Origin of the sequence: Amycolatopsis sp. NPDC051102 (assembly GCF_040682815.1) — a bacterium.
Lineage (GTDB): Bacteria > Actinomycetota > Actinomycetes > Mycobacteriales > Pseudonocardiaceae > Amycolatopsis.
Window position 1 is genome coordinate 43,742 of sequence record NZ_JBFBBT010000002.1, and the last position, 181,715, is coordinate 225,456.

The 181,715-nt window shown below is 72.5% G+C and carries 156 protein-coding genes and 1 pseudogene; 86 read left to right on the forward strand and 71 right to left on the reverse strand.

Annotated features, from left to right (window positions below):
- Positions 1–84: 84 nt before the first annotated feature.
- Genes gcl through AB0M93_RS06235 form a run of 3 tightly spaced genes read right to left on the reverse strand, consistent with a single transcriptional unit; the run spans position 85 to position 3,474 of the window.
- Positions 85–1,776: a glyoxylate carboligase gene (gene gcl, locus AB0M93_RS06225; protein ID WP_364269000.1), complete on the reverse strand. Its 1,692-nt coding sequence runs from the start codon at positions 1,774–1,776 to the stop codon at positions 85–87.
- A gap of 1 nt (position 1,777) precedes the next feature.
- The gene (locus tag AB0M93_RS06230; RefSeq protein ID WP_364269002.1) at positions 1,778–2,665 is read right to left on the reverse strand and encodes an NAD(P)-binding domain-containing protein; all 888 of its coding nucleotides are present in this window, start codon (positions 2,663–2,665) and stop codon (positions 1,778–1,780) included.
- On the reverse strand, positions 2,662–3,474 hold the full coding sequence (locus AB0M93_RS06235; protein ID WP_364269004.1) for a TIM barrel protein: 813 nt from the start codon (positions 3,472–3,474) through the stop codon (positions 2,662–2,664). The genes AB0M93_RS06230 and AB0M93_RS06235 overlap by 4 nt, the downstream gene beginning before the upstream one ends.
- Before the next feature lie 135 nt (positions 3,475–3,609).
- On the opposite strand from AB0M93_RS06235, the gene AB0M93_RS06240 reads away from it, so the two are divergent.
- Positions 3,610–3,900, forward strand: coding sequence for a barstar family protein (locus AB0M93_RS06240; RefSeq protein WP_364269006.1), 291 nt, complete (start codon positions 3,610–3,612; stop codon positions 3,898–3,900).
- A gap of 71 nt (positions 3,901–3,971) precedes the next feature.
- On the opposite strand, the gene AB0M93_RS06245 is transcribed toward AB0M93_RS06240, so the two are convergent.
- The 4 genes from AB0M93_RS06245 to AB0M93_RS06260 are packed head-to-tail and all read right to left on the reverse strand — an operon-like array spanning position 3,972 to position 9,530.
- Positions 3,972–4,829: a 2Fe-2S iron-sulfur cluster-binding protein gene (locus AB0M93_RS06245; protein WP_364269008.1), complete on the reverse strand. Its 858-nt coding sequence runs from the start codon at positions 4,827–4,829 to the stop codon at positions 3,972–3,974.
- A 34-nt stretch (positions 4,830–4,863) separates the two neighbouring features.
- A complete protein-coding gene (locus AB0M93_RS06250; protein WP_364269010.1) occupies positions 4,864–6,606 on the reverse strand; it encodes an NAD(P)H-dependent oxidoreductase subunit E in 1,743 nt (580 codons plus the stop codon).
- A gap of 1 nt (position 6,607) precedes the next feature.
- The gene (locus tag AB0M93_RS06255) at positions 6,608–8,527 is read right to left on the reverse strand and encodes a molybdopterin-dependent oxidoreductase (RefSeq protein WP_364269012.1); all 1,920 of its coding nucleotides are present in this window, start codon (positions 8,525–8,527) and stop codon (positions 6,608–6,610) included.
- Between the two features lie 13 nt (positions 8,528–8,540).
- Positions 8,541–9,530, reverse strand: a complete 990-nt coding sequence (locus tag AB0M93_RS06260) for a 2-dehydropantoate 2-reductase (RefSeq protein WP_364269014.1) — start codon at positions 9,528–9,530, stop codon at positions 8,541–8,543.
- Positions 9,531–9,784: 254 nt separating this feature from the next.
- Between AB0M93_RS06260 and AB0M93_RS06265 the strand changes: the two genes are divergently transcribed.
- Positions 9,785–10,522, forward strand: a complete 738-nt coding sequence (locus tag AB0M93_RS06265; RefSeq protein WP_364269016.1) for a GntR family transcriptional regulator — start codon at positions 9,785–9,787, stop codon at positions 10,520–10,522.
- 29 nt (positions 10,523–10,551) lie between these two features.
- On the opposite strand, the gene AB0M93_RS06270 is transcribed toward AB0M93_RS06265, so the two are convergent.
- Genes AB0M93_RS06270 through AB0M93_RS06285 form a run of 4 tightly spaced genes read right to left on the reverse strand, consistent with a single transcriptional unit; the run spans position 10,552 to position 17,070 of the window.
- Positions 10,552–11,928 (reverse strand): OFA family MFS transporter, encoded by a 1,377-nt coding sequence (locus AB0M93_RS06270; RefSeq protein WP_364269018.1) that lies wholly within the window; start codon positions 11,926–11,928, stop codon positions 10,552–10,554.
- Positions 11,929–11,943: 15 nt separating this feature from the next.
- Positions 11,944–14,088: an acetate--CoA ligase family protein gene (locus tag AB0M93_RS06275; RefSeq protein WP_364269020.1), complete on the reverse strand. Its 2,145-nt coding sequence runs from the start codon at positions 14,086–14,088 to the stop codon at positions 11,944–11,946.
- Between the two features lies 1 nt (position 14,089).
- Positions 14,090–15,319, reverse strand: coding sequence for a formyl-CoA transferase (frc, locus tag AB0M93_RS06280; RefSeq protein WP_364269022.1), 1,230 nt, complete (start codon positions 15,317–15,319; stop codon positions 14,090–14,092).
- Positions 15,320–15,333: 14 nt separating this feature from the next.
- Positions 15,334–17,070, reverse strand: coding sequence for a thiamine pyrophosphate-binding protein (locus AB0M93_RS06285; RefSeq protein ID WP_364269024.1), 1,737 nt, complete (start codon positions 17,068–17,070; stop codon positions 15,334–15,336).
- A 290-nt stretch (positions 17,071–17,360) separates the two neighbouring features.
- Between AB0M93_RS06285 and sucC the strand changes: the two genes are divergently transcribed.
- Genes sucC through AB0M93_RS06300 form a run of 3 tightly spaced genes read left to right on the forward strand, consistent with a single transcriptional unit; the run spans position 17,361 to position 20,296 of the window.
- Positions 17,361–18,506, forward strand: a complete 1,146-nt coding sequence (gene sucC, locus AB0M93_RS06290; protein ID WP_364269026.1) for an ADP-forming succinate--CoA ligase subunit beta — start codon at positions 17,361–17,363, stop codon at positions 18,504–18,506.
- Between the two features lie 3 nt (positions 18,507–18,509).
- The gene (gene sucD, locus AB0M93_RS06295) at positions 18,510–19,397 is read left to right on the forward strand and encodes a succinate--CoA ligase subunit alpha (protein ID WP_364269028.1); all 888 of its coding nucleotides are present in this window, start codon (positions 18,510–18,512) and stop codon (positions 19,395–19,397) included.
- Complete coding sequence (locus AB0M93_RS06300; protein WP_364269030.1) at positions 19,397–20,296, forward strand: LysR family transcriptional regulator; 900 nt, start codon at positions 19,397–19,399, stop codon at positions 20,294–20,296. Before sucD ends, AB0M93_RS06300 begins: the two co-directional genes overlap by 1 nt.
- On the opposite strand, the gene fdhD is transcribed toward AB0M93_RS06300, so the two are convergent.
- The 3 genes from fdhD to AB0M93_RS06315 form a co-directional block, all read right to left on the reverse strand.
- Positions 20,284–21,117, reverse strand: coding sequence for a formate dehydrogenase accessory sulfurtransferase FdhD (fdhD, locus tag AB0M93_RS06305; RefSeq protein ID WP_364269032.1), 834 nt, complete (start codon positions 21,115–21,117; stop codon positions 20,284–20,286). The genes AB0M93_RS06300 and fdhD overlap by 13 nt on opposite strands.
- Position 21,118: 1 nt before the next feature.
- Positions 21,119–22,429: an OFA family MFS transporter gene (locus tag AB0M93_RS06310; protein WP_364269034.1), complete on the reverse strand. Its 1,311-nt coding sequence runs from the start codon at positions 22,427–22,429 to the stop codon at positions 21,119–21,121.
- A 429-nt stretch (positions 22,430–22,858) separates the two neighbouring features.
- A complete protein-coding gene (locus AB0M93_RS06315; RefSeq protein ID WP_364269036.1) occupies positions 22,859–23,269 on the reverse strand; it encodes an Lsr2 family protein in 411 nt (136 codons plus the stop codon).
- A gap of 217 nt (positions 23,270–23,486) precedes the next feature.
- On the opposite strand from AB0M93_RS06315, the gene AB0M93_RS06320 reads away from it, so the two are divergent.
- Positions 23,487–24,380 carry an SAM-dependent methyltransferase gene (locus tag AB0M93_RS06320; protein ID WP_364269038.1) on the forward strand — a complete coding sequence of 298 codons (894 nt, stop codon included), beginning with the start codon at positions 23,487–23,489 and terminating at the stop codon, positions 24,378–24,380.
- Positions 24,381–24,409: 29 nt separating this feature from the next.
- Here the strand turns inward: AB0M93_RS06320 and dinB are convergent, their stop codons facing one another.
- On the reverse strand, positions 24,410–25,600 hold the full coding sequence (dinB, locus tag AB0M93_RS06325; protein ID WP_364269040.1) for a DNA polymerase IV: 1,191 nt from the start codon (positions 25,598–25,600) through the stop codon (positions 24,410–24,412).
- A 156-nt stretch (positions 25,601–25,756) separates the two neighbouring features.
- Between dinB and AB0M93_RS06330 the strand changes: the two genes are divergently transcribed.
- Positions 25,757–26,176, forward strand: coding sequence for a hypothetical protein (locus AB0M93_RS06330; protein ID WP_364269042.1), 420 nt, complete (start codon positions 25,757–25,759; stop codon positions 26,174–26,176).
- Positions 26,177–26,192: 16 nt separating this feature from the next.
- Positions 26,193–26,705: a 2'-5' RNA ligase family protein gene (locus AB0M93_RS06335; protein WP_364269044.1), complete on the forward strand. Its 513-nt coding sequence runs from the start codon at positions 26,193–26,195 to the stop codon at positions 26,703–26,705.
- A gap of 80 nt (positions 26,706–26,785) precedes the next feature.
- Here the strand turns inward: AB0M93_RS06335 and AB0M93_RS06340 are convergent, their stop codons facing one another.
- From AB0M93_RS06340 to AB0M93_RS06355, 4 genes are all read right to left on the reverse strand, one after another.
- The gene (locus tag AB0M93_RS06340) at positions 26,786–27,871 is read right to left on the reverse strand and encodes a hypothetical protein (RefSeq protein ID WP_364269046.1); all 1,086 of its coding nucleotides are present in this window, start codon (positions 27,869–27,871) and stop codon (positions 26,786–26,788) included.
- Between the two features lie 9 nt (positions 27,872–27,880).
- Positions 27,881–28,459, reverse strand: coding sequence for a hypothetical protein (locus tag AB0M93_RS06345; protein WP_364269048.1), 579 nt, complete (start codon positions 28,457–28,459; stop codon positions 27,881–27,883).
- A 32-nt stretch (positions 28,460–28,491) separates the two neighbouring features.
- On the reverse strand, positions 28,492–28,926 hold the full coding sequence (locus AB0M93_RS06350) for an XRE family transcriptional regulator (RefSeq protein WP_364269050.1): 435 nt from the start codon (positions 28,924–28,926) through the stop codon (positions 28,492–28,494).
- Between the two features lie 346 nt (positions 28,927–29,272).
- Positions 29,273–31,399 carry a discoidin domain-containing protein gene (locus tag AB0M93_RS06355; RefSeq protein WP_364269052.1) on the reverse strand — a complete coding sequence of 709 codons (2,127 nt, stop codon included), beginning with the start codon at positions 31,397–31,399 and terminating at the stop codon, positions 29,273–29,275.
- A gap of 217 nt (positions 31,400–31,616) precedes the next feature.
- Here AB0M93_RS06355 and AB0M93_RS06360 point away from each other — a divergent pair, with 217 nt between their 5' ends.
- Positions 31,617–32,549 (forward strand): DUF1996 domain-containing protein, encoded by a 933-nt coding sequence (locus tag AB0M93_RS06360; protein WP_364269054.1) that lies wholly within the window; start codon positions 31,617–31,619, stop codon positions 32,547–32,549.
- Positions 32,546–33,079, forward strand: a complete 534-nt coding sequence (locus tag AB0M93_RS06365) for a DUF305 domain-containing protein (RefSeq protein WP_364269056.1) — start codon at positions 32,546–32,548, stop codon at positions 33,077–33,079. The genes AB0M93_RS06360 and AB0M93_RS06365 overlap by 4 nt, the downstream gene beginning before the upstream one ends.
- A 65-nt stretch (positions 33,080–33,144) precedes the next feature.
- Here the strand turns inward: AB0M93_RS06365 and AB0M93_RS06370 are convergent, their stop codons facing one another.
- From AB0M93_RS06370 to AB0M93_RS06380, 3 genes are all read right to left on the reverse strand, one after another.
- The gene (locus AB0M93_RS06370; RefSeq protein WP_364269058.1) at positions 33,145–36,366 is read right to left on the reverse strand and encodes a TIM-barrel domain-containing protein; all 3,222 of its coding nucleotides are present in this window, start codon (positions 36,364–36,366) and stop codon (positions 33,145–33,147) included.
- Positions 36,367–36,476: 110 nt separating this feature from the next.
- Positions 36,477–36,965: a DinB family protein gene (locus AB0M93_RS06375; protein WP_364269060.1), complete on the reverse strand. Its 489-nt coding sequence runs from the start codon at positions 36,963–36,965 to the stop codon at positions 36,477–36,479.
- A 17-nt stretch (positions 36,966–36,982) separates the two neighbouring features.
- A complete protein-coding gene (locus tag AB0M93_RS06380; protein ID WP_364269062.1) occupies positions 36,983–38,014 on the reverse strand; it encodes a LacI family DNA-binding transcriptional regulator in 1,032 nt (343 codons plus the stop codon).
- 121 nt (positions 38,015–38,135) lie between these two features.
- Here AB0M93_RS06380 and AB0M93_RS06385 point away from each other — a divergent pair, with 121 nt between their 5' ends.
- From AB0M93_RS06385 to AB0M93_RS06400, 4 genes are read left to right on the forward strand one after another with little or no spacing between them, the layout of a single operon-like run.
- Entirely contained in the window at positions 38,136–38,519 is a 384-nt protein-coding gene (locus AB0M93_RS06385; RefSeq protein WP_364269064.1) for a hypothetical protein, read from the forward strand.
- 9 nt (positions 38,520–38,528) lie between these two features.
- Positions 38,529–39,611 (forward strand): sensor histidine kinase, encoded by a 1,083-nt coding sequence (locus AB0M93_RS06390; protein WP_364269066.1) that lies wholly within the window; start codon positions 38,529–38,531, stop codon positions 39,609–39,611.
- Complete coding sequence (locus tag AB0M93_RS06395) at positions 39,608–40,216, forward strand: response regulator transcription factor (protein ID WP_364269067.1); 609 nt, start codon at positions 39,608–39,610, stop codon at positions 40,214–40,216. Before AB0M93_RS06390 ends, AB0M93_RS06395 begins: the two co-directional genes overlap by 4 nt.
- 33 nt (positions 40,217–40,249) lie before the next feature.
- Positions 40,250–40,594 carry a hypothetical protein gene (locus tag AB0M93_RS06400; RefSeq protein ID WP_364269069.1) on the forward strand — a complete coding sequence of 115 codons (345 nt, stop codon included), beginning with the start codon at positions 40,250–40,252 and terminating at the stop codon, positions 40,592–40,594.
- A gap of 70 nt (positions 40,595–40,664) precedes the next feature.
- Here AB0M93_RS06400 and AB0M93_RS06405 read toward each other — a convergent pair whose 3' ends face one another.
- From AB0M93_RS06405 to AB0M93_RS06445, 9 genes are read right to left on the reverse strand one after another with little or no spacing between them, the layout of a single operon-like run.
- Positions 40,665–42,020: a rhamnulokinase family protein gene (locus tag AB0M93_RS06405; protein ID WP_364270642.1), complete on the reverse strand. Its 1,356-nt coding sequence runs from the start codon at positions 42,018–42,020 to the stop codon at positions 40,665–40,667.
- A gap of 44 nt (positions 42,021–42,064) precedes the next feature.
- Positions 42,065–43,486 (reverse strand): L-fucose/L-arabinose isomerase family protein, encoded by a 1,422-nt coding sequence (locus AB0M93_RS06410; RefSeq protein ID WP_364269071.1) that lies wholly within the window; start codon positions 43,484–43,486, stop codon positions 42,065–42,067.
- Positions 43,487–43,493: 7 nt separating this feature from the next.
- Entirely contained in the window at positions 43,494–45,524 is a 2,031-nt protein-coding gene (locus AB0M93_RS06415; protein WP_364269073.1) for a bifunctional aldolase/short-chain dehydrogenase, read from the reverse strand.
- A gap of 2 nt (positions 45,525–45,526) precedes the next feature.
- Positions 45,527–46,702 carry an L-rhamnose isomerase gene (gene rhaI / locus AB0M93_RS06420; protein WP_364269075.1) on the reverse strand — a complete coding sequence of 392 codons (1,176 nt, stop codon included), beginning with the start codon at positions 46,700–46,702 and terminating at the stop codon, positions 45,527–45,529.
- Entirely contained in the window at positions 46,699–47,034 is a 336-nt protein-coding gene (locus AB0M93_RS06425; protein WP_364269077.1) for an L-rhamnose mutarotase, read from the reverse strand. The genes rhaI and AB0M93_RS06425 overlap by 4 nt, the downstream gene beginning before the upstream one ends.
- Complete coding sequence (gene rhaS, locus AB0M93_RS06430) at positions 47,034–48,095, reverse strand: rhamnose ABC transporter substrate-binding protein (RefSeq protein WP_364269079.1); 1,062 nt, start codon at positions 48,093–48,095, stop codon at positions 47,034–47,036. The genes AB0M93_RS06425 and rhaS overlap by 1 nt, the downstream gene beginning before the upstream one ends.
- 5 nt (positions 48,096–48,100) lie before the next feature.
- Positions 48,101–49,099 (reverse strand): ABC transporter permease, encoded by a 999-nt coding sequence (locus AB0M93_RS06435; protein WP_364269081.1) that lies wholly within the window; start codon positions 49,097–49,099, stop codon positions 48,101–48,103.
- Entirely contained in the window at positions 49,092–50,132 is a 1,041-nt protein-coding gene (locus tag AB0M93_RS06440) for an ABC transporter permease (RefSeq protein ID WP_364269083.1), read from the reverse strand. The genes AB0M93_RS06435 and AB0M93_RS06440 overlap by 8 nt, the downstream gene beginning before the upstream one ends.
- Positions 50,129–51,646 (reverse strand): sugar ABC transporter ATP-binding protein, encoded by a 1,518-nt coding sequence (locus tag AB0M93_RS06445; RefSeq protein ID WP_364269085.1) that lies wholly within the window; start codon positions 51,644–51,646, stop codon positions 50,129–50,131. Before AB0M93_RS06445 ends, AB0M93_RS06440 begins: the two co-directional genes overlap by 4 nt.
- A gap of 161 nt (positions 51,647–51,807) precedes the next feature.
- Here AB0M93_RS06445 and AB0M93_RS06450 point away from each other — a divergent pair, with 161 nt between their 5' ends.
- Together AB0M93_RS06450 and AB0M93_RS06455 are read left to right on the forward strand one after the other, a co-directional pair.
- Entirely contained in the window at positions 51,808–52,845 is a 1,038-nt protein-coding gene (locus AB0M93_RS06450) for a LacI family DNA-binding transcriptional regulator (protein ID WP_364269087.1), read from the forward strand.
- A gap of 77 nt (positions 52,846–52,922) precedes the next feature.
- Positions 52,923–55,256, forward strand: coding sequence for a glycoside hydrolase family 2 TIM barrel-domain containing protein (locus AB0M93_RS06455; protein WP_364269089.1), 2,334 nt, complete (start codon positions 52,923–52,925; stop codon positions 55,254–55,256).
- A 264-nt stretch (positions 55,257–55,520) separates the two neighbouring features.
- Here AB0M93_RS06455 and AB0M93_RS06460 read toward each other — a convergent pair whose 3' ends face one another.
- Positions 55,521–55,883 (reverse strand): DUF488 family protein, encoded by a 363-nt coding sequence (locus tag AB0M93_RS06460; RefSeq protein WP_364269091.1) that lies wholly within the window; start codon positions 55,881–55,883, stop codon positions 55,521–55,523.
- 307 nt (positions 55,884–56,190) lie between these two features.
- On the opposite strand from AB0M93_RS06460, the gene AB0M93_RS06465 reads away from it, so the two are divergent.
- A complete protein-coding gene (locus AB0M93_RS06465; protein ID WP_364269093.1) occupies positions 56,191–59,166 on the forward strand; it encodes a BTAD domain-containing putative transcriptional regulator in 2,976 nt (991 codons plus the stop codon).
- A 4-nt stretch (positions 59,167–59,170) separates the two neighbouring features.
- Here the strand turns inward: AB0M93_RS06465 and AB0M93_RS06470 are convergent, their stop codons facing one another.
- Both AB0M93_RS06470 and AB0M93_RS06475 read right to left on the reverse strand, forming a co-directional pair.
- Positions 59,171–59,464: a hypothetical protein gene (locus AB0M93_RS06470; protein ID WP_364269094.1), complete on the reverse strand. Its 294-nt coding sequence runs from the start codon at positions 59,462–59,464 to the stop codon at positions 59,171–59,173.
- A gap of 5 nt (positions 59,465–59,469) precedes the next feature.
- Entirely contained in the window at positions 59,470–59,877 is a 408-nt protein-coding gene (locus AB0M93_RS06475; RefSeq protein WP_364269096.1) for a hypothetical protein, read from the reverse strand.
- Between the two features lie 233 nt (positions 59,878–60,110).
- Here AB0M93_RS06475 and AB0M93_RS06480 point away from each other — a divergent pair, with 233 nt between their 5' ends.
- A complete protein-coding gene (locus AB0M93_RS06480) occupies positions 60,111–62,183 on the forward strand; it encodes a putative Ig domain-containing protein (RefSeq protein WP_364270645.1) in 2,073 nt (690 codons plus the stop codon).
- Between the two features lie 44 nt (positions 62,184–62,227).
- A complete protein-coding gene (locus AB0M93_RS06485) occupies positions 62,228–63,091 on the forward strand; it encodes a GNAT family N-acetyltransferase (protein WP_364269098.1) in 864 nt (287 codons plus the stop codon).
- On the opposite strand, the gene AB0M93_RS06490 is transcribed toward AB0M93_RS06485, so the two are convergent.
- A complete protein-coding gene (locus AB0M93_RS06490; protein WP_364269100.1) occupies positions 63,016–63,372 on the reverse strand; it encodes an MmcQ/YjbR family DNA-binding protein in 357 nt (118 codons plus the stop codon). The two genes, AB0M93_RS06485 and AB0M93_RS06490, sit on opposite strands and share 76 nt — an antisense overlap.
- A 56-nt stretch (positions 63,373–63,428) precedes the next feature.
- Here AB0M93_RS06490 and AB0M93_RS06495 point away from each other — a divergent pair, with 56 nt between their 5' ends.
- Positions 63,429–64,181, forward strand: coding sequence for a fructosamine kinase family protein (locus AB0M93_RS06495; RefSeq protein WP_364269102.1), 753 nt, complete (start codon positions 63,429–63,431; stop codon positions 64,179–64,181).
- Here AB0M93_RS06495 and AB0M93_RS06500 read toward each other — a convergent pair.
- Positions 64,178–64,834 (reverse strand): HNH endonuclease family protein, encoded by a 657-nt coding sequence (locus tag AB0M93_RS06500; RefSeq protein ID WP_364269104.1) that lies wholly within the window; start codon positions 64,832–64,834, stop codon positions 64,178–64,180. The two genes, AB0M93_RS06495 and AB0M93_RS06500, sit on opposite strands and share 4 nt — an antisense overlap.
- An 89-nt stretch (positions 64,835–64,923) precedes the next feature.
- Positions 64,924–65,970: a hypothetical protein gene (locus tag AB0M93_RS06505; protein WP_364269106.1), complete on the reverse strand. Its 1,047-nt coding sequence runs from the start codon at positions 65,968–65,970 to the stop codon at positions 64,924–64,926.
- Positions 65,971–66,135: 165 nt separating this feature from the next.
- Here AB0M93_RS06505 and AB0M93_RS06510 point away from each other — a divergent pair, with 165 nt between their 5' ends.
- On the forward strand, positions 66,136–66,978 hold the full coding sequence (locus tag AB0M93_RS06510; RefSeq protein WP_364269108.1) for a DUF1989 domain-containing protein: 843 nt from the start codon (positions 66,136–66,138) through the stop codon (positions 66,976–66,978).
- A gap of 44 nt (positions 66,979–67,022) precedes the next feature.
- Here AB0M93_RS06510 and AB0M93_RS06515 read toward each other — a convergent pair whose 3' ends face one another.
- Entirely contained in the window at positions 67,023–68,756 is a 1,734-nt protein-coding gene (locus AB0M93_RS06515; RefSeq protein WP_364269110.1) for a pyruvate dehydrogenase, read from the reverse strand.
- Positions 68,757–68,826: 70 nt separating this feature from the next.
- Here AB0M93_RS06515 and AB0M93_RS06520 point away from each other — a divergent pair, with 70 nt between their 5' ends.
- Positions 68,827–69,741, forward strand: a complete 915-nt coding sequence (locus AB0M93_RS06520; protein WP_364269112.1) for a LysR family transcriptional regulator — start codon at positions 68,827–68,829, stop codon at positions 69,739–69,741.
- A 51-nt stretch (positions 69,742–69,792) separates the two neighbouring features.
- On the forward strand, positions 69,793–70,890 hold the full coding sequence (locus AB0M93_RS06525; protein WP_364269114.1) for an ionic transporter y4hA: 1,098 nt from the start codon (positions 69,793–69,795) through the stop codon (positions 70,888–70,890).
- Between the two features lie 218 nt (positions 70,891–71,108).
- Here AB0M93_RS06525 and AB0M93_RS06530 read toward each other — a convergent pair whose 3' ends face one another.
- The 3 genes from AB0M93_RS06530 to AB0M93_RS06540 all read right to left on the reverse strand — a co-directional run bounded on the left by AB0M93_RS06530 (position 71,109) and on the right by AB0M93_RS06540 (position 79,344).
- On the reverse strand, positions 71,109–73,499 hold the full coding sequence (locus AB0M93_RS06530; protein WP_364269116.1) for a SpoIIE family protein phosphatase: 2,391 nt from the start codon (positions 73,497–73,499) through the stop codon (positions 71,109–71,111).
- Positions 73,496–78,046, reverse strand: coding sequence for a HAMP domain-containing protein (locus AB0M93_RS06535; protein ID WP_364270648.1), 4,551 nt, complete (start codon positions 78,044–78,046; stop codon positions 73,496–73,498). The genes AB0M93_RS06530 and AB0M93_RS06535 overlap by 4 nt, the downstream gene beginning before the upstream one ends.
- Before the next feature lie 326 nt (positions 78,047–78,372).
- Positions 78,373–79,344: a magnesium transporter CorA family protein gene (locus AB0M93_RS06540; RefSeq protein ID WP_364269118.1), complete on the reverse strand. Its 972-nt coding sequence runs from the start codon at positions 79,342–79,344 to the stop codon at positions 78,373–78,375.
- Between the two features lie 115 nt (positions 79,345–79,459).
- Between AB0M93_RS06540 and AB0M93_RS06545 the strand changes: the two genes are divergently transcribed.
- Genes AB0M93_RS06545 through AB0M93_RS06580 form a run of 8 tightly spaced genes read left to right on the forward strand, consistent with a single transcriptional unit; the run spans position 79,460 to position 86,254 of the window.
- Complete coding sequence (locus tag AB0M93_RS06545) at positions 79,460–80,404, forward strand: helix-turn-helix domain-containing protein (protein ID WP_364269120.1); 945 nt, start codon at positions 79,460–79,462, stop codon at positions 80,402–80,404.
- Between the two features lie 57 nt (positions 80,405–80,461).
- Entirely contained in the window at positions 80,462–81,229 is a 768-nt protein-coding gene (locus AB0M93_RS06550) for a MoaF C-terminal domain-containing protein (protein ID WP_364269122.1), read from the forward strand.
- A gap of 11 nt (positions 81,230–81,240) precedes the next feature.
- Entirely contained in the window at positions 81,241–81,636 is a 396-nt protein-coding gene (locus AB0M93_RS06555; protein ID WP_364269124.1) for a nuclear transport factor 2 family protein, read from the forward strand.
- The gene (locus AB0M93_RS06560) at positions 81,633–82,805 is read left to right on the forward strand and encodes an ABC transporter substrate-binding protein (RefSeq protein ID WP_364269125.1); all 1,173 of its coding nucleotides are present in this window, start codon (positions 81,633–81,635) and stop codon (positions 82,803–82,805) included. The genes AB0M93_RS06555 and AB0M93_RS06560 overlap by 4 nt, the downstream gene beginning before the upstream one ends.
- Positions 82,806–82,815: 10 nt before the next feature.
- Entirely contained in the window at positions 82,816–83,676 is an 861-nt protein-coding gene (locus AB0M93_RS06565) for a branched-chain amino acid ABC transporter permease (protein ID WP_364269127.1), read from the forward strand.
- Positions 83,663–83,860 (forward strand): hypothetical protein, encoded by a 198-nt coding sequence (locus AB0M93_RS06570; RefSeq protein ID WP_364269129.1) that lies wholly within the window; start codon positions 83,663–83,665, stop codon positions 83,858–83,860. Before AB0M93_RS06565 ends, AB0M93_RS06570 begins: the two co-directional genes overlap by 14 nt.
- Positions 83,847–85,565: an ATP-binding cassette domain-containing protein gene (locus AB0M93_RS06575; protein WP_364269131.1), complete on the forward strand. Its 1,719-nt coding sequence runs from the start codon at positions 83,847–83,849 to the stop codon at positions 85,563–85,565. The genes AB0M93_RS06570 and AB0M93_RS06575 overlap by 14 nt, the downstream gene beginning before the upstream one ends.
- Positions 85,562–86,254 (forward strand): ATP-binding cassette domain-containing protein, encoded by a 693-nt coding sequence (locus AB0M93_RS06580; RefSeq protein ID WP_364269133.1) that lies wholly within the window; start codon positions 85,562–85,564, stop codon positions 86,252–86,254. Before AB0M93_RS06575 ends, AB0M93_RS06580 begins: the two co-directional genes overlap by 4 nt.
- Here the strand turns inward: AB0M93_RS06580 and AB0M93_RS06585 are convergent.
- Both AB0M93_RS06585 and AB0M93_RS06590 read right to left on the reverse strand, forming a co-directional pair.
- The gene (locus AB0M93_RS06585; protein ID WP_364269135.1) at positions 86,239–87,057 is read right to left on the reverse strand and encodes an SDR family oxidoreductase; all 819 of its coding nucleotides are present in this window, start codon (positions 87,055–87,057) and stop codon (positions 86,239–86,241) included. The genes AB0M93_RS06580 and AB0M93_RS06585 overlap by 16 nt on opposite strands.
- 13 nt (positions 87,058–87,070) lie before the next feature.
- Entirely contained in the window at positions 87,071–87,769 is a 699-nt protein-coding gene (locus tag AB0M93_RS06590; protein WP_364269136.1) for an SDR family oxidoreductase, read from the reverse strand.
- A gap of 113 nt (positions 87,770–87,882) precedes the next feature.
- On the opposite strand from AB0M93_RS06590, the gene AB0M93_RS06595 reads away from it, so the two are divergent.
- From AB0M93_RS06595 to AB0M93_RS06610, 4 genes are all read left to right on the forward strand, one after another.
- Entirely contained in the window at positions 87,883–89,742 is a 1,860-nt protein-coding gene (locus tag AB0M93_RS06595) for a primary-amine oxidase (RefSeq protein ID WP_364269138.1), read from the forward strand.
- Between the two features lie 68 nt (positions 89,743–89,810).
- Entirely contained in the window at positions 89,811–90,563 is a 753-nt protein-coding gene (locus AB0M93_RS06600) for a MoaF C-terminal domain-containing protein (protein WP_364269140.1), read from the forward strand.
- Between the two features lie 2 nt (positions 90,564–90,565).
- Positions 90,566–92,170, forward strand: coding sequence for an amidohydrolase (locus tag AB0M93_RS06605; protein WP_364269142.1), 1,605 nt, complete (start codon positions 90,566–90,568; stop codon positions 92,168–92,170).
- 65 nt (positions 92,171–92,235) lie between these two features.
- Positions 92,236–92,823 carry a TetR/AcrR family transcriptional regulator gene (locus tag AB0M93_RS06610; RefSeq protein ID WP_364269144.1) on the forward strand — a complete coding sequence of 196 codons (588 nt, stop codon included), beginning with the start codon at positions 92,236–92,238 and terminating at the stop codon, positions 92,821–92,823.
- Between the two features lie 2 nt (positions 92,824–92,825).
- Here the strand turns inward: AB0M93_RS06610 and AB0M93_RS06615 are convergent, their stop codons facing one another.
- Both AB0M93_RS06615 and AB0M93_RS06620 read right to left on the reverse strand, forming a co-directional pair.
- Positions 92,826–93,749 carry an alpha/beta hydrolase gene (locus tag AB0M93_RS06615; protein ID WP_364269146.1) on the reverse strand — a complete coding sequence of 308 codons (924 nt, stop codon included), beginning with the start codon at positions 93,747–93,749 and terminating at the stop codon, positions 92,826–92,828.
- A complete protein-coding gene (locus AB0M93_RS06620; RefSeq protein WP_364269148.1) occupies positions 93,746–94,720 on the reverse strand; it encodes a methyltransferase domain-containing protein in 975 nt (324 codons plus the stop codon). Before AB0M93_RS06620 ends, AB0M93_RS06615 begins: the two co-directional genes overlap by 4 nt.
- Positions 94,721–94,949: 229 nt before the next feature.
- Between AB0M93_RS06620 and AB0M93_RS06625 the strand changes: the two genes are divergently transcribed.
- The 5 genes from AB0M93_RS06625 to AB0M93_RS06645 all read left to right on the forward strand — a co-directional run bounded on the left by AB0M93_RS06625 (position 94,950) and on the right by AB0M93_RS06645 (position 100,841).
- The gene (locus AB0M93_RS06625) at positions 94,950–96,686 is read left to right on the forward strand and encodes an ABC transporter ATP-binding protein (RefSeq protein WP_364269150.1); all 1,737 of its coding nucleotides are present in this window, start codon (positions 94,950–94,952) and stop codon (positions 96,684–96,686) included.
- A complete protein-coding gene (locus AB0M93_RS06630; protein WP_364269152.1) occupies positions 96,683–98,263 on the forward strand; it encodes an ABC transporter substrate-binding protein in 1,581 nt (526 codons plus the stop codon). The genes AB0M93_RS06625 and AB0M93_RS06630 overlap by 4 nt, the downstream gene beginning before the upstream one ends.
- Entirely contained in the window at positions 98,260–99,204 is a 945-nt protein-coding gene (locus AB0M93_RS06635) for an ABC transporter permease (RefSeq protein WP_364269153.1), read from the forward strand. The genes AB0M93_RS06630 and AB0M93_RS06635 overlap by 4 nt, the downstream gene beginning before the upstream one ends.
- Positions 99,201–100,106, forward strand: a complete 906-nt coding sequence (locus AB0M93_RS06640) for an ABC transporter permease (RefSeq protein WP_364269155.1) — start codon at positions 99,201–99,203, stop codon at positions 100,104–100,106. Before AB0M93_RS06635 ends, AB0M93_RS06640 begins: the two co-directional genes overlap by 4 nt.
- A gap of 78 nt (positions 100,107–100,184) precedes the next feature.
- Positions 100,185–100,841 carry an alpha/beta fold hydrolase gene (locus AB0M93_RS06645; protein WP_364270651.1) on the forward strand — a complete coding sequence of 219 codons (657 nt, stop codon included), beginning with the start codon at positions 100,185–100,187 and terminating at the stop codon, positions 100,839–100,841.
- 54 nt (positions 100,842–100,895) lie between these two features.
- Here the strand turns inward: AB0M93_RS06645 and AB0M93_RS06650 are convergent, their stop codons facing one another.
- On the reverse strand, positions 100,896–101,816 hold the full coding sequence (locus AB0M93_RS06650; RefSeq protein ID WP_364269157.1) for an aldo/keto reductase: 921 nt from the start codon (positions 101,814–101,816) through the stop codon (positions 100,896–100,898).
- A gap of 45 nt (positions 101,817–101,861) precedes the next feature.
- Here AB0M93_RS06650 and AB0M93_RS06655 point away from each other — a divergent pair, with 45 nt between their 5' ends.
- Positions 101,862–102,596, forward strand: a complete 735-nt coding sequence (locus AB0M93_RS06655; RefSeq protein ID WP_364269159.1) for an SDR family NAD(P)-dependent oxidoreductase — start codon at positions 101,862–101,864, stop codon at positions 102,594–102,596.
- Here the strand turns inward: AB0M93_RS06655 and AB0M93_RS06660 are convergent, their stop codons facing one another.
- The gene (locus AB0M93_RS06660) at positions 102,597–103,919 is read right to left on the reverse strand and encodes an amidohydrolase family protein (RefSeq protein ID WP_364269161.1); all 1,323 of its coding nucleotides are present in this window, start codon (positions 103,917–103,919) and stop codon (positions 102,597–102,599) included.
- Positions 103,920–103,942: 23 nt separating this feature from the next.
- Here AB0M93_RS06660 and AB0M93_RS06665 point away from each other — a divergent pair, with 23 nt between their 5' ends.
- From AB0M93_RS06665 to AB0M93_RS06675, 3 genes are read left to right on the forward strand one after another with little or no spacing between them, the layout of a single operon-like run.
- Positions 103,943–105,046, forward strand: a complete 1,104-nt coding sequence (locus tag AB0M93_RS06665; protein WP_364270654.1) for a zinc-binding dehydrogenase — start codon at positions 103,943–103,945, stop codon at positions 105,044–105,046.
- A gap of 12 nt (positions 105,047–105,058) precedes the next feature.
- The gene (locus AB0M93_RS06670) at positions 105,059–106,006 is read left to right on the forward strand and encodes an aldo/keto reductase (RefSeq protein ID WP_364269162.1); all 948 of its coding nucleotides are present in this window, start codon (positions 105,059–105,061) and stop codon (positions 106,004–106,006) included.
- Positions 106,003–106,842, forward strand: a complete 840-nt coding sequence (locus AB0M93_RS06675; protein ID WP_364269164.1) for an alpha/beta hydrolase fold domain-containing protein — start codon at positions 106,003–106,005, stop codon at positions 106,840–106,842. The genes AB0M93_RS06670 and AB0M93_RS06675 overlap by 4 nt, the downstream gene beginning before the upstream one ends.
- Before the next feature lie 32 nt (positions 106,843–106,874).
- On the opposite strand, the gene AB0M93_RS06680 is transcribed toward AB0M93_RS06675, so the two are convergent.
- Positions 106,875–108,317, reverse strand: coding sequence for a GMC family oxidoreductase (locus AB0M93_RS06680; RefSeq protein ID WP_364269166.1), 1,443 nt, complete (start codon positions 108,315–108,317; stop codon positions 106,875–106,877).
- A 138-nt stretch (positions 108,318–108,455) separates the two neighbouring features.
- On the opposite strand from AB0M93_RS06680, the gene AB0M93_RS06685 reads away from it, so the two are divergent.
- The 6 genes from AB0M93_RS06685 (at position 108,456) to hpaD (ending at position 115,541) form a co-directional block, all read left to right on the forward strand.
- A complete protein-coding gene (locus tag AB0M93_RS06685) occupies positions 108,456–109,892 on the forward strand; it encodes an aldehyde dehydrogenase family protein (protein WP_364269168.1) in 1,437 nt (478 codons plus the stop codon).
- A gap of 73 nt (positions 109,893–109,965) precedes the next feature.
- On the forward strand, positions 109,966–111,384 hold the full coding sequence (locus AB0M93_RS06690) for a fumarylacetoacetate hydrolase family protein (RefSeq protein WP_364269170.1): 1,419 nt from the start codon (positions 109,966–109,968) through the stop codon (positions 111,382–111,384).
- Positions 111,366–112,034 carry a GntR family transcriptional regulator gene (locus AB0M93_RS06695; protein ID WP_364269172.1) on the forward strand — a complete coding sequence of 223 codons (669 nt, stop codon included), beginning with the start codon at positions 111,366–111,368 and terminating at the stop codon, positions 112,032–112,034. Before AB0M93_RS06690 ends, AB0M93_RS06695 begins: the two co-directional genes overlap by 19 nt.
- A 17-nt stretch (positions 112,035–112,051) precedes the next feature.
- Entirely contained in the window at positions 112,052–112,999 is a 948-nt protein-coding gene (gene dapA / locus AB0M93_RS06700) for a 4-hydroxy-tetrahydrodipicolinate synthase (protein ID WP_364269174.1), read from the forward strand.
- Complete coding sequence (gene hpaE / locus AB0M93_RS06705; RefSeq protein ID WP_364269176.1) at positions 112,996–114,504, forward strand: 5-carboxymethyl-2-hydroxymuconate semialdehyde dehydrogenase; 1,509 nt, start codon at positions 112,996–112,998, stop codon at positions 114,502–114,504. The genes dapA and hpaE overlap by 4 nt, the downstream gene beginning before the upstream one ends.
- The gene (hpaD, locus tag AB0M93_RS06710) at positions 114,501–115,541 is read left to right on the forward strand and encodes a 3,4-dihydroxyphenylacetate 2,3-dioxygenase (protein WP_364269178.1); all 1,041 of its coding nucleotides are present in this window, start codon (positions 114,501–114,503) and stop codon (positions 115,539–115,541) included. Before hpaE ends, hpaD begins: the two co-directional genes overlap by 4 nt.
- On the opposite strand, the gene AB0M93_RS06715 is transcribed toward hpaD, so the two are convergent.
- Together AB0M93_RS06715 and AB0M93_RS06720 are read right to left on the reverse strand one after the other, a co-directional pair.
- Positions 115,524–117,440 carry a S9 family peptidase gene (locus AB0M93_RS06715; protein ID WP_364269180.1) on the reverse strand — a complete coding sequence of 639 codons (1,917 nt, stop codon included), beginning with the start codon at positions 117,438–117,440 and terminating at the stop codon, positions 115,524–115,526. The genes hpaD and AB0M93_RS06715 overlap by 18 nt on opposite strands.
- A 14-nt stretch (positions 117,441–117,454) precedes the next feature.
- Positions 117,455–117,889, reverse strand: coding sequence for a DUF6292 family protein (locus AB0M93_RS06720; RefSeq protein ID WP_364269182.1), 435 nt, complete (start codon positions 117,887–117,889; stop codon positions 117,455–117,457).
- Between the two features lie 186 nt (positions 117,890–118,075).
- Between AB0M93_RS06720 and AB0M93_RS06725 the strand changes: the two genes are divergently transcribed.
- The 7 genes from AB0M93_RS06725 (at position 118,076) to AB0M93_RS06755 (ending at position 123,931) form a co-directional block, all read left to right on the forward strand.
- On the forward strand, positions 118,076–118,513 hold the full coding sequence (locus tag AB0M93_RS06725; protein WP_364269184.1) for a DUF6292 family protein: 438 nt from the start codon (positions 118,076–118,078) through the stop codon (positions 118,511–118,513).
- Positions 118,510–119,049, forward strand: coding sequence for a hypothetical protein (locus tag AB0M93_RS06730; RefSeq protein ID WP_364269186.1), 540 nt, complete (start codon positions 118,510–118,512; stop codon positions 119,047–119,049). The genes AB0M93_RS06725 and AB0M93_RS06730 overlap by 4 nt, the downstream gene beginning before the upstream one ends.
- Before the next feature lie 92 nt (positions 119,050–119,141).
- The gene (locus AB0M93_RS06735; RefSeq protein ID WP_364269188.1) at positions 119,142–120,524 is read left to right on the forward strand and encodes an FAD-binding oxidoreductase; all 1,383 of its coding nucleotides are present in this window, start codon (positions 119,142–119,144) and stop codon (positions 120,522–120,524) included.
- 11 nt (positions 120,525–120,535) lie between these two features.
- Entirely contained in the window at positions 120,536–121,801 is a 1,266-nt protein-coding gene (locus AB0M93_RS06740) for a cyclopropane-fatty-acyl-phospholipid synthase family protein (protein ID WP_364269190.1), read from the forward strand.
- A 100-nt stretch (positions 121,802–121,901) separates the two neighbouring features.
- On the forward strand, positions 121,902–122,105 hold the full coding sequence (locus tag AB0M93_RS06745) for a cold-shock protein (protein WP_004558414.1): 204 nt from the start codon (positions 121,902–121,904) through the stop codon (positions 122,103–122,105).
- A gap of 286 nt (positions 122,106–122,391) precedes the next feature.
- Positions 122,392–123,324 (forward strand): acyl-CoA desaturase, encoded by a 933-nt coding sequence (locus tag AB0M93_RS06750; protein WP_364269191.1) that lies wholly within the window; start codon positions 122,392–122,394, stop codon positions 123,322–123,324.
- Between the two features lie 64 nt (positions 123,325–123,388).
- Positions 123,389–123,931, forward strand: coding sequence for a polysaccharide deacetylase family protein (locus AB0M93_RS06755; protein WP_364269193.1), 543 nt, complete (start codon positions 123,389–123,391; stop codon positions 123,929–123,931).
- On the opposite strand, the gene AB0M93_RS06760 is transcribed toward AB0M93_RS06755, so the two are convergent.
- Entirely contained in the window at positions 123,921–124,937 is a 1,017-nt protein-coding gene (locus AB0M93_RS06760) for an endo-1,4-beta-xylanase (protein WP_364269195.1), read from the reverse strand. The two genes, AB0M93_RS06755 and AB0M93_RS06760, sit on opposite strands and share 11 nt — an antisense overlap.
- An 80-nt stretch (positions 124,938–125,017) precedes the next feature.
- On the opposite strand from AB0M93_RS06760, the gene AB0M93_RS06765 reads away from it, so the two are divergent.
- Positions 125,018–126,085, forward strand: coding sequence for a LacI family DNA-binding transcriptional regulator (locus tag AB0M93_RS06765; RefSeq protein ID WP_364269197.1), 1,068 nt, complete (start codon positions 125,018–125,020; stop codon positions 126,083–126,085).
- Between the two features lie 170 nt (positions 126,086–126,255).
- On the opposite strand, the gene AB0M93_RS06770 is transcribed toward AB0M93_RS06765, so the two are convergent.
- Genes AB0M93_RS06770 through AB0M93_RS06785 form a run of 4 tightly spaced genes read right to left on the reverse strand, consistent with a single transcriptional unit; the run spans position 126,256 to position 132,394 of the window.
- Positions 126,256–129,288 carry a glycosyl hydrolase 115 family protein gene (locus AB0M93_RS06770; protein WP_364269199.1) on the reverse strand — a complete coding sequence of 1,011 codons (3,033 nt, stop codon included), beginning with the start codon at positions 129,286–129,288 and terminating at the stop codon, positions 126,256–126,258.
- A 15-nt stretch (positions 129,289–129,303) separates the two neighbouring features.
- Positions 129,304–130,128: a carbohydrate ABC transporter permease gene (locus tag AB0M93_RS06775; protein WP_364269201.1), complete on the reverse strand. Its 825-nt coding sequence runs from the start codon at positions 130,126–130,128 to the stop codon at positions 129,304–129,306.
- On the reverse strand, positions 130,128–131,099 hold the full coding sequence (locus AB0M93_RS06780; protein WP_364269203.1) for a sugar ABC transporter permease: 972 nt from the start codon (positions 131,097–131,099) through the stop codon (positions 130,128–130,130). The genes AB0M93_RS06775 and AB0M93_RS06780 overlap by 1 nt, the downstream gene beginning before the upstream one ends.
- Positions 131,096–132,394 (reverse strand): extracellular solute-binding protein, encoded by a 1,299-nt coding sequence (locus AB0M93_RS06785; RefSeq protein ID WP_364269205.1) that lies wholly within the window; start codon positions 132,392–132,394, stop codon positions 131,096–131,098. Before AB0M93_RS06785 ends, AB0M93_RS06780 begins: the two co-directional genes overlap by 4 nt.
- 134 nt (positions 132,395–132,528) lie before the next feature.
- Here AB0M93_RS06785 and AB0M93_RS06790 point away from each other — a divergent pair, with 134 nt between their 5' ends.
- The 4 genes from AB0M93_RS06790 (at position 132,529) to AB0M93_RS06805 (ending at position 138,162) form a co-directional block, all read left to right on the forward strand.
- Entirely contained in the window at positions 132,529–133,539 is a 1,011-nt protein-coding gene (locus tag AB0M93_RS06790; protein ID WP_364269207.1) for a LacI family DNA-binding transcriptional regulator, read from the forward strand.
- A gap of 38 nt (positions 133,540–133,577) precedes the next feature.
- Positions 133,578–135,875 (forward strand): glycoside hydrolase family 3 N-terminal domain-containing protein, encoded by a 2,298-nt coding sequence (locus AB0M93_RS06795; protein ID WP_364269209.1) that lies wholly within the window; start codon positions 133,578–133,580, stop codon positions 135,873–135,875.
- Positions 135,872–137,092, forward strand: a complete 1,221-nt coding sequence (locus tag AB0M93_RS06800; RefSeq protein ID WP_364269211.1) for an SGNH/GDSL hydrolase family protein — start codon at positions 135,872–135,874, stop codon at positions 137,090–137,092. Before AB0M93_RS06795 ends, AB0M93_RS06800 begins: the two co-directional genes overlap by 4 nt.
- 227 nt (positions 137,093–137,319) lie before the next feature.
- Positions 137,320–138,162, forward strand: coding sequence for an Asp23/Gls24 family envelope stress response protein (locus tag AB0M93_RS06805; protein WP_364269213.1), 843 nt, complete (start codon positions 137,320–137,322; stop codon positions 138,160–138,162).
- A 39-nt stretch (positions 138,163–138,201) separates the two neighbouring features.
- On the opposite strand, the gene AB0M93_RS06810 is transcribed toward AB0M93_RS06805, so the two are convergent.
- The 5 genes from AB0M93_RS06810 to AB0M93_RS06830 form a co-directional block, all read right to left on the reverse strand.
- Entirely contained in the window at positions 138,202–138,750 is a 549-nt protein-coding gene (locus tag AB0M93_RS06810) for a dihydrofolate reductase family protein (RefSeq protein ID WP_364269215.1), read from the reverse strand.
- A gap of 68 nt (positions 138,751–138,818) precedes the next feature.
- Entirely contained in the window at positions 138,819–141,908 is a 3,090-nt protein-coding gene (locus AB0M93_RS06815; protein ID WP_364269217.1) for a DUF87 domain-containing protein, read from the reverse strand.
- A 2-nt stretch (positions 141,909–141,910) separates the two neighbouring features.
- Positions 141,911–142,540 (reverse strand): hypothetical protein, encoded by a 630-nt coding sequence (locus tag AB0M93_RS06820; protein ID WP_364269219.1) that lies wholly within the window; start codon positions 142,538–142,540, stop codon positions 141,911–141,913.
- On the reverse strand, positions 142,537–144,165 hold the full coding sequence (locus AB0M93_RS06825; protein WP_364269221.1) for a CATRA system-associated protein: 1,629 nt from the start codon (positions 144,163–144,165) through the stop codon (positions 142,537–142,539). Before AB0M93_RS06825 ends, AB0M93_RS06820 begins: the two co-directional genes overlap by 4 nt.
- A gap of 3 nt (positions 144,166–144,168) precedes the next feature.
- Positions 144,169–144,762: a TIR domain-containing protein gene (locus AB0M93_RS06830; protein WP_364269223.1), complete on the reverse strand. Its 594-nt coding sequence runs from the start codon at positions 144,760–144,762 to the stop codon at positions 144,169–144,171.
- Positions 144,763–145,010: 248 nt separating this feature from the next.
- Here AB0M93_RS06830 and AB0M93_RS06835 point away from each other — a divergent pair, with 248 nt between their 5' ends.
- Complete coding sequence (locus AB0M93_RS06835; protein WP_364269225.1) at positions 145,011–145,982, forward strand: SEFIR domain-containing protein; 972 nt, start codon at positions 145,011–145,013, stop codon at positions 145,980–145,982.
- Here AB0M93_RS06835 and AB0M93_RS06840 read toward each other — a convergent pair.
- Positions 145,927–147,528 (reverse strand): putative PEP-binding protein, encoded by a 1,602-nt coding sequence (locus tag AB0M93_RS06840; RefSeq protein ID WP_364269227.1) that lies wholly within the window; start codon positions 147,526–147,528, stop codon positions 145,927–145,929. The two genes, AB0M93_RS06835 and AB0M93_RS06840, sit on opposite strands and share 56 nt — an antisense overlap.
- 103 nt (positions 147,529–147,631) lie before the next feature.
- Here AB0M93_RS06840 and AB0M93_RS06845 point away from each other — a divergent pair, with 103 nt between their 5' ends.
- The 5 genes from AB0M93_RS06845 to AB0M93_RS06865 are packed head-to-tail and all read left to right on the forward strand — an operon-like array spanning position 147,632 to position 151,539.
- The gene (locus AB0M93_RS06845; RefSeq protein WP_364269229.1) at positions 147,632–148,393 is read left to right on the forward strand and encodes a DeoR/GlpR family DNA-binding transcription regulator; all 762 of its coding nucleotides are present in this window, start codon (positions 147,632–147,634) and stop codon (positions 148,391–148,393) included.
- A complete protein-coding gene (pfkB, locus tag AB0M93_RS06850) occupies positions 148,390–149,334 on the forward strand; it encodes a 1-phosphofructokinase (RefSeq protein ID WP_364269230.1) in 945 nt (314 codons plus the stop codon). Before AB0M93_RS06845 ends, pfkB begins: the two co-directional genes overlap by 4 nt.
- Positions 149,331–149,783 carry a fructose PTS transporter subunit IIA gene (locus tag AB0M93_RS06855; RefSeq protein ID WP_364269232.1) on the forward strand — a complete coding sequence of 151 codons (453 nt, stop codon included), beginning with the start codon at positions 149,331–149,333 and terminating at the stop codon, positions 149,781–149,783. The genes pfkB and AB0M93_RS06855 overlap by 4 nt, the downstream gene beginning before the upstream one ends.
- Positions 149,784–149,785: 2 nt before the next feature.
- Positions 149,786–151,234: a fructose-specific PTS transporter subunit EIIC gene (locus AB0M93_RS06860; RefSeq protein ID WP_364269234.1), complete on the forward strand. Its 1,449-nt coding sequence runs from the start codon at positions 149,786–149,788 to the stop codon at positions 151,232–151,234.
- Positions 151,235–151,260: 26 nt separating this feature from the next.
- Positions 151,261–151,539, forward strand: a complete 279-nt coding sequence (locus tag AB0M93_RS06865) for an HPr family phosphocarrier protein (RefSeq protein ID WP_364270657.1) — start codon at positions 151,261–151,263, stop codon at positions 151,537–151,539.
- Between the two features lie 55 nt (positions 151,540–151,594).
- Here the strand turns inward: AB0M93_RS06865 and AB0M93_RS06870 are convergent, their stop codons facing one another.
- Positions 151,595–152,146 carry a helix-turn-helix domain-containing protein gene (locus tag AB0M93_RS06870; protein WP_364269236.1) on the reverse strand — a complete coding sequence of 184 codons (552 nt, stop codon included), beginning with the start codon at positions 152,144–152,146 and terminating at the stop codon, positions 151,595–151,597.
- 79 nt (positions 152,147–152,225) lie between these two features.
- On the opposite strand from AB0M93_RS06870, the gene AB0M93_RS06875 reads away from it, so the two are divergent.
- The gene (locus AB0M93_RS06875; protein WP_364269238.1) at positions 152,226–153,095 is read left to right on the forward strand and encodes an NAD(P)H-binding protein; all 870 of its coding nucleotides are present in this window, start codon (positions 152,226–152,228) and stop codon (positions 153,093–153,095) included.
- 9 nt (positions 153,096–153,104) lie between these two features.
- Here AB0M93_RS06875 and AB0M93_RS06880 read toward each other — a convergent pair whose 3' ends face one another.
- Positions 153,105–153,692, reverse strand: coding sequence for a helix-turn-helix domain-containing protein (locus AB0M93_RS06880; RefSeq protein WP_364269240.1), 588 nt, complete (start codon positions 153,690–153,692; stop codon positions 153,105–153,107).
- An 83-nt stretch (positions 153,693–153,775) separates the two neighbouring features.
- On the opposite strand from AB0M93_RS06880, the gene AB0M93_RS06885 reads away from it, so the two are divergent.
- The 6 genes from AB0M93_RS06885 (at position 153,776) to AB0M93_RS06910 (ending at position 160,069) form a co-directional block, all read left to right on the forward strand.
- Positions 153,776–155,071: a cytochrome P450 gene (locus AB0M93_RS06885; RefSeq protein ID WP_364269242.1), complete on the forward strand. Its 1,296-nt coding sequence runs from the start codon at positions 153,776–153,778 to the stop codon at positions 155,069–155,071.
- Positions 155,068–155,958: an alpha/beta hydrolase gene (locus tag AB0M93_RS06890; protein ID WP_364269244.1), complete on the forward strand. Its 891-nt coding sequence runs from the start codon at positions 155,068–155,070 to the stop codon at positions 155,956–155,958. Before AB0M93_RS06885 ends, AB0M93_RS06890 begins: the two co-directional genes overlap by 4 nt.
- A gap of 67 nt (positions 155,959–156,025) precedes the next feature.
- Complete coding sequence (locus AB0M93_RS06895; protein WP_364269246.1) at positions 156,026–156,883, forward strand: SDR family NAD(P)-dependent oxidoreductase; 858 nt, start codon at positions 156,026–156,028, stop codon at positions 156,881–156,883.
- Position 156,884: 1 nt separating this feature from the next.
- Positions 156,885–158,363 carry an NAD(P)/FAD-dependent oxidoreductase gene (locus AB0M93_RS06900; RefSeq protein ID WP_364269248.1) on the forward strand — a complete coding sequence of 493 codons (1,479 nt, stop codon included), beginning with the start codon at positions 156,885–156,887 and terminating at the stop codon, positions 158,361–158,363.
- A gap of 33 nt (positions 158,364–158,396) precedes the next feature.
- Positions 158,397–159,263, forward strand: a complete 867-nt coding sequence (locus AB0M93_RS06905; RefSeq protein ID WP_364269250.1) for an NAD(+)/NADH kinase — start codon at positions 158,397–158,399, stop codon at positions 159,261–159,263.
- A 98-nt stretch (positions 159,264–159,361) separates the two neighbouring features.
- A complete protein-coding gene (locus tag AB0M93_RS06910) occupies positions 159,362–160,069 on the forward strand; it encodes a DUF998 domain-containing protein (protein ID WP_364269252.1) in 708 nt (235 codons plus the stop codon).
- Between the two features lie 13 nt (positions 160,070–160,082).
- Here the strand turns inward: AB0M93_RS06910 and AB0M93_RS06915 are convergent, their stop codons facing one another.
- The gene (locus AB0M93_RS06915; protein ID WP_364269253.1) at positions 160,083–160,436 is read right to left on the reverse strand and encodes a DNA polymerase ligase N-terminal domain-containing protein; all 354 of its coding nucleotides are present in this window, start codon (positions 160,434–160,436) and stop codon (positions 160,083–160,085) included.
- A gap of 68 nt (positions 160,437–160,504) precedes the next feature.
- Here AB0M93_RS06915 and AB0M93_RS06920 point away from each other — a divergent pair, with 68 nt between their 5' ends.
- Complete coding sequence (locus AB0M93_RS06920; RefSeq protein ID WP_364269255.1) at positions 160,505–161,494, forward strand: YdcF family protein; 990 nt, start codon at positions 160,505–160,507, stop codon at positions 161,492–161,494.
- On the opposite strand, the gene AB0M93_RS06925 is transcribed toward AB0M93_RS06920, so the two are convergent.
- From AB0M93_RS06925 to AB0M93_RS06935, 3 genes are all read right to left on the reverse strand, one after another.
- Entirely contained in the window at positions 161,491–162,702 is a 1,212-nt protein-coding gene (locus tag AB0M93_RS06925) for a glycosyltransferase (RefSeq protein WP_364269257.1), read from the reverse strand. The genes AB0M93_RS06920 and AB0M93_RS06925 overlap by 4 nt on opposite strands.
- Positions 162,703–162,848: 146 nt before the next feature.
- Positions 162,849–163,679 (reverse strand): SDR family NAD(P)-dependent oxidoreductase, encoded by an 831-nt coding sequence (locus AB0M93_RS06930; RefSeq protein ID WP_364269259.1) that lies wholly within the window; start codon positions 163,677–163,679, stop codon positions 162,849–162,851.
- Positions 163,676–164,680 (reverse strand): alpha/beta hydrolase family protein, encoded by a 1,005-nt coding sequence (locus AB0M93_RS06935; protein ID WP_364269261.1) that lies wholly within the window; start codon positions 164,678–164,680, stop codon positions 163,676–163,678. The genes AB0M93_RS06930 and AB0M93_RS06935 overlap by 4 nt, the downstream gene beginning before the upstream one ends.
- A gap of 382 nt (positions 164,681–165,062) precedes the next feature.
- Here AB0M93_RS06935 and AB0M93_RS06940 point away from each other — a divergent pair, with 382 nt between their 5' ends.
- The 4 genes from AB0M93_RS06940 to AB0M93_RS06955 are packed head-to-tail and all read left to right on the forward strand — an operon-like array spanning position 165,063 to position 173,215.
- Positions 165,063–165,746, forward strand: a complete 684-nt coding sequence (locus tag AB0M93_RS06940) for a hypothetical protein (RefSeq protein WP_364269263.1) — start codon at positions 165,063–165,065, stop codon at positions 165,744–165,746.
- 13 nt (positions 165,747–165,759) lie between these two features.
- Positions 165,760–167,469 carry a fatty acyl-AMP ligase gene (locus tag AB0M93_RS06945; protein ID WP_364269265.1) on the forward strand — a complete coding sequence of 570 codons (1,710 nt, stop codon included), beginning with the start codon at positions 165,760–165,762 and terminating at the stop codon, positions 167,467–167,469.
- Complete coding sequence (locus AB0M93_RS06950) at positions 167,466–171,620, forward strand: beta-ketoacyl synthase N-terminal-like domain-containing protein (protein ID WP_364269267.1); 4,155 nt, start codon at positions 167,466–167,468, stop codon at positions 171,618–171,620. The genes AB0M93_RS06945 and AB0M93_RS06950 overlap by 4 nt, the downstream gene beginning before the upstream one ends.
- Positions 171,611–173,215: an MFS transporter gene (locus AB0M93_RS06955; RefSeq protein ID WP_364269269.1), complete on the forward strand. Its 1,605-nt coding sequence runs from the start codon at positions 171,611–171,613 to the stop codon at positions 173,213–173,215. The genes AB0M93_RS06950 and AB0M93_RS06955 overlap by 10 nt, the downstream gene beginning before the upstream one ends.
- Before the next feature lie 757 nt (positions 173,216–173,972).
- Here AB0M93_RS06955 and AB0M93_RS06960 read toward each other — a convergent pair.
- Both AB0M93_RS06960 and AB0M93_RS06965 read right to left on the reverse strand, forming a co-directional pair.
- Positions 173,973–174,566 (reverse strand): annotated as a pseudogene (locus tag AB0M93_RS06960) (cryptochrome/photolyase family protein); the annotation flags it as partial.
- A 10-nt stretch (positions 174,567–174,576) separates the two neighbouring features.
- Entirely contained in the window at positions 174,577–175,035 is a 459-nt protein-coding gene (locus AB0M93_RS06965; protein WP_364269271.1) for a MarR family winged helix-turn-helix transcriptional regulator, read from the reverse strand.
- A gap of 46 nt (positions 175,036–175,081) precedes the next feature.
- On the opposite strand from AB0M93_RS06965, the gene AB0M93_RS06970 reads away from it, so the two are divergent.
- Both AB0M93_RS06970 and AB0M93_RS06975 read left to right on the forward strand, forming a co-directional pair.
- Entirely contained in the window at positions 175,082–175,534 is a 453-nt protein-coding gene (locus AB0M93_RS06970; RefSeq protein ID WP_364269273.1) for a nitroreductase family deazaflavin-dependent oxidoreductase, read from the forward strand.
- On the forward strand, positions 175,531–176,730 hold the full coding sequence (locus tag AB0M93_RS06975; RefSeq protein WP_364269275.1) for an FAD-dependent oxidoreductase: 1,200 nt from the start codon (positions 175,531–175,533) through the stop codon (positions 176,728–176,730). Before AB0M93_RS06970 ends, AB0M93_RS06975 begins: the two co-directional genes overlap by 4 nt.
- Here the strand turns inward: AB0M93_RS06975 and AB0M93_RS06980 are convergent.
- A complete protein-coding gene (locus tag AB0M93_RS06980) occupies positions 176,700–177,161 on the reverse strand; it encodes an SRPBCC family protein (RefSeq protein ID WP_364269276.1) in 462 nt (153 codons plus the stop codon). The genes AB0M93_RS06975 and AB0M93_RS06980 overlap by 31 nt on opposite strands.
- 89 nt (positions 177,162–177,250) lie before the next feature.
- On the opposite strand from AB0M93_RS06980, the gene AB0M93_RS06985 reads away from it, so the two are divergent.
- Positions 177,251–177,685, forward strand: coding sequence for a DUF4383 domain-containing protein (locus AB0M93_RS06985; protein WP_364269278.1), 435 nt, complete (start codon positions 177,251–177,253; stop codon positions 177,683–177,685).
- Here the strand turns inward: AB0M93_RS06985 and AB0M93_RS06990 are convergent.
- A complete protein-coding gene (locus AB0M93_RS06990) occupies positions 177,636–178,886 on the reverse strand; it encodes a glycosyltransferase 87 family protein (protein ID WP_364269280.1) in 1,251 nt (416 codons plus the stop codon). The genes AB0M93_RS06985 and AB0M93_RS06990 overlap by 50 nt on opposite strands.
- A gap of 96 nt (positions 178,887–178,982) precedes the next feature.
- Here AB0M93_RS06990 and AB0M93_RS06995 point away from each other — a divergent pair, with 96 nt between their 5' ends.
- Genes AB0M93_RS06995 through AB0M93_RS07005 form a run of 3 tightly spaced genes read left to right on the forward strand, consistent with a single transcriptional unit; the run spans position 178,983 to position 181,598 of the window.
- On the forward strand, positions 178,983–179,207 hold the full coding sequence (locus tag AB0M93_RS06995; RefSeq protein ID WP_364269282.1) for a hypothetical protein: 225 nt from the start codon (positions 178,983–178,985) through the stop codon (positions 179,205–179,207).
- Between the two features lie 55 nt (positions 179,208–179,262).
- Entirely contained in the window at positions 179,263–180,396 is a 1,134-nt protein-coding gene (locus AB0M93_RS07000; RefSeq protein ID WP_364269284.1) for an acyltransferase, read from the forward strand.
- Between the two features lie 14 nt (positions 180,397–180,410).
- Positions 180,411–181,598, forward strand: a complete 1,188-nt coding sequence (locus AB0M93_RS07005) for a cysteine desulfurase-like protein (RefSeq protein WP_364269286.1) — start codon at positions 180,411–180,413, stop codon at positions 181,596–181,598.
- The last annotated feature ends 117 nt before the right edge of the window (positions 181,599–181,715 follow it).

Sequence of the window (181,715 nt, forward strand, 5' to 3'; positions counted from 1 at the left end):
GCGCCGGTGGACCCGGGGGTGGTGGTGTGTTTAAGGGCTTTTAAGAACTCGCCTTACCACTCACGACAAGCTGCGGCAGAATGCTCACGCGACGGGCTCGAACTCCTTGACGGCGTCGAGCGCGGCGCCCATGGCGGCGTTGCCCTCGCGTTCGACCATGATCTCCACCAGGACCGGCCGGCTGGTGCGCTCGGCCTCCTTCCGCGCCCACTCCAGGGACGTCCGGATCTCCCCCGGCTCCAGCACCCGGGTGCCCGAGCAGCCGTAGGCCTCCATGATCTTCACGTTGTCCGTGCCGATCGCGTCGTAGTGGATGTCGACCTCGAAGTTCATCTCGTAGCCGGTCTCGGCCTGCCGGATCAGCCCGAGGTACTCGTTGTTGAGCATGATCAGCACGAACCCGACGTCGTACTGGGCGGCGACCGCGAGCTCCTCGACCAGGAACTGGAACGAGTAGTCGCCGACCACGCCGACGACCTCGGCCTCCGGCCGCGCCTTCTTCACCCCGATCGCCGCCGGGATCTCCCAGCCGAGCGGGCCGGCCTGGCCGCACACCTGGTAGTGCCGCGGCTTGTGCGCCTGCTGGAACTGGCCCGACCAGATCTGGTACAGCCCGATCGCGGTGACGAAGTAGGTGTCCTCGCCGAAGGTTTCGTTGATCTCCTTGAACACCCGCGGCGCCTTGATCGGCAGGCTGTCGAAGTCGTCGCGCCGGGGCAGCGCCGCCTTCAGCTCGGCGATCCGGGCGACCCAGTCCCGCCGCCGGGAAACCTCGCGCTCGGCCGACGCCGCCAGCAGCGCGTCGAGGAACTCGCGCGTGTCGGAGACGATCCCCAGGTCCGGCCCGAACACCTTGCCCAGCTGGGTGGGTTCGATGTCGACGTGGATGAACTTCCGGTCGCCGCGGTACACCGACAGCTCGCCGGTGTGCCGGTCGCCGAACCGCGCGCCCAGCGCCAGCACCAGGTCCGCCTCCAGGAAGGCCGCGTTCGCCCAGCGCTGCGACGTCTGGATGCCCGCCATCCCGGCGAACAGCTCGTGGTCCTCGGGGAAGCTGCCCTTGCCCATCAGCGTCACCTGCACCGGGACGTCGAAGCGCTCGGCCGCGGCCCGCAGCTGCTCGCTCGCCTCCCCCAGGACCACGCCGCCGCCGGCCAGGATCAGCGGGCGTTCGGCTCGGAGCAGCAGGTCCAGGGCCCGCTCGACCCGCGCGGGCGCCGGCGTCACCGCGGTCACCGGCAGCGGCGAGTCGATCGAGGAGTCCCACTCGATGTCCTGCCTCTGGACGTCGATCGGCAGGTCGATCAGCACCGGGCCCGGCCGGCCGGACCGGGCGATCCGGAACGCCTCGCGGAAGATCCACGGCAGCTGCGCGGCCTCCTTGACCTGCACCGCCCACTTCGTCACCGGCTTGGCGATCTCGACGATGTCGACCGCCTGGAACGCCTCCTGGTGCAGCTTCGTCGTGGCCGCTTGGCCGGTGATGCAGATCATCGGGATCGAGTCCGCGTGCGCGGTGTAGAGCCCGGTGATCATGTTCGTCCCGGCCGGGCCGGACGTGCCGATGGCGACGCCGACGTTGCCGTTCGTCCTGGCCCAGCCGTCGGCCATGTGGGTCGCGCCCTCTTCGTGCCGGACGATCAGGTGCTTGATCGCGCGGCCCTGTAGGGCGTTATACAGCGGGAGGATGGCGGCGCCGGGGCAGCCGAAGACGGTGTCGACGCCTTCGCTCTCCAGGACGTCGACGACCGCCTGCATCGCGGGGATTCTGGGCATGTCACACCTCCGCCGGGACGCGGCCCGACAACTGTTCGACGACCTTCAGCAAGGCCGAGTGGTCCAGGGAGCCGTACCCCATGGCGCGGCCGGCGGCGACGAGCTGGGCGACCAGCCCGGTGAGCGGGAGCGCGACGTCGGCTTGCCGGGCGGCGGCCAGCGCGATCCCCATGTCCTTGTGGTGCAGGTCGATCCGGAACCCGGGCGCGAACCGGCGGTCCACCATGGACTGGCGCTTGAGCTCGAGGATCCGGCTGCCCGCGAGCCCGCCGGCGAGCACGTCGAGACCCGTGGCGGCGTCCACACCGGACGCTTCGAGCAGCACGATCGCCTCGGCCACCAGGCCGTAGATCCCGCCCACGACGAGCTGGTTGGCGGCCTTGACGACTTGGCCGGCACCGTGCGGGCCGACGTGCACGACGGTCTTGCCGAGCGCGTCGAGCACCGGCTTCGCGGCCGCGAAGTCCTCTTCGGTGCCGCCGGCCATGATGGACAGTGACGCCTGCTCGGCGCCGGTCTGGCCGCCGGACACCGGGGCGTCGAGCACGCGGATCTTCCGGTCCCGCGCGGCTTCCGCGACGGCGATCGAGGTCTCGGGCCGGATGGTGCTCATGTCGATCAGCAGCGTGCCGGGCTCGGCGATGTCGAGGACCCCGCCCGCGGCCAGCACGACCGCCTCGACCTGCGGGTGGTTCGGCAGCATCGTGATCACGACGTCCGCACCGGCCACCGCGTCGGCCACGTCGCGGGCGGCCCGCCCGCCGGCGGCTTCGAGCTTCTCGCCCGCGGCCGTGTTGACGTCGTAGCCGCTGACGTCGTGCCCGGCCGCGACCAGGTGCGCGGCCATCGGGGCACCCATCACGCCCAGTCCGATGAATCCCAGTTTCATGCTCGTCCCCTTCGGGTGATCGGCAGCCAGTCCAGCGACGTGACGGTGTCGGGCTCCGGGACGTACTCGATCCCGACGAAACCCGTGTAGCCCGCGTGCTGCAGCTTCGCGAGGTGGCCGGGGATGTCGAGGGAGCCGGTGCCGGGCTGGTGGCGCCCGGGTGCGTCGGCGATCTGCACGTGCCCGATCCGGGCGATGTGCTGCGTCGCGAGCGCGTCCAGGTCGTCCCCGTTGACTGCCAGGTGGTAGAGGTCGGCCAGCAGCCGCACGTTTTCGCGCCCGAGGTCGTCGAGCACGGCCACGGCGTCCGCGGCGGTCTTGAGCGGGTAGCGGTCCGCCCCGGAAAGCGGTTCCAGGACCAGCTGCGCGCCGATCCGCGCGGCGGCGTCGGCGGCCTTGTCCAGGTGCGCACGGGCGAGGTCGTCCTGCTTGACCGGGTCCTCGCCGTCGAGCCGGTTGCCGTAGAGCGCGTTGAAGCTGCGGCAACCCGTGCGCTCGGCGATCCCGAGGGCGACGACGAGGCTGTCGGCGAACTCGGCTTCCCGGCCGGGCCAGCTCACCAGGCCCCGCTCCCCCGCGGCCATGTCGCCGGCGAAGAAGTTCAGCCCGCGCAGCCGGACTCCGTCGAGGCTGCCGACGAAGGCGTCCACGTCGTCGCGCGCGGGAACCGCGGAGTCGAACGGCCACCAGAACTCGACGTCGGTGAACCCGGCGTCCCGCGCGGCGGCGGCCCGCTCGAGGAGGGGGACCTCCTTGAACAGGATCGACAGGTTGGCGACGTACGGCAGGGAGTGGCCCTCTTCAGGCATCGCGACCTCGAATTTCGCTATCCGGAATTTTTCTTTCGCATATCGAGAATAGCTGCTGACCTGCATCGGGGTCAACGGCGGGCGGCTGCCTCTGCGGTAGGTTCGACCGGTCCGGCTGCCGACGGGAAGTGAGCGATGCGCGTCGTCCTCGACGGGAAGACCATCCGGTCCGAGCGGGACCTGCACGACCGGCTGGCCGGTCCGCTCGACTTCGGCCCGTACTACGGGCGGAACCTCGACGCCCTCTGGGACCGGCTCTACCGGGACGTGCCCCGGCCCGTCGAGCTGGTGCGGGAAGACGCCGCTGCCAGTGCCGAGCACCTCGGCGAGGAGCTGTACGGACGCATCGCCGCGCTCCTGGTCAAGGTGATGGAGAGCGACGCGGCGCATCCGCCGGAGCAGCGGTTCACCGTCCGGTTCGCCTGAGACGGGTCGACGGGCACCGACGACGGAGGCGCCGCGGCTCGTCGAGCCACGGCGCCTCCGGACGAACGCCCCTACCGGTTCTGGACGTGCTGCCAGCCGAAGCGGCCCTTGATGCAGAGATTCCCGTGCGTCACCGAACTCTCGTGCGGTGACGTCACCTTGACGATCTCGTTGTCCTGGACGTGCAGCGTCAGGTTGCAGCCGACCCCGCAGAACGTGCAGACCGTCGTGGTCTGCTGCTGGCGGGACTCGTCCCAGGTGCCGTCTTCGCGTTTGTCGTACTCGCGCTTGAAGCTCAGCGCGCCGGTCGGGCAGACCTCGACGCAGTTGCCGCAGTACACGCAGGCGCTGTCCGGCAGCGGGTTCGAGAACTCCGTCGAGATCCGGGCGTCGAAGCCGCGGCCGGCCACGGTGATCGCGAACGAGTTCTGCCACTGCTCGCCGCATGCGTCGACGCACTTGTAGCAGAGGATGCACTTCCCGTAGTCCCGGACGTAGAGCTCGTTGTCCACAATGGCCGGTTGCGCCACGGTGGCCGCGTCCGGGCCGAAGCGGCCGGGATCGGCGCCGGTTTCCGCCAGCCACTCCGCGACCCCCGGTGTCGTCGAGAGGTCCGTCGCGGACGCCAAGAGCTCCAGGACCACCTTGCGGCTCGTGCGGGTCCGCTCGGAGTCGGTGTGCACGACCATGCCCGGCTCGGCCTTGCGGGAGCAGGACGGCACCAGCGTCCGCGAGCCTTCGACTTCGACCATGCAGACGCGGCAGGCGTTCGCCGGTTCGAGGGTGTCGCCGTAGCAGAGCGTCGGGATGTCCTTGCCCGCCGCCGTGCACGCGTCGAGAATCGTCGAACCCTCCGGAACGCGGACGGACTCACCGTCCACGGTGAACTCGACCAGCCGGCGCGGAATGCCGATGTCCACAATGGTCATGGCTCCTCCACGGATAAACATGTGTCGTCACTGGTCATTGGAGGGCTCCCAGCCGGTCGATGGCGGATTCGATGGCGTTCCACGCGGTCTGGCCGAGGCCGCAGATCGACGAGTCCCGCATGACCCCGCCGACCTCCCGCAGCAGCGGCCGCTCGTCGGACCTGGCCGCCAGGACACGCCGGATCGCCTCCTCCTGGCGGACCGTCCCGATCCGGCACGGGACGCACTGGCCGCACGACTCGTCGCGGAAGAACTCCGCGATGCGCAGCAGGAACCCGCCGAGGTCGGCGAGGTCGTCCAGCACCAGGACGACGCCCGACCCGAGCGTCGTCTTCGCCGCCCGCGCGTCCTCGAACGTCAGCGGCAGGTCCAGTTCGTCCGGGCGGACGAACCCGCCGGCCGCGCCGCCCAGCAGGATCGCGCGCAGCGAGCGGCCCTCGGGTACTCCCCCGGCCATCGCGAGCAGCTCTCGCAGGGTCGTCCCGAACGGTACTTCGTAGACACCGGGGCGTTCGACGTTGCCGGAGAGGCAGAACAGCTTCGGCCCGGCCGAAGCTTCCGTGCCAAGGGAACGGTATGCGGCCGCGCCTTCGGTGAGGATGAGCGGCACGTTGACCAGCGTCTCGACGTTGTTCACCGCGGTCGGCTTCCCGAACAGCCCCTGCTCGACCGGGAACGGCGGTTTCGTGCGGGGTTCGCCGCGGAAGCCTTCGATCGAGTTGAAGATCGCCGTCTCTTCGCCGCAGATGTACGCGCCGGCGCCGCGCCGGATCTCGATGTCGAACGAGAACCCCCCGTGGCTCATGATGTCCGCGCCGAGGAAGCCGCGCTCGCGGGCCACCGCCAGGGCGTTCCGCAGCAGCCGCAACGCCCGCGGGTACTCGCCGCGCAGGTAGACGTACCCCTGACGGGCGCCGATCGCGAACGCGGCGATCGTCATCGCCTCGACCAGGGCGAACGGGTCGCCTTCGAGCAGCACCCGGTCCTTGAACGTGCCGGGTTCGCTCTCGTCGGCGTTGCACACCAGGTAGTGCGGCGCGGCGGGTTGCGCGGCCGTGGCCGCCCACTTGCGCCCGGTCGGGAACGCGGCCCCGCCGCGGCCGAGCAGGCCGGAGTCGGTGACCTCCCGGATCACCGCGGTCTGCCCCATCCGGAGGGCGTTGCGCAACGCCGCGTAGCCACCGGTGGCGCGGTAGTCGTCCAAACTGGACGGATCGACGACGCCGACCCGGCGCAGCAGCCGCAATCCCTCCGTTTGGTGGATCACCGGCGCAGTGCCCTCTCCCGCCGGCCTCCGCCCGGCGGCGAGCACGGCCGCCGCGCCGGTCACCGGGGCGAGCAGTTCCGTCGTCGCCGGGTCGCCGGCCTGGAACGTCAGCGCCGCGGGGGCCCGTTCGCAGACGCCGAGGCACGGGCTGCGCAGCCACGTGACCCCGCCGCGTGCCTTCCCCGCGGCGTCGACGTGCTCGGTGAGAACATCGCATACAGTATCCGCGCCGCTGATCCGGCAGGCCAGGTCGCTGCACACGTGCACGACCCGCTCCGGGCGCTCCTCCAGCGCGAACAGCGAGTAGAAGCTCGCCACGCCGTACGCGTCGGCGGGCGGGACGTGCAACGTCTCGCAGATCAGGTTCAGGGCGCCCTGGCTGATCCAGCCGACCCGGTCGTTGACCGCGTGCAGGGCGGACAGCAGCTGGTCACGGCCGCCGCCGGCGAACCCGGCGACCGCCTCCCGCTCCTCGCGCGACGCCACGGCGTCCAGGAGTTTCAGGTCCACTTCAGACCTCCACCGGAAGCTTCTCGACGCGGATGGCCGCGGCCTTGTACTCCGCGGTGCCGGCGACGGGACAGGTGGCCTCGATGGTGATCACGTTGACGTCGACCTCGTCCGGGAAGTGGAAGGTCATGAACGCGAGCCCGGGCTTCAGGCCCTTGTCCAGCCGGACCGGGGCGACGATCTCCCCGCGCCGGGAGGAGATCCGGACCAGTTCGTCGGGCTCGACGCCGAGGGACCGCGCGTCCTCCGGGCAGAGGTCGAGCGTCTCGCCCCGCCGCAGCGGCGACGGGAACCCGCCCGACTGGACACCGGTGTTGTAGGAGTCCAGCCGCCGTCCGGTGGTGAGCCGGATCGGGAACTCCTCGGTGAGCAGGTCGACCGGCGGGCTGTGCTCGATGACCGTGAACGGCGCCGGGCGCCCGCGCTCGGCCGGGTCCTCGGCCCACAGGCGCGCGTGCAGGAACGTCGGTTCGAGGGTGTCTTCGGAGTAGCACGGCCACTGGATGCCGCCGAGCTCTTCGAGCCGTGGATACGACATACCGGCGTGCATCGGCGACAGGGACCGCAGTTCGTCCCAGACCTCTTCGCCGCCGGTGTAGTGCCAGTCGTGCCCGAGCCGGCGGGCCAGTTCCGAGAGCAGCTCGATGTCGTCGCGGGCGCCCTCGGGCGGTTCGAGGGCCTTGCGGACGCGCTGGACCCGGCGTTCGGAGTTGGTGAAGGTGCCGTCGCTCTCGCACCAGGCCGCCGTCGCCGGCAGCACGACGTCGGCCAGCTGCGCGGTCTTGGTGAGGAAGATGTCCTGCACGATCAGGTGATCCACATTGGACAGCCGCTTGATCGTGTGCTCGCAGTCCGCTTCGGACTGGACCGGGTTCTCGCCGATGACGTAGACGCAGGTCAGGTCGCCGCGTTCCATCGCGTCGAGCATCTGGGTGAGGTTGAGGCCCTGGTGCGGCGGGATCGCCGAACCCCACGCAGCGTCGAACTTGGCGCGGACGCCGGCGTCGAGGACGTCCTGGAAACCCGGCAGCCGGTCGGGGATGGCGCCCATGTCGCCGCCGCCCTGGACGTTGTTCTGCCCGCGCAGGGGGTTGAGCCCGGCGCCGTAGCGGCCGACCTGTCCGGCCAGGAGCGCGAGGTTGATCAGCGCCAGGACGTTGTCGGTACCGTTGTGGTGCTCGGTGATGCCGAGCGTCCAGGACAGCTGCGCGCGATCGGCGCGGGCGAACGCGACGGCGAGCTCGCGGATCAGCTCGGCCGGCACGCCGGTGGTCTTCTCGGCGACCTCGAGGGTCCACGGCTCGACCGACGCGGCGAACTCGGCGAACCCCTCGGTCGCCCGCTCGACGAACGTCGTGTTGGCCAGTCCGGAGTGGATGATCTCCCGCGCGATGGCGTGGGCGAGCGGGATGTCGGTGCCGACCTCGAGCTGCAGCTGCCGGTGCGCCCAGCTGCCGGTGCTGGTCCGCCGCGGGTCGACCACGAACAGCTTCGCTCCCTTGTGGACGGCTTTGAGCACGTGGTGGAAGAAGATCGGGTGCGCTTCACGGGGGTTGCCGCCCCAGATCACGATGACGTCGGCGTCCTCGACCTCCTGGTAGGAGGACGTGCCGCCGCCGCTGCCGAACACCCGGGCCAGCCCGGCGACGCTGGGCGCGTGGCAGGTGCGGTTGCACGAGTCGACGTTGTTCGTGCCGATCACCGCGCGGGTGAACTTCTGCGCGACGAAGTTCATCTCGTTGGTCGCGCGGGCGCACGAAAACATGCCGAACGCCTCGGGCCCCTTTCCGTCGAGGGTGCGGCGGATCCCGGCGGCGGCCCGGTCGAGGGCCTCGGCCCAGGTCGCCGGCCGCAGCACGCCGGAATCGCGCACCAGGGGCTGGGTGAGCCGGACGTACGGCTCGGTCTTCCTGCGCTTCACTTCGAACCTCCGGTCAGTGCGACCCGACGGGGACTTTGCTGGTGTGGTCGAGCAGGGAAACGGCGGCGTGGACGTACCGCAGGGCCGGCGCGGGCACGCCGGTGAGCCCGGCCAGTTCGACGACCGCGCCGATGATCGCGTCGATCTCGAGGGGCTTGCCCGCTTCGAGGTCCTGCAGCATCGACGTCTTGTGGTGGCCGACGCGCCAGGCGCCGTCGATGCGCTTCTCGACCGAGACGCCCGGGTCGCTGCCCGCGGCGCGGGCGATGGCCAGGGTCTCGGTCATCATCGTGGCGACGAGCTCGCGGGTGTCGTCGTGCTCGCACATCTGGGCCATGGTCGCCCGGGTCAGCGCCGAGAGCGGGTTGAAGGCGACGTTGCCCATCAGCTTGATCCAGATGTCGTTGCGCAGGTCGGGTTCGACGGGCGCCTTGAGGCCGCCGGCGATCATCGCCGCGCTGAGCACCTTGGCCCTGGCCGAGATCTCGCCGTCCGGCTCGCCGAGGGAGAAGCGGGTGCCTTCCAGGTGCCGGACGACGCCCGGCTCCTCGATCACCGTCGAGCAGTAGACGACGCAGCCGATCGCGCGCCGCAGTTCGAGCACCGCGGTCACCGAGCCGCCGGGGTCGACGGTCTCGATCCGCCGCCCCTCGAGCGGGTGGCCCGTCAGGCCGTGGAAGTACCACCACGGGATGCCGTTCTGCGCGGCCACGATCGCCGTCTCCGGGCCGAGCAGCGGGGCGAGCAGCGGCCCGCACGAAGCGTAGGAGTTGGCCTTGAGGCCGAGGAACACGTAGTCGACCTCGCCCACCTCGGCGGGGTCGTCCGTGACGTGGGGGTGCGCGGTGAAGTCGCCGCGCGGGCTGAGCACGCGGACGCCGTGTTCGCGCATCGCGGCGAGGTGCGCCCGGCGGGCGATCAGGTGCACCTCGGTCCCGCCGCGGTGCAGCGCGGCCCCGACGTAGGCGCCGATCGCCCCGGCTCCGAGAACAGCCACCTTCATGATGTGCCTCCCTGATCCAGCGCGTGATTGCATACAGTATCCTGGATCCGGTCGGCGGACCAGGGTTGGTGCCGACGAATCCTCCCCACCACTCCGGCGGCGCAACGCAGCCGGACAAACCGGACACTCTGCGTCAGCGCGTGGATCTCCATCGAGGGAAACCAGCGAACCCGGGTGAGATTTCGGGATTTTGCATACCAAAACCTGTATCCTGGAGGCCGATCATCGCTTCCACTCCCCCTTCGAGGTGTCCCGTGAGCCAGCCCGCTACCCCGCTTCCCGGCCGCGGCCCGACCGGCCGCCGCACGGCCAAGGGCTCGCTCAGCTCGACCGCCGCCAAGCGCGTCGAACGGCCGGCCCCGCTGCGTCAGGTCGTCTACGAGGCCCTCGCCGAACTGATCATCAACCGCACCCTCGAACCCGGCCAGCACCTGGTCGAAGCCGACCTCGCCGAATACCTCGGCGTCAGCAGGCAGCCCGTCCGCGAGGCCCTGCAGCGGCTGCAGAGCGAAGGCTGGGTCGATCTCCGTCCCGCCCAGGGCGCGTTCGTGCACCTGCCCACCGACGAGGAGGCCGATCAGCTGCTGAGCGTCCGCAGCGTGCTGGAGACGCATTCGGCGAAGCTCGCCGCCGAGCGGGCCACGGTGCAGGACGTCGAGCGGCTCTGGGAACTGCAGAAGGCCGGCCTCGAAGCCCTCCGGTCCGACGACATCGAAGGCCTGGTCACGGCGAACGCCGCGCTGCACGCGTTCATCACCGAACTGTCCGGGAACAAGGTGCTGGCGGAGATGATCGGCCTGGTCGACCGCCGGGTCCGCTGGTATTACACGCCGATCGCCCGGCCCCGCGGCCAGGACGCCTGGCACGAGCACGAGGAACTGATCACCGCGATCTCGATGGAAGACGCGGAGCTGGCCGAGAAGATCATGGCCAAGCACACCGAACGGACCCGCCAGGCCTACCACGAACGTCCGGAGGCTCCCCGGTCCTGATGACTGCAGGACCGGGGAGCGTTACCGGATCAGCCGCCGGCTGCGGCTGAAGGCCGCGCCACCAGCTCGGTTTCGGCGAGCTGGTGGCGCGTCCGGCCCGGCTGGCGCAGGAACAGCGTCAGCACGGCCGATAGCACCGCGATGCATCCGGCCAAGACGTACGCGCCGGTGTAACCCCACGCGCTGACGACCCCGGCGGCGAGCCCGCCGCCGCCGACGCCACCGACCAGTTTCGCGCTGTAGACCAGGCCGTAGTTCGACGCGTTGTTGTTCTCGCCGAAGTAGTCCGGCACGAGCGCGGCGAACAGCGGGTAGAACGCCCCGCCGCCGAACCCGGTCAGGAATGCGAACACCATGAACAGCACCAGGTTGTGCGTGTTCCCCGCGTACAGCACACCGAACTGCGCGCCGCCGGCGATCAGCAGCACGATGGTGAGCGTCTGACGCCGGCCGAGCTTGTCCGACGCCCAGCCGACGACCGCGCGGCCGGTGCCGTTCACGATCGCCAGCACGCCGGCCGAGGAAGCCGCGACGAACGCGCCGAAGTGGCTCTCCTTGGCGAACGGCACCTGGAAGTTGATGCCGAACAGCGAGACTCCGCCGATGATCACCAGGCACACCCACATCAGCGGGAGCATGCCGGTCCGGATGGCCTCCATCGGCGTGAACTGCCGGACCGCGGGCGGGTTCTTGGCCAGGCTCTTCACGCCGGTCTTGCCCTTCGCCCAGGAGATCGGGTCGACCTCCTTCGGCCACCAGCTCTTCGGCGGGTCCTTGAACAGGAACCCGCAGACGCCGACGACGATCAGCATGTACAGGCCGATGCCGTCCAGCACCCCGGTGACGTTCTCGTGCCCGAGGAACGCGCTGAACAGGTAGATGAACGGCACCGAGCCGTAGGCGAAGCCGCCGTTCACGAACCCGGTCCGCGCGCCGCGCTTCTCCGGGTACCACTTGCCGACCATGTTGATGCAGGTCGCGTACACGAGCCCGGCGCCGGTGCCGCCGAGGACCGAGTACCCGATGAACGCCAGCGTCAGGTTCCCGCTGTGCGCGATGGTGAAGTAGCCGATGCCGCTGCACACGGCACCGGCCAGCATCGCCGTCTTCGCCGAGACGACGTTGCGCTCTCTGAGCCGGCCCGCCGGGAAGGCCACGCCGGCCTGGAACACCGCCCAGATGCTGGCCAGCCAGAACGCGTCCGACAGCGTCCAGCCGTACTTCTCCTCCAGCGTGCCCTCGACGGCGCCCCAGCCGTACTCGAACACGCTGACCGCCATCATGGCGATCCAGGGCAGCCAGACCATCCAGCTGCGTGAGCGCCCCATGATGTCCTGCGGGGACTCGCCTACCCGGTAGACTCTTCCGTTCTCGTCAACTATCTCCTGGTACGTGGCTGCGGTCACAAGGATTCTCCTTCGTCATCGTCGACTCAGGTTCGGCAGCAGGCCCGCGGCCCGCGCCCAGCGGTACTTCGCGCCGAGCACTGCCACGGGCTTCTCGGTCGTGTACGGGTACGCGACGACGCCGCGCTCGTACAAGTAGTCACTCGCCTCCTCGACTTCGACGTCACCGGACAGGGACGCGACAACAGGCTTGTGGATCCCCTTCGCGCGGTACTCCTCGACCACCTCGGAGACCAGTTCCGCGAACACCATCGGCGGGGTGACGATGGTGTGCCAGTAGCCCAGGATCAAGGCGTGGATCCGGTCGTCCGCCAGGCCCAGCGCGATCGTGTTGCGGTAGGTCGAGGGCGGCTCGCCGCCGGTGATGTCGACCGGGTTGCCCGCCGCGCCGAACGGCGGGATGAACTTCCGGAACGCCGTGTCGAGGTCCGGCGGGATCTCCATCAGCTGCAGCCCGTTGTCGACGCAGGCGTCCGAAAGGAGCACGCCGGAACCGCCGGCGCCGGTGATGATGACGACGTTCTCGCCCTTCGGCGCCGGCAGCAGCGGGATGCCGCGGGCGTACTCGAGCATGTCGTTCAGCCCCGGCGCCCGGATCACGCCGCTCTGGCGGAGGATGTCGTCGTAGACCTTGTCGTCGCCGGCGAGCGCGCCGGTGTGCGAGCTGGCCGCCTTGGCGCCCTGCGACGTCCGGCCGGCCTTGAGCACGACGACCGGCTTGTGCTTCGAGACCCGTTTCGCCGTCTCGGCGAACGCCCGGCCGTCCTTGAGGTCTTCCAGGTGCATGGCGACGAGCTGGGTGTTGTCGTCCTGCTCGAAGAAGGTGAGCAGGTCGTCCTCGTCGATGTCGGCCTTGTTGCCGACGCCGACGATCGAGGACACGCCCATCTTCGCCGACCGGCTGAAGCCGAGGATGGCCATCCCGATCCCGCCGCTCTGCGAGGACAGGGCCACGCCGCCCTTGACGTCATACGGTGTACAGAATGTCGCCGACAGGTTCTCCGGCGTGTAGTAGTAGCCGTAGATGTTCGGCCCGAGGATACGCACGCCGTGCTTGCGGGCGATGGCGACGACCTCGTCCTGGAGCTCGATGTCGCCGGTCTCGCCGAAGCCGGACGGGATGAGGATCGCGCCCGCCACGCCCTTCTTCCCGGCCTCCTCCAGCGCCGCGGGCACGAACTTCGCCGGGATGGCGAACACCGCGACGTCGACGTCGCCCGGCACGTCGGCGATGCTCGGGTACGCCTTGCGGTCGAGGATCTCCGCGGCCTTGGGGTTGATCGGGTGGATCTCTCCCGCGTACCCGCCGTCGACCAGGTTCTTCATCACCGAGTTGCCGATCTTCCCGGCTTCGGCCGACGCCCCGATCACCGCGACCGCCGCCGGTTTCATGATCCGGTTCATCGAGGCGAGGATCTCCTCCTGGGTGAACCGGTGCGGCTCCTTCGCCGCGTCCGGGTCGACCAGGATCCGGACGTCGACCGCGGTGGCGCCCTGCCGGGTCGCAAGCACCGGGTTGAGGTCCACTTCGGACAGCTGGGGGAAGTCGGTGACCAGCTCACCAAGGCTGGTGATCACGGTGGCGAGGGCATCACGGTCGACAGGATCCGATCCGCGGACACCCCGGAGGATCTCGGCCGCCTGGATACCGTCGACCATCGACAGCGCATCCTCGGTGCTCGTCGGCGCGAGCCGGAAGGTGACGTCCTTGAGGACCTCGACGAGCACGCCGCCCAGGCCGAAGGCGACGACCTTGCCGAAGGTGGGGTCGGTGACCGAGCCGATGATCACCTCCTGCCCCTCGGTGAGCATCTGCTGCACCTGGACGCCGATGATCCGGGCGTCGGCGTCGTACGCCTTCGCGTTGTCGACGATCTGCGTGAATCCCGCCTTGACCGCGTCGGCGTCCTCGAGGCTGACGAGCACCCCGCCGGCCTCGGTCTTGTGCAGGATGTCCGGGGAGACGATCTTCAGCACGACCGGCAGCCCGATGGCTTCGGCGTGGGCCACGGCTTCTTCGGCCGTCGTCGCCAGCCGCTCGGCCGGCGTCGGGATACCGTATGCCTCGCACACCGCACGCCCCTCGGGTGCGGTCAGCGACGACCGCCCGTCGGCCGCCACCTGCTCGAGGATCTTTTCGACCGCCGCGCGATCCGCCACGTCAGATCACCCCCGCCGCACGGAACTTCTCCAGCTCGGCTTCGCCGTAGCCGAGCTCGGCCAGCACCTCGTCGTTGTGCTCGCCGAGCAGCGGCGACCGCTCGATCTCGACCGGCGAGTCGGACAGCTTGAGCGGGCAGCCGACGGTCTTGAAGGTGCCGCGCTCGGGGTGCGGGACCTCGACGACCGAGCCGAGCTCGGCGAGCGTCTCGTCCTCGATCAGCTCCTTCGTGGACAGGATGGGGCCGCACGGGATGTTGTGCGCGTTCAGCTTTTCCATCACTTCCCACTTCGTGTGCTTCTCGGTCCACTCCTCGACGAGCGCGAACATCTTGTCCAGTTTGGACAGCCGGACCTCCGGCGTGGCCCACGCCGGGTCGTCGGCCAGTTCGGCCTTGCCGATCAGCCGGGCCAGCGGGGCCCAGCCGGGCGGCTGGACGATCACGTAGATGTAATCGTTCGGGCCCCCGGGCGCGCACTTCACCGCCCAGCCCGGCTGGCCACCGCCGGAGGCGTTGCCCGAGCGCGGGACCTCGTCGCCGAACTGGTCGTTCGGGTACTCCCCCAGCGGGCCGTGCGCCAGCCGCTGCTGGTCACGCAGCTTGACCCGGCACAGGTTCAGCACGGCGTCCTGCATGGCGACCTGGACGCGCTGGCCGCGGCCGGTGGAGGTCCGCTGGTACAGCGCGGCGAGGATGGCGGCCACCAGGTGGATGCCGGTGCCGGAGTCGCCGATCTGCGCGCCGGTCGCGGTCGGCGGCCCGTCCTCGAAGCCGGTGGTGCTCATCGCGCCGCCCATGGCCTGCGCGATCACCTCGTAGGCCTTGAAGTCGGCGTAGCGGCCGGGGCCGAACCCCTTGATCGAGGCGTAGATCAGCCGCGGGTTGAGCGCGGCGAGCTTCTCCCACGGGTACCCGAACCGGTCGACCACCCCCGGGCCGAAGTTCTCGACCAGGACGTCCACACCGGACACGAGCTTCTCGAAGACGCCCTTGCCCTCGTCGCTCTTCATGTTGAGCGTGATGCTGCGCTTGTTGGCGTTCAGCATCGTGAAGTAGAGACTGTCCACACCGGGCAGGTCGCGCAGCTGCCCGCGGGTGATGTCGCCGCGGCCGGGGGTTTCGAGCTTGATCACGTCCGCGCCGAGCCAGGCGAGCAGCTGCGTCGACGACGGACCGGACTGCACGTGCGTCATGTCGAGGACGCGCACGCCCTCCAGTGCCTTACCCATGCCTTGGCCTCCGCTCACTTGTACATGGTCTGGTTCATGGTTCCGGGGGCGTACACGCCGGGATCGACCCAGACGTTGATCAGCGACGGCTTGCCGGACTCCCGCGCCCGCAGCAGCGCCGGCCCGATGTCGGCGGGGTCGCGGACTTCTTCGCCGTACCCGCCGAGCATCCGCGCGAACTCGTCGTAGCGGACGTCGCCGAGGGTGTTGCCGACGCGTTCGCGCGGCAGGCCGTACTTCGCCGCCTGGCCGTAGCGGATCTGGTTCATCGACGAGTTGTTGCCGACGATCCCGACGAACGGCAGGTCGAACCGCACGAGCGTCTCGAAGTCCCAGCCGGTGAGGCTGAAGGCACCGTCGCCGAAGAGCGCCACGACCTCCTTGTCCGGACGGGCGTGCTTGGCGGCCAGGACGAACGGGATCCCGACGCCGAGTGTCCCGAGTGGACCGGGGTCCATCCAGTGTCCGGGCGACTTGGGCTGCACGACCTGGCCGGAGAAGGTGACGATGTCGCCGCCGTCGCCGATGTAGATCGAGTCCTCGGTGAGGAACTCGTTGATCTCGTGGACCAGCCGGTACGGGTGGATCGGGCTCGCGTCGGAGTGCTGCAGCGACAACCGCTTCTGCTTCGCCTTCTCTTCCACGGCCTGGAGTTCTTCCAGCCAGGCTTTGCGACCGACGGCGCCGTTGTCGGTGCGGCCGGACGCGGCTTCGGCGACGGCGGCCAGCACCTGACCGGCGTCGCCGACGATGCCGAGGTCGATGTCGCGGTTCTTGCCGACCGTGCGGTAGTCGAGATCGATCTGGACGACGGCTGCGTCCTTCGACAGCCGCTTGCCGTAGCCCATCCGGAAGTCGAACGGGGTGCCGACGATGACGATGACGTCGGCGTTGTCGAAGGCGTACCGGCGCGAAAGCTGGAAGTGGTGCGGGTCGCCCGGCGGCAGGGTGCCGCGGCCGGCGCCGTTCATGTACGCCGGGATGTTGAGCGTGCGCACCAGCTCGGTGGCCGGGCCGGTGGCCCGGGTGGTCCAGACCTGGCTGCCGAGCAGGATCGCCGGTTTCTTCGCGTGCACCAGCAGGTCGGCGAGCTTTTCGACGTCCGCGGGGTCGCCGGCGTTCTTCGTCGACGCCCGGTAGCGGCCGGCTTCGGGGATGCGGGCGTTCTGCAGCGGCACGCGCGCGTCGAGGACGTCACGCGGGATCTCCAGGAAGGACGGCCCCGGTGCACCGGCGTAGGCCTCGCGGAACGCCATCGAGACGAGGTCGGCGACCCGGGCGGTGTGCGGCACGGTGGCGGCGAACTTGGTGATCGGCGTCATCATGTCCACGTGCGGGAGGTCCTGCAGGGACCCCATCTTGTGCTGGGTCAGCGCGCCCTGGCCGCCGATCAGCAGCATCGGGCTCTCGGCGCGCAGCGCATTGGCGACCCCGGTGACGGCGTCGGTGGTGCCCGGCCCGGCGGTGACCACCGCGCACCCGGGCCTGCCGGTGATCCGCGCGTAGCCGTCGGCCGCGTGCGCCGCGACCTGTTCGTGCCGGACGTCGATGACCTCGATGCCCTCGTCGACGCAGCCGTCGTAGATGTCGATGATGTGGCCGCCGCACAGGGTGAAGATCGTGTCGACCCCTTCGGCCTTCAACGCCTTGGCCACCAGGTGGCCGCCGGAGATCTCGGCGGGCGCGGGCTCGGCGCCGTTCGTCGCTGCGGCACTCTCCCCCGCGGTGGTGCCGGTCGTGGTCAGCGCCATGGCTCAACTCCTCTGGTCCGCCACCGGATCTCTCTTGTCCGGCGGTGCGTGTCGCCGCGTCTTTCATCGGCTGAGTTCCGAGGTCAGCGGCCCCTTCGCGGCAGACTGTAGATTGCATACCGTATGGGGTAGGCATATAGTCACCCTTCTAGCTGGCTGTGTCCAGGGCTATCCGCAGGGTTTTTTCCGGCGCCCGGTTTCCGGGTGGAGCCGGCCCCGCGGACCGTCACCGCCTGCCCGGACACGACGGACTTCCTCGCCCTGCCCCGCCGCGGAAAGGACGCTCCCACATGGACCTCTTCGAACACGAAGCCCGTGACCTGTTCGAAAAACACGGCGTCCCCGTCCCCCGCGGCCGGGTCGCCGCCGATCCGGCCGAGGCCCGCGCGGCGGCGGCCGCGCTCGGCGGCCCGGTGGTCGTCAAGGCGCAGGTGAAGACCGGCGGCCGCGGCAAGGCGGGCGGCGTCCGCCTGGTGCGGACCGCCGACGACGCCGAGCAGGCCGCCGACGACATCCTCGGGATGGCCATCAAGGGCCACACCGTCCACCGCGTCCTTATCACCGAGGCGAGCGAGATCGCCGACGAGTACTACGTCTCGTTCCTGCTCGACCGCGCCGGGCGCACGTTCCTCGCCATGGCGTCGACCGAAGGCGGGATGGAGATCGAGGAGGTCGCGGCCTCCCGGCCGGACGCCCTGGTCCGGGTGCCGGTGAATCCCCGGGCCGGGGTGGACGCCGCGGCCGTCGCGGCCGCGTTCCCCGCCGATGTCCGCGCCGAAGTCGCGGGCGTCGTCGAGAAGCTGTGGGACGTGTTCGTCGCCGAGGACTGCACGCTCGTCGAAGTCAACCCGCTCGCGAGCACGTCGGCCGGGATCATCGCCCTCGACGGCAAGATCACCCTGGACGACAACGCGTCCTTCCGCCGTTCCTCCTCCTACGACGATTCCACCGACGGCGATCCGCTGGAGCGCGAGGCCCGCACGAAAGGCCTCAACTACGTCAAGCTCGACGGCGACATCGGCGTGATCGGCAACGGCGCCGGCCTCGTCATGTCCACTTTGGACGTCGTCGCGGCGGCCGCGGCCGAGGCGGGCGCGCGCGGGCCGGCGAACTTCCTGGACATCGGCGGCGGCGCGTCGGCGCAGGTGATGGTCGACGGCCTGACCGTGATCCTCGGCGATCCGCAGGTGCGCAGCGTGTTCGTCAACGTCTTCGGCGGCATCACCGCGTGCGACGCCGTGGCGACCGGGATCGTGCAGTCGCTGCAGGTCCTGGGTCCGCGGGCGACCCGGCCGCTGGTGGTCCGGCTCGACGGGAACAACGTCACCGAGGGCAGGCGGATCCTCGCCGAAGCCGCCCATCCCCTGGTCACCGTGGTGGCCACCATGGACGACGCCGCTCGTGAGGCGGCGAAGCTCGCGATCGCGGAGGTCTGAACCATGGCCGTCTTCCTGGACGAGAACAGCCGGATCGTCGTCTCGGGCATCACCGGCTCCGAGGGCGCCAAGCACACGCGGCGGATGCTGGCCGCCGGGACGAACGTCGTCGGCGGGGTGAATCCGCGCAAGGCCGGGCAGCAGGTGCAGATCGGTGCGGCGTCGCTGCCGGTGTTCGCGAGCGTGGCGGACTCGATAGCGTCGACCGGCGCCGACGTCTGCGTGCTGTTCGTGCCGCCGCCGTTCGTGGCCGACGCGGTCATCGAGGCGGTGGACGCCGGGATCGGCCTCGCGGTGGTGATCACCGAAGGCGTCCCGGTGCACGACACCGCGCGGTTGTGGGCGCACGCCGTCGCGGCGGGCGGGCGGACCCGCATCATTGGCCCGAACTGCCCGGGCATCATCTCCCCCGGCCGGTCGAACGCCGGCATCATCCCGGCGGACATCACCGGCCCGGGCCGGATCGGCCTGGTGTCGAAGTCGGGCACGCTGACCTACCAGCTCATGCACGAACTGCGGGACATCGGCTTCTCGACGTGCGTCGGCATCGGCGGTGACCCGATCATCGGCACCACCCACATCGACGCGGTGGAAGCGTTCGAAAAGGATCCGGAGACCGACCTGATCGTGCTGATCGGCGAAATCGGCGGCGACGCCGAGGAGCGGGCGGCGGAGTTCGTGCGCGCGAACGTGTCGAAGCCGGTCGTCGGGTACGTCGCGGGGTTCACGGCCCCGGAGGGCAAGACGATGGGGCACGCGGGCGCGATCGTGTCGGGATCGGCGGGCACCGCGGCGGCGAAGAAGGCGGCGCTGGAGGCGGCGGGCATCCGGGTGGGCCGGACGCCGAGCGAGACGGCCGCGCTGGCCCGCGAGGTTCTCGGGGCGCGGTGATGGAGCTGCGCCAGCTGGCGGTGGTGGTGGCGGTCGCCGAAGAGGGCGGCTTCACGGCGGCCGCCCAGCGCCTCCGGACGGTGCAGTCGACAGTATCCACAGTGGTCCGGGCCCTCGAGCGCGACCTGGGCACGCCGCTGTTCCACCGGACGACCCACCGGGTGGTGCTGACGCCCGCCGGCGAGGCATTCGTGCCCGCCGCGCGGGCGGCCCTCCAAGCGGCCGAACGCGCCCGGGCCGCGGTTTCGCCGGTGGGCGGCGAGGTCCGGTTGGGAGTGTGCCCGGGGTTGCTGGCGGACCTGCACCGGGTGCTCACGGCGTTGCGGCAGGTGCATCCGGGGGTGGGGGTGGCCGTTCGGCAGCTGTGCGCGGCAAAACGGTGGTGCGCGTCCGATGTGGACGTCGTGCTCACCGTGGCCCCGGGCCACACCGCAGGTGGCCCGGTGTTCCGGACACCAGGCAATCTCGCGAGAGCAGGCCTTGCGTCAAACGGCACGCACCCGGCCTCCGCTCCTGACCACTGTGCCGCCGAACCGGTCGTCACCCTCCTGCCTCCCGAAGATCTCGTGCTCGCGACCGCGCCCGGCGGCTCGCGCTCCGCTCCCGGTGATCTGTCCTCGCTTTCCCTCGTCGACTTCCCGCCCGGCTGGGCCATCCGAAACGCCGTCGACCAAGCTTTCCCCGACCGCCGGGTCACGCTCGAAGTCGATGATCTCGCCGTCGCCGCCGGGCTGGTCCGCGCCGGGCTGGCCGTCTGTGTTCTCCCCGCCTCCGCCGCCGCGCGGTTCCCCGAACTCACCGTCCGCCGGTTCGACCGGCCCCCACCGTGGCAGCTCGCCGCCGTGCACCGGGCCGACGTCTCCCCCGCCGTCGCCGCATTGCTCGCTCAGCTCGGCTGAAGGCCCAGGCGGTCCGGTCGCGTGTAGACGTTCATCGACGTTCCGCGCAGGAAGCCCACCAGGGTCAGGCCCAGTTCCGCGGCCAGGTCCACCGCCAGCGACGACGGCGCGGAAACCGCCGCCAGCAAGGGGATCCCGGCCATCGCCGCCTTCTGCACCAGCTCGAACGACGCCCGCCCGCTGACCATCAGCGCCGTCCCCGACAGGGGCAGCCGGCCGTCGCGGGTCGCCCAGCCCACGACCTTGTCCACCGCGTTGTGCCGTCCGACGTCCTCGCGCAGGCACCGCAGTTTCCCGTCGGCGTCGAACAACCCGGCCGCGTGGAGGCCGCCGGTGCGGTCGAAAACCCGTTGTGCCGCACGGAGTTCGTCCGGCAGACCGGCCAGCGTCGCCGGGTCGGTGGCGAACGGGTCGCCGTCGAGCGGCCAGGTGACCGTCGTGCGCACCGCGTCCAGGCTCGCCTTGCCGCACAGCCCGCACGACGAGGTCGTGTAGAAGTTGCGCTCCACCGAGGCGTCCGGCGGGGCGACGCCGTCGGCGAGCACGACGTCGACGACGTTGTAGGTGTTGCCGCCGTCCGCGGTGGCGCCGGCGCAGTAGCGGATCGACCGGATGTCGGCCGCCGCGCGGACCACGCCTTCGCCGACCAGGAAGCCTGCTGCCAGGTCGAAGTCGTCGCCCGGGGTGCGCATCGTGATCGTCAGCGGCTTCCCGGCGACCCGGATCTCGAGGGGTTCCTCGACGGTCAGCGTGTCCGGCCGCGTCGTGTGCGCGCCGTCGTGGACGCGCAGCACCCGCCGCCGGGCGGTCATCCGCCCCACGTCACGCCGCCGGCAGCAGCGACGCGGGGCGGCCCGGCTGGGTCAGCCGCCCGGACAGCACCGCCGCGGTCAGGCTCAGCACCCCGGCCGCGGCGAACGCGCCGGCGAACCCGTGCGTCGTCACCACGATCGCCGCCGGCCCGATCCCGACCGCCGCGCCGACGGCCTTGGCGCTGTACAGGATCCCGAAGTTCTGCGCCGCCGACTCGTCGCCGAAGTACTCCCGCACCAGGCCGACGAGCAGGGTGTAGCAGCAGCCGTTGCCGAGCCCGGCCAGCGCGGCGCCCAGCAGCAGGCCGACGGCGTGCCGGTGTTCGCCGGAGTAGAACAGCACGAACTGCGCGACACCGCCCGCGAGCAGCGCGAACCGCAGGATCCGGTGCCGGCCGAGCCGGTCGGCGAGGCGTCCGATCAGGACCCGGCCGCTGCCGGTGGCCGCCGCGAGCGACGCCAGGGCGGCCGCGGCGAGGCCCGGTCCGCTGCGCGCCGCGGCGAACGTCACCAGGTAGGCCAGGTCGAACAGCAGCACGGCGGCCGCAAGCACGACGACGAGGTACAGCGCAAGGGTCGTGCGGCAGCGGAACAGCTCGGCCGGCCGGTAGTGCCGGACCGCCGGACGCCGGTTGTGCGTACGGTCGAGGGCCCACGCCCGGGGCTCGGGGGTGGCCGGCCACCAGTGCCGCGGCGGGTACCGCAGCAGCGCGGCGCAGCCGGCGATGACGGTGAGCACGACGGCGGCGGTGACGTCCAGCAGCACCGGACGCGCGGCCGGCAGCGCGGCGGCGAGCACGACGAACGGGACGCTGCCGTGGGCGAAGGCGCCGCTCACGATGCCGGCACGGGATCCGGTGCGGTCGGGGAACCAGGCGAGCACCGCGCCGACGCACGTGGCGTAGACCAGGCCGGTACCGAGCCCGCCGAGCACGGAATACCCGAGGAAGACGGCGGTCAGGCTGGTCGCGTGGCCGAGGGTCACGAGGCCGGCGGCGCACAGGACCGCACCGATGGCCATCGCCGCCGGCGCGGGCAGCAGGCCGCGTTCGCGCAGCCACGCCGCGGGGAACGCCGCGCCGGCCTGGCAGATCGCCCACACCGCGAGCGACAGCACGATCCCGCCGGACGTCCAGCCGGGGGTGCGGCTCAGCGACGGCACGATCGCACCGAAACCGTACTGCTGCACCCCGGCGGCGAGCATGGCCCCCGCGGCGAGCCAGGTGATCCACGTCCGCGGCCGGCCGAGCAGCTCCCGGTCGGTCTCGCCGACGCGGTAGCGCCGTCCGTAGACGTCCCGCAGCTCGTGGACCTCCGCCATGGCGACCGCCTCCTCACACTGAAGATTGTATGCAGTATGGAGTAGGCTGAGTGTGCGCCAAATCGGGTCGAATGTCCACCGAAGGTCCCGAGAGGGGAAATGAAGGCGGCCCGGTGGCCATCGAGGGAGGAGGCGGCCACCGGACCGGTGCCCCGGCGCGGTACCGGCCGCGCGGAGCACTGACAGTGTGGCGATCGGAGCCGCCTTCCGACAAGCTTTCGCCCGCACCGGGCCGGGCTTTGTCCACAACGAACCACCCGGCGCGGGCCGCGGCCACGAAAGGTGACGGCGAGGCGCGAAAAAAGCACTGAACGCCACTGGCGTCCAGCAGAAGACATCAGCGCACCGGCGGCCTCGACGGGCGGCCGGCTGACGAAGCCACACTCGTCGGCGTGGCTTCGTCAGCGCGCGTGGCCGAACGAGCGGGACTCAAGACTTCCGGCGGGACGCTCGCTTGCGCGCCGGCTTGGCGTCGGCCGGCTCGGCCGCGGCGGCCTGCTCGGCTTCGAAGCCCGCGATGATCTCACTGGAGAGGCGGCCGCGCTCGGCGACCTCGTAGCCGTTGGCCTGAGCCCATTCGCGGATCTGCCGGTTGCGTTCGCGGTCGGTGCCCGAGCCGGACGGGCCGGACAGCGACTGCCCGGTCGCCAGGCGCACCTTGCGGCCGCCGATGCGCCGGGCGGCGGCGACGTACCGGCCGAGTTCGTCCCGCAGCGCGGAGGCGTTCTCCTCGGACAGGTCGATCTCGTACGTCACCCCGTCGAGACTGAAGGGGACGGTCTGCGAAGCCTCGCTCCCGTCGAGGTCGTCCACCATCTGGACCTGTACCCGTTGCGCCATGGTTCGTCGTTCCTCATCTTCTCCAGAACACGGTCGGACAGACCCTAACCTGTCGAATCATGTCCAGCACGCGCGACACCCTGAAGCGTCCACAATGGCCGCTCGGGCGACCGGGTCGCCCGAGTCCAGAGTGACCGCAACCGAGCCGAAATGCTCGCGATCTTGTCCAAAATTTGTTTTTGTGATATGCTCGAAATCAAATCGGTACCGTGGCGGGATGAGGACCACCGCCGTTAGCCGTAATGCACCCCGGGCCGGCCGTACTGCCTTCACGGCCGCTGCCGCGCGCGCGGCACATTTGCTCGTCGACGCCGAGCCCGTCATCTTCTCCGATACCCTCGCCGCACCCCTGCTCGGCGACCAGGCCGAGGAACTTCTGGCCTACCACCGGATGCACACCACCCATCCGGTACTGGCCGGCGCCCGCGCCGAAGCGGTGTGCCGCAGCCGCTTCGCCGAGGGCCGGCTGACCCGAAGCAATTCCGGTATAGACCAGTATGTGATTCTGGGCGCCGGACTCGATTCGTTCGCGTATCGATCCACGTCACGACGATTCCGCGTGTTCGAGGTCGACCTCCCGGCGACGCAGGCGGTCAAACGGGAACTGCTGGCCGCCGCGGGCGTCGCCGAACCGGCATCGGTCACCTTCGTCCCGGTCGACTTCGAAGCCGAGCCGGTCCGGGAACGGCTCGTCCAGTGTGGACTCGACCCGTTTCGCCCCGTGTTCGTGAGCTGGCTCGGTGTCACCATGTACCTGACCCGGCCCGCGATTGCCGCCACATTGACGGATCTCGGCGGATTGGCCCCGGGATCGGAAATCGTGGCCGACCACCTGCTGCCCGCGGAACTGCGGGACGCGGCCGGGAACGCCTACGCCGCCGCCGTCGGCCCGGTGGCCGCCGAACAGGGTGAGCCGTGGCACACGTTCCTCTCCCCCACGGCGATGTCCGAACTCCTGCGTGCCGCGGGTTTCGAAGTCGTCGAGCAGGCCGGGCAGCGGCAAAGCGTCCCGCCACGGCTGTGGCGCCGCACGGACGCGCTGCAGCCGGCCGCGCTCACGACGTTGACGCACGCGCGCATTCCCCAGCCGGCCGGAATACCCGGCCACTGAACGCTTTCCGACGCGCCGAAGCTTTCCCTTCAGTCGGGCAGCAGCGGCACTTCGAGGTCGTCCGGGCGGCCGAGCAGGACCGCCCGGGTGACCGCCGCCTTCCCGAACCGGTCCCGCACCGCGTCCAGCGCGGTGTCGAGCTCGGTCGCCCGCTGCCGTTCGAACGGCAGCGTCGGCTGGAAGGGGTTTTCGTCGGCCAGGTTGGACAGCGCGGCGCCCAGCAGGGTGAGCCCGCGGTCGGCGATCAGCGGCAGCGCGGCGACGAGCAGGTCCCGCGCCGCGGCGAGCAGCACGCCGGTGCCGGCGGTCGGGTCGGTCAGCGTGTGCGAGCGGGTGGCGCGGGAGAAGTCGGCGAAGCGCAGGCGGATGGTCACGGTCCGGCAGACGCGGCGGGCGGCCCGCAGCCGGCGGGCGATCCGGTCGATCAGCGCCACCAGCACGACGTCGAGTTCGGCCGGCGTCCGCCTGCCGCGCCCGAGGGCCCGCTGGGCGCCGATCGAGCGTCGCCGCCGTCCGAGCTCCACGCGTCGCGGGTCCTCGTTGTGCGCCAGGTCGTGCAGGTGCGCACCCGCGACCCGGCCGAGCAGGCCGACGAGGTCCACCTGCTCGGACGCGGCCAGCTGGCCCACCGTGGTGATCCCCCGGGCCCGCAGCTTCTCGGCGGTGATCTTGCCGACGCCCCAGAGCGCCGTGACGGGCAGCGGGTGCAGGAACTCCAGCTCCGCGTCGTGCGGGACGACGAGCAGGCCGTCGGGCTTGGCCACCCGGCTGGCGACCTTGGCGAGGAACTTGGTCCGCGCCACCCCGACGGTGATCGGCAGCCCGGCCCGCTCGGCGACGGCGGCGCGCAGCCGTTCGGCGATCTGGCTCGGCCGCCCGGCGATCCTCCCCAACCCGCCGACGTCGAGGAACGCTTCGTCGACCGAGATGCCCTCCACCCACGGCGTCGTGTCGTGGAAGACGTCGAAGACCGCCCGGCTGGCGGCCATGTACGCCGACATCCGCGGAGGCACGACGACGGCGTGCGGGCACAGCCGGCGGGCCTGCGTGCCACCCATCGCCGTGCGCACGCCATAGGCCTTGGCCTCGTAACTCGCGGCCAGGACGACCCCGCCGCCGACGATCACCGGGCGTCCCTTCAGCGCGGGATCGTCGCGCTGCTCGACCGAGGCGTAGAAGGAGTCGAGGTCGGCGTGCAGGATGGGCCCCTCGTCGGTCATAGAACATATGTTCGCATACCCGAGGGCCGAAGTCCGCTCGTCCGCCCGCCGCGGGTGACCGGCCGCCGGACGAAACTGCGCCCGTTTCCGGTTGTCGGCGTTCTGTCGCCCAGCTCACACTCGACGGATCGAACGACCCGACCACTGGGGGCGACAATGACCGCCGACTGCCGATGCGGCGACCACCACGCATGGGCCACCTCGAGCCTGCAGGACCGCCCGGCGGCGGCCCGGCAGCCGCTGCTGGCCGCGACGCTGGCCCGCGAGGACCGGGCGGAGGACGCCGACGGGCTGGACCCGACCGACCGCGTCACCTGCCGCACGCACCGCCGCTGGCTGCACGACTGCGTGGCATCACCGGTGCACACGAACCCGGCGATCGGGTACCGGTGGTGCCGCCGCTGCGACCACCAGGCGCTGGTGGCGGTCGACGAGCTGGCCGGCGAAGTGACGATCCGGTGCGGGTTGTGCGGCCGGATCCCGCACAGCCGGGCCAACCGGGAACTGGTGGAGCTGTGCCGGCGGAGCCTCGCCCTGGCCCGCTCGGGACGGTTCCCGGAGAGCGCCGTCGCCTGACTGCCATGATGCGGGGGTGCCCGAACCCGGAACCACCGCACTGGTGATCTTGCTGCCCGCCGCCGAGCCGGTGCTGGCCGCGGCACGGCGGGTCGATCCCGCCCTGGTCCGTCCTGGGCTGCCCGCTCACGTGACCGCGTTGTACCCGTTCCTGCCGGAAGGCTCGCTGGACGATTCGGTTCTGTCGGCGGTCCGGTCCCTGGCGGCGGATCTCGCGCCGGCGGAGGTGCGGCTCGCGGAGTTCGTGACGGCGCCCGGTTTTGCGGCGATTCCGGCTCCGGAGGTGCAGGGGGTCGCCGATGCTGTCTGTGCTCGGTGGCCGGAGGTTCCGCCCTACGGGGGACGGTTCGGTCCTCGGCCGGCCGCGCATCTGACGGTGGCGATGGGTGGGTCCGAGGAGACGCTCGAGCGGGTCGGGCGGGAGGTTCGGCCGTTGTTGCCGGTGGTCGATCGGGCGGAGACGTTGCAGCTGGTGGCGCTTACCGAACATGGGTGGGAGTCACGGCTGGAGGCCCCGCTCGGCGGGTGAGGCTTGCTGGGACGGCTACGGTCTCGTAGCCGGTACGCAAGTTGTGCGACTACGCCTTCGAGAGCGGAACCCGCCGAACGCTAGCCGCGCTGGGTGGTCGGCCCGGCCGGCGCCGTGTCCTCCAACTTTTCGTAGGCCCGGGCGATCGCCCGCAGCCGGGCCACGTCCGCGGCGAACGGCTCCCCCGTTGCGGCAGGCGGCTCCGTGTCGTCCGGCTCGTCCGGCAGGTCGCGCACCAGCCTCGCCGCCGCCGGGGGCGGCATGTCCGGGGTCACTCCCGCGAGGATGAGGCCGTCGTTCGTCTCGCTCATCGCCGTCAGCAGCCGCTCGCGGTGCGAAGAACCGCCCAGGTCGATCCGGGCCGTCTCCGGGAACCGGCGCGTCAAGTGCGCGCGCAACGGCCTCAGCAGGCGAAGCGTGCGCGCGTCACGCCGAGCCGCCACCAGCGCCGGGACCGCGGGGATCGTCAGCCCCACGACGATCAACAGCACCGACACCGCCGGGAACCCCACATCCAGCGCGCACGGCAGCGTCGAGAACGGCCCCTGGCACAACGCCTTCGCCGGATGCTCGGCTTCCAGCGCACGGATCGTCGCCACGACCTTCCCGGCCAGGTAGGCGACCGCGAACGCCGACGCCAGCAGCAGCAACACGAGCCCCGCGCGCAGGGCGCCGCCGCTGGCGCGGATCGTCACCGCCGCCACGATGCCGATGTCGATCACCGCGAAGCCGAGGTACACCGTGTACGTGAAGACGTAGACCACCAGCGACGGGTGTGTCGCGTACAGCTCGTCGAACACGCCGACGCCGCGCGGCAGCCCCGAGGTGCTGAAGAACGTGACCACCAGCACCGTCAGCGCCACGCCGAGCGCCACCAGCCGGGTGCGGCGGCCGCGGTCGCGGGTGCCGCTGATCTCCGCGACCGTCAGGCCGATGCCGTACGCCGCGACCATCGTCGCCAGGTTCGACAGCAGCCGGCCGAGGCTCGGGTAGAGCTCGCTCTCGAACCGCTGCGCGCCGTTCGACAGGAAGCAGAACGCCGCGCCCAGCGCGATCAGGGAGACGGCCAGGCCCGCGCCCGCGCCGGTGCGCCGGGCGCGGACCGCGCGCCAGATCCCGGCGAAGAGGGCGAACGCGCCGACCGCGACGAAAAGTATGTCGATCACGGAAGGCGACTATCCCAGGAGTGCCGCCAGCCGCCTAGCCTGGTCGGCCGCCCGGCCGGACGCGCCCGGCTGAACGGCGGACGGCTCGCTGGTCGCCGCGCTCAGCAGCAGGACCGCGATCAGCTCGGCTTCGTACTCGTCCGCGCCCGTCGTGACGCGGGTCAGCAGGTGCGACAACGCCCGCGGCGCCAGGTCCGGGGCGAGCTCGGCGGCCTCGGACTCCGACATCAGGCACGTGCCGGTGTGCGCGCACAGCATGTGCGCCAGCTCGTGCGCGATGATGTGGTCCTGGTGCAGCGCCGACGTGTGCTCGGTGTAGGCGATCAGGTCGTAGTCCGGGCGGGCCTGCCACGCGCCGGACGGCTGGCCGGGCCGATACGCGATCGGGACCAGGTCGATCTCGCGCCCGCGCCACGCTTCGAGGCCGTCGACCCAGGCGTTCATCGACCACGGCCGCGGCAGCGGCACGGCGGCCAGCACCGTCCGCACGCGCTCACGCGTCCGGTCACGCAGGTCCGGCAGGCCGCGCTCGTCGATGGGTCCTCCCCGGTCACCGGGCGCCAGCCGGGTGCACCGGGGCGCGATCACGGACGACGTCATCGTAGCCGAGACGCCCGTGGTCACTCCGGCTTCCGGCGCCGGCCCGTGCGGCTGCGGGTGCCGTCGTAGCTGCTGAGCTGATCCAGCAGCGCCGTCACGGTCTCGCGGTCGCGCGGCGACAGCCGCATGGCGCGCTGGGCCAGGGTGCGCGCCTCGCTGTCGCGCCACGCCACGACGTCCTCGACCTGCTGATCGACCTGGCCGGCGACCTCGTCGTCGAAGAAGTACGTCACCGGTACGCCGAAGAACTGGGCGAGCGCCTGGATGTGCGACCGTTTCGGGTCCTTGCGCGCGCCCACGGCCAGCTGCTGCACGTGCGTCGCCGACATCGTCACGCCGGTCTGCTCCGCGACGCCGTGCGCGATCTCCCGGTAGGAGTACGGCTTGCGGTCCGGCGGGTGCACGGTCGCGATCAGGTGCGCCAGCCGTTCGGCGAAACTGCGCTCTTCGCTCACCACACACCACCCGCCGCCATGAAACGTGACACCGGTCAGCCTAGCTGTCCCGAAAACTTGACACAGTCTGTGCCGGAAAGACTACGATAACCCCCGTCTGGCGTTTCGGAAACGTGACACCAGGCCCGGGGCGGCGCTGCGGCCGCGGGGTGACTCACGTGGCCGCTGGGGGTGACCACGCGCCCAGCCCTGTCCGCCGCGCCGCCCCTTCTCGCTCGCTACGCCCGGCGCTCCACGGAGCAAGCAACCCCGTTCAGCGAAAACGACCCGGCCGTCGCCGGGTCGTCCGCTGGATCTCGGCTGACGCGACGGTTGGCCCCTCGCCGGCGAGGGGCCACCCCGGGCGTCATGACCGGTAGACGCCGAACTCGTACAGCGAATAGCCGTACCCGCTGCCGCGCTGGGTGGCGTACACCCGCACGTACCGAGCCGTCGCCGAAACGGCGATGTCGTCCGCGCCGCCGTCTCCGGATGTCGTCGCGTAGGCCGTGCGCCAGTTCGCCGCGTCGTCGCTCACCTGGATTTCGTACGCCTTGCCGAACGCCGCTTCCCACACCAGCTGGACGTGGTCGAACGCCTGGCTGCGGCCCAGATCCACCTGCAGCCACTGCGGGTCGCTCCAGGCACTCGCCCAGCGCGTCGCGCCGTCGCCGTCGGTGGCGGCCTGCGGCGGGTACGGCGCGCCGGGACCGTCGGCCTGGTACGTCGACGCCGTGGTTGCGGCGCCGCGGGCCAGGTTCGTGCCCGGGACCGGCGGCGCCACCACGCGCAGGGAGCGGGTTTCGATGCCGACGTTGCCGTGGCCGTCGCGGGCGTAGAGGTAGATCTTCCAGACGCCGAGCTGCTGGGGTGCGGTGACCGTGAACGTCCCGGTGCCGGTGAACTGCGCCGGGATCAGCCCGGCCGCGTTGTTGATGTACTTGCTGTTGTACCCCATGGTGTAGGCGATCGGGTCACCGTCCGGATCGGACACCGCCGCCGTCACGGTGAACGTGCCGCCCGCCGGGACGTCGGTGCTGCGGCTGAGGTTCATCGACGAGATCACCGGCGGCGTGTTGCCCCCTGTCTGTCCACTGTAGAGCTTACGGACGGCGTACCAGGACAGCCGTTTCTCGTTGCCGGTGGTGATGTTGAACCAGACGCCGCCGAAGTCGCCTTCGGTGCCGTAGTGGAAGAGCGTCGCGCCGAGAGCCACGCCGGGATGGGCCAGCACGCAGTTCCAGGCGTTCACGTACCCGTCGCGCTTCTGCTGGTCCGTCGGCTCGGCGGGGACGCCGTTCGCGTCGTTCGGCACCTCCCACTCGCCGGCCGGGCCGGTCTCGGTGATGATGTACGGCTTCGCGTAGCCGCCCGCGAGCCAATCCTGCTTCACCTGGCAGACGTGCGCGTACGAGTTCACGGAGTAGAGGTCGAGGCTGGGCGCGTACGCCTTGTAGTACGGCCACGCACCGGTCCACGCGTCGGTCGAGGTGACCGGGTGGTTCGCGTCGATCGCGTGGATCGCCTGCGCGGCCTGCTCGACGAACCGCGTGTAGGCGATCCGCTCCTGCTCCAGCTGCGTGCCGGAGTAGCAGTTCTGCATGCCGAGGATCGACTCGTTGCCGACGTTCCACATCAGCACGCCCGGGTGCGTTTTGTAGGCGGTGACCCACTTCTGGATCTCGGCGAGCATGGTGTTCTTGTAGTTCGTGTCCGTCGCGTAGTCGACGCAGCCGCCGCTGCCCGGACCGCCGCCGGGCTGCAGCCAGAAGCCGCTGACCACCTTGATGCCGTTGGCCGCCGCCGCGTCGAGCAACGGCTGGGTCGTCCCGTCGGTGCCCCACGTGCGGACGGTGTTGACGCCGATCGCGTGCAGCTCGGGCATCCGCGCGGCCGCCTCGCCGACCGGCGGTCCCCACGTCAGGCCCTTGACGGTCCATGGCATACCGTCGACCGTCAGCTGCCAGTTCCCCTGGGTGCCGGTCACTCGCGTGACGCCCGGGCCGTCCTGGGTCGCCTGGGTGCCGCTGACCTGGAACTCCCACAACGAATAGCCGTAGCCGCCCACCCGATGCGTGCCGTAGAACCGGACGTACCGCCCGTGCCCGCTGACGGCGAGATTCTGTCTACCGCCGACCGCCGTCGTCGTACTGTATACAGTCCGCCAGGTCCCGGCGTCGTCGGAAACCTGGATTTCGTATGCAGTCGCGTAGGCGGCCTCCCAGTCCAGGGCGACCTGCGTGATGTCGGCGGCCGCGCCGAGGTCGACCTGCAGCCACTGCGGGTCGCTCCAGGCGCTCGCCCAGCGCGTGGCGGGATCGCCGTCGACGGCTGCCGACGCCGGCGTACCCGCGCCTTCGGTGCTCGACGCGGTCACCGGTCTGCCCTGGGACAGCACGGCGGCGGCGTGTGCCGGGGCCGGGCCGGCGAGCAGACCCAGCACCAGCAGGGCCACCAGCGCCGGGACGGCACGGAAGAGCGACGGTCGGTCCACGATGACTCCCGTACGGCAGGGGACGAAGAGGGTTGGAGAGCGCTCTCCCGCGCCCTGATGGTTCGTCACGGCGGCCCGCGTTGTCAAGATTGACCGGCGAACTCGACAATAACTGTCCGCCGGGCCGATCGGGTGCTCCTTGACAGCGTCGTCGTCGGGTGCGCATGCTGTGGGAGAGCGCTCTCCCATTCCTTGGCACCCTCACCGTGGAGGACCCTTGGCAACGAAAGCCGCGCTCCTCGCCTGCACCGCCGCCACCGTGCTGGCAGGCGCCTTCCTGACCGCGGCCACCTGGTCGCCCGCCGGGGCCGACGACCTGGTGACCCACCACGAGTTCCAGGTCAACTGCTCCCCGAGCCACCACCAGCCGGACGACCCGATCGTCTTCCCCGGGCTGCCCGGCGCTTCCCACGATCACACGTTCCTCGGCAACAAGACGACGAACGCGGCCACGACCCTGCAGTCGCTGCAGGCCGCGGGCGTCGGGAACACGACCTGCCTGGCGCCGGACGACCTGTCCGCGTACTGGTTCCCCACCGTCTACAACGGGAACCAGGTGGTGCTGCCGAACTTCGCGCAGGTCGTCTACTACAAGTCCGGCATCCTCGACTACACGAAGGTCGTGCCGTTCCCGCCCGGCCTGCGGTACGTGGCCGGCAGTGTCACCGCCACGCAGGACGAGTTCCAGCACGCCCCCGGCGCGATCGAGGGCTGGGAGTGCGGGGACAGCTTCCACAACTGGGACATCCCGGTGAACTGCGTGGCCGGCAGCCAGCTCAACATCCGGTACCAGGCGCCGAGCTGCTGGGACGGCGTCCACCTGGATTCCGCCGACCACAAGAGCCACCTGGCGTACCCGGACCGGGCGACGCTGACGTGCCCCGCCGACCACCCGGTGGCGGTGCCGATGCTCGAGTTCAAGATGGCGTTCCCGGTCAGCGGTGACATGTCCGGCGTGCACCTGGCCAGCGGGCGCGGGTATTCGTGGCACTACGACTTCTTCAACGCGTGGGACCCGGAAACCCTGGCCGCGCTGGTGAAGCACTGCATCAACGGCGGTCTGCAGTGCGACCCGCGCGGGTTCGACCTCTACAAGCCGGACCGCGGCAGCGTCCTCGGGCCGAACTACCGGCTGCCCGGCCGTCCGTGAGACGGCGGGTCCTGGGGGCGGCGGTGGTGGCGCTGTTCATGGGCGGATGCGCCACCACCGGTCCCGCCGCCCCCGCCGGCCCGGCACCGTTCAACCCGACGGACGTCGCCTGGCTGCAACTGGTCGTGCCGATGACCGAGAACGCCGTGGCCGCGGCCCGCCTGGCGCCGGACCACACGCAGAACCCGGCGATCACCGCGGCGGCGAGCGCCTTCGCGGGGTCGCAAGAGAAGCTGCTTGTCCGGCTCCGGGCGACACGTGACCGGGCCGGGCTGCCGGCCGCTGACGTCCACAGTGGACACAAGATGCCGGGCATGGTGACGCCGGCGGACCTGGTGGCGCTGCGGACCGACCAGGGCGCCGGGTTCGACCAGCGGCTGGTCGGGCTGTTGCGGGCGCACGCTTCGCAGCTCGTCGTGCTATCCCGGGGCGAACAGGCCTCCGGCGCGGACGCGGAGACCCGCGAGCTGGCGCGGGAGGCCGGCGCCGAGGGAACGCACGAAAGCGAGCTGCTCGCGAAGGCGGCATGACAAGGCCGTCGGGGCCACGGCAATCCGTGGCCCCGACGGCATTTCCGCCATCGCGAGCTGGCGGCTCAGTACGTGACGGTCACCGGCGACCGTCCGGCGCGAGGCGCGGTCACCGTCAGCGTCTTCGTCGCCGCGTCCCACTTCCACGCCGACGACGGCGCCCAGCCGTTGCCGACCTTCACCCGGGCGGGCGCCGACGACACCCCGAGGAACTTCACCGTCCACTCGCGCGGGGCCAACCGGAGTGAGCCCTGAGTGGGCGCGACCGTCACCGTGTGCGCGCCGAAGCACTCGTTGTAGGTGATCTTCGTCGTGGCCGAGCGCGCCGACGACGTCCCGTTGTCCTCGTACAGCGAGAACGTCCCCGAGCCACCCGGTGCCACCGTCACCGTCACCCGGTCCAGGGGGTTCTGGACGTCGTTGGCGACGTCCGCCGTCCGGGTGGCCGTGATGCCGCCCGCGCGGAGGAACACCGGCATCGTGCCCAGGTCGGACGTCACCTGCTGGGTCGACCCGCCCTGGTACACCTTGCCCGAGAAGTAGTCCGTCCACTGGCCCGGCGGGAACCACACCGGCGTCGTCGCGGACGTACCCGGCGACGTCACCGGCGCCACCAGCATGTCCGGCCCGTAGAAGTACTCGCTCTGCGCCGCCGCGTACGCGGCCGGGTCGTCCGGGTACTCCAGGTACGTCGGGCGGACCACCGGCACGCCCGACGTCGCCGCTTCCTGGGCCAGTGTGTACGTGTACGGCACCAGGTTCTCGCGCAGGTTCAGGAACTTCGTCGCCGACGCCTTCGCCGCATCGCCGTACTGCCAGGGCAGCCGGTCGCTGTGGTTGCTGTGCAGCCGGTCGATCGGCTGGAACGTGCCGAGCTGCACCCACCGCGCGTACATGTCGTCCGGCAGCTTGGCCGTCTGGTGCTGCTGGCCGCCGGAGGTGTAGGTCTCGCTGCCGCGCAGGCCGGTCGTGTCGTTGTGGCCGCCGATGTCGTGGCTGATCGCCGACATGCCCGTCGCGGCCGACTCCGCCGGCGTGATGCCGACCTCCATCCGCAGCGTGCCCCACGTCGAGGACGTGTCGCCGGTGAAGTGCAGCGTGCTGCGCTTGTCCGCCCACGGCCCGGTCGCCAGCCCCGTCGGGCCGCCGTAGCCGCCGGCCTGCAGCGAGCCGTACGCCCGCGAGATGACGAACCCGCGGCCGGTCGCGGGCGCCGCGAGGTCGGCGTACTGCTGGTTGATCCACGCGTCCGGGGTGACGCCGGGCAGGCTCGAGCGCGAGGCGTCACAGCACCAGTCGAGCCACCAGAAGTCGTTGCCCTGCTGCATCATCCCGGCGTGCAGGTCCAGGTACGCCTTGAGCTGGTCCGGGTCGCCCCAGTCGAAGACGTAGCAGTCGCTGCCGCAGCCGGACTTGGCCAGCTTGCCCTTCGCCGTCGCCTGGGCGCGGGCGAACTGCGGGTCCGAACCCATGATGCTGGGGTGGATGTTGAGGTTGTTGTGCAGCCCCTGGGACTTCGACCAGGCGAAGAACCCGGCCGGGTCGGGGAACTTCGTGGTGTCGAACTGCCAGCCGTTCCAGGTGTCCGGCGCCTTGAAGTCGGTGTCGGTGACCAGGACGTCCAGCGGGACGCCTTCGCTGCGGAACCGCGGCAGGATCCGGTCCCGGTAGTCGGCCGCGGTGCGGTCGATGTACTCGGAGTACCAGACGCCGTAGGCCCAGCGCGGCAGCAGCTGCGGCGGCCCGGTCAGGGTCGCCAGGTCGCGCAAGCCGGCCTTGTAGTCGTGGCCGAAGGCGAAGACATAGCCGTCCTGGTAGGGGTTCCCGCCGTGCGACGGCCGCTGCGTCACCGCGCGCGTGCCGGTGTCGTACAGCGCCGACGGGCTGTCGTCGAGCAGGTACCAGCCGTCCTGGTGCAGCAGGCCTTCGGTGGTCGACGGCGCGCCGTTGTCGCCGTTGACGCCGTCGAGGCCGCGCCGGTAGCCGCCGAGCGCGAGGTGCGGCGGCGGCGCCGTGCCGCCGGCCGGTGTGATCGCGACGGTGTCGATGTTGACGTGGCAGCTGGTGTCGTCGGGGCAGCCGAGGACGACGTCGTTCGTGCCCGCCTTCAGGTCGACCGGCACGGACGCGCTCTTCCACGCATCCCAGCCGTCGGTGACCGGGAGGCTCAGCGTGCGGGTGACGCCGTTCGCGGTGACGGCGGCGGTGCGCGTTTCGTGCCGCCCGTCGCCGCCGGTGCCGTTGGCGTAGCGGACGTGCAGCAGGTAGGAGCCGTCGGCCGGGACGTCGGCCACGCGGTGGGTCAGCGTCGCGTCGCGGTTGAGCTCGGCGACGAAGCCGCGCCCGGCGTACCCGGTGTGGTCGGTCGCCACGACGGCGGAACCCGAGCGCAGGCCGGCTTCGGCCTCGCAGCTCACCCCGGCCGGGCAGCCGGTGAACGCGCGGGCCGACGCGGGCGGGAAGGCCGCCCCGGCGGTCAGCACGGCCAGGCCGTCGAGGTTGACGTCGCCGGAGTCGGCGGCGGTCCGTTCGAGGCGGACGCTGTGGTGGCCCGCACCCAGGGTGACCGGGACCGAGGCCAGGGCCCAGGCGTTCCAGTCGGCCGTCACGGGCAGGGTGAGCTTCTGCGCCGCTCCCCCGTCGACCGAAACGCTCAGCGTGCGCGTGACGTGCTGGCCGTCGCCGCCCTGGCCGTTGGCGTAGCGGGCGGTCAGCGAGTACGTCCCCGCGGCAGGCGCGAGGACGTCGGCCGTCACCGAGTTGCCGGTGCTCTCGAAGCCGGCGAGGAAGCCTTCGCCGGTGTAGCCGGAGTGGTCGGTCGCGACGCCGAGGCCGTCGGCCGTGAGGTCTTCGGCCTCGCACCGCGCCCCGGCCGTGCAGGTCAGGTGGTGCCACGGCGCCGCGAGCACCGGGGTCGCGCCGGCGGTCGTGCGGATCTCGAGGTTGCCGCCGTCGAACGGGCCGGAGTTCAGCCGGTAGGTCAGCGTCGTCGCGCTCGTCCGGATGGTGAGCACGCCGCCGGACGTCGTGCTGGTGTACGACGTCGGCGTGAAGGCACCGCGGCCGACGGCGTTGAAGGTCGCCGCGTCGGTGAACCGGCCGTCGCCGGCGTACTCGGTGCGGATCAGGGTCGGGGACAGCACCTGGAAGCGGGCGTTCCCGGCGGTGACGGTCTGGCGCGCGGGCCCGGCCGCGGCGGGCGCCGCGACGGTCACCCCCGCGGCGGCGACCCCGGCGACGGCGAGCGCACACGCCCGCCGGATGGTTCTCGCGGTTCTGGTCCGCACGGCGGAACTCCGTTCCGGTGAAGGGGACTCGGCGGCGTTACAACGTTGGAAAGCTGAGCACAGCGCCTCCGCCGATGTCCAGACCACCGGCCGGACCTGTCCCGGACAGATCAGCGGCCGGTGACGCCGTCGATCTGTTCCCGCAGGATGTCGGCGTGCCCCGCGTGGCGAGCGGTCTCGCTCGTCATGTGCGCGAGCACCCACCGCAGGGTGTGGAACGTGCCGTCGATCGGCACCGCCAGGGGCGTGTCCGGGTCGCCGGCGACCCGGATCGCCGCGTCGCTCGCCTCGATCGCCGCGCGGTAGCCGGCCAGGACTTCGGGGGCGGTGAGCCCGTCCGGGACGGCCATCCCGACGTCGCCCGGATCCGGGCCGCCCGCCACGTGGTGACCGAACCAGACCTGCTCGGCGACGCTCAGGTGGTGGACGAGCCCGAGCAGCGTGGTGCCCGAGCCCACCAGGACCCGGCGCAGCTGCTCCTCGGTCAGGCCGTCGGTCTTCTTGAGCACGCACTCGCGGGCGAACGACAGGAACGCCGTCGCCGTGTCGAGCTCGCCGCCGTCGTTGCGCGGCACGGGTTTCCGCTGGGTCTCGGGCACGCCGTCGAACTTGGCGCTCAGGCCGAGTCGCGGACCACCAGCCGGGGCTCGAAGATCACCGACTCCGCGCGCAGGTCCGGGTCGGCCATGCGCTCGAGGACCATCCGGGCCATCGCCGCGCCCATCTCCTCGACCGGCTGGCGGACCGTCGTCAGCCGGGGACGGCAGCTCAGCGCGACCCGGCTGTCGTCGAAGCCGACCACCGCCACGTCGTCCGGGACGCGTCTGCCCTCTTCGCGCAGCACCGTCAGCGCGCCGTAGGCCATCAGGTCGTTCGCCACGAAGAGCCCGTCCAGCGCCGGTTCCTCGGCGAGCAGGCGTTCCATCGCCCGTTCGCCGCCCTGCTCGGTGAAGTCGCCCTCGGCGACCGCGACGTACGCGTGGCCGTGGCGGGCCATCGCGTCGCGGAACCCGGCCAGCCGGTCCTGCCCCGCCGGCGTGCCCGGCGGGCCCGCGATCGTGGCGACGCGGTGGCAGCCGCGCGTGACGAGCCTGTCCGCCGCGAGCCGGGCGCCGTCCTGGTGGGCGACGTCGACGTAGCAGACCGGCGCCGGCCGGGCGGGCCGCGCGAACAGCGCCGTCGGGACGCCCGCGTCGGTCAGCATGCGCGGCAGCGGGTCCTCCGCCGGGTGCAGCGAGATCAGCAGCACCCCGTTCACCTGCTCCTGGCGCAGCTTCGGCACCAGCTTCGCGCGCTCTTCGTCGCTGTCGACGAGCATCAGCAGCGGGTGCAGGCCGTGCGGGCGCAGGTGCGCGACCACGCCTTCGACGACCCGGCCGAAGAACGGGTCGCCGAACACGCCGCCGGTGAACGCCTCGACGTGCCGCGCCGGCTCGGACACGACCAGCGCGATGCCGCCGGTGCGCCGGGTGACCAGGGAGCGCGCCGCCCGGTTCGGGACGTACCCGGTGTCCGCGATCGCGCGTTCGACCGTCTCACGCAGCTTCGGGTCGACGTTGCGCACGCTGTTCACCACGCGGGACACCGTGGCGCGCGAGACGCCGGCGACCCGCGCGACGTCCTCCAGGGTGGGCGGCTGCGTCGTCACCCGTCTTTTGTAGCACGCTGTGAGAGCGCTCTCCCAGCGCCGCACCGCTGACAAATGTCACGGGCGGCCGGTGCGGGACGGCACTGCCCCGCGAAGGGCCTCCGCGGCGAGCATTTCCGGCATGATCAGAACCGAAACCGCCGGCTTCCGCCCGGTGCTGCTGCTCACCGGCGCGTACGCCGGGCTGTCCCTGCTCACCCTCGCCGTCATCGTCGTGTTCCGGAACCACCCCGCGATGGTGACCGACGCGGTCTGGGTGCGCGCCACCATCGTCGTCGCCAGTTCGCTGCTGACGTTCAGCTTCGCCCGCAGCGCCGCCCGGGGATCGCGCAAGGGCCTGCTGCGGCTGCGGATCGTCTCGGCGGTGATGCTCGTGGCCATCGCCGTCATCGTCGCGCTGCCCGGGTTGTTCCCGATGTGGCTGCGGATCGAGCAGGCCGCCTGCGGACTGCTGCTGCTCGGGGTCACCGTGCTGGTCAACGGCCGGCGGCTGCGGGCGCGGTAGCGTGCCGTGGTGGACGGGACGAGGGACGTGCAGCGCTGGGTGCGCGGCTGGCGGCTGCGGCTGCTCGACGCGGGCATGCTCGTCTACCCGGCGGTGACGGTGGCGGCCGTGCTGCAGCACTCCACCGGGGCCGCCGCGGTGCTGGGCTGCGTGGTCGTCGCCGCGTTCGCCGCCGCGTACGTGCTCGCCGCGGCCGCCGCGGCACGCCGGGCGGCGCGGCCGTTCTGGCTGCTGGTGGGCGGCTGCGCGGTGCTGTTCGCCGTCGCACTCCCCTTCGCCCACGCCGACGCGTTCTTCCTCGCCGCGGTCGTCCTTTCCCTGGCCGCGCCGCGGCTGCCCCGCCGGGCCGCGGCCGCGCTGGTGGCGGTGTCCGCCGTCGCCGCCGTCGTGCTGCCGTGGTCGGTGCGGCCGTGGCAGAGCGGGCCGGGCTGGACGCAGGCGGTCGCGCTCGTGTTCACCGTCCTGATGGTGTCCGCCTTCGCCGAGGCGATCCGGGCCAACACCGCGCTCGTCGAGGCCCGCGCCGAGGTCGCGCGGCTGGCGTCCGAGGCCGAGCGCGCCCGGATCGCCCGCGACCTGCACGACCTGCTCGGCCACTCCCTCACCGCGATCACGGTGAAGAGCACCCTCGCCCGGCGGCTCGTCACCGCCGAGGCCACCCGCGCGGGTGAAGAGATGTCGGCCGTCGAGACGCTGGCGCGGCAGGCGCTGACCGACGTGCGCGCGGCCGTGTCGGGCTACCGCGAGGTAACGCTGGCGGGCGAACTCGCCCGCGGCCGCGAGCTGCTGCGCGCGTGCGGCGTCGCCGCGGACCTGCCGACGGCCACCGACGTCGTGCCCCCGGAGCGCCAGGAGCTGTTCGGCTGGGTGGTGCGGGAGGGCCTGACGAACGTCGCACGGCACGCCCGCGCGAACCGGTGCGCGGTCACCCTTTCGGCCGCGTCGGTGGAGGTGGCCGACGACGGCGTCGGCGGATCGGCGAGCAACGGCTCGGGCCTCGACGGGCTGCGCGAGCGCGTCGCCGCGGCCGGCGGCAACCTCACGGCCGGTCCGCTGGACCCGCGCGGCTGGCGGCTGCGGGTGACGCTGTGACCATCCGCCTGCTGCTCGCCGACGACCAGGCGCTGGTCCGCGAAGCGTTGTGCGCGCTGCTTTCGCTCGAAGACGACTTCGAGGTGGTGGCCTCGGTCGGCCGGGGCGACGAGGTCGTCGCGGCGGCCCGCGAGCACCGGCCCGACGTGGCGCTGCTCGACATCGAGATGCCGGGCCTGGACGGGCTGGCGGCCGCGGCGGTGCTCACCGCCCAGCTGCCGGACTGCCGCGTCATCATGCTCACGACGTTCGGCCGCGCGGGCTACCTGCGGCGCGCGATGGAGGCGGGCGCGGCGGGGTTCGTGGTGAAGGACGCGCCCGCCGACGCACTGGCCGACGCGATCCGCCGGGTCCGGGCCGGCGAGCGGGTGGTGGACCCGGCGCTGGCGGTCGCGACCCTGGCGGCAGGCGGCTCACCCCTGACCGCCCGCGAACGCGACGTCCTCATCACCGCCCGGACCGGCGCGACGATCGCCGAGATAGCCGGCCGCCTTTACCTGTCGGAGGGAACGGTCCGCAACTACGTCTCGGCGGCGATCACCAAGACGGGCGCGCGCAACCGGGTGGAAGCCGTCCGGATCGCCGACGAGCGCGGCTGGCTGTAGCTCGCGGAGCAGGTCCGCCAGTAGGTTGGAGGCATGCCCGAACCGATCCTGATCTCCATCGCCGCCGCCCTCGCGGCGAAGGGTGCGACCGGACTCTACGAACTGGTCAGACGCAAGTTCGCCAAGAACCCCCCGGCCATCGCGGCCCTGGAGGCGGCAGCGGCGGCCCCGGAGGACAACCGCCCCATCACCGCCCTCGCCGAGCGGCTGTCGGAGGCCCAGGTGGAAGACGCGGAGTTCGCCGAAGCGTTGCGCGAGGAGTGGGAGAAGCTCCCGGAGAGCAGGGTTTCCCGAGGCGACGTGCACAACACGGTGACCGGGAACGTCACGGGCAAGGTCGTGCAGCTGCGGGACGTGCACGGCAACATCAACCTCTGACCCCGTGGAGGACGACCTGCCCCGGCGGTCCGGCGTTGGCTGAAAGCCCGGACCGAGACCGCGGGGGCACTCAACCCAGCCGGGCCTCGGCGGCCGCCCAGTCCTCACGACCCGATGGCTCGTAACGGCGGATCTCCTGCGTCTCGCGTACCAGCTCACGCATCGCCGCCAGGTCCGGGAGGTCCTCCCCCAACGCCCGGGCCTGGACCAGCACGTTCCCCAGCGCCGCCGCCTCCACCGGGCCCGCCAGCACCGGCACCCCGCACGCGTCCGCCGTCGATTGGCACAACAGCTCGTTGCGCGCTCCGCCGCCGACCAGGTGGATGACGTCGACCGGACGGCCCGTGATGCGGGCCGCCGCTTGGATCGTGCGGCGGTGGGCCAAGGCCAGGCTGTCCACGATGCAGCGGACCACCGCCGCACGATCCGATGGTGGGCGCTGGCCCGTTGCCCGGCAGGCCGCCGACAGACGGGCCGGCATGTCACCCGGCGGGAGGAACTCGGGGGCGTCGATGTCCACCACCGCGGCCAGCGGGGGCGCCGAAGCCGCGGCGGCGAGCAGCGCAGGCAGGTCCGGCGTCGACCACGTGCGCAGCGTTTCCGACAGCACCCACAGGCCCATCACGTTGCGCAGGAAGCGGATCGTGCCGTCGACGCCGCCCTCGTTCGTGAAGTTCGCCGCCAACGCCTCATCGGTCAAGACCGGCGCGGGCAGTTCGAGGCCGGCCAACGACCACGTGCCCGACGAGATGTACGCGAAGTTCGTCCCGGGGGCCGCCGGGACCGCCACCACCGCCGACGCCGTGTCGTGGGAACCCACCGCCACCACCGGGATGCCGCCCAGTTCGTCCGCCGTGCCCACCACCATGCCCGGGTCGCGCAACGGCGGCAGCAGCCGGGGCGGGATCCCGACGCGAGACGCGAGTGAGGTGGCCCAAGACTGCGTGCGGACGTCGTACAGCTGAGTGGTCGACGCGTTCGTGCGCTCCGCGCCGATCGAGCCCGTGAGCCAGTAGTTCAGCAAGTCGGGGATGAGCAGCATGGTCGAAGCAGCCGAGAGGCGGTCACCTTCGGAGACCAGCTGGTACAGCGTGTTGAACGGCAGCTGCTGCAGGCCCGTCACGTCGTAGAGCGAACGTGCGGAGACCAGCGCGGAAACCGATGCGGGCACGCCGTCGGTGCGCGAGTCGCGGTAGTGGACGGGGTTGCCGAGCAGCGCGCCTCGGTCGTCCAGCAACCCGTAGTCGACGGCCCAGGAGTCGATGCCGACGCCGTCCAGGCGGCCCGCTTCGCGGATGCCGGCCAGGGTTTCGCGGTACAGGCCCAGGATGTCCCAGTACAGCGCCGGTCCGGCGCGGACGCCGCCGTTCGGGAAGCGGCGGATCTCCTCGACCGTCAGGACCGACGGGCCGGCCGTTCCGGCCATCACCCGCCCGCTGGACGCGCCGAGGTCGACCGCCGCGACTCGCTTCACGGACGCACCACCGTCAGCTCCAGGCCGAGGAGGTCCGCGACCGCCGTCAGTTCCGCCACGCGGTGGCCGGTGCCGAGCGCCCAGTGGTGGGCGATGCCGCTGGCCGACCAGGCGTCCGTCCACTCCCCCGGGTCACAGCCGAAGTCGACGCGGGACGTCGTGTTGCCGATGCGCAGCAGCGGCCCCGGCACCACCGTGCCCTCGGACGCGATCAGCGTGAACGTCCCGTCCCGGCGCTGGCCCAGCCCGCACAGCGTCACCGGCCCGTGCTTGACGTCGAACTCCACCGACACGCCCCAGCCGCGCTTGCCGTGGTAGACGCCCAGGCCGCGCAGCAGCGGCTTGCGGGCGCTGATCCCGAGGTGCGCCGGGCCGTCGTGGCCCATCTCGACCACGCCGTCACGGAAGTTGAGCGCCTGCAGCTCGGTGAACGAGCCGCCGGCGCCGAGCCGGTCCATGACCAGCATGGCCAGCGACGTGCGCAGCTCGTACTCGCCGACCGCCGGGATGCCGCGGGCGGTGAGCAGGGACGCGCCGAGGATGAACCCGGCGCCGACGCGTTCGTGCGTCTCGCCGTCCAGGCCGCGGTGGTAGTAGGCCAGCGAGTCGAGGGAGAAGTCCGCGACGAGCCGGTCCAGGGCCACCGAAACCCGGGCACCCCAGGCGAAGTCTTCGTCCACAACGGACTCGTCCACGGTGAACACTTCGCGGGCGAGCTCGACGCGCGCGGCGGTTTCGGCGTCGGTGACCTTCTCCACGCGCACCCGCAGGTCGTCGACCTCGAGGATCTCGACGTGCCCGCCCAGCTGGGCCGACACCAGCGTCGGGTCGGTGGCGACGTCCATCATGCCCGGGTAGAGGTGCCCGAGCAGGCCGTGGCGGCCGTGCCGCAGCGCCGCGCGGACACCGGCCGCCTTGATCCAGCCGGAGATCCGCGTCCACGCGCGCTCGTCCTCGAGGTACCCGGACACCGAGCGGAACTCGACACCGAGACGGCGGAACGCGTTGGCCATCTCCGGCAGCGGACACGCGCCGCAGTAGGCCAGCCACGCGCCGGTGTCGAAGGACTCGTGGTCCATCGCTTCGGTGGGCTGCAGGTTCAGCAGCAGCACCGGCGCGCCCGAACGCTGCGCGACCGGCGCCAGCATGCTGGACGTCAGGTACGTCGTGAGGAAGCCGACGATCAGGTCGCACCCGGCCACCCGCAGCTTCTCCGCCGCGGCCGCGCCTTCCTGAGCGTCCGAGACGAACCCGGCGTCGATCACCTCGCAGTCCAGTTCGGACAGTCGCGAAGAGACTCGCCGCGCCGAAGCCTCCAGCTGGGGCAACAGCGAAGGGAACTGCGGCCAGTACGCGCCGAGCCCGCCGGAGACCAGGCCGACTCGGGTGCGGCGCGGGGTGATGCGGTCGAGCGTCATGGTTCTCCTAACGCAGGAACGCGGCGGCCACGCCGGCGTCCACCGGGACGTGCAGGCCGGTGGTGTGGGTCAGCTCGCCACCGGTCAGCGCGAACACGGCGGAGGCGACGTGCTCGGGCAGCACCTCGCGCTTGAGGATGGTGCGCTGGGCGTAGAACTCGCCGAGCTTCTCCTCCGGCACGCCGTAGACGGCCGCGCGCTGGGCACCCCAGCCGCCGGCGAAGATGCCGGAGCCCTGGACGACGCCGTCGGGGTTGACACCGTTGACGCGGATGCCGTGCGTCCCCAGCTCGGCGGCCAGCAGCCGGACCTGGTGGGCCTGGTCGGCCTTCGCGGCTCCGTAGGCGACGTTGTTCGGACCCGCGAACACCGAGTTCTTCGACGAGATGTAGACGATGTCGCCGCCGATGCCCTGGTCGACCATGGCCTTGGCCGCCGCGCGGGCGACCAGGAACGAGCCCTTGGCCATGACGTCGTGCTGCAGGTCCCAGTCGCGTTCGGTGGTTTCCAGCAGCGGCTTCGAGATCGACAGTCCGGCGTTGTTGACGACCAGGTCGATGCCGCCGAAGGCGAGCACGGTTGCGTCCACAGCGGACTGCACGGCCTCGGCGTCGGTGACGTCGGCGAGCACCGCGACCGCCTTGTCCGCGTTCCCGATTCCGGACGCCACCTCGGTGGCAGCGTCCAGGTTCAGGTCGGCGATCGCCACGCACGCACCTTCGGCGGCCAGCCGCTGCGCGATGGCCTTGCCGATGCCCGACCCCGCCCCGGTGACCAGGGCGATCCGGCCGGCGAGGGGTTTGGGCTTCGGCATCCGCTGCAGCTTCGCCTCTTCGAGGGCCCAGTACTCGATCCGGAACTTCTCGCTTTCCGGGATCGGCGCGTAGGTCGAGACGGCTTCGGCGCCGCGCATGACGTTGATGGCGTTGACGTAGAACTCCCCCGCCACCCGCGCGGTCTGCTTGTCCTTGCCGAAGGAGAACATCCCGACGCCGGGGACGAGCACGATCGCCGGGTCGGCGCCCCGCATCGCGGGCGAATCGGCGTCGGCGTGCCGCTCGTAGTATGCGGCATACTCCGAACGGTATTCGGTATGCAATTCCTTCAGCCGCGCGACGACGTCCTCGACGGGCGCGGTCGCCGGGAGGTCCACCACGAGGGGGCGGACCTTGGTGCGCAGGAAGTGGTCCGGGCACGACGTACCCAGCGCGGCCAGCGGCTGCAGCTTCTCCCGGGACAGAAACTCCAGGACCGCCTCACTGTCGGTGTAGTGCCCCACCACCCGCTGATCGGTGGCCGCCAGGCCGCGGATCACCGGCGCCAGAGCCGCGGCGCGCGCCCGGCGCTCGGGCTCGGGCAGGGCTTCGAAACCCGGGACGACCGGGCCGAACGGCTCCGGAGCACCCCGGGAGGCGAGGAACTCCTCGGCCGTCCGGATGATCTCCAGGGAGTTGCGCTGACACTCCTCCGAGGTCGCACCCCACGCCGTGATGCCGTGCCCGCCGAGGATCACGCCGATGGCCTGCGGGTTGGCCGCCTTGACCGCGGCGATGTCCAGTCCCAGCTGGAACCCGGGCCGCCGCCAGTCCACCCACGCCACGCGGTCGCCGAAGCACTCCTTGGTCAACGCCGGGCCGTCGGCCGCCGTGGCCAGCGCGATGCCCGAGTCCGGGTGCAGGTGGTCGACGTGCGGGGCTTCGACGAGACCGTGCATCGCCGTGTCGATGGACGGCGCCGCCCCGCCCCGGCCGTGCAGGCAGTAGTCGAACGCGGCGACCATCTCGTCCTCGCGCTCGACACCCGGGTAGACGTCGGCCAGGGCACGCAGCCGGTCCAGCCGCAGCACCGCCAGGCCGGCCTCGGTCAGCGTGCCGAGGTCGCCGCCGGAGCCCTTGACCCACAGGACGTCGGCAGGCGAACCGGTGACCGGGTCGGTCACCGACCCCTTGGCGGAGGTGTTGCCGCCGGCGTAGTTGGTGTTGCGCGGGTCGGCCCCGAGCGCGTTGCTGCGCGCGATGAGCTGCTCCGGCACGGTCATCCTCATGCTCCCCATCCGGCCTGCGTGCCGCTGGCGCGCTCGGCCACGATCTTTTCCTGGTACCCGCTGCGGGCATACGCCGCGATCGGGTCCGGGTCGAGCCCGGCGTCCGTCCGCAGCTCGGCCAGCAGCGGCCGGACGTCGGTGTTGTAGGCGTCCATCAGCACGGCGTTCGCGGCGAGCACATCACCGGCCTGCTGGGCCGAGCGCAACGCGTCCCGGTCGACCAGCAATGCCTTCGCGGTGGCCTCCTGGACGTTCATCACCGACCGGATGATCGCCGGGATCTTCGCCTCGATGTTGTGGCACTGGTCGAGCATGAAGGCGATGCCGTACGCAGGATCCAACGCGTCGGCGCGGACGATCTCGTACATGATCCGGAACAGCTGGAACGGGTCCGCGGCCCCGACCATCAGGTCGTCGTCGGCGTAGAAGCGCGAGTTGAAGTCGAACGCGCCCAGCTTCCCGGCCCGCAGCAGGAACGCGACGATGAACTCGATGTTCGTCCCGGGCGCGTGGTGGCCGGTGTCGATGCACACCGTGGCCCGCTCGCCCAGCTCGATGCAGTGGGCGTAGGACGTGCCCCAGTCCGGCACGTCGGTGGCGTAGAAGGCGGGCTCGAACAGCTTGTACTCCAGCAGCATGCGCTGGTCCGGGCCCAGCCGGTCGTACGTCTCGCGCAGCGCCGCCGCCAGCCGGTCCTGCCGGTCGCGGATGTCGTCCTGGCCCGGGTAGTTGATGCCGTCGGAGAACCACAGCTTCAGGTCGCGCGAACCCGTCGCGTCCATGATGTCGACGGCTTCCAGGAGGTGGTCGGTCGCCTTGCGGCGGATGCCCGGATCCGGGTTGGTGACCGAACCGAGCTTGTAGTCCTCGTCCTGGAAGACGTTCGTGTTGATCGCGCCGATCTCGACACCTAGGTCACGCGCGTACGCGGTCAGGGCGCCGTAGTCGTCGACCTTGTCCCACGGGATGTGCAGCGCCACGCTCGGCGCCACCCCGGTGAGCCGGTGCACCACCGCGGCGTCGGCGATCTTCTCCTCCGGCGTCCGCGGGACACCGGGCTGCGGGAACACCTTGAACCGGGTGCCCGAGTTCGCGTACGCCCACGACGGCGTCTCGATGCGCTGGGCCCGCAGGGCCGCTTTGACCGCGGTCGAATCACCCATGGCGATCATCGTCCTTCCCAGACGTCGAGGTGGAAGACCTCGTCGAGCAGCTGGAACCCTTCGTCCGGCGGGCGGGAGTCCAGGCCGGTGAAGAACTCCGCCATTTCCGCCTGCCAGCGGGTGTTGACGTCGGTCTCCGCCATGGCGGCCTGTGCGGCTTCGAGGTCGTCCGCCTCGACGTACCCGATCAGCAGGCCGTCGTCGCGGAGGAACAGCGAATAGTTCCGCCAGCCGGTGTCGTGCAGGGCCTGCTGCATCTCGGGCCACACCGCTCGGTGGCGCTCGGTGTACTCGGCCAGCCGGTCGGGCTTGACCTGGAGGGAGAAGCAGTACCGTGGCATCAGAAGTTGAACTTGTCGATGTTGTTCGCGTCGAAGGTCGTCGGCGGGCCGAGCACGATCTCGCCGTTCTCGCCGATCGTGTAGTCGCCGAGCTTGCCCGCCTTGAACTTCTCGCCCTGCTTGCCGGTGATCTGGCCGGACTTGAGCGCGACGCCGGCGTAGGCGGCGAGGTAGCCGATGTCGGCCGGGTTCCACAGCGCGAACTGCTTCACGGTGCCGTCCTTGACGAAGGCGCGCATCTGGTTGGGCGTGCCGAGCCCGGTCACCGCGACCTTGCCCTTGTAGCTGGACGAGCTGACGTACCGCGCGGCGGCCGCGATGCCCACGGTGGTCGGCGACACGATCACCTTGAGGTTCGGGAACGACTGCAGCAGGCCCTGGGCCTCCTGGAAAGACTTCTGGTCGTCGTCGTTGCCGTAGGCGATCTTGTCCAGCTTCAGGTTCGCGTACTCCGGCTTGGCCAGTTCCTTCTTGAGGACGTCGATCCAGGCGTTCTGGTTGGTGGCGTTCGGCGTCGCCGAGAGGACCGCGATCTCGCCGGACCCGCCGGAGAGGTCCTTGGCCTGCTTGGCCAGCGCCTCGCCGATGCCCTGGGTGGTGGCCTGGTTGATGAAGACGTCGCGGCAGTCCTTCGCGGCGTCGGAGTCGAACGCGACGACCTTGATGCCGGCGCCGCGGGCCTGGTTGAGCGACGGGCACACCGCGTTCGGGTCGTTCGCGGCGATGCCGATGACGTCCTGCTGCTGCTGGATCAGCGTGTTGATGTAGCTGACCTGCGACGACGCGCTCGCGTCGTTGGGGCCGACCAGCTTGTACTCGCCCTTCAGCTCGCCCAGGGCCGCCTTGCCGCCGCTGACCTCGATGTCGCTGTAGGGGTTGTTGAGCTGCTTGGGCAGGAACGCCATCTTGACGCCGGTCGCGGCCGCGGCGTTCGGGTTGGCCGCGGCGGTGGACTGCTGCGCGCCGGAGCCGGCGTTGTCGTTCTTGGTCGTGCCGCTGCACGCGGCCAGGACCAGCACCAGCCCGGCCGACACTGCGCCGGTGAGGAACCGTCGGGACATCTTCGTCACCTTTCGGGAGTTGCGGCTTGCTGACGGCGTCGCACTGCCGTGCGGGCCGAAGTCACGATGTTGGGGAGCAGGACCGACACGATCAGGAGCACGCCGGTCACGATGTTGAGCGCCTCGTTCGAGACGTCCTGCAGGCGCAAGGCGTTCTGCAGCGTCGCGAGCAGGACCACGCCGGCGAGCACACCCGGCAGCGTGCCCTTGCCGCCGAAGATGGACACGCCGCCGAGCAGCACGGCGGCCACGACGGCCAGTTCGAGGCCGAAGCCGTTGTCGGCACGGGCGCTGGAGTACCGCAGTGTCCACAGGATCCCGGCGAGACCGGCGACCGCGCCGCTCACGACGTACAGCCAGAACTTGAGCCGTCCGGTGCGGATGCCGGCGAACCGGGCCGCCTGCTCCCCCGCCCCGGCGGCGAACACGCCGCGGCCGATGGGCGTCATGTGCAGCACGACGCCGAAGACCAGGGCGACGACGACCAGGGGGATCAGGACGTTCGGGATGGGGCCGTCGCCGATCGTCCCGGTGACCCAGCTCGTGTAGGCCCGCGGGAAGTCGGCGACCGCGCTGTCGCCGAGCACCACGAACGCCAATCCGCGGTACAGGGCCAGCGTGCCGATGGTGACGGCCAGCGACGGCAGCTTCAGCACGGTGACGAAGAAGCCGTTCAACGCGCCCAGGACCGCGCCGAGCGCGATGCAGAGCGGGATGATCGTCTCGATCGACAGGCCCGCATCCCACAGGGAACCCATCACCGCCGACGTCAGGCCGAGCGTGCTCGCCACCGAGAGGTCGATCTCGCCGGTGACGATGATGAACGTCATCGGCAGCGCGACCAGCGCGATCGGGAGCAGGTCGAGCAGCAGGAAGGTGAAGTTGCGGCTGGTGCCGAAGTTCTCCACGGCACCGGAGGCGACGATCAGGACGAGCACCGTCACGAGCACGACGGCGGCGTCCCAGCTGAGCAGCCTGCCGAGCCGGTTTCCCTGGTCAGACATGGGAATCCCTCTTCTTCAGTGCTTTGGCGACCCGGACGGCGACCAGCCGGTCGGCGCCGATGGCCAGCAGGATCAGCGCGCCGACGATCGCCTGCTGCCAGAACTGGTTGATGTCGAGCACGGCCAGGGCGCTGCCGATGACCGTCAGCAGCAGCGCGCCGAGGCCCGCGCCCCAGACCGAGCCGCTGCCGCCGAACACCGCCACCCCGCCGACGACGGCCGCGGCGACGACGTTGAGCTCGTAGCCGGTCCCGGCGGCGGCGTCCACGGTCCCGAACCGGGCGGCGAACAGGACGCCGGCCAACCCGGCGAGCGCGCCGCTGACCAGGAACGCCGCGCTCGTGTTGCGGCCGACGCGGATGCCGGCCAGCTGCGCCGCCTGCGGGCTCGACCCCATCGCGTACAGCTCGCGGCCGGCGCGGTAGCTGCGCAGCACGATCCCGGCGACGACCAGGACCAGCACCGCGATGAGCACCAGCCACGGCACGCCGAGCACCGACGCGGTGCCGAAGTCCAGGAAGGACGCCGGCAGCTTGTCGGCGTTGATCTGCTGCCCGCCGGCCCAGAAGTAGCTGACCCCGCGGTAGGCGTAGAGCGTGCCGAGCGTGACGACCAGCGCGGGCACCTGGCCGAAGCGCACCAGGACGCCGTTGACCAGCCCGCACACCGCACCGACGGCCAGTCCCACGAGGATCGCGACGATCACCGGCAGGCCCGGGTGGTCCTTCATCAGCGTGCCGGCGGCGAACGCCGACAGGCCGAGCACCGAGCCGACCGAGAGGTCGATGTTGCGGGTGATCATCACGATCGCCTGGCCGACGGCGAGCACCGCCAGGATCGCCGTCCCCAGCAGGATGTCGCGGATGCTCTGCCCGGACAGGAACCGGGAGTTCTGCGTCGCGGTGAACGCGATCAGGACGATCAGGGCTCCCGCGATGCCGGATTCGCGGGCCTTCAGCACGTTCGCGGTCCACGAGCGTCCGGAGTGGACGGCCGGCTGCGCGGTCGCGGCGGCCTCCTTCGTCACGGTCATGCGGCGGCCTCCTGCCCCATCGCGGCGAACATGACCGAGTCCTCGGTCGCTTCGGCGCGCGGGAGCTCGGCCACGATCCGGCCCTCCCGCATCACCAGCACGCGGTCGGCCATGCCCAGCACCTCCGGCAGTTCCGAGGACACCATCACGATCGCGACGCCTTCGGCGGCCAGCGCCGACATCAGCCGGTGCACCTCGGCCTTCGTGCCGACGTCGATGCCGCGCGTCGGCTCGTCGACGATCAGCACCTTCGGCGCCATCGCCAGCCACTTGGCCAGCACGACCTTCTGCTGGTTCCCGCCCGAGAGCGTCCCGACGGGGTCGCCGAGCCGGCGGTACTTGGTGCGCAGCCGCTCGGTCCAGTGCCGCGCCTCCCGACGCTCGCCGGCACCGGTCAGGAAGCCCAGCTTCGCAAGCGCGCGTGACCGCGGGAGCGTCACGTTCCGCTCGATCGAGAGGTCCATGATCAGGCCCTGCTGGCGCCGGTCTTCGGGGACCAGGGCCAGCCCGGCGGCCATCGCGGCCCGCGACGAGTGCGGCTTGAGCTTCTTGCCGCTCACCTTGACGACTCCGGCGTCCCGTTCGTCGACGCCGAAGACCGCTTGGACGACCTCCGAGCGGCCGGAGCCGACCAGCCCGGCGAACGCGACGATTTCCCCGGCGCGCACGGAGAAGGAGATGTCGCGGAACACGCCTTCCCGGGCGAGGCCCTCGACCTCGAGCACGACCGCGCCCGGTTCGACGTCCTGCTTGGGGAACAGCGCGTCCAGGTCGCGGCCGACCATGCGCTTCACCATCTCCTCGACGGTGACGTCCTCGATGGCGTCGGTGGAGACGTGCTTGCCGTCGCGCATGATCGTCACGCGCTGGCAGAGCTCGGTGATCTCCTCGAAGCGGTGGGAGATGAACATGATCGCCGCGCCTTCCTGGCGCAGCGTCCGCGCGACGGTGAACAGCCGCTCGACCTCGATCCGGGTCAGCGCGGCGGTCGGCTCGTCCATCACCAGCACCCGGGCGTCGGCGCTGAGCGCCTTGGCGATCTCGACGATCTGCTGGTCGGCGATGGACAGCCCGCGGGCCGGCCGGGCCGGGTCGATCCGAACGCCGAGGCGGGCGAAGAGCCGCTCGGCCTCGGCGCGGATCGCCGCCCGGTCGATCCGGCCCAGGCTCTTGCGCGGGTGGCGGCCCATCACGATGTTCTCCGCGACGCTCAGGTCCGGGAACAGCGTCGGTTCCTGGTAGATCACCGCGATGCCGGCCGCCTTGGCGTCGGCGGGCGAGCCGAACCCGACCGGCTCGCCGTCCAGCAGCAACGTGCCGTCGTCGGGCCGGTGCACCCCGGCCAGCATCTTGACGATCGTCGACTTGCCGGCGCCGTTCTCCCCGACCAGCGCGTGGGCCTCCCCGGCGTGCAGCCCGAAGCTCACACCGGCGACGGCCGCGACCGCGCCGAACGACTTCGTCACGCCGCGCACCTCAAGCAGAGGAGCCCGGCCCGGGCGTGGGCGCGTCATCGCGACCTCCGGATTGAAAGGTTTCACAAATCTGGTGCGGTGAAGCTACTATGCGGCGGAAGAAGAAGTCAATGCATCGGTGAAGCCGTGGCTAAACGGCATCTCCAGCAGATAGTTCGTGGTGATGTTACGTTTCAACGCCCACGGGGAGAGGGGGCCGCATGGTGGTCAGGGAGCCCGGTGCCGAGCCGAGGGCAGCGGGCATGAAGGACGTCGCGGCGGCCGCCGGCGTCTCCCTCGGCACGGTGTCCAATGTGCTCAACCGGCCCGACCGGGTGAGCCCGGTGACCCGGGCGAAGGTCGAGGCCGCGATGGCCGAACTCCGGTTCGTGCGCAACGAGTCCGCGCGGCAGCTGCGCGCCGGGCGCAGCCGGGTGCTGGCCTACGTCATGCTCGACGGCAGCAACCCGTTCTTCACCGACGTCGCGGCCGGCATGGAGGACGCCGCCGACGCCGGTGACCTCTCGCTGTTCCTCTGCAACAGCGCTCACCAGCCGTCGCGGGAAGCGGCCTACCTCGGCCGCCTCGAACAGCAGCGCGTCCAGGGCATCCTCATCACGCCGGTCGACCCGGACGCCCCGGTGCTGCACGAGATCGCGCGCCGCGGCACACCGGTGGTCGTCGTCGACCGGACTCCGGACGGGACGGCGCTCTGCTCGGTCGCGGTCGACGACGTCCACGGCGGCGAGATCGCCGTGCGGCACCTGGTCGAACAGGGCCACGAGCGGATCGCCTTCGTCGGCAACCACCCGAGCGTCGGCCAGGTCCGCGACCGGCGGCTCGGCGCGTTGCGGGCGCTGAGCGCCGCCGGGCTCGGCCCGGACCACCTCGTCGACCTGACGACGTCGGCGCTGACCGTGGCCGACGGCCGCGGGGCCGGCGAGCGGCTGGCGGGACTGCCGGCGCCGGTCCGCCCGACCGCCGCGTTCTGCGCGAACGACCTCGTCGCCCTCGGCCTGCTGCAGACCTGCGCGAACCTCCGCATGCGCGTCCCGGACGACCTGGCGATCGTCGGCTACGACGACATCGAGTTCGCCGCGGCGGCCGCGGTCCCGCTGACGTCGGTCCGCCAGCCCCGGCGGCGCCTCGGCCGCACGGCCGCGGAACTCCTGCTGGCGGAAACCACCGAAACCGGGCACGAGCACCGGCAGGTCGTCTTCACCCCCGAACTGGTGGTCCGCGCTTCCACCCTCCGGTGAGCAACCCGCTGATCGTTTGTGACGTCTTACCGCGTGCAAGCGATAACACCAGCGAGCCCGCAGCAGGGAGGTCGCCGATGTCCGGCCAGCAACCGCGGCTTTCCCGGCGCGGGTTCCTGGCCGCGAGCGGGGTCGCGTTGCTCGGCGCCGCCGTCGCCGGGTCGGCGGGGAACGCCGCCCCCGGCCCGGACACCGTGCACCTGGGCGATTTCTGGTTGTTCGGGCGGTACGACGACGGCTGCACCGAACCGGGCTTCGACGAACTCGACCTTTCGCCGGTGCAGCTGCCCCACTGCGTGACGCCGCTGTCGTGGACCGGCTGGGACCCGGCGTCCTGGCAGGACCGGTGGATCTACCGGCGGCACTTCACGGGCTCGGCCGGCGAACGCCACCTCGCCCGCTTCGACGGCGTCATGACCGACGCCGAGGTGCACCTCAACGGCCGGCTCGTCGTCACTCACCACGGCGGCTACCTCCCGTTCGAGGTCGAGCTGCCGGGCGTCGTGGCGGGCGACAACGTCCTCGCCGTGGTCGTCGACGGGCGGTGGGCGCTGGACGTGCCGCCCAACCTGCCGCGCAGTGCGGGGCCGTCGGTGATCGACTTCTACCAGCCGGCCGGGATCTACCGGCAGGCGACGATCGGCGCGGTGCCGCGGATCCGGCTGACCGACGTCTTCGCCCGGCCCGCCGACGTCCTCTCCCCCGGCCGGTCACTGCACCTGACGTGCACGTTCGACGCGCCCGTCCTGGGACAGGTGACCGCGTCGGTGCGCCAAGCGGGCCGCGAACTCGCCCACGGCGCCGCGCCGGTGGGCGGCAAGACCGTCGAGTTCGACGTCGGCGGGCTCGACGCGGTCCGGCTCTGGGACGTCGAGGACCCGGCGTTGTGCGACGTCGTGGTGACCGTCCGGTCCGGACCGCGTGTGCTCGACCAGCGGGTCGTGCGGACCGGGTTCCGCGACGCGCGGTTCACCACCGAAGGCTTCTTCCTCAACGGCAGGCGGCTGAAGCTGTTCGGCCTCAACCGCCACCAGTGGTACCCGTTCGCGGGCGGGGCGCTGCCGGACCGCGTGCAGCGGCGGGACGCCGAGATCCTGCGCCGCGAGCTGAACTGCACGATGGTCCGCTGTTCGCACTACCCGCAGTCGAGCGCGTTCCTCGACGCCTGCGACGAGCTGGGCCTGCTGGTGTGGGAGGAGATCCCAGGCTGGGGGCACGTCGGGGACGACGCGTGGCAGCGGCAAAACCTGGCCGACGTCGCGGGCATGGTCGTGCGCGACCGCAACCACCCGAGCATCGTCGTCTGGGGCACGCGGGTGAACGAGGCCAACGGCACGACGGCGATGTACCAGCGGACCGGGCGGCTGGCCCGGCAGCTCGACCCGTCCCGGTCGACGAGCGGCGCGCTGGCCAGCCCAACGGGCGGCCGGTACGCCGGCGGCGACGTCGAAGTGCTGGCCTACAACGACTACACGGCCCGGCGCGGCGCGCCCTTCCAGCTGCGCCCGCCGCGGCCGGGGGTGCCGTATCTGGTGACGGAGACGATCGGCACGCTCGCCGGGGCCCGCGCCTACCGCCGCACCGACGCCCCGGCCACCCGGCAGCAGCAGGCGGAACTGCACGCCAAGGCCCACGACCTGGCCGCCGCCGACGACCGCTACTGCGGGCTGCTCGCCTGGTGCGCGTTCGACTACCCGTCGGGCTGGCAGCGGGCGGTCGGCGGGGTGAAGTACGCGGGGGTGTCGGACATCTTCCGGATCCCCAAGCCCGCTGCGGCCTTCTACGCGTCTCAAGTGGACCCGGGGGTGCGGGCGGTCGTCGAGCCCGGCTTCGCCTGGGACTTCACGGACCGGGCCGCGGGCGCGGGACCGGGCGCGACGATCTGGTCGAACTGCGACCGCCTGCTGCTGTTCCTCGACGACCGGCCCGCGGGCGAAGCACGCAGCCGCCGCGGCGACTTCCCGCACCTGCGGTACCCGCCGTTCGCGGCCGACCTCGTCGTGCCGAAGGGGCGGCGGCCGCAGCTGCGCATCGACGGCTACGCGGGCGGACGGCTGGTGCTCAGCCGCCGGTTCAGCGGCGACCGCGGCACGGACGTGCTCAGCTGCGTCCCCGACGACCCGGAGCTGCGGGCCGACGGCGCCGACGCGACCCGGGTGGTCATCGCGGCGAGGGACCGCTTCGGGACGTTGCGCGCGGGGACGGCCGGCGTCGTGACGCTGGAGCTGAGCGGCCCGGGTGACCTGGTCGGCGACACGACGCTGGACTTCGGGGCCACCGGCGGCGCGGCGGCGGTGTGGCTGCGGCCGTTCACGGGCCGGCCGGGAACGCTGACGCTGACGGCCCGCCACCGGACGCTCGGCTCCGCGACGGCGACGGTCCGCGTCACGTCGGACTCGACCCGCTCCTGAGCCGGCCGCGGGAAGGGTCGGCTCGCGTACCCGAAGGGTCGACTCGCGTGCTTGAAGGGTCGACTCGCGTGCCTGGCGGGTCGACTCGCGTGCCTGGCGGGTCGACTCGCGTGCCTGGCGGGTCAGCTCGCGTGCTTGAAGGGTCGACTCGCGTGCCTGGAGGGTCAGCTCGCGTGCTTGGAGGGTCAGCTCGCGTGCTTGAAGGGTCAGCTCGCGTGCCTGGAGGGTCGACTCGCGTGCTTGGAGGGTCGGCTCGCGGCCGGCTCAGTCGCCGGTGAGGACCGCTGCCAGGACCGCCGCCTGGCTGATCGCGGGTGATCCGCTGGCCGTCAGGAGCGTTACCGGGCCGTCGCCGGCCAGGGTGCGCAGGCGGTCCAGGGCCGCTGCGCGGCCGGGCTCGCGCAGCTCGGCGCGGTAGCGCTCGGCGAACTCGGCGAACCGCTCGGGGTCGTGGCCGTACCAGGTGCGCAGGGCGTCGGAGGGGGCCAGGTCGCGGTACCAGCCGTCGAGGACGACCGCCGTGCGGGCGGTGCCGCGCGGCCAGAGCCGTTCGACGAGCACGCGGACGCCGTCGGCGGGCCCGGCCGGGTCGGCCAGGCGCGCGACCCGGACGGCCGTCGGCTGCATGCGCGCATTCTGCGTCGAGGCCGCCGGGGCCGCCACCGGAGCCGCTACGGCCGGCGGCGGAAGCTGCCCCGGGCAGCAACCGCACAAGGGCCACCACGGCGATCGTGGAGGGATCGCCGTGGTGGTCCTACCCCCAGCTCGTGCCGCCTGCGAAGCGACAGCCGAAGCCGCCGGTGTGCCCCGGCGGCCGAGCCGGCCGCGGACATCGTCGGGAGCGTGTCCGGCGGCCCCGCCAGGATGGCGGACCGGGACTGCACCGGGCTTGCAGTACGCTTGCACACCCGATCGGGTGAACGGAGGTGACCGGGTGGAGTTCCGCGTCCTCGGCACCGTCGAGGCCGCGGCGGACGGCGGCCCGGTCGATCTCGGCTCCCGCAAGCAGCGCCTGGTCCTCGCCGTCCTGCTCCTCGAGACCCCCCACCCGGTCGCCCTGGACCACCTCGTGGACCTGCTCTGGCCCGACGATCCCCCGGCGAGCGCGCGCAACACCGTGCAGGCGCTGATCTCGCGGCTGCGCGCGGTGTTCCGCGCCGCCGGCGGCCCCGAGCTCGTCACCGAAGGACACGGGTACGTCCTGCGCGCCGACCCGGAGACCGTCGACGCCCACCGCTTCACCGCCCTCGTCCGCCGGGCCCGCGCGGCCGACGACGAGACCGCCGTCGCCCTGCTCGACGAGGCCCTCGCGCTCTGGCGGGGCGACGCGCTGGCCGGCGCCGCCTCCGCCGACGTCGCCGGGCGGCTCGTCACCGGGCTGGCCGAGGCCCGCTGGAGCGCGCTGGAGGACCGCATCGACGCGCAGCTGCGGCTCGGCCGGGGCCGGGACGTGCTCGCCGAGCTGACGACGCTGGTCGCCGCGCACCCGCTGCGGCAGCGGTTCGTCGGCCAGCTGATGCTCGCGCTGTACCGCGAAGGCCGCACCGACGCCGCCCTCGCCGCCTTCCGCGGCCTGCGCGCCCGGCTCGTCACCGAGCTCGGGCTCGACCCGGCGCCGGAGCTGACCCGGCTGGAGGCCGCGATCCTCGCCGCCGACCCGGCGCTGGATCCCGTGCCCGAAGCCGGTGACGAGCCGGTGCGCCCGGCCCAGCTGCCCCACGACGTCCGCGGCTTCACCGGCCGCACCGCCGAGCTGGCCCGGCTCGACGAACCCGCCGGCCCCGGCGCGGACATCCGCGTGGTGACCGGCACCGCGGGCGTCGGCAAGACCGCGCTCGCCGTCCGCTGGGCGCACCGCGTCCGCGACCGGTTCCCCGACGGCCAGCTCTACCTCGACCTGCGCGGGTTCGATCCCGACCACGAGCCGCTCACCCCGGCCGTCGCGGCCGCGCAGCTGCTGCGGGCCCTCGGCACCGATCCGCGCGCGATCCCGCCGGACCCGGACAGCCGCACCGCGTTGTGGCGCTCCCTGCTGGCCGACCGGCAGGTGCTCGTCCTGCTCGACAACGCCCGGGACAGCGCGCAGGTGACGCCGTTGCTGCCGCCGTCGGGCACGGTGCTCGTCACCAGCCGGCAGCGGCTCGGGGACCTGATCGCCCGCACCGGCGCGCGGGCGGTGCCGCTGACCGTGCTGCCTGCCGAGGATTCCCGGCAGCTGCTGGAAACGGTGCTCGGGCCGCCCGCGGTCGCCGCCGAACCGGCCGCGGCGGCGGAGCTGGCCCGCCTGTGCGGGCACCTCCCGCTGGCGCTGCGGCTGGCCGCGGCGAACCTCGGCGCCGGCGAGGTGTCCGGGATCGCCGAGCTGGCGCGGGAACTGGCCGACGGCGATCCGCTGGCCGGGCTGAGCGTCGACGGCGCCGAGGAGAGCGCCGTGACGACGGCGTTCTCCGTGTCGTACCGGGCTTTGCCGTCCGAACACCGGCTGCTGTTCCGCCGGCTCGCGCTGGTGCCGGGCCAGACGTTCACCGCACCGGTGGCCGCGCAGCTCGCCACCGTCGCGGAAGGACGCGCGCGGCAGCAGCTCAAGGCCCTCGCCGCGGCCAACCTCGTCGAGCGGCACCTGCCCGGCCGCTACCGGTTCCACGACCTGCTGCGCAGTTACGCGGGCGGGCGGGTCGCGGCCGACGACTCCAACGCCGAGGCGGACGCGGCACGGCGGCGGCTGTTCGAGCACTACCTCGGGACGGCCGACGCGGCGGGCCGGCTGCTCATCCCGCACTTCCTCCGGCTGCCCCGGCCCGAACCGGAAAACCCGTTCGAGGGCACCGAAGACGCGCTGGCGTGGCTGGACACCGAGTGGCCGAACCTCGCCGCCGCCGTCGAGCACGCGGCGGGACACGGCCCGCGCGAGTACGCCTGGCACCTGGCCGACGCGCTCCGCGCGTTCTTCCACCACCGCGGCCACCACACGGAATGGATCGACACGGCCACGACGGCGCTGACCGCCGCGCAGGCGGCCGGCGATCACCAGGCACAGGCGGCGATGCGGCTGTCCATCGCGCTGGCCGGGGTCAACAGCGGCCGCTACGCCGAAGCCCGCGCGCACCTCACGACGGTCCTGGCCGACGGCCTGGCCGCGGAATGGGCCGCTGGGCGCGCCGCGGCGCTGAACAACCTGAGCGCCGTGCACCAGCGCCTCGGCGACGCGCACGAGGCGATCACGTGCGGCCTGGAAGCGTTGCGGCTGTGCGAAGAAAGCAGCATGCCGGGCATCACGATGGCGCTGGCCAACCTCGGGTTCGCCTGCGGCCAGGTCGGCGACTTCGACGCGGCGCTCGGCCACTTCGGCCGCGCGCTGGACATCGCCGAACGCGACGGCGCCCGGTTCAGCGTGGCCGTCCTGCTGGTCGACCTCGGGCACGTCCACCGCGACCTCGGGAACGCCGTCGCGGCCGAGTTCTACGAGCGGGCGCTCGCCGCCAACCGCGAACTCGGTTACCAGTACGGCGAAGCGGCGGCGCTGTCCGGCCGGGCGGTCCTGGAGGCGCGGGCGGGCGACGCCACCCGCGCGCTCGCCGACGCGGCCGGCGCGGTGGACCTGACCCGCCGCATCGGCGATCGCGGCACCGAAGCTTCGGCACTGGCCGCGCTCGGCGAAGTCTGCCTCCGGCTGAACCGCGCGGCCGACTCGGTCGCCCATCTGACGGCGGCGCTGGACATCGCCCGCGAGACCAGCTTCACGTGGTGCGAAACGGCGGCGCTGACCGGCCTCGCGGAAGCGGCGCTCGCCATGGGTGACGCGGAATCGGCCCGCACCCACGGCGAAGCGGCGGCCAAGCTCGCCGCCCAGGCGGGTTACCGGCCCCTGGCAACCCGCGCGGCGCGCACCCTGGCGAGCTCGGCCGGCTGAAGCCTCAGCAGGCGGCCGGGGCCGTGCACTCGGCGCGGGCCAGGATGGTGCCGAAGTTGTCCTGGTAGGCCGCGCTGATCGCGGCGTTCTCCACCTTGATCAGGATCTCGTCGTTGTCGCGCAGGGCCGCGAGATAGCTGGTGACCATGGTGGTGAGCGACTTGTGGTAGCCGGCGTCGGCCAAGTAGTCGTTGTTCTTCTTCTGCGCCAGCATCTTCTGCACGTGCCCGAGGTAGAAGCCGTACAGGTCCGGGTCGCCGTGGGTCAGCAGGGCGTTGTTGAACATGTTGCCCTGCACGGTGGTCAGGTTGTGCCGTCGTGGGCGATGCACCCGGTGTTGTCCCCGCCGGTATCGCAGAAGACCAGCTGGGTGAGCCCGGCGCCCTTGAGGATCGGCATCGCGGTGTTGGCGGGGTCGTCGTCCGCGCCACCGTCGAGCGCGATCCGCACCTCGACCCCGCGGGCCTGCGCCGCCTTGATCGCCTCGGCGAGCGCCGGGCGGGTCCAGCTGTAGAGCGAGATGTGGATCTGCGCCCCGGCCGGGGTGCCGTTGACCAGCTGGACCAGCCGCGTTTCGATCGAGTGGTCGCGGTCGCCGTTCTCGGGCGGGTTGTTGAAGATCGCTTCCATGCCGGTGGCATCGGCGGCCACCGACGGCGCCGCGTGCGCCGGCCCGCCGCCCGCCAGCGCGAGCAGCGCGCCGGTGGCCACGGCCAGTGCCTTGAGTCTCGAGCCCCTGTCGTCCTCCCGGTCGGAAGGGGCCGAGCTCGCAATGCGGCGTACAAGATCCGTACATCCGGACGTTGCCGCGCATACCCGGCGAAAGGGGCAGGCCGCCCGCGGAACCCGACTCATGGCGGGTTCCGCCCGTCCGGGCCGCAGAGGACGCTTCTCCTGGCTCCCAGGGGCGGAGCCGGGAAAGGACGACCTCCATGAGATCGAGGGTGCTTTCTGCTGCGCTCGGCGTGGCCATCGGCCTGCTGGGCACCGTCGCCGTCGCCGCGCCGGCCCAGGCCGCCGCGGTCTGCGGCGACCAGCTCGTCGGCAACGGCGGATTCGAGAGCGGCACCGCGCCGTGGACCCAGACCAGCGGGGTCATCTCCGCCGCCACCACCGCGGAACCCGCGCACGGCGGGACGATGGACGCCTGGCTGGACGGCTACGGCAGCACGCACACCGACACCCTGTCCCAGTCGCTGACGCTGCCCGCCGGCTGCGCGTCCGCGTCGCTGTCCTGGTGGGCGCACGTCGACACCAAGGAGACGACGACCGGCACCGCCTACGACAAGCTGGTGGTGCAGGCGGGTACCGACACCCTCGCGAGCTACTCGAACCTCGACCAGAACACCGGGTACGTCCAGCGCACGGTCGACGTGTCGCGCTACCTCGGCCAGACGGTGACGCTGAAGATCACCGGCACCGAGGATTCCAGCCTGGCCACCAACTTCCTCCTCGACGACTTCGCGCTGACCACGACCGGGACGAGCAACCCGCAGTCGCCGGTGGTCACCTCGCCGGGCGCGCAGACCGGCGCCGTCGGCCAGGCCGCGTCACTGCAGATCCAGGCGAGCGACCCGCAGGGCGACGCACTCACCTACACCGCCACCGGCCTGCCCGCGGGCCTGGCCATCGGCGCGAGCACCGGCAAGATCACCGGCACGCCGACCACCGCGGGCACGTCTTCGGTGACCGTGACGGCGAAGGACCCGGCCGGCAACAGCGGGAGCGCCACCTTCACCTGGACGATCACCTCGGCCCCCGCGGACTCCACGCGCACGCCGATCAACCCGGCCTACACGGTGAACCTGACGTCGAACACCGCCGGTGACACCTGGACCGGGCACCAGAGCGTCAGCTTCACCAACGGCTCGGCGACCGCGCTGCCCGAGGTGTACCTGCGGCTGTGGGACAACTACCACGGCAGCTGCCCGAGCACGCCGATCACCGTCACGAACGTCACCGGCGGCACGCCGTCCGCGCTGAGCGTGAACTGCACGGCCATGAAGATCACGCTGCCCGCGCCGCTGGCACAGGGCCAGTCCGCGACCATCGGCTTCGACCTGCAGATCGTCGTGCCCAGCGGCGCCGACCGGTTCGGCCACGACGGCGCGTTCAACATGATCGGCAACGCGCTCCCGGTGCTCGCCGTCCGCGACGGCGCGGGCTGGCACCTCGACCCGTACACGAACAACGGCGAGTCGTTCTACACGGTGATCAGCGACTTCGACGTGACGCTCGTGCACCCGACGTCGCTGCTGACGCCCGCCACCGGCACCTCGACCGAGACGACCAGCGGCAGCACGACCACCACGCACGCGGTGGCGTCGAAGGTGCGGGACTTCGCGTGGGCCGCCGGGCCGTTCGCGAAGATCACGACGACGTCCGGCAAGGGCGTGCGGGTCAACGTCTACTCGGTCAGCGGGATCTCCACCAGCAGCGCCAACCAGATGCTGACGCTGGCCGCCGACGCCATCGACGTCCACTCGGGCCGCTTCGGCGACTACCCGTACGGCGAGGTGGACGTGGTGCTGGACAACAACTTCTGGTTCGGCGGCATGGAATACCCGGGCTTCGTGATGGACCTGGTGTCCACCACGGCGCTCCCCCACGAGCTGGCGCACCAGTGGTTCTACGGGATCGTCGGCGACGACGAGTACAACTCGCCGTGGCTGGACGAGAGCTTCACCGACTACGCCACCGACCTCTACCGCGGCATCACCGGCAGCGGCTGCGGCATCACGTGGCAGTCGAGCGCGGAGAAGCTGACCAACTCGATGGCCTACTGGGACGCGCACTCGTCCCGGTACTCCACGGTGGTCTACAACTACGGCAAGTGCACCCTGCACGACCTGCGGCGGCTGATCGGCGACACGGCGATGGCGAACCTGCTGAAGTCGTACGCGCAGTCGCACTGGTACGGCGTGTCGACCACGGCGGAGTTCAAGGCCGCGGCACAGGCGGCGGCCGGGTCGACCGACCTGACGTCGTTCTGGGCTTCGCACCGCGTGGAGGGCTGAAAAACCGGTTGGAGTTCCCCGTCCGCTTCCGCCACTGTGGGGAGGTGGACGGGGAACGGCTTTTCTGCGACACCGCGCTGGCGGCCCGGATCGAGCGCGCGGAAGCGCAGTTCGTCGCCGCGTGCAGCAACGCCGCCCGGGTGCGGCTTGGGGACGGTGCCGGGTTCGCGCGTCCGCTCGCCGGGGGCGCCGCCAGCTTTGCCGAGGCGGACTCGCCGTTCAACAAGGTCGCGGGCCTCGGCTTCGCCGGCCTGCCCGAAGACCTCGACGAGGTCGAAGCGGCCTACGCCGAGCTGGGCTCGCCGGTGCAAGTCGAGCTGTGCCACCTGGCCGATCCCGCCGTCGGGACGTTCCTGACCGCGCGCGGCTACCGGCTGGAGTCGTACGAGAACGTGCTCGGCCGGCGCCTCGGCGGCCCGGTGGAAGCCATCGACGGCGTGGTCCGGCCGTGCCGGGACGACGAGCTGGAGCCCTGGCTGGCCGCCATCGCCGACGCCTCCATGGTCACCGACGCCGAAGGCCTGCCTTCGCACGAAGACTTCACCCCCGAAATCATCGTGAACGCGCTGCGGGACATGGCCGGGGTCCGGCGGTACACCGCCGAGCGGAACGGCGAGTTCGCCGGCGGCGCGAGCTTCCGGGTCACCGATGGGATCGCGCAGTTCGCCGGCGCGGCGACCGTGCCCGCCCACCGGCGCCGCGGTGTGCAGACGGCGTTGCTGCAGGCCAGGCTCGCCGCGGCGGCCGAAGCCCGGTGCGACCTCGCCATCGTCACCACGCAGCCCGGGTCGAAGTCGCAGCAGAACGCGCAGCGGCAAGGGTTCGACCTGCTCTACGCACGGGCGATCCTGGTGAAGGGCACCTCGGCGACGAGCTCCTCCGGCGCCGAGAGCCGCCAGGCTTCGTAGAGGAGCTCGGCGAGTTCGTCGGCGTCGACGCCGTCGAGGTACACGACCACCCAGCCGAAGCCGCCGGCGGTGAACTGCACCTCGAACACGTCCGGCCGCTCCGAGACCAGTGCCAGCTGTTCGGACACGGTCTGCTTGAGACCGACGGTCCGCGTCCGCGGCCAGAAGTAGCCGAACCGCTTGCCGCGCACGCTGAACGACGAGTAGTCGCGCGCCTCCGACCGCTGGACCTCCGCCAGCCTGCCGAGCAGCTGGTCGAGTTCCCGGACCTGGACCGTCACCGTCGTCCCCCTTGTTCTCCGGCGACCACCGTAGCGCGCCGGTACCGTGAGCGGACATGAGCGATCCCGGAGACGTCCCCGACGTGGTGGTCAAGCGGGGCCACGCTCCCGGCGCGACGGTCGCCGAGGCGGCGGGCCTGCGCTGGCTGGCTTCCGCGGGCACGGTGCCGGTGCCCGTCGTGCGCAGCCACGACCGGGACCGGCTGGTCATCGACCGCGTGCCGGCCGGGCGGCCGTCGGCCGCGGCGGCGGAACGCTTCGGCCGCGGGCTGGCCGGGTTGCACGCCGCGGGCGCCCCGGCGTTCGGCGCGCCGCCGCCGGACGGTCTCCGGGACGCGTGGATCGGCCGGGCCCCGATGGTCAACGTCCCGGCGGCGGACTGGGCGTCCTGGTACGCGTCGGACCGCGTGCTGGCCTACGTCCGGCCGGCGGTGGACGCGGGGACGTTCGGCCCGGCCGAAGCGGCGGTGTTCGAGCGGGCCTGCGCGCGGATCCCGGCCTCGGCCGAGCCACCCGCGCGGCTGCACGGCGACCTGTGGAACGGCAACGTCCTGTGGGACGGGCGCGAGGCGTGGCTGATCGACCCGGCCGCCCACGGCGGGCACCGCGAGACGGACCTGGCGATGCTGCACCTGTTCGGCTGCCCCCACCTCGAGCGCGTCGTCGCCGCCTACGACGAGGCCGCCCCGCTGGCCGACGGCTGGCGCGACCGGATCGGGCTGCACCAGCTGTTCCCGCTGCTGGTGCACACGGTCCTGTTCGGACAGTCCTATGCGGACCAGGCGCTGGCCGCGGCCCGCTCGTTCTAGCAGTGGCCGAGCATGGTCTCCAGTGCCTTCTTCTCCGGCACGGTGATCGTGAGGCCGTAGTTGGTCTTGACGACGATCCAGTCGGTGGCGTAGGTGCACCAGTACGAGACCAGCGGCGGCTTCCACGCGTCCGGGGCCTTGTCGCTCTTCTGCTCGTTGAGGTTGTCGGTGACGGCCTTGAGCTGCGGGCGGACGAGGTCGTTGGCGAACTGCTCGCGCCGCTGGCGGGTCCACGACTTCGCGCCGCTGATCCACGCCTGCCCGAGCGGCACGACGTGATCGATGTCCACATCGGAGGACTTGTGCCAGGTCTGGCCGTCGTAGGGGCTGACCCAGGTGCCGGACTTCGGGGCGCACTGCGCGTCGGTCTTGACGTCCTTGCCGTCGCGCTTGAGCACCTGCTCGCGGACGTCGCAGTTGGCGTCGACCTTGTCCCAGTGCGGGAACTCGTCGCGGCTGTAGCCGTCCATGGTGCCGCGCACGGCGATCTTGAGCGCGGCGAGCTCGCTGCGCGCCTCGGTGGGCGACACCGGCGGCGCGGCGGCCGTTCCGGGTGCCTGGGTGCCGGTCGCGAGCCCGTCGGCGAGCTTGCAGCCGGTGAGGGACGAACCCGCGAGGACGGCGAGAAGGACAAGCGCTCGGGTGCGCGGCATCGTGAACCCCTTTCACATCGACCGGGAGGTGCCCAGCCGAAGCGCCGCGGAAACGGTGCAGATGGCCTAGTTGACGCGAACCGATCGGGTCAAGAGCCGTGGAAGACCTGCGCGACGAACACGGCGGCCACCACACCGGCAGTCACGAGGACGGTGAGCACGAAGACCAGGCCCCAGGGCACCTGCCGGATCGGGCGCGGCCGCGGGAAGACGGCCGAGACGGGCCCGCGCACCGGCGGGCTCCACGGCCCCGGCTCGTCCTCGGCGGCGGGCGCCGCCGGTTCCGGGACCAGCGGGAGCGGGACGGCGGCGGGCAATTCCGGCAGCCGGGACCGGACGGGCAGCCGCGCGGGGAACCCGTCGGCGAGCAGGGCGGCCCGGGGTGGGGCGAGGTGGGCGAGGGAAAGGGCGTAGCAGGCGTCGAGGATGTCGTCGGCCGACCAGACGGTCCGCCACCGGTTGTGCTGGCTGATGATCCGCCGCAGGCCACGCGGGTCGGCGAGGACCACCGCGACGCCGGGCACGGGTTCCGGTTCGCGCCAGCGGAGGGTGGACGGCGCGGCCGCGGCGAGGCTTCCCGGCTGGTCGGCGGCGGACGGGCGCCGGCCGTCGTGCGGGTCGGCCTGGCCGGGCCAGGTTGCTGCGCCGGGCGCGCTGTCGAGAGAACCTGGTTGCGGCTCAGGCGATCGAGGCAGCGGCACGGGCCCGGGCGGCTCGCCGACCAGCACGCGCTCCGGCGGCCCCGGTTCGCTCAGCCGCGTCTCCTGCTCCACCTCGTCCCGCCACGGCTCGGTCGCCTGCGGGACCACCGCGACCAGCCCCGTCACGTACCTGCCGCCTTCGTGACCGGCCAGCGCACCCTTCGCCGCCGCCACCCCGGCGCCCGCGCGGTCGCCCGGGCCCGGCCACTCCGCCGGGCCGGGTGCGTGCGCCGCGATGACCACGACCCCGCACGGGGTGAACACCAGCGCGTCCACGAACCGGGCGCCCAGCCGGCCCGGGAGGCTCACCCCGGCCAGCGCCAGCCCCGGCAGGTGGTCCGGGCCCGGACCCCACGATCGCAGCAACCTCACCAAGTGCTCCGCCGCCGGGGGCAGCCGGCGGTCTTCGCCGGTGCGCTGGAGGGCCACAAGCACGCCGGACACACCTCCCACGACGGATCACGACGAAACGGCGAGCGCCCCCTCGACGGTAGGAGGCGGACCCGTCCCCTCCCAGCAGCCGAACGAGTGGTCGATCACCACCGTGTGTAGCCGGGGCATCCTGGAGCGGCCCGAGCCCACCGATCAGGGAGACCGCCGATGGCTTCGCCCCCCGCCGCGTACCGAGGTCCCGCCCTCGACGTCGACCGGCCCTTCTACCGGCGGCTCGCCGCCGAAACCGGCCGGGAACCCGTCGACGCCTTCGAAATCCCGATCCGCACGGGACGCGCGTGGCGGGTGCCGCGCGGGCACCTCTGCCGCCTGTCGACCGTCGGCGGACCGCAGGTCGGCGACCTCAACCTGTGGCACGCCGACGACCCGCGCGAACGGTTCTGGGCGGCGCGCACCCGGCAGCTGCAGCGCGCCCACGTCAGCACCTTCGACCGCCTGTGGTCGACGCTGCCGTTCCTGCGCCCGCTCGCCACGATCACCGCCGACACCCTCGCGGACCACGGACAGGACGGTGACGGCGGCCGCGTCCACGACCTGCTCGGCACCCGCTGCGACCCGTACGTGAACCGGCTGCTCACCGGCGAGGACTTCGACTACTGCTGCCACTCGAACCTGGTGCGCGCGGTCGCGCCGTTCGGGCTCACCGAGTTCGACGTGCACGACGTGCTCAACGTCTTCCAGTGCACCGGCCTCAACGACGAGGACCGCTACTTCATGAAGGCCAGCCCGGCCCGCCCGGGTGACCACTTCGAGTTCTTCGCCGAGGTCGACCTGCTGTGCGCGCTGTCCACCTGCCCCGGCGGCGACCTTTCGATCCCGCTCTGGGGCCCGGACGCCCGCGACCCGGTCGCCACCTGCCGGCCGATCGGCGTCGAGGTGTTCAAGCCGCGCGACGGGCTCCTCGCCGGCTGGCGGCCGCCCGAGCGCGCGGCCTACCGCGGCCTGCACGGCGTCCGGCTGCCGGACTGGACCGGCGAAACACCGTCGTGACACCGGGTCCGGGTGCGGTCCACAGTGGACCGTACCCGGATCCGCTACGGCCGCGGGGTGTTGCGCAGGTTAGCCCGCGCCAGGTCGACCATCTTGCCGACGCCGCCGTTGAGCACCGTCTTCGTCGCGCCCAGCGCGAACCCGCGGACCATCTCGCCGGTGATCCGCGGCGGGATCGACAGCGCGTTCGGGTCCGTCACCACCTCGACCACCGCCGGGCCCGGGTGGGCGAACGCCTTTTCCAGCGCGCCCCGCACGTCGGCCGGGTCCTCGACCCGCTCCGCGAACACCCCGCACGCCGCCGCGATCGCCGCGAAGTTCACCGGCGCGTGGTCGGTGCCGAAGTCCGGCAGCCCGTCCACCAGCATCTCCAGCTTCACCATGCCCAGCGTCGCGTTGTTGAACACCACGACCTTCACCGGGACGTCGTAGGCCGGCAGCGTCAGCAGGTCGCCCATCAGCATCGCGAGCCCGCCGTCGCCCGAGAGCGACACCACCTGGCGGCCCGGCTGGGACAGCTGCACGCCGATCGCGTGCGGCAGCGCGTTCGCCATGCTGCCGTGCCGGAACGACCCGAGCACGCGGCGGCGGCCGTTCGGGGTCAGGTAGCGCGCGGCCCAGACGTTGCCCATACCGGTGTCGACGGTGAACACCGCGTCGTCGGCGGCGACCTCGTCGAGCACCGAAGCGACGTACTCCGGGTGGATCGGCCGGCGCTGCTCGATCTTGCCGGTGTACGCGCCGACGACCTTCTCCAGCTTCCGCACGTGCTCGCGCAGCATCCGGTCGAGGAACGCGCGATCGGTGCGCGGCCGCAGCAGCGGGAGCAGCGCTTGCAGCGTTTCCTTGACGTCGCCGTGCACCGCCAGCTCCAGCGGCGTGCGCCGGCCGAGGCGGGAAGCGTCGTGGTCCAGCTGGATCGCGCGGGCCTGCGGGAGGAAGTTGTCGTACGGGAAGTCCGTGCCCAGCAGCACGATCCGGTCGGCTTCGTGCATTGCGTCGTAGCAGGCGCCGTAGCCGAGCAGGCCGCTCATGCCGACGTCGAACGGGTTGTCGTACTGGATCCATTCCTTGCCGCCGAGCGAGTGCCCGACCGGCGCGGCGAGCTTTTCCGCCAGCGCCATCACCTCGTCGTGCGCGCCGCGGACGCCCGCGCCGGCGAAGAGCATCACCTTCTCACCCGAGTTCAGCAGATCGGCGAGTTCCCGGACGGTCTCCGGGGAAGGCACCGCGGGCGACGGCGTGACCAGCGGGAGCCGCTCGGTGAGCGGGCCGGTGGCCTTGCGGTCGGCGAGGTCGCCGGGGATGGTCAGCACCGCGACGCCGCCCTTGCCGACGGCGGCCTGGGTGGCGATCCGCAGCAGCCGCGGCAGCTGCGCGGGATCCGCCACCACCTCGCTGAAGTGGCTGCACTCGGCGAAGAGCCGGTCCGGGTGGGTCTCCTGGAAGAAGCCGGTGCCGATCTGGTTCGACGGGATGTGCGACGCGATCGCCAGCACCGGCGCGCCCGAGCGGTGGGCGTCGAACAGGCCGTTGATCAGGTGCAGGTTGCCCGGTCCGCAGCTGCCCGCGCAGACGGCGAGCTTGCCGGTCACCTGCGCCTCGGCCGCGGCGGCGAAGGCGGCGGTCTCTTCGTGGCGTACGTGCACCCACTCGATGCCGTCGGTGCGGCGGACGGCGTCGACGATCGGGTTCAGGCTGTCGCCGACGATGCCGTAGATGCGCTCGACGCCCGCGTCCCGCAGGGTCCTGACCAGTTGTTCTGCCACGGTAGCCATACCTCCACCCTGCCCCGCGCCGACCGATGCGTCCAATGCCTGATTGGCTGAAAATCCATACACTCGGAGCATGGACGTGCAGACGTTGCGGCTCTTCCGGGAGGTCGCCGCCGGCGCCACGGTCACCGAGACCGCCGCGCGGGGGCACCTCACCCAGCCCGCGTTGTCCCGGGCCCTGCGCCGCCTCGAGCGGGACGCCGGCGCCGAGCTGTTCCGGCGGTCCGGGCGGGTGCTGCGGCTGACCCCGGCCGGGCACGCGTTCCGGCGGCACGTCGACCTCGTGCTCGACCAGCTCGACCAGGGGCTGCGCGAGGTCGGCGAGCTCGTCGCGCCGGGCACCGGGGTCGTCCCCCTGGCGTTCCTGCACACCTTCGGCACCTGGCTCGTCCCCGAAGTCCTGCGCGGCTTCCTGCACGAGCACCCGGGCGCCCGGTTCGAACTCCAGCAGCACGGCGAGGCCGGGCTCGAAGCGGAACTGCTCGACGGCACCGCGGACCTGGTGATCACCAGCGGCGACCCCGGGCACCCCCAGCTGCACTGGTCCCGGCTGCTCGTCGAACCGCTACGGCTCGCGGTGCCCCCGCGCCACCGGCTCGCCGGGCGCCGCCGGGTCCGCCTCGCCGACGTCGCGGACGAGACGTTCATCCTCCTGCGCCCGGGTTACGCGCTGCGCGAGACGACCGAACGGCTGTGCGCCGAAGCGGGTTTCACCCCGCGCATCGGATTCGAAGGCGACGAGGTCGAGACGCTGCGCGGGCTCGTCACCGCCGGGCTCGGCGTGTCCGTGCTGCCGCTGCCCCACACGGCCGCGTTCCCGGCGCCGCACCTGGAACTGACCGATGTGGACGCTGCCCGCGACATCGGCCTCGCCTGGGCGACGGGCCGGAATCTCCCCCCATTGAGCGAAACCTTCCGCCGGCACGTCCTGGAAGCCGCGCCGCGGCTGGCCCCTTCCGATCTCGACCGTCCACAAGGGACGATGTGAGAATCGCCGTACGGCCCCGCGCGATCATCGTCGGTGTGCGAAGGTGGAGGCATGGTCGCCGCGCTGAGATCCTTCCTGCTGTCCTGGACCTCCGTCACCCCGGTGCTCGGGGTGCTCGTGCTGGCGCTGGCGTGGGGCCGCGACCTCGGCCCGGTCTTCGTGGCGGTCGTCGCCGTCGCGCTGGGGGCGACCGTGCTGGCCGCGGTGCACCACGCGGAGGTCGTCGCCCACCGCGTCGGCGAGCCATTCGGGTCGCTCGTGCTCGCGGTCGCGGTCACCGTCATCGAGGTGGCGCTGATCGTCACGATGATGGTCTCCGGCGGCCCGGACGCCGGTTCGCTGGCGCGGGACACCGTGTTCGCGGCCGTCATGATCACCACCAACGGCATCGTCGGCATCTCGCTGTTCGTCGGCGCCCGCCGCTACGGCTCGACGCTGTTCAACCCCGAAGGCAGCGGGGCCGCGCTGGCGACGGTCGCGACCCTGGCCACGCTCAGCCTCGTGCTGCCGGCGTTCACCTCCAGCACCCCCGGGCCGGCCTTCTCCCCCACCCAGCTGACGTTCGCGGCGCTGGCGTCCCTGGCGCTGTACGGCACGTTCGTGCTGACGCAGACGGTGCGCCACCGCGACTTCTTTCTCCCGGTGGCCGCCGACGGCGCGGTCAAGGAGGACGACCACGCCGGCCCGCCGTCGAACCGCGCGGCACTGGGCAGCCTCGCGCTGCTGCTCGTGGCGCTGGTGGCGGTGGTCGGGCTGGCGAAGGTGGAGTCGCCGGCGATCGAAGCGGGCGTGCGCGCGGCGGGATTCCCCCAGTCGTTCGTCGGGGTGGTGATCGCGCTGCTGGTCCTGCTGCCGGAGACCCTGGCGGCGGTCCGCGCGGCCCAGCGCGACCGGATGCAGATCAGCCTCAACCTCGCGTACGGCTCGGCGATCGCGAGCATCGGCCTGACGATCCCGGCGATCGCGCTGGCGTCGCTGTGGCTGCCGGGCCGGCTGCTGCTCGGCCTCGGCTCGACGCAGATCGTCCTGCTGGCCCTGACGGTGGTGGTCAGCGTCCTGACGGTGGTCCCGGGCCGCGCAACCCGCCTCCAGGGCGGCGTCCACCTGGTCCTGCTGGCCGGCTTCCTCGTCCTGGCCATCAACCCCTGACCAACCCGCGGTCCCGGCTCGCGTGATGCCCCTTCAATCACGCGAGATGGCCGCCCAATCACGCGAGATGTCCCGCGGATCACGGCTGATGCGCGGTTCACCCCACCGGCCGACCGGCGGGACGGACAGTCGCCGTGACCGAAGGGTCATCACGCGTGACTGGAGCGTCATCACGCGTGATCAGAGAGTCATCACGCGTGATCAGAGGGTCATCACGGTCAGGCCGTCATGACCTCGATGCCGACCACGCAGGTGTCGTCGTCCGTGTCGGCCGTGCTGTAGGTCAGCAGCGTGTCCAGCTGGTGCTCCAGGCCGCCGTCGTGGCCGTCGACCAGGGTCACCAGGCGGGACACCGAATCCTGGACCGGGCGGTCGCGGCGCTCGATCAGGCCGTCGGTGTAGATCAGCAGGATGTCGCCCTCGGCCAGCTGCAGCTCGTCCTCCTGGTAGTCGACGTCGCGGACCGCGCCGAGCAGGGAGCCGCGGATCAGCGGCAACGTCGTCGCCGTGCCGTCGCGGTGGCGGACGATCGGCGGCAGGTGACCCGCCCTCGCCCAGCGCAGCCGGCGGCTGGCCGGGTCGTACACCGCCGCGACCGCGGTCGCGGTGACGTGGTCGGTGAGGTGGTAGGCCACCAGGTTCAGCCACGTGAGCAGCTGGGCCGGCCCGGCGCCGGTCGCCGCGAGACCACGCAGGGCGTTGCGCAGGCTCACCATGCCCGTCGCCGCGTCGATGCCGTGTCCGGCGACGTCACCGACGCACAGCAGGACCTCGCCGGTCGGCAACGCGACCGCGTCGTACCAGTCGCCGCCGACCAGGTGCTCCTTCTCCGCGGGGCGGTAGCGGACCGCCGCGCGCAGGCCCGGCATGTCGATCGGGCCCTTGGCCGGCGGCATGATCGCGTGCTGCAGCTGCAGCGCCAGCCGGTTGCGCTCGATCGCCTCCTGCTCGGTCTCGGCCAGCCTGTCCCGCGTCGCGGCCAGCGCCACCTCGGTCCAGTGCTGCGAGGAAACGTCCTGGTAGGCGCCGCGGACCGCGACCAGCTCGCCGCGGGCGTCGACCACCGGCTCGGCGACCACCCGGATGTGCCGGGCGACGCCGTCGGAGCGCTGCAGCCGGAACGCCGTCGACGACGGGCGCTTGTGGTGCAGCACCGCTCGCAGGAACCGGCCGATCGACGGGGCGTCGTCGGAGTGCGCGTGCGCGGCCAGCTCGTGCAGCGACAGCGGCGCGGCGTTCGGCGGCAGGCCGTACAGCGAGAACAGCTCGGTGTTCCAGGTGATCACGCCGGTGACGACGTTCTCCTCGAAGCCGCCGATCCGGCCGAGCCGCTGGGCGTGCTGCAGCAGCACGGCGAGCTTCGCCGCGTCGTCCTGGATGCGCAGGATGAGCAGCACGTTCCCGGCGAACCGGGTGACGCTGACGTCGGTGAGCGCGGTCAGCTGCACCTGGTCGACCAGGGTGGTGATCGCCATGCTGTCGGCCCGGAACGGCTCCCCGGTCGCGTAGACGCGCCGGATCTTGTCCAGCAGGCCGCTCTCCTCGGCCGCGAGCGGGTACGCCTCCAGCAGCCGGGTGCCGACGATCCGGCTGCGCGGCCGGCCGCCCGGGTCGGCGAACCGGACGTTGGCGTGGTGGATGCGGAAGTCGCTCAGGTGGCCGCCGCCGTCGAGGCACGGCGACAGCAGCACGGCCGGGTCGTGCAGGCCGTCGATGAAGTCGACCAGCTCGCCCAGGAAGTCCCCGGACCCGTCCGCGGCGACCGGCGCGATCACGCCGTCCCACGTGTCGAGGGTGTGCGCGCACAGCTCGGCCAGCGCCTCCAGCTGGCGGCGCTGCCGCCCCGGTTCCGCGGGCAGCGGCTCCGGCCAACACATCTCGACGACGCCGATGATCCGCCCGCCGGTCCCGGTCGGCACCGCGACGCGCCCGCCGCCGGCGAGCGTGTGCTGCCCGAGCGACGGCAGCCCGCTCGCCGCCAGCGTCGGGAACCAGACCAAGTCACGCTCGATCAGCGCGCTGCGGGCGGGCGTGGCCACGCCGGGCGGGACGTACCGCCAGCGGGCCGCCTCCTCGGCCGAGAAGCCCGCCGAACCGGCCAGGGTCAGCGACCCGTCGGGCCCGGCGAGCCACACCGCGACCGCGGTCGCGCCGAGCGGCCGCAGCGCGTGCTCCAGAATGGACTCCGCGACGCGCTGGGTGTCGCCGGCCGCGAGCACGCCGCTCTCGGCCGTGCGCAGCCGCACCGCGACGGAGTCTTCGCCTTCGGCGCGGGCCAGGAACTCCTTCGTCACCTCGCTGATGCGGTCCTCGGCCGCCTCGCCGACGACGTCCGCGGCGAACTCCAGCGGCGTCATCCCGGACCGCTCGGCCAGCGACTCCAGCTGCTTCGCCGCATCCGAAGGCGTGCAGTGCAGGCGTTCCATCAGGACGCCCTTGGCCAGCTCGATCAGCGCGCGGCCGTCGGCGACGGCGTGCGCGTGGTCGACCTCGCCGCGCAGCCGCGCGACGGTGTCGGCGAGCCGGGCGAGGTTGGCCGACACTTCGGCGGGCGGGGGCAGCACGGGGACCAGGTGGTCTTCGGCGGGCAGCCGATCGCCGGAGATCACGCCGTCACATGCCGCTTGATCCGGGTGATGAGGTCGTCCGCGTCCACCGGTTTGGTCACGTAGTCCGTCGCCCCCGAGGCCAGGCTCTTCTCCCGGTCGCCCGGCATCGCCTTCGCCGTCACCGCCACGATCGGGATCCCCGCGTGCTCGGGCATCGCGCGGATCTTCGCGGTCGCGGTGTAGCCGTCCATCTCCGGCATCATGACGTCCATCAGGATCAGGTCGATACCCGGGTGCGCCGCGACCGTCTCGACGCCCTTGCGGCCGTCCTCGGCGTGCAGCACCTGCATGCCGTGCAGTTCCAGGATCCCGGTCAGCGCGTAGACGTTGCGCGGGTCGTCGTCGACGATCAGCACCGTGCGCCCGGCCAGGGTGGTGTCGACGTCGGCCGCCCGCACCGGCGCGGCCGGCTCGTCCTGGCGGACCAGCGGCAGCACCGCGCCGGGCTCCTCCGCCGACAGGTGCAGGGCGATCCGCTCGCGCAGCTCGTCCAGCCCGGACAGCACCTCCAGCGACGGCCGGTCCGCGCGGGACTGCACGAGCTGTTCGAGTTCGACGTCGAGCCGGCGGCTGTTGTGCGCGAGCACCGGCACCAGCCGCAGCGCGCTGTCGCCCTGCATCGCGTCGAGGAAGGTGAACGCCGTCCGGTCCGGCAGGTCCAGGTCGAGCACCACGCAATGGTAGGCGTCGGTGGCCAGCGCGGCCGCGGCCTCCTGCGTGCCGACCGCCGTCACGACTTCGACGTCGGCGGGCGAGAGGCCGATGTCGCGGCTGTCGGCCAGGTCCGCCGCCGCGCTCTCGGCGACGAGCGTGAGCAGGCCGTGCTGGCGCTCCTCGACGACCAGCAGCCGCCGGTACGGCCGCGGGCCCGAGGACGCCACGGCGGTGCCGGAGTCCGTCGTCACCAGGGCGGTGCCGGGGTGCTCCCCGGCCGGCAGCGGCGCGAAGTCCGGCCGGGCGACCGGCAGCGAGAAGATGAACGTGCTGCCCTCGCCCAGCGTGCTTTCGGCGGTGATCACCCCGCCGAGCAGCTGGGCGATCTCCCGGCTGATCGACAGGCCGAGCCCGGTGCCGCCGTACTTGCGGCTGGTCGTCCCGTCGGCCTGCTGGAACGCCCCGAAGATCGATTCGAGCTGGTGCTCGGCGATCCCGATGCCGGTGTCGGTGACCCGGAACGCGACGGCGGGCCCGTGCACGCGCAGCGGCCGCGGCAGCCGGTCGGGGTCGACCGGCTCGATGTGCAGCTCGATCCCGCCGACCTCGGTGAACTTGACCGCGTTCGACAGCAGGTTGCGCAGCACCTGCCGCAGCCGCGAGTCGTCGGTCAGCAGCTCGGTCGGCGAGCCGGGCGCGACGGTGATCCGGAAGTCCAGGTTGCGCTGCGAGGTCATCGGCCGGAACGTCGCTTCGACGTAGTCGATGAGCTGGCGCAGCGACACCTGCTCCGGCGTGACGTCCATCTTGCCCGCCTCGACCTTCGACAGGTCGAGGATGTCGTTGATCAGCTGCAGCAGGTCCGAGCCTGCGGAGTGGATGATGCCGGCGTACTCGACCTGCTTGGCGGTGAGGTTGCGGGTCGGGTTCTGCGCGAGCAGCTGGGCGAGGATCAGCAGGCTGTTGAGCGGGGTGCGCAGCTCGTGGCTCATGTTGGCCAGGAACTCCGACTTGTACTTCGACGCCAGCGTCAGCTGCTGGGCGCGGGCCTCCAGCTCCTGGCGGGCCTGCTCGATCTCCAGGTTCTTCGTCTCGATGTCGCGGTTCTGCGTGACCAGCAGCGCCGCCTTCTCCTCGAGCTCGGCGTTGGAGGACTGGAGTTCCTCCTGCCGCGCCTGCAGTTCCTCCGAGCGGGCCTGCAGCTCCGCGGTCAGCCGCTGCGACTCGCCGAGCAGCTCGTCGGTGCGGGCGTTGGCGACGATGCTGTTGACGTTGACGCCGATCTGCTCCATCAGCAGTTCGAGGAACGCCCGGTGCACCGTGGTGAAGCCGTGCACCGACGCCAGCTCGATCACGCCGAGCACCTGGTCTTCCACCACGATCGGCAGCACGATCAGGTTGGCCGGGGCGGTGCTGCCCAGGCCGGAGGAGATGGTCGCGTAGCCGGGCGGCACGTCGTCGACGGCGATCGCGCGGCGGCTGCGGGCGGCCTGGCCGACCAGCGACTGGCCGACCCGGAACCGGACCGCCGGGCCGTCGCCGTCGTCCGGGTGGCCGTAGGCGCCGACCAGCCGCAGCTCCGGCACCTCGGCGGTGTCGTCGGCCAGGTAGAACGCGCCGTACTGGGCGTTGACCAGCGGGACGAGCTCGTCCATCACCGCGGCCGCGACGACCGCGAGGTCGCGGCGGCCCTGCATCAGCCCGGTGATCGTGGCCAGGTTCGACTTCAGCCAGTCCTGCTCCTGGTTCGCCCGCGTCGTCTCGCGCAGCGACTCCACCATCGAGTTGATGTTGTCCTTCAGCTCGGCGACCTCGCCGGAGGCGTCGACGGTGATCGAGCGGGTCAGGTCGCCCTCGGCGACCGCGCTGGTCACCTCGGCGATCGCGCGGACCTGCCGGGTGAGGTTCCCGGCCAGCTCGTTGACGTTCTCCGTCAGCCGCTTCCAGGTGCCCGACACGCCTTCGACCTCGGCCTGGCCGCCGAGGCGGCCTTCGCTGCCGACCTCGCGCGCCACGCGGGTGACCTCCGCGGCGAACGCCGAGAGCTGGTCGACCATCGTGTTGATCGTGGTCTTGAGCTCGAGGATCTCGCCGCGGGCGTCGACGTCGATCTTGCGGGTCAGGTCGCCCTGGGCGACGGCGGTGGTCACCTGGGCGATGTTGCGGACCTGCCCGGTGAGGTTGTTCGCCATCGAGTTGACGTTGTCGGTGAGGTCCTTCCAGGTGCCGGCCACGTTCGGCACCCGCGCCTGGCCGCCGAGCATGCCCTCGGTGCCCACCTCGCGGGCCACCCGGGTGACCTCGTCGGCGAACGCGGACAGCGTGTCGACCATCGTGTTGATGACGTCGGCCAGTGCCGCGACCTCGCCCTTGGCCTCGACGGTGATCTTGCGGGAGAGGTCACCGCGGGCCACCGCCGTCGCGACCTGGGCGATCGAGCGCACCTGGCCGGTCAGGTTGGACGCCATGACGTTGACGTTGTCGGTCAGGTTCTTCCACGTCCCGGACACCCCGCGCACGGTGGCCTGGCCGCCGAGGTTGCCCTCGGTGCCGACCTCGCGCGCCACCCTGGTGACCTCGTCCGCGAACGCGGACAGCTGATCCACCATCGTGTTGATGGTGTCCTTGAGCTCGAGGATCTCGCCGCGGGCGTCGACGCGGATCTTCTGGGACAGGTCGCCGCGGGCGACCGCGGTGGTGACCTGCGCGATCGAGCGGACCTGGGCGGTGAGGTTGTCGGCCATGACGTTGACCGACTCGGTGAGGTCCTTCCAGGTGCCGGAGACGCCCTTGACGTCGGCCTGGCCGCCCAGCCGGCCCTCGGTGCCCACCTCGCGCGCCACCCTGGTGACCTCGTCCGCGAACGCGGACAGCTGATCCACCATCGTGTTCAGCGTGTCCTTGAGCTCCAGAACCTCGCCGCGGGCGGTGACGTTGATCTTCTGCGAGAGATCGCCGCTCGCCACGGCGGTGGCGACCTGCGCGATGTTGCGGACCTGGTCGGTCAGGTTGCCGGCCATGAAGTTCACCGAGTCGGTGAGGTCGCGCCAGGTGCCCGAGACGCCCTTGACGTCGGCCTGGCCGCCAAGCCGGCCCTCGGTGCCCACTTCTCGCGCGACGCGCGTGACTTCGTCGGCGAACGACGACAGCTGATCCACCATCGTGTTGATGGTGTTCTTCAATTCGAGGATTTCACCGCGGGCGTCGACGGTGATCTTCTGCGAAAGATCACCCTTCGCGACCGCCGTCGTCACCTGGGCGATGTTGCGGACCTGGTCGGTCAGGTTGCCCGCCATGAAGTTCACCGAATCGGTGAGGTCGCGCCAGACACCGCCGACGCCGGGCACCTGGGCCTGGCCGCCGAGGCGGCCTTCGCTGCCGACTTCGCGCGCCACCCGGGTGACCTCGTCCGCGAACGACGACAGCTGGTCCACCATCGTGTTGACGGTGTCCTTCAGCTCCAGGATCTCGCCGCGCGCGTCGACGTCGATCTTCTGCGACAGGTCGCCCTTCGCGACCGCGGTCGCCACCTGCGCGATGTCACGCACCTGGGTGGTCAGGTTGCCGGCCATGGCGTTCACCGAGTCGGTGAGGTCTTTCCACGTGCCGGACACGCCGGGGACCTTCGCCTGGCCGCCGAGCTGACCCTCGCTGCCGACCTCGCGGGCGACGCGGGTCACCTCGGAGGTGAACAGCGACAGCTGGTCGGCCATGCCGTTGAACACCGTGGCGATCTCGCCGAGCAGGCCGTCGGCCCCGCCGGGCAGCCGGATGCCGAAGTCGCCGTCGCGGACCGCGGTCAGGCCGGCCAGCAGCCGGCGCAGCTCCTGCTCCCCCGCTTCCCCCACGCCCGAAGCGTCCGCACCCGCACCCGGGCGCGTCCCCTCGACCATTGCCCCGCTCATCCGCCACCCGTTTCCTGGTTTGCCGGCGCTCGGCGCCGCCCCGCTGTCTGCACACCGGATGGCTCAGCATAGTGCAGCTGCACTAAACTGGACGGCAACGGTTGAGCAACCAGCCGCGCCCGTGTCCGCGCGTGCTCCCCGAGGCGGCCCTCGAAGCCTTTCCTTTCCTGCCAGGCCATCCGGCCTGACTGACCCGTTCGGCTGAATGGCGGCACGGGTTCCGCCGAAGCGTCCCCGACGTCTCGCGGCGCTTCGTCGTGCGCGCTTTCGGACGTCCGGAGTGGACACTCCACAGTGGAGCGTAAAGCTGCGGCTCAGAGCCAGTCCTTCTTCTTGAACAACCCGTACAGCCCCAGCGACAGCACCAGCACCACGGCCGTCGACGTCCAGAACCCGGCCGGTGTCCCGTTTCCCGGGTACGGCACGTTCTGGCCGTAGAACCCCGTCACCGCGGTCGGCACCGCGATCACCGCCGCCCAACCGGTCACCTTCTTCATGATCAGGTTGAGCCGGTTGCTCTGCAGGTTCAGCTGCGTCTCCCGGATCGTGGTCACCTGCTCCCGCAGCGATTCCGTCTGCTCGGCCGCCTGCCGGGCGTGGTCGTGGACGTCCTCGAAGTAGGGGCGCGTCAGCTCGTCGGCCAGCCGCAGGTCCGGGCGCATCAGCGAGCTGATCACCTCGCGCATCGGCAGCACGACCTTGCGCAGCCGGGTCAGGCTCTTGCGCAGGCGGAACGAGCGGTGCTGCAGCACCGACTGGTCCGGCCGGTCGTCGAAGACGAGGTCCGCCAGCCCTTCGACCTGTTCGTCCAGCGCCTGGACGGCCTCGTACTGGCCGTCGACGACGAAGTCGAGCAGGCCGTGCACCAGGAACGGCACGCCGGACTTCGCCAGTTCGGTGTTCTCGTCCCAGCGGCGCACCACCGCTTCGATGTCGAACCCGTCGTCCTTGCGGACCGTGACCAGCGCCTGCGGGGTGAGGAACGCCGCCAGCTCGGCCGTCGCGAGGTCGCCGGCTTCCGCGTCGAAGCGCACCGCGTAGGCGGTGAGGAAGGCGTGCTCGGCGTAGCGGTCGAGCTTCGGCCGCTGGCGCTCGCCGGCGGCGTCCTCCACGGCCAGCCGGTGCAGGCCGAGCTCGCCGGCGAGGTCGGCCAGATCGGCCTCCGACGGCTCGCAGAGGTCGACCCACACGGCGGTGCCGGGTTCGGCCAGGAAGTCGGAGACGTCCGCGAGCGGGAAGTCTTCCTTGAGCAGCACACCGTCGCGGTAGGCGCGGGTTCTCGTCATTCCGGCGGGATGCCCGATCGGGCCGGGCTTCACACGCCCGCCGGGCATTGTCGCCGAAGATCGTATCGCTTATCGTATACGACGCCGCATCCTCCCGACGCCGCGAGGTGACCCCGTGCCTGCCCCGACGACCCTCATCGCCCGTGACTTCACCGAGTTCCGCACCGCCGTTTCCGAGTCCTTCGTGCCGCTGCACGTGACGGCGGGCGGTGACGGCTTCCGCGGAAGGATCCGCTCGTCGGTGGCCGACGACGTGCAGGTTTCCGAGGTGACCGCCTCACCCCACGTCGTCGAGCGCACGCCGGAGCTGATCGCGCGCGGCGAGCGCCGCTACTACAAGCTGAGCCTGATCCTGGCCGGCACCGGGCTGCTGGTGCAGGACGACCGCCAGGCCGTGCTGCGCCCCGGCGACGTCGCCCTCTACGACACGCACCGGCCCTACTCGCTGGTGTTCGAAGAGGACTTCCGGACCCTCGTCGTGATGTTCCCGCAACGGCTGATCGACCTGCCCGCCGAGCTCGTCGGGCGGCTCACCGCGGTGCGGATGTCGGGCAAGGAGGGCGTCGGCAACGTCGTCGTGCCGTTCCTCGCCCAGCTCGGCGGCAACCTCGAGCAGCTGGCCGGCCCGGCCGGTGCGCGGCTGGCGCACAGCGCGGTCGACCTGCTGTCCACCCTGGTCGCCACCGAACTCGACCTCGCGCGCGCGAACGCCGACCCGCACCACGAGCTGATGCGCCGGATCCGCGCCCACATCGACGCGAACCTGCACTCCGCGGACCTGAACCCGGCGCGGATCGCGGCCGAGCACTTCATCTCCACGCGGCACCTGCACGGGCTGTTCCAGGAGCAGGGCACCACCGTCTCCGGCTGGATCCGCACCCGGCGGCTCGAGCACTGCCGCCGTGACCTGCTCGACCCGGTGCACGCCGGGCGCCCGGTCGCGGCCATCGCCGCCCGGTGGGGGTTCGTCGACGCCGCGCACTTCAGCCGCGTGTTCAAGAGCGCGTTCGGGCGGGCGCCGAGCGAGGTGCGCCGGGAGTTGACCGTCAGCGTCCGGTAGTTGCCCGCCAGCGCGTGACCGCTCGCCCGGGAGGCAGCCCCGCCCGACGATGAGGCCATGCCCGAAGCCCCCTCCGACGACTGGCGCACCTACGACGAGTTCGCCGCCGGCATCGCCACCTACCGGCTGCCGAACGCCGACCTCACCGGCCGGGACGTCACGATCACCCTCGACGACGGCGAAGTCCTCGCCCTGAGCTTCACCGACGCCGAGCACGTCGTGTGCAACGGCGTCGAAGACCCGTACGACGCGGTCGCCGTGCGCGACGGCGTCTTCTTCGTGAACCTGCCGCGCACCAGCGTCGAGGGCGAAGCGCTGACCGTCGTGTATTCGACGGCGACCCACCGCGCGCTCGCCGTCCGCTCGGTGATCGGCGCCGCGGACGTCGAGGGCGTTCCCCGCGTCCGGCAGGACTTCCGGGCGGGGGTCACCGACGGCGGCGAGCCCGCCGGGCCCGTGCCCGGGCCGTCGCGCGACCTGATCGGCAAGCGGAACCTCTACCGCTACAGCCCCGACCACCTCTACGAGCACGTCTACGTCTCCTCGCAGCGCTACGCCTGGCAGTGCCTCGAAGGCGTGCAGCGCGGCCACGGCGACATGGACCTGTCGACGGTGTGGAAGTTCGCCGACGGGCTCTACCTGTTCTGCTTCCGCGAGTTCCGGATCGCGGTGGCGAGCGTCTGGCTGCACGACCTCGGCTACGCCCTGCGCACCACCGGGGTGTTCCTGGGCCTGACCGGCGACGGCCGGTCCGAGCACTCCCGCGCCGGCGGGCACATCTACCCGCTGGGCGCGGTGGCCTACCCCGACGCCCAGCCCGTCTGAAGGAGCTTCCCGTGTCCGATGTGGACGTCATCCGCGCGCACTACGCGGCCAGCGACCGGGGCGACCTGCCCGGCATGCTCACCCCGATCGGCCCGAAAACGACGTGGACGGAGGCAGCCGGGTTTCCCTACGCCGGCACCTACACCGGGCCGGACGAGGTGCGTGAACACGTTTTCGCAGCGATCGGCCGGGACTGGGACGGCTACCGCTTCACCCTCGGCGACCTGTTCGACGCCGGGGACGCGGTGATCGGCGTCGGCACCTACACCGGCACGCACCGCCGGACCGGCCGGTCGTTCACCGCCCGCGTCGCGCACCTGTGGCGCTTCGCGGGCGGCGAGGTCGTGTCCTTCGAGCAGATCGTCGACTCGGCGCCCGTCGTGGCCGCCACCCGGGAGCAGCAATGAGAAAGTCCCTGCCCACGTTCGCCGTCGCCGTGCTCCTGGCCACCGCGGCCTGCGCCGGTTCCGGCGCCGGCGCGAACGGCCCGATCGTCGTCGGCTCGGTGAACGCGCTCAGCGGCGCCGCGACCTTCCCGGAGGCGTCCCAGGCGGCGAAGGCGGTGTTCGACGCGGCCAACGCCGCCGGCGGCATCAACGGCCGCAAGATCGAGTACAAGGCGATCGACGACAAGGGCGACCCGGCGGCGGCCGCGGCGGCCGCCCGCGAGGTCGTCGGCGGCGACCAGGCGGTCGCGCTCGTCGGCTCGTCCAGCCTCATCGAGTGCGAGATCAACGAGAAGTACTACGAGCAGCAGAAGATCCTGTCGATGCCGGGCATCGGCGTGGACCCGGCGTGCTTCTCGAGCCCGAACATCGCACCGGTGAACGTCGGGCCGTTCCACGACATGACGCTGACCCTGCTCTACGGCTCGGAAGTGCTGAAGCAGGACGACATCTGCGCGCTGCTGGAGATCGCCGGGAACACGCTCCCGGCGTACCAGGCGGCCATCGGCGAGTGGACGAAGATCACCGGCAAGAAGCTGAAGTACGTCGATTCGACCGTGCCCTACGGCGGCTCGGACTACACGCCCTACATCGTCAAGGCGCGGGCGGCGGGCTGCAAGGCCATCACCGTGAACCCGGTGGAGCCGGACTCGATCGGCCAGCTCAAGGCCGCGCAGGCACAGGGCTGGACCGACGTCACGTGGCTGCTGCTGACCAGCGTGTACAGCGAGAACTACGCCAAGGCGATCTCGAACGCGGGCGCCGGGGTGTACGTGCCTGCCGAGTTCTCCCCGTTCACCGACGCCGCCGCCCCGGCCAACAAGGAGTGGCGGGAGCTCATGACGCAGCACAAGATCCCGCTCACGTCGTTCAGCCAGGGCGGCTACCTGGCGGCGAAGTACTTCCTCGCCGTCCTGCGCGGGATGAAGGGCGACATCACGCGCGAGACGGTGTCGAAGGCGCTGCGCGAGATGAAGCCGATCAGCGACCCGATGGTGGGGACGCCGTACGTGTTCGGGCCGGCGCAGACCCACCACGACAACACCGCCGGCTGGCCGATCAAGCTCGCCACCGGCGCCGGCAAGTGGGAGCCGGCCGCGCAGGACTGGCTCCGCATCCCGAAGCAGTAGGAGGACGTCGATGCTGCAGGGCGCTCTGGCCGGGCTGGCCGCCGGCGGGCTCTACGCGGTGCTCGCGGTGTGCCTGACCCTGATGTCGCGGCTGGTGCGGGTGGTCAACTTCGCCCAGTCGGCGACCGGGATGTTCGGCTGCTACGTCGCCGTCTTCCTCGCCGTCCACCTCGGCTTCCCGGAGTGGCTGGCGACCCTGACGGGGATCCTGCTCGGCGGCGCGCTGAGCGCGGTCCTCGGCGGGATCGTCTCGACGTGGCTGGCCGAGGCGGACACCGGCACCCGCTCGGCGGCGACGGTCGCGGTGCTCCTGCTGCTGATCTCGCTGGCGTTCATCCTGTTCGGCAACAAGCCGCAGCCGTTCCACCCGCTGCTGGCCGGCCCGGCGTTCACGGTCGGCGGCGTGGTGGTCAGCCAGGTCACGGTGCTCACGGTCGCGCTGGCGGTGCTGGTGGCGCTGGGCTGCCGGACGGTGCTGGCCCGCACGGCGCTCGGGGTGCGCTTGCGGGCGTTGTCGGAGCGCCCGACGACGGCGGAACTGCTGGGCATCCCGGCCCGGCCGTTGTCGGTGGGCGTGTGGACGGCGACCGGGGTGATCGCGACGCTCGCGGTGTCGATCGTGGCGCCGTCGCAGTCGAACGACCCGACATCACTGGCGATGCTGGTGGTCCCGGCCGCGGCGGCGGCGCTGCTGGGCGGCTTCCGCAGGCTGGACCTGGCGGTGGCGGGCGGCCTGGTCCTGGGCATGGCCCAGGGCGCGGTCGCCCAGAGCGACCGGCTGTCGGTGCTGCGGTACTTCCTCCCGTTCCTGGTCATCGTGGCGCTGCTGCTGTGGACGCAGCGCAAGGAGGTGTGGGATGCGGCTCGCTGAACACCCGCTCACCCGCGCCGGGCTGCCCGTGCTCGTCGCGGCCGCCGCCGTGCGCGACGCGAACACCCTCGCCCGGCCGAGCCGGCCTTCGAGGACCATGCGCAGCGCAGGCCCCGCCGGGCGGCCAGGGCTGTCGCCGCGCGGGCGCGCAGGCGCCGAGGAGGTGTGGGATGCGGCTCGCTGAACACCCGCTCACCCGCGCCGGGCTGCCCCTGCTCGTCGCGGCCGCCGCGGTGGCCGTCGGCTATGCGCTCAGCGTCGGGCTGGCCGGGTACTTCGTCTACCTCGGGGTCAGTGCCGTCGTCGCCGCCATCGCCCTGCTCGGGCTCGGGGTAGTCACCGGGACCGCCGGGATGATCTCGCTCTGCCAGCTCACCTTCGCCGCCGTCGGGGCGTTCGTCGTCTCCGCCTGCAACGTCGCCCGGGTGCCCGGGGGTTTCGTCACCTGGCTGCTGCTCGGCGGCCTGGCCGCCGCCGCGGCCGGGGTGCTTGTCGGGCTGCCCGCGCTGCGGCTGCGGGGGATCACCCTCGCCGTCGTCACCCTCGGGCTGGCCGCGGCCGCCGATCTCACGCTCGTGCAGATCCAGTTCCCCGGCGCCACCGAGGGTCTCTCGGTCGAACGGCCGGAGGCCTTCTCCGACGATCGGTCCTACTTCCTGTTCGCCGTGCTGGTCCTCGTCGCCTGCGGGCTCGTCGTGCACTTCCTGCGCCGCGGGCGGTGGGGCAGCAGCTGGCACCTCGTCGCCTTCTCCGAACGCGGGACCGCGGCGGTCGGCGCGGGCGTGCGGACGTCGAAGCTCACCGCCTTCGCCGTCAGCGCCGCGCTCGGCGGCGTCAGCGGCGGCCTGCTCACCGGCCAGGTCGGGCTCGCCTTCCCGGCCAGTTTCACCGCCATCCAGTCCCTCGCCCTCTACGTGCTGGCCATCATGTCCGGCGCGCACCTGATCGACATGGCCGTGTTCGGCGCGCTGCTCTGGGTCGCCGTGCCCGAGCTGCTCAAACGCTGGGGCGTGCCGCAGGACTGGGGCTTCGTCGTGTTCGGCGTGCTCGGCGTGCAGGCCCTCACCAGCCGCGGCAACCTCGGCACCGCCGTGCGGGCGCTGTGGTACCGCCGCCGGTCCGGCAAGACCGCCGGGGTCGGGCCGGCCGGCACCGTCGCCGACGTCGAGCCGCTGCCGCCAGGGGACCCCGTCCTCGAGGTCCGCGGGCTGAGTGTCTCCTTCGGACACGTCAACGCACTGTCCGATGTGGACATCACGGTGCCGGAACACGGGATCCTCGGCGTGATCGGCCCCAACGGCGCCGGGAAGTCCACTTTGGTCGACGCGATCAGCGGCTTCCTGCCCCGGGCCGCCGGCACCGCGACCCTCGGCGGCCGCCCGCTCACCGGCTCGCCCACCCGGCGGGCCCGCGGCGGCCTGCGGCGGACGTTCCAGCAGGACCGCGTCCCGCCCGGCCTCACCGTCGGCGCGTACGTGCGGTTCGTCGCCCGGCGGCGGCTCACCGGCGGCGAGGTCGCCGGCGCGCTGGAGTTCTTCGGCTGCCCGGCGCCCCGGACGCCGTTGTCGCGGGTGGACGCGGGGGCGCGGCGGCTCGTCGAGGTCGTCGGCCACCTCCTCGCGCGGCCGCGGGTGCTGCTGCTCGACGAGCCGGCCGCCGGCCTGCCGCACGAGGAGCACGTGGCGTTCGGGCGGCGGCTGCGGCAGGTCCCCGCCCGGTTCGGGGTGTCGGTGCTGCTCATCGAGCACGACCTCGACCTCGTCCGGTCGGTCTGCGACACGCTCACGGTGCTCGACTTCGGCCGGGTGCTGGCGAGCGGGCCGCAGGCGGACGTCCTGGCCGACCCGGCCGTGCTGAAGGCGTACATGGGCGAAACGGAGCTGCTGTGAACGCGTTGCGAGTCCACGGGCTGACGGTGAAGCGCGGGGCCGGGCCGGTCATCCGCGACGTCGGCCTCGTCCTCGAGCCGGGCCGGATCACGGCGCTGGTCGGCCCCAACGGCGCCGGGAAGACGAGCCTCCTGGAGGCGGTGTCGGGGGTGGTGCCGCCGTCGGCGGGCAGCGTCCACCTGGGCGGGGTGAACGTCACCCGGCACTCGCGGGTGGCGCGGGCCCGGCTCGGGCTGGCCCACATCGAACAGGGCCGGGCGGTGTTCCCCGGGCTGACGGTGCTGGAGAACCTCCGCCTGACCGCCCGCACGCCCGCGGTCGTCGACGAGGTCCTCGGGCTGTTCCCGGAACTGGAGAAGCGCCGCGACTCCCCCGCGGCCCTGCTGTCCGGCGGCGAGCAGCAGATGGTGGTGCTGGCGCGCGCGTTCGCCGCGCGCCCGGCGTACCTGCTCATCGACGAGATGTCGCTCGGCCTGGCGCCGGTGGTGTTCACCCGCCTGCTCCCGGTGGTGACGCGGTTCGCAGCCGAGGGGGCGGCGATCCTGCTGGTGGAGCAGTTCACGCACCTGGCACTCGGCGTCGCGCAGGAGGCGGTGGTGGTCTCCTCCGGCCGCGTCACCTACACCGGTGACGCCCAGACCCTCCTCGACTCCCCCGCCACCCTGCACTCCGCCTACCTCGGGTCGTGAGTGCCCATCCCGGCGCGCTCGAAGGCCAGCGTCGGCAGGTCCACGGCGTGGGCGCCGCCGTCGGCGACGATGACCGCGCCGGTGATGTACGACGACTCCGCCGAGCCCAGGAACCGCACGATCGACGCGATCTCCTCGGGCTCGGCCGGGCGGCGCAGCGGGACCTCGGCCGTCACGCGGCGGTAGCCCTCGTCGTGGCCGCCGGTGAAGCCGGCCGCCGCGGCGAACTGGTCCATCTCCCCGTCCGCCATCGGTGTGCGGACCCAGCCGGGGCAGACCGCGTTCGCCCGCACCCCACGCGGCCCGAAGTCGCGGGCGATCGAGCGGGTCAGGCCGATCAGCGCGTGCTTCGCGACCGTGTAGCCGGCGACGTTCGGCCCGGCGAACAGCCCGGCCAGCGACGACACCACGACCACCTGCCCGCCCGTCTCGACCAGTGACGGCAGCGCGGCCCGGCAGAGCACGAACGCGCTCGACAGGTTCGAGCGCAGGGCCAGCTCCCACTCGTCGTCGCCGGTGTCGACCACCGACGACAGGCCGTGGCCGCCCGCGTTGGCCACCACGACGTCCAGCCGCCCGTACGCACCGGCGATTTCGGCGACCGCGGCTTCGGCGTCCTCCCGCACGCTCGCGTCGCCGGCGATGACGTGCGCCCCGGTCTCCGCGGCCACCTTCTCGAGCGGCTCGCGCCGCCGTCCGAGCACGACCACCTGCGCGCCTTCGCCCGCGTAGCGGCGGGCGACCGCCGCACCGATGCCGGTGCCGCCGCCGGTGATCGCGACGACCTTGCCTGATGAGTCCACTGTGGATCCTTTCCTAAGCGGGGAACGCCGACCGCGCCGACATCCCGAAGTCGGCCAGCAGGGCCTGGCCGTTGACCGGCCGCGAAGCCGGGGACGCGAGGAACAGCACCTGCCGGGCGACGTCGCCGGCGGCCTGGACGGGGAACGCGGGGTCGTCCAGGACGGCGCCGAGGTCGGCGCGCGCCATCGGCGTGTCCACCACCGACGGGCAGACGCAGTTGACCCGGATGCCCGGCACCTCGACGGCCAGCGCGCGGGTCATCGCGACCACCGCGCCCTTGGACGCGCAGTAGGGCACCATGCCCGGCGCCGCCGTGAACGCCGAGTCGCTGCCGAGCAGGACCACCGCGCCGCCGTCGGCCAGCCACGGCAGCGCGTGCTTGACCAGCAGGAACTGCCCGGTGACGTTCACGGCGAGGACCCGGGCGACGTCGGCGGCCGTGGTCGAGGACACCGGCGTGCCGACGGGGCCGGAGATCCCGGCGCAGCCGACGACGACGTCCAGGCCGCCGAAGCCGCGGGCCACGGTGTCCACCGCCGCGGCCAGGGCGGCCTCGTCGGTGACGTCCGCCCGGACGACCTTGGGGCCGTCCTCGCGGTCGATGACGCCGACGCGGGCGCCTTCGGCGCGGAACGCCCCGGCGCAGGCCAGGCCGATGCCGGACGCCCCGCCGGTCACCAGGACCGCCTTGCCGGCCAGATCGGTTCGCATGCGCCCATCCTCACCGCGGGCGCCCGCCGGGCGGTTGGCCGCGAGCGCAGCGTTCTTGTCCGGCACCGCACGGGCGATTCCCCGCAGGGCGGCCGCCGCGCAGACTCGTCAAGGTGACGCCGCATCCCCTCGACCCGCTGACCGCCGCCGAGCTGTCCGCCGGCCGCGCGATCCTCGCCGCCGCCGGGCTCGCCGGCGACGCGATCCGGGTCCCGCAGGTCCTGCCGGTCGAACCCGCCAAGGCGCAGGTGCGGGCCGGCGGTGGTGACCGCCGGATCCGGTACACGCTCCTCGACACCGGCACCGGCCGCGCCGGCGAGGCCGTCGTCTCGGTGACCAAGGGCGAGCTGGTGTCCTGGGACGACTGGGCCGAGGCCGACGGGCAGCCGTCGTACCTGTTCGAGGAGTACGCGCTGGCCGAGGCGCTGACGAAGGCGTCGGCGCAGTGGCAGGCCGCGATGGCCCGGCGCGGCCTCGCCGACCGGATCGGCCACGCCTTCTGCGCGCCGCTGGCGCCCGGCTACTTCGGGCGCGAGGACGAGACCGGCCGCGTCATGCGCTCGCTGACCTTCCTGCGCGAAGACGCCGGCGACAGCCCGTGGGCCCACCCGGTCGAAGGCCTGGTCGTGCACCTGAACCTGACCGAGCAGCGCGTCCTGCGCGTGGAGGACGAGGGGGACGTCCCGGTGCCGGCCGAGAGCGGGCGCTACACCGGCGTCCCGGCCCGCACGACGCTCAAGCCGGTCGAAATCACCCAGCCCGCCGGGCCGAGCTTCGCCGTCGACGGCTCCGAGGTGAGCTGGGAGGGCTGGCGGCTGCGCGTCGGCTTCAACGCCCGCGAGGGCCTGACGCTGCACCAGGTGAGCTTCCAGGACCGGCCGGTCCTGTACCGGGCCTCCGTCCCGGAGATGGTGGTCCCGTACGGGGACGTCGCGCCCGGCCGGTTCTGGATCAGCTACTTCGACGCCGGCGAGTACCAGTTCGGCAAGAACGGCAACGACCTGCGGCTGGGCTGCGACTGCGTCGGCGTCATCCGCTACTTCCCGGCCTGGGTGGCCGACGACCGCGGCGAGCCGGTGGAAATCCCGCGCGCGATCTGCCTGCACGAGGAGGACGACGGGATCCTCTGGAAGCACACCGACCTGGCGGGGCGACCCGAGGTCCGCCGGTCGCGGCGGCTGGTCGTCTCGTCGATCTCCACCATCGGCAACTACGACTACGGCCACTACTGGTACTTCCACCTCGACGGCTCGATCGAGTTCGAGGCGAAGGCGACCGGCATCGTCTTCTGCGGCGCCGGGATCCCGGGCCGGGACCAGCCGCACGCCACCGAGCTGGCACCCGGCCTGTACGCGCCGGTCCACCAGCACCTGTTCTGCGCGCGGCTCGACGTCGAGGTCGACGGCGACCGCACCAGCCTGCACGAGGTCGACGTCGAAGGCGTGCCGACCGGCCCGCGCAACCCGTACGGCAACGCGTTCACCTGGAAGACCACGCCGCTGCGGACCGAACGCGAGGCGATGCGCCTGGCCGACCCGGCGCGCGCCCGCGTCTGGGAGGTCCGCAGCGCGACGGGGGTCAACCGGCTCGGCAAACCGACGGCCTACCAGCTGGTGCCGCGCCCGTCGGCGACGCTGATGGCGCAGCCGGAGGCCACCGTGCACGCCCGCGCCTCCTTCGCGACGAAGCACCTGTGGGCGACGCCGTACCGCGAGGACGAGCGGTTCCCGGCCGGCGACCGGCCGAACGCCCACCCCGGCGGCGCGGGGCTGCCCGCGTGGACGTCCGCCGACCGCGACCTCGTCGACACCGACCTCGTGCTGTGGCACGTCTTCGGCCCCACCCACGTCCCCCGCCCGGAGGACTGGCCGGTGATGCCGGTCGACCGCTCCGGCTTCCTGTTCCGGCCGTCCGGGTTCCTCGACCGCAACCCCGCGCTCGACCTCCCGTCCGGCGACCACTGCAAGCAGTGACATCCGGGGCTTCGCCCCGGGCCGGGGGCTCCGCCACCCGGACCCCCGACCGATCCGATGAGGACACGATGACGCTCTCCGACACTTCCACGTGGCTTCCGCTCGACGGCCTCGCGCCCGGCTTCGACGCCAACAAGGCCCCGGCCGTCGACGACCTGCAGGGCCGGTCCTTCGTGCTGCGCGCCGACGACGGCGGCCCCGACCGGGTCACCGGCACCGACATCGCCGCCGGCGAGACGTTCCTCGTCGACGACGACCTGTACTACGTCCAGCGGCACCCGTCGCCGGACTCGCGCGAGGCGGTGTCGCTCTTCCTGGACCTGCGGGACGGCCGCGCGCTGGTCGTCACCACGACGATCGGCGACCACGGCACCCCGCGCGTCACCCAGGAGTTCCGCCCGGCGACGATCGAGGGCTTCGCGGTCCGCGGCGAGCCGATGGCGCCCAGCACCGCGCTGATCGGCCGCCGGGTGCTGTGGGTGTACAGCCGCGAGCACGCCTACGAGCACGTCTACCTCAGCCCGCATTGGTACACCTGGCAGTGCCTCGCCGGGCCCGAGCGCGGGCTGGCCGACACCGACGAGAACACCGTCTACCGGATCCGGCCGGGCATCCACGTCTTCGCCTGGCGGGAGAAGGTCATCCCGTGCGCGTCGGTGACCGTCGCCGACCACCGCGACGCCCGCCGCCTGCGCTCCCACGGTGTCCTCTTCGGACTCGACGCCACCGGCGAACACCCGACGCACTTCACCTTCGGCGCCTACGGACGGCTGCTGAGCACCACCCTCCACCCGGCCGGGTTCGACCCGGCGGAGAGCTGATCATGGCCGCCGACCTCGTGCTGACGAACGCCGTGGTGTACACGATGGACACCGCGCGGCCTTGGGCGTCCTCACTCGCCGTCACCGGCGGGAAGGTCGACGGCTCCGCCGACATCGGCCCGGGCACCGAGGTGCTCGACCTCGGCGGCGCGTTCGTCATGCCGGGGCTCGTCGACGTGCACAACCACCACGCGATGGCCGGGCGGGCGGAACTGTTCGAGCTCACCTTCGGTGCGGACGCGGGCGTCGAGGACATCCTGGCCGCCGTCCGCGCGCGGGCCGCGACGCTGGGCCCGGACGAGTGGCTCACCGGCGGTGCCTGGGCGTCCACTTTGGTCTCGGAGCTGTCTTCGCCGTCGGCTCGGCGAGCGTTGGACGAGGCCGCGGGCGGGCGGCCTGTGTCGCTGTCGGACGACAGCCGGCACAACCGCTGGGTGAGCAGCCGGGCCCTGGAGCTGGCCGGCATCACGGCGGCGACGCCGGACCCGCCCGGCGGGGTCGTCGTCCGCGACGGCGGCGAACCCAGCGGCCTGCTCCTGGAAGCCGCCGGGGTGCTGGTCGAGCGCGCGGCCGGCGGACTGACGCCGGAGCAGCACCGCCGCGCGTCCCAGCGGGCGATCGAGGTCCTGCACGGCTTCGGCGTCACGGCCTTCCAGGACGCCGGGGTCTCGACCGACATCCTCGGCGCGCTGCACTCACTCGACCTCGCCGGCGAACTCGACGCCTGGGTGGTGTCGTCACTGCTGGTCAACGACCCGATCTTCGGCTTCGACCCGGTCGGGGCGCCGCTGCTGGCGGTCGCCGGGCAGTACCGCAGCCCGCACCACCGCCCGGACTTCGTCAAGATCTTCCTCGACGGCGTGCCGCCGACCCGCACGGCGGCGTTCCTGGAGCCGTACCTGCCGGACGACACCCACGGCAGCTGCTTCCACGGCGCCACGACGATGTCCCCGGCCGAGCTGACCGATTCGCTGCTGGCGGCGGCCGAGGCGGGCTTCTCGGCGAAGGTCCACTGCACGGGCGACGCGTCGGTGCGCCAGTTCCTGGACGCGGTCGAGCAGGTGCGGGCCGCCGGGTTCGCCGGCACCCGGTTCCAGGTGGCGCACGGGCAGTTCGTGCACCCCGACGACCTGCCGCGGTTCGCCGCGCTCGGCGTCACCGCGGACATCTCGCCGTTCCTGTGGGTGCCGGGGGTGATCCCGGCGGCGATCGCCGAGGTGCTGCCGGCCGAACGGGCGTCGCGGATGCAGCCGAACCGGACGCTGCTGGACACCGGTGCGCTGGTCGCGGGCGGGTCGGACTGGCCGGTGAGCGAGTCGCCGAACGCCTGGGAGGGCATCGCGGGCCTGGTCACCCGCGAGGACCCGGCCGGCCGGCGCCCGGGCGCGCTCTGGCCGGAGCAGGCGATCACCCTGGCCGAAGCGATCGAGGTGTTCACGCTGGCCGGGGCCCGGGCGTGCGGGCTGGACGACGTGACGGGCGCGTTGACACCGGGGCGCTCGGCCGACTTCGTGGTCCTGGACCGCGATCCGTTCCGGACGGCCGAGGTGGCGCAGACCCAGGTCGTCGAGACGTGGTTCGCCGGGCGGCGCGTGTTCCGCCGCTGACCCGGGGCTGTCGCCGGCGGCACTTTCTCCTACACTGGTAGAGAAACCAGTGCGGGAGGTGCCGGGTGCCCAAGATCATCGACCACGACCAGCGGCGCAGCGACATCGTCGACGTGACGTGGGACCTGATCGTGCGCGGCGGGATCGAAGCCGCCACCATGCGGGAGATCGCCGCCGCCGCCGGGTTCGCCAACGGCGCCCTGAAGCTGTACTTCCCCAGCAAGGAAGACATCATCGCGGCCACCTACGAGCGGGCGCTGGACATGATGCGCCAGTACGTCGAGCTCGACGGGCTGCGAGGACTCACCGCGCTGCGCGAAATCTGCGTGTCGTCCATGCCGATCGACGAAGAGCGGATCACCGCCGGGCGCGTGCTGCTGATCTTCTGGCAGATGTCGCTGGCCAACCGGCGGATGCACGACAAGTACCTCGAGCACGTCCGCGAGTGGCGCGGGCTGCTGCACCGCTTCCTCGCCGAGGGCCGCGAAGACGGCGACATCGTCACCGAGACCCCGGACGAGCAGATCGTCGACGAGATCGTCCTGCTCAACGCCGGCGCGAACGTGATGAGCCTGGTGGCGGGTGAGTTCTCCACGATCGACCTCCAGCACCGGCACCTGGAGTCCCTCCTGGACCGCCTCACCCGCCCCTGACCTCAGGCGAAGATCCCCCGCAGGTACGCGGCCACCTCGGCGTGCGACCGCGCGGACGCGGGCAAGCCCGTGTACAGCCCGTAGAAGCCGTGGATCTGCCCGGCGTACCGGTGCAGGTCCACCGCCACCCCGGCGTCCGACAGCCGCCCGGCGAACGCCTCCCCTTCGTCACGCAGGACGTCGTACTCCGCCGTCAGCACCAACGCCGGCGGCAGGCCGGACAGGTCGCGGGCCCGCGACGGCAGCACGTACGGGTCATCCGGCGAAGCCGGGGCGTACTGGGCGAAGAAGAACCGCATTGCGTCGGCCGTCATGCCGTAGCCGGTCGCGAAGTCCACATAGGACGCGTGGCCGTCGTCGGGGTGACCGAAGACCGGGCAGATCAGCACCTGTGCCGCGATCGGCGGACCGCCACGATCGCGGGCCATCAAGCAGACCACTGTGGACAGGTTGCCGCCGGCGCTCTCGCCGCCGACGGCGATGCGGGACGCGGCCACCGCCGGCCCCGCCCCACCCGCGGCCAGCCATTCGACCACCGCGTAGCAGTCCGCGGGCGCCGCCGGGTAGGGGTCCTCGGGCGCGAGGCGGTACTCGACCGCCGCGACCGCGACCGACGCCGCCGCGCACACCGCCCGGGAGGCGACCTCGTTCTCGTCGATCGAGCCGATCGTCCAGCCGCCGCCGTGGATCCACACGAACACCGGCACCGGACCCGGCGCGTCCGGCAGGTACAACCGGACGCGCAGGTCGCCGCCCGGCCCCGGCACGGACAGGTCGGTCACCGACGCGACCGGCGCCACCGGACCGGGCTCCGGACGCGACGCCGCGAACGCGGCCCGCAGCTCGGGTGCCGTCATCGGCCGGGCGGGCGCGTCGGGGCTGTGGGCCAGCAGCGCCCGCACCGCCGGGTCGAGTCCCCTGCTCACACCGCCTCCGCGACGAGGACCCGCGGCGAACCCGGTAGTGTCAGCCGGTCGACCGGGCGCCACCCGGCGCCGGCCAGCCAGCCCCGGACGTCCCGCTCGGGGTACACGACCGTGCCGTCGATGACCAGGTACTCCCCCGCGTGCAGCGCGTCCAGCGCCCGCGGCGAAGCGTCCTCGTCCAGGAAGAAGTCGAGCAGCAGCAGCCGGGCACCCGGCGCCGCCGCGGCCCGCGCGTGCCGCAGGATGGCCCGGTTCTCGTCGACGGAGAACCGGTGGACCACGTGGTTGACCATGACCAGGTCGAACTCGCCCGCCGGCTCGGCGTCCGGCGTCGGGGCGCCGACGACGGTCGTGCGGCCGGCGAACTCCGCGACCGCCGCGGTCACCGAGTCCACCGACCGCGGGTCGTAGACGAAGGTCGCCCGCAGGACGTCGTTGGCGCGCAGCGCCTGGATGGCGAACTCGGCCGAAAGGCCGCCTAGGTCCAGGAGGTTTTTGCTGCCGCCGAAGTCGAATTCTCGCGCCAGCATCCGGGCGTGCAGGGCGTTATACACCATCACCCCGCCCAGGAACGTGGTCCAGCGGTCGCCGGTGAGGTCGAGCTCGCCGGGTTCGCCGGTGTCGGTGGTGTGCGTGAACTGCAGCCAGTGCGGGTAGCTGATGGTCTCGAGGAAGGTCAGGAACGGCGCGAGGTCCAGACCTGCTCCGCCGAGGTACTCGGCGGTGTCGGGGGTCAGCGCGTAGCGACCGTCCACCCGGGACAGCAGGCCGTGCGCGGTGAGGGCGTCCCCGAGGATCCGGACGATTTTCGCCGGTTTTCCGGTGCGCTCGGCCAGCTCGTCCGCGCCGAGCGGGCCGGCCGCGAGGGCGGGGAACAGGCCGATGCGGTTGGCGGCGAAGAGCTGCTGGGCCGCCATGTAGCCGACGGCGGTCTCCACGATCCGGTCGGGCGTGGCTGGGGTGGGCGTCACGTCGTCCTCCTTTTGTTCGACGCGGACACTCTACATCCGTAGATAAAAGAGTCCAGGGGCGGATTTTCCCCGCACAGCAACAAAAAGCCGTGATGTTTCAACTTCCTACGTTTGTAGAATAAAACCATTGACACGGCCTCCGGCCAGTGTCAACATGCGTAGAACTACCCCTGCCGGTGCCCGGCAGTCCGGCCCGCCCGCTCGCGGCGGGCGCGAGGAAGGGGAATCCATGACGCTGCTCGAAATCCGGGAGCTCACCGTCGGCGTCGTCACCGACGGCACCGAGCGCGAACTCGTGCGGGAGCTCTCCCTCGATCTCGGGCAAGGGCGGACGCTCTGCGTGGTCGGCGAGTCCGGCAGCGGCAAGACCGTGACCGCCCTGTCGATCATCCGCCTGCTCGAGTTCGTCGCCCCCGTCCGCACCCGCGGCGAGATCGCGATCGACGGCGTGGACGTCACGAAGCTGCCGGCCGACGCGATGCGCGCCTACCGCGGGCCGCGGATCGGCATGATCTTCCAGGAGGCCCTGGATTCGCTGAACCCGAGCCGCCGCGTCGGCTCGCAGCTGATCGAGGCCTACCGCGAACCCGGGTCGCTGCCGGGGCAGGCGACCCGCCGCGGCAGCCCGCTGCGCAAGCGGGCCGAAGGCAAGGCGCGGCGGCTGCTGACCGAGGTCGGACTGACCGACACCGGCCGGATCCTGCGGCTGTACCCGCACCAGATGTCCGGCGGCATGCAGCAGCGGGTGATGATCGCGCTCGCCCTGATGGCCGACCCCGACCTGCTCATCGCCGACGAGCCGACGACGGCGCTGGACGTCACCACGCAGGCCGAAATCCTGACGCTCTTCGACCGGGTACGCCGCGACCACGGCACGGCCTGCGTGTTCATCACCCACGACATGGGCGTCGCCGCGCAGGTCGCCGACCGGATCGCGGTGATGTACCGCGGCCGCCTGGTCGAGGTGGGCTCGCGCGACGAGGTCCTGACCCGGCCCGAGCACCCGTACACGCGGGCGCTGCTCGGGTGCGTGCCGCAGCTCGGCGTCGACCGCCGCGCCGGCTTCCCCACCATCTCCGCCGCCCGGCTCGAATCGGCGATGGCGGGTGAGGCGACCGAGGCCGTCGAAACCCGTTCCCTCGAGCCACGGGCCGAACGGGAGCGCGACGGGCCGCCGCTCAGCGTCACCGCCGTGTCCAAAGTGTACGGCCGAAAAGGACACGGGGTGCAGGCGGTGCGGGACGTCTCGCTGGAGATCCCGGCCGGCGAATTCTTCGGGCTGGTCGGCGAATCCGGCTCCGGCAAGTCGACCCTCGGGCGGCTGGTGAGCGCGCTGGAACCGCCGACGTCCGGCACGATCGTCTTCGGCCCGCACGGGATCACCCCCGCCGGGCTCACCGGCGGCGAGCGCGCGTTCCGCCGCCGCGTCCAGCTCATCTTCCAGGACCCCCAGAGCTCGCTCGACCCCCGTCACACCGCGGCCCGGATCATCGCCGAGCCGCTCAAGGAGCTGACCCCGCTGCGCGGCGCCGAACTGGACCGGCGGGTCGCCGACCTGATCGACGAGGTCGGCCTGCCGAAGGACACCGCCGGGAAACTGCCGTCGCAGCTGTCCGGCGGCCAGCGGCAGCGCGTCTCCATCGCCCGGGCGATCGCCGCCGGGCCCGAGCTGATCGTGGCCGACGAGCCGACATCGGCACTCGACGTCTCCGTGCAGGGCCAGGTGATGAACCTGCTGCTGGACCTGCGCCGCACCCGCACGCTCAGCCTGCTGTTCATCACCCACAACCTCAGCCTCGTGCTGTCGGTCGCCGACCGCGTCGGCGTGATGTACCGCGGCGAGCTGATCGAGACCGGCACGCCCGACGAGATCCGCCTCTCGCCGCAGCACGGCTACACCCGGCGGCTGCTCGCCGCCAACCCCGACCTGCCCGCCCTCCCCCACACAGGATCGACGCGCCCATGAACCGAACTCCCCTGCTCGCCGTCCTCGCCGCCGCGGCCACCCTGCTGGCCGGCTGCACGGGCGGCGCCGCCCCCGGGGCCGGCGCCGCCGACGGGCCGCCGGTCCGCGGCGGCAACCTCACCGTCGCCGTCCCCACCGATCCGCAGTCACTCGACATGGTCGCCAACCCCGGCCAGGTGACCGCGCAGATCGGCAACATGATGTACGAGAAGCTGTTCGAGGTCGACCGGCACTTCGTCGCCCGGCCGATGCTCGTCGACACGTTCACCACGAGCCCGGACCGGCTCGCCTACACCTTCAAGCTGCGCCAGGGGGTCACCTTCCAGGACGGCAACCCGCTGACCGCGAACGACGTCGTCGCGAGCCTCCGGCGCTGGCAGAAGAGCCACCGCACCGGGCAGCTGGTGACGCCGGACATCGACGCGATCACCGCGCCCGACCCGGCGACGGTGGGCATCAAGCTCAAGCGGCCGCGCTACCCGCTGATCGACGAGCTGGCCGGCGCCGGCACCGAGATCTACGAGGCCAAGAACCTCACCGACCTGCCCGCCACCGGGTTCTCCCAGGACAAGGCGATCGGCACCGGCCCGTACAAGCTGAAGAGCTGGGACATCGGCCAGCAGCTGGTGCTGACGCGCTACGACGGCTACAAATCGCGGTCCGAAGAGGACTGGGGCGGCCAGGCCGGCGCCAAGCACGCCTACCTCGACACGGTCACCTACAAGGTCGTCGGCGACCAGGACGCGCTGATCAACGGCCTGCAGACCGGCCAGTGGGACCACGCGATGCCGGCCAACGACCAGTACGAGCAGCTCAAGGCCAACCCGAACCTGGTGGTGCACAACCTGCCCGGCGGCAACGAGAACGTCGTCATCCCCAACTTCCACCCCGGCTCGAAGTTCGCCGACCCGCGGGCCCGCCAGGCGCTGAACCTGCTGCTCGACAAGCCCGCGATCAACGCGGCGACCGGCGGCAGCACGGACCTGACCATCGAGACCGGCGCGTTCGCCTCGCCGGACAACAAGGCGTCCTATTCGACCGCCGGCGAGTCCGTCTACAAGGAACACGACCCGGCGCGCGCGAAGCAGCTGCTCACCGAGGCCGGCATCACCGCCGGGGCGACGATCCACATCGTCACGACGAACTCCTACCCCGAGTTCGGCAAGTGGGCCGTGCTCATCCAGGACGAGCTCGGCAAGATCGGCCTGCAGACCAAGATCGACACCTTCGACTTCGCCACCATGCTCGGCACCCTGACCAAGGACCCGGCCGGCTGGGACATCACGACGCTGTTCTTCGACTCGTCGCTGACCTCTCCGGCCCAGATGCCCGCGCTCACCCTCGGCACGCTCAACGGCTCGTCGTCGCCGGAGCTCGACGGGCTGATGACCGAGTTCAACGCCTCGGCCACGCCCGAGCAGGCCAAAACCGTCATCGACAAGCTCCAGGCGTTCACCTGGAAGCAGCTGTCGGTGATCACGCTGAGCCAGTCGAAGCTCTACGCGGCCTACAGCCCGCGGCTGAAGGGCTACGGCGACTTCTACCGGGTGTTCTGGAACTCCTGGCTGGCCGCATGACCGGGGTGCTGCTGCGCCGGCTGCGCGACCTGCTCGTCATCCTGGTCATCGTCGGCACCATGATGTTCTTCGTCATCCGGCTGATCCCGGGCGACCCGGCCCAGGCCATCCTCGGCCCGACCGCGCGCCCGGCCGACGTCGCCGCGCTGCGCACGAGCCTCGGTCTCGACGGCTCGCTCTGGCAGCAGTACCTGAGCTGGGCCGGGCACGTGCTCCGCGGCGACTTCGGGACATCGATCACCTACCACCAGCCGGTGCTGGAGGTGGTGGCCGCGCACATCGTGCCGACGCTGACCCTGGCCGTGCTCTCGACGGTGATCAGCTTCTTCCTGTCGGTGGCGATCACGGCGTGGCAGGCGGTGTCCCCGCGCAACCCGGTGGCCCGCACGCTCGACCGGCTCTCGTCGCTCGGCATGGCCATGCCGGACTTCTGGATCTCGCTGGTCCTGGTGCTGGTGTTCTCGGTGACGCTGCGGTGGTTCCCCTCCAGCGGCTACCACGACCTGCTCACCGACCCGGTGGCCGCGGTGCCGGCCCTGGTGCTGCCGGTGACCGTGCTCGTCATCGGGCAGACCGCGCTGTTCGTGCTCACCCTGCGCGAGAGCGTGCTCGGCGAGCTGCCGCTGGCCTACCTGCGGACCGCGCGCGTCAAGGGCCTGCCCGAACGGCGGGTGCTGCTGGAGCACGTGCTGCCGAACGCGCTGATGCCGCTGGTCACGCAGCTGGGGAGCAACTTCGCCATGCTCGTCGGCGGGATCGTCATCATCGAGTCGATCTTCGTCGTGCCCGGGCTCGGGCACCTGCTGATGGGTGCGGTGTCCACTCGCGACTTCCCGCTCATCCAGGGCGTGACGTTGTTCGTCGCGGTGCTGTTCGTCGTGGTCAACCTGCTGGTCGACCTCTCGTACGCGCTGCTCGACCCGAAGGTGCGTGTCGCATGAGCCTCGCCGTCGCCGAACCGGCGTCCGTCGTGGACACTCCCCCGCCGCGGCGCGCGGCGCGGGCGTTCCGGCGCAACCGGACCCTGGTGGTGTGTTCGATCCTGTTCGGGCTGATCGTGCTGGCCGTCGTCGTGCTGCCGTTCTTCCTGCCGAGCGTCAGCGCGACCGACCCGGTGCACCGGCTGCTCCCGCCGTCGGCCGCGCACCCGCTCGGCACCGACTCCTTCGGCCGGGACGTCTTCGCCCGGCTGGTGTCCGGCGGCCGCGCGTCGCTGGGGCTCTCCGCGCTGATCACGCTGTGCGCCGCGTTCTCCGGCATGGTGATCGGCCTGGTCAGCGGCTTCTACCGGGCCGCGGACGCGGTGCTGATGCGGCTGATGGACGCGTGGATGTCGTTCCCGGCGATCATCCTCGCGATGGCGCTGGCCATCGCGCTCGGCGCGAGCATCTGGACCGAGCTGATCGCGCTGACGGTGATCTTCACGCCGTTCACCGCCCGCGTCATCCGCAGCCGGGTGCTCGGCATCGCCGGACGGCAGTACATCGGCGCCGCGCGCGTGTCCGGGATGAGCCGCGGCAAGATCCTGCTGGTGCACGTGTTCCCCAACGTGCTGCCCCTGGCGCTGGTCCAGGTCGTCATCCTCGCCGCGGCCGCGATGCTCGTCGACGGCGCCATGAGCTTCCTCGGCCTCGGCATCGCCCCACCCACGCCGACCTGGGGCAACATGATCGCCGAGGGCCGCTCGTACCTGGTCACGGCACGGTGGCTGGTCGTCGTGCCGGGCGTCACGATCATGGTCTGCGTCCTCCTGCTCAACCTCATCGGCTCCGCACTGCGGATCGCCGTCGACGCCCGCGCCCGCACGCTCGGCGAGCTCCAGCGGCTGCGCCGCGCTTCGTGAGAAAGGACCTCCTTGACCCTCCCGACCTCCCTGGCCGTCCGCCGGTTCGTCCCCAGCGGGCCGCCCGCCGGGCCGCCGGTGCTGCTCCTGCACGGCTTCGCCTCCGACGGGCACACCGACTGGGTCAGCACGGGCTGGCCGTCGGCGCTCACCGCCGCGGGCCGTCCGGTGGTGGTCCCGGACCTGCCCGGCCACGGGTCCAGCCCCGCACTGGCCGTCGTCACGCCGAAGGCGATCGCCGGGGAACTCGCGGCCGCGGCCGGTGACGTGTCCGAAGTGGACGTCGTCGGCTACTCGCTGGGCGCGCGGCTGGCGTGGGAACTGCCCGCGGTGCTGCCGGTCCGGCGGCTGGTGCTGGGCGGGATCAGCCCGCACGAGCCGTTCGGCGCGGTCGACGTCGAGGCCGCGCTGGCCTTCGCCGGCGGCGGCCGGCTGCCGGCCGACCCGCTGACGGCGGCGATCGCCCGGATGATCACCGCCCCCGGCCGCGACCCGGCCGCCCTCGCGCAGTGCATCGAGGGCCTGCGGCGGGAGCCGTTCACCCCGCGGTCCCGAGCCGTCACCGTGCCGACGCGGTTCGTCGCCGGGCAGGACGACCCGGTCAGCCAGGGCATCGAGACCCTGGTGCCGCTGGTGCCGGGCAGCGACCTGCTCCGGGTCCCCGGCGACCACGGCGGCGCCCTGCGCGGCGCCCCCTTCCGCACCGCCGCCCTCACCTTCCTCGCCGCCCCTTGAAAGACCTCGTGAGTGGTAAGGCGAGTTCTAACCCGCCTTACCACTCACGAGCGCTCACCAGGAGCCGTCGGGGTCGACGTCGTGGTCGCGGCGGAGGTGGCCGAGGGCCGCGCGGATTTCGGGGCCGTGCTCGCGGGCCAGGAGGAGCGCGCCGAGGTTGTCGGTCAGCTGCTCCGCGCGGCTCACTCCGAAAAGGACGTTCGCGACCGGTTCGTACGCCAGGCAGAACGCCAGCGCCAGCTGGGCGCGGGTGGCGCCGAAGTCCGCCGCGATCGTGGCGAGTTCGGCGGAAGCGGCCACGATGGACTCCCGGATGCCGCCGACGTCCGCGCCGATCTTGCGGGCCGGGGCGGCGTTGCCCAGCAGGACACCGCCTTCGAACACATCGGACGCCTGCAGCGCGAGCCGCCCGTTCGCGAAGTGCTTGCGGTAGGGCTCGCCTTCGGCCATCGAGCGGCGGGCGATCGAGTACTTGAGCTGCGCGAACTGCGGAGCCGGGAGCCCCTCCCGGTCCGCGAACCCGAAGGCCAGGTCCAGGTCGGCGGCGAGCCAGTTGTTGACGCCCCAGCCGGCGACGCGCCCGGCCCGGATCTGCTCGGCGACCTCGGTGACGACCCGCGGGATGTCCGGGCGCTCCCGGTAGTCGCCGACGACGACCAGGTCCGCGTACCCGGTGCCGATCCGGCCCAGGGACGTCTCGAGCTGCTCGGCGAAGCCGCTGCGCGGGTAGTCCCAGAGCCAGAGCTTGCCGCACAGCACGTAGTCCTCGCGCGCGATCCCGGCCTTCCGGACGGCCTCGCCGAAGAGGATGTCGGTCCGCGAGTTCTCCGCGTGCGGGCCGAAGTCGTAGTGGGCGACGTCGAACAGCGTGACGCCGGCGTCGACCGCCGTCCTGAGCAGCCGGACGGCGTCGCCGAAGTCCATCCGGTCCCAAGTGTTCCACGAGCCCAGGCCGAGGGCCGATCTTCCGAGCACGGGTTTTCCTTTCGCCGCAGCACATCTTTCGTCTACGATTGTAGAATGAAATCACGGGTTGTGGTGGTCACCGGCGGCGCGAGCGGAATCGGCCGGGGTGTCGCCGAAGCTTTCCTGGCCGCGGGCGACCGGGTGGTCGTCGCCGACGTGGACGCCCGTGCGGCGCACGACGCCGGCCGCGAGATAGGTGCCGGGCACGTCGAACTGGACATCGCGGACCCGGCGTCGGTCGACGCGGCGGTTGCGCTGGTCGCGGACCGGTTCGGGCCGGTGGACGTGCTCGTCAACAACGCCGGGCTGGCCGGCGGCGGCGGGCCGTTGACCGGACTGGACGTCGAGGTGTTCGACCGCTGCGCCGCCGTCAACTTCCGCGGCACGTTCCTGATGACCCGCGCGGTCGGCGCGCACATGGTCGAGGCCGGGACGCGCGGCGCGATCGTGAACGTGTCGTCGATCGGGGCCCGGCAGCCGACGCCCGGGCTTGGGCACTACGAAGCCACGAAGGCGGCGGTCGACGCGCTGACCCGGTCCGCGGCGCTGGAGCTGGCACCGCACGGGATCCGCGTCAACGCGGTCGCGCCCGGGCCGGTGCTCACCCCGATGACCGCGGGGTTCGCCGCCGACACCGCCGCCCGGGCGGCCTGGGAGGCCCGGATCCCGCTGGGCCGCATCGCCGCCGTCGGCGACGTCGTGCCTGCGGTGGTGTTCCTGGCTTCACCCGCCGCCGGGCACATCACCGGGGTGAGCCTGGCGGTGGACGGGGGGCAGCTGCTGACCTGACTATCCCTTGTGGACGATCCGGCCGCCGGTCACGGTCAGCTCGACGGTGACCGACGGCAGGTCGGCCAGGGCGATGCCCAGCGGGTCGGCGCCGAGGACGCAGAAGTCGGCCACCTTGCCCGGCTCCAGCGATCCCTTCCACGCCGCGGACCCGTCCTGCACGGCGGCTTCGGTCGTGTAGCAGCGAAGCAGCCGCGCGGTCAGCTCGGGCGTCACACCGCGTGCGCCGAGCAGCTCCCCCGCCGCCGCGAGGTGGACGCGCCAGTCGGGCGTGACGACCGGCGCGTCACTGCTCAACGTGAGCCGCACCCCCAGGTCCAGCATCTCCCGCAGCGGCCACGCCTTCGCGGCGACGTCCGCACCGAGCGCCGTGGCGACCATCGGCCGCATGGCGGTGGCGATCGCGGGCTGCGTGGTCAACCCGACCCCGCGGCCGGCCATCCGCCGCAGCTGCGCCGGGGTGACGAGGTCGCCGTGCACGAGGTGGTCACCGGCGCGCAGGTGCGCCAACGCGGCCTCGATGCTGCGCTCGCCGGTCGCGTGGACGCCGACGACGAGCCCGGCTTCGTGGGCCAGGGAGATCATCGCCGCCAGGTTGGCCGCTCGCTCGTCGTCGCCCGGACCGTCGACGAGCAGCCTGCCGTGCGTGCCGTCGGCGTAGCAGTGGTGGGTCCAGGCCGTGCGCATCGGCGGGATCCCGTCGGCGAAGATCTTGACGCCGGGGACGGCCAGCCACTCCGGATCCGCTGTCGGTACCGGGGTTTCGAGGCCGCGGGCGAAGTCCGGCAGCGAACTGGCGCCGTCCAGGAGGCCGAACAGGCGCAGCACGGTGACCCGGGCGCGCAGCCGTCCTTCGCGGTGCAGGGCCGCGTACTCGCCGACGACTTCCGCCGAGAAGCAGCCGGTTTCACCGGGGCCGAGCCCCGGTTCGGTGTAGCTGGTGATCCCCAGGGCCGCGCAGACGTCGCCGGCCCGCAGGATCGCGGCCCGGCGGTCTTCGGCGGTGACCACCGGGGGTTCCTCGTGCGGTGCACCGAGCAGCGGGTGCGGCCACCGGGCGCCGAGCCAGGTCGCGTGCAGGTGCGCATCGTTGATGCCCGGCAGCACCGCGCGCCCGGCGAGGTCGACGACCTCGGTGTCCGGTCCGATGTGGCCGGTCAGGTCCCCGCCCACCGCGGCGATCCGGCCGCCCCGGACGGCGAACCCGCCGGCCCGGCCGGCCGGACCGAAGGTGTGCACCACGCCGCCGTGGACCACGAGGTCCGCCGGGTGGATCCGTTGTGCCGTCATGGTTTCCTCCCGGGCCTGGACTTTTTCTTCCACGACTGTAGACTAAAAAGATGGCCCTGCCCACCCACACGGAGGCCGCCGTGCTCACCGGCCACCGCGCTCCCCTCGAACTGCGCGAGCTCCCGCTGCCCGGCGAGCCGGAGCCCGGCGCCGCTCTCGTCCGGCTCACCTGCACCACGTTGTGCGGCACCGACGTCCACCTCTGGTCGGGACAGATGAGTCTCCCGGGCATGCTCCCGATGGTGCTGGGCCACGAGATGGTCGGCGAAGTCGTCGCCACCGGTCCGGGCACCGCCGACACCCTCGGCCGCGAAATCCGGCCCGGCGACCGCATCGGCTGGTCGGAGTCGACGTGCGGAAGCTGCTACGGCTGCACGATCCTGCGCGAGCCGGTCGCCTGCGAACACCGCGGCTACGGCTTCCTGCAGCGCGCCGACCGGTTCCCCTACGCGACCGGCGGCCTGGCCCGCTACTGCTATGTGACACCAGGCGCGGCGAAGCTGCTGCTCCCGGACGACGTCCGGGACACGTGGGCGTCGATGTCCGGCTGCGCCGGCAAGACCGTGCTGCGTGCGGTCGCCCGGTCCGGCGGCATCCGTCCGAACGCGACGGTCGTGGTCCAGGGCGCGGGTGCGCTCGGTGTCTTCGCCACGGCGGTGGCGCGCCTCTGCGGGGCCGGCGTGGTCATCACGGTCGGCGGGCCGCAATCTCGTCTGGAAGCCGCCGAGCGGTTCGGCGCCACCGCGACCGTCTCCGTCGAGTCCACTCCGGACGAACGCGTCGAGCGGGTGCGCGAGCTGACCGGCGGCCGCGGCGCCGACCACGTCTTCGACTTCGCCGGCGGGCCGACGATCGGCGAGGAAGCCGTCGCCTTCGCCGCCCGGCGCGGGACGGTCGCCATCGTCGGCTCGACCGGCCCGGCGCCGGTCCCCGTGCCGCTGGGCACGGTGATGGGCAAGGAACTCACCGTCGCCGGTTCCCTCAACGGCGACATCGCCGACTACCACCGCTCGGTCGAGTTCTTCCGGTCCTTCGCCGGCCGGATGCCCTGGGACGAGCTGTTCAGCCCGCCGGTCGGGCTGGCCGGCGCGTCCGCCGCCGTCGAGTCGATGTCCCGGCTCGGCGAGCTCAAAGCCGTCATCGACCCCCGGCTGCCCTAGGAGGACCCGCCCGTGCCCATTCCCCAACGCCGCATCGGCCGCGACGGCCCGCACACCGGCGTCCTGTCCCTCGGTTCGTGGCACACCTACGACCGGATGGACTTCCGCGAAGCCGTCTCGCTGCTGCAGGCCGCCGTCGAGTCCGGGGTGAACCTGTTCGACGTCGGCGTGTACGGCCTGCCCGGCGGCCCGCCGGTGTTCACCGACGTGCTGTTCTCGGCCATGGTCCGGGCCGCCGGCCTGCGCCGGGAGGACTACCTGCTGTCGGCGAAGCTGTGGCTGGAGGGCTACCCGGAGCACAGCTTGCGCGCGCAGCTGGAGAACGCGTTCTTCCGCGCCGGGGTCTCCCACGCCGACCTGGTGATCCTCGGCGACCTCCGGCGCGACGACACCGACCTGCACGCCCTCGTCACCGACCTCGCCGAGCTGCACTCGGCGGGGTTGATCGGGCAGTGGGGCGTCAACAACTGGTCGGCGTCGGCGATCCGGGCCGTTCACGGCTTCGCGGCCGCGGACGGCGTGCCCGGTCCCGCGATCGCCCAGCTGAAGTACAGCGTGGCCCGGCGGTCCATTCCGGACGGTGAGCCGTTCGCCTCGGTCTTCTCCCTCGGCGTTTCGCTCCAGGCGTCCGATGTCTTCGAGGGCGGGGTGCTGCTCGGCAAGGGCGGGCGTCAGGTCGGCCGGGACCCCGGTGGCGTCCGGCAGCGGATCGCGGACTCGGCCGCCGGCCTCGCCGAAGTGGCCGGAAGCATCGGCGCGACCCCCGCGCAGCTGTGCCTGGCGTTCACCCTCACGCACCCGGCGAACACGACGACGTTGTTCGGCGCCACCAGCGTCCGGCAGTTCGAGGACAACTTGGCGGCGGTGGCGCTCGTCGAGAAGGTGGGCGCGGCGGAGCTGCGGGCCCTGGTCGAGCCGTTCTGGGCCGACCGCGAGGTCGTCGATCCGGAGGGCCCGTGACCGAGCTGTCCGCCTCGACGCTGCCCGCGATCCGCGCGTCGCTGCGCAACCTCACCCCGGAGGAGGCGATCGGCGACCGGGACATCGTGTGGTCGGACCACGTCCTCGACGGCGGAGTCGTCGTCACGGTCCTGCGGCCCCGGCAGCCGCGGCCCGACGCCCCGGGGCTGTACAGCATCCACGGCGGCGGCATGGTGATGGACGACCGGTTCGCCGACCTCCCGCGCCTGGTGCCGTTGATCGAGGAGTTCGGCTTCGTCTGCGCGACCGTCGAATACCGGCTCGCGCCCGAGCACCCGCACCCGGCGCCCCTCGAAGACTGCTACGCGGGTCTCGAATGGTTCACCTCGGCCTTCGGCTTCGATCGGCTCATCGTGGGTGGTGGCAGTGCCGGTGGCGGGCTGAGCGCCGGGGTGGCGCTGCTCGCCCGCGACCGCGGCGGCCCCGCACTGGCCGGGCAGCTGCTGCTGTGCCCGATGCTCGACGACCGGACGGCGGCGGACCTCCCCGACCTCGTGTGGACGAAGGAAGCGAACGACTTCGGCTGGCGCAGCCTCCTGGCCGGGCAGGTCTCGCCGTACGCGGCCCCGGCGCGGATGACGGACCTGCGCGGCCTGCCGCCGGCGTTCGTGGAGGTCGGCGGCGCGGAGCTGTTCCGCGACGAGGACGTCACCTACGCCCAGCGGCTCGCCCAGGCGGGCGTGCCCACCGAGCTGCACGTCTGGGCGGACGCCCACCACGGCTTCGACCGGTTCGCCCCGGAGGCGGAGGTGACCCGCGCCGCGCTGGCGGCGCGGTCCTCGTGGCTCCGCCGGCTCCTCGGTGCGGGGTCGTGAGTGGATAGGCCGGTTGGCACCCTCCTTGCCACTCACGACCCCCGTGCGCCGAGGATGAACCGCGCGGCCTGCTCGCCGACCAGGACCGCCGGGGCGTTGGTGTTGCCCGTCGTCACCCGGGGCAGCACCGACGCGTCGGCGACCACCAGACCGTCCAGGCCGTGCACCGCGAGCCGCGGGTCCACGACCGCGTCCGCGCCGGTGCCCATCCGGCAGGTGCCGACCTGGTGGTGGTACGTGATCGCCGTCCGGCGGACGTACTCGCGGACGTCGTCGCCCGGTGCCGGGTACAACGGCCGGGCGCCCCACCCCTCCGCCAGCGCCGGCGCCCGGCCGACCTCCAGGCACTGCCCGGCCGACGCCACCAGGCTCTCGAAGTCCGCCGGCGCCGACAGGGCCGCCAGGTCGATCAGGGCCGAGCCGTCCGGCGCCAGCCGCAGGCTTCCCCGGCTCTCCGGCGACACCATGCCCGCCATCAGCGAAAAGCCCGCCGGCGGACCGGACATCCACGGCTCGTACATCGGCACGCTGAAGCAAATCGGCTGCGTGTCGGGCACCGCGAGCCCGGCCCGGCTGCGCCACCACCAATGCACCTGCGTCACCGACCGGCCGGACACCGGCGGCGCCACCTCCCGCGCAGTCGTGAAGATGACCGGCGAAAGCAGGTGATCGTGCAGGTTGCGGCCCACGCCAGGCAGGTCGGCGACGACGTCGAGGCCGAGCGCGCGCAGCTCCCCGGCCGGGCCGACGCCGCTGCGCAGCAGGATCGCGGGCGACGCCAGCGCACCGGCCGCGAGCACCACGAGGTCGGCCCGCAACTCCCGCGGCACACCCTCGATCGAAGCCACCACACCGGTCACCCGGGAGCCCGAGAAGAGCAGCCGCTGCACCAGCGCTCCCGTGTGGACGGTCATCCGCGCGGCCACCGGCGAGCCGTAGGCGTGCCAGGTGGTGAACCGCCGTCCGCCGCGCAGGGTGATCTGCTCGACGGAGACGCCGTCGAGGGTCCCGCTGTTGTAGTCCGGGTTCCCCGGCAGGCCGACCTCACGGCAGGCGTCCACTATGGACTGCTGGACCGGGTGCAGCGGTTCGTTCGGGACGACCTCCAGGAGGTCCTTCTCGATCCGCGCGAACACCGGTTCGACGTCGGCCCAGTACCAGCCGGGCAGACCCCAGCCGTCGTAGTCGGCCGGGGCGCCGCGGACCCAGATCATCGCGTTGAGCGCGTGCGAGCCGCCGAGCACGCGGCCCCGCGGCAGGTGCAGCCGCCGGCCGGCCGCGTGCTCCTGCGGGACCGTGTACAGGTCCCAGTCCTCGGGGCCGTGCCACAGCTCGCCGGCCCGGGCGGGGTCGTGGATCGCCGGGTTGGCGTCCGCGCCCCCGGCCTCCAGCAGCGTCACCGCCGCGCCCGCGTCCACCAGCCGCCGCGCCACCACCGAACCGGCCGAGCCGGCGCCCACCACGATCGCGTCCATGCGCCCCAGCCTGACGCGCGGCCCGGAAGAGCCGCGACATCCCTTCGCGGTCGGTCAACGGGCGTGCGGGAGCGGACAAGACCCGCGGCGCCGCGGCGCCCGATACTCGGCTCACCCCAGGCCGAGGAGGACAACGGGATGGCGACACGCCTCTGCATCGACGGACAGTGGACCGAAGCCGGCGGCGGCGCGCTCCCCACCCGCGACCCGGCCACCGGGCAGGTCATCGACGAGGTCGGCACGGCCTCGCGGGCCGACGTCGACGCCGCCGTCGCGGCCGCCCGGCGCGCGCTTTCCGCACCGGAGTGGGCCGGGCTGCTGCCGGTCCGGCGCGCCGCGCTGCTGTTCCGGCTGGCCGACCTCGTCGAGCGGCACCACGAGGAACTGGCCCGGCTGGAAACCCTCGACCAGGGCCAGCCGATCGGCGTGTCCCGGCAGGTGAGCGTGACCGGCGCGGCGGAGCACTTCCGCTACTTCGCGGGCTGGGTGACGAAGCTGCAGGGCACCACGAATCCGGTGTCCTTCCCGGACACCCTGCACTACACCCGCCGCGAGCCGGTCGGGGTGAACGCGCTCATCACGCCGTGGAACTTCCCGCTGATGATCCTCGCCTGGAAGCTCGCCCCGGCGCTCGCCACGGGCAACACGGTGGTGATCAAGCCCAGCGAGGTGACGCCGCTGACCAGCATCCGGCTGGTGGAACTGGTCCACGAGGCCGGGATCCCGGCGGGCGTGGTCAACCTCGTCACCGGCGACGGCGCGGTCGGCGCCCTGCTGACCAGGCACCCGGACGTCGACCACGTCTCCTACACCGGGTCCACCGCGGTCGGGAAGCTGATCACGGCGGCCAGCGCGGCCTCGAACCTCAAGCGGCTCACCCTCGAACTCGGCGGCAAGGCACCGAGCATCATCGCGGCCGACGCCGACATCGACGCCGCCGTCGCGGGCAACCTCGCCGGGGCGACGCTCAACACCGGCCAGGTCTGCGCCGCGTACACGCGTTTCTACGTCGACCGCAAGCGCGAGCAGGAGTTCGTCGACAAGATGGCCCGCGGCCTCGAGGAACTCCGGCTCGGGCCCGGGACCGAGGAGTCCACGCAGCTCGGCCCGCTCGTCTCGGCGAAACACCGCGAGCACGTCGACTTCCTCGTCAGCACCGGCCGCGAGCAGGGCGCCGACCTGGTGACCGGCGGCCGCCCGGTCGACGGCGACGGCTACTTCTACACCCCGACGCTGTTCGCCGGTGTCCGCGACGACATGGCGATCATGCGCGAGGAGATCTTCGGCCCGGTGCTCGCCGTGACCGCCTACGACGACGGCGACGAACCCCTCGCCCGCGCCAACGACACCGAGTACGGCCTGGCCGCGACGGTGTGGACTCGCGACCTCCGCACGGCCCAGCGCTACGCCGACGGCATCCGGGCCGGTGCGGTCTTCGTCAACATGCCCCCGATCCCGGACATGGCGGCGCCGTGGGGCGGCTACAAGGCGTCCGGCTGGGGCCGCGAGATGGGCCCGTGGGCCTTGGACGCCTACACCGAGACCAAGTCCGTTTGGCTCCACTACGGCGGGTGAACGGGGGTTTCCCCACGAAGCTAATCGTATATTATTTGAGATATCTTCCCGCACCGGCAGGCAGGAACCCTCGATGACCAGCATCGCGCGGCCCGGCAAGATCATCGCGCTGCACCTCAACTACCGCTCCCGCGCCGCCCAGCGCGGCCGGGTGCCGGAGCAGCCGTCGTACTTCCTCAAGCCGCCGACGTCCGTCGCGGCGAGCGGCGCCGCGCTGGAGCGCCCGGCGGGCACCGAACTGCTGGGGTTCGAAGGCGAAATCGCGCTGGTCATCGGGCGCACGGCCCGCCGCGTCACGCCGGCGGAAGGCTGGTCGTACGTCGGCGGCGTCACCGCGGCCAACGACTTCGGCGTCTACGACCTCCGGTACGCCGACAAGGGCAGCAACCTGCGGTTCAAGGGCGGCGACGGCTTCACCCCGCTCGGCCCGGCGGTCCTCGCCGCGGCCGACGTCGACCCGGCGGCGCTGCGGCTGCGCACGTGGCTCAACGGCGAGCTCGTCCAGGAGGACACCACCGGTGACCTGCTCTTCGACTTCGGCCGGTTGGTCGCCGACCTCTCGCAGCTGATCACCCTCGAACCCGGCGACGTCGTCCTGACCGGCACGCCCGCGGGCGCGTCGGTCGCCGTCCCCGGCGACGTCGTCGAGGTCGAGGTCGACAGCGGCGGCCGCAGCACCGGCCGGCTCGTCACGCCGATCACTGCCGGGACCGTCCCCTTCGGACCGTTCGGCGCCCTCCCCCGCGTCGACGAGCAGCAGCGCGCGGACGCGTACGGGACGGCAGAGCCGGGGTTCGAGCTGACCCCGGAACTGCGCGCGAAGATCGAGTCCGTCGGCACCGCCACGCTGTCGGCCCAGCTGCGCAAGCGCGGCTACAACGCCGTTTCGATCGACGGCCTGACTTCGACCCGGCCGGGCGCCCGGCTGACCGGCCGCGCGCGGACCCTGCGGTACCTGCCGTACCGCGAGGACCTGTTCGAGGCCCGCGGCGGCGGCTACAACGCGCAGAAGCGGGCGATCGACAGCCTCGGCCCCGGTGACGTCCTCGTCATGGAGGCCCGCGGCGAACGCGGCACCGGCACCGTCGGCGACATCCTCGCGCTGCGGGCGCAGGTGCGCGGCGCGGCCGGGATCGTCACCGACGGCGGCGTCCGCGACCTGGCCGCGGTGTCCGCTTTGGACATTCCGACCTACCACGCCGGGCCGCACCCGGCGGTGCTCGGCCGGCGGCACGTGCCCTGGGACGTCGACGTGGCGATCGCCTGCGGCGGCGCCACCGTGTGCCCGGGCGACGTCATCGTGGGCGACGGCGACGGTGTCCTGGTCATCCCGCCGGACCTGGTCGAGCCGGTCGTCGACGCGGCCGTCGAACAGGAGCGGCAGGAGACGTTCATCGCCGAGCAGGTCGCCGCGGGCGAGCGCGTCGAAGGGCTCTACCCGATGGACGAGCACTGGCGCGGGAGGTACGCCGCATGGCGCGCGAAACGGTGAACGGCGCCGCGCTGAGCAAGTCGCGGATCGCCTACCAGTGGATCAAGGCCCGGATCGGCGACGGCACCTTCTCCCCCGGCTACCGCCTGGTCCTCGGCCAGCTCGCCCAGGAACTCGGGGTCAGCGTGGTGCCGATCCGCGAGGCGATCCGGCTGCTGGAGGCCGAGGGCCTGGTGACCTTCGAGCGCAACGTCGGCGCGCAGGTCGCGATGGTCGACGAGAGCGAGTACCAGCACACGATGCAGACCCTCGCCCTGGTCGAGGGCTACGCCGCCGCACTCGCCGCCCCCGTCCTCCCGCCCGGCAGCCTGGCGCGAGCCCGGGCGCTGAACACCGAGCTGGCCGCCTGCCTCGGGCACTTCGAACCGGCCCGGTTCACCGGGCTCAACCGCGGCTTCCACGCCGTGCTGTTCGAAGCCTGCCCGAACCCGCAGGTCCTCGACCTGGTCCGGCGCGGCTGGGACCGGCTCAGCGGCCTGCGCAGCTCGACGTTCAGCTTCGTGCCCGGACGCGCCCGCGAATCGGTCGCCGAGCACGAAACCATCCTCGGCCTGCTCGAACGCGGCGCACCGGCCGCCGACGTCGAGCAGGCCGTCCGCGCCCACCGGCTGGCCACCCTGGACGCCTACCTCGCCTACCGCCGCCACTGACGCAGGAAGGGAAACCCATGCGATTCCGCTCCGACCCCCGGGCCATCCGCGGGTCGATCGCGCCGCTGATGACGCCGTTCACCGCCGAGGGCGCCGTCGACCACGACGGGCTGAGGAACCTCGTGCGCTGGCAGCTCGCCGCCGGCACGCACGGCATCTCGATCGGCGGCTCCACCGGCGAACCCGGCTCCCAGACGGTGGCCGAGCGCGCCGAGGCGATCCGGACGGTGGCCGCGGAGGTCGGCGACCGCGTCCCGCTCGTCCCGGGCACCGGCTCGGCGAAGCTCGACGAGACCCTGGAGCTGACGGCGCTGGCGCGGGACGCCGGCATCGACGCCGCGCTGGTCATCACGCCGTACTACGCCCGGCCGACCCAGGACGCCCTGTTCGTCTGGTACCGCACGGTCTGCCGGGAGTTCCCGGACCTGCCGATCGTCGCCTACAACGTGCCGAGCCGGACCGCGGTCGACCTCGCGCCCGAGACCGTCGCCCGGCTGTACCGCTCGTGCGACAACTTCGTCGGCATCAAGGAGACGACGAAGGACTTCGAGCACTTCTCCCGCGTGCTGCACCTCTGCGGCCGGGACCTGGTGGTCTGGTCCGGGATCGAGCTGCTCTGCCTGCCGCTGCTGGCCCTCGGCGGCGCCGGGTTCGTCAGCGCGACGGCCAACATCGCCCCGGCCGCGTGCGCCGAGATGTACACCGCGTGGCAGTCCGGCGATCACGAACGGGCCCGGGAGATCCACTACGGCCTGCACCCGCTGGTCGACCTGCTGTTCGTCGAGACCAACCCGGCGCCCGGCAAGTGGGTGCTGGAGCGGCGCGGGCTGATCGCCTCCGGGCACGTCCGGCCGCCGCTCATCCCGCCGGCCGCGACCGGCGTCGCCCGCATCGAGGAGCTCATGGCCGAAGGCGCGAAGTACCTCTCGCCGACCGACGGCTTCACCGTGGAAGGAAAGCGATGACCCACTACGTCCCGGAAGGACTGCCGGGCGAGCTCAAGCACTACATCGGCGGAGAACTCGTCGACAGCGTCTCGGGCAAGACGTTCGACGTCCTCGACCCGGTGTCCAACACCCCGTACGTCACGGCGGCCGCGGGCCAGGCCGAGGACGTCGACCGGGCCGTCGCGGCCGCGCGCCGGGCGTTCACCGACGGGCCGTGGCCGCGGATGCTGCCCCGGGCCCGCGCGCGGATCCTGAACAGGATCGCCGACGCCGTCGAAGCGCAGGACCAGCGCCTGGCCGAGCTGGAGACCTTCGACACCGGCCTGCCGATCACCCAGGCGCTCGGGCAGGCGCAGCGCGCGGCCGAGAACTTCCGGTTCTTCGCCGACCTCGTCGTCGCCCAGGCCGACGACACCTACCAGGTGCCCGGGCGGCAGGTGAACTACGTGCACCGCAAGCCGGTCGGGGTCGCCGGGCTGATCACGCCCTGGAACACCCCGTTCATGCTGGAGAGCTGGAAGCTCGCGCCCGCACTGGCCTCGGGCTGCACGGTGGTGCTGAAGCCGGCCGAGTTCACGCCGCTGTCGGCGAGCCTGTGGGCGGGCATCTTCGCCGACGCGGGCCTCCCGGACGGGGTGTTCAACCTGGTCAACGGCTTCGGCGAGGAGGCGGGCGACGCGCTGGTCAAGCACCCGGACGTGCCGCTCATCTCGTTCACCGGCGAGACCACCACCGGGCAGACGATCTACCGCAACTGCGCCGCGCACCTCAAGGGCATGTCGATGGAACTGGGCGGCAAGTCCCCGGCGATCGTCTTCGCCGACGCCGACCTCGACGCCGCCCTCGACTCGACGCTGTTCGGCGTGTTCTCGCTCAACGGCGAGCGCTGCACCGCGGGCAGCCGGATCCTCGTCGAGCGGCCGGTCTACGCCGAGTTCTGTGCCCGGTACGCCGAACGCGCGGCGAACATCGTCGTCGGCGACCCGCACGACCCGGCCACCGAGGTCGGCGCACTGGTGCACCCCGAGCACTACGACAAGGTGATGCGGTATGTCGAACTGGGCAAGACCGAGGGCCGGCTGCTCGCCGGCGGCGGCCGTCCGTCCGGTTCGGACACCGGCAACTACGTGGCGCCGACGGTGTTCGCCGACGTCTCGCCGACCGCGCGGATCTTCCAGGAGGAGATCTTCGGGCCGGTCGTCGCGCTGACGCCGTTCGACACCGAAGCCGAGGCCCTCGCGCTCGCCAACGACGTCAAGTACGGGCTGGCGGCCTACCTCTGGACGTCGGATCTGACGCGGGCGCACACCTTCGCCCAGTCCGTCGAAGCCGGGATGGTCTGGCTGAACTCGCACAACGTCCGCGACCTGCGGACGCCGTTCGGCGGGGTCAAGGCGTCCGGCCTCGGCCACGAAGGCGGCTACCGCTCGCTCGACTTCTACACCCACCAGCAGGCCATCCACGTCTCGCTCGGGCCGGTGCACACGGCCCGGTTCGGCAGTGGCCGGAAGGGACAGTCATGACCGCCACCCCGCCGGACGTCATCCGCTGCGCGTACGCCGAGCTCGTCGTCACGGACCTAGCCGCGTCGCGGGCGTTCTACGTCGACGTGCTCGGGCTCGTGGTCACCCACGAGGATGCCGAAGCGCTGTACCTCCGGGCCTTCGAGGAGTACCTCCACCATTCGCTGGTGCTGCGGAAGGGGCCGGTGCCCGCGCTGGGCGTGCTGGCCTACCGCGTGCGCACGCCCGCCGACCTCGACCTGGCCGAGGCGTACTACGCCGGGCTCGGGTGCCGGGTCGCGCGAAGGGCGGCGGGCGCGACGCGCGGGATCGGCGAGGCCGTCCGCGTGCTGGACCCGCTGGGGTTCCCGGTCGAGTTCTTCCACGAGGCCGAGCACGTCGAGCGGTTCACCCAGCGCTACGACGTCCACGGCGCCGGCGCACTGTCGCGATTGGACCACTTCAACCTCGACACCCCGGACGTCCCGGCGGCTCGGAAGTACTACGAGGGCCTGGGATTCCGGGTCTCGGAGGACATCCAGGACGACGAGGGCACGGTGTACGCGGCCTGGATGTTCCGCAAGCCGACGGTCCACGACGTGGCCCTGACCGGCGGCGACGGCCCGCGGCTGCACCACATCGCGTTCGCTTCCCACGAGCGGCACCAGATCCTGCACATCTGCGACCACCTGGGCGCGTTGCGGAAGTCCGGGATGATCGAGCGCGGGCCGGGCCGCCACGGCGTGTCGAACGCGTTCTACCTGTACGTCCGCGATCCGGACGGACACCGGATCGAGCTCTACACGCACGACTACTACACCGGCGACCCGGACAACCCGGTGATCACCTGGGACGTCCACGACAACCAGCGCCGCGACTGGTGGGGCAACCCGGTGGTGCCGAGCTGGTACACCGACGCGTCGGTGGTCCTGGACCTCGACGGCGCCGTCCAGCCGGTCCTCGAACGCGCCGAACCGCGCGAAGCCGATGTCACCGTCGGTGCCGACGGGTTCTCGTTCACCGGCGGGGCGGAGTACAAGCTAGGCGAGCAGGTGTGAGAACCAGTCGCGCATGCGGTGCAGGAAGTCGATCTGGTGGCCGCGTTCGCGGAGCGAATGGCCTTCCCGCGGGTAGACGACGAACTCGTGCGGCCGGTCGCCCAGGGCGTGGTGCAGGAGTTCGGCCTGCGAGAGCGGGACGTTGGTGTCGTCCTCGCCGTGCACGATGAGCACGGGGGTCGCGATCCGGTGCGCGTGGGTGATCGGGCTGGTTTCCCGGCTGCCGAGGGCGAGCTCGAACCGGCTGTGCTCGCCGGTCGCGGCGAGCAGCGGCCAGTCGATGACGCCCGCGGACACGAGGGCCGCCTTGAACCGGTCCGTGTGCGCGACGGCCCAGGCGGCCATGAACCCGCCGTGGCTGCCGCCGGCGATCCCGAGCCGGTCTTCGTCGGCGACGCCCGCGTCGACGAGCAGGTCGATGCCGGTGAGGAGGTCGGTGAACTCCGCGCCGCCGACGTCCCCGGCGACGCTCGCCGCGAAGGCGTGACCGTGGCCGAGGCCGCCGCGCGGGTTCGGGAGGAACACCGCGAACCCCGCGGCGGCCAGCCACTGGCCGCAGCGGAACCAGGTGAGCTGGAACTGGTCGGCGTAGCGGTCGTACGGGCCGCCGTGGACCAAGGTGACGAGCGGGAAGGGCCCGTCGGCGCGGGTCCGGCCGGGCGGGAGGATCAGGAGGCCGTCGAGTTCCAAGCCGTCTTCGGCGCGGTAGGACAAGCGTTCCTGGGCGCCCCAGCGGATCCCGCGCAACGGCGGTTCGCCGAGGCGGGTGAGCGGGCCGCCGGGAGGTCCGCAGTGGACGGTCTCGGGCTCGGTGGCGGTGCTCGCGACGACCGCGACCTTTCCGCCGCCGGCGGTCAGGGACTGGAGGCTGCCGGGCGCGAGGCCGAGCTCGGCGAACGTGCCGGTGGCCGGGTCGAAGCGCCGGATCGTCGTGTCGAGCCCTTCGGCGAACAGGGCCAGCAGCGAGCCGTCGCCGGACTCGGCCAGGCCGATCGGGCAGACGCTCATCCCGGCGGTGAGGTTCCGGTGGCCCTCGGCGTCGAAGATCGCGTCGCCGCCGATCAGGCCGGGCGGGGTGAGGCCGAGGTAGGCCAGGCGCCAGCCGGTTTCGTCCCGCCACCAGGTGAGCGACGAGGCGTCCAGTGCCGGGACGCCGAGCTCCTCCCGCGCCCCGGTGGCGGGGTCGACGAGGTGGAGGCCGGGGTTGAAGAGCCCGGGCTCCCGGTCGGCGACGGACCAGGTGAGCACGGCGACGGTGGCGCCATCCGGCCGCACGGCGGCTTCGACGACGTGCCGCGGGCCGAAGTCGCCGAGGGGCCGGACCGCGCGGGTTCGCGGGTCGAGGAGCCACAGCCGGCCGGGCCGGGCGACGGTGTCCCACGGGGGCGAGCCGGGTTCGGCTTCGCCGCCCGGGAGGTTCCCCTGCGCCGGCCCGGCGGCAGCAGCGCGGTGCCGGTCACGACCCGGCCCGACGACCCGGACCCGGGGATCGGCCGCGGCGTCCTTCTCCCTCGGCGCGACGAGCACCACCGCATCGGTGTCCGGCAGCAGCACGTAGTCGCCGATGCCGGCGGCCCAGTCCGTCAGCTGCTCCGGCGCGCCACCCTCCCGGCCCACCCGGTAGAGCTGGGCGGTGCCGCGTTCGGCACGGTCGGACAGGAAGTAGACGCACCCGGAATCCGGTGACCACCGCGGCTGCCGGTCTTCCGCCGCACCCGGCGCGAGCTCCCGGGGCGGCTCACCACCGTCCGCGGGAGCGAGCCACAGGCCGCTCACCGGATGTGTCCCGGGGTGTCCCACCGGCGCACTCGCGTACACCACCCAGCGGCCGTCCGGCGACACCCGCAGCGTCCGCGGCACCAGCCGGTCGGCCACGGCCTCCGCCGTCAGCTCCCCCATGCACTCCAGTCTGCCTAGCCGCGGCCGGCCGGCGCCACCTCCGGGACCAGGTTCAGCAGCTGCTCGTGGTCACCGGCCTCGCGCAGCACCGGGGCTTCGAGGGTGCCCGCTTCGGGGTCGTCCGCGCGGACCGCCGCCAGGAAGCGGACCACGGAGCGGGGCTCCGGGAGGATCTCGCCGCCCAGGTAGGTCAGGACCGTCGCGCCGGCGGCGTCTTCGATGGCGGCCGCCCAGCCGTGCACTTCGTCCCACACCAGGGCCAGGTCGTGGCCGGGGAACCGGGACAGCCGCCAGTCCAGCGCGATGTAGGCGGCCGCGGGCGTGCCCGTGTCGAGCGTGCAGGACTCCAGCCCGACCCCCACCGCCCGGGCCACCGCGCCCAGGTAGCCGCGCAACCGCCGCTCGAACGAGAACTCCGTGTCGCGCCCGAAGTCGATCAGAATGCTCAACGCCGCCTCGCTTTCCCCGTCCCGCCGCGGGATCCTCCGCGATCACTCGATCGGGTACCCCGGCCTCCCGTCGCTCAATCCCGGCGAACCGGGCGCCGATGTCGTCTATCCGGCGACATCTCAGTTGTCATCGTTGCGATGACATGCTAGAAACGGGAGCATCCGAAGAGAAAGGCGACACACCCCGTGACCGCATCGATCGAACTCCCGACCGGTTACCAGCACCCCGCCGTCCCCGCGCTGCTCGGCTACCTCCTCGACGTCACCGCCGAGCTCGGGATCGGGCTCGAGTCGTGCACCGTCGACCACGACAGCCCGATCTCCGCCTACGTGGCCCTCGACACCCGGCTGCCGCAGTACCCCGACCGCGACCTGGCCCTGCTCTGGGACGAGGTCCACGGCTGGGCGGCGGCGATCGAGACGCACTCGGGCGAGGACCTGATCGTCCTGCGCTACCTGGGCGGCCCCACGGTGGCCCCCGCACCGAGCCGGGTCGCGCGGTTCGTCACCGCCTTGTACGAGGACGACCACAGCTTCGGGCGGCCGGACCCGGTGCGGCTGCGGAGCGCGGAGGACGCCGACGCGCTCGCCGCGCTGCTGCGCCGGCCCGCCGCGGCGCGATGACGGCGCCGCTGCCCCTGCCCGAGAGCTTCGCGCTGCGGCTGCGCGGCTACGACCGCGAGCAGGTCGACGAGCGGATCGACGAGCTGCTGGCCGAAATCCGCTGGCTGAGCACCGACCGCGACGCCGCCGTCGCCGAGGCCGAAAACCTGGCCCGGCAGCTCGAACGGGCCCGCACCGAGCACGCCGAGCTGCGCGCCCGCACCGACCGGCTCTGCCGCACCCCCGCCGACCCGGCCGCCGTCGGCGACCGGGTCCGGCACCTGCTCGACCTCGCGCACGCGGAAGCGGACGGGATCGTCGCAACCGCGCGGGAGCGGGCCGCGGCGATCGTCCGGGAAGCCGAAGCCGCCGCGGACCGGCGGACCGCCGACGCCCGGGCGCAGGCCGGCCGCATCGTCGGCGACGCCCGCCGCCGCGCCGCCCGGCTGGCCGAGATCGAGCGGCGCACGGCCGACCGGCTGCGGCAGATCGACGCCGTCCTCGCCGACGCCGAATCCCGCCTGGCGGAACAGGCCCCGCTCCGCGCGGTCGCCTGAGCGCCGCCGCGTCGTGAAGCACTTACGGGGAATGAGTCTTTTCAGGACGTCCGGCGCGCCACCGGAACCCCGGGTGAGGCAGGATCGGGTTCGTGACCATCGATCAGGCCGGGGTTCCGCAAGCCCCGCCGTTCCCCGAACACGAAGCCCGCGTAGACGCGCTGCGGCGGCAGCTCACCGCGATCGCCGGCGAAGCGACCGTCCGGCTCGCGAAGCGGACCTCCAACCTCTTCCGCTCCCGGGCCGCCGCGAAGCACCCCGGGCTGGACGTCTCCGGCTTCACCCACGTGCTGCGCGTCGACCCCGAGACCCGCACCGCCGACGTCGAAGGGATGGTCACCTACGAGCAGCTCGTCGACGCCACCCTGCCGCATGGCCTGATGCCGCTGGTCGTGCCGCAGCTGAAGACCATCACCCTCGGCGGCGCGGTCACCGGGCTCGGCATCGAGTCCTCGTCCTTCCGCAACGGCATGCCGCACGAGTCGGTGCTCGAGCTCGAGGTGCTCACCGGGGACGGCCGGATCGTCGTCGCCACGCCGGACAACGAGCACCGCGCCCTGTTCCGCGGGTTCCCCAACTCCTACGGCACCCTCGGCTACGCGCTGCGGCTGAAGATCCTGCTGGAGCCGGTGAAGCCGTTCGTCGAGCTCCGGCACGTCCGCTTCCACGACCGGGACACCTACTTCGGCGCCCTGCGCGAAGCCTGCGACAGCGGCGAACACGACTTCGTCGACGGCACCGTCTTCGGCCCCGACGAGCTGTACCTCACCCTCGCCTCCTTCACCGACACCGCGCCCGCGACCAGCGACTACACCTGGCTGGACATCTACTACCGGTCCATCCAGCGCCGGGAAACCGACCACCTGACCGTCCGCGACTACCTCTGGCGCTGGGACACCGACTGGTTCTGGTGCTCCCGCGCCTTCGGCGTCCAGCACCGGCTGCCGCGGCTGCTGCTCGGCCGCCGGCTGCTCCGGTCGTCGGTGTACTGGAAGCTCGTCGCGCTCGACCGCCGGTTCCGGATCGCCGAAAGGCTGCTGAAGCTCCGGCGGCTGCCGCCGGAGGAGACGATCGTGCAGGACATCGAGGTCCCGCTCGGCCGGGCCGCGGAGTTCCTCGAGTTCTTCGAACGCGAGATCCCGATCAGCCCGGTCTGGATCTGCCCGCTGCGGCAACGGCCGGGCGGCGTCCGCTGGCCGCTCTACGAACTGGACCCCGAAGAGCTGTACGTCAACTTCGGGTTCTGGTCGGCCGTGCCGCTCGACCCCGGCGAGCGCGACGGCGTGCACAACCGGCTGGTCGAAGCCGAGGTCACCCGGCTCGGCGGCCACAAGTCGCTCTACTCGGACAGCTTCTACACCGAAGACGAGTTCTGGCGGCTCTACAACGGCGACACCTACCGCGAACTCAAGCAGGCCTACGACCCGGGCGAGCGGCTGCTCGGCCTCTACGAGAAGTGCGTCCGCCGCCGGTGAAAGGAACGAACGTGACCCAGGAAAGCACCACGGTCGGCGCGGTCTTCGAGCGGCTCCTCGGCCCGCGCGCCACCGTGTCGATCACCGCCTACGACGGCAGCAGCAGCGGCCCGGCCGACGCCCCGGTGGCCATCCGGGTGCGCTCCCCGCTGGCGCTGGACTACCTGATGTCCTCCCCCGGCGACCTCGGCCTCGCCCGCGCGTACGTCGCCGGCGCGCTCGACGTCGAAGGCGACCTCTACACGGCGCTGCACGCCCTGTCGGCCCAGGTCGACCAGCTGACCCCGGCCGACCGGCTGTGGCTGCTGCGCAAGCTCGGCCCGCGCCACCTGCGGCCGGTCAAGCCGCCGGCCGAGGAGCACCCGAGCCGGTTCCGGCGGGGGATGACCGCGCTGCGGCACTCGAAGCAGCGCGACAGCGAAGCCATCGCCAGCCACTACGACGTGTCCAACCGGTTCTACGAGCTGGTCCTCGGCCCGTCGATGGCGTACACGTGCGCGGTGTTCCCCACCGAGGACGCGACGCTGGAGGAAGCGCAGGCCAACAAGTTCGACCTGATCTGCCGGAAGCTCGGCCTCAAGCCGGGGATGCGGCTGCTCGACGTCGGCTGCGGCTGGGGCGGGATGGTCGCGCACGCGGTCCGGCACTACGGCGTCGAGGCCCTCGGCGTCACACTTTCGCGGGAACAGGCGCAGTGGGCGCAGAAGAACATCGTCGCGCTGGGCCTGGCGGACCGGGCCGAGATCCGCCACCTGGACTACCGCGACGTCACCGAGACGGGGTTCGACGCGATCTCCTCGATCGGGCTGACCGAGCACATCGGCGCCCGCAACGTCCCCGGCTACTTCCGCTTCCTGGCCGCCAAGCTCAAGCCGCACGGCCGGCTGCTCAACCACTGCATCACCAACCCGGACTCCAGCGTCGCCCACCGGTCGCGGGGGTTCATCGACCGCTACGTCTTCCCGGACGGCGAGCTCGAGGCGCCGGGCGAGCTCATGACGGCCATGCACGACGCCGGGCTGGAGGTCCGGCACTCGGAGAACCTGCGCGAGCACTACGCGAAGACGCTGGCCGGGTGGTGCGCCAACCTCGACGAACACTGGGACGAGGCGGTCGCCGAAGCCGGTGCCGGGCGCAGCCGGGTTTGGGCGCTCTACCTGGCCGCTTGCCGGCTCGCGTTCGAACGGCGGGAGATCGAACTGCACCACATCCTGGGCGTGCGGACCGACCGCGAGGGCGGGATGAGCATGCCGCTGCGCCCCGATTGGGGAGTTTGACGACCGGGGGTGGCCTCTTCGGCCCGGTGATGGGATAATGGTCTTGAGACCGGATGTCCGAACGGGGCATCCAGGCTCACTACAAAGAGTAGGTATGGGTATGGCTCAGGGCAGTGTCAAGTGGTTCAACGGCGAAAAGGGCTTCGGCTTCATCGCGCAGGACGGCGGGGGTCCGGACGTGTTCGTCCACTACTCCGAGATCCAGGGCAGCGGCTTCAAGTCGCTCGACGAGGGTCAGCGCGTGGAGTTCGAAATCGGCCAGGGCCAGAAGGGCCCGCAGGCCCAGCGCGTCAGCGTCATCTGAGCCACGAGGCACCCTAAGGCCCTCGCCCCTTCCTGGGGCGGGGGCCTTACTCGTTCCGGCCACACTGCGGATTCACAACAGTCCGGTAACGTGGAGGACGTCGAGGGACCCCCTCGGACGTCGGCGGCCCGCCGGTGTCCCCCCTCGGCCGTGGCCATCGAGGCCGAGCGCCGGCAGGAGCGGCGACGAGCCCGGCCCACCACAGACCGCTGACCGCCGGGTGTTCCCGCCCCCGGCCTCCGCGCGGGCCCCGACCCGCGTGTGCTGACTTCGAAACGAGTACCGCATGACCGCCTCCGTGAAGGCTGCCCGGCCCACCCCGAAACCCGTGCTCGACGGCAAGCAGACGATCCCCGAGCTGATCACCATCCGCACGTTCCTGATCCTCCCGTTCCTCGCGCTCGCCGCCGCCGTCCCGGTGTTCTGGGGCTGGGGCGTCAGCTGGCTCGACCTCACCCTCGGCGGCGCGTTCTTCGTGGTGTCGACGCTGGGCATCACGGTCGGCTACCACCGCTACTTCACCCACGGCTCGTTCCGGGCGAAGCGGGCGCTGCGGATCGCGCTGGCCATCGCCGGCGGCCTCGCGGCGCAGGGCCCGGTGATCGGCTGGGTCGCCGACCACCGCCGGCACCACGCCTTCTCCGACCGGGACGGCGACCCGCACTCACCGTGGCTGTTCGGTACGTCCCCAGTGGCACTGGCCCGCGGCTTCTGGCACGCCCACATGGGCTGGCTCTTCGGCCGCGACAAGACCAACGTCGACCGGTTCGCCCCGGACCTGGCCGCCGACCGCGACCTGCGCGTCGTCGACCGGCTCTTCCCGCTGTGGGTGGTGCTGAGCCTGCTGCTCCCGACGCTGCTCGGCGGCCTGCTCACGCTGTCGTGGTGGGGCGCGCTGACCGCGTTCCTGTGGGCGGGGCTGGCGCGGATCTCCTTCCAGCACCACGTGACGTGGTCGGTGAACTCGATCTGCCACATGATCGGCGAGCGCCCGTTCACCAGCCGGGACCGGTCGGCGAACTTCTGGCCGCTGGCGATCCTGTCGATGGGCGAGTCCTGGCACAACACCCACCACGCGGACCCGACGTCGGCTCGCCACGGCGTGCTGCGCGGCCAGCTCGACGTCTCCGCCCGGGTGATCTGGGCGTTCGAGAAGCTGGGCTGGGCGTGGAACGTGCGCTGGCCGACGGCCAAGCGGCTGGCGGCGCTGACCCGCTGACCCTTCCGGCGAAACACCTCGAAAGTCCTTGCCCGGCGCGGCCGGCCGGGGTGACTTTGGACCGGTGGACACCGTCGCGCTGACGTTCGACGACGGCCCGTACCCGGAGACGACTCCGGACCTGCTGGCCGCGCTCGGCGACACGCGCGCGACGTTCTTCCTGTGGGGCGAGCACGCCGCGGCGCACCCGGACCTGGTCCGGGCCATCGCGGCGGCCGGGCACGTCATCGGCAACCACACCTGGACGCACCCGCACCTGTGCACCCTGCCCGCGGCCGAACGCGACCAGGAGGTCCGGCGCACGCAGGACCTCCTGGCCCGGCTGACCGGCGTCCGCCCGGTGCTGTTCCGGCCGCCCTACGGCGACACGGACGCGTCGGTCCGGGCGATGCTGGCGGCCCACGGGCTCACCGAGGTGCTGTGGAGCGTCGACACCCGCGACTGGGCCGGCTGCACCGCGGACGAGATCGTCGCCGCGGCGGACCGGGTCCGGCCGGGCGGCGTCGTGCTGATGCACGAAGGCCGCCCGGCCACCCTCGACGCGGTCCCCCGCATCCTCGCCGCGCTCGCCGCGCGCGGGCTGCGACCCGGCCCGGTCAGGAGTTGAGCGCGAAGTACGCCGGCTTCGGGCGCAGGTTCTCGTCGAACAGGCAGGCCGCGCCTTCACCCGGGAAGACGTCCGGGACCCACGAGTGCCGGTCCGTGAAGCCCCACGTCGTGAACTCGACGCACTTGCGGACCGCGTGGCAGCCGTCCCACAGCTGCCCGAAGTAGCTCGCCTGGGTGGCGAGCTTCGCCGCGTCCGGCGGCGTCGGGATCCGGACGTCCGCCTCCGTGACCGCGGTTTCCACGCCGATCTTGGCGAAGCGCGCCAGGTTCTCGCGGTACTGCGCCGGGAAGCCGTACTGGATCGACAGGTGCCCCTGGACGCCGACGCCGTCGATCGGCACGCCCTGCCGCCGCAGCGTCTTCACCAGGTCGTACACCGCGTCGCTCTTCGGGTTGATCCCTTCGATGTTGTAGTCGTTGAGGTAGAGCTTCGCGTGCGGGTCGGCCGCGTGCGCCCAGCGGAAGACGTCGGCGACGAAACCGTCGCCGAGCTTCTGCCGGAAGACGGTGTCGCGGCGGGTGCCGTCCTCGTTGAAGATCTCGTTGACGACGTCCCAGGCGCGGATCTTCCCCTTGTACCGCTTGACCTCCGTCGTGATGTGGTCGCGCAGGACCTGACGCAGTTCGTCGGCGGGCAGCGCGGCGACCCAGTCCGGCAGCTGCGAGTGCCAGACCAGGGTGTGCCCGCGGACGGTCTTGTGGTGCGCCCGGGCGTACTCGACGATCGCGTCGGCGCCCGACCAGTCGTACTGGCCGCGCACGGCTTCGACCGTGCCCCACTTCATCTCGTTCTCGGGGGTCACGTTGTCGAATTCCCGGGTGAGCACCGCCCGGTAATCGGTTTCCGACGCCAGGTACGCCGCCGCCACCGCGCTGCCGACGTAACGGTTCGTGGTGTATTGCAGCGGCACCGAGGCCGAAGCCGCCGGCGCCTGCCACACCGCAATACCCATGACCGCCGCAACCGCCATCAGGATGCGCTTCCCCGGAATTCTTCGCGACATCTTCGTCCTCCGCGTGACAATGGTGCTCCGAAAGTTTCCAACCGTTTCAAATCGGGTTTCGATGACCTAGAATCTCCTTCATGACAACGAAGTCCGACGGTCTCGAGCCGAGTGCGTCCCGGGTGACCATCGCCCGGATCGCCGCCGAGACCGGTGTTTCCGTGCCGACTGTTTCGAAAGTGCTGAACGGCCGGCCCGACGTCGCCGAAACCACCCGAGCCCGCGTCGAAGCGGTCATCGGCAAATATGGTTACCGGCGCCGGGCCGACGAACGCTCCCGTCGTTCCCGGCTGCTGGAACTCATGTTCCACGAACTCGAAAGCACCTGGGCGCTGGAAATCATCCGCGGTGTCGAGTGCGTCGCCCGCGAAAACGGAATGGCGGTGGTGCTGGCCGAATCTTCCGGCCGGCACACGCCGGGGCAGAGCTGGCTGGAGAGCGTGCTCGCCCGGCGCCCCGTCGGCATCGTCTCGGTCTGCTCCGACTTCACCGGCGGGCAGCTGGCGAAACTCCGCGCGCGGGACATCCCGCTGGTCGTGGTCGACCCGGCGGGCGCGCCCGGACCGGAGACGCCCTCGATCGGGGCCACGAACTGGCAGGGCGGGCTGACGGCCACCCGGCACCTGATCGAGCTGGGGCACCGCCGGATCGCGATGATCGGCGGCCCGGAAGGGGTGCTGTGCAGCCGCGCCCGGATCGACGGCTACCGCACGGCGCTGGAGACGGCGGGCCTGGCGTTCGACCCGGCCCTGGTCCGCCGCGGCGACTTCCACGTCCGGTCGGGCTACCGGGAACTGGCGTCATTGCTCACCCTCCCCGACCGCCCGACGGCGGTGTTCGCGGGCAGCGACCTGCAGGCGCTCGGCGTGTACGAGGCCGCGCGCGGTGCGGGGCTGCGCATCCCGGACGACCTTTCGGTGGTCGGCTTCGACGACCTGCCGATCGCCCGCTGGCTGACCCCGGAGCTGACGACGGTCCGCCAGCCGCTCCAGGAGATGGCGGCGGCGGGCGCCCGGCTGGCGATCTCGCTGGCCCGCGGGGTGGATCCGGAGAGCCACCGCCTGGAGCTGGCGACGAGCCTGGTCGTCCGCCACAGCACCGCGGCCCCGGCCCACCACGGCCACCGGGTGCTGACCGGCGGGCGGTAGGGCGTGACCCACGGCCGGCGAGCGCGGCGCCGGCGGTCGGGCAACGGTCTGCGGGCCCCGGAATTGTCGGTGCCCACCGGTAGAGTGGAAAACGGGGGGCGCCCCCGGCGGGTGGGCGTTCTGCGGCCTTCCCCGCCGGCGTGGACCCGGGCCGCGCCTCTTCGCCTCGCTCACCACGGCCACCGCATGCTCTCCGGCGGGCCCAGGTAGCTCGCCCGCAGCCCGCCCGTGTCGATCACCAGCTTCTGGACGATCACCGCCGGGTCCACCATCCAGAACTTCAGCACGTGCCGGCCCGCCGCGGCCACCACGTGCCGCGTCGAGGTCAGGTTCACGTTGTCCGACGTCGTCCGCTCCCACTGGCGGTTCATCGAGGTGTCGTCCGCCCCGGTCGCCTTCGTGATGTTCACGACCTGCGGGGCCGCGTCGTCGAACGAGACCGCGTACCGCAGCCCGTCGCCCGGCAGGACGTTGTTGCGCGGGGACAGGTACGCCCACACCGTCACCGGGCCCGTCGTGAACAGCGTCATCCGGTATTCCAGGCGTGGCCCCGACCCCGGCGCGCGGCTCGCCGCCGTCACCGGGAACGGCGTCATCCCCGCCCCCGTCCGGCCGATGTCCGGGATCCGCCGCCACGCCACGTCTGCCGCACCGACGTTCGCGCTGCAGTGCTCGGCTTCCATCGAGACGTACCCGCCCGCTTCGATGAACCCGTGAGGAGGCAACACCGGATTGCGCACCACGGCGTCCACCGAGACCGAACTGCCCGCGCCCGAGACCGTGATCGGCACGGTCGTGGTGCCTTTCGGCGCCCGGGTCCAGTCGATCCGCACGGTCATCCGCAGCTCCTCCTCCACGCGGCCGCCCCGCGGCTCGACCAGCACCCACGGCGCGCCCGGCGCCACGGTGCAGCGGAACGGCGTCCGGCCGCGGTTGAAGACGTCGATGTACTGCGGTGGCGCGCTCTGGTACGGGCTGAACCCCGGCAGCGCCGGCCGGCCGGGGGCGCCGGGCCACGCCTGGTCCGAGCCGTCGACGGCGACCCCCAGTGCCGCCGTCGCGGGCAGGTCGAGGCGTTTCACCGCCGGGAAGAGGACGTCCGGCAACGCCACGTTGTTCAGCTCGGGCTGCTGCCACGGTGCGTTCGGGCCGTAGCGGGCGACGTCGCCGTAGTCGATGTGCGGCTGGGTCTGGAACCCCTGCCACTTGCCGCCGGCGATGCCGGTGTTGTACTTCGCCGCCAGGGCGAGGTCGTCGGCGAAGCGGGCCTCCGCGACGGCGGCCAGGCCGTTGGCCGAGGCCCGGCCCTGCGCCGCGTACAGCAGGTTCGTGAACTCGGCCCGCCGCAGCGCGTACAGGTTGGCCGACGCCTCGACCTCGTAACCCACCAGTTCGTAGTAGGCGTCCTGGAACGCCTTCGGCAGCCGCGCGCCGATCTTCGACGCCCGCGCGGCGAGATCGCGCCACTCACCGGTGACCCGCTCCAGCTCCCGGTAATCGACCAGGCTGAACGGCGTCATCTGGTCGTCGTAGGTGATGCTGCCGTCCGCCTGCAGGGTGATCCGCCGGTTGAGCAGCTCCGGCTTGCGACGCGACTGCAGGCGTCCGTAGTCGTGCAGCACCCCGGCGACGTCCGCCGCCACCGACGCGCCGAAGTTCGTCTCCGCGAACTGACGCTCCCATGTGGACAGCCGTTCCACCGGCAGCGCGGCGGGGTCCCAGGCGTAATCGAGGAAGAACTGCAGCGGCAGCTCGTTGCCCTTCATGTCGCCGACGTTCGCCACCCACAGGCGGTCGTTGCCGTAGGCGCTCGCCTGGTGCAGCTGCTCCCAGGTGTTCGCGAGCAGCGCGGTGTCGACCCACTTGTAGTTGCGGCCGCCGCCGACGTAGTCGAAGTGGTAGTACAGCCCGTAGCCGCCGGGGTGCGGCGGCAGCGACAGGTCGGGCATCTTGCGGATGTTGCCCCAGTTGTCGTCGGTGAACACCACGATGACGTCGTCCGGCGGCCGCAGGCCCTGCGCCCAGTACCGCTGGACCTCCTTGTACAGCGTCCAGACCTGCGGCACCGTGGTCAGGTCCCGGCCGGTTTCGCGGGCCAGGATCTCGCGTTCGGTGGCGATGATCTCGCGCATCAGCTCGATGCCGTCGCCGTCGGGCAGGCCGACGTCGCCGTTGCCGCGCATGCCGAGCGTGACGACGCCCTCGAAGTCCTCGCGGACCATTCGGCGGATCCCGTCGGTCCAGTAGGCCTTGATCGCCTCGCCGTTGCGGCGGAAGCTCCACTCCCCCGTGCCGCCGTACGGGTCGTGCCCCGGCGTGGTGATGTTCCCGGCCGCGTCGCGGACCGCGGGCACCGCGTGCCGGTTCCACTCCTCGATCCCGCGCATCATCGGCGCCTCGTGCGAGGTGCCCATCACGATGCCGTACTCCTTGGCCGTGGCGTGGTTGAGCGGGTCGTCCTCGGCGAACGCCCGCCCCCACACCGCCGGCCACAGGTAGTTGGCCCGCAGCCGGAGCATGGTTTCGAAGACCTTCGCGAAGAACAGGTGGTTGAAGCCGTTCGGGAACCCGGGCGCCTGCCCCGGCCCGAAGAAGGCCGGGGCCCAGGTGCCGAGCGCCGGGTTCTCGTCGTTGATGAAGAACCCGCGGTACTTCACGTGCGGGGTGCCCAGGCTGAACCGCTCGCGCGGCAGGTGCAGCTCCGCCTGCCGCCGCGGCGGCACGTCCGCCCACCAGTACCAGGGCGAGACGCCGATGCGCCGCGACACCTCGTAGACGCCGTAGATCACGCCGCGCTGGTCACTGCCGGTGAGGACGAGCCGTCCGTCGACGACCTGGCTCAGCGACGTCTCCCACCGGCCGGCGATCCCGGTGACGTCGAGCTTCCCGGCCGCCACCAGGCCGTCGACCAGCGGGCTGTGGCCGAGGGTGCCGACCACGACCACCGGCCCCTCGCGGGGGACGACGTCGAACGACACCGCGGGCCGCACGCCCGTGACGCGCTCGACGTCGGCGGCCAGGTCGCCGGCGACCCGGCGCACGCCGGGCAGGTCGCCCGAGCCGACCACGATCGTCGCGGCCTTCCCCCGCGCCACCAGCGGAAATCCGGTTCCGGCTTCGGCCAGGCCGGGCAGGGCCACAGACCCCGCCCCGGCGACGGCGAGCAATTGCAAGAAGGCACGACGGTGGACCTCGGACGGCACGGCAGACCTCCTGAGTCAGCCCTTCACGGATCCGGTCAGCCCGCCGACGATGCGCCGTTCGGCGAGCACGAAGAACGCGAGCGCCGGGATCGCCGACAACGCGGTGAACGCCAGCACCCTGGCGGTGTCCTGGGAGAACTGCGACTGGAACATCGCGACGCCGAGCGGGAGCGTGAAGTGCCCGGAGTCGTTGAACACCAGCAGCGGCAGCAGGTAGGCGTTCCAGCTGGTGACGAAGGCCAGCACGGCGACCGTGGTCAGCGCGGGCGTCGACAGCGGCAGCAGGATCCGCCAGAAGAACCCGAGCCGGGTGGCGCCGTCGAGCACCGCCGCGTCCTCGATCTCGCCCGGGATCGCGTGCATGAACGGCCGCAGGATCACGATGGTCACCGGCAGCGAGAACGCCGCCTCGGGGATCGCCACCCCCCAGAAGCTCTCGAGCAGGCCCAGCTGGCGCAGCCACAGGTACAGCGGCAGCGTCGCCACCGTCAGCGGGAACAGCAGACCGATGGTGAACAGCGTGTACAACGCCTCCCGGCCCTTGAACTGGTACCGCGAGAGGGCGTACCCGGCCATCGACCCGAGCGCGACCGCGAGCGCGGTCGCGATCACGGCGATCAGTGCGCTGTTGCCCAGGAACGTCCAGAACGCGCTCGAGCCCAGGACCGAGGCGTAGTTGTCGGTCACCCACGGGCCGGGCAGCCCGGCCGGGTCGGTGTTGATCTGGGCGTTGGTGCGGAACCCGCCGAGCACGACGAACAGCAACGGCACGACCGTCACGCCGACGATGACGATCGCCGCGAGGTAGCCCATCGACAGGCCGAACTTGCCGGACCGCATCAGCCCACCATCCTGGTCAGGGCACCCTGGGTGTCGCGGCGCAACGCGAACCGCTGGTACAGCAGGGCGAACACGAAGCAGATGACGAAGAGGATCACCGCGACGGCGGAGCCGAACCCGAACTCGTAGCGCTTGAAGCCGTGGTCGATCAGGTAGGTCGCCATCGTCGTCGAGGCGTTCGCCGGGCCGCCGGTGGTCATGATCCAGACGACGTCGAACAGCTGGAGCGAGCCGATCACCGACAGGAAGATCCAGATCCGGATGGTCGGCCCGAGCAGCGGCAGCACCACGTGCCGGGTCGTCTGCCACGCCGAAGCGCCGTCGAGCGCGGCGGCTTCGCGCAGCTCGGCCGGCACGCCCTGCAGCCCGGCGAGCAGCAGGATGATGCCGAACCCGACGTACTTCCAGGTGATCACCGCGAACAGCGTGTAGAGCACGATGCCCGGGTCGGCCAGCCAGTTGTGCACCAGCCCGCCGAGCCCGGCGCTCCTGAGCACCTGGTCGACGAAGCTGTTCGGCTGCAGCATGAGCGACCAGATGACCGCGGTGATCGCCTCGGACAGCACGTAGGGCGCGAACACCAGGGCGCGCAGCACGGCGCGGCCCCGCAGCTTCCGGTTGAGCAGCATCGCCAGCCCGATCGACAGCGGCAGCTGCACCACGATCGACAGCCCGGCGATGATCAGGTTGTGCACGATGGCGCTCTGGAACACGGTGCCGTTGAACGCGTCGGCGTAGTTGTCGAAGCCCACGAAGTCGTCGAGCGCGCCGAAGCCGTTCCACTTGAACAGGCTGTAGAAGGCGGCGATCCCGATCGGCACCAGGACGAACCCGGCGAACACCAGCAGGGCCGGCCCGAGCAGCACCACCAGCTCCAGGCGTTTGCCGAGGCCGGAGCGTTTCGCCCGGGCGCGGACCGCCGGCACGGGCGGCCGCGCCGCCGCCCGCGCCGGAGTCGTCGCCGTGGTCACTTGTTGCCCGCCGCGGCCTGGTTGACGGCGGTCACGATGCCTTCGGGGGTGCCCTGGCCGGCGAACATGTTGGCCACCGCGTCGTTCAGCGCGGCGCCGACCGCCGTCGGGAAGGCCCGGTCGAAGTACATCTGCACGTACGGTGCCTTCGTGCCGTAGTCGTTGACCTGCCGCAGCGTGTCGGTCTTCAGCGACTTCGCGGCCGCGGCGTTCACGGGCAGGCCGGTCCCCTTCGCGGCGAGCTCGGTCTGCACCGGCTCGCTGACCAGGTACTGCAGGAAGGCCGTGCAGGCCTTGAAGGCACGGGTGGTGCAGGCGAAACCGTCACCGCCGCCGAGCGCGGCCGCCGGGTCGCCCTGCCCGCCCGTCACGGTCGGGAACGGGAACCAGCCGACCTTCGAGTCCAGGTCCTTGTCCTCGGTCAGCGACGACATCGTGCCGGGCTCCCAGTCGCCCTGCAGCTCCATCGCGGCCTTGCCGTTGGCGACGAGGCCGGCGGAGCTGCCCGCGCCCTGCTGGGCGGGCGTGCCGGCGAACCCGGTCTGGAACGGCTGGGTGGCCAGGAAGTTCTTCAGGTCCTGCCCGGCCTTCGTCCAGCACGGGTCCTCGAGCTTGACCGCCTTCACCGACTGCTGGAGCACCGCGGTCGAGCATTCGCGGATGGCGAAGTAGTTGAAGTAGAAGGCATCCGGCCAGCGGTCCTTGCCGCCGACGGAGATCGGCGCGATGTTCTTGGCCTTCAGCGCCGAGACGGCGGCGTTCAGCTCGTCCATGGTCTTCGGCGGGGCGGTGATCCCCGCTTGCTGGAACAGGTCCTTGCGGTACCAGAAGCCGACGAAGTGCTGCGTGAACGGCACGCCGTACTGCTTGCCGTCGACCTGCCACTTTTCGCCGAACTTGCCGGTGGCCTGCTCGATCCACGACTTGGTGTCGTCGGTGATGTCGGCGACCTTGCCCGAGGTGATCTGCCCGGCGAGGTCACCCGAGCCCCAGGACTGGTAGATGTCCGGCGGCTCGGCCGACTGCAGGGCGAGGGGCACCTTCGTGTTGAAGTCCTCGTTCTGCAGCGGCTGCGCCTTGATCGTGACTTCGGGGTGCGCCTTCTGGTAGTCGGCGACGACCTTCGCCCAGACCGACTTGATCGGATCGGTGGTGCCGTTGTGCCACCAGGTCAGGGTCACCGGACCGCTCGGCTGAGCGGGGGTGTTGCCGCCGCCACCGCTGCACGCGGCGAGCGCGAGCGGGACGACGGCCGCCAGGGCGGCGAGAACGGTATTGCGGCGTTTCACAAACATCGTGGGTCCACTCCTGACGACTTCGGCCGAGTTGGACGGGGCGGCTGGGCGCCCGGGTTGGCGAAGAGTCTGCTCCCGGGACAAATGCGATGTCAATCGTTGTCGATAACGTTTTCCATGGTTAGTCTGAGCCGATGCAGCCCAGTTCCAGGGTGACCATCCGTGACGTCGCCGCCCGGGCCGGCGTCTCGGTGGCCACGGTCTCCAAAGTGATCAACGAGCGCTACGGCGTCTCCGCCGCGACGCTCGCGCGCGTCCGCGCCGTCATCGAAGAGCTCGGCTACGAGGCGAGCCTCGTGGCGCAGAGCCTGAGAAACCACCGGACGAACGTCATCGGGATCCTGGTCGCCGACCTCGAACCGTTCTCGACCGAGCTGCTGAAGGGAGCCGCGGACGCCATCCGCGGCAGCGGGTTCGAACTGGTCGTCTACTCCGCGGGCGGGCGCACCGGCGACCCGGTGGGCTGGGAGAAGCGCTACCTCTCCCGGCTGAGCGGCACCCTCGTCGACGGCGCCGTGCTGGTCACGCCGGCCGTCTCGCTGGAAGCCGTGCCCGGCACGCCGGTCGTCGCGGTCGACCCGCACACCGGGCCGTCGCACCTGCCGACCATCGACTCCGACAACCTGCGCGGCGCGCAGCTGGCCACCGAGCACCTCCTGGAGCTGGGGCACCGGCGGATCGCGTTCCTCTCCGGCCGCCCCGACCTGCAGTCGGCCGAACTGCGCAAGACCGGGTACCTGCGCGCGCTGGCGGCCGCGGGCATCGCCGCGGACGAGGCCCTGATCCGGATCGGCGCCTACGACCCGGAGGTCTCCGCGGCCTCGGCCCACGCCCTGCTGACCGGACCGGACCGGCCGACCGCGGTGTTCGCCGCGAACGACATCTCGGCCATCGCGACCGTCGGTGCGGCCCGCGAACTCGGGCTCACCGTGCCCGGCGACCTGTCCGTGGTGGGGTTCGACAACGTGCCCGAGTCCGCGCTCTGCAGCCCGCCACTGACCACAGTGGACCAGCCGATCCGCGAGATGGGCCACCGGGCGATCCGGATGCTCATCGCGCTGATCAACGGCGACGAGGTCGGGCCGACCCACGTCACCCTCGACACCGGCCTGGTGGTGCGGCACTCCACCCGCGCCCTCTCCTGAGCCGTTCCCACGCCTCCCCAGACGAAGGGCGGAAACCCTTGACCACGCAGCCCACCACGGCCGGAGAGCCGTGGCGCGACCCCGCGGCCGATCCGGGCGAGCGAGTCCGCGCCCTGCTGGCGCGGATGACCCTGCGCGAGAAGCTGGCCCAGCTCTACGGCGTCTGGGTCGGCATCGACTCCGGCGGCGAGATGGCGCCGCACCAGCACGAGTTCGTCGACGCGGCGGTCGACTTCGACGACCTGGTCCGCCACGGCATCGGGCAGCTGACCCGCGCGTTCGGCACCCGGCCGGTCGACCCGGTGATCGGGGCGCGCAGCCTCGCGCGCACCCAGCGGCAGATCGTCACCAGCAGCCGGTTCGGGATTCCCGCCGTCGTCCACGAGGAGTGCCTGACCGGCCTGGCCGCGTGGCAGGCGACGATCTACCCCGCGCCGCTGTCGTGGGGGGCGACCTTCGACCCCGAGCTGGTGCGCCGGATGGCGGCGAAGATCGGACGGACCATGCGCGGGCTCGGCGTGCACCAGGGACTCGCGCCGGTCCTCGACGTCGCCCGCGACCTGCGCTGGGGGCGGGTCGAGGAGACGATCGGCGAGGACCCGTACCTCGTCGGGACGATCGGCAGCGCCTACGTCGCCGGCCTGGAGTCGGCCGGCATCGTCGCCACGCTCAAGCACTTCGTCGGCTACTCCGCCTCGCGCGCCGGGCGCAACCTCGCACCGGTTTCGGCCGGGCCGCGGGAGATCGCCGACGTCCTGCTGCCGCCGTTCGAACTGGCGCTGCGGGCGGGCGCGCGCTCGGTGATGAACGCCTACACCGACACCGACGGCGTCCCGGCCGCCGCCGACACGACGTTGCTGACCGGCCTGCTGCGCGACACCTACGGGTTCGACGGCACGGTCGTCGCCGACTACTTCTCGGTGGCGTTCCTGCACCGGCTGCACGGGGTCGCCGCCGACCGCGGCGACGCTGCCCGGCAGGCGCTCACCGCGGGCGTCGACGTCGAGTTGCCCACCATGGACTGCTACGGCGAGCCGCTGCTCGCCGCGGTGGAAGAGGGCGCGGTCGAGGTCGCCGCCGTCGACCGCGCCCTCGAGCGGGTGCTGCGGCAGAAGTGCGAGCTGGGCCTGCTCGACGCGGACTGGGCGCCGGAGGTGCCCGAGGAGATCGACCTCGACGACGCCGAGTCACGGGCGCTGGCCCGCGAAGTCGCCGAACGCTCGATCGTGCTGCTGCACAACGACGGCACGCTCCCGCTCGCCCCCGGCACCGGCGTCGCCGTGGTGGGTCCGCGCGCGGACACCCCGGGCGCGATGCTCGGCTGCTACTCGTTCCCGCTGCACGTCGGCGTCCACCACCCCGACGTCCCGTTCGGGGTCTCGGTGCCGACCGTGCTGGACGCCCTGCGTCCGGTCTACGACGTCACCTACGCCCTGGGCTGCCCGGTGACCGGCGGGGACGACGACGAAATCGCGCAGGCGGTGGCGGCGTGCGCGGACGCCTCGGTGTGCGTGGCCGTGCTGGGCGACCGGGCCGGGCTGTTCGGCGGCGGGACGTCCGGCGAAGGCTGCGACGCGCCCGACCTGCGGCTGCCCGGGCGGCAGGAGGAACTGCTGGACGCCCTGCTCGACACGGGCAAGCCGGTGGTGCTCGTCCTGCTTTCGGGGCGGCCGTACGAGCTTTCGCGGCAGCTCCCCCGGCTCGCCGCGGTCGTCTGCGGCTTCTACCCCGGCGAGGAGGGCGCGCCGGCGCTCGCCGACGTCCTCAGCGGCCGGCTCAACCCGGCCGGGCGGCTGCCGGTGAGCTTCCCGGCGGCCGGCGCGAGCCAGCCGTCGACCTACCTGGCGGCGCCGCTCGGCCGGCGCAGCGAAGTGTCCACAGTGGACCCGTCGCCGCTGTTCCCGTTCGGCCACGGGCTGTCCTACAGCCCGGCCACCTGGCTCGACGTCAGCGCGACCGGCTCGCTGTGGCCGACCGACGGCGTGTGCCGGGTCCGGGTGACCCTGCGCAACGACCACCAGCGCGAGACGTCCGAAGTCGTCCAGGTGTACCTGCACGACCCGGTGGCCGAGGTCGCCCGGCCCGAGCGCCAGCTGGTCGCGGCCCGCCGCGTCACCGTGGCCTCCGGCGCGACGACGGTGCTGGACATCGCGTTGCACGCGGACCTGACGTCCTACACCGGCCGCGACGGCCGCCGCCAGGTCGACCCCGGCGACGTCGAACTGCGCGTGGGCACCTCGAGCGAGCAGATCGTGGCGACACTGCACTGCACGCTGACCGGGCCGCGCCGCTTCGTCGGCTACGACCGGGTCCTGGCCCCGGAGTTCTCGATATGAAGCGTCCGCTGGTGATCCTGTTCCTGGCCGTGCTGACCGCACTCTTCGTCGGTGCCTCCGGCCGTCCCCTGCCGTCGCACTGGGTGGCGACCTGGACGTCGATGCCCCAGCTCACGGAGCCGGGCAATATGCCGCCGGCACCGTTCACCGGCACCGACCGGGTGCTGGACAACGCGTCGGTGCGCGAAACGGCGCACGTGACGGCCGGCGGCCCGCGGATCCGGCTGCGGTTCTCGAACGCCTTCGGCGGCGCGCCCCTGCCGCTCACGGCGGTGTCGGTGGCGCGGCCGGCCGGTGGCGCCCCCGGCGTCGCGGCGGTCGTCCCCGGCAGCGTCGTGCCGGTGACGTTCCACGGCAAGCCGTCGACGGTGGTGCCGATGGGCGCGCAGGTCGTGTCGGACCCGCTGCCGTTCCCGGTGCGGCCGTCGGAGAACATCGCGGTGACGGCGTACCTGGCGCACGGCCAGGCGTCGACGTCGATCACCTCGCACCCCGGCTCCCGCACGACGTCCTACCTGCTGGCGGGCAACCAGGTGGCGGCCCTCGACCTGCCGGGCGCGACCCCGGTGGACCACTGGTACTTCTTCAGCGGCGTCGAGGTGCTTTCGCCCGCGTCGGCGGTGGCGGTGATCGGCGACTCCATTTCGGACGGCCGCGGTTCGACGACCAACGGCAACGACCGCTGGCCGGACGTCCTGGCCGCGCGCCTGCACGACGTCGCCGTGGTGAACGAGGCCGCGGGCGGCAACCGCGTCCTGCAGGACGGCCTCGGCCCGAACGTGCTGGCCCGCCTGGACCGGGATCTGCTGTCCACGAGCGGTGTTTCGTGGGCCATCGTGTTCGAGGGCGTGAACGACATCGGCACGGCGGCCCCGGCCGACGCGGCGGCGGTGGCCGACCAGCTGATCGACGCGTACGACCAGATCCTGGTCCGCGCGCACGCCCAGGACATCAGCGTCTACGGCGCGACGATCACCCCGTTCGGCGGCAACACCGCCTACGACGTGCCGGAACGCGAAGCGGCGCGGCAGAAGGTGAACGCGTGGATCCGCCAGCCGGGCCACTTCGACGCGCTCCTGGACTTCGACAAGGTGGCCCGCGACCCGGCGGCCCCGGCGCAGCTGCTGCCGGCCTACGACGTCGGCGACCACCTCCACCTCAACCCGGCGGGATATCGCGCGCTCGGTTCGAGCGTCCCGCTGCGCCTGTTTTCGTGAAGGAAAGGTTTCCCACGGAATAGTGGACAATTTCCGGACGCGGTTTTCCCGGCGCTGATCACTGTTCGCCGACCTCGGTCTGACGGACGGTGATCGCGCCGGATACCTGTTGGGACACAAGCGAGTCTCGAAGCCGGGGCCCCTGTGCCGCGGATCACGGTGCTGCCCCTAGTATGTCGCCGTCTGCTCGTCCCCACAGGAAGTCGTCGCTCCCGGAAAGGGAAACCATGTCCGACGTCATCAACAGCATCTTCGGCCGCCCCAAGAACGAAAACCCCGGCTCGGGCGGGTACGCCTACGGCACCGTCGAGCCCGAGCCGGTGGTGGTCGCCGAGGCGCCCGCCATCGAGACCGACGCGGCCGACGAGACCGATGTCGCCGTCGAGGAAACGGAATCCGTACCGGAGGCGGAAGCCACCACGGAAACCGCCGACGACGACGCGGCCGAGACCGGGGACTCCGAAGAGGACGCCGCCGAGCCGGCCGTGGCCGAGACCGAAGACGCGGACGCAGACGTTGCGGAGGCCGAGGAAGATCTCGCCGACGCCGAAGACGACGACACGGACCTGGCCACCGCCGAAGCCGAGCCGGGTTCGGAAGACGAGGCAGTCGCCGAAGCCGAACCGGCTGCCGAGGACGAGCCGGTTTCGGAGGACGCGGCAGTGGTCGAGGCCGAGCCGGTCATCGAAGTCGAGCCGGTCATCGAAGTCGAGCCGGTCACCGAAGCCGAACCGGTCGCCGCCGAGGACGAGCCGGCGGCGGCCCGGCCGGCCGCGGGCACCCGGGGCAGCACCACGGTCGCCGACGGTGTGGTCGGCAAGATCGTGCTCCGGATCGCCGGCCGGGCCGAGGGCGTGCACAGCGTCGACGAAAGCGGGATCAAGGTCGAGCTGGCCGACGAGGTCGCCTGGATCACCATCCCGGTGGTGGTCGAGTTCGGCCACGCGATCAAGGCGCTGGGCGAGCAGATCCGGGTCGCCGTGATCGACGCCGTCGAGCAGTACCTGGGCCTCGACGTCGAGGTCGTGGACGTGCACGTCACCGACATCCACTTCCCGGAAGCGGGCTGATCCCCCCGGTGCCCGGTCCTCCGGGGCCGGGCACCGCGGTCAGCGCACCCGGTAGCGCAGGTGGAGCACGTCGCGGTCCGCGAGGCGCCGGAGGAGTTCGAGCTCGGCCTTCGTGTCGCCGAACAGCCGCCGCCCGCCGCCGAGGAGCACCGGGACGACGTGGAGTTCGAGCTCGTCGAGCTGCCCCGCCGCCAGCAGCGCCTGCGCGGCCCCGGCGCCGTGCACCATGACCCCGCGATCGCCCGCCGCGGCGCGGGCTTCTTCCGCGGCCGCCGTGACATCGGTGAAGAACCGGGCGCTCCCGGGCGGGATGTCGGCGGGATCGACGCGGTGGGTGAGTACGTGGATCGGCACGCCGTCGTGGTGGTCGCCGCCCCAGCGGCCCGCCAGCTCGAACGTGCGGCGGCCGGTGATGAGCGCACCCGTCGCCGTCGCCTCGCGGACGACCTGCGCGCTGGGGCCGTCCCCGTGGCGATCGTCGAGCCAGTCGAAGAGCCGGCCGCCACCGACGCCGAGCTCCTGGCCGGGGCGGTCGTCCGGCCCGGCCACGTAGCCGTCGAGAGAAATCGTCGTGTACAGGCGGATCATCGGGGCCCCTTCCGGCCGGGTTCGCTTCACCCCCGCGTCGAACGAACCCCGCCCGGATCGACAGCCCCTCAGTTCTTCCTCGCCCGGGCGAGCACCTCCTCCAGCCGCAGCGGGCTCGCCGGGTGGTGCGACAGGCACAGCGGCGTCGCCACCTGCCGGAAGCCGAACGCCTCCCCCGCCACGTAGAACTGCGCGCGCTCCAGGCGCGAGATGTCCGCGACCGGGCTGCCCTTGGCGCGGGCCAGTTCGTTGGCCGCCGCGATCTGGGCCGGGCTGTTGAGGCGCCCGAAGAACTGCGTCATCGCGTTGCCGACCACCTGGTTGTGCAGGCCCTTGGGCGCCTGCGTGGCGAACAGCAGCCCCAGCCCGTACTTGCGCGCCTGCGAAGCCAGCACGATCGTGCTGCGCGTGCTCGCCGTGAGGGTCCCGGACGACGCCAGCGTCTGCGCTTCGTCCATCACGAACAGCGCGCCCAGCGGCCGCTCGCCGGCCGGGTTCCGCTTGACCCAGGCGAACAGTTCCATCTGCAGCTGGTTGACGAAGTTCTGCCGCTGCTCTTCGGCAGGCAACCCGACGAAGCTGATCACGGAGACCCGGGCCCGCTTCCCCGCCACCGGCGTCAGCAACGCCGCCGGATCGACCGGCTCCCCGCCGCCGGCGAAGAGCGGATCGTTGACCATGGCGGCTTTCAGCACCTCGGCCAGGTCGGCGGCGATGCGCTTGGCGTCGTTGAGGTTGCTGACGTCCTCGGGCAGGTCGGCCATCAGCTCGATCAGGTCCGGCAGGCTCCGCGACCCCGTCCGCGCGTGGTGGACGACGGCCTGCCGCAGCACGGCCAGCCCGATGTTGGCTTTCGCGGTGGTCCCGGTGAGCCGCGCCTGCGGAGCGAGCGTCGCGACGGCGACCTCGACAGCGGCGGTGAACTCGTCGGTGTCGTCGAGCACCCCGCCGAAGTCGGGCAGCGGCCGGAAGGCCAGCGGCCGCCCGGTGGCCCGCCCGGGCGTCCAGACGACGACATCGGTTCCGGCGAGGTACTTCTCGGCGAGCTCGGCGTCACCGTCGCGCCAGCCATCGGGCGGTTCGGGCCAGGGATCCCCGAGCCGGGCGAGGTCGTTGTTGGGATCGAGAACGATGGCGGAGACCCCGAGCAGGGCACATTCCTCGACGACCCGCCGCAGCAGGACCGTCTTCCCGGAACCGGACCCGGCGAAGACGGCGGCGTGCTTGCGGAGAGCGGAGAGTTCGATCCGCACGGGCTCACCGGAGCCGACGACGGTCCCGAGGGTGATCGCCCCCTCGGCGGGCGGCGGCTGCGTGGCTGCGGAGGGCTGCCCGGACGCCGTTTCGGCCGGCGCGGAGGGCTTGTCGGGCAGCACGGCGGACAGCAGATCCGACCGGCTGGCGGGCCGGCGGTCGATCAGCCACTCGTGCAGCTCGCGGCCACCGTGGCCGAGCATCTGCTGCAGCGCCGCGAAAGTTCGCACGTCGGCATCGGAAAGCCGGATCGTCCGCCCGCCGGCGGCGGTGAACTTCTCGACCTCCTGCTTCGTCTTGATCCCGCCCCGCCACTCCTCCCGGAGGATGATGAGGTGGCGGTTGGCGGCTCCCTGCAGCTGCCCCGCCGCCGAGCGGGCTTTGCGGAACCGGCTCAGCGCGGCACGCGGGTCGCGGGCCGCGATCGCCCGGAACGCCCAGTGCTCCTGCAGATCCGCGGCCTCGTCCAGGGTGCGCGAAAGCCAGGCGTGCACCTCACTCCGCCCGTTCTGGCGCTCGCACGACCACTCCAGCTCGTCGTCCCCCACTTCGGTGACCCAGCACCGCAGGGCCGCGGAGAGGAGGTCCGGCATCACCTTGTCCACCGTCTTCTCGGCGAGCAGCGCGCCCGGGTCCGCCTCCGCCTGCAGCTTCTCGAACTCGGCGTCGAGCTCGGCGAACCGGTCGTTCTCCACCTCGGTACGTCGGGGCACGACGGGCAGCGGAACCTTTTCGTCGAACGAGGTCAATTCCCTGACCTGCCCGCTGCGCAGGCACAGATCGATGTGCGCGCCGATGCGCTTGAGCAGTTGCCGCGGAGTCCACTGATCCCAAGGTTCGTCGAACGCCACGGGTGCCACCGGCCAAGTCGGATGCGGCGGTGTGAAATCCATGGCTCGATAGGCCACGCCAAGCCGCTTCTCCACCAACGCCCGACCCACTCCGGCATCCGTGATCCGGCCGAGTGCCACCGTTTCGCGGAAACGATCGGTTACGGTGCCCGCCGCCTTCGTCCTGATCTGTTCCCACGTGCTGGGGAGGCAGGCCAGCACGGTGAGGGTCTTGCGGGTGACTTCCCGCAGCCCCATGAGCCCGTCGGCGATCTGCGCGACGAGCAGATCCTCCTCGCCGCTGTCCCCGATCGCCTCGGTGCGCTGCACCGATCGGGCGACGAGGGTGTCGAGCTGGTCCACAGCGATCACGACCGGGCCGGTGAGAGCGAGCAGCCGCGTGATCTCCTGCACCAGAACCCGGGATGGTTTCGGCCGCGAGTAGATGTTCCACTTGCGGGCTTCCGCGGTCAGCTCGGCATCGCCGTCGAGGTAGTCATCACCGATGTACTTGGCGCTGCGGTCCCGGCTCGCGATGAGCACGAGGGCCCGGGCCGTATCGCCGCACTCGTCGGCGACCACCTCGTCGAGCGATTCCACCCCACCGACGAACGCCTCGACATCGTCCACGGTCAGCCCGCGGCCATCCCTGATCCTGGCCTCGACCTCGGCATCGACGTGGGCGCGCAGGCAAACCCGGAGAAGGAATTTCCTCAGCTGCGACTCGCCCGAATCGTCCGGCCGGGCCAGCCCACGGCGCAGGGCCTCGGCCGTGTTCTCCCAGAACGCCTCCGCCGCGGTCACATCGTCGAGGAAGAAGTACCCGCGTGCCCGGTGCACCCGGCGCCGGACCAAGCCGAGGAGGTGAGTCTTGCCGACCCCCTTCAGCCCCTGCAGGACGAGTCCGATCGGGCTGGGTCCGTCGCTGGCCACAGCCTCGCGGATGCCCGTGTCGAGGGCGGCGAGCGCGTCGGTGTGCAGACCGTCGACGTGGTAGGGCGAATCCCGCCAGACGTGATCGGGGGTGTCCGCCCAGTCGAAACTCAGTGTCGCCAGTGCTTTCAGCTCGTCCATCGCTATGCCTCGATCGAGAGCAGGTGGTTGTCCTCACCGCCGATGCGGATCGCCGCCTCGTGGTCGGCCGCGGTGAGGGTCTTGCGGTTGTCCTCCGGAACCAGGTGCGCCTTGCCGGAACGGCTCAGTTCCTTGAGCACCACGTCCACCTCCGCCGCGGACGCGCCGAGTTTCGGGCGCAGGTCCACCAACGCGACCCACCCACGGGGCTCCCGCACGAGCTCGCGGTAGGCGACCCGGATACGGGTTTCGAGATCTTCGGCCGGCTCCGGGGAAGCCGAATCTCCGAACACGTCGGCCAGGCGCAGGTTCCGGTCGCGCCGGAAGCCGTCGAAGCCACCGAGGACCAGGTACAGCACCGAGCAGAGCGTGCTCTGCGGCCGGGGCGGTGGCGGTGTCCCGGCTCCGAGTTCCTTCTCGCACCAGGCCCAGCCGCGGTCGGTCAGCTGGTGGACGAACGTGCGGCCGGCCTTCTCGCTGGTGACGTACCCGCTGTCGTTCAGCTCGGTGCGTTCCTTGCCGGTGAGGGTGAACCCCACCCGTTCCTTCAGTTCCGGGTTGGGCACCTCCCGGCCCAGCACCATCAGCGTCAACATCGCCGCGGTCTGCTTGTGTCCCAAGCGGTCGGTCATCCGAGATCCTTCCGGTGTTGCGTCGTGGTTCGGGCGCGGGTGTCGAGGGTCCGCAGGAGCCAGTCGATCGACCGCCGGACTGCCGGCGGGGCCGCGTGGTGGCCGTCGCCGTTCGGGGCGCGCGGTTTCACCGCCACCGCCAGGTCCGTCGCGAGGTCGTGGGTGCGGCCGCTGTCGCCCGCGCCGACGGCTGCCTGGAGGGCCGTGACCAGTTCGTCGACGAGGTCCCAGCGGGACGGGCGCAGCCGGGATTCGCGGGCCTGGCCGAGCAACGCGGGCAGATCGAGGTCGTCATCGGCGTCGACCAGCGGGATGAAGCCGTTCAGCTGGCCGACCAGGTCACGGGCCACCTCGGCCGGGCCCCGCGAGCCGCTCAGGCGCAGGTAGCGGAGGTTCCCGACGTAGCCCGGGAGCGACGAGGCCTCGGTGCCCGCCGTCAGGATCGGGATCACCCGGCGGTCCTGGCCGAGCGTCCGGTGCAGGAACAGCTCGACCTCGGCGGCCTGCCAGCGGCTGACCTTGCCGTCGACGACCAGGCACAGGTGCCGCGCGTCGTCCTCGGCCCGCGCGAGCAGCGAACGGTCACCCGAGAGCGACTTCACCACGCGCACGTCTCGCTTCTCGAGCTCGGCGACCAGCTCGTTCGCCGTGCGGACCGACGTGCGCGGGATGCTGACCCGCAGTTCGTGCTTGAACTCCCGGCGGCTCGACCGGACGGAGGCGACGTAGGCGTCGCGGTTCTCGGCCAGCAGGTCGGTCCGGTCGAGCCGGCAGGCGACCACCGCCGCGACCGTCTCGAGCGCGAACCCGATCTGGTCGGCGCTCGGCGTCTGTTCCGACAGCACCGGCAGCTGCTCGCCGAAACTCCAGTAGGACACGTACGGCAGGGTGAGGTGCCGGGCCATGGTCGCCGGTTCCACCGTCTGGTCGAGCCACGTCCGGTACAGCTCGGCCGTCTCGTCGACGACGATGCGGCGCCAGGTCTCGGACCGGTCGTACTCCTCCCGGTTGTCGAACCGCGACAGCACCGGCAGCACGGTCAACCGCGACCGGTCGAACGGCAGCAGATTGCGTGCCGCGTCGGCGCGCCGGGCCGCCTCCATCGCACCGAGGATGCTCTGGCGGTTGGCGGTGAACAGCAGCACGAGGTGGTCCGGCAGGTGCGCCGTGCAGATCCCGCCGATGTCGGAGATCCCGGTGCGGCTGTCGACGAGGACGAAGTCGTAACGCTCGATCCACTGCTCACGGCACTTCTCGAGGTATTCGCCGAAGCCGTCGTCGTACAGGCCGTCCCAGTCGATCTCCTGCACCTGGGTGATGTAGCCGGGCCCTTCGCGCCCGGCGGCGACGAAGTCGAGCACGCCTGCGTCGGTCAGCCGCTGGACGTGGGCCTCCGGCGCGAACCGGCCGTGCCGGAAGTCGTCGACGAGGTCGACCACGCCCCCGGACGGCGGCCCGGGCAGCCGCGGCCGGAAGTAGTCGCCGAGCCCGGGGGCTTCGAGGTCCCAGTCCAGGCAGAGCACCCGGTGCCCCCAGCGGGCCAGCAGCACGGCGATGTTGGCCAGCGTGAAACTCCGGCCGACCCCGCCCTTGTAGGAGTAGAAGGTGAAGATCGATCCCGGCATCGGTCAGAACCTCGGCATCCGCGCCCGCTTCGGCGGTTCGGGGGCCGGGGTGCGCACCGGCCAGTCGCCGCGCCACTCCGGCGCCCGTTCGATGAGCTCCTCCAGCTCCACGGCGATCTGCTTGATCTGCTGGTTGAAGTCGAGGTAGGCCGGCGCGGTCTGGAAGTGCTCGAAGGGGTGGTTCCACTGCTGCAGGTCACGCGGGCGCCGCGCGTGGGCCCAGTCGGGGAAGTGCCGGGAGTCGCAGAAGATCACCGGGTAGATCAACGGCCGCCGCCGCTCACCCGGCCGGGCCGCGGTCAGCGCCTCCCGCTCTTCCATCGAGGCCCACTCGGCCAGGCACCATTCGTCCCGGAAGTACTTCGGCGAGCAGACCGGAACGAGCACCCGGGAGCGCTGCAACGCCGAACTCAGTTCCGCCGGCCAAGCGGCACCGACGCGGACCTGGTCGTCGAAGAAAATCCGGACGTCGTCGTACCGGTTGTTGTCGAGCACTTCCAGCAGGCGTGGGTGAAAATGGTGGCGAATCCACGCCGATATGTCACCCGCGGTACGGAGGTAGCTGATGAACACGTCGTACTCGTACACGCGTGTCATCGCTCCTTCACCGCTCCGGCCAGGCGAATCGATCCTAGATCCACCGGGGGCCGCCGAAGAAGACGGGAAACCTGACAGATTCGGGACAATAGCTGGCCACGGTCGAAAGCCGCCGGAAAACGCAGCTCTTGACAACGCGACGGCGCACGGATATATGACAGGCGAACACGGAAGACGATCGTCCGAATCGTTTCCGGAAACCGATCTCCCGGATCGGTGATTCACCGACCGATCCCGAGGGGAAACCGATGGCCGACCACGAAGCACCGTGGGTGTTCTTCAGCTACTCGCACGACTCCGAGGAGCACAAGAAGCAGGTCCGGGAGTTCGCGACGTTCCTGCGCGGCCGGATCGGCCTCGAGGTCATCCTCGACCAGTGGCACGACAACGTCCGCATCGACTGGTCGCTGTGGGCGACCCGTAACCTCAAGGCGGCCGACTTCGTCATCGTCGTCGCCTCTCCCCTGTACCGGGCCCGGGCCGACGGCGACGCGCCGCCGGACGAGGGCCGCGGTGCCCAGTTCGAGACCGCCATCATCCGCAACAAGCTGACCAAGGACATCGAGGACGGCACCCGGCGGGTCCTCCCGGTCGTCCTGCCCGGCCGGTCGATCGACGAGATCCCCGAGTTCCTCAACCCCTACTCCATGACCCGGTACGAGATCGCGGAGTTCACCGACGAGGGCGTGGCCGACCTGCTCGCCGCGATCACGGGCCGGGGCAAGCACCCGATGCCCCGCCGCGGGGTCTGGCGCGGCGGGGCATCGGAGCCGCAGCGGGTGCCGGCCGGGGAACTGCCGTGGACGTGCGCCAGTCCCGGAATGCGACGCGGTGAGGCGTGGATCGACGGCCTGCACTACGAGGACAGCATCGTCCTGCGGCCGAGCACGCCGGCCGCCACCGGGCCGGGGTTCGTCGAACTGGACCTCGGCGGCCGCTACCAGCGGTTCACGACCGTCGCCGGGGTACTCGACAGCGCCCGGGACCCGTTCCAGGTCGGGCGGGTCCGCGTGGTGCTCGACGGGGCGCCGCGGTCCGAACACGACGTCTCGGCCGGGAAGCCGGCCACCATCGACCTGAACGTCTCCGGTGCCCGTGTGCTGCGGCTGGAGATGTCCCGGCCCGGGGCGACGGCCTCGCCCTTCGGGTCGGCCGCCGTCGTCGTCACGCGGCGGGGCCGGCCGCCCGAACTGGCTCTGGGCGATCCGAGCGTGACCTAGCCCGGCACGTCTGCAGGTCCACCTCGCGCAGCGCCGCGCCGACCCCGGGCAGGGCCACCGCGTTCATCGACAACGACGTCACGCCCAGGCCCACCAGCACCGGCGCCAGCACTGGGTCCGCCGCCGCCTCGCCGCACACGCCCACCGGCTTGCCCGCTGCCGCCGCCGCGACCATGCCCACCAGGCGCAGCAACGCCGGCTGGTGGGGGTCGTTCAACGCCGCCACCGCGCCCAGCTGGCGGTCCGCCGCGAACACGTACTGCGCCAGGTCGTTCGTCCCCAGCGAGACGAAGTCCACCTCCGCCAGGATCTCGGCGGCGCACAACGCCGCCGCCGGGATCTCGATCATCACGCCCACCCGGGCGATCCCCGCCGCCCGGGCCCGCGCGGCGAACCAGGCCGCTTCCGCCGCCGTGGCCACCATCGGGGCCATCACCGACAGCTCGACGCCCGTGTCCGCGGCCGCCGCCGCGATCGCCGACAGCTGGCGGTCCAGGAGCTCCGGGCGGTCGAACGCCACCCGCAGCCCGCGGACGCCCAGTGCCGGGTTGGGTTCCTCGCCCATCGGCAGGAACGCCAGGGGCTTGTCGGAACCGGCGTCGAGCGTGCGGACCACGACCGGTTTTCCCGCGAACGGCGACAACACCGCCGCGTAGGCCGCCCGCTGCTCCGCCTCCGTCGGCTCCGAAGCCGCCGAGAGGTAGCAGAATTCCGTGCGGAAGAGGCCGATTCCCTCCGCGCCGGCCGCTGCGGCCGCCGCCGCGTCCGCCGGTGATCCGACGTTCGCCAGCAGCTTCACGCGGTGGCCGTCGGCGAGGCGGCCGACGCCGTCCCACGTCGGGCGGGCCGTCCGGGCCGGTGCCCGCACGGTGCCGTCGGAAGGGGCCACCGTGCCCGCGGCCCCATCGACCGCGAGCCCCGGGCTGTCCAGCTCCAGCACGCCGGCACACGCCACCACCGCGGGAATCCCCAGCGCCCGCGCCAGGATCGCCGTGTGGCTCGTCGGGCCGCCCTCCTCCGTCACCAGCGCCAGGACCAGCTCCGGGTCGAGGCCCGCCGTGTCGGCCGGCGCGAGGTCGCGCGCCACCAGCACGCTCGGCGACGTCAGCTCGGGGACGCCCGGCGGGGTCACTCCCAGCAGGGCCGCGGCGATCCGGTCGCGGACGTCTGCGACGTCCCGCGCGCGTTCGGCCAGGTAACCGCCCGCCGCTCGCAGCGCCGTCATGAAGTCCCCCGCCGCCTCCCAGACCGCGCGCGCCGCGGGCAGCGAACGTTCGAGCACCAGCTTTTCCGCGGACGCGACCAGAGCGGGGTCCGACGCCATCGCCGCGGTGGTCTCCAGCAAGGATCGGGCATCTCCGGACACGGAACGGGCACGATCGGACAACGCGGCCGCCACCGAAGCCGCCGCCGGCCCGATCTTGCCCGCTTCGGCCCCGAGGTCCGCCGGAGCGGGCGAAGAAGCAGGTTCAGGCAGGTCAGCGGCCACGACAACGCGGGGGCCGTCGACCCGGCCGGGGCTGACGCCGACTCCGGACAACTGCATGGAAAGACCTCCGGAAGCAAAGGATCTCGTAACTGGGGATTGACAGTACGGTAACAACGGGCACAATCAAACGGCAACGGGCAAATATCGGAGAGGAACGGGCATGTACGCCGCCGAACGGCACCAGCTCCTGGCGCAACGCGCACGACGCGACGGCCGGGTCGACGTCAACGACGTCGCCACCGAACTCGGTGTCGCCCCCGAGACCATCCGCCGCGACCTCGGCGTGCTCGAACGCCAGGGCGTCGTCCGCCGCGTCTACGGCGGCGCCGTCGCCGTCGAACGGCTCGACTTCGAACCCGAGGTCGCCCTGCGGGACCAGACCAACGCCGCCGAGAAGGACGCGATCGCGCGGGCCGCGCTGGACCTGGTGCCCGACCGCGGCTCGATCCTGCTCGACGCGGGCACCACGACCAGCAGGCTCGCGACGCTGCTGCCCACCGACCGCGAGCTGACGGTGATCACCAACTCGATCCCGGTCGCCTCGATCCTCGCCACCCGCCCGGGCGTCACGCTGCACATCCTCGGCGGCCGCGTCCGCGGGACGACGCTCGCCGCGGTCGAAGCCTGGACGCTGCACGCACTCGACGGCCTGCTCGTGGACGTCGCTTTCCTCGGTGCCAACGGCTTTTCGGCCGAGCACGGCTGCACGACACCCGACATGGCCGAGTCCGCGGTGAAGGCCGCCGTGGTCGCCGCCGCCCGCAAGCGGGTGCTGCTGGCCGATCACAGCAAGTACGGCACCGACCAGCTCAGCCGGTTCGCGCGGCTGGCGGAGATCGACGTCCTGGTCACCGACAGCGGCCTCGACGCCGGCGCCGTGGCCGAACTGGAAGAAGCGGGCCCGGAGGTGGTGCTGGCGTGATCGTCACCGTGACCCCCAACCCGAGCCTCGACCGGACCGCGCGGCTGGCCGATCTGCGCCGCGGCGAAGTCAACCGGGCCGAAGCCGTGCGGCTCGACCCCGGCGGCAAGGGCGTCAACGTCGCCCGCGCGCTGGCCGCGGCCGGCACCCCGACCGTCGCGCTGCTGCCCGCCGGCGGCCCGGTCGGCGAACGGCTCGCCGACCTGCTCGCGCCCGAAGGCGTCCCGGTCGTCGCGGTGCCGATCGCCGGGTCGACCCGCAGCAACATCACCCTCGTCGAAGCCGACGGGACGACGACGAAGATCAACGAGCCGGGCCCGGAGATCTCCCCCGCCGAACTGGCCACCCTCGAACGCCGCGCCGTCGAGCTGGCCGCGCGCGGCGAATGGCTGGTGTGCTGCGGAAGCCTGCCCGCCGGCGTGCCCGACGACTTCTACGCGCGGCTGACGAAGCTGGCCCGCGAAGCCGGCGCGAAGGTCGCCGTCGACTCCTCCGGCGCGCCGCTCGCCGCCGCCTGCGCGGGCGGCCCGGACCTGCTCAAGCCGAACCTCGACGAGCTGATCGAGCTCGCCGGCCACCCGCTGCCGCTGCTCGGCGACGTCGTCGCCTTCTGCCACGAGCTGATCTCCGGCGGCGTCGGCCGCGTGCTGGTCAGCCTGGGCGCCCGCGGCGCGGTGCTCGTCGAGGGAACCGAAACGCACCACGCGCTCGGCCCGCTGGTCGCCGTGCGCAGCACCGTCGGCGCCGGAGACGCCGCACTCGCCGGGTTCCTCCACGCGGGAGGAACCGGCCCCCGAGCCCTGCGGACCGCGGTCGCCTACGGCACCGCCGCGGTCACGCAGGAGGGCAGCCGCATGCCCACCCCGCAGGACGTGCACCCGGACCAGGTGCGCGTGCTCGCAGCCGACCCCACCTTCACCCTCAGCGGAGCCGCCGCATGACCACCCCAGACCTGATCACCGCCGACCTGGTCGACCTCGGCCTCGCCGCCGCCGACAAGCAGGGCGCCGTGCGCGGCCTCGCGCAGCGGCTCGTCGACGCCGGGCGGGTGACCGACCTCGACCTGTTCCTGAAGGACGTCGCCGCCCGCGAGGAGCAGATGGCCACCGGCCTCGAAGGCGGCATCGGCATCCCGCACTGCCGCTCGGCCGCGGTCACCGCGCCGACGCTGGCTTTCGGCCGCAGCGCCGCGGGCATCGACTTCGGCGCGCCGGACGGCCCGGCGAAGCTGATCTTCCTCATCGCCGCGCCGGAAGGCGGCGGCAGCGAGCACCTGAAGGTGCTGGCCGCCCTCGCCCGGCGGCTCGTCCGGGCGGAGTTCAAGCAGCACCTGCTGGACGCCACCGACGCCGTCGCCGTCGCTTCGTACATCCGCCAGGAGGTGGCCTGATCATGAAGTTCGTCGCCATCACCGCCTGCCCCACCGGCATCGCCCACACCTACATGGCGGCCGAGTCGCTGGAGCAGACCGCCAAAGCCAACGGCGACGAGATCGTCGTCGAGACGCAGGGTTCGGCCGGGTCCGAGCCGCTGTCGGCCGAGGACATCGCGAGCGCGGACGCGGTCATCTTCGCCGCCGACCTCGCCGTGCAGGGCCGGGACCGGTTCGCCGGGAAGCCGATCGTCGAGGCGCCGGTCAAGGCCGCGATCAACGACGCGGCCGGGTTGTTCGAACGCGCCAAGGCCGCCGCCCGCGAGCCCGTCGCTCCCGCTGCCGCCCCGGAGCTGACCTCCAAGGTCGGCGCGACCGACAAGGCCGGCACCAAGATCCGGCAGTGGCTGATGACCGGCGTCAGCTACCTGATCCCGTTCGTCGCCGCGGGCGGCCTGCTCATCGCGCTGAGTTTCGCGCTCGGCGGCTACAAGATCGTCGACGCGCCGAAGGTCACCGAGCACTTCGACGCGGGTTCGGTGGCCGGCTGGGCCGCGCTGATGTTCCAGATCGGCAGCGCGGCCTTCAACTTCCTGGTGCCGGTGCTGGCCGGGTTCATCGCCTTCGCGATGGCCGACCGGCCGGCCATCGCGCCCGGTTTCGTCGGCGGCGCGATCGCCGTCACCGTCGGCGCCGGGTTCCTCGGCGGCCTCGTCGCCGGTCTGCTGGCCGGCGGGGTCGTGCTGGCGCTGAAGAAGATCCAGGTGCCGAAGGCGATGCGGGGCATCATGCCCGTGGTCGTCTACCCGCTGCTCGGGTCCATTGTGGTCGGTGTGCTGATGTACGTCGTGGTCGGCAAGCCGATCGCGGCCGCCACGACGGGGCTGACCGGCTGGCTCAACAGCCTCAGCGGCGTCAGCGCACTGCTGCTGGGCGCGCTGCTCGGCCTGATGATGGCCTTCGACATGGGCGGCCCGGTCAACAAGGCCGCGTACGCCTTCGCCGTCGGCGGCCTGACCACCGGCGCGACGGCGTCCCTGCAGATCATGGCCGCGGTGATGGCGGCCGGGATGGTCCCGCCGCTGGCCCTGGCGCTCGCGTCGACGGTCCGCAAGAAGCTGTTCACCGAGGCCGAACGCGAGAACGGCCGGGCGGCCTGGCTGCTCGGGGCGTCGTTCATCACCGAGGGCGCGATCCCGTTCGCGGCGGCGGACCCGTTCCGCGTGATCCCGTCGATCATGCTCGGCTCGGCGGTCACCGGTTCTCTGTCGATGGCCTTCGGCACGACGCTGCGTGCCCCGCACGGCGGGATCTTCGTGCTCCCGCTGATCGGCAACCCGCTGCTGTTCCTGGTGGCGCTGGTCGCCGGGACCGCGGTGGCCGCCGGTTCCGTTATCGCGCTCAAGCAGGTGCGCTTCCGCGCGGCCGAACGCTCCGCCGCCGTCAGCACCCAGCCCGTCAACGCGTGAAGGAGTCCCGCATGAAGGAGTCCACTGTGTACCAACGACGTACGCTCGTCGCCAGCAGCGTCGGGCTGCACGCCCGGCCCGCGGGCCTGGTCGCGAAGACGGCCGCCGGTCAGCAGGCGAAGGTTCGCATCGCCAAGATCACCGGCGGGGTGGCGGGCGACCCGGTCGACGCGGCCAGCGTCCTCGGCCTGATGACCCTGGGCGCGGCCCACGGCGACGAGGTCGAGCTGACCGCCGAGGGCGACGCGGCCCGGGAGTCCGTCGACGCACTGGCCGAGCTGATCGCCCAGGACCTGGACGCGTAACGAGAACAAGCACGGCGAGGGCGTGGCACACGAATGCCGCGCCCTCGTCGCGTGTTCAGGCGCGGATGCCTTCCAGCTGGAGGTCGAGCAGCCGGCGCCACTGGCCGTCGCCCATGTTCGCCATGGCCGCGCGGGTGATGAGGATGAAGTCCCCCGGGCCGAAGTCGGCGCGCAGCCGGCCGGCTTCGACCGCGCGCCGCACGATGCGCCCGACGATCGCCGAGAACGCGGCCTTCTGCTCTTCGATGTCGGCCCAGCTCGGTTCTTTCGGCCCGAGGAGGGCGAACCGGAACGCGGCGTCGGGTTCCACCGCTTCCAGGTAGCCGTAAAGCAGTGACTCGAACGCCACCCAGGGGTCTTCGGCCTCCTCGGCGCCCTGGGCGAGGAGGGTCATCTCCTCGAACCGGCGGCCGATGATCGCCGCACGCAGGGCTTGCTTGTCGGCGAAGTGCCGGTACAGGGTGCCGACGCCCAGCCCGGCACGCTCGGCGATCTCCTCCATCTGCACGGCGTCGCCTCGCTGGGCGAACAGCTCGCCGGCGGCGTCGAGGATGGCGTCGCGGTTGCGCCGGGCGTCGGCGCGCAGCGCACGTCGGGAAGCGGTCATGGTCGCCCCAGCGTACTTGACGGCGGCGGCTTCGGGACTATATTCGGAAGCGGAATTCACCTTCATCTTAGGAGCCACCATGATCGTCGTGACCACACCGACCGGGCAGATCGGCCACCGGCTCGTCCGGCACCTGCTCGCCGGGAACAGCAAGGTCAAGGTCGTCGTCCGGGACGCCGCCCGCCTGGACGACGACGTCCGCGCCCAGGTCGAAGTCGTGACGGGCACCCACGACGACCCGGCCGTGCTCGACGCGGCACTGCCCGGCGCCGACGCGCTGTTCTGGCTCGTCCCGCCGAACCCGGCCGCGCCGAGCGCGGAAGAGCACTACCTCGCTTTCGCCCGGGCCGGCAGCGCGGCCGTGCGACGTCACGACGTCGGCCACGTCGTCGCGGTCAGCAGCGCAGGACACGGCTGGACCAGACCGGCCGGGGTCCTCTCCGCGGCCTTCGCCATGGACGTCGAGCTGGAGCGGTCGGGCGCGGCCTACCGGGCGGTGTCCCCGCCCTTCTACATGGAGAACCTGCTCGGTCAGCTCGCCTCGATCCGGGAGCGCGGCACGTTCACCCTGACCTGCGCCGGTGACCAGCCGCTCGCCACGATCGCGACCCGCGACGTCGCGGCCACCACTGCGGGCCTGCTGACGGACCTTTCCTGGACGGGACAGGCGGACGTGCCCGTGTTCGGCCCCGATCGGCTCACCCCCGACGGCATGGCCGAGGTGATGAGCGAGGAGCTCGGCCGGCCGGTCGGCTACCAGCGCGTCGCCCTGGCCGACTTCGCCGCGATGCGGCGGTCGCAGGGGGCGAGCGAGCGGGCGGTCGCGGACGTGGTCGAGATGTTCGCCGCGCAGGACGAGGGAATCTACGACGCGGACTGGGCGAAGGCGGCGATCGCGCCGACCGACTTCCGGACCTGGTGCCGGGAGGTGCTCAAGCCCGCGCTCTGACCAGGGGAACTACGCCGGGCCGAGCAGGGCGATCGAAGCGCGCACCGCGACCTCGGTGACGTCGCCGGCCCGGCCGCCGTCCTCGACGGTCGTCGCGATCAGCTCGCGCAGGCCGCCCAGCAACATGATCGACAGCTGGCGGGACGGCGGCCTGATCCCGGCCGCGCGCATCTCCGGGGTGTCCGTCAGGCGCTGGGTCATCGCGATGAAGCCCTCCATCGCGTCGCGCTGCAGGTCGCGGGCCGGGGCGCCCAGCGCGGGGACGTCGCGGATCCAGCTCAGCGTGATCGCCGGCTCGGACTCCGCGCAGGCGATCCACGCCTCGATCGCCTGGCGGACCTGGACCGCCCAGGGCGCACGGGGGTCGACCGCCTCGGAGATCTGCCGGATCATCGAGCGGTTCGCCTCGGCCAGCAGCGCGATCAGGCACTCTTCGCGGCTGGAGAAGTGTTCGTAGAACGTCCGGCGGGACGTGCGGGCACGGCGGACGATGCCGGCCACCGTGGTGTCGCGGAAGCCGTCCTCGGTGATCGACTCGGCCAGTCCATCCAGGAGGCGCTGCCGGTGCGGGCGGGTGTCGACGTCCACGGAAGTCACGTTATACCTCCCTCTTGCAACAGGATGGTACACCGGCGTACCGTACCGACGGTACGCTCGCGTACCACCTTCCGGGAGGGTCGATGACGACCGTGACAGGACCGACCGTGACGCTGCCGCCGGGGCCCACCGTGCCCCGCGCCGTCCAGGGCGCCTATGCCCTCACCCAGCCCCTGCGCGGCATGCGGCGGCTCAAGGACCGCTACGGCGACGCCTTCACCGTGAACGTGCCGATCTTCGGCCGGGCCGTCGTGATCAGCAATCCCGCCGAGATCAAGCAGCTGTTCACCTCCGGGCCCGAGCTCGCCGACAACCTCGAGGTCAACCTCGGGCGCGTGCTCGGGCCGCGGTCGATGTTCGCGCTGTCCGGTGACGAGCACAAACGGCAGCGGAAGCTGCTGGTGCCGCCGTTCCACGGACGGCGGCTGGCGGCCTACGAGAAGATCGTCGAAGAGGAAACCGTCCGCGAACTCGCGACCTGGCCGGAGGGCAAGGCCTTCGCCACGCTGCCGTCGATGATGCGGATCACCCTCAACGCCATCCTCCGCGCGGTTTTCGGCGCCGAAGGGGCCGAGTTCGCCGAGCTGCGCGAACTGCTCCCGCCGTTCGTCACGCTCGGCTCGCGGCTGGCCGTCGCGCCGATCTCCAAGAAGGGCCGCTTCAACCCGTGGCGCCGCTTCGAACGGATGCGCCGCGAGTACGACGCCATCGTCGACCGGCTGATCGCGAAGGCCCGGCCGGACGGCGACGACGTCCTCGCGATGATGCTGCAGACCCGCTACGACGACGGGTCGGGGCTCGGCCGCGAGGAGATCGCCGACCAGCTGCTCACGCTGCTCACCGCCGGGCACGAAACCACGGCGACGACGCTGGCCTGGGCCGTCGAACGGCTGCGCCGCCACCCCGCCCTGCTGGCCGAACTGACCGAAGGCGACGGCAAACTGCTCGACGCCACCATCCTCGAGGTCCAGCGCACCCGGCCGGTCATCGACCTCACCGCCCGCCAGGTCAAGCAGGACGGCTTCCGGCTGGGCCGGTGGACGCTGCCGAAGGGGTACGCGGTGCTGGTCAGCATCGCGCTGATCCACGACGACGACGCCGTCTTCCCGCACGCGGCCACCTTCGACCCGCACCGCTTCCTCGGCGCGCGCCCGGACCTCTACCAGTGGATCCCGTTCGGCGGCGGCACCCGCCGCTGCCTCGGCGCCGCCTTCGCGACCATGGAGATGACCGTCGTGCTGCGGACGCTGCTGCGGGACTTCACACTCGTTCCGACCGGCGAGCCCGGCGAACGCTGGCACTCGCGGGGCGTCGCCTACGCCCCCGCCAAGGGCGGCCGCGCGGTCGTGCGCCGCCGGAGCACCGGAGGAGATTCGTGACCGAACAGATCGCCGACGCCGGCCGGGGCATTTCCCTGGCCTACGAACGGATCGGGGACACCGGCGCCGAGCCGCTGGTCCTCGTCGCCGGGCTGGGCCAGCAGCTGCACAGCTGGCCGGACGCCTTCTGCGCGAAGCTCGCCGAGCGCGGGTACGAGGTCATCCGGTTCGACAACCGCGACGCCGGGCGCTCGACGCACTCGCGGTTCCGCCCGCCGAGCCTCTTCGGCATGCTCGCGGGCCGGTTCCCCGCGCAGCAGTACGACCTGACGGACATGGCCGCCGACACCGCCGGCCTGTTCGACGCCCTGGACATCGAGACCGCGCACATCGCGGGCGTGTCGATGGGCGGCATGATCTCCCAGACCACCGCGGCGCTGCACCCGCACCGGATCCGCACGCTGACGTCGATCATGTCGACGACCGGGTCGCGCCTGATCGGCCGGCCCGCGCTCTCGACGTGGCGGCTGATGGGCGCGAAGCCGCCGAAGTCCCGCGAAGAAGCCGTCGAAAGCGCGGTCCGGATGTTCCGGCACATCGGCTCGCACGGCTTCCCGTTCGACGAGGCCTTCGTGCGCGAGCTGGCCGGAACCGGCTGGGACCGCGACCCGACGTCCGGCGGTGTCGGCCGCCAGCTCGCCGCGATCATGAAGTCCGGCAACCGGACGCCGCTGCTGCGCAGGATCACCGCGCCGACGCTGGTGATCCACGGCGACCGCGACCGGATGGTCCACCCCACCGGCGGCGCCGCCACCGCGCGCGCCATCCCCGGCGCGCGCCTCGAAACCGTCCGCGGCATGGGGCACGACCTGCCCGAGGGCGCCTGGCCCACGGTCCTCGACCTCATCGACGAGCACGCGAGGAGCAGCGATGTCCCGGCCTCGTAGTGCCGATCCGACCGAAAGCAGGCGGAAACGGTCCGCAGCCGATCCGCACGAGGCGACGGGTTCCGCCGTGGCTGCCGTCGGATCGGCACGTAAACGGCGCAGCATCACCGGCCGCCCGGTGGTGATCACCGGTGCGGCGTCCGGCATCGGCCGGGCACTCGCCACCCGGCTGTCCCGGCTCGGCTCGCCCGTCGCCCTGGCTGACGTCGACGAAGACGGCCTGAAGGCCACGGCGGCCGCCCTGCACGGCCGTGTGCTGACGCGCGTGCTCGACGTCCGCGACGCCGAGGACCAGCTCCGGTTCGCCGTCGAGGTCCGCGAGTGGCTCCCGGCTCCGCTGGCCGCGGTGTTCAACAACGCCGGCGTCGCGGTGACCTCGAGCGTGCTCGACGCGGTGCCCGAGGACGACGACTGGCTGCACGACATCAACTTCCGCGGCGTGGTGCACGGGACGCGCGCGTTCCTGCCGCTGCTCGTCGAGCAGGGCGAAGGCGCGATCGTGAACACCTCCAGCGTGTTCGGCCTGCTCGGGATGCCCTACCAGAGCGCGTACTGCGCGGCGAAGTTCGCCGTCCGCGGCTTCACCGAGTCGCTGCGGCAGGAGCTGCGCGGCACCGACGTCCGCGCGGTCACCGTGCACCCGGGCGGCATCACGACGAACATCGCGCGCAACGCCCGGGTGCGCCGCGACCCCGAGGGGCGCGGGCGCACCCACGAACAGATGGCCGCGCAGTTCGAGGCCATGACGATGACGTCACCGGACAAGGCGGCGGCGATCATCCACGCCGGCGTCGACCGCGGGAAGGCCCGCATCCTGGTCGGCCCGGACGCCTACCTGTTCGACGCGCTCGCCCGCATCACCCCCACCCACTACAACGCCGTGCTGACGCGCGTGATGCAGCGGCGGCGGACGGAGGCCGTCTGACATGACCGACCACGTCGACGTGCTGATCGTCGGGGCCGGGTTGTCCGGCGTCGGCGCGGCCCACCACCTGCGGGCGGCGTTCCCGCGCAAGACGTTCGCGATCCTCGAAGCCCGCGACGCGATCGGCGGCACCTGGGACCTGTTCCGCTACCCCGGAGTCCGGTCCGACTCGGACATGCAGACCCTCGGCTACCGGTTCCGGCCGTGGACCGACGCGAAGGCCATCGCGGACGGCCCGTCGATCCTGCGGTACGTCCGCGACACGGCGGCCGACGCGGGCATCGACCGGTTCATCCGCTTCGGGCACAAGGTGGTACGGGCCGAATGGTCCACAGAGGACGCCCGGTGGACGGTCGAGGCGGTGCACGAGGGGAAACCCGTCGAGATCACCGCGAAGTTCCTGTACCTGTGCAGCGGTTACTACGACTACGCCGCCGGGCACACCCCGGACTTCCCCGGCCTCGAGAACTTCGGCGGCACCGTCGTGCACCCGCAGCACTGGCCCGAGGACCTGGACTACACCGGCAAGAAGGTCGTCGTCATCGGCAGCGGCGCGACGGCGGTGACGCTCGTGCCGGCGATGACCGACCGCGCCGCGCACGTGACGATGCTGCAGCGCTCCCCCACCTACATCCTTTCGCTGCCGTCGGAGGACGTGCTGGCCAACCGGCTGCGCGGGCTGCTCGGCCCGCGGCTGGCGTACCCGATCGCGCGCTGGAAGAACGTCGCGGTGAGCACGCTGATCTACCAGCTCAGCCGGCGCCGCCCGGGCGTGGTGAAGCGGCTGATCCGCAAGGCGGCGCTGAAGCAGCTGCCGCCCGGGTACGCCGTCGACACCCACTTCAAGCCGCGCTACCAGCCCTGGGACCAGCGGCTGTGCCTGGTCCCCGACGGCGACCTGTTCCGCTCGATCCGCCGGGGCGACGCCTCGATCGTCACCGACCGGATAGCCTCCTTCACCGAACGGGGCATCCGGCTCGAATCGGGCAGCGAGCTCGAAGCCGACATCGTCGTCACCGCCACCGGGCTGCGACTGCTGGCCTTCGGCGGCATCGAACTGGTCGTCGACGGCGAGCCGGTGAAGCTGCCGGAAACCATGGCCTACAAGGGGATGATGCTCAGCGGCGTGCCGAACTTCGCCTTCACGATCGGCTACACGAACGCGTCGTGGACGCTCAAGGCCGACCTCGTCGCCGAGTACGTCGTCCGGCTGCTGCGCCACCTCGACCGCGGCGGCCACGACCAGTGCGTGCCGGTCAACGACGACCCGGCGGTCACCGAGCAGCCGCTGCTGGACTTCGACGCCGGGTACGTCCGGCGGTCGATCGACGAGTTCCCGAAGGCCGGGTCGCGGGCGCCGTGGCAGCTGGGCATGAGCTACGCGCACGACGTCGTCAAGCTCCGGCACGGCAAGATCGACGACGGCGCGCTGCGGTTCTCGCGGCGGCCCGGGGCGGGAGCGGGCAGACTGAGCGCATGACGCTCGCCACTGCCCCGGTCCGGGGGCGCTGACATGCACTCCGCGGGACTCGTGCTGCACCCCCGCCGCGACTCCGCCGCGGCCGTCGACGCCGTCCTCGGCTGGGCCGGGAAACGGGGCATCGAGGTCCTCGGCATCGCCGACGAGATCGTCCGGCTGAACTGCGCCGCGGTGGGGGTGACGCCCGAGGAGCTCGGGCGCCGCTCCGACCTGGTGGTCAGCCTGGGCGGCGACGGCACGATGCTGCGGGCCATGCGGCTGGCCGACGGACAGCGCGCGCCGGTGCTCGGGGTGAACCTCGGCAAGCTCGGCTTCCTCGCCGAGGTCGACGTCCCCGACCTGCCCGGCGCGCTGTCGGCGATCGACGGCCACGAGTTCACCGTGGAGCCGCGGCTGGCGGTGGACGCGGTGCTGCAGGGGCGGAAGATCACCGCGTTCAACGACATCGCGGTGGTGCGGGTGCCCGGCGACGGCAGCGCGGTGGTCGCCGTCCGCGTCGGCGGCCAGCCGTTCGTGAGCTACTCGGCCGACGCGGTGGTGGTGGCGACCCCGACCGGCTCGACGGCGTACAGCTTCTCGGCGGGCGGCCCGATCACCAGCCCCGCGGTGGAGGCGCTGCTGGTGACGCCGGCGGCGCCGCATTCGGCGTACAGCCGCGGTGTGGTGCTGTCGGTGCACGACGAGGTGACGCTGGAGCTGCTGCCGACCAGCGGCCGGCTGGCGGTGGAGGTCGACGGCCAGGTCGAGGGGTACGTCTCCGCCGGTGAGCGGCTCGACCTGCGCGGCCGGCCGAGCGCGGCCCGGGTGGTCCGGCTCGGCATGACGACGTTCTACCAGCGGGCGCGGCGCAAGCTGCGGCTCACCGACTCGGCCGAGATCCCCCAGGACGGCGACCACTGACGGTGTCCTGCGTCACAGCGCGGGCGCGTCGGCAATGGTCACGGAAAGGTCACGGGTAGCGTGCGCGGCTGCGCCTGAACCAGCCCTACCGCCCCGGAGTGTCTCTCTACATGCTGTGTCCCGCACCCGTCCGCCCCCGCCTGCGCGCCCGCCTCCTCGTGCCCGGGGCACTCGCCGCTTTCGCCGGCGCCGTCGTCCTGTTGACCGTGCTGCACGTCGACCGCCGGCTCGCGCCCCTCGACCCGGTGAGCACGATGCTCAGCGACTACGCGCTGAGCCCCGGCCGCGGCCTGTGGGACGGCGCGCTGCTGCTCACGAGCACGGGCTCGGCGTTGCTGCTGGTGGCGCTCTACCGCCGTGGCCTGCTGGCGAACCCGGCGCTGGTGGCGGCGAAGGCGCTGTGGTGCGTGAGCCTCCTGGCGGTGGCGGTGTTCGCGAAGGACCCGCAGGGCGGCGCGATCACGGCCACGGGCAAGATCCACCTGTACGCCTCGGCGGTGACGTGCCTGAGCCTCCCGATCGTCGGCTGGGCACTGGGCCGCCGCCACCGGGACGACCCGCGCTGGCGCCGCTTCGCGGCCTGGTCCCGCCGGCTGGCCCTGGCGGCGATCCCGTTCTACCTGCCGTTCATCGTCCCGTTCGCGGTGAACGTGATCCTGGGCGGTCACCTGCCGACCGTGGCGACGGGCCTGGTGGAGCGGCTGATGATGGTGCTGGAGATCGCCCTGCTCGCGGTGCTCGGCCAGTGGGCCCACCGGGCGATGCCGGCCGGGGTCCGGTTCCGGGCGGCGGTCTCGCCGGCCTGACCGGCGGCCGCCCCTATCCGGGCTGGTCCTGCGTCCGGTGCAGCAGCCAGTCACGGTTCGTGCGGATCAGCGCGTACCGCACCGCCCCCGTCCGGCCGTGCAGGGTGAACAGGATCCGCTTGGCCGTCCGGTCGTGCTCTTCCCACCAGCCCGTGTCGGCGATCTTCTTCGTCTCGTCCTCGTAGGCGAGGTGGTCGAGCGCGTGGTCCGGCACCGCGACCGCGAGCCGGTTCGTGGTGGTGTCCGGCGGGAGGCCGCGCGGGACCGCCCACGACCTCAGCACGCCCGCCTCCTCCAGCCGCAGGTCGAAGTGGTGCCGGGGGCGCCAGTGCTCGTGCAGCACGAACGCCGGTCGCCGATCGGTCACGTCCCTCACCCTGCCAGACGCCCGCCCCGCTAGGTTGGACCTCGCACGGGGAAACCAGGGAGGCCGCGGTGAACGTCGCCGGTGGGGTGTTGCCGGCCGCTGCCGGGGTGGCCCTCGTCGTGTTCGCCGTGCGGCTGGGGCGCGAACCGCGACGGCTCGGCAACGCCGTCTGGCTCGGGGTGGCGCTGCTGCTGACCGCGCTGTGGCTGCTGCGCACGGCGTTGCACCTGGAGTTCCTGACGCCGGTGCTGGTGGGGCTGCTGGGTGTCGTGGTGGTGCTCGTCGCCCTGGGGCTGCCGGTCGCGCTGATCGCCAACGGCGTGCAGATGTGGCGGCGGGAAGGACGCAGCGCCGGAAATCTGCTGTCGCTCGCCCTGGGCGTCGGGCTCGTGGGGCTGGAGGCGCTGTTCTTCGTCCCGCTGGGCCGGTGGGGTTCGGCGCTGGTGGCCATCGCCGCCGTGCTGGCCTGCTACTTCGGGTTCCTGTTCCTGTCGCTGCTGATCTACTCGGTGGTGTACGGCAGGCTCGGCCGCCGCGGCGGGTTCGACGCGATCATCGTGCTCGGCTGCGGCCTGGCCGGCGAGCGCGTGCCGCCGCTGCTCGCCGGGCGGCTCGAGCGCGCGATCCGGCTCCACGACCGCGAGGCGACGCCGCCGCTGCTCGTCGTCTCCGGCGGGCGGGGTCCGGGCGAAGCCGTCACCGAGGCCGAGGCGATGCACGCCTACCTGCGGGACCGCGGCGTCCCGGACGACCGGATCCGGCGTGAAGACCAAGCCCGCACGACCGAGGAGAACCTCCGGTTCTCGGCCGCGCTGCTGCCCGCCGAGGCGCGCCGGGTGGTGGCGGTGACCAGCAACTACCACGTGTTCCGGACGGCGGTGGAGTGCCGCCGGCTGGGCCTGCCGTTCCAGGCTACGGGCGCCCCGACGGCCCGGTACTTCCTGCCGAGCGCGCTGCTGCGCGAGTTCGCGGCGCTGATCCTGCACTACCGCCGGACGACGATCGCGGCGTGCGCGGTGATCGTCCTCGGCGGCCTGGCCCTGGCGATCTTCGCCTAGCCCGGGCGCAGCACCGAACACGCGCGGGCCACGCCGTCCTCGGCCCGCAGTCGCGCGCCGACGTACTGGGCGCCGCGCCGGAACAGCGGGTTTTCCGTCAGTTCCCGCAGCCGCGCGGTCAGCACGTCGGCGTCGAGCTCCTTCAGCGGCAGCGGTTTCGGGCCGGCGCTGAGCCGCGACACCCGGTCACCCCAGTAGGGCTGGTCGGAGAAGACCGGGCAGACGAGGGCCGGCACACCGGCCCGCAGCCCGGCCGCGGTGGTGCCGGCGCCGCCGTGGTGGACGACGGCGGCGGTGCGCGGGAACAGCCAGTCGTGCGGGACGTCCCCGGCGACCAGCAGGTCGTCGGCGTCGACGCCGGAGCTGACCACCCCGCGCAGCCCGGCCCGGCGCAGCGCCGTCCGGACGACTTCGAAGGTCCTCTCGGCGTCCGCGGGCTGCATGCTGCCGAAGCCGACGTAGACGGGTGGCGGCCCGGCGGCGAGGAAGTCGCGCAGCCGCGGGTCCGGCGGCGCGGGGGTGTCGAGGAACCAGTAGCCGGTGACGTGCACGCGCTCCGGCCAGTCGGGCGGCCGCGGCACGACGGCGTCGGAGAAACCGCACAGCACGGCCGAACGCCGCTGCGGCCCGCGCGGCCCGGCTTTGGGCAGGCCGAGCGTCTCGACGCGCCAGCGGTCGACCTCCGGGCGCAGGACCTGCCAGGCGAGGGCGTCGACGGCGCCGAAGCTGAGCTGCCGCCCCCAGGGTCCGAGCCGCGCGGCCCGCGGCAGGAGCGGGTGGGCGAACGCGCGCGTCGGCACGCTCGGCTGGTAGTGCAGTTCGGCGTCGGGGACGCCGAGGTGGGCGCCCAGGTGCGCGCCGAGGAACCCGAGCGAGGGGGCGAGCACGAGGTCCGCCCCGGCGGCCCCGGCGTGGACGTCGGCGAGGAGCCGGTCGAGCACGGGCCGCAGGACGTCCCGGAGCCGGGAGACGAAGGACAGCCGGCGCCCGGCGGTCCACGCTTGCCCGGCCGCCGAGCCGAGGATGGCACCGGGGTCGGCGGATAGGGGCGCGAAGGTGAGGTGGTGCGCTTCGACGAGCGCCCGGAAGGAGGGCGCGGCGAGCACCCGCACCCGATCCCCGGTGGCGGCGAGGCCCCGGCCGAGGGCAACGCAGGGTTGGACGTCGCCACGCGAGCCAGGCGCGACGATGACCACCTGGCGGCTCATGGCTTCGCCTCGACGAACCGGCCCCGGTGGACCGGAGCCGCCGCCGTCCGCGATCGGCGGGGCGGCCGCACGCCGGGACGGCAGGCCACCACGCCTCCCGCACCGCTCCACGACCCCCGCCAAATCGCGCCCACGGCCGACCGCGCTCACCGCTTCGCCGCCGTCAGCCGGTACCGCAGCCGGAACGGCAGGTTCGCCAGCACCGCCGCCAGCCGGGCATCCGCGCCCACCAGGTACCGCGGTGCCGGGCGGCGGGCCACCAATGCCCGCACCACGACCTCCGCCGCGCGGCGCGGGGGCACTCCCGTGCGTTCCGAGCGCGCCGCGCTCCGCTCCGCCGCCGCCAGCTGGGCTCCGTACCGCTCCAGGGCCGCCGGGGACAAGCCCGATCTGACTTCCTCCGCCGCCGCTCTCGCGCGCGGCCAGATCGCCGTCGTCACCGCTCCCGGCTCGACCAGGACCACGTGGATGCCCTCCGGGGCCAGCTCCGCGCGCAGGCTGTCGGTCAGGCCGACCAGCGCGAACTTCGCCGTGTGGTACGGGCCGACCATCGGTCCCGCGATCCGGCCGCCGATCGACCCCAGCGTCACCACCCGGGCCGACTCCGCGCGCCGCAACGCCGGGAGCATCGCGCGCGTCACCGCCAGCTGACCGGTCACGTTCACCTCCAGCTGCTCCCGGAACGCCGTCAGCGGCACGTGTTCCAGCGGCCCCGGCCGGGCCAGGCCCGCGTTGTTCACCAGGCCCCGCAACGGTCCCGCCGCCGCGACGCGCTCCCCGCACTCCGCGATCGAGTCCGCGTCGCGCAGGTCCATCCGCACCACCGTGACCGCGTCGCCGTACGCGCGCCGCAGTTCCGCTTCGTCGGCGTCCGTGCGCACGCTCGCCCACACGTGCGCGCCCCGCCGGACCAGCTCCGCCACGCACGCGCGGCCGATGCCGCCCGATGCGCCGGTGACCACGTAGGACGGCTTCACGACGCCAGCACCTGCAGCATCCGGGGCCACGTCCGGTGCAGCTGCTCCTGCCAGTACGCCCACTGGTGGGTGCCCGGACCGTAGAGATCCACCGTCGCCGGGACGCCGAGCGCGCGCAGCCGCGCGGCCATCGCCGTGGTCTGGGCGCCGCACAGGAATTCCAGGAGCATCGCGCCCGGCAGCACGTCGATCGGGAGTTTCGCGTCGAGCGGGCCCGGCAGGCCGTTGCCCGCCGAGAGGTACAGCTCGGTGCCGCGCAGGCGGCCGGCGTTCACCAGCGGGTCGTGCGCCGCCCAGCGCGCGGCCTCGCGGCGCCGGTCGCCCCACAGCGCCTCGGGGTCGAGGTGGGCCGACGTGACGATCGCGCCGGTCAGCAGCTCGCCGGCGGGGCCGGTCGGGTTGAGGTTGCCGCTGAAGGACGCGGCGTAGCGGAACACGCCCGGCCGCCGCGCGGCCAGCTCGATCGCGCCGTACCCGCCGAGGGACAGGCCGGCCGCCGCGCGCCGCCCGTCGCCGCGGTAGCCGCGGTCGATCAGCTGCGGCAGCTCGACGGCGGTGAACGTCTCCCACTGGTTGAGCGCGATGTCCTTGCCGTAGTTCCACCAGTCGCTGAAGAAGCCCGCGGGCCCCGAACCGGGCATGACGACCAGGACGCCGGCGTCGTCGGCGAGCCGCCGGACGTCGGTGTTCGCGCTCCAGCCCCGGTAGTCCTGCAGCCGGGTCTCGCCGGCGAGCAGGTAGACCGCCGGCCAGTTCCGGTCCGGCTCGGCCGCCCAGTCCCGCGGCAGGATCAGCCGGACCATCGCGTACGCCCCGACGCCGGCCGAGCGCACGGTCAGGTCGAGCACCCGGCCGTCACCGTCCACAGTGGTCTGGGCGACGACGTGCGACCCGTCGTCGGCCCGCGCGTTCGGCACGGCCGCCGCGGCCACGGCGGGCACGCCGGGCAGCGCGCACGCCACGGCCGCCAGCACCGTGCCCCACCTCGCAAACAGGCGCATGCGTTTCCTTTCCCGTTCACGAAATTCCGAAGAAGTGCGGTCAAGCTAGCCGAACACCGTTTGAACGCGCAATTGTCCTGTCCACGATGCGGGCGGACAATGTGAATGGAAGGAAAACAAACTCCCCCGTCAGGGTGAGTCGCCGGTCGCGGAGCGTGGCCGATCTCGGACGCCCGTGCCACTTCGCCGGTCCGAACTCGCCAGTAACCTGCGATTCAGCAGGTCACCGCCCGTACACGAAGATGTTTACGCGGTCTTGAGGCGCTTCCGGTAACCGATTACCTGCCGTAACCTGACCCGTGCCGCCGGGCTCGCGTGTCCCGGCGAAGGGTTCCAGCGCCGGGACCGCTCCTCCCCCGAGAATGCTCCCGGAAGGGTTCCCATGCCTGCCCGAATTCGTTTCTCCCCGGCTCGCGCCGCCGTCCTCCTGGTCGCCGCGGCCGCCGTGGCGGCCATTTCGGCCGCCGAACCGGCCACCGGCGCGGCGCCGGCGCCGGCACCTGTTCCGGGGCCGCCCGCGGTACCCCCGGCCGCCCTGCTGCCCGCCGAAGCGATCCCCGGACACCCCGCGGCCCGGGACGTGTTCGACGTCGCCACCGCACTGTCCACTGCGGACCGCTCGGACGGCACCGGGTGCGACGACGTCGTCCACGGGCGGCTGCTGAACCCCGGCGCCGCGACCGGGCAGGGCTTCCAGACCGCGGTGCCCGGTGGCCAGCTGTCCGAGCTGGTCGCCCGCACCCCGCACCCGCCCGATCTGACCGCCTGGACCGCGCAGGCACGCCGCTGCGGCCAGGTCACCCTCGACGATCAGGGCTTGCCGGCGGTCTCGACGACGACCGTCACGGCCGCGCCCGCGGTTCCCGGCGCGCAAACCCTGTCCTACCAGCAGGTCCTGACCCTGCCCGGGCAGCCGGCCGAGGTGCCGGGCCTGCGCCTGCGCACCGTCGCCGTCGCCGCCGGCGACGTGCTGGTCCTGCTCCGCGACGCCGGGACGACCGGCCTCGACCTCGACACCCTGGCCGTCACCGCGTGGCAGCACGCGGCCCCGCGGCTCGGCCGCTAGCAAGGAGAACCCCATGTCCCACCCGACTTTCCCGGCCCTCGGCGGCGACACCCTGACCGCGTGCCTGCGCCACTGGGCGGCGGCCACCCCCGACGCCCCCGCCGTCACCTTCGCCGACTTCGCCACCGACCGCGCCGGCCGCCGGCGCACCCTCAGCTGGCAGCAGCTGGCCGAGCGCGTGGACGCCGCCGCGGCGGCGTTGCCGGTGTCGCCCGGCGACCGCGTCGCCGTGCTTTCCCCGCAGGGTCCCGATTACATCGTCGGCTTCCTGGCCGCGATCGCCGCGGGTGCGATCGCGGTGCCGTTGTTCGACCCGGGCCTGCCCGGCCACGCGGGACGGCTCGCCGCGGTCCTCGCCGACTGCGCGCCCGCCGCCGCCGTCACGAACACCGCCGCCCAGCCGGCGGTCGAGCAGTTCCTCGGCGGCGACGTCCCGGTCGTCGCGGTGGACCGGCCCGGTCCGGCCCGGTCGTGGCCCGCACGGCAAGCCACTCCGGACGACGTCGCCTACCTGCAGTACACCTCCGGCTCGACCCGCAGCCCGGCCGGGGTGGTGCTGACCCACGCGAACGTGCTCGCCAACGTCACCCAGGCGGTGCAGGGCCTCGGCCTCGACCCGGCGGCGGCCACCACGGTGTCCTGGCTGCCGCTGTTCCACGACATGGGCCTCGTCCTCGGCCTGATCACGCCGCTCGCGCTGGGCCTGCGGTCGGTGCTGATGGACCCGCTGGCCTTCATCGAGCGGCCGGTGCGGTGGCTGGAACTGCTCGGCGACCACGCCGGCAGCTGGAGCGCCGCCCCGAACTTCGCCTTCCACTACTGCGCCAGCCGGATCCGCGAACCCGACCGCGCCCGGCTGCGGCTCGGCCGCGTCGCCGCGATCGTCAACGGCGCCGAGCCGATCAACCCGGACGTCCTCGACCGGTTCCACACCGCCTTCGCCGCCGCTGGCTACCGGCCGGAGATGACGCGTCCGGCGTACGGCCTGGCCGAGGCGACCGTCTTCGTGACCACCGGCCCCGCCGCGGTCCCGCGCGTCACGACGTTCGACCGCGACGCCCTCGCCACGGGCACCGCGCAACCGGCGACGAGCGGCGTCCGGCTGGTCGCCTGCGGTGCCCCGGCCGGTCAGCTCGTCGCCCTCGCCGACCCGGAGACCGCCGTCGCGCTCCCGGACGGCTCGGTCGGCGAAATCTGGGTCCACGGTCCCAACGTCGGCGACGGCTACTGGCAGAAACCTTTGGAGAGCACGGAAACCTTCGGCGCGCGGCTGGCCGGCGGCCGGCCGGGAGGGCCGTGGCTGCGGACCGGCGACCTGGGTGTCCGGCACGGCGGCGAGCTGTACATCGCCGGCCGGATCAAGGACCTGATCATCGTCGACGGGCGCAACCACTACCCGCAGGACGTGGAGGCGACCGCCGCGTCGGCCGACGCCGCCATCCGCCCCGGCAGCGTCGCCGCCTTCGCCGTCGAAGGCGCCGACACCGAGGCCGTCGTCGTGGTCGCCGAACACCGCGGCCACGCGGACCTGACCGAACCGGCCGAACGCGCGCTCGCCGCCGCGATCCGCCGGCTGGTCTCCGACGCGCACGGGCTCGCGCTGCGGGACGTCCTGCTCGTCCCGGCCGGGCGGGTCCCGCGCACCTCCAGCGGCAAGATCGCGCGCGGCGCCTGCCGCGACCGCTACCTCGCCGGCGACTACGGAAAGGCCCTGGCGCGATGAGCGACCCGACGACCGACACCCTGCGCCGCTGGCTGCTGGACACCGTCGCCGAGCACACCGGCGTCCGCGCCGAGCCGCACCGCCCGCTCGGCGACTACGGCCTGTCCTCCCGCCAGGCCGTCGGCATCGCCGCCGACCTCGAAGAGCGGCTCGGCCGGCGGCTGCCCGCGACGCTGCTGTGGGAAAGCCCCACCATCGACCACCTCGTCCGCAGCCTGACCGGCGCCGAGGAGCCGGACGTCCCGCGGACCACCGACCGCCGCCGGACCGATCCCGTCGCCGTGGTCGGCATCGGCTGCCGCTTCCCCGGCGCGGACGGGCCGGCGGAGTTCTGGGAGCTGCTGAGCCGCGGGCGGGACGCCGTCCGGACCGCACCGCCCGGCCGCTGGGACGCCGGCGCGGCGCCGGTGCTCGGCGGGTTCCTCGACGACGTGGCCGGCTTCGACGCCGGGCACTTCGGCATCACGCCGCGCGAGGCGGCGACGATGGACCCGCAGCAGCGGATGCTCCTGGAGGTCACCTGGGCAGCACTGGAGGACGCCGGGATCGCGCCGGCGTCGCTGCGCGGCAGCCGGACCGGGGTGTTCACCGGGATCGCCACCCACGACTACGGCCACCTGACGATGACCGGCGGCGAGCCGGACCTGTGGACCGCGACCGGCGCGGCGGGCAGCATCGCGGCGAACCGGCTGTCGTACGTCTACGACCTGCGCGGACCGAGCATGGCGGTCGACACGGCGTGCTCGTCTTCGCTGGTGGCGGTGCACCACGCGGTGCGCGCGCTGCGCGACGGCGACGCGGACGTGGCGCTCGCGGCCGGGGTCAACCTGATGCTGCTGCCGGGCCCGACAGCAGCCTTCGCCGCGGCCGGGCTGCTCGCGGACGACGGCCGCTGCAAGACGTTCTCGGCGGCCGCCGACGGCATCGCGCGCGCCGAAGGCTGCGGCGTGGTGGTCCTGAAGCGGCTGACGGACGCCGAATACGACGGGGACCGGGTGCTCGCGGTGATCCGCGCGTCGGCGGTCAACTCCGACGGCCGGTCGAACGGCCTGGCAGCGCCGAACCCGGTGGCGCAGCAGGCGATGCTGCGGGAGGCGTACCGCGGGTTCGATCCGTCCACTGTGGACTACGTGGAGGCGCACGGCACCGGCACGCTGCTCGGCGACCCGATCGAGGCCCGCGCGCTCGGCGCGGTGCTGGGCGCGGGCCGCGCAGCGGGCACACCGCTGCTGATCGGCTCGGTGAAGACGAACATCGCGCACGCGGAGGCCGCGGCGGGGATCGCCGGGCTGATCAAGGTGGTGCTGGCGATGAAGCACGGCACACTGCCCCCGCAGCTGCACTTCGCGGCGCCGAACCCGCACATCTCCTTCGACGACCTGCGGCTGAAGGTGGTCACGGAGGCAACGTCGTGGCCGCGGCACACCGGCCGCGCGATCGCCGGGGTGTCGGCCTTCGGGTTCGGCGGGACCAACGCCCACGTGGTCCTCGAGGAACCGGCGTCGCAAGAGGACACCGGGCGGCCCGCCGCCGGCGTCCGGATCACCGTGCTCTCCGCGCGCACCCGCGACCGGCTCGCCGAACGGGCCGGGCAGCTGGCCGACTGGCTCGACACCCCCGCCGGACGGCGCAGCCCGCTCGCCGACGTCACCCACACCCTCTTCCGCCGCGACAACGCCGACCCGCACCGCGCGGCCCTCGTCGCCGCGGACCACAGCGAACTCGCCGGTCTGCTCCGGGCCGTCGCCGCCGGTACCGATCCGCTGCCCGCCGGAGCCGTCACCGGGACCGCCGTTGACGGCGAAGGACCCGTGTTCGTCTTCTCCGGGCACGGTTCGCAGTGGCCGGGGATGGGCCGGCGCCTGCTCGCGGCCGAACCCGCGTTCGCCGCGCAGATCGACAAGCTCGGGGATCCCTTCACCGAACACACCGGGCGGTCGCTGCGGGCGCTGCTCACCGGCGGCACGCCCGGCTCGCTCGCCGAAACGCAGCTCGCGATCTTCGGGATGCAGGTCGCGCTCGCCGCGCGGTGGGAGGCGCTCGGCGTCCGGCCCGCCGCCGTCCTCGGGCACTCGCTCGGGTCCGCGGCCGCCGCCGTCGTGGCCGGGGTGCTGACCGCCGACGAAGCCGTCCACCTCGTCGCCACCCGGGCCCGGCTGCTCGGCACGATCGGCGACGGCGGGGCGATGGCCGCCGTCGAGCTGACACCCGGCGACCTCGCCCGCCACCCCGGTGTCGAACTCGCCGTCGACTCCGCACCGGGGCAGCTGACCGTCGCCGGGGACGCGGCCGTCCTGGACGAGCTCGTCGCCGAGCTCACCGCCGCCGGGCGGGGCGCGCGCCGGCTGCCGGTCGGCGTGGCCGGGCATTCGGCCGGGGTCGAGCCCGTCCTCGGCGCCCTGCGGGACGCGCTCGCCGAGCTCGGCGGGCGACGGCCGCTGGTGCCCTGGTACGACACCGTCCTGACCGATCCGCGCGAGCTGCCGGACTTCGACGCCGGGTACTGGGCCGCCCACCTGCGCCGTCCGGTGCGGTTCCGGCAGGCCGTCACCGCCGCGGCCGCCGACGGGCACCGCGTGTTCGCCGAGATCTCGCCGCACCCGATCCTGCGGGGCTCGCTCGCCCGGACGCTCGAAGCCGCCGGCATCGGCGACGCCGTCGTGACCGGCACCGTGCGCCGCGGCCAGGACGAGGTCCGCGCGTTCGGCGCGGCCGCGGCGACGCTCTACTGCGCCGGCACGCGGATCACCCTCAGCACCCCGGACGACGGCGCGCGGCTCGCCGACGTCCCGCCGATGCCGTGGCGCCACGAACGGCACTGGTACACCGGACCGGCGCCGATCGCCGAGGACGCGCAGCCCGTCACGGCGCCGGCCCCCGGCCCCGGGCCGGACCGGCTCACCGAGATCGTCGCCGCGATCATGGGGCTGTCCCCCGGCCGCCTCGACCCCGGCACCCCGCTCGTCGACCTCGGGCTGGACTCCCTGATGGCGAACCGGATCCGCGAAGCCGTCCGCCGGGAGCTGGGCACCGAGCCCGACACCGCCGCCGTCCTGCGCGGCGCCACCCTCGCCGACCTCAACCGCGACCTCGCGCCCCGCGGGCGGGCCTGGGACGCCGCCGACCGGCTCGTCCTGCGGCTGTGGCGGGAGCACACCGGCGCCGACGCCGCCGGCCCGCACGCCCGGCTGACCGCCACCGACTGCCCGGAACACCTGGCCCGGCTGCTCGCCGACGGGCTGACGGCCGAGCTCGACACCCCCGTCGACCCGGCCGAGCTGCTGGCGCACGACACCCTCGCCGCCATCGCCGACGTGGCGCGGGCCGTCCTCGACACCCGCGAAGAACGCGGGCCGGTGCACGTCCTGAAGGCGGGCGACGCCGGGACCGCGCCACTGCTGCTGTTCCACCCCGGCGGCAGTACCTGCACCGTCTACCGGCCGCTGCTGGACCGGCTGCCCGCCGGCGTCCCCTGCGTCGGCTTCGAACGCGTGCCCGGCGCCACCATCGAGGAGCGCGTCGACCGGCTGCTGCCGCTGGTCCGGGCGCGCCGGCCGCACGGGCCCTACCGGCTCGCCGGCTGGTCGTTCGGCGGCGCTCTCGCCTACGGCGTCGCCGCGCGGCTGGCCGACGAGGGCGAAGCGGTCGAGCTTGTCGCGCTCATCGACACGATGCTGCCGCTGCCGGAACCGGACCTCGACCCGCGCGCGTCGTCGGCCCGGCGGTTCCTGCGCTTCACCGGCTACGTCGAAGGCACCTACGGCCGGGCCGTCCGGCTCGGCCACGAGGAACTCGCGTCGCTGCCCGAAGAGGAACAGATCGAGCTCACCATGCGCCGGGTCGCCGAAGCCGGGCTGCTGAGCCCGGGCGTGCTCCGCCACCAGCACCAGTCCTTTTCGGACACCCTGGCGGCGGAACGCGGGACCCCGCGCCGCTACGACGGCCGGGTGGTGCTCTACCGGGCGACCGAGCCGTACGCCGCCGGGCTGGCCATGGAACCGCGCTACTCCCGCACCGACCTCGCGGCCGGCTGGGCGGACCTGTGCCCGCGGCTGGAGATCGTGCCGGTGCCCGCGCACCACCTCTCGGTGGTCGACCCGCCGCACGTCGACGTCGTCGCGCGGCACCTGGCCGGCCTGCTGTGGCCGTGACCCGGGCGTGGCCGCTGCTGGCGGTGCTCGGCGCCGGCCTGTTCCTGGTCGCGGTGGACGCCACCGTGCTGCACGTGGCGCTGCCGGACCTCGTCCGGCAGCTGCGGCCCGGCGCGGCCGCCCAGGTGTGGATCGTGGCGATCTACCCGCTGACCGCGGCGCCGCTGCTCCTGCCCTCGGGCACGCTCGGCGACCGCTTCGGGCGGCGCCGGGTGCTGGTCACGGGTTACGCGCTGTTCGGGCTGGCGTCGCTCGCCTGCGCGCTCGCCCCGAACGTGGCGGCCCTGCTCGCCGCCCGGGCAGCCCTCGGCTGCGGGGGCGCCCTGATCATGCCGGTGACGATGTCGCTGCTGCGGGAGCTGTTCCCCGACCGGCAGCGGCGCCGGACGGCGATCGCGGTGTGCAGCGGCATCGCCGGGACCGGTTCGGTGTTCGGGCCGGTGCTCGGCGGCCTGCTCGTCGAGACGTGGGGCTGGCGGGCGACGTTCCTGGTCAACCCGCCGGTCATCGTCGCCGCGGTGGCGGCGGCCCTGCGGTGGCTGCCGCGGACCCCGCCCGGGCGCGGGCCGTGGGACGCGCTCAGCGCCGGGCTCGCCGCGGGCGGCGTGCTCGGGATCGCCTTCGCCGCCGGGCCGTCGGGGGGCGGCCCGGCGGCGGGGGTGGCGGGCGCCGGACTCCTCGCGTTGTTCGTGCGCCGCCAGCGGCGGGCGGCCACGCCCCTGCTGGACCTGGCCCTGTTCCGGCGGCCGGGCGTGCCGGGCGCGGCCGGCGGCGTGCTGCTGGTGATGAGCACGCTCGTCGGCCTCGGGCTGCTGCTCGCGCAGTACCTGCAGGTCGTGCTCGGGCTCTCCCCGACGGCCGCGGCGGCGCGGCTGCTGCTCGTGCTCGGGGCGTCGGCCCTGGGCAGCGTCGTCGCCCCGGCGCTGCTGAGCAGGTTCGGCAACGCCGGGGTCCGCACGGCGGGGTACTCCCTCGCCGCGGCCGCCCTCGCCCTTCCCGCGGCGGGCGCGTTGACCTCGCCGTGGTGGCTCGGTTGCGCGCTGGTGGGGTCAGGGTTCGGCATGGCGCTCGCGCTGACGTCGAGCACCGACACGCTGCTGTCGGCCGCGCCCGCTGACCGGGCGGGTGGCGCGGCCGCGGTCGAGAAAACCGGCTACGAGCTGGGCGCGGGCCTGGGCACGACGGCGTTCGGCTCGCTGGCCGCCGCCGTCTACGCGGCCCACCTGGTGGTGCCGCCCGGCGTGCCGGAAGCGGCCGAACGGCTGGCGACGGCCGGGCCGGCCCAGGCGGAAGCGGCGTCGCACGGACTGGCGCAGGCTGACGAGCTCCTCGCGGCGGCCCGGACGGCCTGTACGGTCAGCGTGCAGGCCGCGGCGGCCGTCGCTGCTGGGCTGTTCGCCCTCGCGGCGTTGGTCTCGATCATCCGCCGCCGTATAGGGCGTTATACGATCAGAAGTGGTCGCGGTCCGCTTCCCGGGCGGCGACCTCGGCGCGGTCCGCGAGCCGTTCCAGGCCACGCAGGGGCTGACGCATCCGGGGGTTTCCCCGCAGCCGTCCGGCGTTGCGGTCCAGGAACGCCCAGTAGCCCGCGGTGAACGGGCAGGCGCCGGGCCCGGTCCGTTTCTTCGGGTCGAACACGCAGCCCGGGCAGTGGTCGCTCATCCGGTCGATGTAGGCGCCACCGGCCGCGTACGGCTTGGTCGCCACCATTCCCCCGTCGGCGTACTGGCTCATCCCGATCACGTTGGCCGGCATCACCCAGGGGAATCCGTCGACGAACGCCGTGGCGAACCAGCGGGTCAGCGCGGCCGGGTCGTAGCCGCGCTGCAGCCCGTGGTTGCCGAGCACCATGAGGCGTTCGATGTGGTGGGCGTAGCCGCGGTCGCGGACGCCGGCCAGCGCGGTGCGCAGGCACGCCGCCTCGACGGCGTCGGCGTCCAGCGTCCGCCACCACTCCGGCAGCTTCCGGTGGGCCTGCAGGGCGTTGCGGCGCAGGTAGTCCGGTCCGGCGTGCCAGTACCAGTGCCACACCCACTCCCGCCAGCCCAGCACCTGCCGGACGAACCCTTCGACGCTGCTCAGCGGCGCGTCCCCGGTCCGGTACCGCGCTTCGGCCTGCCGGACGACCTCGCGGGGATCGAGCAGCCCGAGGTTCAGGGGCACCGAAAGCAGCGCGTGCGCCATCGCCCAGTCGTGGGTCAGCATCGCGTCCTGGTGCGGGCCGAACGCGGGGAGGCGGTGGTCGAGGAACCGGCGCAGCGCCCGGTTCGCTTCGTCGTGCCCGACGGCGAACTGCCGCGGGCCGTCCACGCCGACCGGGTGAATCTCCCCGGCGCGCTCGGCCGCGTCGAGTTCGGCGCGGACCCGCTCGTCGATCGCGTTCTCCCGCGGGCGCCACGGCGCGGGGACGTCGAGCCGGACCGCTTTCGGCGGCGGCCGCCGGTTGTCGTGGTCGTAGTTCCAGTGCCCGCCTTCGGGTACGCCGTCGGCCTCCAGCAGCACGCCGAACTTCCGGCGCTGGTCGCGGTAGAAGTCCTCCATGACGAACCGCGCGCGGCCGCCGGCCCAGGTCGCGAAGTCCTCTTTGGACCGCATGAAGCCGGGCGTCGGCAGGATTTCCGTGACCACGCCTTCGTCGCGCAGCCGCCGGACGAAGGCGTCGGCCGCGTGCGACGTCGGCTCGTGCACCACGACCGGGCGCCCGAAGCGGCGCAGGCCGGTGCGGTAGTCAGGCGCGTCGACGAGGGTGACGCGGTCGCCGAGGTCGGCGGCGAGCCGGTACAGCGCGGCCTGGACCAGGTGCAGCTTCTGCCGGTGGAACGGTTTCGCGGCGAAGGCCGCGGCCGACCGGATCAGCAGCACGTCGCGATCGCGGTGTGCGGGCGTGCTGTGGAAGTGCGGTCCGAGCTGGTCGGCGAACAGCCACAGCGCGGGCTCGTCTCGCATGCGCGGAACGCTAACCCGCTTCCGGCGGCTCCGCAGCGTAGGTCCGGAGGATTTCCGTGGTGTCGCCGAGGAACCGCGCCACCACCTCCGCCTGCTCCGGGGGCAAGCCGTCCGTCAACCGGGTGATGGCGTCGACGAGCGGGGCCAAGGCGGCCCGGACCTCGACGCGCGCCGCTTCGCTCACGACGAGGGTCACCCGCCGGCCGTCGCGGGGGTGCGGGTCGCGGCGGACGTGGCCGGCGGCCTCCAGGCGGTCGACCAGGACGGTGGCCGACGCGGACCGGATCTTGAGCGCGTGCGCGAGGTCGACGGTACCCATCGGCACGCCGGTCGCCAGGTGCTGCAGGGCCTGCACGTCGGTCGCCCCGAGGCCGAGGCGCCGGGCCAGCGCGACCTGGACGTCGTGGGCGAGCGCGAGCAGCTCCCGCAGGGCGAGGTTCACCCGGAGCGCGACGGGACGGTCTTCCACGGAAGTCATTCTAAGTTAGCTAGACAATCTAGCTAGATTTGCTACCGTGGAGCTCGTGGACGTCCGAGCGATGAACGCCGAAATGACCGCGAAACTGATCGACGCCCCGGCCGAGGCCCCACCCGAAGGCGGGTACGCGCTGCGCGTCGTCGAGACCCACGGCCGCCGCACCGGCGAACCGCGGCGGGTGCCGCTGGCCGTCGTCGCGCACGACGGCGGGCAGTACCTCGTCTCCCCGGTCCGCGACCGCGACTGGGTGGAGAACCTGCTGGTCACGCCGGAGTGCGCGCTGCTGTCCGGCGGCCGGCGGGAGGACCGCCGGGCCGAGCCGGCCGAGGGCGAGGAAGCGGCCGCGGTGGTCGCCGCCTACCTGGCCGCGATGTCGGTGCCGTGGGCGATCCGGGCGTTCCCGGTCCCCCAGAACGCCACCCTCGGCCAGATCCTCGCGCACCTGCCGGGCATGGCGGTGTTCCGCCTGTCCACAATGGACGCACCGTGAGCGTCGCGATCGCCGGCGGCGGCCCCGGCGGCCTGCTGCTCGGCTACCTGCTCGCCCGCGCCGGGATCGAGGTCACCGTGCTGGAGTCCCGGTCCGGCTTCGACCGCGACTTCCGCGGCGACTCGCTGCACCCCTACACCCTCGAACTGCTCGACCGGCTCGGCTTGGCGGACGCCCTCCTCGAACTCGACCACTTCAAGGCGCGCTCGTTCCGGTTCCACACCCCCGACGGCGTCTACCGCGCCGCGGACTACGACCGCCTCCGCACGCCGTTCGCCTACATCGCCCTGATGCCCCAGGTGCGGTTCCTGGACTTCCTCGCCGAGCGGGCGAGCGCGCTGCCGTCGTTCACCCTGCGCACCGACGCCAAGGTCACCGGGCTGCTCGAAGACGCCGAGGGCACGGTCACCGGCGTCCGCCACCGCGGCGGCGAACTGTCCGCATCCGTCGTCGTCGGCGCCGACGGCCGGTTCTCCACCGTCCGCCGGCTGGCCGGGCTCGAAGCCCGCCCGCTCGGCGCCACCACCGACCTGCTCTGGTTCCGGCTGCCCCGCTCGGCCGGCGACCCGCCCGACGCGGACCTCGACCTCTACTTCGGGCGCGACGCCTACGTCGGCGTGCTCGGCGGCGTCCGCGACTGGCAGGTGGGCTACAGCCTCGAGAAGGGCTCATACCCGGCGTTGCGCGAGCGCGGGGTGGAGCCGATCCGCGCGTTCGTGCGCGAGCGCGTGCCGTGGCTGGCCGACCGGGCGCACCTGCTCACGGACTTCTCGCAGACGACGCTGCTGTCGGTGGACATCTCGCGCGTGGACCGCTGGCACCGCCCGGGCCTGCTGCTGCTCGGCGACGCCGCGCACGTCATCTCGCCGGTCGGCGGCAACGGCATCCTGATGGCGGTCCAGGACGCCGTCGCCGCGGCGAACCGGCTGATCCCCGCCGTCCGCCGGGGCGGAGTCACGCCGGCGGACCTCGCGGGTGTCCAGGCCGACCGGATCCGGGCGATCGAGCGGGTCCAGGCCGAGCAGGTGCGGGTCGAGCGGCGGGCCGCCGCCGCCCGGGCGCGCGGCCGCGGCGCCGCGCCCCCGAAGCTGCTCAAGTACCTGTTCGCGGTGCCCGGGGTGCGCACCCGCGGGGCGCGCGGCAACGCCTACGGGCCGTTCCCGCCTCAGCTGGACGAGTCCCTCTTGTCGTCGTAGGAGGTCCAGCCGCCCTGGCTTTCGGCCGCTTCGACGTCGGCGTCGGCGGACGCGGCGTGGGTCATCGCGGCGATCGTGCGCTCGAGGCCCTGCTGGACCTCGTCGCCGTCCGCCTCGCGGACGCTGTGCAGCGTGACGGTGATTTCCGAGGTCGCCGGGCCGTCTTCGCGGATGCGCAGTTCGCCGTGGTAGTCGTCGGGACCTTCGGCGCCCCACTTCAGCGAGCGGGTGCCCGGGTCGGTGTGCAGCCACGCCTCGCTCGCGACGCGGTTGCCGTGCACCTCGGCCTCGACGTGGACGGTGTCCCCGCCCTGCGGCTCGGCGACTTTCATCTCCGGGAAGTAGCGCGGCAGGTTCTCGGGATGGCTCAGGAACGCGAACAGCTCGTCGGCGGGGATGTCGGCGGTCACGGTGTGGCGGTACTCGGTCATCTTCTCACTCCTGCTCAGCGGTCGGCGATCGCGGACGGATACCCCTGATGCGGTGCATTAAAAGGGTTCGCGCGGGGAACCCCGGAAGCATGACGGCCACCGAACCCGAGACCCGGGCGCCACGGCGGGGCCCGGCCCCCGTCCAGGGCATGGGCATGCTGATCGGCCTGTTGTTCCTCGTGCTCGCCGCGCTGGAGCTGATGACGGGGGTCCCGACCGCCGGCGGCCCGAGCGTGCTGTTCGGTGTGCTCGCCGTGTCCGGGGTGTGGACGCTGGTGCACCTGCTGACCGGCGCCGCCGCGGTGTTCTGCACCCGGTCGTCGCGCTGGGCCGCGCGGTTCCTGGTCGTCGCCGGCGCCTGCTACGCCGTGGCCGGGCTCGCCGGGCTGCTCCCGCTGCCGCGCGCGGTCACCGACACGCTGCCGCTGAACACCGCCGGGATCTGCTTCGACCTGGCGCTCGGCACGGCGATGCTCATCCTCGGGGCAGGGTGGCTCCGGCGCGGACCGGCACGACGCCGCTGACGACGTCGTCCCGCGGCTCGAACCGCACGAGCAGCGCCGCGACCAGCACCGCGAGTCCGAACAGGACATAGCCGTTGCCGGTGAGCTGCTGGCCGAAGCCCCACTGCCGTTCCACCTCGCCCCCGCGCGGCCACCACCACTGCGGCCCCGCCACGAACAAGACCGCGCCGGCCCCGGCCAAGACCGCGACCCCGCGCCGCCGCGTCCGGCGGGCCAGCTCCGCCCAGCCGAGCAGGACGACCACGGCCCAGACCCAGTGGTGGGTCCACGAGATCGGCGAGACCAGCAGCCCGCCGACGGCGTTGAGGCCGAGCGCCACGGTGGTCTCCCCCGCGGCCAGCGCGCGGCGCACGCCCCACGCGGTCACCACCAGCACCACGGCCACCAGCGGCAGCCACCACGCGGTCCGCGCCTCCGGCGGCACCCCGGCCCGGGCGAGCAGGCCCAGCAGCGACTGGTCGCCGGCGTAGGTCGGCTCGCCGACGCGGCCGGTCTCCCAGAGCGCGCCCGTCCAGTACCGCACCGAATCCGCACCGGCGAGCACGAAGCCCAGCGCCGTCGCGGCCACGAACGTCACGACGGCGGTCACCGCGGCCCGGGTGTCCCGGCGCAGCAGGAAGTACAGCAGGAACACCGCCGGGGTCAGCTTCACCGCGGCGGCGAGGCCGATCAGCAGGCCACGCGGCCACCGCGGGGTGTCGACCAGGACGTCCAGGACGACGAGGGCGAGCAGCAGCAGGTCGATCTGGCCGGCGTACAGCGTGCGCAGCACCGGCTCCAGGACCTCGGCGGCCAGCAGCAGCACGCCGACTCGCCGCCAGTCGCACCGCGCGCCGAGCGCGCGCAACACGGTCACCAGCACCAGCGCCAGCAGCCCGAGCGTCAGCAAGGTGAGCGCGAGACAGGCGGCCCAGTACGGCAGCACCGCCAGCGGGGCCAGCACGATCGCCGCGAACGGCGGGTAGGTGAACAGCAGCGACTGGCCGTCGCCGGTGGGCGGCAGCGTCCCGTAGAGCGCCTGGCCGTGCAGCAGGGCCGCCGAGCCGAGCCGGTAGACGTCCAGGTCGACGCGGTAGGCCGGCAACCGCCACCGGCCGCCGTTGTACGACACGAGCACCGCCACCAGCACGATCAGCTGCGCCCCGAGCAGCACGTACCTGTTCCCCAGTTTGGCCCGCACCCCTGTGCCCCCTCCGGTCATCCCCCGCATTCTGTCGGGTCCCGGCCGGGGCACCATCCGGGAAACCCCCGGAGGCGACCCCGGAAAACCCCTTGCCGCCCGTGCCACCCTGGGCGCATGGGGACTCCGGAGGGCTTCGCCTACCGCGACGAGCGCGGCACGGTGGCGATCACCCACCACGGCCGGCCGGCCGGGACGCTGCGCGGGGCCGCCGCCGCGCGCTTCCTGGCCGCGGTGGCGCGCGGCGACGACCAGCAGCTGCTCATGGCGCGCGTGACCGGCAACTACAAGCACGGCAACGAACGCCGGGCGCGCGAGCACCCGCGCAACCGCGGACGCTGACTCGTCCGGCCGTTCGGGGCAAGCGGCACAACCGGATGGGCTAGCATCCCGTTCCGTGCCGACCTCGTCAAAAATTCACGCCAACCCCAACACCGGCTTCGCGTGGCTGAGGATGATCGGCGCGATCACGGTGATCGTCGACCACAGCATGCCGCTGCTGCACCCGCAGCGGCTGACGGTCTTCCCCGCGTCCTGGCACATGTCGCCTGGGTACATCGCACTGATGGGCTTCTTCGCGATGAGCGGCTACCAGATCCAGGACAGCTGGGCGCGCGACCCGTCGTGGTGGCGGTTCGCCGCGCGGCGGCTGCTGCGGATCATGCCGCCGCTGGTCGTGGTGCTGCTGGTGACGGTGTTCGTGATCGGCCCGCTGGTGACGACGTGGCCGGCGCACGCTTACTGGACGCACATCCAGACCTGGCGCTACCTGGTCGGCACGACCGTGCTGTTCTACATGCAGCACGAGCTGCCCGGGGTGTTCGCGGCCAACCCGTACCCGTTCTCGGTGAACGGCGCGCTCTGGACGCTGCCGATGGAGCTGCTCGGCTACGGGCTGGTCCTGGTGGCCGGGGTGATCGTGCTGATCGGCGTGCCGCGCTGGTTCCTGCTGGTCGTCCTCGGCGGCATGGTCTACACCGACAGCGTGCTGCGGGCGACGTTCGAGTACCACGGCGCCGGCGGGTCGCTGCTGGTCGTGCCGATCGGGTCGACGGTGTCGTTCCTGGTGCCGTTCGTGATCGGGGTGGTGCTGCACGCCTACCGCGACCGGATCCCGCTCAAGCCGTGGGTGGCGCTCGTGCTGTTCGCCGCGTACCTCGGGCTGAGCCAGACGCCGGCGAGCCGGTACGCGCTGGCGCTCAGCGCGGCCTACGGTGCGATCACGCTCGCGACGCACTGGCCGCGGAAGCTGGAGGCCGCCGGCCCGTATGTCTACGGCAGCTACGGCACCTACATCTGGGGCTTTCCGATCCAGCAGCTGCTGATCCTCGCCGGCGTGCGGCAGGTGTGGCTGCTGATCCTGCTGGCCGTACCGGCCGCCTACGTCGTCGGCCAGCTGTCCTGGAACTACGTCGAAAAGCCGACGCAGCGGCTGCGACGGCACCTGCGGCCGCCCGCGCCGGTCCGGCGGCCGGTGGCCGCGCCGCCGCAGCTGCCCGTCACCGCGGCCGCCCCGGTGCGCAGATCCTGAGGCATGCTGGCGCGGTGACCTACGACGTGTGGAAGATCCGCGAGCACTTCCCCGCCCTCGACGGCGGCGCCGCCCACTTCGACGGCCCCGGCGGCTCCCAGGTCCCCGACGTGGTCGGGGCGGCGGTGGCCGGCACGCTGTGCGCGGCGATCGCCAACCGCGGCGTCGTCACCGCGGCCGAACGCCGGGCGAGCGCGGTGGTCGCCGAAGCCCGGCAGGCGGTCGCCGACCTGCTCGACGCCGACCCGGCCGGTGTGGTGTTCGGCCGCAGCATGACGCAGCTGACGTACGACTTCTCCCGCACGCTGGCCCGGAACTGGGGCCCGGACGACGAAGTCGTGGTCACCCGCCTCGACCACGACGCGAACATCCGCCCGTGGGTCCAGACCGGCGCGAAGGTGCGCTGGGCCGATTTCGATCCCGCGACGGGCGAGCTCGCGCCGATCGGGCCGCTGCTGTCGGAGCGGACGAAGCTGGTCGCGGTGACGGCGGCGTCCAACCTGCTGGGCACCCGCCCGGACATCCCGGCGATCGCGGCGGAGGTCCACGCCGCGGGCGCGCTGCTGTACGTCGACGGCGTGCACCTGACCCCGCACGCGTCGGTGTCCGCCGGAGACCTCGGGGCGGACTTCTACGCGTGCTCGCCGTACAAGTTCCTCGGGCCGCACCTGGGGGTGCTGGCGGCGGCGCCGGCGTTGCTCGAGACTTTGCACCCGGACAAGCTGCTGCCGTCGACGGACGCGGTCCCGGAGCGGTTCGAGCTGGGCACGCTGCCGTACGAGCTGCTGGCCGGGACGACGGCGGCGATCGGCTTCCTCGCCGGGCTGGTGCCGGGTCCGGGTTCGCGGCGGGCGCGGCTGGTGGCATCGATGGCGGAGCTGGAGAAGCACGAGAACGCCTTGCTGGCGCGGCTGGACGGCGGTCTGGAGTCGTTGCCCGGTGTCACGCGGTACGGGTCGCCGGAGCGCCACCGGACGCCGACGGTGTTGTTCTCGGTGGACGGGGTGCCGTCGCAGGCCGTGTACGAGCATCTCGGCGCGGCCGGGGTCAACGCGCCGGCCGGGAGTTTCTACGCGATCGAGTGTTCGCGGCACCTGGGGCTGGGCGACACGGGCGCGGTCCGGGCGGGAATCGCGCCGTACACGACGGAGGACGACGTCGACCGGCTGCTGGCCGCAGTGGCGTCGCTCCCCCGCCGCTGAATGCGTCGTGAGTGGTAAGGCGAGTTAGAACTCGCCTTACCACTCACGACCCGCTCCGGGTCGGCGCGAACCCCGTCGGGCGGGGGGTGAAACTGCCCCGCCCCGAGGGGCGGCTCC

What these genes read in the sequence shown, in the direction of transcription:
- gcl (WP_364269000.1), bottom strand. Translation starts at nt 1,776, where the DNA reads ATGCCCAGAATCCCCGCGATGCAGGCGGTCGTCGACGTCCTGGAGAGC.
- AB0M93_RS06230 (WP_364269002.1), bottom strand. Translation starts at nt 2,665, where the DNA reads ATGAAACTGGGATTCATCGGACTGGGCGTGATGGGTGCCCCGATGGCC.
- AB0M93_RS06235 (WP_364269004.1), bottom strand. Translation starts at nt 3,474, where the DNA reads ATGCCTGAAGAGGGCCACTCCCTGCCGTACGTCGCCAACCTGTCGATC.
- AB0M93_RS06240 (WP_364269006.1), top strand. Translation starts at nt 3,610, where the DNA reads ATGCGCGTCGTCCTCGACGGGAAGACCATCCGGTCCGAGCGGGACCTG.
- AB0M93_RS06245 (WP_364269008.1), bottom strand. Translation starts at nt 4,829, where the DNA reads ATGACCATTGTGGACATCGGCATTCCGCGCCGGCTGGTCGAGTTCACC.
- AB0M93_RS06260 (WP_364269014.1), bottom strand. Translation starts at nt 9,530, where the DNA reads ATGAAGGTGGCTGTTCTCGGAGCCGGGGCGATCGGCGCCTACGTCGGG.
- frc (WP_364269022.1), bottom strand. Translation starts at nt 15,319, where the DNA reads ATGGGTAAGGCACTGGAGGGCGTGCGCGTCCTCGACATGACGCACGTG.
- AB0M93_RS06285 (WP_364269024.1), bottom strand. Translation starts at nt 17,070, where the DNA reads ATGGCGCTGACCACGACCGGCACCACCGCGGGGGAGAGTGCCGCAGCG.
- sucC (WP_364269026.1), top strand. Translation starts at nt 17,361, where the DNA reads ATGGACCTCTTCGAACACGAAGCCCGTGACCTGTTCGAAAAACACGGC.
- sucD (WP_364269028.1), top strand. Translation starts at nt 18,510, where the DNA reads ATGGCCGTCTTCCTGGACGAGAACAGCCGGATCGTCGTCTCGGGCATC.
- AB0M93_RS06300 (WP_364269030.1), top strand. Translation starts at nt 19,397, where the DNA reads ATGGAGCTGCGCCAGCTGGCGGTGGTGGTGGCGGTCGCCGAAGAGGGC.
- AB0M93_RS06310 (WP_364269034.1), bottom strand. Translation starts at nt 22,429, where the DNA reads ATGGCGGAGGTCCACGAGCTGCGGGACGTCTACGGACGGCGCTACCGC.
- AB0M93_RS06315 (WP_364269036.1), bottom strand. Translation starts at nt 23,269, where the DNA reads ATGGCGCAACGGGTACAGGTCCAGATGGTGGACGACCTCGACGGGAGC.
- AB0M93_RS06320 (WP_364269038.1), top strand. Translation starts at nt 23,487, where the DNA reads ATGAGGACCACCGCCGTTAGCCGTAATGCACCCCGGGCCGGCCGTACT.
- dinB (WP_364269040.1), bottom strand. Translation starts at nt 25,600, where the DNA reads ATGACCGACGAGGGGCCCATCCTGCACGCCGACCTCGACTCCTTCTAC.
- AB0M93_RS06330 (WP_364269042.1), top strand. Translation starts at nt 25,757, where the DNA reads ATGACCGCCGACTGCCGATGCGGCGACCACCACGCATGGGCCACCTCG.
- AB0M93_RS06385 (WP_364269064.1), top strand. Translation starts at nt 38,136, where the DNA reads ATGATCAGAACCGAAACCGCCGGCTTCCGCCCGGTGCTGCTGCTCACC.
- AB0M93_RS06400 (WP_364269069.1), top strand. Translation starts at nt 40,250, where the DNA reads ATGCCCGAACCGATCCTGATCTCCATCGCCGCCGCCCTCGCGGCGAAG.
- AB0M93_RS06405 (WP_364270642.1), bottom strand. Translation starts at nt 42,020, where the DNA reads ATGGCCGGAACGGCCGGCCCGTCGGTCCTGACGGTCGAGGAGATCCGC.
- AB0M93_RS06410 (WP_364269071.1), bottom strand. Translation starts at nt 43,486, where the DNA reads ATGACGCTCGACCGCATCACCCCGCGCCGCACCCGAGTCGGCCTGGTC.
- AB0M93_RS06415 (WP_364269073.1), bottom strand. Translation starts at nt 45,524, where the DNA reads ATGACCGTGCCGGAGCAGCTCATCGCGCGCAGCAACGCGCTCGGGGCC.
- rhaI (WP_364269075.1), bottom strand. Translation starts at nt 46,702, where the DNA reads ATGATCGCCATGGGTGATTCGACCGCGGTCAAAGCGGCCCTGCGGGCC.
- AB0M93_RS06425 (WP_364269077.1), bottom strand. Translation starts at nt 47,034, where the DNA reads ATGCCACGGTACTGCTTCTCCCTCCAGGTCAAGCCCGACCGGCTGGCC.
- rhaS (WP_364269079.1), bottom strand. Translation starts at nt 48,095, where the DNA reads ATGTCCCGACGGTTCCTCACCGGCGCAGTGTCGGCCGGGCTGGTGCTG.
- AB0M93_RS06435 (WP_364269081.1), bottom strand. Translation starts at nt 49,099, where the DNA reads ATGTCTGACCAGGGAAACCGGCTCGGCAGGCTGCTCAGCTGGGACGCC.
- AB0M93_RS06440 (WP_364269083.1), bottom strand. Translation starts at nt 50,132, where the DNA reads ATGACCGTGACGAAGGAGGCCGCCGCGACCGCGCAGCCGGCCGTCCAC.
- AB0M93_RS06445 (WP_364269085.1), bottom strand. Translation starts at nt 51,646, where the DNA reads ATGACGCGCCCACGCCCGGGCCGGGCTCCTCTGCTTGAGGTGCGCGGC.
- AB0M93_RS06450 (WP_364269087.1), top strand. Translation starts at nt 51,808, where the DNA reads ATGGTGGTCAGGGAGCCCGGTGCCGAGCCGAGGGCAGCGGGCATGAAG.
- AB0M93_RS06455 (WP_364269089.1), top strand. Translation starts at nt 52,923, where the DNA reads ATGTCCGGCCAGCAACCGCGGCTTTCCCGGCGCGGGTTCCTGGCCGCG.
- AB0M93_RS06460 (WP_364269091.1), bottom strand. Translation starts at nt 55,883, where the DNA reads ATGCAGCCGACGGCCGTCCGGGTCGCGCGCCTGGCCGACCCGGCCGGG.
- AB0M93_RS06495 (WP_364269102.1), top strand. Translation starts at nt 63,429, where the DNA reads ATGAGCGATCCCGGAGACGTCCCCGACGTGGTGGTCAAGCGGGGCCAC.
- AB0M93_RS06500 (WP_364269104.1), bottom strand. Translation starts at nt 64,834, where the DNA reads ATGCCGCGCACCCGAGCGCTTGTCCTTCTCGCCGTCCTCGCGGGTTCG.
- AB0M93_RS06510 (WP_364269108.1), top strand. Translation starts at nt 66,136, where the DNA reads ATGGCTTCGCCCCCCGCCGCGTACCGAGGTCCCGCCCTCGACGTCGAC.
- AB0M93_RS06515 (WP_364269110.1), bottom strand. Translation starts at nt 68,756, where the DNA reads ATGGCTACCGTGGCAGAACAACTGGTCAGGACCCTGCGGGACGCGGGC.
- AB0M93_RS06520 (WP_364269112.1), top strand. Translation starts at nt 68,827, where the DNA reads ATGGACGTGCAGACGTTGCGGCTCTTCCGGGAGGTCGCCGCCGGCGCC.
- AB0M93_RS06525 (WP_364269114.1), top strand. Translation starts at nt 69,793, where the DNA reads ATGGTCGCCGCGCTGAGATCCTTCCTGCTGTCCTGGACCTCCGTCACC.
- AB0M93_RS06535 (WP_364270648.1), bottom strand. Translation starts at nt 78,046, where the DNA reads ATGGTCGAGGGGACGCGCCCGGGTGCGGGTGCGGACGCTTCGGGCGTG.
- AB0M93_RS06540 (WP_364269118.1), bottom strand. Translation starts at nt 79,344, where the DNA reads ATGACGAGAACCCGCGCCTACCGCGACGGTGTGCTGCTCAAGGAAGAC.
- AB0M93_RS06550 (WP_364269122.1), top strand. Translation starts at nt 80,462, where the DNA reads ATGCCCGAAGCCCCCTCCGACGACTGGCGCACCTACGACGAGTTCGCC.
- AB0M93_RS06560 (WP_364269125.1), top strand. Translation starts at nt 81,633, where the DNA reads ATGAGAAAGTCCCTGCCCACGTTCGCCGTCGCCGTGCTCCTGGCCACC.
- AB0M93_RS06565 (WP_364269127.1), top strand. Translation starts at nt 82,816, where the DNA reads ATGCTGCAGGGCGCTCTGGCCGGGCTGGCCGCCGGCGGGCTCTACGCG.
- AB0M93_RS06570 (WP_364269129.1), top strand. Translation starts at nt 83,663, where the DNA reads ATGCGGCTCGCTGAACACCCGCTCACCCGCGCCGGGCTGCCCGTGCTC.
- AB0M93_RS06575 (WP_364269131.1), top strand. Translation starts at nt 83,847, where the DNA reads ATGCGGCTCGCTGAACACCCGCTCACCCGCGCCGGGCTGCCCCTGCTC.
- AB0M93_RS06590 (WP_364269136.1), bottom strand. Translation starts at nt 87,769, where the DNA reads ATGCGAACCGATCTGGCCGGCAAGGCGGTCCTGGTGACCGGCGGGGCG.
- AB0M93_RS06600 (WP_364269140.1), top strand. Translation starts at nt 89,811, where the DNA reads ATGACGCTCTCCGACACTTCCACGTGGCTTCCGCTCGACGGCCTCGCG.
- AB0M93_RS06605 (WP_364269142.1), top strand. Translation starts at nt 90,566, where the DNA reads ATGGCCGCCGACCTCGTGCTGACGAACGCCGTGGTGTACACGATGGAC.
- AB0M93_RS06625 (WP_364269150.1), top strand. Translation starts at nt 94,950, where the DNA reads ATGACGCTGCTCGAAATCCGGGAGCTCACCGTCGGCGTCGTCACCGAC.
- AB0M93_RS06630 (WP_364269152.1), top strand. Translation starts at nt 96,683, where the DNA reads ATGAACCGAACTCCCCTGCTCGCCGTCCTCGCCGCCGCGGCCACCCTG.
- AB0M93_RS06635 (WP_364269153.1), top strand. Translation starts at nt 98,260, where the DNA reads ATGACCGGGGTGCTGCTGCGCCGGCTGCGCGACCTGCTCGTCATCCTG.
- AB0M93_RS06640 (WP_364269155.1), top strand. Translation starts at nt 99,201, where the DNA reads ATGAGCCTCGCCGTCGCCGAACCGGCGTCCGTCGTGGACACTCCCCCG.
- AB0M93_RS06655 (WP_364269159.1), top strand. Translation starts at nt 101,862, where the DNA reads ATGAAATCACGGGTTGTGGTGGTCACCGGCGGCGCGAGCGGAATCGGC.
- AB0M93_RS06680 (WP_364269166.1), bottom strand. Translation starts at nt 108,317, where the DNA reads ATGGACGCGATCGTGGTGGGCGCCGGCTCGGCCGGTTCGGTGGTGGCG.
- AB0M93_RS06685 (WP_364269168.1), top strand. Translation starts at nt 108,456, where the DNA reads ATGGCGACACGCCTCTGCATCGACGGACAGTGGACCGAAGCCGGCGGC.
- AB0M93_RS06690 (WP_364269170.1), top strand. Translation starts at nt 109,966, where the DNA reads ATGACCAGCATCGCGCGGCCCGGCAAGATCATCGCGCTGCACCTCAAC.
- AB0M93_RS06695 (WP_364269172.1), top strand. Translation starts at nt 111,366, where the DNA reads ATGGCGCGCGAAACGGTGAACGGCGCCGCGCTGAGCAAGTCGCGGATC.
- dapA (WP_364269174.1), top strand. Translation starts at nt 112,052, where the DNA reads ATGCGATTCCGCTCCGACCCCCGGGCCATCCGCGGGTCGATCGCGCCG.
- hpaE (WP_364269176.1), top strand. Translation starts at nt 112,996, where the DNA reads ATGACCCACTACGTCCCGGAAGGACTGCCGGGCGAGCTCAAGCACTAC.
- hpaD (WP_364269178.1), top strand. Translation starts at nt 114,501, where the DNA reads ATGACCGCCACCCCGCCGGACGTCATCCGCTGCGCGTACGCCGAGCTC.
- AB0M93_RS06715 (WP_364269180.1), bottom strand. Translation starts at nt 117,440, where the DNA reads ATGGGGGAGCTGACGGCGGAGGCCGTGGCCGACCGGCTGGTGCCGCGG.
- AB0M93_RS06730 (WP_364269186.1), top strand. Translation starts at nt 118,510, where the DNA reads ATGACGGCGCCGCTGCCCCTGCCCGAGAGCTTCGCGCTGCGGCTGCGC.
- AB0M93_RS06745 (WP_004558414.1), top strand. Translation starts at nt 121,902, where the DNA reads ATGGCTCAGGGCAGTGTCAAGTGGTTCAACGGCGAAAAGGGCTTCGGC.
- AB0M93_RS06750 (WP_364269191.1), top strand. Translation starts at nt 122,392, where the DNA reads ATGACCGCCTCCGTGAAGGCTGCCCGGCCCACCCCGAAACCCGTGCTC.
- AB0M93_RS06760 (WP_364269195.1), bottom strand. Translation starts at nt 124,937, where the DNA reads ATGTCGCGAAGAATTCCGGGGAAGCGCATCCTGATGGCGGTTGCGGCG.
- AB0M93_RS06765 (WP_364269197.1), top strand. Translation starts at nt 125,018, where the DNA reads ATGACAACGAAGTCCGACGGTCTCGAGCCGAGTGCGTCCCGGGTGACC.
- AB0M93_RS06775 (WP_364269201.1), bottom strand. Translation starts at nt 130,128, where the DNA reads ATGCGGTCCGGCAAGTTCGGCCTGTCGATGGGCTACCTCGCGGCGATC.
- AB0M93_RS06785 (WP_364269205.1), bottom strand. Translation starts at nt 132,394, where the DNA reads ATGTTTGTGAAACGCCGCAATACCGTTCTCGCCGCCCTGGCGGCCGTC.
- AB0M93_RS06790 (WP_364269207.1), top strand. Translation starts at nt 132,529, where the DNA reads ATGCAGCCCAGTTCCAGGGTGACCATCCGTGACGTCGCCGCCCGGGCC.
- AB0M93_RS06800 (WP_364269211.1), top strand. Translation starts at nt 135,872, where the DNA reads ATGAAGCGTCCGCTGGTGATCCTGTTCCTGGCCGTGCTGACCGCACTC.
- AB0M93_RS06805 (WP_364269213.1), top strand. Translation starts at nt 137,320, where the DNA reads ATGTCCGACGTCATCAACAGCATCTTCGGCCGCCCCAAGAACGAAAAC.
- AB0M93_RS06810 (WP_364269215.1), bottom strand. Translation starts at nt 138,750, where the DNA reads ATGATCCGCCTGTACACGACGATTTCTCTCGACGGCTACGTGGCCGGG.
- AB0M93_RS06815 (WP_364269217.1), bottom strand. Translation starts at nt 141,908, where the DNA reads ATGGACGAGCTGAAAGCACTGGCGACACTGAGTTTCGACTGGGCGGAC.
- AB0M93_RS06820 (WP_364269219.1), bottom strand. Translation starts at nt 142,540, where the DNA reads ATGACCGACCGCTTGGGACACAAGCAGACCGCGGCGATGTTGACGCTG.
- AB0M93_RS06825 (WP_364269221.1), bottom strand. Translation starts at nt 144,165, where the DNA reads ATGCCGGGATCGATCTTCACCTTCTACTCCTACAAGGGCGGGGTCGGC.
- AB0M93_RS06830 (WP_364269223.1), bottom strand. Translation starts at nt 144,762, where the DNA reads ATGACACGCGTGTACGAGTACGACGTGTTCATCAGCTACCTCCGTACC.
- AB0M93_RS06835 (WP_364269225.1), top strand. Translation starts at nt 145,011, where the DNA reads ATGGCCGACCACGAAGCACCGTGGGTGTTCTTCAGCTACTCGCACGAC.
- AB0M93_RS06840 (WP_364269227.1), bottom strand. Translation starts at nt 147,528, where the DNA reads ATGCAGTTGTCCGGAGTCGGCGTCAGCCCCGGCCGGGTCGACGGCCCC.
- AB0M93_RS06845 (WP_364269229.1), top strand. Translation starts at nt 147,632, where the DNA reads ATGTACGCCGCCGAACGGCACCAGCTCCTGGCGCAACGCGCACGACGC.
- AB0M93_RS06855 (WP_364269232.1), top strand. Translation starts at nt 149,331, where the DNA reads ATGACCACCCCAGACCTGATCACCGCCGACCTGGTCGACCTCGGCCTC.
- AB0M93_RS06860 (WP_364269234.1), top strand. Translation starts at nt 149,786, where the DNA reads ATGAAGTTCGTCGCCATCACCGCCTGCCCCACCGGCATCGCCCACACC.
- AB0M93_RS06870 (WP_364269236.1), bottom strand. Translation starts at nt 152,146, where the DNA reads ATGACCGCTTCCCGACGTGCGCTGCGCGCCGACGCCCGGCGCAACCGC.
- AB0M93_RS06875 (WP_364269238.1), top strand. Translation starts at nt 152,226, where the DNA reads ATGATCGTCGTGACCACACCGACCGGGCAGATCGGCCACCGGCTCGTC.
- AB0M93_RS06885 (WP_364269242.1), top strand. Translation starts at nt 153,776, where the DNA reads ATGACGACCGTGACAGGACCGACCGTGACGCTGCCGCCGGGGCCCACC.
- AB0M93_RS06900 (WP_364269248.1), top strand. Translation starts at nt 156,885, where the DNA reads ATGACCGACCACGTCGACGTGCTGATCGTCGGGGCCGGGTTGTCCGGC.
- AB0M93_RS06905 (WP_364269250.1), top strand. Translation starts at nt 158,397, where the DNA reads ATGCACTCCGCGGGACTCGTGCTGCACCCCCGCCGCGACTCCGCCGCG.
- AB0M93_RS06925 (WP_364269257.1), bottom strand. Translation starts at nt 162,702, where the DNA reads ATGAGCCGCCAGGTGGTCATCGTCGCGCCTGGCTCGCGTGGCGACGTC.
- AB0M93_RS06935 (WP_364269261.1), bottom strand. Translation starts at nt 164,680, where the DNA reads ATGCGCCTGTTTGCGAGGTGGGGCACGGTGCTGGCGGCCGTGGCGTGC.
- AB0M93_RS06940 (WP_364269263.1), top strand. Translation starts at nt 165,063, where the DNA reads ATGCCTGCCCGAATTCGTTTCTCCCCGGCTCGCGCCGCCGTCCTCCTG.
- AB0M93_RS06945 (WP_364269265.1), top strand. Translation starts at nt 165,760, where the DNA reads ATGTCCCACCCGACTTTCCCGGCCCTCGGCGGCGACACCCTGACCGCG.
- AB0M93_RS06950 (WP_364269267.1), top strand. Translation starts at nt 167,466, where the DNA reads ATGAGCGACCCGACGACCGACACCCTGCGCCGCTGGCTGCTGGACACC.
- AB0M93_RS06980 (WP_364269276.1), bottom strand. Translation starts at nt 177,161, where the DNA reads ATGACCGAGTACCGCCACACCGTGACCGCCGACATCCCCGCCGACGAG.
- AB0M93_RS06985 (WP_364269278.1), top strand. Translation starts at nt 177,251, where the DNA reads ATGACGGCCACCGAACCCGAGACCCGGGCGCCACGGCGGGGCCCGGCC.
- AB0M93_RS06990 (WP_364269280.1), bottom strand. Translation starts at nt 178,886, where the DNA reads ATGACCGGAGGGGGCACAGGGGTGCGGGCCAAACTGGGGAACAGGTAC.
- AB0M93_RS06995 (WP_364269282.1), top strand. Translation starts at nt 178,983, where the DNA reads ATGGGGACTCCGGAGGGCTTCGCCTACCGCGACGAGCGCGGCACGGTG.